Below are 224704 nucleotides of genomic sequence, written 5' to 3' on the forward strand. Positions count from 1 at the left end.
GCGTAGACCTCGCGGCGGCGGGCGTCGGTGACGGCGAGGACCGTGCGGTCGTCGGCGTCATCGGCGGCGGCATCGGCGGGCGCCCCCGGTACCAGCCCGTCGAGCGAGCAGACGCCGTGGACGGGCGCGCCGAGGGCGTCGCCGAACGCCGCGGCCGTCGCCATGCCGACGCGCAGGCCGGTGAACGGGCCGGGCCCGTCGCCGACGACGACGGCGCCCAGGTCGGCGCGCTCCACGCCCGCGTCGGCGAGGCACTCGAGGATGAGGGGCACGAGCACCTCGTTGTGGGCCCGCGCGTCGACGTGGCCGCGGAAGGCCAGCGTCCGGGGCGCGCCCCCGTCGGGCACGTCCACGATTCCGGCGGTGACCTGCGGTGTCGAGGTGTCGACGGCGAGAACCAGCATGGCCGCCATCCTACGCGGCGGGCCCCGGCGCACCCGCGGCCGGGCCCGGCGCGGGGCCGCGCCGCGGACGCGCACGGCGGACCGGCGCCGCGTCACCGCCGCCGCGTCACGGCCCCGTCACTCGTCCGACCACCGCCACGTCACGGTGCGCGACTCGTCGTCGGCCGTCCGGTCGATGGACACCAGCAGGTGCCGGTCGGCGAGCTGCTCGGCGACGCCGCCGCCCCACTCCGCCACGACGACGCAGTCGCCGAGGTCCGTGTCCAGGTCCAGGGAGTCGAGGTTGGCCAGCAGGTCGCCGCCCATGTCCAGCAGCCGGTACAGGTCCGCGTGAACCAGGCGGGCGCCGCCGGCGGCCAGCGGCCGGTGCTCGCGGGCGATCGTGAACGTCGGCGACGTCACCCGGCCGCGGACGCCGAGGCCGCGGGCGATGCCCTGCGTCAGCGTCGTCTTCCCCGCCCCCAGCGGGCCGTCGAGGATGACCAGGTCGCCGGCGCGCAGCGAGGCGCCGAGCTCCTCGCCGAAGTCCCGCATGTCGTCGGCGTCGGGCAGGACCCGGGTTCCGGAGGTGGGGAAGGAGGCGTTCACGCCGCAGATCCTAGCGGCCGGCCGCCGGATGCGTCGGCCGGATCGCCCGCGGGAAAAGGCCGTTCACCGGCGGCGGAGCGCCCCGAACCCCACCCCCGCGATACCGACCCCCCCGTAACCCGGGCACCGCACATCAATGACTCGTCACGCATGTATGGGAACTGGCCTTTCACACGTTCGAAAAACTGCGCACGTTCCCACTCGTGCAGATACGCCATGTCGGCCATTTACATAAGCCTTGCCTAACCATAGATTTCGACGGCACTCGGCCCCGTCCCCGCACGGGGCCACCCCCTCCCCGACGGTCCCGTCCGCCCGCGTCCGCCGCGGCGGACGACGTAACGCCGGCGGGGTCTCCGACATCGACGGCCAACCCCGCGCCCGCCCCCGGCGGACGCCGTGCAGAAAGGAACTCCCGGCATGACGGATCCCACGGGTCCGGCGATCGGGGAACCCAAGCGATTCCCGCAGATCGCGGTACTCAAACTCGCGGGCATCGGCCCCGCCCGGTTCACCGGCACGATCGCGATCGGCCTGCTGCTGTCCGCGAACTACATCGCGACGGCGATGATCAACTCGACGATCTTCTCCGAGCTCCTCGGCGAACGCGATCGCGAAACGCTCACCACGCTCATCGTCGTCCTGGCGATCGTCCTCTTCGTGCGTCCCCTGCTGATGATGCTGAAGGAATGGGCGGTTTCGCAGCTCGGCGAGCGGATGAAGCTGACCCTCCGCGACAGGATCGTGACCGCGATCGCCCGCCGCGGCCCGATGCGCGTCTCCCGCCGCAACTCCGGCAGCACCCAGACGCTGATGACGGACGGGGTCGAGCAGACCCAGACCTACTACGGCGCCTACATCCCGCAGATCACGATCACCGTGTTCACGGGCCTCTTCGTGGCGATCTGGCTCGCCCAGTACTCGGTGGCCATCGCCGTCGTGCAGTTCATCGCGGCGATCATCGTCTTCGCGGTGCCCCGCGTCTGGGACAAGGCGTTGGCGGAGAAGGGTCAGACGCACTGGATCGCGTACGCGGATCTCAACTCCGAGTTCGTCGACTCGATGATGGGCATGACGACGCTGAAGGCGTTCAACGCCGCGGAGAGCCGCGGCCGGACCCTGGCCCGGCGGTCGACCCATCTCCTCGAATCGACGCTGAACCAGCTGCGCCTCTCCCTCGGCGAAACCGGCGTGTCCGCGGCGATCATGGTCCTCGGGCCGGCCATCGGCCTGTCGCTCGGCATCTGGGAGGTCTCGCGGGGGAACCTGGCCGCCCACGACCTGTTCATGATCACGCTCCTGTCCGCCGAGGTGTTCCGCCCCCTGCGGGACCTGGCGAACCTGTGGCACTCCGGGTTCATGGGGCTGTCGGCCTCGCGCGAGATCGAGGCGTTCCTCAACGGACCCGACGACGTCCGCCCCGGCGACGCCGACGGCCGGCCGGCCACCGGCGTCCAGGCGGATCCCGGCTCCGCGGTGAGCTTCCGCGGCCTCGGCTACCGCTACCTGGGAGCCGACGCCCCGTCGCTCGACGCCGCGGACGGCGACGTCCCCGCCGGCATGAGCACCGCCATCGTGGGCGGCTCGGGCTCCGGCAAGTCCACGCTCCTGGGTCTCATGCTCGGCATGGACCGGCCGACGGAGGGCACGATTTCGTTCCTCGGCCGGGATCCCGCTGCTCCCGGTTCCATCGACGATGTCGCGATGGTCCCGCAGGACCCGATGATCTTCGCCGGCACCATCGCGTCGAACCTCCGCGACGGGCGAGCCGACGCCGGCGAGGAGGACATGCTCCACGCCCTGAAGCTCGCGCATCTCGACGACATCGGGGGCCTGCGCGGGCGCGACCTCCTCGCCATGCCCGTCAGCGAACGCGGCGGAAACCTGTCGGGCGGGCAGCGCCAGCGCCTCGCCATCGCCCGCGCGCTGGTGTCCGCGCCGTCCATCCTCATCCTCGACGAATCGACCTCCGCCCTGGACTCCTCGACGGAGCGGGCGACCCTGAACGCGATTCGCGAGGAGGCGCCCGGCATCACGCTCATCCTCGTCACCCACCGCATGGACACCGCCTCGATGTGCGGGCACGTGCTCGTCCTCGAGAGGGGGACCGTCACCGAATCCGGCTCCCCCGAGGCGCTCCTGGCACGGGGCGGGGCGTTCTCCCGGCTCATCGACGAGTCGAACGAATCCATCCTCCCGGTCCCCGCCCCGGGGCCCGGCGACGACGAAGGAGGCGAGATCCGATGAGCGATTCCACCGTCGACGGGCGCCCGGACTCCCCCGCTCCCGCGGACGCGCCCCGGCGCGTGCCGATGCGCACGGCCATCGCAGACGTGCTGGGCCTCATGTCGGGGCTCCGCGGCTTCCGGAAGCTGTTCACCTACTCGCTGTTCGCGATGCTCGGCGCCCAGATCCTCCTGGTCCTGCTGACCGCGGTCAGCGTCCACGTCTCGTCCCTCATCATCTCCGGGCGCGCCGCGCCCGCGGACACCACCTGGTTCCTGGCGATCATCATCGGCATGGCCTGCATGCAGGGCTTCATGTTCCTGCTCGAATGCTGGTGGTCCCATGAGCTCGCCTACCGCGTCCTCGCCTCGCTGCGCGTCGACATCTTCAACGCCCTGCGGCGGATCGCGCCCCGCGGGCTCCAGTCCCGGCGCACCGCCGACGTCGCCTCCCGGTCCATGAGCGACGTCGAGCAGCTCGAGTGGTTCTACGCGCACACGGCGGCCACCGCCGTCAACGCGCTGATCTGCTCGATCGTGCTCATCGCCGCCAACTGGTGGTTCATCGGGCCGCTGGCGCTGATCCTCGTCCCCGGCCTCATCCTCATGGTCCTCTTCCCGATTTCGCTCGTCTCGTGGCAGCGCCGGCAGGGCGACCAGATGCGGCGGACCCTGTCGGATCTCAAGATCCTCTCCCTCGACGGCCTCCACGGCCTCCGGGAGCTGCACGTCATGGGACTGCACGAGCGCCATCGCGCGGACATCCGCGCCGGCGGCAAGGCCGTCCAGGACGCGCTGCGGAACTCGAATCTGCGGAAGACCCTCGAGGTCGGCTTCGCGGACTGGATCATGGCGGCCGTCCACATCATCGTCCTGGTCGTCCTCACGGCCCAGGTCCGCTCCGGGACGTTCGACGTGTCCGACCTCCCCGTCTCCGTGGTCCTCGCGGCGACGTCGGCGATTCCGGTCGTCGGACTCGTGAAGATGCTGAGCCGGGCCGGAGAAATCGGCTCCTGCGCCTCCCGCGTCCAGGAGCTGCTCAACGCCCCGGAGACGGTCCCGTCGGAGCCCCTCCCCGGCGCGCCCGACGAGGAGCGCGACGGATCGCTGCGCGCGGAGAAGGTCTCGTTCGCCTACGAACCGGACCACCCCGACGTGCTCACGGACGTCGACGTCACGGTGCCCGCCGGCAGGACCGTCGCCATCTTCGGGCCGTCGGGGGTCGGGAAGTCCACGTTCGCCTTCCTCGCCCTCCGCTTCCTCGACCCGACGTCGGGCATCATGCGCTTCGACGGGCGGGACATGCGAACGGTCGCCCCCGACGCCCACCGCGAGCACGTCACGCTGCTCCCCCAGTCCTCGTACATCTTCTCCGGCACCATCCGCGGCAACCTCACCGTCGCCGCGGAGGAGGCCACGGACGACGAGCCGTGGCACGCGCTGCGGCTCTCCGGGCTGGAGAAGCTCGTGCAGGACCTCGGCGGCCTCGACGCGGTCGTCGGCGACCGCGGCACGACGCTGTCCGGCGGGGAGCGGCAGCGGCTCGGCCTCGCCCGGGTCTTCCTCCGCGACTACGAGACGCTCATCCTGGACGAGCCGCTCGCCAACGTCGACCCGAAGCTCGAGCACGCGATCATCTCCGCGCTGCACGAGCACCGGGAGGGGAAGTCGACCGTCATCATCGCCCACCGGCTGGCCTCCATCTCCGACGCGGATCTCATCTGCGTGCTGGAGGAGGGCCGGGTCGCCGACGTCGGCACCCACGCCGAGCTCGCCGGCCGCTGCCCGCAGTACCGGACCGCGCTGGCCACCCAGAGGGGCGGGGCATGACACCGACTCCCTCCGCAGTGATCCGGGGCACCGCCCGGTGGACGGTCCTCCTCGCGCTGGTCGTGATCGTCGGCGTGGCCGGGATCGGGTTCGGGGCCGTCCCCATCGCCCCGGGCGAGACCTTCGCCTCGGTCATGAGCCAGCTGGGCTTCTCCGGATTCCAGCCGGACCCGAAGACGATGCAGATCGTCATGGAGCTCCGGCTTCCGCGGGTCGTCCTGGCGCTGGCCGCGGGCGCGGGTCTCGCGGTGTGCGGCCTCGCCACGCAGGCGATCCTGCGCAACCCCCTCGGCGACCCGTACCTGCTCGGCCTGTCCTCGGGCGCATCGGCCGGCGCGGCCGCGGTGCTCGTGAGCGGCGTCGGCGCGGGGCTCCTGGGTTCGCTGGGCGTCACGGGCGGCGCCTTCGTCGGCGCGGTGGCCTCGATGGTCGTGGTCGTCGCGCTGGCGGGCACCAAGGGCGGCGTCGACCCGGCGAGGATCATCTTCGCCGGCATGGCGGCGAACTACTTCTTCTCCGCCATCACCAGCATCGGCATCCTCACGGCCCAGAACATGGCCGCGACGAAGTCCGTCACGTTCTGGATGCTGGGCAGCCTCAACGAGACGTCGTGGCAGTCGATCTTCACGGTCGTCGTGACGGTCGTGCTCGGCACCGTCCTCCTGTGGTCCCTCGGCCGCCACATCGACGCGCTCCAGCTGGGCGACGACCCCGCACGCTCGCTGGGCACCGATCCGATGCGGTACCGCGTCATCGTCCTCGGGGTCGTCGCCCTGCAGGTCGCCGTCATCGTGTCCTTCACCGGCGCGATCGGATTCCTCGGCCTGGTCGTGCCCCATCTGGCGAAGAAGCTGACCGGCGGAATCTTCCGCGCGGCGCTGCCGACGACGGCGCTGACCGGCGGCATCACCCTGATGGCCGCGGACCTCCTGGCCCGCGTCATCATCGCCCCCCTCCGAAATCGCCGTCGGCGTGGTCACCGCGCTGCTCGGCACCCCCATCCTCATGTTCATCCTCAAGCGCCAGAATTCGGCGGAAAGGCAGCCACGTCATGTCCATCGCCAACCGCACCCGCACCCGCGTCATCGCGGCGTGCGCGCTCATCGGCCTCGCCGCGCCCGTCCTCGTCTCCTGCTCCGACGATTCGTCCAACTCCGGCGCCGACACCTCGGGGCTCGGGGTCACCGTCAACGACGACGGCTCGATCACGTACCAGAACTGCGGCAGCGAATACACGATCGACAAGCACCCCGAGAAGGTGATGTCGCTCGGCATCGGCGCCATCAACACGCTCGTCACCGCCGGCGCGAAGGACAAGGTGATCAACCGCTCCTACGAGTACGGCGAGCCGCCGAGCGATCTCATCAAGGGCCAGGTCGAGGACATCCCGATCCTCACGGAGGGCGCCCCGTCGATGGAGCAGATCGTCGCCGACAGCCCCGACCTCGTCTACGGCGGCTCGTTCGCCTCCGGCGTCCTCCCCCCGCAGGACGTCATCGCGCAGGGCTTCAACATCATGATCCCGGACTACGAGTGCTTCAACTGGTACCCGGACGCGCCCGCCTCGGATCCGACGATGGACAACATCATCCGGGAGATCCGCAGGGTCGGCGCCCTCCTCGGCACCGAGGAGGCGGCGGAGAAGCAGGCGGTCGAGCTCGAGAAGATCGTGCAGGAGTCGAAGGACCTCACCAAGGACGTGCCGAAGCAGCGCGTGGCCGTCGTGTACTTCTTCGACGAGTCGAACGACTTCTACAGCTACGGCAAGACCGGCGTCGTCCAGCAGATGCTCAACGAGCTGGGTCACGAGAACGCCACGGATCCGAACTACTTCTACCACGACGGCCCCTCTCGCCGGAGTCCTTCCTGCAGTCGGATCCGGACATCGTCGTCATCGCGACCGGCTCCGGCGGAACGACGATGGAGAACTCGCTCGAGCGGCTCAAGAAGATCCCGGGCGTCTCCGACATGCGGGCCTTCAAGGACGGGCACATCGTCGAGGCGCGCAACGCCGGCTTCTACCCCTCCTCCGAGTCGATCCCGACCCTCAAGGTCATCGCGGAGGCGATCAACGAGTACGGCGGTAAGTAGGCGATGGCGGTTCGTTCCCCCTTCAGGCACCGGGTCTCCCGCCTCCTGTCCCGTGATGCCGGGCATGCCGACGACGATGCGGCGGAGTTCAACGCGGTCGAGGATCTCACCCTGCGCTTCGGGGAGCGGACCATCCTCGACGGCATCTCCTTCACCGCTCCCCACGGCAAGCGCATCGTGCTGACCGGCCCGGACGGGTGCGGGAAGACGTCGCTGCTGCGCTGCAACAGCGGGGCGCTCACCCCGGACACCGGGCGCATCAGGGTCAACGGCCGGCCCCTCGCCGACTACAGCGTCCCGCAGCTGTCGCGGGAGCTGGCGGTGGTCTCGCAGTTCGAGAACACCATCGACCAGGTGAAGGTCATCGATCAGGTCCTCCTCGGCTGCGGCGTGCGTCGCTCCCACTTCTCGCCGTTCAGCGCCGAGGACCACCGGTTCGCGGAGGAGTGCCTCGCGCTGGTCGGCATGGCGGAGTCGAAGGACCGCATGGCGAGCACCCTGTCCGGCGGCGAGCGCCAGCGGGTCCTCATCGCCCGGGCGCTCGCCCAGAAGGCCCGGGGGATGCTGCTCGACGAGCCCACGAACCACCTGGACATGCGGTACCAGCACGGCGTCCTCGGGCGGGTCACGAAGACGGTCAGCTCCCAGCTGATCGTGCTCCACGACCTGAACATGGTCGCGCGCTACAGCGCCCTGGTCATCGTCCTGGACGGGGGCAGGATGGTCGCGTTCGGGCACCCCGACGACGTGCTCACCCCGGAGCTGATCTTCGAGGTCTACGGGATGGACGCCATCCCCGTGACGGTCAACGGCATCCGGCAGTTCGTGTTCGACACGAAGGACGGGGCCAAGCCCCACGACATCGCGGTCGACATCGAGTGCGACGGCGGGTGCGAGGAGGAGTGCACGACCACGGTCACCAAGGAGGGGTGACGGCGGGACCGCCCCCGCCTCCCCTCCCGGAGGCCGCCGGCGCCCCGGGCCGCGGAACCGCCGCGGCCCGGGGCGTCGTCACGCGAACCCCGCGGAACCCCGCGCGGAGCCGCACCCGCCCTCGCGACCGCTACGCGGCGTGCCACGCCTCGCGCACGAGCGTCTCGAGGGCGTCGCCGACGACCTCCGGCTGCTCCAGCTGCACCATGTGGCCGGCGCCGCGGGCGCGGACGAGGCGGGCGCCGGGCCAGTGCTCGATGATGTCGACGGCCCGCTCGAACGGGATCATCAGGTCCCTGTCGCCGGCAACGACGACGCCGGGGATGCCGGCGAGCTTCTCCAGGCCCGCGGTCTCGTCGTGGATCTGGAGGGTGCCGAAGAAGTTGAGGATGGTCGTCGAGTCGGTGTCGTCGATCATCCGCTCGTTGAGCAGGACCAGTTGGCGGGCGACCTTCTGGTCGCCGAAGGAGCCGCCGCGGACGACGGGCAGCGCCCACCGGCCGGTGATGACGCGGACCTGGTTGACCAGCTGCGGCAGCATCGCCGCGCCGCGTACGACGGTGCTGCCGACGGGGTTGAGGACCATCTGCGGGATGCCGCCCTTCTCCAGGCCGGAGGCGGCGGTCGCGACCAGCGCGACGGCGCGGACGCGCTCCATGAGCTCCGGCGCCACGCGGGCGAGCGCCATGGTGGTCATGCCGCCCATCGAATGCCCGACGAGCACGACGTCGCCGTACGGCACCCGCTCCCGCAGCACCGCGGCGAGGTCGCGGGCGGTCCACTCGATGGTGCAGTGCTCCCGCTCCGGCTCCTCGGAGGAGCCGTGGCCGCGCTGGTCCCAGAACAGCAGGCGGACGTCGTCGCCGAACGCCTCCCGCAGCCGCCGGGCCTGGAGGCACCAGCCGTCCATGCGCTGGCAGTAGCCGTGGGTGAACACGACGGTCAGCGGGGCGGTGGAGAAGCCGGTCTCGCGGACGTGGAGCCCGACGCCGTCGTCGGCGCGGACGGTGCCGGTGAAGTTCGGGGGCGGCAGCTCGAGCCACTCCTCCGGGATCGACTCGGCGTGGCGTGCGATGAACGCCTCCCGCAGGCCCAGCGCCCCGGCGCCCGCGGCGGTCGCGAGTGCCCCGGCGCCGGCGACGAGCCCCCACCCGGGGATGCGCGTGGCCATGGCCGCTCCTTCCCGTCCCGCGCCGGTGCCGCGGGACCCGTTCCCGCCAGCGTAACGGGTGCGCGGCGGCCGCGGGAGGGGGTTGCGCGCCGCGTCCGCCGCCCGGCCGCGCGTGGTCCGGGCGGTGCTTTGCGACGTGCCCCGCTACGCCTCCGCCCGCAGCGTGCGGCCCCGGACGCCGGTGACGATCTCGTAGGAGATGGTGCCCATCGCCTCTGCGAGGTCGGTGGCGGTGGATTCGCCGCCCGAGCCGTCGCCGAAGACGCGGACCTCGTCGCCCGGGCGGACGGCGTCGTCGACCTCGATGACGAACTGGTCCATGCACACGCGGCCGACCTGCGGGTAGCGGCGGCCGTTGACGGCGACGGAGAAGCGGCCCGACAGGGCGCGGGGCAGGCCGTCGGCGTAGCCCCACGGCACCACGGCGACGCGGGTGTCGCGCTCGGCGGTCCAGGTGCGGCCGTAGCTGACGGCCTCGCCGGCGGGCACGTCCTTCACCAGCTGGACGCGGGAGACCAGCGTCATCGCCGGGCGCAGGCCGTCGACGGCCCCGGGGAACGGCTCCAGGCCGTAGATGGCGATGCCGGGGCGGACCATGTCGAACGCCAGGTCCGGGCGGGAGACGGCCGCGGCGGAGTTGGCGAGGTGGTTGACCGGCAGCTCCAGGCCCCGGCCGCGCAGCAGGTCGATGGCGGCGCGGAAGCGGTCCGCCTGCATGTCGATGCTGGGGTCCCCCGGCTCGTCGGCGCAGGCGAGGTGGCTCATCGCGCCCGTGATCTCGACGGCGCCGGAGCGGTGCGCCTCCGCCAGCGCGTCCGCCGCCGCCTCCAGGTCGCCGTTGGCGACGGAGAAGCCGCCGCGGTTCATGCCCGTGTCCACCTTGACGGTCACGCGGGGCCGGCGGCCGACGCGGCGGCCGGCGGCGGCGATGGCCTCCAGGTGGGCCGCCGACTGCACGGCGAGGTCGATGTCGCGGCCGACGGCGCGCTCCACCACCGCCGCCTGGTGCCCGGGCTCCCAGATCCAGGCGAGGATCGGCGCGTCGACGCCGGCGTCGCGCAGCTCCAGCGCCTCGGCGGGCGTGACGACGCCGAGCTGGTCCGCCCCGCCCGCCAGCGCCGCCTTCGCGGCGGTGACGCCGCCGTGGCCGTAGCCGTCGGCCTTCACCACGGCCATGACGCGCGGGGCGCCGGAGACCTCCCGGACGCGGGCGGCGTTGGCGGCGATGGCGGAGGCGTCGATGCGGGCGACGCTCAGCCGGGTCGTCGGGTCGGTGCTGCGGCGGGAGCTGTGGGCGAATCGCATGCCGTCATTGTGCCACCGGGGCCGAGGCGCCCAGCCCCGGCCCGACGACCAGGTCGTACCGCTCCCCGCCCGGCCCGTCGACGATCCGGCCGCAGCACCGCAGCACCTCCCCCAGGGCGTCGGCGTCCGGCTCCCCCAGCGGCAGGACGTCGACGTGCGCGCCGAGGGAGGCGAGGTAGCTCGCCGCCCACAGCACCGCCGCGCCGTCGTCGCCGTGGCCGGCGCGCACCAGGACGCGGCGGGCGTAGGAGACGCCGAGGCGGTGCTGGGCGGCGCGGAAGACGACGTGGGCGCGCCGCAGAGTCGCCTTGTCCGGCTGCGGCCGGCGTCTGCGGGCGGGGGCAGGCACGGCGGCGGCCCGCTACGCCCCGGCGGGCAGGGCGGCGCCGCCGTTCGCGCCGCCCGCCTGCCCGGCCTGCCCCGCCTCGCCCGCGCGCAGGCCGCCGGCGGCCGCGGCCGTCGCCTCCCGCACCGCGTCGGCGATGAGGGACGCCGACGCCGGGGCGTGGCCGGCCGGGGTGCGGGCGGCGATCTCCGCGGCGCGGGCGTGGATGACGGCGGCGACGACGACCGGGTCCGTGCCGCGCGGCGTCACCGAGGAGGCGTCGCCGGCGGCCTCCGCCCGCGCCAGCCACGCGGCGATGACGCCGGTGAGCACGTCGCCGGATCCCGGCGTCGCCGCCCAGGAGGTCTCCGCGTCGACGGCGGTGACGGTCACCGGGGCGTCGGCGGCGATGCCCGCGCCCCCGGAACCGTCGCCCGCGCCGTCCCCGGTGCCCGCCGCCGGCGCCGCCACCAGCGTCACCCGGCCCTTGAGCAGCACGGTCGCGCGCAGCGTCCGGGCCATCGCGACGACCGCCGCGACCGGGTCCCCCGCCGCGTCCGGCACCGCCCCGCCGAGGGAGCCCGCCAGGCGCGCGAACTCCCCGCGGTGCGGCGTGAGCACCGTGCGGGCGCCGCGGGCCCCGCGGGCGGCGACGGCGTCGCGCAGGTCCTCGCGCTCCGACAGCAGGGTCAGGGCGTCGGCGTCGAGCACCAGCGGCTCCGCCCGCCCGGCGAGCTCCGCGACCTCCGCGGCCTCCGCGTCGCCGGTGCCGCGGCCGGGGCCGCACGCCCACGCCTGGACGCGGCCGGCGGAGGCGGCGTCGTCATGCGCGACGACCTCCGGCAGCGCCCGCACCACCTCCGCGCGGCACGACCCGGCGTAGCGCACCATCGCGGACGTCGCGCGGACCGCGCCCGTCGCCGCGAGCACCGCCGCGCCCGGGTAGTCCGCCCCGCCGGCGCAGATGCCGGCGACGCCGCCGGTGTACTTGTCGTCCCGGGCGCCCGGCTCCAGCGACGGCAGGTCGATGACGGAGTGCAGCGCGCGGACGTAGCCGACGCGCACGTCCCGGTCGAGGCGGCGCAGCTGCTCCGACAGCGGCGCCGGGCCGTGGCCGGGCAGCCCGATGTCCACCAGCGTCACCCGCCCGCACTCCGGGGCGAGGACGTGGGCGCGCCGCAGGCCGCCGAAGGTGACGGTCCGGTCGGCCTCCACGTGCGGCCCGTCCGCGGCACCCGAGTCGGCGGCGACGCCCGACGGCACGTCGACCGCCAGCACTGGAACACCCGCCGCCGCCAGCTGGGCGACCAGCCCCGCGGCCTCCGGGCGCAGCCCGCCGGCGCCGCCGATGCCGGTGATGCCGTCGATGGCCAGGTCGTGGACGTCGCCGCCCAGCCCCCGCGCCGCGTCGACGACCACGCCGCCGGCGTCCTCGAACGACGCCAGCGCCGCCGCGTGCGCCGTGGAGCCGAGCAGCACCGCCTCGGCCCGGTGGCCGTCGGCCAGCAGCGACGCCGCCGCGTACAGCGCGTCGCCGCCGTTGCCGCCGGAGCCCGCGAGGACGAGCACGCGCCCGGCGCGCCCCTCCCCCGGCCGGTCGGCCAGCATCTCGCGGGCGACGCCGGCGACCGCGGCGGCGGCCTGCAGCATCAGCTCGTCGTCGTGCGTCTGGGCCTCGAGCAGCGGGCGCTCGCCCGCGCGGATCTCCTCTGCGGCGTACACGGGGTGCATGGCCCCAGGCTACGTACCGCGGCCACCGCGTGCGCCGGGGTCACCCGCGCGGTGCTTTGCGACGTTCCCCGCCGCGGCTCAGCGCCGCCGAGCCGCGGCCGCGCCCCAGGCGGCCAGCGCCAGGGCGCAGGCGACGCCCGCGGCGCCGGCGGCGAGCACCGCCGCCGAGCCGTCGCCCAGCCAGGACGTCCCCGGCAGCGCGCCCTGGGCGACCTGGCCGCCCAGCGCGGCGCCGGCGGCGATGCCGAAGTTGAACGCCCCCGAGTTCAGGCCCGACGCCGGCTCCGACAGGTCCCCCGCCGAACCCAGCACCCACGCCTGCGACACCACGGAGATGGCGCCCGCGAACAGGCCCCACGCCACCATCGCGGCCACCGCCGACCCCGGCGAGTCCACCAGCAGGCGGAACGCCAGCAGCGCCGCCAGGATGCCCGCAGGCAGCACGACCACCGCCGCGGCGACGCTGCGCCGCAGCAGCGGCCCCGCCAGGAAATTGCCGACCAGGCCCGCGACGCCGAACGCCAGCAGCACCCCGGCGATGCCGGACTCCGCCACCCCGCCCCGGTCCTGCAGCAGCGGCGACGCGTACGTGTACGCCACGAAGTGCGCCGTCACCAGCAGGAACGTGAACACCACGCCGAAGCGCACCCCGCGGATCGACCACGCCCGGCCGATGTCCGCGAACGACACCGCCCGCGCCACCGGCGTCCGCGGCAGGAGCAGCAGCACCGCCAGGCCGATGAAGCCGGAGGCGACGCCGACGCCGGAGAACGCCTGCCGCCAGCCGAACGACTCGCCCAGCCACGTCGCCAGCGGCACGCCCAGCACCACCGCCGCCGCCGACCCCGAGAACGCCACCGTCAGCGCCCGCGGCCGCTCACCCGGCGCCGCCAACCGCGTCACCGTCGCCCCCAGCAGCGACCAGAACACGCCCAGCGCCAGGCCCACCAGGATGCGGGAGGCCAGGTAGAACCACGGCGTCGCCGCCGCCGACGTCATCACGCCGGACGCCAGGACCGCCAGCAGCGCCCCCGCCAGCACGATGCGCCTGTCGACGCGCCCCACCAGCTTCGGCGCCACCACCGCCGTGCACGCCGCCAGCACGCCCGGCACCGACACGCCCAGGCCCACCAGGGCATGCGACGCACCCAGATCGCGGGCCACCAGCGTCAGCACGCCGATCGGCAGCTGCTCCATCGTCGTCATGATGAAGATGCCCAGCCCCAGCGCCACGACCGCCGCCCACGGCGTCCGCGCCGGCGCGCCGCCGCGGGTCCCGTCGTCACGCACCGTCTCCGCCTCCGTCACCTCGGCTCCCTTCCGTCACCACGCGCGCACCGGCGCATCATCCCCCGCGCGCCACGCGCGCGCATCTCCCCCGGACGCGCCGCGGCCACCGCCGCCCCGGGAGGGCTGCGGTGGCCGCGGCGGCCGCCGGTCCTACTCGACCGTCACGGACTTCGCCAGGTTGCGCGGCTTGTCGATGTCCTCGTTGCCGCACTGGCGGGCGATCTCCGCCGACAGGAACTGCATCGGGATGGTCGACAGCAGCGGCTGCAGCAGCGTCGACGTGCCCGGCAGCTCGATGAGGTAGTTCGCGTACGGCTTGACCGCCTCGTCGCCCTCCTCCGCGATGACGATGGTCTTCGCGCCGCGGGCCCGGATCTCCTGGATGTTGGAGACGATCTTCGAGTGCAGCACCGCACGGCCCTTCGGCGACGGCACCACCACGACCACCGGCAGATCATCCTCGATGAGCGCGATCGGGCCGTGCTTCAGCTCGCCGGCCGGGAAGCCCTCCGCGTGGATGTACGCCAGCTCCTTCAGCTTCAGCGCGCCCTCCAGCGCCACCGGGTAGCCCACGTGGCGGCCGAGGAACAGCATCGTCGGGATCGCGCCCAGCTCGCGGGCGATGTCCAGGAACTCGTCGCCCTTGGCCAGCACCTCCTCGATCTTGGCGGGGATGGCCTCCAGCTCCTCGTACTCGCGGGTCACCTCGTCCGGGTACTTCGTGCCGCGCGCCTGCGCCAGCGCCAGGCCGACGATGTAGTTCGCCGCGATCTGCGCCAGGAACGACTTCGTCGCCGCCACGCCGATCTCCGGGCCGGCGTGCGTGTACAGCACCGCGTCCGACTCGCGCGGGATCTGCGCGCCGTTGGTGTTGCACACCGCCAGCACGCGGGCGCCCTGCGACTTCGCGTGGCGCACGGCCTCCAGCGTGTCCGCCGTCTCGCCGGACTGCGAGATCGCCACGACGAGGGTCTGGCGGTCCAGCACCGGGTCGCGGTAGCGGAACTCCGACGCCACCTCGATCTCCACCGGGATGCGCACCCAGTGCTCGATGGCGTACTTCGCCAGCAGGCCCGAGTGGTACGCCGTGCCGCAGGCGACGACGAACACCTTCTCGATGTCCCGCAGGTCCTGATCCGTCATCCGCTGCTCGTCCAGCACGATGCGGCCGTCCACCAGGTGGCCGGCCAGGGTGTCGCGCACCGCGGCGGGCTGCTCGTGGATCTCCTTCACCATGAAGGAGTCGTAGCCGCCCTTCTCCGCCGCCTCGAGGTCCCAGTCGATGGTGAACGGGCGGCCGTCCTGCTCCGCGCCGTCGAAGCCCATGATCGTATACGAGTCCGCCGTGATCTCCACCGCGGTGTCCGGGCCGAGCTCCACGGCCTCCTTCGTGTGCGCGATGAACGCCGCCACGTCGGAGCCCAGGTACATGCCCTCCTCGCCGACGCCGACGATGAGCGGCGTCGAGCGGCGCGCCGCGATGATGCGGTCCGCGTGATCCGCGTGCGTGAACAGCACGGTGAACGCGCCCTCCAGGCGGTTCAGCACGTGCAGCGCGGCGGCGCGGAAGTCGCCCTCCACGCCCGCGCCGTCCTCGCCGGCGTAGGCGCGGGCGAACAGGTGGGCGGCGACCTCGGAGTCCGTCTCCGACTTCAGCTCGACGCCCGCGTCCTCGAGCTCCGCGCGCAGCGGCGCGAAGTTCTCGATGATGCCGTTGTGCACGATCGCGACCTTGCCGTCGTAGGAGACGTGCGGGTGCGCGTTCGCGTCGTTCGGGCGGCCGTGCGTCGCCCAGCGGGTGTGGCCGATGGCCGTGGTGCCGGTGAACGAGTCGCGGCCGACCGCGTCGAGCTCCGCCTCCAGGTTGGCGAGCTTGCCCTCCTTCTTGGAGACGTGCACGCCGCCCTCGCCGTCGAGGACGGCGACGCCCGCCGAGTCATAGCCGCGGTACTCCATGCGTCGCAGCGCCTCGACCGCCACGTCGAGGCCGGGCTGGGTTCCCACGTATCCAACGATTCCGCACATGCCCGCCAGAATAGCGTCCGGGGCACGCGACCGGTAACGGCGCCCGTTCCCCGCGCGCGCCCGTTATGCTGGGCCCGTGGCGAATCTGAACAAGCTCGTGTCCAACCTGTCCAAGCGCGGCCCCCACCGCGTCCTCGTCGGCGATTTGTCCTTCGCCGGCCTGCCCGGCAAGGTCTACGTGCCGGCGGAGGGCAAGAAGCTCCCCGCCGTCGCGTTCGGCCACGACTGGCGCGAGCCGATCGAGAACTACCACCACACGCTGCGCCACCTGGCGTCGTGGGGCATCGCCGTCGCCGCCCCGGACACGGAGAACGGCTTCGTCGCCGACCACCGCGGCCTCGCCGCCGACCTGGAGTCCTGCCTGCAGATCCTCGCCGGCGTCCGCCTCGGCTCCGGCGAGATCACCGTCCTGCCGTCCCGCATGGGCCTCGTCGGCCACGGCATGGGCGCCGGCGCCGCCGTCCTGGCCGCCGCCGACCGCGAGCCGCTGAAGGGCGTCGCCGCCATCTACCCGGCCGAGGTCGCCCCGCCGGCCGCCGCCGCGGCCACCAACGTCGAGGCCCCGGGCCTCATCCTCGCCCCCGGCGAGAACCAGTGGCTCGACCGCGGCAACCCGAAGCGCCTCACCGTCAACTGGAAGGGCGACGTGATGTACCGCGAGGTGCAGAAGGCGGAGCAGGGCGGCTTCTCCGAGTCCCCGATGTGGCGCCGCCTCCTCGGCTCCGGCAAGAACCAGCGCAAGGAGCGCGAGACCGCCCTCGCCTACGTCACCGGTTTCCTCCTCGCCACCGTCGGCGAGGACAAGGACTACGCCGCGTTCGCCGACCCGAACAGCGCCATCAAGGGCACCAAGGCCTTCGGCCTGCAGCGCCTGCGCGACGAGCTGCCCGAGACCGAGTACGTCATCGTCAAGGGCCACCAGCGCCGCGAGGGCGACGAGGGCAAGGAGGAGTAGCCGCACGGCCGCACCGGGCTCCGGCCCGATGGCGGAGGGCCCGCCGGACGAGATGCATCGTCCGGCGGGCCCTCCGCCGTGTCGGGGTGAAATGCAGGCCGCTGACCGGCTCACCGCGACAGGATTCCCGCGACCGCCGCGTCCCCTCCCCTCGACGGCGGGACCGCGGCGGCGCCATCCCGATGTCCCGGATCCGGGCTCCGCTCGCCGGGCTTCCCCGCCGCGGATGCCGTGCGCGCCGCGTCGCGGAGCGTGCGCTGGACGCGCCGCAGGTCGGCATCCCACCGGTCGCGGCAGCGGTTCACGGCGTCGTGGTACTCCTGCAGGATCGCGGCGCGCCGCGCGGCCGGATCCGGACCGCTCATGCCGCTCACGTCCAGTCACCGGCCCTCGGCACCGTGACGGCGGGTTCTGGCTCCGGGGCAGGCTCAGGCGCTGGATCGGACTCGGAAGCCGGCGCCGGAGCCTGACCCTGCACAGGCTCCTGCGTGGGCGCCGACGCGGACTCATCGGCCGGGGCGGGTGCGGGCTCCCCGACCGGGGAGCCATCGCCCTTGCCCTCCGGCATCGGGAGCTCGGCGGGCGTCTCATCCGCGACCTGCTCGCGCAGCTCCGGCATGTGCTCCAGCTTTCCGGCCGGCACCGGCGGCTCCTCGGGCACCGGCTCGGGCTCGGGCTCAGGTTCCGGAGCGGGTTCGGGCGCCGGTTCGGGCTCGGGTTCCGGCGCAGGCTCGGGGCACGGCTCGGGCTCCGGGCAGGGAGCCGGCTCCGGGCACGGCTCCGGCTCGGGCTCCGGGCAGGGAGCCGGCGGGCATTCCGCCGCGACCGGTGTCGCTGGCGCCGGACAGTCCACGACGGGCGGCGGGCACGGCATCGACATGTCCAGCAGACCGCCGGCCCCCACCGAGCCCGCCACCTCCGCGGAAGCCTGGACGGCCGCGGCCGCGCCGGCGACGGCCCCCGCGCCGACCGCGATCCCCGCGTCGATCCATCCCCCGACCGCTGCGCCGATAGATGCCCCGGAGCCGGATCCCGTTCCGGTCGGGCACGCCGCCGGGGCCACCGTGCCCGGCGCGGCGGGCGGAGCTGCCGGCGGAGTGGCGGGCGGACAGTCCGGAGCAGGAGCCGACGGCATCTCTGGAGCCTGCTTCCCCGCAGGTGGCGCGGGCTCCGGCGCCGCCATCACGGGAGGCTCCGACGGCAGCCCGGCGGGTACAAGCGGCAAGGCAGGCACGGTCTCCGGAGGGCACTCGGCGACGGCCGGGCAGTCCTCCACCTCGCCCACCGCGGCGGCGGCCTCCAGCTCCGCGACGGAGCACTCCAGCAGCGCGCCGATGCACTCGTCGCGCGCCGCCAGCACGCCCTCGATGCACGCGACCAGCGAGGCGGTCACCGTGCACGCCGCCGACGCCGCCACCTGGCCCAGCACCGGCAGCTGCGACGCCGGCAGGCACGCCTCGACGACCCCGCCGGCGGCGCCGACCATCGACCCCACCAGCGCATCGGCGTGCTCCGCCACCCCGCAGGCGGCGCGTCCCCCGGCCCGCAGGCCCGCCCCCGCGGCCGCGGCGGCGTCCCAGTGCGCGCCGACGCCGCCCACCGCGCGGCCCACCGCCGCGCCGACCGCGTCGGCGGCCTCCCCGTCCAGCCCGGGCATGCGCACGACCCGGTCCGCGGACTCCGCGCACCCGCAGTCCAGGCCCGCGGCCACCGCGTCGAACGCCGCGGCGTCCAGCCCGTCGGCGCAGGCAGCGTGCGCCCCGAGGCGCGCCGCCTCCGACGCCGGCGGCGCGGCCATCCCGTGCGGCGCCGCGACGGCCGCCGCACCCGACAGCACGCCCGCCAGCCCGGCGGTCCCCGTCCCCGCGAAGGCCGTCACCGGTCCACCTCCCCCGGCCGCGGTACGGCGGTGAGACGCGTCCCCGTGACGTCGTCACGCTCCCCGAACTCCGCGAACTGGGCCGCCACCCCCGGCGCGTAGCCCGCGAGCCGCCCGGCGAGCAGCACGCCCCGCGCGCGCATCGCCTCCACCGCCGCGGCCAGGCGCGCCCCGTGGCCGGCGAACCCCGCTCCCGCCGCCGTCGCCGCGAACGGCGGCACCGCCGTCCACGACGCCCCCGCGCGCTCCGCGCGGCCCGCGACGTCGGCGGCGGCGCGGGCGACGGCCCCCGCCGTCATCCCCAGCCGCCCCGGCATGGTCTCCCCCTGCATGTCCTCGGTCCCCTCCCCGGCCGGCACGGAGCCGGCCCTCGTCGACGTGGTCTCGCATCAATAGACGCACGCGACGCCGATCCGGTTCCATCACCCCCGCCGGCGGCCCCCGCACCCCGCCGCGGCCGCCACCACCGGCCGCGCCCGCAGGCGCGGAAAACCGACGCGAAAAAAGGGGCACGGCCCGCGCGCCCATCGCGCACGAACCATGCCCCTTCCGCACCCCGCGGCTCCCCGCGGCTCCCCGCGGTTCCTCCGCGGGGACGGCCCGGCCCCTCCGGCCGGACGACGCCGCGCTACCGCGCCGCGTAGATGCGCTTGCAGCCCTCGACGCCGGTCCAGCGGAACGGGCCGGTGCCGGCGGCCAGGCCCTCGCCGACGTTGGAGAACTCGCCCGGGTCGGCGATCTCGCGCTTCTGCATCGCGTAGTACGCCTCGTCGTCCAGCTTCACGCGGTCGGCGAGGATGCGCTCGTCCTCCTCCGCGCGCAGCTGGTCGCGGTAGCCCTCGACCACGGTGCCGGAGAGGAACTCCGCGACGCAGCCGGAGCCGTAGCTGATGACGGCGACCTTCTTGCCGGCCAGGTCGTCCTCGTTGTCCAGCAGGCCCAGCAGGCCGAAGTACGCGGAGGCGGTGTAGCTGTTGCCCAGGCGGCGGTTGAAGGTGAGGGTGCTGCCCAGGTCCTCCTGCAGCTCCTCCTCGGACATGTCCACGCCGAGGGCCTCCGCCATGTGGCGGTGCGCCTTGACGGCCATGCGGGTGAACGGCTGGTGGTAGCAGAACCGGTCGATCTCCTCGAACGGCGCGCCGCCGCGGGAGAGGTAGTCGCGGTAGGCGCCCTCGACGGCGTCGTAGTAGGCGGTGATGGACAGCTTGCCCTCGACCAGCGCCTGGGAGCGGTGGTTGGGGCGCCAGAAGTCCATGACGTCGCGGGTGAAGACACCGGAGGCCGCGTCGAGCGCCAGGATGGACGGGTTCGCCGTGACGAGCATGGCGACGGCGCCGGCGCCCTGCGTCGGCTCCGCCGCGGAGTCCAGGTCGTACCGCGCGATGTCGGAGGCGATGACCAGCACCTTCTCCTCCGGGTTGCGGGCGACGAGCGCGGCGGCGAACTGCAGGCCGGCGGTCGCGGAGTAGCAGGCCTGCTTGAGCTCGACGGTGCGGACGTTCTCCGGCAGGCCCAGCAGCTCGTGGACGTAGACGCCGGCGGCCTTGGACTGGTCGATGGACGTCTCCGTCGCGAACATCAGGGTGCGGATGCCGTCGGCGCCGTGGCGGTCGATGATGCGCTTCGCCGCGGCGGCGGCCATGGTCACCGGGTCCTCGTCGGCGGCGACGACGCTCATCTGCTCCTGGCCCAGGCCCTTGTGGTACTTCGCGGGCTCGGCGCCCAGGCGCGGGGCGATGTCGGCCAGGTCGATGCGGTAGGACGCCGTCGCGAAGGCGATGTCGTCGATGCCGACGGTGGTTCCGGTGGTGGTGGTCATCTGCTCAGCTACATCCATTCCGTCTGTCAACGCTTCCGGGGCCGGCCCCGCGGCGCGCCCATGCCGGGCGCGGGCGGCGCGGGATCGCCGGCCCGTGCTCCACGGGGATTTTACGCCCGCCGGGCGCGTTCCGGGGCGGAGGGCCGGGATCCGCGCGCGGATGCGTTCCATGATAAACGCTTTGCGACGGCCGCCGCCGCGGCTCCCCGGGCTCCCCGCGCCGCGGCACGGGCCCGCGGGGCCCGGCCGGGCCCGGCCGGCGCCTCCTACTTCCCGGCGCGCTCGATGGAGACGTGCGTCGCCATCAGCTCGCCCGGGTTGGTCTGGGCGGCCATGAGGGACAGCTCGCCGCACCACACGATGGCGGCGCAGCAGGCGGCGAGGCGGCGGGCGTTGTCGCCGGGCTCGCGGTCCTCCTTGCAGCCGATGCGGCGCAGGTTCTCCTCGACGAAGTCCAGGCCCTTGCCGTTGCCGACGGAGCCGACGATGAGGTTCGGCAGCGTCGTGGAGAAGCGCGCGGAGCCATCCTCCAGCGCCTCGATCTGGGTGACGCCCTGGGAGCCCTCGACGATGTTGGCGGCGTCCTGGCCGGTGGCGAGGTAGAAGCCCAGCAGCATGTTGGCGTAGTGGGCGTTGGCGGAGCGCAGGGAGCCGGCGGCGATGGAGCCGATGAGGTTCTTCCGCTCGTTGAGCGTCGCCATGCGCTGGGCGGTGGTGCGCAGGCGCTCGCGGACGATCGGCTCCGGGATGACGGCCTCGGCGATGATGTTCTTGCCGCGGCCCAGCAGGCCGTTGACCGCCGAGGTCTTCTTGTCGGTGCACAGGTTGCCGGAGATGGAGCCGTAGCCCAGGTCGTCGATCTCGTTCATGAGGTGCGACATGAGGTTCTCGGCGGCCAGCGTCGCCATGTTGTGGCCGGACGCGTCGCCGGAGAGGAACTCGAAGCGGACGAACAGCAGGCGGCCGTAGACCTGGTAGTGGACGTCGATGAGCTTGGCGAAGCGGCTGGAGCGGGCGACGACGTCCTGCAGGCCGCCGCGCAGCTCCTCGATGCGGTCGCGGCAGACGACGGCGGCCGCCGCCGACGGGGTCTCGAAGACGACGGAGCGGGTCATCCGCTCGTCGACGAGGGTGCAGGTGATGCCGCCCTCGATCATCCGGGAGATCTTGGCGCCGCGGCCGCACGACGGCCACAGCGGCGTCTCGTAGGTGGCCAGCGGCAGCTCCAGCTCGTCCTCCATGACGTTGCCGGAGATGCGGACCGGGCCGATCCAGCTCAGCGGGATGGAGGCGAAGGACTGTTCGTGGCTCATGGCGGGGCGCTCCTGCGTCGTCGTGGGGCGCGGCCGCGGGGTGCTGCGGCGCGCGGGGTCATCACCCCGGATTCTAGGCGCGGCGCCGGCGCCTCAGTCGCCGCGGGCCGCGATGCGCGCGTCGAACGCCAGGTCCAGCGGCACGATGCCCGACTCCCGCCAGGCCTCCCGCAGGCCGTCGGCGTCGGCGTCGCCGCAGTCCAGGGCGATGCCGCAGTCGCCGCCGCCGGCTCCGGAGGACTTCCCCGGGGCGCCGTGCGCCCACGCCGCGTCGGCCAGCGCCGCCAGCAGCGGCGTCTCGATGACGGTTCCGCGGTCCGCGGCGTGGTCCGCGAGCGCAGCGCGGGCGCGCAGCACGGCGTCGGCCACGCCCGCGGCGTCGCCGGCCCCCAGCGCCTCCCCCAGGTCCGCGGCCGCGCCGGAGGCGGCGGCGACGAACGCCGCCAGCGCCGCCGGGTCGGGGGTGCGGCGGTTCGCGCGGGCCAGCTGGTCGCCGGTGTCGGCGGGGCGGCCGGTCCAGCCGACGAGCAGCCGCACCGCCGGGTCGACGGCGACGCGGTGCACCTCCCCGTCCGGCCACGGCTCCAGGACAGCGGCGACGGGGTCGGCGAGCACCCGCTCCCGCAGGGCGTCCGGGTCGGGGCGGCGGTAGGCGACGACGCCGCCGTGGGCCGCGCACGCGATGTCGCCGCCGGAGCCCGCGGCGCCGGCGAGGACGGTGGCGGCCATCGCCGCCCGGTAGCGGCCCATCGCGTCGAGCGGCACGCCGAGGGCGCGGCTCACCGCGTCGACGACCGCGACGACGACGGCGCCGGAGGAGCCCAGCCCGTACTTCCGGCCCGTCTCCGCGTCGTCCAGGTCCGAGGTGATCGCGATGTCGAGCGCCCGCGGCTCCGCGCCCCGGGCGGCGGCGACGCGGTGGGCGGCGTCGAGGGCGCGCAGCACCAGGTCCGGCTCGCCCCACTCCGCGGCGTCGACGGCGCCGCCCGGCCCCACGCGGTAGGCCCGCGGGGAGTCCCAGTGAGAGGAGGTCACCAGGCCGGGGCGGGGGCCGTCGTCACGCGAACCCCCGCGATCCGCGACCCCGGTCGCGGCCGCCTCCACGTACCGGTCGACGCCGGCGACGACCGCCAGCCCGCCCGGGTGCATGACGGCGTACTCCCCCGCCAGGTACAGCTTCCCGCAGCCCAGCCCGACCGCGGACATCAGGCCGTCCGCCGCGCGCCCGGCCCGTGGCCCGAGACCAGCACGTCGATGCCGGGGAACGCGGCGCGGAACGCCGCCTCCACCGCGGGCGCGTCCGCCGGGCGGCACAGCACCTTCACGTTCGGGCCGGCGTCCATGGTGGCGTAGCACTCCACGCCGTCCTCCTCGCGGAGCTTCACGACGAGGTCGAGGGCCGCCACCGAGTCCGGCGTCCAGTAGCGCACCGGCGGGAAGGCGCCGAGCATGCTCGCGTGCATGCGCATCGCGTTGGCCTCGGCCAGCGCGCCGACGGCGGTGAAGTCCGCGGCCGCGATGGCCTCCTTCATCGCCGCGATGTCGCCCGGCACCAGCTCCTTCCACGCCGGGAAGTACGGGGAGGTCTCCACCGTGCGGGCCATCGCCGCGCGCGAGTCGATCTTCTTGCGCCCCGGCGACAGCACCGCCACCACCAGCGCCAGCTCCAGTCCGGAGTCCGGCAGGGCGACGGCGTGGCTCGACGCGTCGTCCTCGCCCGGCAGCCACTCCACGAGGCCGCCGAAGATGGACCGGCACGCCGACCCCGAGCCCCGGCGGGCCAGGGCGGACGCCTGCGCGTCGGTGAGCTCCAGGCCGTAGGCGCCGGCCGCCGCGAGCGTCAGCGCCGCGAAGCCGGACGCCGACGACGCCAGGCCGGCACCCGTCGGGATCTCGTTGACGCTCGTGACGCGGGCCTTCGGCAGGTCGGCGGCATCGAGGCCGCGGGCCTGCGCCGCGCGCCCGCGCACCAGGTCCAGGAAGCGGCGGACCCGGTCGAGGTCCTTTCCGGTCATCTCCGCGCCGTTGAGGGTGCCGTGGTCGGCGGCCGCGGCGCCCAGCTCCACCGTCGTGGTCGTCGGGGCGATGCCCAGCGTCAGCGACAGGCTGCCGGTGGCCGGCAGCTGCTGCGCCGCGTCGCGCTTGCCCCAGTACTTCACCAGCGCGATGTTGGGGTGCGCCACCGCGGTGGCGGCGCCCTCCGCGGCGCCGGCGGCGCCGTTCACGTCGGTCCCGTTCGTCCCGGTCACGCCGGATCCACCTCCATCGTCCACGTCGCCACGGCGTTCGCGGCGGTCATCGCGTGCGCGACGCGCTCGGCGGCCTCCGCGGAGTCCGCCAGCGCCAGCACGCAGCCGCCGCAGCCGGAGCCGGTGAGCTTCGCGCCCGCCGCCCCCGCGCCGCGCGCGGCCTCCACCAGGTCCGTCAGCGCCGGATGCCCGACGCCCAGCTCGTCCAGCGCCACCTGCGCGCCGTCCATCCGCCGGCCCAGCGCCGCGACGTCGCCGCGCGCCAGGTCCCCGGCCGCCGCCTCCGTCAGGTCGCCGAGGCGGTCGAGCAGCTCGCCGCCGCGCTCCGGGCGGGACTCGACGTAGCCGCGGACCTTCGCCACGGCCAGCGACGTCGAGCCGCGCACCCCGGTGTCGCCCAGCACGATCCACATGCGGGCGCCGACCGGCAGCGGCGTCGTCTCCCCGTCCCGGAAGTGCACCGGGAGGTCGGCGCGCGTCGCCGTCGCGTCCAGCCCGGACGGGCTGCCGTGGGCGATGCGCTCGGCGGCCTGCACCAGGTCGAAGCGCTCCTTCTCCGTCAGCTCCCCGCCGGCGTAGTCGCGGATGGCCTCCACCACGGCGTGCGCCACGGCGGCGGATCCGCCCAGGCCGGCCGAGGCGGGGATGCCGCTGCGCAGGCGGATGAGCACGCCGGACTCCGGCAGCCCGAAGCGGCGCAGGGTGATGCGCACGGCCTCGCCGATGGACGCCAGCCGCTCCGGCAGCTCGCCGATCTCGATGACGTCGCCGTCGAGGCCCAGCAGGATCGGGCCGTCGGGCTCCGCGTCGACGCGGGCGACGGTGCGCAGCGTCGGCACCGGCACCGCGATGGCGGGCCGGCCGTAGACCACGGAGTGCTCGCCCAGCAGGATCGCCTTGGCGTGCGCCTCGCCCCAGGCGGAGCGGCGGGCGCCGCCCTCCGCGGGCTCCGCGGCGGGGGCGGCGAGCTCCGCGTCCGGATCCCCCAGGTCGCCCGGCAGGTCGGGCACGCCGATGAGGCTCTCGTCGTCGGCCTTCGTCATCGCGCGTCCACAGCCCCGCCGGCGTGGCGGACCTCGACGCCGCGGACGTCCGCGTCCCCGTCGACGCCCTCGACGCCCTCGACGTCGAAGCCCCACTTCGCGAACTTCTCCGCGCCGATGGCCCACACGTGGTTGAACCACTGCGTGAACGGCTCGTCGGCGCGCCGCCGCGCCAGCTCCTCCGGGGTCACCAGCACGACCTCGTCGACCTCCTCCGGGTCCGGGTCGAGGGTGTCCAGGTCGACGCGGCCGGCGTAGACGTGGTTGTACTCGTGCTCCGACAGGCCGGTGCGGTCGTCGTCGACGCGGTAGATGACCAGGCCGAGCTCCTCCAGCTCGGAGACCTCAGCGCCCAGCTCCTCCTTCGCGCGGCGGCGCACAGCGTCGGCGACGGGCTCGCCGGGCCGCGGGTGCGAGCACGTGGAGTTCGTGAGCAGCATCGGCGAGTGGTACTTCGCGGCGGCGCGGCGCTGCAGCAGCATCCGGCCGTCGCCGTCGAAGAGGAACAGGGAGAACGCGCGGTGCAGGATGCCCGGCGGCATGTGCGCCTCCATCTTCCCGACGGTGCCGAGCACGCGGCCGTCGTCGTCGACGACCTCCACCTGGATGTCGGCTTCGCCGGGGGCGAAGCGGTCGCGGATCCGATCCGGGTCCACGGTGTCGTCCGTCATCGGGGCGTCCTTCCTGCTCTGGGGAGGCTCATGGGTCACCCCTCCACTGTACGGTGCGCGACCGGCCCGGACGCGGCGAGGCCCCGCGCGCCGGGTCGCGGCGCGCGGGGCCGGGTGCGGGCCCCCGCCGGGGTCCGCGTGACGACGGCGCCCGCCCGCGGCCATGGCGCCGCGGGCGGGCGGGGTCGGGGCCGGGCGGGACTAGCCGCCGGTCTGGGTCTGGCCCTCGAAGTACCAGGAGCCGCCGCTCTGGTAGCAGGCGCGGCTGGCGACGGGCCACTGGCCGCGCGTCGCCTCGCACGACTCGTAGCTGCCGAACGGCCCCTGGTTGCGCCAGGCGAGCTGCGGGTCGGAGCCGCCCTGCGCGGGGGCGGGCGCCTGCTGCGTCCGGGTCGTCTGCGGGGCCTGCTGCTGCGTCGTGCGCTCGCGGGTGGTGCGCTCGGTCGTCGTCGCCGCACGCGGCGAGGGCGAGGACGGCGGACAGGGCGGCGCCGGCCGCGAGGGCGCGGCCGGCGGTGCGGCGGATGGTCATGCTCCGGGGGTTCCTCTCGTGGGCGCCCGCGGCGTGCGCGGCGGGCCGTGGCCGGCGGACCGGTTCCGCCGGATTCTCCACGCCACCAGCGTAGACGCGGCGCGTCACGGACTCCGCGGCGGCCGTGCGCCGCCCGCCCCATCCGGGGGTCGCCGGGGATGCGGCGGCGCCCCGCGCCGTCGTCACGCGGATCCGCGGAAGCCGGTGTCCCCCACCGGTTCCCCCCCTAGACCGCGGCGACCACCGCGGCGAGCCGCCCGGCGATGCGGCGCGCCGACTCGGCGTCGGCGGCCTCCGCCATCACGCGGAACAGCTCCTCGGTGCCCGAGGGGCGCAGCAGCACGCGGCCGGAGTCCCCGAGCTCCGCCTCCGCCTCGGCGATCGCGTCCTTCACGGAGGGCGCGTCGGCGATGGCGGACTTGTCGGCGACCGGCACGTTGATGAGCGTCTGCGGCAGCACGGTCATCACCGAGGCCAGCTCCTTCAGCGACTTGCCGGTGTCCGCCATCCGCGCCATGAGGCTCAGGCCCGTCAGCGTGCCGTCGCCGGTGGTGGCGTGCGAGGGGATGACGACGTGGCCGGACTGCTCGCCGCCCAGCGAGTAGCCGCCCGCGGCGAGGTCCGCCAGCACGTAGCGGTCGCCGACCTTCGTGGTGCGCACGTCGATGCCCTGCTCGCGCATCGCCAGCTTCAGGCCCAGGTTCGACATCACCGTCGCGACGAGGGTGGACTTGCGCAGGTCGCCGTTCTCCTTCATCGCCACCGCCAGGATGGCCAGGATCTGGTCGCCGTCGACGACGTTGCCCTCGCTGTCGACCGCCAGGCAGCGGTCCGCGTCGCCGTCGTGGGCCAGGCCCAGGTCGGCGCCGTGCTCCAGCACCGCGCGGCGGACGACCTCGATGTGGGTCGAGCCGCAGTTGTCGTTGATGTTGTACGCGTTCGGCTTGTCGTGGATGGCGACGACGTCGGCGCCGGCCGCCGCGTAGGCCATCGGCGCGGCCTTCGACGCGGCGCCGTTGGCGGCGTCGACGACGACGCGGATGCCGTCGAACTTCTGCGGCACCGCGCGCGACAGGTGCATGAGGTAACGCTCCAGGCCGTCCGGCGCCTCCTCCAGCACGCGGCCGACGCCGGTGCCGGTCGGGCCGCCCGGCTCCAGCATGTCGAGCTCCCGCTCGATGGCCTTCTCCACCGCGTCGTCCAGCTTGGTGCCGCCGGCGGAGAAGAACTTGATGCCGTTGTCCGGCATCGGGTTGTGGGAGGCGGAGATCATGACGCCCAGCTCCGCGCCGTAGTCGTCCGTCAGGTACGCCACGGCCGGGGTCGGCAGCACGCCGACGCGGATGACGTCGACGCCCTTCGACGCCAGGCCCGCGCACAGCGCGGCGGCGAGCATCTCGCCGGAGACGCGCGGGTCGCGGCCGACGACGGCGCGCGGGCGGCGCTTCGACGGGTCGGTGCCGCGGGTCAGCACGGTCGCGGCGGCCGCGCCGAGGCGCAGGGCCAGCGGCGCGGTGAGCGTCCTGTTGGCGAGTCCTCGCACGCCATCGGTTCCGAACAGGCGGGCCATGTTCCCGGTTCCTCCTGGGGTCGGTTTCCCTGTCAGCGGACCATTGTGCCACCGGGGCGGCGCCGCCCGGGGCGGCGGGTGGCCCGGGTGCGTCGCGCGGCCGGCGCGCCGCACGTGCGGCGCCCTCCGCGTGACGACGGCACCCGCCCGGCGCGGCGGGCGCAGCCACGCGGCCGGCCTGTGGGGCACCGCCTGGCGCGACCTGCGCCGCCGCCCCCTGTTCTGGGCGTCGGCCGCCATCATCCTGCTGGTGCTGCTCGTCGCGGCGTTCCCCCAGCTGTTCACCTCCCTCGACCCGCGCGACGGCAACCTCGTCGACTCGCTGGGCCCGGCCCGCGACGGCCATCCGATGGGCTTCACCCAGCAGGGCTACGACGTGTACTCGCGCGTCATCTACGGCGCCCGCGCCTCGGTCATCACCGGCATCGGCGTCACCGCCCTGGTGACGGCCATCGGCGTCGTCGTCGGCTCCGTCGCCGGCTTCCTCGGCGGCTGGGTCGACGCGATCCTGTCGCGCATCACCGACGTGTTCTTCGCCATCCCGCTCATCCTGGCCGGCATCGTGCTGATGCAGCTGTTCACCGACCGCACCATCTGGTCGGTCGTGCTGGTGCTCTCCGCGTTCGGCTGGCCGCAGATGGCCCGCGTCGTCCGCGGATCCGTGATGAGCGTGAAGCAGGAGGAGTACGTCACCGCCGCCCGGGCGCTGGGCCTGTCCCGCGCCGGGACGCTGGTGCGCCACGTGCTGCCGAACTGCCTGGCGCCCGTCATCGTCATGGCGACGACGTCGCTGGGCATCTACATCGTCGCCGAGGCGACCCTGTCGTACCTGGGCATCGGCCTGCCGACGACGACCGTCAGCTGGGGCAACGACATCTCCACGGCGCAGCAGGTGCTGCGCCAGGCCCCGTCCAACCTGTTCTGGCCGGCCGCCGCGCGGAGGTGCGCGACGTCGTGCACTCCGCCGACATCCGCGTCCACGAGGGCGAGACCGTCGCCATCGTCGGCGAGTCCGGCTCCGGCAAGTCCACCGCCGTCCACGCCGCCCTCGGCCTGCTGCCGCCCGGCGGCCGCGTCACCGGCGGCGAGAGCCTCTTCGACGGCCGCGACGTCACCGGGCTGACGGAGAAGCAGTGGGAGGAGATCCGCGGCAGCGGCATCGGCCTGGTCCCCCAGGACCCGATGACCAACCTCAACCCCGTCTGGACCGTCGGCCGGCAGGTCGAGGAGGCGCTGCACGCCAACAACGTCGCCCGCGGCTCCGACGCGCACAGGAAGGCGGTGGAGCTGCTGGAGCAGGCGGGCCTCGACGACGCCGCCGATCGCGTCGGCCAGTACCCGCACCAGTTCTCCGGCGGCATGCGCCAGCGCGCGCTCATCGCCATCGGCCTCGCCGCCCGCCCGAAGCTCCTCATCGCCGACGAGCCGACCTCCGCGCTGGACGTCACCGTCGCCAAGCGCATCCTGGACCACCTGGGCACCCTGACCCGAGAGCCGGGGACGTCGGTGCTGCTCATCACCCACGACCTGGGCCTGGCGGCGGAGCGCGCCGACCGCATCGTCGTCATGGAGCGCGGCCGCGTCGTCGAGTCCGGCCCCGCCGCCGAGGTGCTGCGCGATCCCCGCCACCCGTACACGCGCCGGCTCATCGCGGCGGCGCCGTCGCTGGCGGCCCGCCGCGGCGACCGCGTCGCCACCGTGCCGACGCGCCCCGACGAGGAGTGCCGCGAGATGCTCGTCGTCCGCGGGCTGCGCCGCGAGTTCGAGGTGCCCGGCGACAGGCCGTGGCGCAAGGAGACGTTCACCGCCGTCGACGGCGTGGACTTCACGCTGCGGCAGGGCCGCACCATCGGCATCGTCGGCGAGTCCGGCTCCGGCAAGTCGACCGTGGCGAACATGGCGCTGGGCCTGCTGGAGCCCACCGACGGCGAGGTGCTGTTCGACGGCGAGCCCGTCCACGGCCGCGGCCGCCGCGCCGAGCTGGAGCTGCGCCGCCGCATCCAGCCGATCTTCCAGAACCCCTACGCGACGCTCGACCCCATGCGGTCGGTCCACGCCGCCATCGAGGAGCCGCTGCGCATCCACCGCATCGGCGACCGGAGGGAGAGGGACGCGCGCGTCCGCGAGCTGCTCGACCGCGTCGCGCTGCCCGCGTCGATGGCCCGCCGCTTCCCCGGCGAGCTGTCCGGCGGCCAGCGCCAGCGCGTCGCCATCGCCCGCGCCCTCGCGCTGAACCCGGAGGTCGTGGTGTGCGACGAGGCGGTCTCCGCCCTGGACGTCATCGTGCAGGCGCAGGTGCTGGAGCTCCTCGCGGAGCTGCAGGAGGAGCTCGACCTCGCCTACCTGTTCATCACCCACGACCTGGCGGTCGTCCGCCAGGTCGCCGACGAGGTGGTGGTGATGGAGCGCGGCCGCGTCGTCGAGCACCGCCCGACCGACGAGCTGTTCGAGGACCCGCGCGAGGAGTACACGCGCCGGCTCCTCGACGCGATCCCGGGAGCCAACCCGGAGCTGTGACCGCTCCCCCGGTTCCCCGGGTTCCCGCGGCTCCCTTCGCGTGACGACGGGGCCCGCCCGCGGTCCCCGCCGCGGCTGCGGCGGCCGGCGGCTACACGCCGCAGACCCCGGGCACCGTCTCCTCGTGGTCGACCCACGACTGCAGCGCGTCGCGCAGGGCGCCGGAGTAGGCCAGGGCGCCGGGCGGGGTCGGGTGGATGAGGTCGTCGCGCAGCAGCGACAGGTCGTCGCGGGCGGCGTGGCACCAGTCGGCGACGATGACGTTGTCGTGGCGCTCCGCGGCGGCGAGGGTCTCGGCCTCCGCCTCCGGCATGTACCAGCGGTCGCCGTAGGGCAGGACGAGGACGATGACGTGGTCCTCCCCGATCTGTTCGATGAGCGCGTCGAGCTCCTCCTGCCCCGCCGGGCCGTTGGTGCCGAGGCCCAGGACGACGAACGGGTCGAGCGTGCCCTCCGCCTTCATCTGGTCGATGATCGGCGGGATCATGTTCCAGTGGCGGGAGACGCCGCCGTCGACGTGGATGCCGGGGAACTCCTCCTGCAGCGCCTGCTGGGAGGCGAGCATCACGGAGTCGCCGATGGCGGTGATCTGGTCGCCGGTGGGCATCTCCCGCTTCTCCAGGTCGGCCTCCTCCGCCTGCTCCGCCTCCGTCTGCTGCGCCTTCGCCGCCTCGAGGTCCGCCTCCAGGCGGGTCTGGTCCGGGGAGGTGACGATGCCGGAGATGGCCAGCGCCGCGACCGCGCCGGCGGCGGCCGGGGCGATGATGCGGCGGGCGGCCGGGGCGCCGGCGCCGACGAGGTCGGCGGCCACCGCCCTGTAGCCGCGGCGGCGCACCGGGGTCTCCACCCAGCGGTACGACCACGCCGACAGCGGCAGGGACACCGCCAGGGCGATGAGCCCCGGGATCCAGGCGCTGCGGCCGACGGCGGTGTCGCGCAGCAGCTCCGTCGTCAGGATCATGACCGGCCAGTGCCACAGGTAGAGGCTGAACGACCGCTCGCCGAGCCAGCGCATGGGCGGGCTGCGGAACAGCGCCGAGACCGGCCCCGCCTCGCGGACGACGGCGAGCAGCAGCACGGCGGTCAGCAGGGAGGCGGCGAAGAGGCCGCCGCGGTACGTGACCGCCAGCTGGTCGCCGAGGAAGAGGAACAGCAGCACGAGGCCGACCAGGGCGGCGACGCCGGCGATGGCCGCCGTCCTCTTCTCCCGCAGCGGCCCGCGCTCGGCGGGCCAGGAGTCGGCGTCGGGCACCGCGAACGTCGTCGTCGCCAGCACCGCCAGCAGGGCGCCGATGAGCAGGCCGAAGGCGTGGGTGTCGGTGCCGTAGTAGACGCGCGTCGGGTCGGCCTCCGGGTCGTACAGCGCGACCATGAGCACCAGCGACGCCAGCGCCAGGCCCGCGAAGGCGAAGGCCACGGGCCTGCTGCCGCGGCGCAGGGCGTAGAGCCCGACGACGGCCAGCGGCCACAGGACGTAGAACTGCTCCTCCACCGCCAGCGACCAGTAGTGGGCCGTGATCTGCACGCCGGAGTCCGCGAAGTACGACTGCGACCCGGCGATCTGCACCCAGTTGTTGGCGAAGAAGAGGGTGCCGAGGAACTGCGACCCCAGCCCCACCGACGGGTCTCCGCCGACGATGCCGGCCGCCGCGATGGTGATGACCAGGACGAACATCGCCGCCGGCAGGATGCGCCGGACGCGGCGGAGCCAGAAGTCCTTCAGATCGATGCGCCCCGTCACCGCCCGCTCGCGCACGAGCAGCGAGGTGATGAGGAAGCCGGACAGGACGAAGAACACGTCGACGCCGAGGTAGCCGCCCGGCAGCACGTCGCCGAAGAAGTGGTAGACGACGACGGCGGCGACGGCGAGGCCGCGGAGCCCGTCGATGCCGGGCACGCGGCGGATGCGGCCGCGGGGACGCTTGCGCGGGGCCTCCGCGGCGGGCCTCCGGGCGTCGTCCGGGCGGGTCCCCTTCGGCTCGCGCCCGGGCGCGGCGGTCGCGGTCGCGGTGGTGCCGGCGGCGGCTGCGGCTGCGGCGGTCGCGGCGGCGGGCACCCGGGCGGTGTCCGCGTCGTCGGCGCCGTCGGCGCCGTCGGCGGAGCCGGCGGAATCGGCGGCGGCCCCGTCGTCGGGCGCCTCCGTGCGCGACGGGCCCGCGGGCGCGGGGCCGCCGTCCGGGAGCGGCGCGGCCGCCGGGGCGACGGGGATGGCCGTCGTCTCCGCGTCGGCCGGCACCTCGTCGCCGCGCTCCCCCGCGTCCGCGGCCTCCGCGTCGTCTCCGTCGCCGCCGGCTTCGTCGCCGGCGCCGGTCGGCGCGTCGTCGTCACGCTCCCGCGCGTCGAGCTCCGCGAGCCGATCCTCGATCTCCCCGAGCCGCGCGTCCTCCAGCGTCCGCCGGTCCTCCAGCTCCGAGATCCGCGCGTCCAGCTCCGGCCGGGCCGCGAGGATGGCGTCGCGCTCCTCCTCGAGCGCCGCCCGCTCCGCACCCGGATCGGCGCCGGAGGAGGGCCCGCCGGGGCCGTGGACCTCCGCGTCGTCGGGCCGGGCGCCTGCGTCGTCGGCTGGGGTCATCGCGTACCTTCCGGATGGACTGGCCGAGGGCCCGCCGAAGGGGCCGCGGGGCGCGTACGGGCCACGAATGTAGCACCGGGGCCGGCACCCGCCGGGGCACCGCGCGCGGCGATTCCGGACCCGCCCGCAGAACCGCCCCGCGGCCCGCGCCACCATGCGGAAAGCCCCCGGACACGGCGACGCCCCGCACCACGGGAACGTGATGCGGGGCGTGCGGTGCGCGTGTCGCGCGAGCGGCCCGGGGCCGCGCGGGATCAGCGCTTGGAGTACTGCGGCGCGCGGCGGGCCTTGTGCAGGCCAGCCTTCTTGCGCTCGACGGCGCGGGCGTCGCGGGTGAGGAAGCCGGCCTTCTTCAGCTGGCCGCGCTCCTCCGGGTTGTACAGGTTCAGCGCGCGGGCGATGGCCAGGCGCAGGGCGCCAGCCTGGCCGGACGGGCCGCCGCCGTTGATGTTGGCGCGGATGTCGAACTGGTTCTCGCGCTCCAGCAGGACCAGCGGATCCTTGATCTCCTGCTGGTGCAGCTTGTTCGGGAAGTAGTCGTCCAGCTCGCGGCCGTTGCAGGTGATGGTGCCGGTGCCCGGGGTCAGGATGACGCGGGCGATGGCGCGCTTGCGGCGGCCGACGGTCTGGATCGGGCCCTCGAGGGTCTGCGGGGCGGCCGGGGCCTCGACCTCGGTCTCCGCGGACTCGTCGACGACGGCGTCGCCGATGGTGGAGGTGAACTCCTCCGTGGCGGCCGACGCGGCGGCCTGGACGTCCTCGTAGGTCGCCTCGGTGTTCTCGTTCTGCTCGGTCACTGGGACACCGCCTTGATCTCGTAGTTCTCCGGCTTGGAGCCCGCGTGCGGGTGCTCGGAGCCGGCGTAGACGTGGAGCTTCTTGATGGACTGACGCGACAGCTTGTTGTGCGGCATCATGCCCTTGATCGACTCCTCGATGACCCGCTCCGGGTGCACCTCGAGGGAACGGCCCAGGGTCATGGACTTCAGGCCACCCGGGAAGCCGGAGTGGCGGTAGCGCATCTCGCGCTCGCGCTTGTTGGAGGAGACGTGCACCTTGTCGGCGTTGATCACGATGACGTGATCGCCGCAGTCGACGTTCGGCGCGAAGTACGGCTTGTTCTTGCCGCGGAGGAGATCGGCGGCGTGGGTGGCCAGACGGCCGAGCACGACGTCGGTGGCGTCGATGACCCACCACTTGCGCTCGATGTCACCGTCCTTCGGGTGGAAAGTGGACAACATGACTCCTAACAGGGTCTGTTCAACTACTGCCGGCCGGTGGGCGCGTCGTACCGTCCCCGGCGGCCGGTGGAGACCCGGGGAGGCGTGCTGGCTTCCGCGCGCACAGGCTGACCACCCTACCCGCCGCACGTCACGGGACCAAAACGCGTGCCGCGCCCCGGCCCCGGGAACGTCCGGGGGCGGGGCGCGGCGGTGGCGGCGCGTCCGCGCTGCGGCCGGGTCAGGCCCAGCTGGCGGCGGCCTGGCGGTTGATGTCCGCCATGCGGTCGTTGCCCTCGCCGACGGTGCGGGCGATGGCCTCCAGGATGGCGTTGAGCTCCGCGGCGGCGGAGTCCCAGCGGCCCTGGGCCTCCTGGTAGGCGGTCGACGACTCGCCCTCCCACGTCGCGATCATCGGCTGCAGCCGCGCCTTCAGGTCCTCCAGCTGGCCCTGGATGCGGGCGGAGGTGCCGCGGATGTCGTCGACGCCGGCGGCGATGCCGGCGAACTGGTAGCGGATGGTGTCCATTGTCGTCCCCCTCGGTGCTGCGGCCCCTCCCCCGGGGCCGCGGATGATGATGTCGGTGTCGTGCGGTGCCGCGCCCGGCGGCTACAGGTTAAGCAGGCCGGCGCCGGCGGCGCCCACCCGGTTGATGTCGGCCGCCCCGGCCTCCTCGCCGGAGTCGAACGACCGCGAGTTCGCGCGGATCGTCTCCGCGATGTCGGTCAGCGCCTGCGACAGCTTGTGGGCCGCGCCGTCCCAGCGCACCATCAGCTCGTCGAACGCCGTCTTGGCCTGGCCGCGCCACTGGCCGGCGAGCCCGTCGACGGTGCCGCGCAGGCGGGCGAGCTCGCCCTGCACCTCCGCATTGACGCCGTCGACCTGCCCGGCGGTCGTGGTCATGGTCGAAGTTTCGGTGGTGAAGAGCGCGTCGCTCACGTGTCCCCCTCTGTGTTCCCGTCCCCGTCGCCGGGGCCCGGTGCCCTGTCCGCGGCGCCGGCCGTTCCGGCGCCGCGCGTCGTGGTCGTGCCCGCCCGCGTGCGGGGCGGTTCCCCCGCCGGCCCCGTCTGCGGCGGCCGGCACGGCGCGGGCGCGGCCCCTCCCGGCGGGAGGGCCCCGGCGCTGCGCCGTCGCCCGTAATAGACGCGCCCGGCGCCGATCCGGTTCCATCTCGCCGGCGACGGGGGCACCCGCCGGGTCAGGCGGGCCGCGCCGAGGCAACCGCCGCGTCGCACGTCGGCCGGACGTGCGGGATGGCGGGGCCGCGGAACTGGCAGCCGACGCTGACCTGCCGCCCGCCGACGACGCGGTGGTGCCACAGCACGACGGTGCCGTCGCCGGGGCGCTCCTCGTGCGTGACGACGTCCACCCCGCCCACGGCCGCCCGCCCCACCGGGCCGAGCGCCGGGTCGCCCGCGACGCCCTCGGCCAGACCGGCGGCGAGGCGGGCCGGCGTGAGCCCCGGGGCGGCCGGCGGGGCCGCCGCGAGGACGCGCATCGGCCCGCCGTCGACGGCGGCGAGCGTGCCGGGCGGGGCGCCGTCGTCCAGCCGCCACGTGGCGGGCAGCTCCACCGACGCGCCGGCGGCCTCCAGGCGGTGGACCGGCGGCGGGGCGTCCGGGTCGGGCAGGTCCCAGGGCTCCGCCGCCTCCGTCGGGGGCGGCGCTCCCGTGGACGGCCCCGCGGGCGGGGCCTCCCCCGCCACGGCGACGGAAGCGGGCGGCGCGTCCGGCGGGCCCGGGAAGATGACGACGATCGCGGCGGCGACGGCCACCGCCGCCGTCGCCAGCGCGCCCAGCGGCAGCCACGGCGACACGCGCGGCAGCCGCCGCGCCGGCGCCTCCCGCGCCCGCCGGCGCAGCTCCCCGATGTCGAGGACCCCGGTCTCCGGCTCGTCCGCGCCGTCGTACGCCGGCTCCGCCCCCTCCCCCTCCGGCGGGGGCGCGGGGGCCGGGAGGGGCACGTCGTCACGCGGCTGCGGCGAGGGGGCGCGGACCTCGCTGGTGCCCAGCAGATCCGCGGGCACCGGATACGCCAGGTGCCCGCGCCGGCGCAGATCCCCGACCAGGGGATGGCCGGGCGCGGCGGCGACGAGGAACTCCGCCTCCGGCGGCGCCGTCCGCGCAGCCGGCGGCACCCCGGCCGGGTCGAAGCCCGCGGCGGCCAGCACGATGTCGATCGGCGGGCCCTCCGCGTGCGTCAGCCGCGTGCGCGACGGCCCCGCCGGGAAGGCCAGGTCCGTGACGGCGAGGCGGCCGTCCTCGACCTCCACCAGCACCGACCGCGGCGCCAGCGGCGGCTCCAGGCCCCGCAGCTCGTCGTCGATGCCCGTCACCAGCGCATCCGGGGCGCCCGCGGCGGCGAGCCCCCGCTCCAGCAGCCCGCGGCGCACCGCTCCCCAGTAGGACGGGGCGACGACGACCACCGGCGGCCCGCCGGCGTCGCGGACGTGGGCGGCGATCGCGGCGGCGTCGGACTCCGGGCCCGCGGCGGCGGGGCCCCACAGGTGCAGCACCCCGGGCATCAGCCGACGCCTCCCGTCGCAGGGGCGTCCGCGGTCTCCGCGGCGACCTGCACCAGCCGCGCCGGCCGGCCGTGCTCCGCCCAGTGCCCGCGCCCCGGCGGCCGCGCGTCCGGCAGCACTCCGAAGACGGGGCCGTCCTCCCGCGCGCCGTCGAGCACCAGCGCCGCCGCGCCCTGGTCCCGGATGCCGCCGAAGACCGGGTCGTGCAGCGCCCGCAGCGCCCCGCCGATGCGCCGGGCCAGCACGAGGTGCAGGCCGATGTCGGCGGCGTGCGGGATGAACTCCGCCAGCGGGGCCAGCGGGTTGCCGCGGGCACCGGCGACCAGGTCGTAGTCGTCGACGACGACGGCGAGCTCCGGGCCCTCCCACCAGTCGCGGGCCGCCAGGCGCTCCGGGGTGATGTCGGCGGCCGGGAGCCTGCCGCGCAGGACCCCGGCGAGCTCGGCGATCATCGGCTCCGCCACCGCCGACGACCCGGCGTAGCCCGCCAGCCGGTCCGCCGGCACGTGGCCGAGCAGCCCGCGGCGATAGTCGACGACGACGAACTTCATCGACGACCGCGCCGCCCGCAGCCCGTCGGCGGCGGTCCGCAGCGCCGTCGTCCGCCCCGACCCGGCGGACCCGAGGACCGCGAGGTGGCGGTGCCGGGCGGGGTCGAAGGAGACGGCGGCCAGCCCGTCCTCGTCCAGCCCCAGCGGCACCCGGCCCGCGGCGACGGCGGCGTCGCCGCCCGGCGCGGCGAGCACCTCGCCCGGGGTGACCCGCTCCGGCAGCAGCCGCAGCGGATCGGCGTCCCGGTCGCCGCGGGCCCGGGCGGCCGCCGCGGCCTCCCGGGTGTCGGCGGGGCCGGTGCGGGCGACGAGCAGGGCGAGCCCGCCGGCGGCCAGGCCCCGGCCCGGGGACTTCGGCACCCGCGCCGCGGCCTTCCGGTCGTGGACGGAGTCGATGGCCTCCGCCTGCCGCAGCTCCACCCGCGTGCCCAGCAGGTCGCGGACGGCGGGGCGCAGCTCCGTCCACCGGTGGGCGGACAGGGCGACGTGGACCCCGACGGCCAGGCCGTCGGCGACGATCGCCTGGATGCGGTCGGCCAGATCCTGGGATTCGGCGCGCAGGGCGGGGAAGCCGTCGACGACGAGCAGCAGGTCCGGCACGCCCGCCGCCCGCGCGGCCTCCGCGGAATGCCAGCCGCGGGCCCGGCAGCGGGCCTCGCGGGCGGCGATCTCCGCGGCGGCGTCGGCGATGGTGCGGCGCAGCCGGTCGGCGTCGCCGCGGTGGGCGACGGAGCGCACGTGCGGCAGCGCCGCCAGATCGGCCAGCCCGCCGGCGCCGTAGTCGATGACGGAGACCTCCAGCTGCGCCGACGTCGTCGTCCGCGCCAGCGCCAGCACCAGCGTGCGCAGCGCGGTGGTCTTGCCGGACCGGGGCGCGCCGACGACGGCGACGTGGCCGCCGGCGCCGGTCAGGTCGACGACCTCCGGGTCCTGCCGCTGCTGCAGCGGGTTGTCGACGAGCCCGATGGCGCCGGTCAGCGGCCGCGGCCCCGCCGGGTCGGCGGGCAGCTCCGCGGGCGCGGCGGCCGGCGGCAGGGGCGGCAGCCACACGCGGTGGGCGCGGCCGGGCAGGTGGCGCAGCGCCGCGACGGCGGCGTCGAGGGTGGTCGGGGCGCCGGGCGCGGCATCCCCGGCGGCGGGCGCGGCCGGGCCCTCCGGCTCGTCCGGCTCCGCCGTGAACGGCCGCACCCGCGGCACCGCGCCCGCGCCGCCCGCGGCCGCCGCCCCGCCGCGCACCGGACCCGAGACGTAGGCGGCGCGGAAGCGGCGCGGCGGGCCGGCGTCGGTCTTCAGGTACCCGGTGCCCGGCTCCGGCGGCAGCAGGTGCGCGTCGGGGACGCCGAGGACGGTGCGGGACTCCGCGGCGGAGAACGTCTTCAGGCCGATGCGGTACGACAGGTGGCTGTCCAGGCCGCGCAGCCGCCCCTCCTCCAGCCGCTGGGAGGCCAGCAGCAGGTGCATGTGCAGGCTGCGGCCCAGCCTGCCGACGGCGACGAACAGGTCCGCGAACTCCGGCCGGTGGCCGAGCAGCTCGCTGAACTCGTCGACGACGATGAGCAGCGCCGGCAGCGGCGCCAGGTCGCCGCGCCCGGCGCGGCGGGCGGCCTCGTAGGCGGAGACGCCCTGGAAGTTGCCGGCGGCGCGCAGCAGCTCCTGACGGCGCGTCATCTCGCCGGCGATGGCGTCCTGCATGCGGTCCACCAGCACCAGCTCGTCGGCCAGGTTCGTGATGACCGCCGAGACGTGCGGCAGCTCCTCCAGCCCCAGGAAGGTGGCGCCGCCCTTGAAGTCGACGAGCACGAGGTTCAGCTGCTCCGGCGGGTGCGTCGCCGCCATCGCCAGGACGATGGTGCGCAGCGCCTCCGACTTGCCGGAGCCGGTGGCGCCGATGCACAGGCCGTGCGGGCCGACGCCGCCCTCGGCGGCCTCCTTGACGTCCAGGTGCACCACGGCCCCGGACGGGTCGACGCCGACGGGCACCCGCAGCCGCGCCGCCCCGAGCCGCGGCGCCGGGTCGAGGCGCTCCGGCGGCGGGTCCGCCCCGAGGGCTGCGAGCACCGGGTCGCGGCCGTCGCCGCCGGCGCGGGCCGCGCGCCCCGGGGCGTCCGGCAGGCGGCGGAACAGGGCGTCGGCCGACCGGGGGCCGAGGGCGTCGGCCTCGGCGAAGTCCTCCTCCCCCGCCGCCGTCGCCGCGACGAGCCGGCCGTCGCGGACGGTCAGCGCCAGGCCCCGCTCCCGGGCGGCGTCGCGCAGCGGGCCGGGTGCGGCGGCGGACTGCAGGAGGGTCACGTCGTCACGCACCGGCAGATCCACCGCATCCGCGGGACCCGCCCCGTCGACCAGCACCACCACGTGCGCCGCGTCCTCCGGCACCCGATCGAGCACCGCCGCCGCGGGCTCGCCCGGGCGCGGGCGCAGCACCCCGCCGGCGCCGCGGTGGTGCGGCAGCCACTTCAGCGCGTCCCACTCCGGGCCCGGCGCGACGGCCGCGACGGCGACGTCCGCCGGGTGATGGAACGTCGCCAGCTGCGCCAGCCACGCGCGCACCGCGGCCCGCGATGCCGCCGCGTCCCCCGCCACCGACACCACCGGAAACGCCGTGAGCTGCAGCGACACCGGCAGGTCCGGCACCGCGCGGGCCGGGCGCAGCACCGCCCGCAGCGCGGTGGCGCCGACCGGGTCGAGGGTCTCCGGGGCGCCGACGTCCGGCGGCACCACCGGCGTCGCCGGCTCCTGCGTGCCGCGGCCGATGCGCACCAGCCCGAAGTCCCCGTCCCCCGCCCGGCGCGTCCACAGCCGCGGGCCGCACGCCACCGACCACAGGTCGCCCGGGTCCGGGTGGTCGTGGCGGGCGCGGGCCCGCTGCGCCGCCGTCGCCTCCCCGATCGCGCGGCGCACGCCCGCGAGGTGGCGCTGGTAGCCGCGGCGCACCGCCCCCAGGTCCGTGCCGCCGGAGGCGCCGCCGGCGAGCATCCCCAGCGTCGACACCACCATGATGACCGGGAACAGGAAGGTCATCGGGTTGCGCGCCGCCCCGGAGGCGACCATCACCGCGACCATGCCGACCACCGCGACGAGCATCACCACCGGCAGCAGCGCCCGCAGCAGCGGCGTGCGCCGCGGCTCCGGCGCCTCCGGCGGCGGGTCGGGCCGGATCTCGCCCGGCACCAGCGGCGGCGGCGCGGGCACCGGCAGCGGGCCGGTCGTGTGGCCCGGCGCGTGCGCATGCCCGCCGCGATCGTCGTGTTGCGTTGCGACGGCCCCCGCGCCCCCGTCGGGCGCGATCGGCCGCCGATGGTCGTCCCCCATGACCGTCTATCCCCCTCGTGCACGGCCACCGGTCCCCGTCCGGTGGCGGTCGCCGACAGCATAGGCCAGCATGACGGGGGTCGCCCGCCGGGAGCACCCGCGGGCGCGGGGGACGAACCGGAGGGGGAACCGGACATGGACCGACTGGACCGATCCGTGCGCATCCGCGTCGACGTCGCCGCCGGCGGCGCGACGCGGCGCGCCGACCTGGTGGCGCCGCTGGACGTCGCCGTCGCCGATCTGCTGCCCGAGCTGCTGGACTGCGCCGGGCCGCCGGGCGGGGCGGCCGCCGCGGCGCCGGCGGGGGCGGCGTGGCGGCTGCGGCGCGCCGACGGCACGGTCGCCGACCCGGAGCGGACGCTGGCGGAGACCGGCGTCGCCGACGGCGACCGGCTGACCATCGCCGACGACCCGGGGCCGGCGCCGCCGCCGCTGGTCGCCGACGTCACCGACGTGCTGGCGGAGGCCTCCGGGCGGACCGGGGCGGCCGACGGCCCGGTGGCCCGGGCGGTCGCGCTGCTGGCGGTGCCGCCGGTCGCGGCGGCCTGCCTGCACGCCTCGCTGCTGCGGCCGTGGGAGGCGGCGGCCGTCGCCGGGGCGCTGTTCCTCGCCGCCGCGGTCGCCGCCGCGGTGGCCCGGCGGCGTGGGGCGGCGGAGGCGACGGTGGAGGTGCTCGCCGTGCAGGCGTGCTGTCTCGCCGCGACGGCGGGTGCGGCCACGGCCGGGTCGACGGCGTGGTCGGCGGCGCAGCTGGCGGGACTCGCCCTGGGTGCGGCGGCCGGCGCCGGGGCCGTGGCGGCGGCCGGAGGGCCCCGCTGCCCCGCGGCGCTGGCCCCGGCGGCCGCCTCCGGAGCGGTGGCGGCGTGCGCGGCCGCGGCGGCGGGTCTGCTGTGGTCCGGGGCCGGGCCGCGGGCGGCGTGGGCAGGGGTGCTGGCCCTCGGCGTCGTGGCGCTCACCGCCGCCCCCGCCGCGGCGACGGCACTGGCCCGGGTGCGGGTGCCCGCGGTCCCGGCGGCCGGGCAGCCCTACCCGGACGACGACGCCCCGGGCGACCCGCGCCCGGCCGCCGTGCGCGCCGGCGCCCTGCTGGACGGGCTGGTCGCCGGGCTCGCGCCCGTGCTCGCGGCGTCGCTGGCCCTGCTCGCGGCGACCGGGGAGGACGCGACGGTGCTGGCGGTGGCGGCGGCGCTCGCCGCGCTGGCGGCCATCCAGTCCCGCGGCCACGCCCGCCCCGTCCCCGCCGCGGCCCTCGCGCTGCTGGCGGCGTGGGTGCCGGCGCTGCTGGCGCACCGCGCGTGGGACGGCGGCGACGGCGTCTGGTGGGCGGCCCTGGCGCTCGCGCTGCCCCTGCTGGCGGCGGCGGCCGTGCCCGCGCCACCGCCGGATGCGGTGACGCCGACGGCCCGGCGCGCCCTGGAGCTCGCCGAGGCCCTGGCCATCGCCGTCATCCCGCCGCTGGCCGCCGCGGCCGCCGGGCTGCCCGGCCTGGTCCGGGAGCTGGTGGCGCGGTGAGGGCGCGCGGGAGGGGCGCGGGCCGCGGGGCGGCGGTCGCCGTCGCGGCGGTCCTGGCGACGGCCGTCCCGGGGGCGTTCCCGCCGCAGGCCCACGCGCAGGTCCGCTGCACGGGCACCGCGCCCGCCGACGCCGCCGCGCTGCGCCGCCCCACCCCGGCGGACGAGCGGCTGCGGCTGCGGGAGGCCCGGGAGCTCGCCGACGGCTCCGGGGTCGTCGTCGCCGTCGTCGACACCGGCGTCGCCGACCACCCGCGCCTGGGCGGCGTCGCCGACGCCGGGGACCACCACGGCGGCGGGGCCCTGCACGACTGCGACGCCCACGGCACCTTCGTCGCCGGCGTCATCGCGACCCGCCCCGGCCCCGACGCCGTCGTCGGCGTCGCACCCGGCGCGCAGATGGCGTCGGTGCGCCAGCCCGTCGGCGACGACCACGACCTGGCGACGCTCGCCGCCGCCGTCGACTCCGCACTGGCGGCCGGCGCCCGGGTCATCAACGTTTCCCTGGCCTCCTGCGCCCCGGCGGGCGCGGAGCCGCCCGGCGCCGCGGAGGTGCGCGATGCCGTCGCCCGGGCGGAGGCCGCCGGCGCGGTCGTCGTCGCCGCCTCCGGCAACCGCGGCGCCGACTGCCGCGACGGCGCCGTGGCGTGGCCGGCGGTGCTCGACGAGGTCGTGGCGGTCACCGCCGTCGCCCACCCCCGCCCGGCCGGAGCCGCGGCGGCGCCCGCGGAGTGGGCGCTGACCGGCCCGTGGGTCGACGTCGCAGCGCCCGGCGGGCCGGTCACGGGCCCGGATCCGCGTGGCGACGGCCTGGCCGGCGCCCTCGTCTCCGCCGGCGGGGAGACGCCGGTGGCGGGCACGTCCTTCGCCGCCCCGGTCGTCGCGGGCGTCGCGGCGCTGGTGCTGTCGCGGGCACCGCACCTGTCACCGGCGCAGGTGCGGGAGGCCCTCGTCGCCACCGCGACGCCGGCGGGGCCGGGCCTCGGCGCCGGCGTCGTCGATCCGGCCGCGGCGGTGTCCTGGCCGGATGCGGCGGCCGCCCCGCCCCCGGCGCCCGCGGATCCGCCGCCCGCGCCCACACCCGCCGACGACGGCCCGGCGCGCCGCCTCGGCCTCGTCGCCGCGGTGCTCGCCGCCGCCGGTGCGGCGGCCCTGGCGTGGCGCGGCCTCAGCGCGCCCGCAGCGCGGCGGCCCGGCTGAGCGCCGGGCCCTCCGGCAGGGCGGCGAGCACCCGCCACGGCAGCCGGCCCGGCGCGGGGTGGCCGAGCACCGCCGGGTCGCCGTGGACGCGGTGGCGCAGCCCCGCCCCGGAGACCAGCAGCGCCCCCTCCCCTGCGTCGGCGGCGACGGTGGCGGCGGGGCCCGCGTAAGCGTCGACGGCCGGACCCGCCCCGTCGGCGGCGGCGTACGGCACGTGCGGCCCGGCGGGCTCGCCGGCGACCACCGCCGCGGGACCGTCGGCGTCGGAGTCCGCGCACAGCCACCCCTCCGCCGGGGCCCACCGGGGCGGCGCCTCCGGCAGGGAGCCCGGGTCGACGGGCGGGGCGACGGGCACGGCCGCCAGCTGCGGCTCCCCCGCCGCCGCCCTCCCGCCGAGCGCGGCGAGCACGTCGGCGACGACCGGCCCGACGTCGACGGCGCCGGCCGGGGTGACGGCCACCGACCGCGTGCCGACGTCCACCACCCGCCCGACCACGTCGAACGGCGCCGGGAACGGCGCGGGCTGCCCGACGGGCCCGACGTCCGGGGCGGCCACGGGCGGGGCCTCCGGCAGGGCGCGCAGCCAGTCCGGCCCCGCCGGGCGCACCTGCGCCGACCCCAGGCCCAGCGCCCGGGCGAGCACCGGGTCCGCGGGGTCGACGCGGGCGCGCCGTCCGCCGAGCACGAGCCAGTGGGCGCCGTCCCCGGCGGCGAGCGTCGCGGTGCCGTCGTCGGGCCTCCCCCCTCCCCCGAGCCTGACGACGGTCCGCGCCACCGCCGGCCCTCCCGCCGGGTCCGCGGGGTCCGCGGCGACGAGCTCGCACACCCCGGCGGTGGCGGGCGCGGCCGCCGGCTCCTCCGGGGCGACCGCCGGGGCGCCCGGCACCCCGAGCGGCGGCCCGGCGGGCACGCCCTCCAGCGCCCCGGCGCCGACGCGGCGCGGCTGCTCCGGCCGGCCCAGCACCAGCCGCGCCGAGGCGAGGTTGTCCACCGGGTGCAGCCGGTCGCCGATGCGCACGTGCAGGGCGCCGGTGCCGCGCACCATGAGCAGGTCCGCGTCGTCGGCCGACCCGGCGCCGGGGCGCACGAGCCCCAGCACGGCGGCGCCGGCGACTGCCAGGACGGCCAGGGCCGCGCCGGCGGCCAGGGCCCGGCCGCGGGTGCGCTGCGGGTCGTGGAGCATCGCCGCGTCCGCGCGGACCAGGGCGTGCTCGACGCGCCGCACCAGGAACCGGTGGCCGGAGACCTGCGCGGGCGTGGTGGGCGTTCTGGGCATGGCGGTTCCTCCCCCGTCGTCGCCGATGCGTCCGGCGCCCGCGTCCCCCGACGGCGGGCGCCCCGCCGGGCACGCTACCGGCTGCGGCCCGCCCGCGCCCGGCGCCCGTGCCCGCCGTCCCCACCTCCCCCGCGCACCGGGCGCGCACCGGGCGCGCCCGCCGCCGCGCTGCTACGGTCCCGGACGACGGCGGCGGGTGCCGCCCGATTCCGGGGGACGGGGCGACGAGGGGGATCCCATGGACGTGATGGACGCCGACGCGGCGCTGACGGCGGGGCTGGCCGCGGCGGCCGCGGGGCTGGCGCTGGCGGCGCACGTGCCGGTGCGGGGCCGGAGCCTGCGGGACCGGCTGCGGGGCACGCCGCCGACGCCGGCGGCGGGGCTGCGGGTGAGCGCCGCGGCCTCCGCCGTGCTTCCGGCGGACGAGCTGCTGGCGCTGGTGCGCGACGCGCCGGTGCCGGTCGACGCGGCGTCGCTGCACGTCACGGGCGCGGGCCCGCATGCGGCGGGCGGGGAGTTCGCGCACGGCTACCGCGCCGCGGCGGCCTCGCTCGGCGTACGGTCGGGTGGCTGGGGCGCGCTGCTGGCGACGGCGGGCGACGATCCGTCGCCGGAGGAGCGCGCCGCGCTGGCCGCGCATCTGGCCCACCGGGTGCGGTGCCTGGGCCTGCGGGCGCGGCCGCTGGACGACGCGGAGGTGGCCGACGCGCTGCGGTTCCCGCCGGGGGCCGCGGTGGCGCGGGCGACGCGGATGCGGCACCTGCGGCGGCCGCACGTGTGGCTGCGGGGCCCGGCGGCCTGGCGGGTCCCTCCGGCCCCGGAGCACGTCCTCGGCGCCGGGGATCGGGGTGCGCCGGTGACGCTGCGGGCGGCGGAGGTGGAGCGGTTCACCGTGGTCGCGGAGCCGGAGCGGCTCGACGCGGTGCTCGGCCCGGCGCTGGTGCTGGGCGCGCGGGTGGGCGTGGCGACGGCGCGGCCGCGCCGCTTCCGCGCCCTGCTCGACCGGGGCGCGGTCGTGCTGGGCCCGGGCGGGGAGGACCGCGTCGACGTCGTCGTGCGCGACGGCGATCACCCCGCGACGGGGCCCGCGGGCGGTCGCGGCGTGACGGTGCGGTCGGCGGCGCCGCGGCCGTGCCCGGCGCGGACGGGGCCGGTGCTGGCGGTCGGGGCGCACACGTGGGAGCTTGACGACGCGCGGGGCGCGCGCACCGTCATCCGCCCGCTGCCCCTGCCGCCCGACTGAGGGCCGCCGGGGCGCGGGCGGTCGGCTACTGGCCGGGCGCCGGGGGCAGGATGTCCTCGACGACGTCCGGCAGGCCCGGGGCCGCCGGGGCGCCCGGCGCGGCGGGCGCGCCCGGGGCCGGCTCGGGGGCCGGGGCGGGCTCCGGCGCGGGGGCGGGGCCCTGCGGGACGGTGGCGCCCTCGGCGACGCCGTCGCCGATGGTGGCGGTGCCCTGCGGGCCGGTGCACTCGACCTTGGAGTCGCTGAGCGCGGTGCACGTGTATCCGAAGTCGGACAGCTGCTCGCCGGGGGCGAGGGTCCGCGGCTGGTAGCCGGTGTCGGGGTACATCAGCGTCTCGTAGGTGATGCCCGACGGGTTGAAGGACACGGAGTTGGCGGTCGACTGGTTGCCGTTGATGTCGGTGACCGTCGGGGGCTCCGCGAAGTTGGTGGTGCAGTTGAGGAAGGCGTCGCCGATGTCGGTCATCCAGCACTCGGTCACGCCGTCGGCGAGGACGAAGAGCCGCGCGTTGGAGCCGTCCGGCGGGGTGAACTCCGCGGGGTCGACGACGCGGGGGCCGGTGGCGGTCTGCTCGGTCGACGTCGTCTCCGTCGTGGAGGAGCTCGACGGGGCCGAGCTGGACGTCGACGGCGGCGCCGGCGGGGCCGGCGGGGCGGACTCGTCGTCGCCGGAGCAGCCGGCGAGGGCCAGGCCGCCGATCATCAGGGTCGCCGCGAGGGCCTTGGGGAAGCGCATGGGTCACGACCATAGTCCCCCGGGCCGCCCGCGCGCCCCGTTCCGGGGGCGCCGGACCGCGGAACCCGGGCCGCGGGCCCCTAGAAGAACAGCACCTCGTCCAGGCGGGGGTCGCCGATCTGCAGCGGCGGCGTCGGGGTCGGCGGCGGGCCGGGCTCGCCGGGCGGCGGGGCGACCAGCGGGTTGCCCTCCCTGGGCTCGCCGGGCATGAAGACGTAGGGCGCGTCGCCGCCGGGGACGCCCATCACCTCGTGGGTGGGCAGCGGCGGCAGCGGCTCCGGGGACTCGGCGCGCATGCGGGCGATGGCGTCGGCGCCGATGGCGCGGTTGACGGCGAGGATGCCGACGGGGCCGTCCTTGTACACCAGCGTGGTGCCGGGGGCCCACCAGGCGCCGACGGTCCACGGCCAGGTGTAGGGCTCCTGCGGCCACAGGTTTGGCGGCGAGACGTAGAGGAAGCCGACGTTCAGCTTCTCCACGGCCCGGTCGATGTCGTTGAGCGCCCAGGGGTCGCCCTCGACGCCGGCGCCGATCTTGTCGGCGTGCCAGTAGATCATGTCGGTGGCGGAGAACCCGTCCTCCGGCACGGACGGCCAGAGGTTGTGGCGGAACAGCGACGGCAGGCCGTTGCGGGCGTACATCCAGCCGGACGACTCGTTGGGGTTGAGGTAGATGGTGTGCTCGCGGGTCTCGGGCTGGCGGGCGAGCCAGTCGAAGGCGCGGAGGTCCTCGGGGCCGACGGCTCGGCCGTCGCGGTTCTCGACGCCGTAGTCCATGGCCTCCGCGTTGCGCTGCACGGCCCAGGGGGCCATGACGCCGGCGACGGCCACCGCGGCGACGACGGCGGCGACGCCGTTCCACGGCGCCAGGCGGCGCACGGTGCCGCCGGTGACCAGCCGCAGCACGGCGGCGAGGAGCACGCCGGCGCCGGCGCAGTAGAGGTACGCCACCGGCATGATGAGCCGGTGCGGCGTGGAGTAGTGCATGGTCGCGTAGGCGTCGAGCACCCCGGCGAAGGCCCCGCCGATGGGGTGCAGGCCGTGGACGACGGTGACCAGGAAGAAGCCGAAGGCGGCCGCCGCCCAGACGGCGCGGCGCCAGACCAGCGCCACCAGCAGGCCGGCCGCGCCCGCGATGATGACGGGCCACACCGGGTGCAGCGGCTCCGCGTGCCGGGTGAGCATGCGGGTGGCCAGGATCCAGGAGCCGACGCGGTCGGTGTCGACGGTCGCGCTGAACGTCCCGATCTCCTCGTCCTGCCCCGTGCCGGACATGAGCAGCACCTGCGGGGCGAACACCAGGAGGCCGACGCCGCCGGAGGCGGCGAGCATGCCGAGGTCCCGCAGCCGGGAGCGGACGGCGCCGAGCTCCGGGCGCACCGGGGCCCACAGGCGCAGCAGCAGCCACCACAGCACGCCGAGCACCGCGGCGACCGCCAGGGCCGACGGGTGAGTCAGTCCGGCGCCGCCGAGGGCGAGGCCGGCGGGCAGGATGCGCTCCGGCCGGTGCGGCGTCGAGGAGACGAGGACGAAGCAGACGACGCCGAGGCCGATGGCCACCAGGTACGGCCAGGCGCCGACGGCGATGCCGATGGGGTACAGCACCGGCAGCGACGCCGAGGCGACGGCGGCCAGTCCCGCGGCGATGCCGGCGGAGAGCCCCGGCCGGTCGACGAGCCGCCACGCCAGGGCGGCGGCGGCCAGCGGCACGGTGACGGCGGGCACGGCGATGCCCATGAGGTTCGTGACGGCGATGGTGCTGATGCCGGAGGCCTCCCCCACCGTCGCGCCGAGCGCGTGCCACGCCGCCGGATAGAACATCGGGTCCTTCGTCTCGATGTTCTGGATCTCGCCCATCCGGGTCGCCGACGCCATGCCGAAGTCGCGGATGTAGCGGATGACGGAGGCGTGCCAGTGCACGTCCCACGCCTGCGGGATGGACTCCAGCGCGCCGGGGACGCGCTGCAGGCGGTTCCACAGCGGCGTCCACAGCAGGAAGAAGCCGGTGACGACGCCGGCCAGGCCCAGCAGCTGCGGCACGGCGGCCGCCAGGCGCCCGCCGCCGGCGCCGTCCCCGGCGTCCGCCGGCACCGCGCGGTGGCGTCCGGTGGTTCGCGTGACGACGGCCGCCTCCCCGGCCGCCTCGTCATCGCCCGCGGCCTCCGGATCCCCGCCGGCGCGGTCCCCGTCGTCACGCGACGCGCGCCTGCGGCGACCCGCCGCGAACGCCGCGCGCCACGCGGCGGCCACGGCGACGAAGCCGAGCCACACGGCGCCCAGGCTCGCGAAGCCGTAGGGGACGTCGACCAGGCCCAGCAGGAAGCCGGCGACGCCCGTGACGCACAGCGTCACGGCGGGGCCGGCCGCCAGCGCCCACGCGGGGCGCAGGCCGGCGACCGCCGACACGATCGCGCCGGGGGCGATGAGCAGCAGGAGCAGCACCAGGAGGGATGCGGGCATCGGGGAGGGGTCTCCTCACGGTCCGGGGGCGGTGCGGCGGGGTCGCCGCGGGGTCAGGGCAGCTCGCGCAGCCCGCGGGTGGCCTCCGCGCGGGAGGCCAGGTCCTCCGCCGCAGGATAGTCGATTCCGGTGAGGCACAGCCCCTTCGCCGGGGCGACCGGCACCATCGGGGACCGCTCCGTCTCCCCCAGCATCCGGGACGTGAAGTCGCGGGGCCGGCGCCCCTCGGCGACGGCGAGGCAGGAGCCGACCAGCGAGCGCACCATCGACCAGCAGAACGCGTCGGCGACGACGTCGGCCTCGTACGTCTCGGGCTCCTGCTCCGTCGAGACGTCCCGCCACGTGAACGCCTGCAGGTCGCGGATGGTCGTCGAATGCGGCCGGGCGCGGCAGAACGCCGCGAAGTCGTGCAGGCCCAGCAGCATGTCGGCCGCCTCCTGCAGCAGCGCCGGGTCGACGGACCGCGGGTGGTGGGCCGTGTCGAGGCGGCGGGTGGGCAGCGCACCGCGGTCGGCCGTCGTCACGCGGTAGACGTAGCGCCGCCGCAGCGCGGAGAACCGGGCGTCGAAGCCCTCCGGGGCGAAGGAGCAGCCGTGGACGCGGACGTCCTCCGGCAGCAGCCGCGACAGGCGCCGCACCAGGCGCGCCGGGTCGCCGCCGATGGAGCGGGCGTCGAGGGACGACCGGGGCACATCGAGGTGCGCGACCTGCCCGGAGGCGTGAACGCCGGCGTCGGTGCGGCCCGCGACCGTCAGGCGCGCGTCGGTGCGCAGCACCATCGACAGGTTCTCCTCCAGCGTCGCCTGCACCGTGCGCAGGTTCTGCCGGGGCTGGGCGGCCCAGCCGTGGAAGTCCGTGCCGTCGTAGGCGAGGTCCAGGCGGAGACGGACGACCCCGCCGCCCGCACCTTCGTCGGTGCGGTCGGCGGGGTCGTCTGCGAGGTTCGGGTTCACCGGGGTGACCCTACTACTTGTCGTCGCCCTTCTCGGCGTCGGCGGCCTCGGCCTCGGCCTCGGCGTCGGTGGCCTCGTCGGCCTCGACCTCGGGGGCCTCCTCGGCCTTCTCCTCGGCGGCCGGGGCGGCGGCCTCGGTCACGCGGGTGGCCTCGGCGGTCGCGGTCTCCTCGTCGACCAGCGCGATGAGGGAGATCGGGGCGTTGTCGCCCTTGCGGTTACCCAGCTTGATGATGCGGGTGTAGCCGCCGTCGCGGTTCTCGAACTTCGGGCCGATCTCGTCGACCAGGAGCTGGACGATGTAGTTGTCGTTCAGCTGCTTGGCGATGTTGCGGCGGTCCGCCAGGGTGCCGCGCTTCGCCTTGGTAATGAGCTTCTCCGCGTACGGGCGGAGCAGCTTGGCCTTCGTGTCGGTGGTCTTGATCTGGCCGTGCTCGAACAGCTGCTTGGCCAGGTTGGCCAGGATCTTCCGCTGGTGGGAAGGCGAACCGCCGAGACGGGCGCCCTTCTTGGGCTTGGGCATGGTTTCTCCTCGTTGGTGTGGTAGTCGCGGTGGTTGCTACTCGAAGTGGCCCTCGTCGTTCCCGTCCGACCACTCGACGCCGCCGGCGAAGCCGTCGCCGGCGCCCGGGTCAAAGCTGTCCGGCGAATCCTTCAGCGACAGGCCGAGCTCCGCCAGCTTCTCCTTGACCTCGGTGATCGACTTGTCGCCGAAGTTGCGGATGTCCAGCAGGTCGGACTCGGTGCGGTTCGCCAGCTCGCCGACCGTGTGGATCTCCTCGCGCTTCAGGCAGTTGTAGGAGCGCATGGAGAACTCCAGGTCCTCGATCGGGGTGGACAGCGCGGCGTCGTCCTCCGCCTCGCGCGGGGACGGGCCGATCTCGATGCCCTCCGCGGCCTCGTTGAGCTCGCGGCCCAGGCCGAAGAGCTCCACCAGGGTCTTGCCGGCGGACGCCATGGCGTCGCGGGCGGTGATGGAGTTCTTGGTCTCCACGTCGATGATCAGCTTGTCGAAGTCGGTGCGCTGCTCGACGCGGGTCGCCTCGACCTTGTAGCTGACCTTCAGGACCGGGGAGTAGATCTGGTCCACCGGGATGCGGCCGATCTCGCCGCCGGAGTTCGGCATGGCGGGAACGTAGCCGCGGCCCCGCTCGACGACCATCTCGATCTCGAGGCGGCCGTCCTCGTTGAGGGACGCGATGTGGTGATCCGGGTTGTGGATCTCCACGCCGGCCGGGCACTCGATGTCGCCGGCCGTCACGGCGCCCACGCCCTCGCGGCGCAGGTAGACCGTGGCGGGCTCATCGAACTCGGAGCTCAGCACCAGGCCCTTGACGTTCAGGATGATGTCGGAGACGTCCTCCTTGACGCCCGGGATGGTGGTGAACTCGTGGAGCACGCCCTCGATGCGGATGCTGGTCACGGCCGCGCCCGGGATGGACGACAGCAGCGTGCGGCGCAGCGAGTTGCCGAGGGTGTAGCCGAAGCCCGGCTCCAGCGGCTCGATGACGAACCGGGAGCGGGAGGAGTCGACGTAGTCCTCGGTGAGCGTGGGGCGCTGGGAAATGAGCATGGTGGGGATCCTCCTGGTTGGCGACCGCTATATGACGCCAGTGGGAACGGGATGCGAGGGGGTGTCGGTTCCTACTTCGAGTAGAACTCGACGATGAGCTGCTCCTGCAGCGGGGTGTCGATCTGCGCGCGCTCGGGCAGCTGGTGCACGAGGATGCGCAGGGACTCGGGGACGACCTGCAGCCAGGCCGGGACGACGGCGTCGACCAGGTTCTCCTGGGCGTCCTCGAACCACACCATCTTCTGGGACTTCTCCCGCACGTCGATGATGTCGTACTGCGACACCTGGAACGAGGGGACGTTGATCTTCTTGCCGTTCACGGTGAAGTGGCCGTGGGAGACCAGCTGGCGGGCCTGGCGGCGGGTGCGGGCCAGGCCGGCGCGGTACACGACGTTGTCGAGGCGGGACTCCAGCAGGATCACGAGGTTGTCGCCGGTCTTGCCGGGGCGGCGGTTGGCCTCGGCGTAGTAGCGGCGGAACTGCTTCTCCATGACGCCGTAGGTGAAGCGGGCCTTCTGCTTCTCCTGCAGCTGGATCAGGTACTCGGACTCCTTGATGCGGGCGCGGCCGGCCTGCCCGGGCGGGTAGGGGCGGCGCTCGAAGTTCATGTCGCCGCCGACGAGATCGACGCGGAGACGACGGGACTTGCGGGTTGCGGGACCGGTGTAACGGGCCATTTTCTCTTCCTCCTGGCTTCCTTAGACGCGGCGACGCTTCGGCGGACGGCAGCCGTTGTGCGGCAGCGGCGTCACGTCGGAGATCGAGCCGACCTCGAGGCCGGCGGCCTGGAGGGAGCGGATGGCGGTCTCGCGGCCCGAACCCGGGCCCTTCACGAACACGTCGACCTTCTTCATGCCGTGCTCCTGCGCCTTGCGCGCGGCGTTCTCGGCGGCCATCTGCGCGGCGAACGGGGTGGACTTGCGGGAGCCCTTGAACCCGACGTGGCCCGAGGAGGCCCACGAGATGACGGCACCCTTCGGGTCCGTGATGGACACGATGGTGTTGTTGAAGGTGGACTTGATGTAGGCGTGGCCCTGGGCCACGTTCTTCTTGACGACGCGGCGGCCGGTGCGGCGGCCGCGGGAGGTCTTCTGAGCAGCCATGTCTTACTTCTTCTTTCCGGCGATCGTCTTCTTCGGGCCCTTGCGGGTGCGAGCGTTGGTCTTCGTGCGCTGGCCGCGGACGGGCAGGCCACGGCGGTGGCGCAGGCCCTGGTAGCAGCCGATGTCGATCTTTCGGCGGATGTCCGCCTGGACCTGGCGGCGGAGGTCGCCCTCGACCTTCCACTGGTCCTCGATGGCGTTGCGCAGCGCGGTGACCTGATCGTCGGTCAGGTTGTCGGTGCGGAGGTCCGGCGAGATGCCGGTCTGCTCCAGCAGCTGCTGGGATCGGGCGGGCCCGATGCCGTAGATGTAGGTGAGAGCGACCACCATGCGCTTGTTGCGCGGCAGGTCGACTCCAGCAAGGCGAGCCATGTGGCTGTGTCCTTCCGGTTGGTGCGGTGGTTTGCTCCACTGCCGTCCCCGCCGGGCCGCCGCGCCCGGTCGGGTGCCGGGTGCGGTGCGGTCTGAAGTGGCGGGGCTCCGGCCACCGTGGCCGGAGGTGACGTCACGCGGACGCGCCGTGGGCGGCGTCCGCGTCAGGACGGTGGAGGCGGAATTTCCTACTTGTAGCGGTAGACGATGCGACCGCGCTCCAGGTCGTACGGGGAGAGCTCCACGACGACCCGGTCCTCGGGGAGGATGCGGATGTAGTGCTGGCGCATCTTGCCGGAGATGTGGGCGAGAACCTTGTGCCCGTTGTCCAGCTCGACGCGGAACATCGCGTTGGGCAGGGGCTCGATGACGCGGCCCTCGACCTCGATGGCGCCTTCCTTCTTGGCCATGTCCTCCACGTTTCCCCGGCCGTATCCGGCCGGAATCGGGTGCTGTCTTCGCTACTGCGGTGCGGCGTGCCGGCCGTCTCCCCCGCCTGCGACTCCCCGTCGTCGGGGCGCGTTGGGCCGGGGTCCGGACCCGGTGGTGCCGTACCGTCGTTCCACCTTACACCCGACCTGCGGTTTCCCCAAAACGCGCGGAACCGCGCCGCCGCGGTCGCGCGGGTGCGCGTCGCGGTGGCGCGGCGGGTGCGCGCGGGGTGCGCGCCGTCGCGTGACGACGTGCCCCGCGGGCGGCGCCGTCAGGCGCCGGCGGCGGCCTCCTCGCCCTCCCTGCGGGCGGCCTCGCGGACGAGGTCGCCGCGGGCCATGCGGTTGACGGCCAGGGCGATGGCGCCGTCGCCGGTGACGTTGCAGGCGGTGCCGAAGGAGTCGATGGCGATGTAGGCGGCGATCATGAGGGCGACCTGGCCCTCGTCGAAGCCGAGCTGGGCCTGGAGCAGGCCGACGGCGGCCATGATGGCGCCGCCGGGGACGCCGGGGGCGGCGACCATCATGATGCCGAGCAGCAGGATGAAGCCGAGGGCGGCGCCGGCGGTGAGCTCGCCGCCGGTCATGAAGACGATGGCGAAGGCGAACAGTCCGATCTTCATCATGGAGCCGGACAGGTGCACGGTGGCGCACAGGGGGATGACGAAGCCGCCGACGGACTCGGAGACGCCGTTGTTCCGGGCGCAGCGCAGGGTGACCGGGATGGTCGCGGCGGAGGACGACGTGCCGAGCGCGGTGAAGTACGCGGGCAGCATGTTCTTCAGCGCGCGGAGGGGGTTCACGCGGGCGTAGGCGCCGGCGAGGACGTACTGCAGCAGCAGGACGACCCACGTCATGATGGTCGCCAGGATGAGGACCTTCGCGAAGGCGGTGAGCGTCAGCGTGAGGTTGCCGTTCATGCCCATCGCCAGGAACATGCCGAAGATGTACGGCGGCAGCAGCGGGATGATGAACTTCACGATGACGGCCATGATGGCGTCGCGCAGCTCCTCCGCCGCGGTGGTGAGCACCTGCGCGCGGATGGCGGCCATGGAGATGCCGACGGTGAAGGCGAGCAGCAGCGCCGCCATGACCTCCATCGGGGCGGGCATCTCGACCTCGAAGTAGGGCGCCAGCGCCCCGGCGTCGATGTCGACGGCCTCGACCATGCGCTGGTTCTCCAGCAGCGCCGGGTAGAGCGCCACGGCGACGCCCCAGGCCATGAGGCCGGAGATGATCGTCGACACGTAGGCGATGCCGGCGGTGGCCCCCAGCCAGCGACCCGCGCCCGCGCCGAGGCCCGCGATGGCCGGCGTGATGAGCGAGAAGATCAGGATCGGCACGAAGAAGCCGAGGAAATTGCCGAACAGCCCGTTGAAGGTGACGAACACCCTCGCCAGCCACTCGGGGAAGAAGAGGCTGCACACGATGCCGAGGACGATGGCCACGACGATCTTGAACAGCAGGGACGACGTGATGGCGGATGCTTTCACGGGGGTCTCCGCTCTGGCGCGGCGGCCGCCGGGCCCGGGGCGTCCCCGGGCGGCGCGGGCGGCCGCGTGGTGGATCTGACGCGGATGATTCTAGAACGCCCGCCCCGGCGCCCCTCCCCCCGGACCCCGCCCCTGGGGCGGGCGCCCTCTGCCGTGCCGCGTGCACCCCGGGCCCGCGGCCCCTAGTGCACCGACGGGCGGCCGGTGAGGATGCGCGGGCCCGCGGCGGTCGCCGCGACGGTGTGCTCCCAGTGCGACGCCGGGCGGCGGTTGGCGCTGACGACGGTCCAGCCGTCGTCCAGCTCCTCGGAGTCGATTTCGCCGTCGAGGATGAGCATCGGCTCGATGGCCAGCACGGATCCCTCGACGATGCGCGGGCCCTTGCCCGGGGCGCCCTCGTTGGGCAGGAACGGGTCCATGTGCATCTCGCGGCCGATGCCGTGGCCGCCGTATCCGTCGATGATGCCGAGGCCCACGCCGAACTCCGCCTCCGCCGCGCGGGTGGCGGTCTCGATGGCGTGGCTGATGTCCGTCAGGCGCGCGCCCGGGACCATCGCCGCGATGCCGGCGTCGAGCACCCTGCGGGTCGCGCGGTTGAGCTTGTCGACGTCGTCCGCGAGCTCGCCCACCCCGAAGCTCCAGGCGGAGTCGCCGTGCCAGCCGTCGAGGATGGCGCCGCAGTCGACGGAGACCAGGTCCCCCTCCTTCAGCACCACGTCCGCCGACGGGATGCCGTGGACGACGACCTCGTTGACGGAGGCGCAGATGGAACCCGGGAAGCCCTCGTAGCCCAGGAAGGAGGGCACGGCGCCGGAGGAGACGATGACGTCGTGGGCGACGGCGTCGAGGTCCTTCGTCGTCACGCCGGGCGCCGCGGCCTCGCGCACGGCGACGAGCGCCTCGCCGACGATGGCGCCGGCGGCGGCCATGGCGTCGAGCTCCCCCGGGGTGCGCGCCGGCACCGTCCTCTTCTTCCGTCCGATCGTGAACATGGCGGACACGCTACCCCCTCCCCCGCCGGGGACGGCGAAGGGCCCCGCGCGCCGTCTCCGGCGTGCGGGGCCCCGTCGTCACGCTCACGCGTGCGGAAGGCGGACTACTTCAGCTTGTCCAGCTCCTCCATGGTGCGGGCGTTGATGTCCTCGACCGTGCCCTCCGCCTTCACGACGATGAGCTGGTCGGCGTAGTGGTCCAGCAGCGGCGCCGTCTCGTCGCGGTAGACGCCGAGGCGGGTGCGGATGGTCTCCTCGTTGTCGTCGGCGCGGCCGCGGGCGAGCATGCGCTCCACCACCACGTCCTCGGAGACGTCGAACTGCACGACCGCGTCGAGCTTCTCGCCCAGGCCGTCGAGGATCGTCGTCAGCTCGTCGGCCTGCGGGACGGTGCGCGGGAAGCCGTCGAGGAGGAAGCCGTCCTTCGCGTCGTCCTCCGACAGGCGCGAGGCGACCATGCGGACGGTGACGTCGTCCGGCACGAGCTTGCCCGCGTCGATGTACTGCTTGGCCTCCACGCCGAGCGGGGTGCCCTCGCCGATGTTGGCGCGGAACAGGTCGCCGGTGGAGATGTGGGGCACGCCCAGCTTCTCGGTGAGGATGGCGGCCTGGGTGCCCTTGCCGGCACCGGGGGGACCGAGGAGAACGAGTCGCATTACTTCAGGAACCCTTCGTAGTTGCGTTGCATCATCTGGCTTTCAATCTGCTTGACCGTCGTCAGTGCAACGGAGACGAGGATCAGCAGGGCCGTACCTCCGAACATACCGCCGGCGGTCTGGCCGGCACCCCCGCCGATGCCCAGATCGAGCATGAGGTTCGGCAGGACGGCGATGAGGCCCAGGTAGAGCGAGCCCACCGTCAACAGGCGGGTGATGACGTACCCCAGGTACTCGGCGGTCGGGCGGCCCGGGCGGAAGCCCGGGATGAACCCGCCGTACTTCTTCATGTTCTCCGCCTGATCGTTCGGGTCGTACTGGACCGAGACGTAGAAGAAGGAGAAGAACACGATGAGGACGAAGAACACCAGGATGTACTGCCACGACGACGGCGACGTCAGGTACTGGATGACGTTCTGCTGCCACCAGTTGTCCGGGTTCGGGTTCGTCTGGCCGGACTGGATGATCTGGGTGATCAGGACCGGCACGTAGATGAGGGACGACGCGAAGATGACCGGGATGACGCCGGCCTGGTTGACCTTCAGCGGCAGGTAGGTGGAGGTGCCGCCGTACTGGCGGCGGCCCACCATGCGCTTGGCGTACTGCACCGGGATGCGGCGCTGGCCCTGCTCGATGAAGATGACGCCGATGATGAGGACCAGCACGGCCGCCATCACGAGGGAGAACACCAGGCCGCCCGAGGACTGCAGGATGTTCAGCGCGGACGCCGGCATCTGCGCGGCGATGCCCGCGAAGATGAGCAGCGACATGCCGTTGCCGACGCCGCGGTCGGTGATGAGCTCGCCGAACCACATGACCAGGATCGCGCCCGAGGTCAGGACCAGGACCATGACGATCATGGTCCAGATGCCCGCGCCCTCGACCAGGAGCGACTGGCCGCCGCCGAGCAGCGCGCCGCGGTCCGCCATGGCGACGATGCCGGCGGACTGCAGCAGGGCGAGGCCGACCGTGATGTAGCGCGTGATCTGCGTCATCTTCGCCTGGCCGGTCTGCCCCTCCTTCTTCAGCTGCTCGAAGTAGGGGATGACGACGGTCAGCAGCTGCACGATGATCGACGCGGTGATGTACGGCATGATGCCGATGCCGAAGATCGCGATCTGGAGCAGCGCGCCGCCCGAGAACAGGTTGATGAGGTTGTAGACGCTGGACTGATCCTGCGTCACCGCCTCGAGTCGGGCGTTGACCAGCTGGTAGTCGACGCCCGGCGTCGGGATCTGCGCGCCGATGCGGTACAGGATGATCATGCCCAGGGTGAACAGGATCTTCCGCCGCAGGTCGGGGTCGCGCAGCGCCGCCAGGAAACCGGTTGGCACGTGCATCCTCCTGTGGTCGCCGGGCCCTCCCCGGTGCGCGGTCGGCGCGTCGCGGGTCGGCTCCCCGGCGGGGAAGTCGTCGATGGTCGGAAGTGGACGCCGGTAGTCTACCAGCGCCCCCGGCCGCGCCCGCATCGGCGGGCCGGAAAAGCGACGGGGCCCCGCCGTCACGCTGTTCGCGCGTGACGGCGGGGCCCTCGCGGCCTCCCGGGCGCGCGGCGCCCGGGGTCGGCGGCTACGCCTCGGTGACGGAGCCGCCGGCGTTCTCGATCTTCTCCTTGGCGGAGCGGGAGAACTTGTCGGCGGTGACGTTGACCTTGACGTCGATCTCGCCGTCGCCCAGCACCTTGACGGGCTGCTTGGCGCGCACGGCGCCCTTGGCGACGAGGTCGGCGACGGTGACGTCGCCGCCCTGCGGGAACAGACGGGCCAGGTCGGCGACGTTGACCACCTGGAAGGTGACCTTCGCCGGGTTCTTGAAGCCCTTCAGCTTCGGCAGGCGCATGTGCAGCGGCATCTGGCCGCCCTCGAAGGCGGCGGAAACCTGCTTGCGGGCGCCGGTGCCCTTGGTGCCGCGGCCGGCGGTCTTGCCCTTGGAGGCCTCACCGCGGCCGACGCGCGTCTTGCTCTTGCGGGACCCCGGAGCCGGGGCCAGGTCGTGGAGCTTGATGGGATCGCTCATGTTTACCTACTCCCCCGCCACTTCTTCGACCTCGACCATGTGACGGACGACGTTCACCAGGCCGCGGACCTCCGGGGTGTCCGGGCGGACGACGGAATGGTGACGGCGCTTCAGGCCGAGGGTGCGCAGCGAGTCCTTCTGCTTCTGCTTGGTGCCCGCGGTACCGCGGACCTGGGTGATCTTCAGAGCCATTGCTGCTTACGCCCCCTGTCCTGCACGGGCCCGCAGCATGCCGGCCGGGGCCACCTCCTCGACGGTCTTGCCGCGGCGGGCGGCGACCTCCTCCGGACGCACCAGCTGCTTGAGCGCGTCGACGGTGGCGTGGGTCACGTTGATGGAGTTGTCGGAGCCCAGGGACTTCGACAGCACGTCCTGGACGCCGGCGCACTCCAGCACCGGGCGGACCGCGCCGCCGGCGATGACGCCGGTACCCGGGGCAGCCGGGCGCAGGAGGACGACGCCGGCGGCGGTCTCGCCCTGCACCGGGTGCGGGATGGTGCCGCCGATCATCGGGACGCGGAAGAAGTTCTTGCGAGCCTCCTCGGCGCCCTTCTGGATCGCCGCGGGAACTTCCTTGGCCTTGCCGTAGCCGACGCCGACCATGCCCTCGCCGTCGCCGACGATGACGAGCGCGGTGAAGCTGAAGCGGCGACCGCCCTTCACGACCTTCGACACGCGGTTGATGGTGACGACGCGCTCGACGTACTGCGAGCGCTCGTCCTGCTGGCGACGGTTGTCGCGGCCGCCGCGGCCACCGCGGCGGTCGTTGTTGTTGTTGGCGGAGCCACGTCCGCCGTCACGCTTCTGCGTTTCAGACATCACGCGTTCCTTCCGTTCGAGATCTCGTTTCGCGTCGTCATTAGAACTTCAGACCACCTTCGCGGGCGGCGTCGGCCAGGGCCGCGACGCGGCCGTGGTACTGGTAGCCGCCGCGGTCGAAGACGACCTGCTCGATGCCGGCCTCCTTGGCGCGGGCGGCGATGGTCTCGCCGACCTTGGCGCCCTTGGCCTTCTTGTCGCCCTCGACGTCGCGCAGCGCGGCCTCGACGGTGGACGCGGCGGCCAGGGTGCGGCCGGTCGTGTCGTCGATGATCTGGGCGCTGATGTGGCGCGAGGAGCGGTGGACGACGAGACGCGGGGTCTCCGCCGTGCCGCGGACCGTCTTGCGCAGGCGCGCGTGGCGGCGGGCGCGGGCGATGCGGCGGCGGGTGGAGATGTCCCGGCCGACCGGAAGTCGCTTGTCGTTGGTGTTGCTCATTACTTACCCGTCTTTCCGACCTTGCGGCGGATCTGCTCGCCCTCGTAGCGGATGCCCTTGCCCTTGTAGGGGTCGTCCTTGCGGAGACGGCGGATGTTCGCGGCGAGCTGACCGACCTTCTGCTTGTCGATGCCAGAGATGGAGAACTTCGTGGTGCCGTCGACGTCGAAGGTGACGCCCTCCGGCGCCTCGATGAGCACCGGGTGCGAGTAACCCAGGGAGAACTCGAGGTCCTTGCCCTTCTTCTGCACGCGGTAGCCGACGCCGAAGATCTCCATCTTGATGACGTAGCCCTCGGTCACGCCCACGACCATGTTGTTGATCAGGGAGCGGGACAGGCCGTGCAGGGAGCGGCTCTTGCGGTGGTCGTCGGGGCGGGAGACGACGATCTCGTTGCCCTCCTGGGCGACGGTGATCGGAGCCGGAACGGTGAGCGCGAGCTCGCCCTTCGGGCCCTTGACGGTGACGTCCTGGCCGTCGACCGTCGCGGTGACGGAGGACGGGATGACGACGGGGTTCTTGCCGATACGCGACATTGCTTCGTTTCCCCCTTACCAGACGTAGGCGAGGACTTCCCCGCCCACCTTCTTCTCGGCGGCCTGACGGTCGGTCAGGAGGCCCTGGGACGTGGAGATGATGGCCACGCCCAGGCCACCCAGGACCTTCGGCAGGTTGGTGGACTTGGCGTAGACGCGCAGACCCGGCTTGGAGACGCGGCGCAGCCCGGCGATCGAACGCTCGCGGGACGGGCCGTACTTCAGGGTCATGGTCAGGGTCTTGCCGACCTTGGCGTCCTCGACGGTGAAGTCCTCGATGTAGCCCTCCTGCTTGAGGATCTCGGCGATGTGCGCCTTGAGCTTCGAGGACGGCATCGTGACGGAGTCGTGGTACGCGTTGTTGGCGTTGCGCACGCGCGACAGCATGTCGGCGATGGGATCAGTCATGGTCATGTCAGGTGACCGTGTCCTTTCTCGCTGCGGTTCCTACCACCCCGTACGGCGTGATCCGTCCGATTTGCGGGCTGCTTCGCGCCGTCGCGGTTCAGTAGCCGCGGCGGCTCGCCACCCTCGACGGCCGGGACGCCCTGTGGGCGGTGGGCCTTCAGCAAAGTAGTGCGGTTCTCTGCCCGCGCCAGCGGCCGGGCCGCATGCGGGCATGCGGGGATGGCCGCGCCGCGGCGCGAGGCCAACGTTAGCAAACGCCCCGCGACCGGGCAAAATCGCGTGACGACGGCACCCGCCCCCGGAAACGGCGGAACCCGCCCCGTCGCGCGGTGCGCGAGGGGGCGGGCGAGTCTCCGGTGCGGATGCCGCCGTGCGGCGGGGCGGGGGCTAGATGCCCAGGCCGCCCTTGATGATGCCGGCGAGGCCGTACTGGCCCTGGATGGTCGGGTGGTTGGTCATCGGGCCCATCTTCGGGTCCATGAAGCCGGCGACCCAGCGCTGATCCTCGGGGGCGCAGGAGGAGTGGGACTTCGTCGGCTCGTAGACGTCGATGAAGTTCGCGCCGGCGGCGTGGGCGGCGTTGCGCAGGTTGTCGCGGAACGCCTCCTGGACCTTGTCGGAGCCCGGGGTCGGGATGCGGACGATGCCGTTGTTCGGCATGTTCACCAGGCACAGGTTCTCGCCGTTGCCCTCGGAGGACGGCTCGGCGTAGGCCTGGTAGGAGGTGAAGGTCACGCGGGCGCCCGGGGCGACCTCGTTGACGCGGTTCTTGACGTGGCGGATGAGCTGGCGGTAGACGGACTCGTCCGGAACCGGGATGTTCGCGAACTGGCTCGCCATGTCGACCCACTGCACGGTGTCCATGCCGCCGTACATGAGGACGACCTCCTCGGTGCCCGGGCCCAGGTCGCCGTACATGATGGCGGCCTCGAGGTAGCCGAGCATCTGGACGATCGGGGCGCCGCCCATGCCGTTGCAGGACCAGTCGCCGACGGACTTGCCGGAGTCGCGGCCGACGATCTTCGGCCAGTTCTCCATGTCGGTGGCGCAGTTGGCGACGAGCGGGGTCTGGCCCGGCTCGAGGCCGCGCGGGCCGGACTTGCCCGCGTTGGCGGTGAAGGAGTCGCCGAACGCGACGATCTGCTTCGGGGTGGAGACGCCCTGGCCGAAGCCCTCCGGGAGGTTCAGCATCGGGGCCTGCACCGCGACGCCCTGGGCGTCGAGGTTCTGCTGCAGCTGGCCGATGGCGGCCGGGTCGTGCGGGGTCGCGGCCGGGGCGACGGCGGGGGCGGGAGCCGGCGCGGGGGCCGGGTCGGCGGTGGCCATCGGGACGAGGACGCCAGCGCCCAGGGCGGCGACGCCCGCGACCGCGGCGGCCCGGACGGCGGTACCGAAAGACTTCTTCATGCGTGTAAACAAACCCGACGGCCCGACCTTTGTCAAATCGTGACCTTAGGGATTCTCAGGGGAAATCCCCCGGCTGCGCTGGAGCGATGCGCCCGCCCGCGGCCATCCCGCAGGTCATGCACGGGTTTTCCCCTCCGCGCGCCTCAGGCGAATCTTCCGCCACATGCGCCACCCTGGATCGTTCAGGGGCGCCCGCGCGCCGGCGCCGGCGTCGCGGAGGGCCCCGTCGCAACGCGAAGAACCCGGGCCCCGCGCCATCCGGTGGATGACGCGGGGCCCGGGCTCATGCGGGGCCTGCGGCCGCGATTAACGGACTAGTCGCGGTGGTGGGCCTGCTTGAACGGGAAGCCCAGCTCGCGCAGGAGCGCGCGGCCCTCCTCGTTGTTGGTCGCGGTGGTGACGACCGTGATGTCCATGCCGCGCGGCTTGTCCATCTTGTCGATGTCGATCTCGTAGAACATCGACTGCTCGGACAGGCCGAACGTGTAGTTGCCGTGGCCGTCGAACTGCTTGTCGGACAGGCCGCGGAAGTCGCGGATTCGCGGGAGGGCGACCGTCAGCAGACGGTCCAGGAACTCCCACATGCGGTCGCCGCGCAGCGTGACGCGGGCGCCGATCGGCATGCCCTCGCGCAGCTTGAAGTTGGCGATGGACTTGCGGGCGCGGCGCAGCTGCGGCTTCTGGCCCGTGATGAGGGTCAGGTCGTTCAGCGCGCCGTTGATCTGCTTGGAGTCGCGCGCGGCCTCGCCGACGCCCATGTTGACGACGACCTTGGTGACGCCCGGAATCTGCATGACGTTGTCGAAGGAGAACTCCTTCTGCAGGTTCTCGCGGATCTCCGAGCGGTAGCGCGCCTTCAGGCGGGGGGTGTAGTTCTCGCTCATGATCAGATGTCCTTCCCGGTGCGGCGGGAGATGCGAACCTTCTTGCCGTCCTCGTCGACGCGGTAGCCGACGCGGGTCGGCGTGCCGTCCTCGTCGAGCAGCATGACGTTCGACACGTGGATCGGGGCCTCCTGCGTGACGATGCCGCCGGAGGAGGCGCCGCGCTCGGCCGCCGAGTCGGCGACGTGCTTCTTGATGCGGTTCACGCCCTCGACCAGGACCTTGTCGCGGGTCGGGTAGGCCTCGATGACGGTGCCCTTCGCGCCCTCGTCGGGGCCCGAGATGACGAGCACGGAGTCGCCCTTGCGGATCTTCACTTAAATCACCTCCGGGGCGAGGGACACGATCTTCATGAACTTCTTCTCGCGCAGCTCACGGGCGACGGGCCCGAAGATGCGGGTGCCGCGCGGCTCGCCGTCCGGCTTGATGATGACGGCGGCGTTCTCGTCGAACGAGATGTAGGAGCCGTCCGGGCGACGGGTCTCCTTCTTCGCGCGGACGATGACGGCCTTGACGATCTCGCCGGACTTGATGTTGCCGCCCGGGGTCGCCTCCTTGACGGTGGCGACGATCACGTCGCCGATGCCGGCGAAGCGTCGGGTGGAGCCGCCGAGCACGCGGATGCACAGGATCTCCCTGGCACCGGTGTTGTCGGCGACCCGCAGACGCGATTCCTGCTGAATCACTGCGATTCTCCTCGACCTGGATTGCTGTGTGCGCCGGATTTCCGTCCCGGACGCACGCGGTCATTGACTTGCGCCGCGGATGTGGTTGGCGGGGGTCTCGGAGCCGGGCGCCGCATGCGGAAATTCACGCGGCCCCGAACCGACGCGCACCGCCGATCCGCAACCCGGGAATTATCGCACGTCACCCGGCCGGGGGCCAAATCCCCCCGCCCGGGGCCGTGCCGGCCCGCGCGCGCCGCTCCTTATAAGATCACCGGAATGCCGAATCCCTCTCCCGCGCCGTCGCGGCCCGCCCCCGGCGGCCTCGGCCCCGCGCTGCTCGCCGCCCTGTCCCTGCTGTCCGCCGCCGCGCCGCTCGGCACGGACATGTATCTGCCGGCACTCGTCGCCATGGCGGGCGACCTGGGCACGACCGCCAGCGCGGTGCAGCTGACGCTGACGACGTTCATGGCGGGCATGGCTGTCGGCCAGCTCCTCGCGGGCCCGGTCTCCGACGCGGTGGGCCGCCGCGGGATGCTCGTCGGCTCCTCCGTCGCGTTCCTGGCGACGTCCGTCGCCTGCGCGCTCGCGCCGTCGGTCGGCGTGCTCGTCGCGATGCGGCTGCTGCAGGGACTCGCCGGCGGCGCGGGCACCGTCGTGGCGCGCGCCGTCATCCCCGACGTCGTGCACGGCCGCGCGGCGGCGAAGGCGTACTCGCTGATGATGGCCATCAACGGCATCGCGCCCATCGTCGGGCCGGTCATCGGCGGCCTCATCATCCCGGTCGCCGGATGGCGGGGCATCTTCTGGACGCTCGCGCTGGTCAACGTCGCCATGATCCTGGTGTCGCTGTTCGTCGTCCCCGAGACGCTGCCCGCCGACCGCCGCTCGCCCGGCGCGGTCCGCGGCCTGCTGCCCGGCATCGCCGGGGCCCTGCGGGTTCCGCGCTTCGTGCCGCTCATGCTGGCCTTCGCCGTCGGCTTCGCCGTGATGTTCGCCTACATCTCCGGCTCGCCGTTCGTGCTGCAGGACCAGCTGGGGCTGTCGCCGCAGGCGTACTCGCTGGCGTTCGGCTTCAACGGCGTCCTGGTCGTCGCGCTGTCGGCGGTCAACGCGAAGCTCGTCGACCGCATCCCGGCGGGCCGGCTGCTGGTCGCGGGCCTGGCGACGGCGCTCGCAGCCTCCGTCGGCCTGCTGGTGAACGGCCTCGCGGGACCGACGCTCGCGGCGACGCTGCCGCTGATGGCCGTGGCCGTCGCGTCGATGGGCCTGGTGATGGGCAACGCGACGTCCCTGGCGCTGGAGCAGGTCGGCGCCCGGGGCGCCGGCGTCGGCGCCGCGTCCGGCCTGCTGGGCTTCCTGCAGTTCACGTGCGCCGCCGCGGTGTCGCCGCTGGTGGGCCTGGGCTCCAACGCGGCGCTGTCGATGGGCGTGACCATGACCGTCGCCGGCGTCTTCGCCGTCGCCTGCGCGCTCGCCGGCGTCCGCGGCGGCGGGGCCCCGTCCCGGCGCCGGGTGACGCTGGACTAGCGGCTCAGCCCCGCTCCAGCACCGCGACGAGGAAACCGCCGGCCGGGTCGAACGGCCGCAGGCCCCACGTCGCGAAGCGCTGCGAGACCCGCAGCCCGGCGGACCCCGCGTCGGCGGCGAACTCGTCGAAGCCCCAGCCGCGCCCGGCGCCGAAGCCGGCGACGAGGCGCCCGTCGTCCGCCAGGGCGTCGCGCAGCCCCCGCAGCACGGCGCCCCGGTCGGCGGGGTCGACGAAGCCGAGGACGTTGCCGGCGCAGACCTGCAGATCGAACGGCCCGGCCTCCCCCGCGGCGGCGAGCACCGCGCCGAGGTCGGCGAGGTCGCCCTCCAGCCACGTGGCGCCCGGGTGGTGGGCGGCGGCGACGCGGATGAGGTGGGCGTCGACGTCGACGCCGACGACATGGTGGCCGCGGTCGGCGAGGTAGCCGCCGACGCGTCCCTGGCCGCAGCCGGCGTCGAGGATGCGGGCGCCGCGCGGCGCCATCGCGTCGATGAGACGGGCCTCGCCGTCGATGTCGCGGCCCTCCCGGCGGAATGCCTCCCAGCGCTGCGCGTAGCGGCGCGAGTGCCCCGGGTCGGCTGCGGTGATCTGCGTCCAGGTGCGGAAGTCGGCCATGTCCCCCATCATGCCGGAGCGCTGGCGGCCCGTCAGCGCCGCCGGCCCTCCACGCCGTGCAGGACGGGGGCCGTCGCGATGGCGTCCTCCCCTCCCGCGACGACCTCCGCGGCATGCGCCAGCAGCTCCGCGAAACGCTCCTTCATCGGCGGCAGCTCCCCGGCCGCGAACCACCCGATGTCCGTGTTCTCCCCGTCGGCGCACCGCGGCTCGCGCCCCTCGCCCGGCGCGAGCCGCGCGAGGTACGCGTTGTCGAGGTAGCGCGCCCGGTCGCCGTTGGCGTACTCCACCAGGCCGTGGTGGCGCACCCACAGGAGCTTGACGACGTCGACCGCGACGCCCGCCTCCTCCGCGCACTCGCGCGCGGCGGTGACGTCCGGCTCCTCCCCCGGTTCGACGATGCCGCAGACGGGCGCCCACGTGCCGTTGTCTGCGCGGCGGGCGAGCAGCCACTCGGAGCCGCCGGGGGCGTCCGGGGCGTCGCGCCACACGGCGCAGGTGACGCCCTGGAGCCACAGCTCGGCGTGGCCGATGCGCTCGCGGAGGGCCAGGATGAACTCGGGGGTCGCCATGGCCCCGACGCTACGCGCCGCCGGCGATGCCGCGGGGGACGATGACGGGCATGCGCCCGGCGGGGTCGTCCCACACCTCGGCGCGCAGGCCGTAGACGTCGGCGAGCGTGCCCGGGGTGAGCGCCTCGGCCGGGGTGCCCTCGACGACGACCTCGCCGTCGCGCAGCACCAGCACGCGGTCGCTGAACATGCCCGCCATCATGAGGTCGTGGAGGACCATGACGACGGCGCGGCCGCGGCGGGCGAGCCCGCGGGCGAGCTCGAGGACGGCGATGGCGTGGGCCGGGTCGAGGAAGGTGGTGGGCTCGTCGAGCAGGACGACGGGGGTGTCCTGGGCCAGGACCATCGCCATCCACACGCGCTGGCGCTGGCCGCCGGACAGCTGGGCGACGTCGTGGCCGGCCAGCGCGGCGACGCCGCAGTCCTCCAGGGCGCGGGCGATGGCCTCGCGGTCGGCGTCGGATTCCCCGCCCCACCGGGCGCGATGCGGGTGCCGGCCGCGGGAGACCAGCTCCCCCACCGTCAGCCCCGGCGGGCAGCTCGGGTGCTGCGGCAGCAGGCTGATACGCTGCGCCGCCTCCTTCGGGCTCAGCGCGTGCACCTCGTCGTCGCCGACCCGGACGGTGCCGGAGGTCGGCTCCAGCAGCCGGGAGGCGGTCTTCAGCAGCGTCGACTTTCCGCAGCCGTTCGGCCCCAGCAGCGTCGTCACCGTCCCGGCGCGCGCCGTGAAGGACGCGCCGTGGAGGATCTCGGGGCCGTCGCCGTAGGCGGCGGCGACGCCGTCGACGACGAGGTCGGGGCCCGCCGCGCGATCGTCGGTGGTCTCCATGGTCAGTTCCTTCCGTTCGCGATGTCGGTGCGCCACACCAGCCAGATGAGGACCGGGCCGCCGAGCATGGCGGTCACCAGCCCGACCGGGGCGCTGAAGGGCACGGCCGCGGCGAGGGCGCCGCACCCGGCCAGCAGGGCCGCGCCCGCCGCCGCCGAGGCGCCCGGCGTCGGCGTCGGGGACCCCGTCGTCAGGCGCGCGACCTGCGGGGCGAGGAGCGCGACGAACCCGATAGGCCCCACCACCGCGACGACGACGGCGACGACGCCGGTCGCCGCGACGAGCAGCAGGGTGCGGGTGCCGCGGACGCGGACGCCGAGGGCGGACGCGGAGTCGTCGTCGTGCGCCAGCAGCGGCAGGTGCCGGCCGGCGACGAGGCCGAGCAGCGCGAAGGGCACGAGGCCGAGGATCATCGGCAGCAGCGCCTCCGTGCGCACGAAGCCCGTGGAGCCGGCCAGCCACGTCATCGCCTCCGCCGCGCGCGTGATCTTCGCGCGCACGAGCAGGAAGCCGACGAGCGCCTGGCACATCATCGACAGCGCGATGCCGACGAGGATGACCCGCCGCGAGCTGCCGAACCCGCCGAGCAGGAGCAGCAGCACCACGATGAGCGCCGCGCCCGCGACGGCGAGCCCCGCCCGCCACCAGTAGCCCGGGATGTCCGCGGCGAACGCGGGCGTGGCGACGACGGTGCCCGCCACGACGAGCACCGACGCGCCGCCCGTGACGCCCAGGACGTCCGGCGAGGCCAGGGGGTTGCGGGACATCGTCTGCGTCCACGACCCGGCCAGGCCGAGCGCGGCGCCGACGACGACGGTCGCCACCGCCGCCGGCAGGCGCAGATCCCACACGACGGTGATCGCGCGGCGATCGCCGCCGCCGGTGAGGACGTCGACGACCTCCCCCGGCGACAGCATGAGCGGGCCGAGCGCCAGCAGCGCGATGTAGCCCGCCGCGGCGATGGCCGCGAGGACCGCCACGGCGATCGCCGTGCGGCGGCGGGCGGCGCGGCGGAGTCGGTCGCGGACGGCGAGGCCGTCGGCGCCGGTGGCCGGGGCCGCCCCGGTTGCGTGGTTCACGGCCGTCACGCCGTCCTCCTTCCCCTGCGGACCGCCCAGATCATCACCGGCGCGCCGGCGATGGCCAGGACGATGGACATCTCCACCTCGCCCGGGCGCGCGACGAACCGGCCGACGATGTCGGCCGCGACGCACGCCGCCGCGCCGGCGCAGGCGGCCGCGGGCAGCAGCCGGGTCAGCGCCGGGCCGGTGAACGGCCGGACGATGTGCGGGGCGGCGAGGCCGACGAACGCGACGAGGCCGGCCGCCGCGGTGGCGGTGCCGGCGAGCGCGACGACGACGGCCGCCGCCAGGGCGCGCGCCGACCGGGGCGAGACGCCGAGGGAGCGGGCGGAGTCCTCGCCCATCTCCAGCAGGTCCAGCGGCCGCGCCGCGGCGGCGGCCAGCGCGAGCCCGACGAGCAGGCCGATGCCGGCGAGCGCCGCCTCCGGCATGTCGCGGCCGATGGTCGAGCCGACGGTCCACATGCGCATGCCCTGCAGCGCGGAGCTCGTGTGCAGCGACATCATGTTCGTCGCCGCCTGCAGCGCGAACGTCAGGCCGACGCCGACGAGGATGAAGGTCAGCGGGTCCCGGGTGCGCCGGGAGATGAGCACGACGACGGCGGCCGCGGCCGCGGCGCCCACGAGGCCGAGCATGGCGCGGGAGGTCTGCGTCGCGCCGACGCCGGCGACGAGGCCGACGGCGACGGCGAAGGCCGCGCCGGCGTTGACGCCGATGATGCCGGGGTCGGCGAGGCGGTTGCCCGTCCACGACTGCGCCACGGCGCCGGCGACGGCCAGCGACGCGCCGACCGCGGCGGCCAGCAGCGTCCGCGGGACGCGCAGATCCCAGACGATGTGGTGCGTCGGGATGCCCCCGGTGGCGGGCGCGGCCGCGCCGCCGTCGCCCCCGGGGCCGGCGAGCAGCGCGGAGACGACGTCGCCCGGCGGCGTCGGCTTCGCGCCGAGCAGCACGGAGGCGGCCAGCAGCGCGGCCAGGACGAGGGCCGCCGCCGCGTACGTCGCCGCGCGGCGGCCCCGGGTCACAGCTCCTGCTTGATCTGGTCGATGACCCACGGGATGGTGACCGGGTTCGGCATGCTCATGGCGTTGCCGACGTCCTCGGACAGGAACTTCACGCGGCCGTCCTTGACCACGTCGAGGTTCATGAAGGTGTCGTCCTGCTTCAGCGCGTCGACGGCGCCCTTGTAGTCGAGGACGAAGAGGTGCTCGACGTCGTTGAGGACGTCGTACTCCTCCAGCGCGATGTCGCGGTAGAAGGTCTCCGGGTCCGGGCCCTCGATGGACTCGGGGATGGTGAAGCCGAGGCTCTCGATGAACTGGCCGCGGCCGTCGCCGGAGGTGTAGATGCCGATCTTGCCCTCGTAGGGCATGACGATGGCGGCGGTGTCGCCCTGCAGGTCCCCGTGCTCCTTGCGGAAGTTCTCGAAGTCGGCCTCGGTCTCCGTGATGAGCTCCTCGCCCTTCTCCTCCTCGCCGACGGCGGCGGCGATGGCGCGGACCTGGTCCGGCCACGGGATCTGCCAGTCGACGGTGCCCTCGGGCTTCACGGTGGTCGGCGCGATGTCGTTGAGGGCCTTCTCGGCCTGCTCGTCGACGGCGTTGTTGACCGCGATGATCTGGGTCGGGTCGGCGGCGGCGATGGTCTCCAGCACCTCGGCGGAGAAGCCGCGGCCCGCGTTGTCGACGCCCTCCGGCGGGTTGTCGCCGAGCAGCGGCTCGGCCCACGGGCCGACGTGGGACGGGCCGACGTCGCCCGGGGAGCCCCAGGTGGCGACGAGGACGGGCTCCTTGCCCAGGGCGAGCAGCGTGTCGCCGTCGCCGAGGCCGACGGCGGCGATGCGCTCGTCCGCCGCGCCGCCGGCGGTCTCCCCGCCGCCGGCCTCGCCGCCCTCGCCGCGGCTGCAGCCGGTGAGCGCCAGCGCGCCCGCGAGCAGCACGGCCGCGACCTTCCTTCCGGAGCCTCCGAGCCTCATCCGTTTTCCTTTCCGCACGATTGGCTGGTGACATCGATTCGTGCTTACCTTAGGCTTGCCTTGTTCGCACTATCCGTATCGCCGTCGGGGTGAACGCCGCAAACGGGGCCGGTCGCCGGGCCGGGCCCCGCGCCGCCGCACCCCGGCCCCGACGCTGTTCCCGAGACGACCCCGAGGAGAGGCCAGATGACGACGACCCGCCGCCGCGGAGACCGCACGCCCGCACTCGACGAGCGCCGCATCGCCACCGAATGGGCGGGCGCCTCCGAGGGCGCGGTGGAGTCCCTCCTGGCGTCGGCCCGCGAGGCCGGCGGCCCGGTGTGGGGCCCCGACGGCGACCGGGCGACGTTCCTGTGGCGGGTGCCGGCGGGCGAGGACCCGGACGCGCCGGTGCACCTGTTCGTCAACCGCGTCACCGACAAGGACCGCCACGAGCTGGGCATGATGCGCCGCGTTCCGGGCACCCGCCTGCTGGTGCGGACGCTGGAGCTGTCGCCGACCCTGCGCGCCTCCTACGGCTTCGCCGCGGGCCGCGACGCCAGGCGCCGCGGCGGCCCGCGCACGGGCCCCGCCCCGACGCGGCTGGATCCGCTGAACCCGCTGCCGCCGGTGGCGCGTGACGACGGGGGCCAGGGGCTCTCGGTCCTCCGCGGGCCCCTGTCCCCGCCGCAGGAGGAGTGGGAGCAGCGCGACGCGCGGCCGGTGCTGCGCGGCATGGTGCTCGACGAGCGGCTGCCGCTCGACGCGGGCCCGGCGGGCCGCCCGCTGCGCGATTGCGTCCTCTACCTGCCGTCGCCGGACGACGCGGCGGGGCCGGTGCCGCTGCTGGTGCTGTTCGACGCGGAGGACTGGTTCGGCCGCATGAGCCTGCCGCGTGCCCTGGAGCACGCCGTGTCCGCGGGGCGCATCCCGCCGGTGGCGGTCCTCGGCGTCGCCAACCCGGGCCGCGGCACCCGCGTCGCCTCCCTCGGCGCCAATGACGCGTTCCTCGCCTCCGTGGCGGGGAGGGCGACGTCGTGGGCGGAGACGGTCGCCGCCTCCCGCGGGGTGCTGCTCGCCGGCCGGGGCGGGCGATTCCTGGCCGGCCAGAGCCTCGGCGGCCTGTCCGCCCTGCGCGCGGCGATCACCGGCGAGGGCGGCTACGGCGGCGTCATCGCCCAGTCCCCCTCGGTGTGGTGGACGCCGGACGGCCGGTCGACGCCTGCGGACCTCGGCTCCCGGGAGGTCGACTGGATCACGGCGGAGGCGGCGCGCCGCGCGCTGCCGGATCGCCCGGCGAAGGTGCGCATCCAGGTCGGCTGCCGCGAGGGGCTCATGCTGCCGCGGGCGCACGCCGCCGACCAGACGCTGCGCGGCCGGGGCGTCGACAGCACCGTCTCCGTCTACGACGGAGGCCACGATCTGGCCTGGTGGCGCGGCGGGCTCATCGACGCGCTGGCGGAGCTGGTCTAGTGCCGGCCGCCGCACGGCGCCGCGTCCCCCTCCCGGCCCTCGCCCTCCTCGTCGCCGCCTTCCTCGCCCTGTCCCTGTTCGCGGGGGCGATGCTCGGCGTGCGCGAAGCGGGCTTCGCCGAGACGCTGCGCGCGATTCCCGACGGGATCCGCTGGGCCGCCTCCCCGGAGTTCGCCGAGCACGGCGGCGCCGGGGAGCTGTCCATCCTCATCGGCCACGGCCGCATCCCGCGGACCGTCCTCGCGGCGCTGGCCGGGGCGTGCCTCGGCGCGGCGGGCGCCCTCATCCAGGGCCACACCCGCAATCCGCTGGCGGACCCCGGCCTGCTGGGCGTCAACGCCGGGGCGGCGGCCGCCGTCGCCGCGGCGGTGTTCCTGGGGTGGGCGTCCGACCCGGCGTCGTTCGTCGTCCCGGCGTTCGCCGGGGCGCTGGCGGCGACGGCGCTCATCCTCGCGCTGTCGTCGTCCGGCCCGCTGGCCGACGGGCCCGTCGCGCTCGTCCTCGCCGGCATGGCGGTCGGCGCGGCGCTCATGGCCGTCGTCAACATCCTGGTGCTGCACAGCTCGACGGCGCTGGACGCGATGCGCGACTGGGCCACCGGCTCCGTCGCCGGCCGCGACCTGTCCGTCGCCGCCGCGTGCGCCGTCCCCGGCGCCGCCGCCCTCCTGCTGGCGCTGGCGCTCGGCCGGCCCCTGAACCTGCTGGGCCTCGGCGAGGACGTCGCCCGCTCCCTCGGCGCCCCCGTGCGCCTGTACCGGGCGGGCGTCCTCCTCGCCGTCTCGCTGCTCGGCGCCGTCGCCGTCGCCTGCGCCGGCCCCGTGTCCTTCATCGGGCTCGCGGCGCCCCACATGACGCGGGCGCTCGCCGGCGCCGACTACCGGGCCGTCATCCCCGCCGCGATGGTCGTCGGGGCGGGGCTCGCGGTGTGGGCCGACGTCCTCGGCCGCGTCATCGCCCGGCCCGGGGAGCTGGCCATGGGCGTCGTCCTCGCCATCGTCGGCGTCCCGTTCTTCGTGTGGCTCGTGCGGTCGGGCCGGGTCCGGGGCGCGCTGTGAGCGCCGGGACGCGCGCCGTCCGCGCCGGCGGCCTGAGCCTGCGGCTGAGCCCCCGGCCGCTGGCGTGCGGCGTCGCGGGGCTGGGGCTGCTGGTGCTCGTCGCCGCGGCGTCGATGACGCTCGGCGACTATCCCCTCCCCCTTCCCCGGGTGCTCGCCGTCCTCGCCGGCGGCGGCGACGAGATCGACCGGACCGTCGTCACGCGGATCCGCGCGGGCCGGGCGGTGGTCGCGGCGGCGGTCGGCGCGGCGCTGGGGCTCGCGGGCGCGCTGACACAATCCGTGGCCCGCAATCCGCTGGCCAGCCCCGATATCCTCGGCGTGCCGCAGGGCGCCGCGCTCGCCGCCGTCGCCGCGATCGTGCTCGGCGGCCCGGGCATCGCCGCGGCGTTCGGCGGACTCGGCCTCGTCGGGGCGGCGCTGGCCGGCGCGATCGCCTCCGGCGCCGCCGTGTGGCTCCTCGCCGGCGTCGGCCGCTCCGGCATGACGCAGGTGGTGCTCATCGGCGTCGGCGCGTCGGTGTTCCTGTCGGGCCTGACGACGTGGCTGCTCGCCATCGCGTCCCTCGACCAGGCGGCGGAGGCGCGGCTCTGGCTCACCGGCTCCCTGGCCGGGCGGGACTGGGACCAGGCGTGGCCGCCGCTGGCCGCGCTGGCCGCCGTCGTCGCCTGCGCCGGCTGGCTCGCCCGGCAGCTGGAGGGACTGGCGCTCGGCGAGGACGTCGCTCACTCCCTCGGCGTCCCCGTCCGCGTCGCGCAGGCCGCGCAGCTGCTCGCCGCCGTCGCCCTGACGGCGCTGGCGGTGTCGGCGGCGGGCCCCATCGGCTTCATCGCCTTCGTCGTCCCGCAGCTCGCCCGGCTCGCCGCGGGCCTGCCGGCGCCGCCGCTGCTGCTGTCGGCGATCCTCGGGGCGCTGCTGCTGTCCGCCGCCGACCTCGCCGCCCGCGCGCTGCTGCCGTGGGAGCTGCCCGTCGGCGTCGTCACCGTCCTCGCCGGCGCGCCCGCCCTGCTCGCCGTCGTCGTCCACGTCCACCGGAAGGCCACCCGATGACCGACACGCCCCGCCTCCGCCTCCGCGGCGTCTCCGCCGGCTACGGCGGCGACCCCGTCGTCGACGGCGTCGACCTCGACGTCCCCGTCGGGGCGGTGACGACGCTCATCGGCCCCAACGGCTGCGGCAAGTCCACCCTCCTGAAGGCCGTCGCCGGGCTGCTGCCCCACGGCGGCGAGGTGCTGCTGGACGACGAGCCGGTCCGCGATCTGCCCCGCCGCGACCGCGCCCGCCGCCTGTCCATGCTCCCCCAGGCGCCCGTCGCCCCCGAGGGACTCACCGTCCGGCAGCTCGTCGGCCGCGGCCGGCACCCGCACCAGTCGTGGCTGCGGCAGTGGTCGGAGGCCGACGAGGAGGCGGTCGCGGAGGCGCTGGCCCGCACCGGGGCGGAGGCCATCGCCGACCGGCCCGTGCGTGCCCTGTCCGGCGGCCAGCGCCAGCGCGCCTGGATCGCTATGTCCCTGGCGCAGGGGGCGCCGACGATGCTCCTCGACGAGCCGACGACCTACCTCGATCTCGCCCACGCCGTCGAGGTGCTGCGGCTCGTGCGGGGGCTGCGCGACGACCGCGGCGACACCATCGTCATGGTGCTCCACGACCTCAACCTCGCCGCCCGCTACTCCGACGCACTCGTCGCGCTGGACCGCACCGGCCGCGTGGCGGCGGCCGGGGCGCCGGGCGAGGTGCTGACGGAGCGGACGCTGCTGGACGTGTTCGGGCTGGAGGCCGCGGTCCTCGAGGACCCGCATGACGGGGGCCCGCTGGTCGTCCCGCACCGGTGACGAATCCACATGCCACCTTCGCGGATAGGGTTGCCTTGCCTGCATGCGCAATGCCAGAATCTCCCGGTGACCATCCGCCCGGGCGCCGCCCGGGCCCGTCGGGAAGGAGCCCCGTGACCACCCTCAACCGCCATCGCATGCGCGCCATCCTCGCCGCGGCGGGCGTCGCCGCCCTCGCCGGCGGCGGCCTCGCCGCCTGCTCGGACGACACCGCCGGCGACGCCGCCGCGACCGCCGCCTCCGCCACCGAGGCGGCGAAGGACGCGGCCGACGGCTCCGGCGAGTCCGCGGAGTCCGGCTCCGAGGAGCAGTCCTTCCCCCGCACCGTCGAGACCCTCGACGGCAAGGGCGAGCCGACCGAGGTGACCATCGAGGCCAAGCCGGAGCGCGTCGTCAGCGCCTCCGTCTCCCTCACCGGTGCGTTGCTCGCGGTCGACGCCCCCGTCGTCGCCACGGGCGGCGGCGGCAAGGGCCCGATCTTCACGAAGGAGGAGGGCTTCGGCACCTCCTGGGCCGACGAGGCCCGCGAGGAGGGCGTCGAGTCGCTCTACCGCCTGGAGCCGAGCGCCGAGGCGATCCTCGCGCAGAAGCCCGACCTCGTCGTCATGTCCAACGTCGGCCAGGACAAGGCCACGGACATCTACGACCAGCTCGCCGGCGTCGTCCCCGTCGTCGTCATCGACTACTCCGACAAGTCCTGGCTGGACGTCACCAAGGCGGTCGGCGAGGCCACGGGCCACGCGAAGGAGGCCGAGAAGGCCATCGCCGACTACGAGGCCGCCGTCAAGGAGGCGAAGGACTCCATCACGGCCCCGGAGCAGCCGGTCAACCTCGTGTCCCTGCCGAAGGAGGGCGTGAACTTCTTCACCGCCGACTCCGCCCAGGGCCGCGTCCTCACCGACCTCGGCATCGAGGTCGCCCAGCCGTCCAAGGACCTCGCCGGCGGCACCGCCCAGGGCAAGGACCGCGGCGACGTCGTCGGCGTCGCGCCGGAGAACGTCGGCGTCGCCTTCGACGGCAAGTCCGCCTTCCTGCTGAACCTCAACGGCAAGACCACGCCGGAGACCCTGGTGAAGAAGTTCCCGGAGCTCGCCGACGCCGAGGCCGTGAAGAACGACCGCGTCTACGAGCTCCCGGGTTCCCTGTTCCGCATCGATTACTTCTCCGCCATGGAGATGGTGGAGACCCTGAAGGGGATGATGAAGTAGTCGTGGGCCGCGGAATCTCCGGCGCCGTCCTGCGCGGCCTGGGGGCGGAGGAGCGGGAGCTCCGCGTCCTCGGCCGGCGGGACATCGCGCCGCACATGGTGCGCGTCGACGTCGAGTCGGAGGGCCTCCTCCACCCGGGCGGGGAGCACCCGGGGAGCTGGATCCGGATCTGGTTCCCCGACCCCCGCGGCGGGTCCCGCGAGCATCAGCGGGGCTACACCATCGTCGACGCCGACCCGGCGACGGGGCGGTTCTCCATCGACTTCGTCGTCCACGAGCCCGCCGGGCCCGCCGCCATCTGGGCCCGCACCTGCGAGCCGGGCGACGTCGTCGTCGCCCAGCGCTACGGCGACCGGCCGATCGACCTGGGGGCCCCGGCGGCCGGCTGGCTGCTGGTCGGCGATCTCGCCGGCCTGCCCGCCATCCGCGCCGTCGCGGAGGCGATCCCCGCCGGCACCCCGGTGCGCGTGCTGCTGGAGTCCCGCGACGAGCGGGACGCCCTCGTCCCGCTGCCGGAGGGCCCGGACATCGACGTCGAGTGGATCCCGGCCTCCCCGAAGGGACGCGACATCGGCGCCGTCGTCGACGCCGGCGACTGGGACGGCTGGAGGGTCTGGGTGACCGCGGAGACCGCGACCACCCGCGCGGTCCGCCAGGCGCTGCGGAAGCGCCACGGCCTGGATCGCGACCACGTGCATTCCCAGGCCTACTGGGTCCGCGGCCGCGGCATGGGCGTCGACCGGGGCTGAGGCCGGGCCGCCCCCCGGACATGGGAAAGGCCCCCGGTCCCCGCGTGATGCGGGGCCGGGGGCCTTCGCCGTGGCCGCGCCCGGGGGCGCGGCGCCGGAGGCGAGGGGCCCTTAACGGGCCTTCTCGACGATCTCCAGCAGGCGGAAGTGCTTGTCCTTGGAGAGCGGACGGCACTCCTCGATGCGGACGCGGTCGCCGACGCCGGCGATCTCGTCCTCGTCATGCGCCTTCACCTTGGAGTTGGTGCGCATGATCTTGCCGTAGAGGGCGTGCTGCTTGCGGTCCTCGAGCTCGACGACGATGGTCTTCTGCATCTTGTCGGACACGACGTAACCGGTGCGCACCTTGCGGGCGCCGGCCTCGGTGTTGTTCATGTTCTCCTCGCTCATGCGGCATCACCGCCGGTGGGGGCGGCGGACAGGCCGAGCTCGCGCTCGCGCAGCACCGTGTAGATGCGGGCGATGTCCTTGCGGACGACGCGGAGACGGCGGTTGTTGGTCAGCTGGCCGGTGGCCATCTGGAAGCGGAGGTTGAACAGCTCCTCCTTGGACTCCTTGAGCTTGGCGACGAGCTCCTCGTCGGCCAGCGAGCGGAGCTCGTGCGCGGGAATGCCGTTCGACATCAGTACTGATCCTCCTTCCGCACGACGCGGGTCTTGCAGGGCAGCTTGGCGCCGGCGAGCTGGAGCGCCTCGAACGCCGTCTTCTCGTCCGGGTAGGACATCTCGAAGAGGATGCGGCCCGGCTTGACGTTGGCGACCCACTTCTCGACCGGGCCCTTGCCGGAGCCCATTCGCACGCCGAGCGGCTTCTGGGTCAGCGGACGGTCCGGGAAGACCTGGATCCACACCTTGCCGCCGCGCTTGACGTGGCGGTTGATGGCGATACGACCGGCCTCGATCTGGCGGTTGGTGATGTACGCCGGCTCCAGGGCCTGCAAGCCGTAGTCGCCGAACGTCACGCGGTTGCCGCCCTTGGACATGCCGGTGCGCTTCGGGCGGTGCTGGCGCCGGTACTTGACGCGCTTCGGGATGAGCATGTGACTAGCCCTCCTTCTTCTCGGACGCCCGCTGGCGGCGGTTGCCGCCGCGACGCGGACGCTCGCGGCGGCCACCGCGGTTGCGGTCGCGGCCGGCGTTCATCTCGGACTCGCGGCGCCCGCCGATGACGTCGCCCTTGTAGATCCACACCTTGACGCCGATGCGGCCGAAGGTGGTGTGGGCCTCGTGGGTGCCGTAATCGATCTCGGCGCGCAGGGTGTGCAGCGGCACGCGACCCTCGTGGTAGCGCTCGGTGCGGCCCATCTCGGCGCCGCCGAGGCGACCGGAGCACACGACCTTGATGCCCTTGACCTGCGGCTGGCGCATCGCGGACTGGATGGCCTTGCGCATCGCGCGGCGGAAGGCCACGCGGTTGGTCAGCTGCTCGGCGATCGACTGCGCGACGAGCTTGGCGTCGGCGTCGATGTTCTTGACCTCGAGGATGTTCAGCTGGACCTGCTTGCCGGTCAGCTTCTCCAGCTTGCCGCGGATGCGGTCGGCCTCGCTGCCGCGCTTGCCGATCACGATGCCGGGGCGGGCGGTGTGGATGTCGACGCGGACCCGGTCGCGGGTGCGCTCGATGACCACGTTGGAGATGCCGGCGCGCTCCAGGCCGGTGGACAGCAGATCGCGGATCTTGATGTCCTCGGCGAGGTAGTCGGCGTACTGCTTGTCGGCGTACCAGCGGGAGCGCCAGTCAGACGAGATTCCCAGCCGGAGGCCGTGGGGGTGGATTTTCTGGCCCACTACTGAGCACTTCCCTTCTGGCTCTCGACGACCACGGTGATGTGGCTCGTGCGCTTGCGGACATGGAAGGCACGGCCCTGCGCACGGGGGCGGAACCGCTTCATGGTCGGGCCCTCGTCGGCCCAGCACTCGCTCACGACGAGGCTGCGGCGATCGAGGCCGAAGTTGTTCTCGGCGTTGGCCGCGGCGGAGGCGACGACCTTGGCGATCGGCTCGGAGGCGCCCTGCGGGGCGTACTCCAGCTCGGCCAGGGCGCGGTCCACCGGGAGGCCGCGGACGGTGTCGAGCACGCGGCGGGCCTTCATCGGGGTGACCCGGACGAAGCGCGCGGTCGCGCGGGCGGAGGTGACGTTCTCGCTCATGGCTTATCGACGTCCCTTCTTGTCATCCTTGACGTGACCCTTGAAGGTCTTCGTCGGGGCGAACTCGCCCAGCTTGTGGCCGACCATCGAATCGTCGACGAACACCGGCACGTGCTTGCGGCCGTCGTGGACGGCGAAGGTGTGGCCGATGAAGTCGGGGAGAATCGTGGAGCGGCGGGACCAGGTCTTGATGACCTGCTTGGTGCCCTTCTCGTTCTGAGCATCCACCTTCGCAAGGAGGTGCTCATCGACGAACGGGCCCTTCTTCAGGCTGCGTGGCATTCTCTGTTACCTCCTTAGCGCTTCTTGGACTTGTTGGTGCGGCGGCGGCGGACGATCAGGCGGTCCGACGGGCGGTTGGGCTTGCGGGTGCGGCCCTCGGGGGTGCCCCACGGGGAGACCGGGTGGCGGCCACCCGAGGTCTTGCCCTCGCCACCGCCGTGCGGGTGGTCGACCGGGTTCATGACGACACCGCGCACGGTCGGGCGCCAGCCCTTCCAGCGCATGCGGCCGGCCTTGCCCCAGCGGACGTTGATCTGGTCCTGGTTGCCGACCTCGCCGACGGTCGCGCGGCAGCGCTGGTCGACGCGGCGGATCTCCGAGGAGGGCATGCGCAGGATGGCGTATTTGCCCTCCTTGCCCAGGAGCTGGATGGACGCGCCGGCGGAACGGGCCAGCTGCGCGCCCTTGCCCGGCTTGAGCTCGACCGCGTGGATGGTCGTACCGGTCGGGATGTTGCGCAGCGGCAGGTTGTTGCCGACCTTGATGTCCGCGTTCGGGCCCGCCTCGACGATGGTGCCCTGCTTCAGGTTCTTCGGCGCGATGATGTAGCGCTTCTCGCCGTCGGCGTAGTGCAGCAGCGCGATGTTGGCGGTGCGGTTGGGGTCGTACTCGATGTGCGCGACCTTGGCCGGCACGCCGTCCTTGTCATTGCGACGGAAGTCGATGACGCGGTACTGGCGCTTGTGGCCGCCGCCCTTGTGGCGGGTGGTGATGTGGCCGTGGACGTTGCGGCCACCGGTCTTCGACAGCGGGCGCAGCAGAGACTTCTCCGGGGTGGAGCGAGTGATCTCGCTGAACTCGGAGACGGAGCTCTGGCGGCGGCCCGGCGTAGTCGGCTTGTACTTGCGAATAGCCATACTTGTGCTTCCTTAACTTCCTCGTCGGCTCGCCCTTAGGCGGCCGAACCGCCGAAGATGTCGATGGGATCGCTGCCGGCCGCGAGAGTCACGTAGGCGCGCTTGGTGGCCTTGCGCTGACCGTAACCGGTGCGGGTGCGCTTGCGCTTGCCCTGCCGGTTGGCGGTGTTCACGCCGGCGACCTTCACGCCGAAGATCTCCTGGACCGCGATCTTGATCTGGGTCTTGTTCGCGTCGGGGCGGACCAGGAACGTGTAGACGTTCTGCTCCATCTGCCCGTAGGACTTCTCCGACACGACCGGGGCGAGGATGATGTCCCGGGGATCGGCGATGGTGGCCATTACTTCTCCTCCTCGGCGGCGCCGGCGGCCCGCTGGACGAACGCGTTGAGCGCCTGGACGGCGAACACGACGTCGTCGGACTTCAGCACGTCGTAGGTGTTGAGCTGGTCCTCGGCCAGGGCCTGGACGTTCGGCAGGTTGTTGACCGACTTCCAGGCGGCGACGTCCTCGCGCGGGAGGACGACCAGCACGTTGCGGCGGGTGGTCAGGCGCTCGATGAAGGCGCGCGCCGACTTCGTCGACGGGGTCTGGCCGGCCACGAGCTCCTCGACCACGTGGATGCGGTCGTGGCGGGCGCGGTCGGACAGGGCGCCGCGGAGGGCGGCGGCCTTCATCTTCTTCGGGGTGCGCTGCGAGTAGTCGCGCGGGACGCGGCCGTGGACGATGCCGCCGCCGGTCCAGTGCGGGGCGCGGGTCGAGCCCTGGCGGGCGCGGCCGGTGCCCTTCTGGCGCCACGGCTTGCGGCCGCCGCCGGAGACCTCGCCGCGGGTCTTCGTCTTGTGCGTGCCCTGGCGGGCCGCGGCCAGCTGGGCCACGACGACCTGGTGCATGAGGGCCTTCGACACCTCGGCGTCGAACACCTCGGCGGGCAGGTCCACCGTGCCGTTCACGCCGCCGTCGGCGACGTGGACGTCGAGCTTGAGGTTCGTCATGCGTGAGCACCACCCTTCACAGCGGTCTTGACGACCAGGAGGCCGCCGCGGACGCCCGGAACCGCGCCCTTGATGAGCAGCAGGTTGGAGTCGGCGTCGATCTTCTGGATCTTCAGGTTCTGGGTCGTGACCCGGTCATTGCCCATGCGGCCGGCCATGCGCTTGCCGCGGAACACGCGTCCCGGGGTGGCGCAGCCGCCGATGCCGCCGACGCGGCGGTGGGCGGCCTGGTTGCCGTGGGCGGCGCCCTGGCCGGCGAAGCCGTGGCGCTTCATGGCGCCGGCGAAGCCCTTGCCCTTGGTGGTGCCGGTGACGTCGACGAACTCGATGTCGCCGAAGACGTCCACGCCCACCGTCTGGCCGACCTCGTAGGAGGAGGCGTCCGGGGTCCGGATCTCCGCCACGTGGCGGAGCGGGGTCACGCCGGCCTTCTGGAAGTGGCCGGTCTGGGGCTTGTTGACCTTGCGCGGGTCGATCTCGCCGTAGGCGATCTGGACGGCGTCGTAGCCGTCCTTCTCCTTCGTGCGCACCTGGGTCACGACGCAGGGCCCGGCCTCGACGACGGTCACCGGGACGACCCGGTTCTCCTCGTCGAAGACCTGGGTCATGCCGAGCTTCGTGCCCAGGATGCCCTTGATCTCGTTTTCACTCATTTATCTAGTCTCCGCTGCCGTATCCGGGCTCACTGAATGTTGACGTCGACGCTGGCCGGGAGGTCGATGCGCATGAGGGCATCGACCGTCTTCGGCGTCGGGTCGAGAATGTCGATCAGGCGCTTGTGGGTGCGCATCTCGAAGTGCTCGCGCGAGTCCTTGTACTTGTGCGGCGAGCGGATGACGCAGTACACGTTCTTTTCGGTGGGCAACGGCACCGGGCCCACGATGCGGGCACCCGTGCGGGTGACCGTCTCGACGATCTTGCGCGCAGACGCGTCGATCGCCTCGTGGTCGTAGGCCTTCAGCCTGATGCGGATCTTCTGTCCCGCCACGCTTGTCCTCTCCTCGGTCGCGCCCCGCGGGGCGTTTCCTCTTCCCTATTCGACTGTGGCGCCGCAGTTGCCGGTCATGGCTCCCAGCGCCAACGTCGAGGGGCTAGTCGTTCGCTTGGTGTCGTGCGGTACGTCGTCACGTGCCACGGCGCGTGAACAGCCGTGACATCGAGAGTGGACGCGCCGTCGCGGCCCCGCGGGGCCGGACTCCGGCGTCGACTCGCCCGGGCGAAGAGGCCCTCCCCTGATGGGTGGCGGGCTCATCGTCCTGCTGCCGCTGTTCATTTGCCATGACCCGCGACTCCGGTACCCGCACCCGGGCGTGTCGTACGCACCGGACGCGTGAAAACCGTGCCGAATCCCCCTTCCCGGTGCTCCGGGCGGGTTCGTCGACGTCGGGTTCATGCTCGCCTTGCCAGCGGCGCATCCCCCGCCCCCGTCGGTTCCCATCGGGCCTGTCCGGGCGTGCGGCGATGTCGCCGTGTCAAAGCAACCTCCGTATTTAAACACGGGGCCGCCGCCAGGGCAAATCCCGCCCGGGGCGACCTCCGTCATGTTTCCGCCGCGCCCGGGGTGCGCGTCCCCTCCCAGCCGGCGCCGCCCCCGCATGCGCGTGACGACGGCACCCGCGCCAACCGGGAACCGTCGCAACGCAATCGACGGACGACCGGCCGCAGGCGCGGCCATGCGATAGGCGCGAACGAAGAATGAAACCTTCAGGCGATAGGGTCACATGATGGTAAAGAAACCTCCCCCGCACTGGAAATGCCGTTAACCGCGGCGGATGATGGACGGTGGGCCACCCGCCGGGCGGCCCCGACGAACCGAATCCCGTTTCCAGTGAGGAGCAGCCAGATGGCCGAGAACAAGAAGAACACCGCGACCGCCGTCGACAAGGTCGAGGACAAGGCCCCCGTGAAGTCGGACCTCATCACCGATCAGGGCCGCACCGTCATCGAGGACGTCGTCGTCACCAAGATCGCCGGCATCGCGACCCGCGAGGTCACCGGCGTCCACGACCTGGGCGGCGGCGCGGCCCGCTTCGTCGGCGCCATGCGCGAGCGCATCCCGGGCGGCTCCGTCAACGTCCAGCAGGGCATCTCCGTCGAGGTCGGCGAGTACGAGGCCGCCGTCGACGTCGCCGTCGTCGCCGAGTACGGCGTCGCCATCCACGAGCTGGCCGAGGCCATCCGCCGCAACATCATCCAGTCCGTCGAGCGCATGACCGGCCTGTCCGTCACCGAGGTCAACGTCACCGTCCACGACGTCCACCTCGAGGGCGACGACAACGAGGACGAGGACGACGAGGCCGAGGCCCCGGCCCCGCGCGTCCAGTAGCCATGCCCGACCGGCTCGAAGCCGACCGGGCCCAGGCCGTCGCCGCCGCCGTCGGGGAGCTGCCGCAGGTCGCGGAACTCTCCGGCGGCCGCTTCGGCGAGGTCGGCCTGCTGTACCCCCGCCGCCGCGTCACCGGCCTCCGCGAGGTCGACCGGGGCGCCCGGCTGGAGGTGCACGTCGTCCTCCGCGTCGACGTCGGGGCCCCGCGCCCCCTGCAGGAGGATCTCGACGCCGTCCGCGCCGCCGCCGTCCGCGCCCTCGGGCCGGACGCCGCCGGCCGGGCCGTCGACGTGATCCTCGCCGACGTCGTCGCCGCCTGACCCCGGTCCCGACAAGGAGAAGACAATGGAATTCCTCAAATTCGGCGTCCTGGCCGGGCTGCTGCTCGCCATCGCCTCCGTGATCGGGGGCATCGGCGGGTTCCTGCTCGCGCTCGTGTTCGCCGCCGTCGGCGGCGCCCTCGGCGCCCACAAGGACGGCCTCATCGATCTCGGCGCCCTGTTCAGCTCGTCGAGCCGCGGGAGGGGCTGACCGTGGCCGCCGTCACCGTGACCGGCGACGGGCGGGGCGAGACCGTCATCGACGAGAAGGTGGTGTCGCGCATCGTCGTCGCCGCCCTCGAGTCCGTCCCGGGCTCCGCCGGCCGGCGCTCCGGCCTCGGGGCCCTGACCGGGCGCAACTACCCGCGCGTCGACCTGTCGTTCGACACCCTCGGCGACGGCGTCGCCGTGAACGCGGAGATCGCCGTGCAGTGGCCGGCGCCCGTCCGCGCCGTGGCCGCCACGTCCCGCGACACCGTCGCCACGTGGCTGCGCCGCGCGCTCGGCGCCCGTCCCGTCCACGTCAACGTCCGCGTCGCCCGCGTCGTGACGCCGGAGGAGGGCGAGCCCTCCGTCCGCGTCACCCGCGGCGACCTGCTGGCGTTCGACCCCAACCCCGGCTGCCGGGAGATCGTCCGCGTCGAGCGCGTGCCCGTCCCGGTGCGCGTCGAGCGGGCGACGGAGCTCGTCCACCCGGAGACCCCGGCCCCGGCGGACCTCGTCCACCCGGAGCCCTCCGGGGCCCCCGACGTGCTGCACCCGCAGGCCTCCCCCGCCCCGGAGCCCGCGCCCGTGCGCGTCGTCGCCTCGCCGCTGGCGCCCGCCGGCGGCGTCGTCCACGTCGACGCCCCCGCGCCGCGGGACCCCGTCCCCGTGGAGGTCCGCCCCGCGAGCTGGGCCGGCGAAGGCGACGTCGTCCACGTCGCGGCGCCGGAGCCGCGCGAGCCCGTCGAGGTCCGCGTCGTCTCCCGCGCCCGCGACATCGCCGTCGAGGCGCCGGAGCCCCGCCCGACGACGCTCATCCCGACCCCGCGGGGTCCCCGGATGCGCGACGTCCTCACCCCGCGCGGCATCTCCCCGACCATCCGCCCGACCGCGCCCGCCCCGCGCCCGTCCACCCCGGTGGTCCGGCCGAAGGCGGCCCCGGTCGTGCCGGAGGTCCCGGAGCCGCGCGTCATCACCCCGCGGGCCCGGCCCCTGCAGGTCGTCCACCCGACGGTCGTGCCGGGATCCGGCCTGCCCGCGGCCCGCCGACGGAAGGAGGCCACCCGATGACCGACGCGTCCCATGCCGTGGCGGTCGACGAGACTCCGGCGGCGTCCGGCGCCGTGACCACCGGCAACCTCGACGTCGCCCGGGAGCGCGCCATCACCGCCACCGCGGAGCACGCGCGCCGGCCGCAGGCCGCGCCGGCCGCCCGCGGCGTCGTCTACCTCGTGTCCCTGCTGCTCCTCGCCCTCGCGGGCGTGGCCATCTGGGACATCCTCGTCCGCACGGACCTGGTGCAGGGCCCGGAGCTCATCGCCTCGGCGCTCGACTGGGCGACGGCGACGGACTGGAACCCGTGGCTCATCGCCGTCGGCGCCGCCGCCGTCATGCTGGGCCTGCTGCTCCTCGTCGCCGCGCTGAAGCCCCGCCGCACGACGCACCTGCGGGCCAACGCGGAGGCGTCGGCGTGGCTGCGGCCCGTCGACGTCGCCCGGCTGGTCTCCCGCGCCGCGCGGAAGGTCCCGGGCGTCATCTCCGTGGGCACCTCCGCCACCCGGAAGCGCATCACGCTGACGGTCCACGGCGGCGGCGCCACCGCGGAGGAGCTGCGCGACCGCATCGCCCGCGCCGTCGAGCCCGTCGTCGCCGACGCGCTCGCCGAGCCGCCGGCGGTCGTGGTCCGCGTGACCGCCAACCGCGAGACCGGCTCCCCGGCCGAGAAGGAGGTGGAGGCCCGATGAGCACCGCCACCGCGGCACTCGACCGCATCATCGTCCTGCTGCTGGCGCTGGTCCTGCTGGCCGGCGGAGTCGCCGCCATCCTGGGCGCGGCCGGGGTCGACCCGGTCCGCTCCTGGGCGGAGGGCGTCGATTTCACCGTCGCCGGCCGCTGGGCGCCGAACGACTGGTTCACCTGGGTCCTCGCCGGCATCGCCGTCGCCGGGATCCTCCTGGCCATCTGGTTCATCGCCGCCAACGCGCGGCTGCGCCGGCCGGAGCCCGTCGTCGACGCCGAGTCGGACGAGACCGGCGAGCTCCGCTACACCCTCGGCACCGTCGCCTCCGGCGCGGCGGAGCACCTGCAGCGCCTCGACGGCGTCCGCAAGGTGAACTCCCGCGCCGAGGTCGACCGGGGCCGCGACACCCTGACGTTCACCCTGAACGTCGCGAACGACGCGCACCTGCCGCCCATCCTGGCGGAGTGCTCGGAGACCGCGGCGGACCTCGCCGACGCCGTCGACCACGGCCACGACACGGGCGTCCGCTTCCTGCTCCACGTCGACGCGCAGTCCTGACCCGCACGGGTCCGCGACCGCGCGAGGGCCCCGCACCACCCACGGTGGTGCGGGGCCCTTCGTCATGCGCGTGACGACGGCACCCTCCCCGGCGGGCGCACCGCCGGGGCGCGGCGCCCGTCGTCAGGCTGAAGCGGCGCCCCCGGGCCCGTACGCGCACGGAAAACCGCCCCGGACCCGAGGCGGGTCCGGGGCGGTTCGCGTCCCTCAGGCTCGTGGAGCCGGGGTCAAGACCTTACTTGTTGATCTTGGTGACGCGGCCGGCGCCGACGGTGCGGCCACCCTCGCGGATGGCGAAGCGCAGGCCCTCGTCCATCGCGACCGGCTGAATCAGGGTGACGGCCATGTCGACGTTGTCGCCCGGCATGACCATCTCGACGCCCTCCGGCAGCTTCACGACGCCGGTGACGTCGGTGGTGCGGAAGTAGAACTGCGGGCGGTAGTTGTCGAAGAACGGGGTGTGGCGGCCACCCTCGTCCTTGGACAGGATGTAGACGGAGCCCTCGAACTCGGTGTGCGGGGTGTAGGCGCCCGGCTTCGCGATGATCTGGCCGCGCTCGATGTCCTCGCGCTTGATGCCGCGGAGCAGCAGACCGCAGTTGTCGCCGGCCTCGGCGGAGTCCAGCAGCTTGCGGAACATCTCGATGCCCGTGACGGTGGTCTTCTGGGACTTCTCCTTGATGCCCAGGATCTCGACCTCGTCGTTGACGTTCAGGGTGCCGCGCTCCACGCGACCGGTGGCGACGGTGCCGCGGCCGGTGATGGTGAAGATGTCCTCGATCGGCATCAGGAACGGCTTGTCGGTCTCGCGGACCGGATCCGGGATGTTGTCGTCGCAGGCCTGCATGAGCTCGACGATGGACTTGGTCCACTCCGGGTCGCCCTCCAGCGCCTTCAGCGCGGAGATGTGGACGATCGGGGCCTCCTCGTCGTAGTCCTGCTCGGCGAGGAGCTCGCGGACCTCCATCTCGACGAGCTCGATGATCTCCTCGTCGTCGACCATGTCGCACTTGTTCAGGGCGACCAGGATGTAGGGGACGCCGACCTGGCGGGCCAGGAGGACGTGCTCGCGGGTCTGCGGCATCGGGCCGTCGGTGGCGGCCACGACCAGGATCGCGCCGTCCATCTGGGCGGCGCCGGTGATCATGTTCTTGATGTAGTCCGCGTGGCCCGGGGCATCGACGTGAGCGTAGTGGCGCTTCTCCGTCTGGTACTCAACGTGGGAGACGTTGATGGTGATGCCGCGCTCCTTCTCCTCCGGCGCCTTGTCGATGGCGTCGAAGGCGAAGGCCTCGTTCAGCTCCGGGTACTCATCGGCGAGCACCTTGGTGATGGCGGCGGTGGTGGTGGTCTTGCCGTGGTCGACGTGACCGATCGTGCCGATGTTGACGTGCGGCTTCGTACGCTCGAACTTCGCCTTCGCCACTGTTAGTCCTCCTGGAGGTCTAGGTGGCCACGACTTTCGCAGCCACAGATTCGTGGTCGCCCATCTGCCGTGGCCCGACCGCATGGTGGCGCGGTCTGGCGCGGTGGATGGACAGTGTTCTTTCACTGTGCCAGTTACAACATACTAGGGGCGGCGGGGCTCGATTGACAAACCGATCCCGCAGCGGATCCCGGTACCGGACGCCCCTCTCTCGGGAGGGTCCGTCCCGTGCAACGGCCGGCCTGCGGGCCGCGGCGGCGGCCCCGGTTCACGGGGCCGTCCGCGGGCCACAGCCGGCCGCCCCGGCCGGTGCGCCGGCGCCCCTCGGCGGGGCGTCCGGCGGGGCCGGGACGACGGGGAGCGCGGCCTAGTTGCCGGTGCGCTCGGCGATGATCTCCTGCGCCACGTTGGTCGGGACCTCGGCGTACTTCTCGAAGAACATCGAGTAGTTCGCGCGGCCCTGCGTCTTGGACCGCAGGTCGCCGACGTAGCCGAACATCTCGGACAGCGGCACGGAGGCCTTGACGGCCTTCACGCCGGCGCGGTCCTCCATGGAGTTGACCTGGCCGCGGCGGGCGTTGATGTCGCCGATGACCTCGCCCATGTACTCCTCGGGCGTGATGACCTCGACGGCCATCATCGGCTCGAGCAGGACCGGCTTCGCCTTCTGCACGGCCTCCTTGAGGGCCATGGAGCCGGCGACCTTGAAGGCCATCTCGGAGGAGTCGACCTCGTGGTACTGGCCGTCCAGCAGGGTGGCCTTGATGTTGACCAGCGGGAAGCCGGCCAGCGCGCCGTACTGCATGGCGTCCTGGATGCCGGCGTCGACGGAGGGGATGTACTCCTTCGGGACGCGGCCGCCGGTGACCTCGTTGGCGAACAGGTAGGTGGCGGACTCGCCCTCCTCCAGCTCCTCCGGGTCCGGGGTGTACGGCTCGAGGGCGATGATGACCTTCGCGAACTGGCCGGAGCCACCCGTCTGCTTCTTGTGGGTGTACTCGAACTTCTCGACCGGCTTGCGGATGGTCTCGCGGTAGGCGACCTGCGGGGCGCCGACGTTGGCCTCGACCTTGAACTCGCGCTTCATGCGGTCGACCAGGACGTCGAGGTGGAGCTCGCCCATGCCGCCGATGACGGTCTGGCCGGTCTCCTCGTCCAGGCGGACGGTGAAGGTCGGGTCCTCGGCGGCCAGGCGCTGGATGGCGGTGCCCAGCTTCTCCTGGTCGGCCTTGGACTTCGGCTCGATGGCGACGGAGATGACCGGGTCCGGGAAGGACATGGACTCCAGCACGATCGGGTTGGCCTGGTCGCACAGGGTGTCGCCCGTGGTGGTGTTCTTCAGGCCGATGAACGCGTAGATGTTGCCGGCGACGGCCTCGTCGACCGGGTTCTCCTTGTTCGCGTGCATCTGGAACAGCTTGCCGACTCGCTCCTTGTGGTCCTTCGTGGAGTTGAGGACCTGGGCGCCCGGCTCGACGCAGCCGGAGTACACGCGGACGAAGGTCAGCGTGCCGAAGAACGGGTGCGCGGCGATCTTGAACGCCAGGGCGGAGAACGGCTCGTCCTTGGACGGCTTGCGGGTCATGTCGACCTCTTCGTCGCCCATCTTGTGGCCGTGGACCTCGCCGATGTCGAGCGGGGTCGGCAGGTAGTCGACGACCGCGTCGAGCAGCGGCTGGACGCCCTTGTTCTTGTAGGCGGAGCCGCAGTAGACCGGGTAGACCTCGGAGTTGATGACCATCTTGCGGATGGCGCCCTTGATCTCGTCCATGGTGAGCTCTTCGCCGCCGAAGTACTTCTCCATGAGCTCCTCGTCGGACTCCGCGACGGTCTCGATGAGCTTCTCGCGGTACTCGTCCGCCTTGTCCTGGAGCTCGGCCGGGATCTCCTCGACGGTGGCCTCGGTGCCGATCTCGGTGACGCCGCGCCAGGTGAGGGCCTTCATCTCCAGCAGGTCGATGACGCCGTCGAAGTTGTCCTCCGCGCCGATCGGGTACTGCATGACCAGCGGCTTGGCGCCGAGGCGGTCGATGATGGTGCCGACGGTGTACTCGAAGTCCGCGCCCAGCTTGTCCATCTTGTTGACGAAGCAGATGCGCGGGACGTCGTACTTGGCGGCCTGGCGCCAGACCTGCTCGGACTGGGGCTCGACGCCCTCCTTGCCGTCGAAGACCGCGACGGCGCCGTCGAGCACGCGCAGGGAGCGTTCGACCTCGACGGTGAAGTCGACGTGGCCCGGGGTGTCGATGATGTTGATCTGGTTGTCGTTCCAGAAGCAGGTGACCGCGGCGGAGGTGATGGTGATGCCGCGCTCCTTCTCCTGCTCCATCCAGTCGGTGGTCGAGGCGCCGTCGTGCGTCTCGCCGACCTTGCGGTTGATGCCCGTGTAGAACAGGATGCGCTCGGTCGTGGTCGTCTTGCCGGCGTCGATGTGCGCCATGATGCCGATGTTGCGGACCTTCTTCAGGTCCTTCTTGACGGGAAGTGCACCTTCAGCCACTTAGTTCCCTCAATCCTTCGGGTCGTCGGATGGCGTATGGGCCGCGGCGACGGCCGTCAACCACCTCTGGTTGCGTTGCTTGGTCTATTTTGCCACCGATCGGGCGCGGCGGCTCGCCGGGGGCGCGGCGGGCCGCCATGCGGGGCCCGCCGCGCCGGGGGACTACCAGCGGTAGTGGGCGAAGGCGCGGTTGGCCTCGGCCATCTTGTGGGTGTCCTCGCGGCGCTTGACGGAGGCGCCCAGGCCGTTGGAGGCGTCGAGGATCTCGTTGGCGAGGCGCTCGATCATGGTGTTCTCGCGACGCTGGCGGGAGAACATGAGCAGCCAGCGCAGGGCCAGGGTGACGGAGCGGCCCGGGCGGACCTCGACCGGCACCTGGTAGGTGGCGCCGCCGACGCGGCGGGAGCGGACCTCGAGGGCCGGCTTGACGTTCTCGATGGCGCGCTTGAGGGTCAGCACCGGGTCGGTGCCGGTCTTCTCGCGGGTCATCTCGAGGGCGCCGTACACGATGCGCTCGGCGGTGGACTTCTTGCCGTCCTGCAGCACCTTGTTGATCAGCTGGGTGACCAGCGCGGAGCCGTAGACGGGATCGTTGACGACGGGACGCTTGGGGGCGGGACCCTTACGAGGCATGTCTTACTTCTCCTTCTTCGCGCCGTAGCGGGAACGGGCCTGCTTGCGGTCCTTGACGCCCTGGGTGTCCAGGGAGCCGCGGACGATCTTGTAGCGGACGCCCGGGAGGTCCTTCACTCGACCGCCGCGGACGAGCACCATGGAGTGCTCCTGCAGGTTGTGGCCCTCGCCCGGGATGTAGGCCGAGACCTCGATGCCGGAGGTCAGGCGGACGCGCGCGACCTTGCGCAGCGCCGAGTTCGGCTTCTTCGGGGTGGTGGTGTACACGCGGGTGCAGACGCCGCGGCGCTGGGGCGAACCCTTCAGCGCGGCGGTCGACGTCGCCGTCTTCTTGTCGTGGCGGCCCTTGCGGACCAGCTGCTGGATAGTGGGCATGAACCGTCCTTCGGTTTCTTCCGGCCCACGGCGGCGTCTGGTGTCGATGCCTTCGTGCCCGCGGGCGCGTCTGGTTCTCGTTTGCTTGTTCTCCCGTGCGCCGCGCGTCCGGGCCCGTTTCCGGACCTCTTTTGAACGCGCGAAACCCAGTCAGCCGCTCTCGCTGGCCTACCGGGTGATGTCGCAAGGTTCCCAACTCGATTGGGACTAATTCGACAGGGTATCCCACGGCGGCCGGATCAACCAAAAGCCGCCCGCCGCAACCCCCGGCGTACGCCGTTCACCTGGAAGTTCACCTGACGTTCATCTCCCGTACGGATTCCCGCCCACTTCTTCGTCCATGTTTGACGCGGTTCGCGCACGCGGGCCGCTCCCATCGTCCGCGAACAAGGAAAGGGGTCCCCGTGACCGACGCCTCCCCCGTCGCCGACCACGAGGTGCATGACGACGTCCACGTCGAAGCCTCCAACCCGGGCTTCCTGCGCCGGCTTCCGACCTGGCTGCTCTGGCTCCTGGCCATCGCCACCCTGTACATGCTCATCGTCGCCATCGGCGTGATCGGCGACGGCTTCAAGGGCCTGGGCAAGGAGAGCGCGCAGCAGCTCTTCGACTTCGCGACGAACCCGTTCATCGGCCTTTTCGTCGGCATCCTCGCCACCGCCATCATCCAGTCGTCCTCCACGACGACGACGCTGGTGGTCACCGCGGTCGGCGCCGGCGCGCTGCCCATCGAGGTTGCCGTGCCGATGATCATGGGCGCCAACGTCGGCACCTCGGTCACGAACACGCTGGCCTCCTTCGGCCACGCGGGCAACAAGGGCGAGTTCCGCCGCGCCTTCGCGGCGTCCACGGTCCACGACTTCTTCAACCTCCTCGCGGTCTGCATCCTGCTGCCGCTGGAGCTGCTGTTCCACCCGATCCAGACCTGCGCGGAGTGGCTCGCGAACCGCATCTACGGCACGGTGCTGCCGGACCCGGGCGAGGCCGACGTCATCGGCAAGCTCACCGACCCCGTGGTCGACCGCATCGGCATGGACGGCCTGCTGGGCACGCTGCCGGGCGGCGAGGCCGTCGCCGGCACCGTCACCATCCTCGTCGGCGTGGCGATGATCTTCCTGGCCGTCGCGTGGCTGGGCAAGATCCTGCAGGTCATCATGGTCGGCAAGGCGAAGGTTATGCTGGAGAAGTCCGTCGGCGGCCACCCGGCCACCGCGATGGGCGCCGGCCTCCTGGTCACCATGCTGGTCCAGTCCTCCTCCGTCACCACCTCCGTGATGGTGCCGTTCGCCGGCTCCGGCGCGCTGACGACGAAGCAGATCTACCCGCTGACCCTCGGCGCCAACGTCGGCACCACCATCACCGCGCTCATCGCGGCGCTGGCCGTCACGGGCGACGGCGCGAAGCTGGCCCTGTCCATCGCGCTGGTCCACACCCTGTTCAACGTCTTCGGCATCGTCATCATCTACGTCATCCCGATCCTGCGGAACGTCCCGGTCATCTGCGCCGAGTTCCTGGCGAAGGTCGCCACGGAGAAGAAGATCCTGGCCATCGCCTGGGTCGTCACCGTCTTCGTCGCCATCCCGGCCCTGGCCATCCTGATCAAGGTCCTGTTCGGCTAACCCACCCCGCGAGCACGAGGAGCGCACCATGTCCGAGAATCCCGCCACCGCCGAGAACCCCGGCATCCACGACGCCACCATCGAGCAGCTCGAGCAGATGCTCGCCGACGCCGAGCGCCAGATCGGCGAGCTCCGCGCCGAGCTCCGGGAGCGCCGCTCCACCCAGCGGCACATCCAGATGGCCGCGCTGCCCGACGATCTGAGCCGTTTCGAGGGACACTGGCGCGACCTCATCGGCTACCTGCGGACCATCCTCCGCAGCGACTAGGGGCCCTCTCCCCCGCCCTCCCGGACGCCCGCGACCGCAACGGTCGCGGGCGTTCACCTTGCGTTCACCTTCGATTCACCCTAAGGTACGCTTCAACACATCGAAACATGGGTCGCGCCCAACGACACGACCGCAACCGGAAGGAGGCAGGGGACGATGATCTTCCGCAACCACGACAACAACCGACGGGACCGCACCCCGGCCCCGGCCGACGTGCAGGCGACCGAGGCCCGCCTGACCGACGACCAGCGCCACGCGCTGGCAATGGCCCAGTGCCAGGTCCTGCCCGACGACCTCCACCGCGCCCGCGTGCACTGGTGGGAGCTCGGCGGGCTGCTGCACCGCGCCGCCGCCTAGGCCGCTAGCGCCGCCGCACCGGCACCCGGTGCACGTCGACGCCCCCGAGGACAGCGAGCGCCCGGATGCGCAGGACCGGGGCGTCGTCCGGCACCTCCGACCCCGCCAGCGTCACCCCCGGCTCGTCGACGACGTCCACGCCGCCCAGCAGCGCCAGATCGTCGACGACGATCCGCCAGTCCTCCGGCACGTGCACGTCCACGCCGCCGAGGACCCCCACGGCCGTCACGGCCGTCTCCCGCGCCGCCATCCGCGCGCGCGTGAAATCCAGCTCCGCCCCGCCCAGCACGCCCACGGCGCGCATGGACGGGGCGCACAGCCATGCGCCCGTCCGCGACGAGCCCCCGAGGACGCCCACGGCCCACGCGGAGCCGCCCCGCTCCCCCGTCACGGGGTCGACGGCCCCGCGCCCCCGCACGGCGACCTCCCCGCCGGCGACGGCGGCCGCCGGGTCCGGCGTCAGGTCCCCCAGCAGGCCGCGCAGCTCTTCCACCGTCACGGCGCCCCACGCGGCCGAGGACCGCTCCTCGAACTCCGCCATCGTCAGCCGGCCCGCGGCCAGCTCGTCCGACAGGGCGTCCGCCGTCCGGCGCCGCTCCGCGTCGCCCGCTCGCATCCGGGAATCGTCGTTCATGCGCCCAGCCTAGACCGGCGGGCGCCGGGCCGCGGCGGGAACCGTCGCAAAGCGAAGGCCCCCGGATCCGCGCGCGATGCGCGGGACCCGGGGGCCTCCCCTCGAGCGGGGTGCGGGCCTAGTGCTGCTCGAACGACGCGATGTCGTCCAGCGGCACGGCGGCGCCGGTCGGCTCGATGTAGGCGTCCTCGTCGGCGTAGAAGCCCTCGCCGTACGTCGTGAACGGCGCGGACGCCTGGCGCGCGGCCTCCTCCGTCGGCTCCACCGCGATGTTGCGGTAGCGGGAGATGCCCGTGCCGGCCGGGATCAGCTTGCCGATGATCACGTTCTCCTTCAGGCCGATGAGCTGATCGGAGCGCTTGTTGATCGCGGCGTCGGTGAGCACGCGGGTCGTCTCCTGGAAGGACGCGGCGGACAGCCACGACTCCGTCGCCAGGGACGCCTTCGTGATGCCCATGAGCTCCAGGCGGGACTGCGCGGGGCGGCCGCCCTCGGCGATCGCCTTCCTGGACGCGGCGCGCACCTCGTTGTCGTCGTACAGGACGCCCGGCAGGAACTCCGTGTCGCCCGCGTCGATGACGGTGGCGCGGCGCAGCATCTGGCGCACGATGATCTCGATGTGCTTGTCGTGGATCGCGACGCCCTGGTCGCGGTACACCGACTGCACCTCCTCGATCAGGTGGCGCTCGACGCCGCGGCGGCCGCGGACGGTGAGAACCTCGTGCGGATCGGCCGCGCCCTTGGTGAGCTGCTGGCCCTTCTCGACGTGGTCGCCGTCGCGGATGGTGCGCTCGATGCCGTCGACCATGATGGACGCCAGGCCCTGGCGCTTGGACAGGCCCTCGTAGACGTCCTCGTCCGCGCCGTCATCCGGCACGATCGTGAGCGTCCAGAAGTGGTCGTCCTCCTCCAGGCGCACCCGGCCGGCCGCCTTGGCCAGCGGGGCGACGTTCTTCGGCACGCGGGCCTCGAACAGCTCCTGGACTCGCGGCAGACCGCCGGTGATGTCGCCGCCGACGCCGCCGGAGTGGAACGTGCGCATGGTCAGCTGCGTGCCCGGCTCGCCGATGGACTGGGCGGCGACGATGCCGACGGCCTCGCCGATGTCCACCATCTTGCCGGTCGCCATGGAGCGGCCGTAGCAGGTCGCGCAGACGCCCGTGCGGGTCTCGCAGGTCATGACGGAGCGGACCTTGACGGAGCGGACGCCCGCGGCGATGAGCTGCGTGATGTGCTCGTCGTGCAGGTCGGTGCCCGCCGGGACGACGACGTTGCCGTCGGCGTCCGCCGCGTCGGCCGCCAGGTAGCGGGCGATCGCGGAGGTCTCCACGTGCTTGGCGCGGCGCAGGTCGCCGGTCGGCTGGCCCGAGGCGTCCAGGACCTCCTCGGCGATGTCGACCGTGACGCCCTTCGTCGTGCCGCAGTCCTCCTCGCGGACGATGACGTCCTGCGCCACGTCCACCAGGCGTCGGGTCAGGTAGCCCGAGTCGGCGGTGCGGAGCGCGGTGTCGGCGAGGCCCTTGCGGGAGCCGTGGGAGTTGTTGAAGTACTCCAGGACCGACAGGCCCTCGCGGAAGGAGGTTTTGATCGGGCGGGTGATGTACTCGCCGCGCGGGTTCGTGACCATGCCCTTCATGCCGGCCAGCGAGTGGATCTGGCCCATGTTGCCGGCCGCGCCGGACTTCACGATCATCGGGATCGGATTGTCGTCCGGGTACAGGCCCTCGACCATGGAGCCGACCTTCGAGGTGGCGTCCTTCCACAGCGTGACCAGGGCGTCGTGGCGCTCCTGCTTGGCCAGCTTGCCGCGGCGGAACTTCTTCTCGATCGCGTTGGCCTTCTGCTCGTACTCGTCGAGGATCTCCCGCTTGTTCGGGAGGACGAGCACGTCGGACATGGCGATGGTGACGCCCGAGCGGGTCGCCCAGTAGAAGCCCGCGTCCTTCAGCTTGTCGACGGTCTGCGCGACCGTGATCATCGGGTACTTCGCGGCGAGGTCGTTGATGATGGCGGCCTGCGGCTTCTTCGCCATGACGCCCTCGACGTACGGGTAGTTCCACGGCAGCAGGTCGTTGAACATCACGCGGCCCAGCGTCGTGGAGGCGAGCCACGTCTGGCCCTTCTCCCAGCCGTCCGGGAACTGCTCCGCCTCGACGTCGGCCGGCGGGCGCAGGTGCGAGATGCGGACCTTGATCGGGGTCTGCAGGCCGATCGCGCCGCGGTCCATGGCCATGATGGCCTCGGCCGGGGACGAGTAGATGCCCTGCTCCGGCTGATCCTCCGCGGCGTCCTTGTGGGCGCCCGGCAGCTCCGGCTTCTCCAGGGTCAGGAAGTACAGGCCCGTGACCATGTCCAGTCGCGGCATGGCCAGCGGCTTGCCGGACGCCGGCGACAGGATGTTGTTGGAGGACAGCATGAGGATGCGGGCCTCCGCCTGCGCCTCCGCGGACAGCGGGAGGTGCACGGCCATCTGGTCGCCGTCGAAGTCGGCGTTGAACGCCTCGCACGCCAGCGGGTGCAGCTGGATGGCCTTGCCCTCGACGAGCACCGGCTCGAAGGCCTGGATGCCCAGGCGGTGCAGGGTGGGCGCACGGTTGAGCAGCACCGGGTGGCCGGTGATGACGTCCTCGAGGACGTCCCAGACCTCCGGGCGCTGGCGCTCGACGGCGCGCTTCGCGGACTTGATGTTCTGCGCGTAGTTCTTGGCGACGAGCTCCTTCATGACGAAGGGCTTGAACAGCTCGAGGGCCATCAGCTTCGGCAGGCCGCACTGGTGCAGCTTCAGCTGCGGGCCGACGATGATGACGGAGCGGCCCGAGTAGTCGACGCGCTTGCCCAGCAGGTTCTGGCGGAAGCGGCCCTGCTTGCCCTTCAGCAGGTCGGAGAGGGACTTCAGCGGGCGGTTGCCCGGGCCCGTGACGGGGCGGCCGCGGCGGCCGTTGTCGAACAGCGCGTCGACGGACTCCTGCAGCATGCGCTTCTCGTTGTTCACGATGATCTCGGGCGCGCCGAGGTCGATCATGCGCTTGAGGCGGTTGTTGCGGTTGATGACGCGGCGGTACAGGTCGTTGAGGTCGGAGGTCGCGAAGCGGCCGCCGTCCAGCTGGACCATCGGGCGCAGCTCCGGCGGGATCACCGGGATGCAGTCGAGGACCATCGCGGCCGGGTCGTTGCCCGACTGCAGGAACGCGGCGACGACCTTCAGGCGCTTCAGCGCGCGGACGCGCTTCTGGCCCTTGCCGTCGCGGATGATCTCGTTGAGCAGCTCCGCCTCGGCCTCGAGGTCGAAGCTGCGGATGAGGGTCTGGATGGCCTCCGCGCCCATGCCGCCGGTGAAGTAGTCCTCGTAGCGGTCGACGAGCTCGGTGTAGATGCCCTCGTCGATGATCATCTGCTTCGGCTCGAGCTTGACGAAGGTGTTCCAGATCTCGTCGAGGCGGTCCAGCTCGCGCTGGGCGCGCTCGCGGATGTGGCGCATCTCGCGGTCGGCCGCGTTCTGCACCTTCTTGCGGGCGTCGGCCTTCGCGCCGGCGGCCTCGAGCTCCGCGAGATCCTCCTCGAGCATCTGCGCGCGCTCGGCGATCTCCTCGTCGCGGTCGTTCTCGACCTCCTTCTTGTCGACGAGCATGTCGGCCTCGAGGGTCGTCAGGTCCGCGTGGCGGGCCTCCTCGTCGACGGAGGTGATGATGTTCGCGGCGAAGTAGATGATCTTCTCGAGATCCTTCGGCGCGAGGTCCAGCAGGTAGCCGAGGCGCGACGGGACGCCCTTGAAGTACCAGATGTGCGTGACCGGGGCGGCCAGCTCGATGTGGCCCATGCGCTCGCGGCGGACCTTGGACTTCGTCACCTCGACGCCGCAGCGCTCGCAGATGATGCCCTTGAAGCGGACGCGCTTGTACTTGCCGCAGGCGCACTCCCAGTCGCGCGTCGGGCCGAAGATGCGCTCGCAGAAGAGGCCGTCCTTCTCCGGCTTGAGGGTGCGGTAGTTGATGGTCTCCGGCTTCTTCACCTCGCCGTGCGACCAGTTGCGGATGTCGTCCGCGGTGGCGAGCCCGATGCGGAGCTCATCGAAGTTGTTGACGTCGAGCACCTGTCATTCCCTTTCCCCCCGGGGCGGGCCGTCGCCGGCTCCGGGGGTCTTCCGTGCTTGTTCGCGTGTTCTCTGTGTTGCGTGTGGCGTGGTCGCCGCGGTGGGCGCGCTAGGCCGAATCGGCGTCGGCGCGCTCGTCGCGGGACAGGTTGATGCCCAGGGAGGCCGTGGCGTGATCCAGCTCGTCGTCGTCCGAGGACCCGAGGTCCACGGGGACGCCGTCGGCGGAGAGCACCTCGACGTTCAGGCACAGCGACTGGAGCTCCTTGAGGAGCACCTTGAACGACTCCGGGATGCCCGGGTCCGGGATGTTGTCGCCCTTGACGATCGCCTCGTAGACCTTCACGCGGCCGACGACGTCGTCGGACTTGATGGTCAGCAGCTCCTGCAGGGTGTAGGCCGCGCCGTACGCCTGCATGGCCCACACCTCCATCTCGCCGAAGCGCTGGCCGCCGAACTGGGCCTTGCCGCCCAGCGGCTGCTGCGTGATCATCGAGTACGGGCCGGTGGAGCGGGCGTGGATCTTCTCGTCCACCAGGTGGTGGAGCTTGAGCATGTACATGTAGCCCACGGACACCGGGAACGGGAACTTCTCGCCTGAACGGCCGTCGAACAGCGTGGCCTTGCCGTCGGCGTTGACCAGCACCTCGCCGTCGCGGTTCGGGCGGGCCGAGGCCAGCAGGCCGGCGAGCTCGTCGTTCTCCGCGCCGTCGAACACCGGGGTGGCGACGAGGGAGTCGGACGGCACGTCGCGGAGCTCCTCCGGCAGGCGGGACGCCCACTCCGGGTCGCCCTCGACGGCCCAGCCGGCCTTCGCCAGCCAGCCGAGGTGCACCTCGAGGACCTGGCCGATGTTCATTCGGCGGGGCACGCCGTGCGTGTTCAGGATGATGTCGACCGGGGTGCCGTCCGGCAGGAACGGCATGTCCTCCTGCGGGAGGATCTTGCCGATGACGCCCTTGTTGCCGTGGCGGCCGGCCATCTTGTCGCCGTCCTGGATCTTGCGCTTCTGGGCGACGTAGACGCGGATCATCTCGTTGACGCCCGGCGCCAGATCGTCCTCGTCGTCGCGCGAGAACACGCGGACGCCGATGACCTTGCCGGACTCGCCGTGCGGGACGCGCATGGAGGTGTCGCGCACCTCGCGGGCCTTCTCGCCGAAGATGGCGCGCAGCAGGCGCTCCTCCGGGGTCAGCTCCGTCTCGCCCTTCGGCGTGACCTTGCCGACGAGGATGTCGCCGTCGCGGACGTCGGCGCCGATGCGGACGATGCCGCGCTCGTCGAGGTCCTTCTTAATGTCGTCGCCCACGTTCGGGATGTCCCGGGTGATCTCCTCCGGGCCCAGCTTCGTGTCGCGGGCGTCGATCTCGTGCTCCTCGATGTGGATCGAGGTGAGGATGTCCTCCTCCACCATCCGCTGGTTGAGGATGATGGCGTCCTCGTAGTTGTGGCCCTCCCACGGCATGAAGGCGACCAGCAGGTTGCGGCCGAGCGCCATCTCGCCGTTGTCGGTGCCCGGGCCGTCGGCCAGGACCTGGCCCTCGGAGACGCGATCGCCGACGTTGACCAGCGGCTTCTGGTTGTAGCAGGTGCCGTGGTTGGTGCGCTCGAACTTGCGCAGCAGGAAGGTGTGGCGCTGCCCGTCGTCGTCCATCAGGGTGATGAAGTCGGCGGACACGGACTCCACCGCCGCGTCGCACGGCGCGATGATGAGGTCGCCGGCGTCGTAGGCGGCGCGCTGCTCCATGCCGGTGCCCACGAACGGGGCCTCGGAGCGCAGCAGCGGCACGGCCTGGCGCTGCATGTTCGCGCCCATCAGGGCGCGGTTGGCGTCGTCGTGCTCGAGGAACGGGATCATGGCCGTCGCCACCGACACCATCTGGCGCGGGGAGACGTCCATGTAGTCGACCTCGGAGGCGTTGACGACCTCGACGTCGCCGCCCTTGATGCGCACGGACATGGTGTCGTGGACGAAGCGGCCGTCGGCGTCGACCGGCGAGTTCGCCTGCGCGACGACGTAGCGGTCCTCCTCGTCCGCGGTGAGGTAGTCGACCTCGTCGGTGACCTGGCCGTCGACGACGCGGCGGTACGGGGTCTCGATGAAGCCGAACGGGTTCACGCGGGCGTAGACCGACAGGGAGCCGATCAGGCCGATGTTCGGGCCCTCCGGCGTCTCGATCGGGCACATGCGGCCGTAGTGCGACGGATGGACGTCGCGGACCTCAAGGCCGGCGCGCTCGCGCGACAGGCCGCCCGGGCCAAGCGCGGACAGGCGGCGCTTGTGGGTCAGGCCCGACAGGGAGTTGTTCTGGTCCATGAACTGGGACAGCTGCGAGGTGCCGAAGAACTCGCGGATCGCCGCGGAGACCGGGCGGACGTTGATCAGCGTGGTCGGCTGGATCGACTCGACGTCCTGGGTGGTCATGCGCTCGCGGACGACGCGCTCCATGCGGGACAGGCCGACGCGGACCTGGTTCTGGATGAGCTCGCCGACGGTGCGGAGGCGGCGGTTGCCGAAGTGGTCGATGTCGTCGATCTCGACCGGGACCTCGCGGCCGTCCGGCGACGTCATCGTCTTGTCGCCGGCGTGGAGGCGCACCAGGTACTCGATCGTGGTGGCGATGTCCTCCTCGGTCAGCGTCATCTCGCCGACGCCCGCGAGGGAGGAGCCGAGGCCCAGCTTGCGGTTGACCTTGTAGCGGCCGACCTTCGCCAGGTCGTAGCGCTTCGGCTTGAAGAAGTTGTTCTCCAGGAGGGCCTGCGCGGACTCGCGCGTCGGCGGCTCGCCCGGGCGCTGCTTGCGGTAGATCTCCAGCAGCGCCTCGTCGGTGTTGGCGATGCCGTCGTTCTCCAGCGTCGACATCATGATCTCGGAGAAGCCGAAGCGCTCCTTGATCTCCTCGGTGGTCCAGCCGAGCGCCTTCAGCAGCACGGTGACCGGCTGGCGGCGCTTGCGGTCGATGCGGACGCCGACGGTGTCCCGCTTGTCGACGTCGAACTCGAGCCAGGCGCCGCGCGACGGGATGATCTTCACCGAGTGCAGGGGGCGCTCGGTGGACTTGTCGATCGTCTCGTCGAAGTAGACGCCCGGGGAGCGGACGAGCTGGGAGACGACGACGCGCTCGGTGCCGTTGACGATGAACGTGCCCTTGTCCGTCATCATCGGGAAATCGCCGATGAAGACGGTCTGGGACTTGATCTCGCCGGTCTCCCGGTTGACGAACTCGGCGGTGACGTACAGCGGCGCCGAGTAGTTGATGTCCTTGTCCTTGCACTCGTCGACCGAGTTCTTCACGGAGTCGAACCACGGGTCGGACAGCGTCAGGGACATCTTCTGGGAGTAGTCCTCGATGGGGGACAGCTCCTCGAGGATGTCCTCGAGGCCGCTGGTCACCACCGCGTCGTCGCCGAGCTCCTCGGCGCGGCGGGCGCGCCACTCGGGCGTGCCGACGAGCCACGCGAAGGACTCGCGCTGCAGGTCGAGGAGTCCGGGGACCGCGATGGGCTCGCCGATCTTCGCGAACGAGTACCTCTTCGAAGCTCCGGGGATGTCGGCCACGGCCTTGGTCTGGCGGGAGACTGCCAAGATGCGTCCTTCCAGGCACCTCACGCGGCGGGGCGGCCCGTCGGGCGGGTGGGCCTCCCCTCCGCTTGGTTTAAGCGTTGGGTCTGCCGGAACATGCGCATGATCGCAGGTCAACCGGGATCGACGGTCCGCGGGGCGTCCCCCCGTGGCGCGAATCCGGATACACTACGGCATGATTAATTCCAGCGCAACAGCTCATGATATAGCAGTTGCGCCGTGGTGTCCACCCGCGGGATCGCGTGGAAGGGCCGGTCAGCCCTCGTCGCCGTCCCCCCGGCGACCGGGCCGCAGCGCCCCCGCCGCGCCGGCCACGGCCACGATAGCACCGATGACCGCCAGGGCGATGCCCCAGGGCCGCGTGGCGGGCGTGTCGGCGACGTCGGCCGCCTGGGCCATCTGCGCCTCGGTCGCCTCGCGGGGCATTTCGCCGGAGAACGACTCCTGGACGGCCAGCCGCTCCCCCTCGTTCGTCTGCCACCACGTCTCGGTGTCCTCGGCCAGGTCGACGACGAGGCCGGAGCCCGGCTCCACCCACCAGTCGCGCGTGCCCGCGTAGTGCAGGTAGCCGCGCCTGCCGTCGACGTCGTAGGTCGAGTCGAGGGCGCGGTAGCGCTCCGCGAGGTTCGTTTCCGGGATCTCCTGGCGGTAGTGCAGGACCCGCAGGCCGTCGCGATCCTCCTCGCCGACGAAGGCGGCGTCGACGGTGCCGCGCATGCGCTCGTCGAAGACGGGGTAGGTCCGCTCCTCCGCGCCGGCGGGGAACTTCACCCAGCTGCCGCCCATCTCGACCTCCCGGTCGACGTCCATCGGCTGGGTCGACAGCTTCGCGGGCCCCGTCGGCAGGCCGGTCACGCGGTCGATCGTGAACGTCCACACCAGCGCGGACACGAGCTCGCGGTCCTCGCCGCGGGTGAGGGAGGAGCCGACGCGCATCGACTGGATCTCGTCGTCGGCCGGCGGGATGAACTCCGCGTGGAACTGGCGGCGCAGCGGCGCCCGCACCTCCTCGCGCGTGCCGTCGGGCAGGATGCGCGACGAGACGCCGTCGTCGTCGACCATCGCCAGCGTGGTGTCCGGTAGATCGGACGGCACGGCCGGCTGCGACGGGATCCACCGGGGCAGCAGGAGGCCGGCGGCCAGCAGCATGGTGCCGAGGCCGGTGAGCAGGATCGCGGCGACGCGGGAACGGGGCAGCATGATCCCAGGCTACCCCCGCCGGGATCGACGGCGCCCCGCCGGGCATGCGGTGCATGCCGGGCGGGGCGTCGCTGAAGCGCTGGTGTCCCTTACTTGAGGGAGACGGAGGCGCCGGCCTCCTCCAGCTTGGTCTTGGCGGCCTCGGCGTCGTCCTTGGACGCGCCCTCGAGGATGGCCTTCGGAGCGGACTCGACGAGCTCCTTGGCCTCCTTCAGGCCCAGGCCGGAGACGATCTCGCGGACGGCCTTGATGACGCCGATCTTCTTGGCGCCGGCGTCCTCGAGCACGACGTCGAACTCGTCCTTCTCCTCGGCGGCGGCGGCCTCGCCGCCGGCGGCGCCGGCCGCGGCGACCGCGACCGGGGCGGCGGCGGTGACGTCGAACTCGTCCTCGAAGGCCTTCTTGAACTCGGTGAGCTCGACCAGCGTCATCTCCTTGAACGCCTCGAGCAGCTCCTCGGTGGTGTACTTCGCCATTGTTCTCTCCTGTGGGTCATGGTCCCGCGACGACTGCCGCCGCGGGGAAAAGATGTGTGCGGGGTGCGGGTCCCGGTCCTGCTACTGCTTCTTCTCCTCGAGCGCCGCCGCGAGGCGGGCGACCGAGGAGGTCGGAGCGTCGAGCAGGCCGGCGACGTTCGCCAGAACGCCATTGAAGGCACCGGCCAGCTTCGCCAGCGTGGTCTCGCGGTTGTCCATGTCCGCGAGGGCCTCGAACTGCGCGGCGTCGATCGCCGCACCGTCCACGTGGCCGCCCTTGATCACGAGCTTCTTGTTGTCACCGGCGAACTTCTTGATCGCCTTGGCGGCGTCCACGGCCTCGCCCTTGATGAAGGCGATGGCGGTGGGGCCCTCCAGGTGAGCATCCAGACCCTCGACGCCCGCCTCGGCAGCGGCGAGCTTGATCATGGTGTTCTTGGCGACGGAGTACTTGACGTCGGCGCCCAGCGCCCGTCGGAGCTCGGTGATCTCCGCGACGGACATGCCGCGGTACTCGGTGAGCACGGTGGCGTTGGACTCGTCGAATTCCTTCTTCAGGGCCGCGACGGCGGCCTGCTTCTCGGCGTTGACTGCCATGGCTGTACTCTCGCCTCCTTCCTGATGCTTCTCTTGCCTTGTCCGCCCGGGGACCCTTCGCCGAAACGAAAAGGACCCCGTGCAGGGAGCACGGGGCAACCACCTCACGGAGAGTGAGGTCGTGGCGTCGGTGTCTCCTGCGTGGGCCGTCCCGGCGGCGGCCGGGAACCTTCGATCCCCGCGCTGGGGGATGACCGACGGTCTTCGGTGAAACCTGACTCCGGCCGCGCGCGGCGGCCGGTCAAACTTCGCGGGATACGTTAGCCCATCGGAGTGCGCGGGCCAAATCGCGTTTCCCGCCCGCGTCCCGGCCGGCGCCTCAGCCGCCGTCAGCCGTCGTCCTCGTCCTCGCCGGCGGCGTCGTCCGCACCCTCCCGGCGTTCGCCCGGGTCGGCGACGAGCGGCCCGTCGAGGTCCCAGTCGCGGGCGCCGGGCACGTCGTCCGCGCCCGCGCCGTGGAGCAGGACGACGCCGGGGTAGTCGGCGACGAGCTCCGCGAGCATGGCGCGGCCGTCGTCGTCGAGGGAGGCGGCGACGTCCTCGAGGACGAGCAGCGGCGGGTCGTAGAAGGCGGCGCGGGCGATTTTCAGCCGGGTGACGTCGGAGACGGACCACGGGCGGCCGCCGTTCTTCAGGCGGCGGCGGTCGCCCTTCGGATCGGCGTCGACGACGGGGCCGAGGCCGACGCGCTCCAGCTCCCCGCGGATGCGCTCCTCCCCCGCCCCGGGCACGCGGTAGGAGGCGAGGCGGGAGACGGAGCCGCGTTCGATCGGCAGCCGGCCGGAGGCGAGCCCCACGAGCTCGCGGCGCCGGCGGCCCGGGGCGCGCAGCAGGTCGACGCCGTCGACGAGGACGTAGGGGTCGTGGCCGGCGCCGTCGACGCCGGCCGGGATGAGGCCGCCGAGCAGCTGGCGCAGGACCTCCCGGACGCGCCCGGGGTCGGCGGTGCGCAGGACGACGCGCTCGCCGGGCGAGGCCCACAGCGGGGGCACGAGGCGGCCGGCGACGACGAGGCCCTCGACGCGGACCTCCCCGCCGCCGTCGCGGCCGCCGTCCTCCCCCGCCTCGCGGTACCAGCGCTCGCGGAGGTCCTCGAGGTCGCGGAAGCCGTCGGCCTCGGCGAGCATGGGCGCGAGGATGCGGGAGGCGGCGCGGAAGTTCTGCCGGTACTCGACGACGCGGCCGAGGTCGGCCATCGGGGTGGCCATGACGCCGAGCAGGGTCATGGTGGAGGCGACGCCGGCGGGGTCGACGCGGCCGGCGACGGCGAGGAGCACGACGGCGACCGTCGCCAGGGACGCGGCGGTGGTCGTGGAGGCGCGGATGAGGCCGGTGACGCGGGCGCGGCCGACGGCGGCGGCGACGACGCGGCCGGAGTCGCGGTCGACGGCCTTCAGCTCGCGGCGGACGGCGCCGGCGGCGCGGACGGACTCCTCCGCGCGGACGGTGTCGGCGATGCGGGCGGACATGCGGCCGCGGCGGCGGCGCAGGCGGCGGGCGCGGTCGTGGGCCATGCCGGCGAGGAAGGGCATGGCGGCGGCGCACAGGGCCAGCGGCGCGGCGACGCCGAAGCCGACGTCGGGGTCGACGGCGCCGAGGACGACGAGGACGACGCCGATGAGCGGCAGGGCGGTGAGCAGCGGGACGATGCCGTTGGCGATCCAGTTGCGGACCGCGGACATGTCGTTGGACGCGCGGGTGAGGATGGTGCCGAGCGACGATCGGGCGGCGCGCCCGCCGACGGCGGAGGCGACGAGGCGCCGGCGCTGCTCGCGGACGTAGTCCTGGCCGAGGTCCTCGGCGACGACGCGCTCGGCCCAGCGGGCCAGGCCGATGACGACCGCGGAGGCCGCGAGCGCCGCGGTCCAGGCGCCGCGGCGGGCCCCGGCGTCGTCCAGCAGCACGTCGACGGCGAAGGCCATGAGCAGGCCGAGGGCGGCCTGGGCGACGCCGAGGCCGACGAGCGCGGCCATGAGGCCCCGGCGGCGGCCGCGCCACACCGGGGGCATGCGCTCCCCGGCCGCGCTCATCGGCGCAGCAGGGCGGTCGCCGCGGCGGGGTCGGAGAGGTCGTGCGTGCCGACGACGGGGACGCCGTAGCCGGACAGCACGGCGCCGGCCTCCGCGGTCGCGAGCGGGGAGGAGGTGAGGACGCCGGTGACGGCGGAGACGGGGACGCCCGCCTCCTCCAGGGCGGCGACGCCGGCGCGGGCGCCGAGGGCGTCGACGGCGGCGAAGACGACGTGGTCGACGGCGCCGTGGAAGGCGTCGTCGCGGAGCAGCTGCGACGTCTCGTCCTGGTACACGCCGTCGGCGATCTCGACGACGATGACGTCGGCGCCGCCGTCGGCGAGCTCGTCGACCATGGCGACGGTGAGGGCCCGGACGCCGGACATCGGCATGCGGAAGGTGGTGCCGTGGCCGAAGTCGGTGAAGTCGATGACGCGGGCGGCGCCGGCGTCGTTGTAGATCATCGGGTCGTTGCCGGCGCCGGTGCCGGTGATCTTGCCGGCGGCGACGCGGCGGCCGGAGCGGGTGAGCCCGTGGATGAGGTGCGCCATGGCGGTGGACTTGCCGGAGTTCATGGAGGTGCCGAGCACGCCGATGACCTCGGGGCGCGCGGTGCGCGCGGGTCCGCGGTCGACGGACAGGGGCGCGAAGCGGTCGAGCGTGACGACGCCGGCCTCGTCGGCGAGCAGGCCCAGCGGCTCGATCGCGGTCGGCGTGGACGTGCGGGAGTGGGACTCGGTGACGACGCCGGCGATGCCGCCGGCGGCGACGAGGTGGCAGGGCGACAGGTCGGCCGGGACGTGGGCGAGGAACTGGTCGGCGGCGTAGCGGTTGCCGTAGGCCAGCATGACGACGGCGTCCTGGAAGAGGATGGCCTTGCGGGAGACGGGCGTCTCGATGCGGCGGTGGTTGCCGATGCGGGTGACGCGGGCGACGACGACGTCGCCGGCCTTCGGCTCGACGCCCGCGCCGGAGACGAGGCGGAACCGGTCGCGGTCGGCCTCGACGGCGGCGTGGACGAAGCGGGTGGTGTAGGAGCCCTCGATGCGCTCGGGGAGGAGGGTGCGGGTCACGGCGGGGGCGTCGGCGGTGGTGGTCGGTGCGCTCATGTCGTCTGCGCCTTTCTCGTCTGCGGGCGCGGGCCTCGCGGGTCCGCGGTGCGGGATCCCGGTGGGGATCCCCGTCTGCGTTTCATGGAACCCGGCGACCGTGAAGGGGCCGTGAAACGTCCGTGAGGAATCCTTCATCCTGCATTTATGCTGTTCACCGGCGGAGAATCCTGCGGAGATGGGCGTTCCCTCGCGGAAAACGCGCGGGGATGACCGCAGGATCGCCGCGGGATCACCGCAGGATCATCGGCAGGTACGGGATGCCGGAGAGGTTGTACGGGAAGCGGATGCCCATGATCCGGCGGATGCCGTGGTGCATCGCCCACGCCGCCGCGGCCACGGCGATGCCGGGGCGCCGCCCCAGCAGGGCGATCGGCGCACCGAGCTCGATGGCCAGGACGCCGGCGGACAGGACGCCGAAGGGCGCGGAGGCGCGGCACAGGCGGCCGGCGGCCTCCGGGGCGCGGGACCCGAAGACCTCCTTGCGCACGGCGTCGGCCGCGATCTGCTCCCGCAGGACGCGGCCGCCGGCCCAGCGCCAGCCCAGGGGGCTGCGGACCTTCGCGACGCCGGATATGAGGTAGACCGCGGCGGTGCCGATGGTCATGAGCGTCGCGGCGCCGCCGTAGGCGCGGCCCGCCCGGTCCGGCAGCAGGGTGCGGTCGCGCAGCCACGCGTCGACGGACAGGGCGTCGGCCGATGGCGCGATCCCCAGCGCCACCTGGTGCATCAGGGCCATGTTGTCGTTGTGGGGGATCATCGACCACGAATTGCGGTACGCGAGCGTCCACGTCTGCAGCGCGGCGTTGGCGGGCCCGGTGACGCGGTGGACGACCCCGGCGAGGTGGAGGGCGTTGGCGACCTGCGCGGCCTCGAAGATGGCGTCCGCGACGGCCGGCGGCAGCGGCTTCCGCAGGACCCGCACCGAAGAGGGACGGGGCCTGGGCGTGGATGCGGCGGAACATGCCGCGGCGGCGGTGCTGGTTCCAGGCGGACCAGCCGGCCGTCGCGAGGCGGTAGATGGCGGGATTGGCCGCCGGCGCGACGGGGCGCAGGACGTCGACGGCGCGGTGCAGCAGGCCGGTCATCGCGTCTCTCCCCCCCCCCCGCTCGACCTTGGCCCGCGCCAGCACCTTCTCGCGCTTCGGCCGCCGGTCGCCGCGGAACCACCGGTCGAAGGGGTGGCGGGCGCGGACGACGAGGATCTCGGCGATGCCCTCCTCCCCCGGCCGCGGGTCGCGGTCGACGGCGTCGGCGTAGATGCGGGCGACGTCGCCGGCGCGGCCCTCGCGGCACAGGCGGGGACGTGGGCGTAGGTCCACAGCACGCGGCGTCCCTCCGGGGTGCGCGACGGGTCGGCGGCGTCCTGCTGGCACACCATGACGAAGGGCCGGTCCGGCATGCGGCCGGCGGCGACGGCGTCCTCCGCCGCCGCCATCTCGGCCGCGGTGCCGCCGACGTGCATGGTCGTGGCGTCCGCGGTGGCGGGGTCGGACCAGGGCACGGGGCCGTCGAGGAAGTAGTCGACCTTGTGGACGCCGGGGCCGTGGCGCCACCGCCGCAGCCCGCGGGCCAGCCGCTCCGGCAGGTCCGCGCCGCCGATGCGCGCCGCGGCGCCCGGGGCGAGGTTCAACACGACGGCGTCGGCGCGCAGGTCGCGGATGTCGCGGATCTCGGAGTTCAGGTGGATGCGGCCGCCGTTTCGCGTGACGACGGAGGCCAGCGCGGCGGTGATCGCCCCCGATCCGCCCTGCGCGACGGGCCAGCCGCGCGTCATGCCGAGGGCGCCGAAGAGGAGGCCGAAGGCGGCCGTGGCGGGGCGCCGCGGAGGGACTATGGCGTGCAGCGCGGAGCCGGTGACCAGGGCCCGCGCCGCCTCGCCCCGGAACGCGGCGCGGGTGAGCGCCGCGGCGCGCCAGGCCGCGAGCGCCCCGAAGGACGCCAGGCGCAGCGGGCCGAGGACGTTCGCCAGATGCTCGTCGACGTGGGCGACCGCGTCGCGGTGCAGCAGGCGCCAGGCCCGGGCGTCGGCGCCGAGGCGCTCCGCCGTCTCGTCGAGGTCCCGCGACAGCAGGCCGACGGCCGGCCCGGCAGCGGGTGCGCCATCGCGTGGGCGGAATGGCGCCAGCGGAGCCCGTGGTCCTCCAGGCCGAGCTCCCGGAAGACGGGGCTCGCGGCGCCGAAGGGATGCCCGGCGGCGCCCAGATCGACGAGGGCCCCGTCGTCAAGCACATCGGAGGCGGTGGCGCACGCCCCGCCGATGCCCCCGAGCCGCTCGTGGACGTCGACGTCCCAGCCGGCGCGCGCGAGGACCGCCGCGGCCGTCAGTCCGTTGGGGCCGGAGCCGACGACGGCGGCCCGGCGGTGCGAGGTGGTCATGACCCCATCCTCGGCCGCCCCGATGAAGGGGCCGTGACGCCCGCATGAGAAAACCCTCATCCCCCGGGATCGGCGACGGCCCCGCACCCGGTGGGGTGCGGGGCCGCGCGTGCGGGGAGGGAGGTTCTTAGGCCTCGGCCTCGCCGGCAAAGTCCTTCACGACGGTGGTGTCGACCGGGATGCCCGGGCCGTTCGTCGCGGAGACGGTGATCTTCTTCAGGTACTTGCCCTTGGCCGCCGACGGCTTGATGCGCAGCAGCTCGTCGATCAGCGCGCCGTAGTTCTCGGCCAGCGCCTTCTCGGAGAAGGACGCCTTGCCGATGAGGGCGTGCAGGTTGGAGGCCTTGTCGACGCGGAAGGAGATCTTGCCGCCCTTGATGTCCTGGACGGCCTTCGCGACGTCGGTGGTGACGGTGCCGGACTTCGGGTTCGGCATCAGGCCGCGCGGGCCGAGGACGCGGGCGACGCGGCCGACCTTGGCCATCTGGTCCGGGGTCGCGATCGCGGCGTCGAAGTCGGTCCACCCGCCGGTGATCTTCTCGATCAGCTCGTCGGTGCCGACCATGTCGGCGCCGGCCTCCTCGGCCTTCGTCGCGTTCTCGCCGGCGGCGAAGACGACGACGCGGACGGACTTGCCCGTGCCGTTCGGCAGGGAGACGGTGCCGCGGACCAGCTGATCGGCCTTGCGCGGGTCGACGCCCAGGCGGATCGCCACGTCGATGGAGGAATCCGTGTTCTTGGAGGAGGTCTCCTTCGCCAGGGCGACGGCCTCCAGCGGGGAGTAGATGCGGCCGGCGTCGATCTTCTCGGCGGCGGCGCGGTAGGCCTTGGACTTCTTGCTCATGTCAGTCTTCCAATCCGTGTCGGTGGAGGTGTGGTGGTGCGGGCCAGAGCGGGCCCTGCCACGGGGAAAGGGGGGTGAAGCGCGGGGCCTACTGGCCCTCGACGACGATGCCCATGGAGCGGGCGGTGCCGGCGATGATGCGCGCGCCGGCCTCGATGTCGTTGGCGTTGAGGTCCGGCTTCTTCTGCTCGGCGATCTCGCGGCACTGGTCCATCGTGACGGTGCCGACCTTGTCGGTGTGCGGCACGCCGGAGCCCTTCTGCAGGCCGGCGGCCTTCAGCAGCAGCTTCGCGGCCGGCGGGGTCTTCAGCTTGAAGGTGAAGGAGCGGTCCTCGTAGACGCTGATCTCCACCGGGATGACGTTGCCGCGCTGGTTCTCGGTGGCCGCGTTGTAGGCCTTGCAGAACTCCATGATGTTGACGCCGTGGGCGCCGAGGGCCGGGCCGACCGGCGGGGCGGGGTTGGCCTGGCCGGCCTGGATCTGCAGCTTGATGATGGCCGAGAGCTTCTTCTTGGGGGCCATGTTCTTCCTCCTTGGTACCGGGACGGGGCCGGTGGCGCCGGTCCCCCGCCCGTGCCGGATGCCCCGTGAGCCCGCCTCGCGGGTTCGTGGGGCCACCGGGGATGGTGGGTCTTCTCGCGCGCGGAACACGCGCGATGGGCCAGTATACGGGCCCCGCGGCGGCGCTCCAAAACGCCGCCGCGGGGGAATCGGGGGCTAGACCAGCTTCTCGATCTCGTCGGCGCCCAGCTCGACCGGGGTCTCGCGGCCGAAGATGGACACGAGCGCCTTGATGCGGCCGGTGGCGTGGTCGATCTCGGAGATCGTCGCCGCGACCGAGGCGAACGGGCCGGACAGGATGGTGACGGACTCGCCGACCTCGTAGTCGATGGCGGTGCGCTCCTCCTCGGCCTTCGGCGGCTGCGCCACGCCGACCTCGGAGACGTCGGCGCCGGCGGCGTCGCCCTCGGCGGTCTTCGGGGACTCCTTCGGCATGAGGAACTTCGCGACCTCGCGGATCTTCACCTGGGTCGGGTGGCCCTCGGAGCCGACGAAGGAGGTGACGCCCGGGGTGTCGCGGACGACGGACCACGACGGGTCGTCGAGGCTCATGCGGACGAGCACGTAGCCCGGCAGCAGCTTGCGCTTGACGATCTTCTTCTTGCCGTCCTTGCGCTCGAGGACCTCCTCGATCGGGACGACGACCTCGTGGATCTGCTCCTCGACGCCCAGGGTCTGGGCGCGCATCTCGAGGTTGGTCTTCACCTTGTTCTCGTAGCCCGAGTAGCACTGGATGATGTACCAGTCGCCCGGGCGCTTCTTCAGTTCGCGCTGGAACTCGCGGAGGCGGCGGCGGTACTCCTTCTCCGCGTCGGCCTCGGCGTCCGCGTCGGCGGGGGCCTCGGGCTGCTCGGCGGCCTCCGGGGCCTGCGCCTCCTGCGGCTGCTCCTCCGGGGCGTCCTGCGCGCCCTCGCCGGCGGCGGCCTCGATGAGGGCCTCGCCGAGGGAGCCGCGGTCCTCGTCGGCCGCGTCGGAGAACATGGGGTTGCCGTCGCTCATGGCTGGTTCCTTCCTGCAAGAAGAATCCCGCCTTCCGTGCGTCGGAGGCGGGATGGTTTTCGCTGCGGCCGAGTATAGCCGATCGGCCGGGCTAGTCGTAGATGGCGGACACGCCGGCGCCGGCGAGCCAGTCCACGCCCCACACGAGGGCGACCGTGAAGATGAGGAACAGCAGCACGACGATGGTGTAGACGACCATCTGCTTGCCCGTCGGCCAGATGACCTTGCGCAGCTCGGCGATGACCTGCTTGATGAAGGTCAGCGGGTTGCGGGTGCCGCGGCCCTCGACGTCGTCGTTGCGGCGGGCGGGGCGGCTGTCGCGGGGGGCGGAGACTCCCTGCGCCTGGCGCTTGCCGGTGGGGCGCGCGACGTCGGCGGTGCGGGTGGTGTCGTGCTCTGCCACTTCTCTCCTCGCGGGCTCTGCTTCGTGGGGATGGTGCAGGGGCGACAGGACTTGAACCTGCAACCTGCGGTTTTGGAGACCGCTGCTCTGCCAATTGAGCTACGCCCCTTCGTCCGCCGCTCTCGTGGGGCGGACGATCCCCGACCCTAGCATGCGAGCCGGGCAGGCGGTGGCGGGGCCACCGGTAGCGATGGGGGGGATCGAACCCCCGACCTCACGATTATGAGTCGTGCGCTCTCACCATCTGAGCTACATCGCCATGTCGCGTGCCGCGCCGGGGCGCGACAGCAACAGAGCCCCCTGACAGAATCGAACTGTCGACCTTTTCCTTACCATGGAAACGCTCTGCCGACTGAGCTAAGGGGGCACGGCCTCTTCCGTCGTCCCGGCCCGTGTGGACCGGTCCTCCGTGCGAAGCCTCCAGAAGGTTAACCCGCATGTGCCGCACTACACAAATCCCCAGGTGAAGAGTGCTTTTCGACGGTTTCCGCCGCGGCGCGGGAGCCGTCGTCACGCACTGCCCCGCACAACCCGGCGCACACGCGAAACGCGCCCCGGAACATCTCGTTCCGGGGCGCGTCTCCCGTTGTGCCAGATGATGGATTCGAACCAACGTAGGCAATGCCGACGGATTTACAATCCGCTCCCTTTGGCCGCTCGGGCAATCTGGCGTGCACCCTGCGGTGCGCCGCTCATGCTACACCAGGCGATGGCGCGGAAGGCAAATCGCCAGGTCAGCCCACGCGGCGGACGGTGTACTCCGCCAGCTGCGCCAGGGCGGCGCGGGCCGGGATGTCCGGCAGATCCGCGATCGCCTCGTCGGCCTCCGCGACCAGCCGGCGCACGTCCTCCAGCGCGCGGGCCGCGCCGCCGGAGCGGCCGAGCAGCTCGAGGGCCTCCTCCACCAGCGCGTCGTCCGTGACGGGGCCGACGAGGATCTCGCGCAGGCGGTCGCCCACCGGGCCCTCCTCGCGCAGCGCGTAGAGCACCGGCAGCGTGAAGACGCCCTCGCGCAGATCCGTGCCCGGCGTCTTGCCCGACTCCGCGGACTCCGAGCGGATGTCGATGATGTCGTCGACGATCTGGAACACCAGGCCCACGCGGTCGCCGTAGCGCTCCAGCGCCCGGATGGTCTTCTCGTCCGCGCCAGCGTGCAGCGCGCCCAGGCGGCCGGCCGCGGCGATGAGCACGCCCGTCTTCTCGCGGATGACGTTCATGTAGTGCTCGACCTCGTCGCAGCCGGGCGGGCAGCCCAGCGACTCGCGCAGCTGGCCCGTCACCAGGCCCTGGAACGTCCGCGCGAAATGCGCCACCGTCTCCGAGCCCAGGTCCGCCAGCAGGCGCGACGCGACGGCGAAGAGGAAGTCGCCCGACAGGATCGCCACCGAGTTGTCCCACCGCGCGTTCGCCGACGGGGCGCCGCGGCGCAGCTCCGCCTCGTCCATCACGTCGTCGTGGTACAGCGTCGCCAGGTGCACCAGCTCCAGCACCGTCGCCGTGACGGTGACGTTGCGGGCGCCCGGGTCCTCGCCGAACTCGGAGGCGAGGAACGTGAACATCGGGCGGAAGCGCTTCCCGCCGGCGAGCTTCAGGTGGTTGATCTGCTCGATGAGGAAGTCCTCCCCCACCGACAGCTCCGCCGTCAGCAGGTCCTCGCACTCGCGCATGCGCTCCGTGACGCGGGCCTCCAGCTCCGGATCCCCCAGCCCGACGCTGGTGATGCCGCGCCCGCCGGTGCGCTGCGCGTCCGGTGCGGTGGTTCCGCTGGTTCGCATGTGGGGTCCTGCCTCGTGGTCGGGGAACGCTCGATCGTGCCGAACATACCGCATCCCGCCCCGCGGCCCGGCGCCGGGCGTCCGATAGCCTGGGGCAATGTTCGCCGACTCCCCCGCCGCCGTCCCCCCGTCCGTCGACGTCCTCGTCGCCGGCGGCGGGCCCGCCGGCGCCGCGGCCGCCGCCCACGCCGCCGCGGCCGGATACTCGGTCGCCGTCGCCGACGCGAAGGCCTTCCCGAGGGACAAGACCTGCGGAGACGGCCTCACCCCGCGCGCCATCGCGGAGCTGCGCCGCCTCGGCCTCGACGACGCCGTCCTCGCCCGCGTCCGCAACCGCGGCCTGCGCCTCCACGGCTTCGGCGGCTCCGTCGAGGCGCCCTGGCCCGGCGGCGCGTTCCCCTCCACCGGCGCCGCCGTCGCGCGCGAGGAGTTCGACGCCATGGTCCTGCGCCGGGCCGCCGACGCCGGCGCGACCGTCCTCGACGGCCACGCCGTCGCCTCCGTCGAGCGCGGCTCCCTCAACCGCGTCGACGCCGTCGTGCTGCGCGGCCCCGACCGCGCCGAATACCGCGTCCGCGTCCGCTGGCTGCTGGTCGCCGACGGGGTGCGGTCCCCCGTCGGCAAGCAGCTCGGCCGCTGGTGGCACCGCGACCAGGTCTTCGGCGTCGCCGCCCGCTCGTACTGCACCGCCGGCCGCGCCGAGGAGTGGATCCACTCCCACCTCGAGCTCCGCGACGACTCCGGCGAGGCCCACCCCGGGTACGGCTGGATCTTCCCGCTCGGCGCCGGCGACGACGGCGTCCAGCGCGTCAACCTCGGCTGCGGCGCCCTGGCGACCGACTCCCGCCCGACGCGGGCGAACGTCAAGAAGCTCCTGGCGACGTACCACGCGCAGGTCGGGGCCGAATGGGGCCTCGGCGAGCCGGAGCGCGTCACCTCCGCCCTCCTGCCCATGGGCGGCGCCGTCTCCGGCGTCGCCGGCGCCAACTGGGCGCTCATCGGCGACGCCGCCGCGCTGGTCAACCCCCTCAACGGCGAGGGCATCGACTACGGCATGGAGTCCGCCCGCCTCGCCGTCGGCCTGCTGGACGTCGCGGGGACCACCCCCGACGGGCTGGCGCGCGCGTGGCCCGCGCTGCTGCGGGCGGAGTTCGGCGAGGGCTTCTCCCTGGCCCGCCGCCTCGCCCGGCTGCTCACGCTGCCCGGGTTCCTGCCCGCCGTCGGGCCGCTGACGCTCGGCGCCCCGTGGGGCCGGCCCGTGATGGGCATGGCCGCGCGGCTGATGGGCAACCTCGTCGTCGACGCCGACCGCGACGCCGTCGCCCGCCTGTGGCGCGCCGCCGGCCGCGTCTCCGCCCTCGCCGACGCGCGGGGACCGTGGGAGTAGGGCGGCGCCCCTAAAGCCAGCCCAGCTCCACGGCCTTCCGGTGCGCCTCGTGCCGGTTGCGGGCGCCGACCTTGCCTATCGCCGACGACAGGTAGTTGCGCGTCGTGCCCTCCGCCAGGTGCACCGCCGCCGCGATGTCGGCCACCGACCCGCCGGCGCCCGCGGTCTCCAGCGCCTCCGCCTCGCGCTCCGTCAGCGGCGACTCCCCCGCCGAAATCGCCGCCGCCGCCAGATCCGGGTCCAGGTGCCGGCGCCCGGCGCGCACCGCGCGGACCGCGGCGGCGAACTCCTCCGCCGTCGCCGTCTTCGGCAGGAAGCCCCCGACGCCCGCCGCCAGCGCCCGCTTCAGCTGCGCCGGCCGCGCGTGGCTGGTCACCACCAACACCCCCGTGCCCGGGTGCGCGCGGCGGATGCGGCGGGCCGTCTCGACGCCGTCGATGCCGCCCATCTGCAGGTCCACGACGCACACGTCGGCGCCGCCGCGGTCCAGCCACTCCAGCAGCTCCTCCCCGGAGCCGCACGTCGCGACTACCTCCACGTCGTCCTCCAGGCCCAGCAGCGTCGCCAGCGACGCGGCGATGAGCGATTCGTCGTCGGCGACCGCCACGCGGGTCACGTCGTCACGCATCTCCTGCACTTCCCTCCTGCTCATCCCGCGGCAGCCGCAACTCCGCGGTGAACGTCCCGCCGCGCGCCTCCGCGCGCAGCTCCGCCCCGGCCGCCGCCGCGCGGGTGCGCAGCGCCCCGAGGCCGCCCTCCGGGCCCGGCGCGTCCGGCGCTCCGTCGTTGACGACGGCCACCCGGTCCGGCGCCGCCGTGATCCGCACCGTCGTCGCGGAGGAGTGGCGCAGCACGTTCGTCGCGGCCTCGCGGACGAACCACGCCGCCAGCTCCCGGTGCCGCGGCGGCACGTCGAGGGATCCGCCGTCGACGCGCGCATCCACCCCGGCGGAGCGCAGGAGCGACCGGGCGCCCTCGAGCTCCGTCGCGAGGTTCGCGCTGCGGTAGCCCGCCACGACCTCCCGCATGTCGGACGCCGACGTGCGGGTGAGCTCCTGCAAGGCGCGGAGCTCGTCCATCAGCCGGTCGTCGCCGCGCTGGGCGAGGGCGATGGCCAGCTGCGTCTTCAGCGACATCGCCGCCAGGTGCCGGCCCATCGTGTCGTGCAGCTCCTGCGCGAAGCGGAGCCGCTCCTCGTTCACCCGCATCGCCGCCTCCGTCCGCCGCGCCGCGTCGAGCTGCCGGACGACGTCCGCGTACCACGCCGCCGTCAGCACCGACGCGGCCACGATGAACGGCAGCAGGCCGCCGCCGAACCCCGCGACGCCGACCGTCAGCGCGAGCGTCGCCGCCGACAGCGCCGCCGTCGTCAGCCACGGCCGGGGCCGCCACGGCAGCGCGCCGGCGCACGCCGCGATCGCCCCGCCCAGCAGCAGGACCTGGCCGGCCCAGGACACCACGACGGCCGGGTCGGGGCCGCCGGCCAGGCGGAGTGCCAGCCCCGCCGCCCACGTCACGGCCGGCAGGACCTCCGCGAGGAGGCGCGCCCGGCCGACGGGCCGTCGCGGGCGGACGTTGAGCGACGGGTGCAGCTCCGCCACCGCCAGCGCCGGGACGTGCACCGCGATGACGACGGCGGCGACCGCGGCCGCCAGCGGAGGGGTCACGCCCGGCGGCACCGTCCCCACGGCGAACACCAGCGCCATCACCGGGCAGGCGAGGACGAGGAGGAGCGTCGACGCGCGCATGTACAGCGCGACCTTCCCCGGATCCCCCAGACGCGCCCACGCCGCCCGCGGGCGCGCGAGGGCGCCGGCGGGGGCGGGGGCGTCCGCGGGGGCGTGCTCGGTCATCGCCCCCATCGTGCCATCGTCCGGGGTCACCGGCGGTCCCACTTCACGTTGCGGACGCCGTACCAGCCGCACACCGCGGCCCACACGGCGGCCAGGCCCAGCAGCCGGAGGGCGTCGCCCCCACCCGTCCAGCCGGCGTGGCCGAGGTCGTAGACGACCGCGAACGGGTTGGCGTCGAGGACGCGGACGACGACGTCCGGCGCCACCTGCCGCAGCGCGTCGCGGACGGCCGTCATCGACGCCGACGCCAGCACCAGGACGGGCAGGGCGGTCAGCTGGGCGGACTCGGCGTTGCGCGTCACGGCGCCCGTCGCGAAGCCCAGCCCCGCGGCGACGACGACCCCGGCGACGAGCGCGGCCGCGAGGAGCGCGGGGTTCGCCGGCGCGGCGCCCGCGATGATCCCGCCGGCGACGCAGATGAGGACGCCGAAGACGAGCGTCGCGGCGGCGCCCGGCGCGGCGATGGCCGCCAGGATCTCCGCGTCGCGGGACTCGCCGGTGCGCAGGCGGCGCAGGACGCCCTCGCAGCGGCGGGTCACCGACATCGACAGCACGGTGTAGAACTGCACGAAGCACAGCGACAGGAGCAGCAGGAACTCGAAGGCCTGGCCGACGAGCGCGGCGCCGCCGCCGGGCAGGTCGCGGCCGAGGACGACGACGAGCATCGGCAGCAGAATCGGCACCGTCGCGTTGAACAGCAGAGTGCGGTTGCGCAGCAGCTGGCGGAACTCGGCGGTCGCCAGCGCGCGGGTGCGGGACAGGGGCGTGGAGTTGCGGGTGGTCGTGGCGTTTGTCGTGGTCGCGGTCATCGGGGGCTCCTCGGGTCGTCGGGGCGTGTCGTGCGGGGCGGGGTGCGGGGTCAGGCGTCGGGTGTGTGGCCGGCGATGGCCAGGAAGACGGTCTCGAGCGACGCGGCGCGGGCCTCGAAGCGCTCCAGGCGCAGGCCCTCCGCCTCCGCCCAGCGCAGGACGCGCAGCGCGTCGCCCTGCAGGTCGCGCGTTGCGACGGACACCCCGCCCGCTCCCCTCGTCACCGACGCGCCGGGGAGGGCGGGCGGCTCCGCGGCGGCGCCGGGGTCGGCGAAGCCGATGTGGGCGGGCGCGGCGGAGGTGAGCTCCGCGACGGTGCCCTCCGCCCGGATGCGGCCGCGGTGCATGATGCCGATCCGGTCGGCGAGGCGCTCGGCCTCCTCCAGGTAGTGCGTCGTGAGGACCATCGACGTGCCGCGGTCCTTCAGGTCCCCGAGCAGCCGCCAGGTGTTGGCGCGGGACTCCGGGTCGAGGCCGGTGGTCGGCTCGTCGAGGAACAGGACGTCCGGGTCGCCCATCAGCGCGCAGGCGAGGTCGAGACGCCGCTGCTCGCCGCCGGACAGGGCGCCGACGCGGACGTCGAGGCGGTGCTGCAGCTCGACGGACTCGAGGACCTCGCCGAGGTCGCGGGGCGCCGAGCAGGTGCCGCGCCACATCGCCGCGGTCTCCCGGACGGTGAGGTCCTGCGGCAGCCCGCCGGACTGCAGCATCGTGCCGGTGCGGCGGCGGACGGCCGCGCGGTCCTTCACCGGGTCCATGCCGAGGACGCGCACGCTGCCGCGGTCCGGCGTCGCGAGGCCCTCGATGAGGTCCATCGTCGACGTCTTGCCGGCGCCGTTCGTGCCGAGCAGGCCGTAGACCTCGCCCGGGCGGACGTGGAACGCGACGCCGTCGACCGCCGTGAAGCGGTCCCGACCGGTGCCGTAGGTCCGGGTGACGTTCCGGACCTCGATGATGGGGGTGTCGGTTTCTCCGTGTGCTCCGTTCATGGCCCCCATGCTCGCCGGGCGGCGTTTGCGCCGGTAGAGCGCTTTGTCACCTCCTCATCCGCATCCGTCACGTCTCCGGGATGACATCCGTCATGCCGGGCGCGGGCTGCGCGGCTCCTTCGGCGGACTCCTTCTGCTCCGCCTGCTCCTGCTGTTCCGCCAGCCGGCGGGCGAGCTCGTCCTCGTCGGCGACGCCGAGGCGGCGGAGGTTGCGCAGCCGCACGGTGGCGGCGCGGCGGACGAGGTGGTCGGCGAACGTCTCCCGGCCGTGCCCGGCGAGCGCGCCCGAGGGGAACGTCGTCAGGCTCTCCCCGTCGACGCTCGTCCACGTCTCCTCCCCGCCCGGGTGCCGGGTGACGTCCCACAGCCGGGCGGTCTTGAGGTTGTGGTGGCGCCGGCACAGCAGGTGCAGGTTCCCGGTGTCGGTCGGGCCGCCCGCCGCGGGGTCGTCGTGGTCGTAGGGCTTCACGTGGTCGACGTCGCACCGGTGCGCCGGGGCGTCGCAGCCCGGGAAGCGGCACGTACCGTCGACGCCCTCCACGCGGGCTCGCTGGGAGTCGGTGGGGCGGTACCCGTCGGCACGCGAATCCGCGGAGAACCGCAGGTGCGTCGCCCGCGCCAGCCACTCCTCCGTCGCCGTCCGCCCCAGCCAGCCGACGCCCGGCAGCCACGCGCGGGCGTCCGGGTCGTCGGCGGCGAGGTGGAGGTTCAGGGTGACGTCGACGCGGGCGACGCGGTGCGCCATCGCCATCAGCCCCTCCGCGCGGGAACAACCGAGCTCCGCGCAGAGGGCGTCGAGGATCATCCGGAACTCCAGCATCCGGTCGGGGCGCAGGCCGGCGGCGACGGTGTGGACGTCGTCGGCGCGCTCGTCGAAGTCGACCGACTCCTGCCGCGGCTCCTCGCGCGGCGGCATGTCCTCGTCGTCCGCCGGCGCGGCGAGCGGGTCGAGGGCGTCGATGACGTCCATCAGGTGCCGCCGCAGCGTCCGCGGCCCCGGCAGCGGCTGCCCCTCCCGCACGGGGCGGAGGAACTCGAGGAGCGCCTCCTCCACCAGCGGCATGTGCTCGTCGGCCACCGCCGCGACGCACTCCCCCACGACGCGCAGGTGCCACTGCGGGACGTGGCCACGCTCAGCACACGATGTCGCGAACGCGGGCATCCGCCCGAGCGCCTCCCCGGCGAGGACGTAGCCCATCGCCGCGCCCCGCGGCACGCCCAGGCGCACCGACAGGCGCGCCAGATGATGCTCGACGTCAGCGTCCGGGTCGGGCCGCGCCAGCCGCGCGAGCTCCGCCTCCGCCCGGTTGCGCGCCATCGCGACGGCGCAGTGCGGATCCTCCGCCCGCTCGTTGCGGAAGCGCGGCAGCCGGTCCTCCGCGGATTGCGCTTTCCGACGGTCCCCGCCCGGCGGTGCGCCGCCATCCCCGCGGCCGCCACCGTCGTCCGCGCCGTTGCCGTCCCCGCCGAATTCCCCGCTCATGGCCTCATCCCCCGATGTCGATTGCCATTGCCCTCATCGTACACGTGTTCGAACAGGCGGCGCAAGGGGCAACCCGGGGCAATCCGGAGCAATCCGCGAAAGGCCCCGAAAACCGCGGAAGCGCCGCACCCCGGGCGGGGCGCGGCGCGGACGACGCGGGCGACGGCGGGGCTAGCCCGGCTTCACCGCCGAGTGCATCGCGGCGATGCCGAAGGTGAGGTTCTGCCAGCCGCAGTCCTCCCAGCCGGAGCGGTTGATCATCCGCGCCAGCTCCTCCTGGTCCGGCCACGCGCGGATGGATTCGGCCAGGTAGACGTAGGCGTCCGGGTTGGACGACACGGCGCGGGCGATGGCCGGCAGCGCGGCCATGATGTACTCCTTGTAGACCGTCGCCGCGACCGGCACGACGGGGGTGGAGAACTCGGCGACGGTGAGGCGGCCGCCCGGCTTGGTCACGCGCGCCATCTCCCGCAGGCCCTGCTCCGGATCGTGGATGTTGCGCAGGCCCCACGTGATGGTGACCGCGTCGAACACCCCGTCGGCGAACGGCAGGTTCATGCCGTCGCCGCAGACCTTCGGCACGTCGCGGTGCGCGCCCGCCTTCAGCATGCCGCGGGAGAAGTCGCAGGCCACGCACCAGGCTCCGTCGGCGGCGAGCGCCTCCGTGGAAATCGCGGTGCCGGCGGCGAGATCGAGGACCAGCTCCCCCGGCCACGGGTCGAGCCGGCGGGTGATGCGGCGGCGCCAGTAGGCGTCCAGGCCGCCCGTCATCACGGTGTTGGTGATGTCGTACCGCTTGCCGACCGCGTCGAACATCGACGCGACCTCGAACGGCTTCTTCTCAAGATCTGCCTTCGCCACACCGGGAAGGCTACCGGAGCATCAGGCGGCGAGGTTCGCGCGGGCCGCCCCGAGCCCGGCGACGGCGGCGTAGTGGCCCAGCAGGTCGTCGCACAGCGACGCCCACGTGCGGCCCTCGACGGACGCGCGGCACGCGTCGCGCAGCTCCGGGCCGGCGACGTTGCCGGTCCAGCGGGCGACGGCGGCGGGCAGGGCGGCCGCGAAGCCGTCGACCGGCAGCAGCTCCCCGTCGACGCCGGCGTGGATGAGGTCGCGCGGGCCGCCCGCGTCGGGGGCGATGGCGGGGACGCCGGAGGCGTGGGCCTCCTGCACCGCCTGGCAGAACGTCTCGTACTCGCCGGTGTGGACGAACAGGTCGAGGGAGGCGTAGGCGCGCGCCAGCTCGTCGCCGCCGAGCTGCCCGGTGAACACCGCCGACGGCATCGCCGCGGCGAGGTCCTTCCGCTCCGGGCCGTCGCCCACGACGACGACCTGCCAGCGGCCGTCCTCCGCGACCTCCGCCAGCCGCTGCACCGACTTCTCCGCGGCGAGGCGGCCGACGTAGCCGACGATGGGCCGGCCGTCGGGGTTCCACATGCGGCGCAGCGCCTCGGACCGCTTGGACGGGTGGAAGCGGACGCCGTCGACGCCGCGGCCCCAGCGGTGGATGTCCCGGATGCCGTGGGCCATCAGGTCGCGGATGGTCGACGTCGACGGGGCGAGGGTGCGGGCGCAGGAGTTGTGGATGACGCGGGTCCAGCCCCACGCCGCGGAGCCGAGGCCCTTCAGCCGGTAGTTGTTCGCGAAGCCCGCGACGTCCGTCTGGTACACCGCCACCGCCGGGATGCCGAGCGCGCGGGCGGTGAACGCCCCGGCGGCGCCGAGCACGAACGGGGAGGCGAGGTGGACGACGTCGGGGCCGAAGCGGCGCAGCTCCACCGCCAGCGTCGAGTTGGGGACGCCGATGGGCAGGGAGTCGATGAACGGGACCATCACGGTGGGGACGCGGGCGATGCGGAAGCCGCGGTACGACTCCACCTCGTCCTGGTGCGTCCGCGCGCCGGGGGCGATGACCAGCGCGTCGTGGCCGTGATCCGCCAGGTGGTCGAGCACCCGGAGGATCGAGTTCGTGACACCGTTCATGTTCGGGAGGAACGACTCCGCGACGATTGCGACTCGCATGGGGCCCACCGTGCCACTCCCTTCCTGCATCGGCGTTATCGTGCGGTTTACTTTGCCTTATCGCCGGGTGAACCGGGGGTTTCGCGCCTGGTGGCGCGGACCGTGAGCCACCACGGCGACGCGGCGACGACCAGCCCCGCGGCGAAGATCGACGCCGCCGGCACGATCGCCAGCGTCCACCGCCGGCCCTCGACCCGGACGAGATCCGGATCCCCCCTATCGTATTCCACGCGGACGCGGTCGCCCTCCTCCAGGCCGACCGGGTAGCGCACGCCGCGCGGGGGCGAGCGGTACTCGCCCTCCTCGTCGACGAAGTCCACCGACGTGCGCGTCCGCTCCACCGCCCGCACCTCCGCGACGGCGCGGCCGGTGTCGGACTCGATGCCCCGATCGCCCCACCAGGCGCCGAACACCATGCCGAGGCAGGAGACGAGCAGCGCCGCCAGCAGCACGAGGATGACCTGGCGGAACCGGCGCGGCCAGTCGACGGCGCCGGGGCGCGCGCTCATCGCCCGCCCGCCGTCGTCCGCCGCGCCAGCTCCGCATGCAGGCCGCGGCGCACGGAGCGGTCGGTGCGGGCCTCGACGACGCGGATGCCGTCGACGTCGGTGTCGGGGTGCAGCTCCGCCAGCAGCGACGGCAGGTCGTCCGCGCGGCGGTGGTCGGCGCCGTAGGCGTCGCACAGCGCGGCAAGGTCGACGTCGTGCGGGGTGCCGAAGACCCGCTCGAAGCCGGCGCGCAGCGGCTCGCGGCCGGGCTCGAGGGTCTCGAAGATGCCGCCGCCGGCGTCGTTCGCGACGACGACGAGCAGATTGCCCGGCCGCGGCTCCCCCGGCCCGATCTGCAGCGAGCCCGCGTCGTGGAGGAACGTCAGGTCGCCCATGAACGCCAGCGTGCGCGGCGGGCGGACGAGGTCGGGCTCCGCGCGGTCGCGGACCAGCGCCCGGCCGATCGCCGCGGCGAGCGTGCCGTCGATGCCGGCCGCCCCGCGGAACGCCGCGACGTCGACGCCCGGGAACGGCAGCCCCGCCAGCGACGCGTCGCGCACCGGATTCGACGACCCGAGCACGAGCAGGTCGCCGGTGCGCAGCGAATCCGCGACCGCCGCCGCGACGTGCAGCCCCGACATCGGGCCGTCGCCGGCGAGCACGTCGCGCACCGCGTCCGCCGCCAGCTGCGACGCCGCCTCGGCGACGCGCAGCCACGTCTCCGGCTGCTCGCCGACGACGGTCACCGCGGCGCAGGTGCGCGCCGCGTTCGCGGTGACGTCCGGGTAGTCCTCGGCGCGGGGTCGCCCGCCGCGCGTGACGACGACGACCTCCACCTCCGGATCCGCCAGCAGCCGGGCCACGGGGCGGTGCAGCGTGGGGCGGCCCAGGACGATGACCCGGCGGGGGCGCACGTCGACGACGCCCTCCTCCCCCACCAGCGGATCCCCGCACAGGAGGTTCAGCGCCAGCGGGTGCACGGGCGTCGCCGGCGCGGGGGCGGTGGGCTCGGCGACGGTCGGCACGTCGTCAAGCTCCGGGACGGACGGGGCGCCGTCGCCGGCGATGACCAGCGTGGGCGCGGAGACGTCGACGACCTCCGGCCGCGGCCGCGCCTGCGCGAGGTGCCCGACCGCCGTCCACGGCCGGCCCCCGCCGCGGCCCGGGCCGATGGCCGGGGGCTCGTCGGCCTCCGGCACCAGCGGCTCCACCAGGCGGACGTTGAGGTGGCCCGCCCCGCCCGACGCCCCCGTCATCGCGGCGTGCATGCGGTCGACGCGGGCGCGCAGCACCGCCTCGTCGACCGAGGCGGTCGCGTCGACGTCGTCAGCGCGCACGCAGCACTCCGCGAACAGCCGCGCCTGCTCGATGGTCTGGTTCGCCCCCGTGCCCCGGTACGACGCCGGCCGATCCGCGGTCAGCGCCAGCAGCGGCACGCCCGAGTACGTCGCCTCCACCATCGCCGGGGCGAGGTTCGCCACCGCCGTGCCCGACGTGACGACGACGGGCACCGGCGCCCCCGACCCCGACGCCAGGCCGAGGGCGAGGAACGCCGCGCCGCGCTCGTCCATCCGCACGTGCAGCCGGATGCGCCCCTCCGCGTCCGCCGCCGCCAGCGCGCGGGCCAGCGGGGCGGAGCGGGAGCCGGGGCACACCACCGCCTCGCGCACGCCCAGGCGGGCGAGCTCGTCGACGATGACGGCGGCGGCGACGGCGGCGGGGGCGGTGTCCATGGGGATCTAGAGTAGCCGCAGGCAGCGCCGCGCCCGGTCCAGCCACCAGTCCCGCCGATCGCCCGGCGCGGCCAGCGCCTCCAGCCGATCCGGATCGGGCACCGCGGGCACCGCGGCGAGGCGGCCGCCGCGGAGCTCGCGCGGGGCGCACACGTCCTCCGCGAAGAGCGACCCCGTCGCCAGGCCGCACGGCTGCGGATCCGGCAGCGCCGCCGCGGCCGACAGCCCCGCGTACATGCCGACGGCCGTCTCCAGCGCCGACGACACCGTCAGCGCCACCCCGTGATCCGCCAGCCGCCGGCCGAGCTCCACCACCGCCCGCGGCCCGCCCAGCGGCGCGGCCTTGACGACGGCGACGTCCGCGGCGTCCATCCGCACCACCTCCCACGGATCCTCCGCCTTCCGGATCGACTCGTCGGCGGCGACGCGCACCGGCAGGCCCTCCGCCCGCACCCGCGCCCGGACCTCCGCCAGCTCCGCGACCGTCCGGCACGGCTGCTCCAGGTAGTCCAGCTCGCCGAGCGCCCGGGCCGCCGCGACCGCCTCGTCCGGCGTCCACCCCATGTTCGCGTCGCACCGCACCCGCGCCCCCGGCAGCGCCTCCCGCACCGCCGCGACGCGGGCCACGTCGTCCGCGAGCCGCTGGCCGGGCTCCGCGACCTTCACCTTCACCGTCGCGCACCCCGGATACCGCCCCAGCAGCTCCGGCACGCGCGCCGCGTCGACGGCGGGCACCGTCGCGTTGACCTCGACGTCGTCACGCAGCGGCTCCGGGGGACCCGACCACCCGAGCTCCACGCACGACCGCAGCCACCGCGCAGCCTCCGCGTCCCCGTACTCCGGGAACGGCGAGAACTCCGCCCACCCCGCCGGCCCCTCCACCAGCATCGCCTCCCGCACCTGAACGCCGCGGAACCGCACCCGCATCGGCAGGGCGACGACGCGGGCGCGCTCCAGCAGCTCCTCGGCGGACGGGACGGGGGCGTTCACGGGGCTCATGGCCCCATCGTGCCACCGCTACCCTGGGGCCATGACCGACAACCCCTTCCGCCCCGACCAGTGGCGCGAGGTCCCCGGATTCGAGGACCTCACCGACGTCACCTACCACCGGCACGCCGGCGAGGGCCGCGCCAACGGCATCGTCCGCATCGCGTTCGACCGCCCCGAGGTCCGCAACGCCTTCCGCCCCCACACCGTCGACGAGCTCCACCGCGTCCTCGACCACGCCCGCCGCACCCCCGACGTCGGCGTCGTCCTGCTCACCGGCAACGGCCCCTCCCCCAAGGACGGCGGCTGGGCGTTCTGCTCCGGCGGCGACCAGCGCATCCGCGGCCGCTCCGGCTACCAGTACGCCGTGACCCACGACTCCGACGTCGCCGCCGCCGGCGCCGACGGCGTCGACGAGGCCCGCGCCAAGGTCGAGGGCGGCCGGCTGCACATCCTCGAGGTCCAGCGCCTCATCCGCACCATGCCGAAGGTCGTCATCGCCCTCGTCAACGGCTGGGCCGCCGGCGGCGGGCACTCCCTCCACGTCGTCTGCGACCTCACCCTCGCCTCCCGCGAGCACGCCCGCTTCAAGCAGACCGACGCCGACGTCGGCAGCTTCGACGGCGGCTACGGCTCCGCCTACCTGGCCAAGCAGGTCGGCCAGAAGTTCGCCCGCGAGATCTTCTTCCTCGGCCGCCCCTACGACGCCGAGACGATGCACCGCATGGGCGCCGTCAACGAGGTCGTCGACCACGCCGACCTCGAGGACGTCGCCGTCGAGTGGGCCCGCGCCATCAACGGCAAGTCCCCCACCGCCCAGCGCATGCTGAAGTTCGCGTTCAACCTGCTGGACGACGGCCTGGTCGGCCAGCAGGTCTTCGCCGGCGAGGCCACCCGCCTGGCCTACATGACCGACGAGGCCGTCGAGGGCAAGAACGCCTTCCTGGAGAAGCGCGACCCCGACTGGGACGACTTCCCCTTCTACTACTGACGCCCGCGACGGCGGCCCCTCGGCCGCCGGGGAAAAAGGGGGACGGGCCCCGCGCACCACGTGGTGCGCGGGGCCCGTCGCCGTGCGGGGCCGCGGGGCCGCGGGGCCGTCCTAGCCGAGGGAGCTGGACGACGGCAGCTGCACGCCCTCCGGCAGCAGCTCGTCGATGTCGACGGAGCCGAAGATGCCCTCGATGTCCGAGCTGCTCGGCAGCGGCAGCGGGAACTCCGGGACCTCCGGGGCCGCCGGGGCCTCCGGGGCCGGGGCCGTCGGGTTGGTCGCCAGCACGCCCTGCATCCAGCCGTGCAGCGGCGCGGTCTGGACGTGGATGTACAGGCCGGTCACGGTCGGCGGGACGACCGGGACGTAGGAGATGCCCATGGACAGGACGCCGACGACGCGGCCGTCCTGGAAGATCGGCGAGCCGGAGTCGCCCTGCTGCAGGACGGTCGGCAGCTGGGTGCGCGTCATGTAGACGTCCTGCGCGCCGTAGGAGTCCTCGGAGCCGTACTCCATGATGTCGACCGGGGCGGTCGGCAGCTTGCCGGTGACGCCCTGGCCGAGGGAGGACCAGCCGTAGGCCTGGGCCTGCGAGCCGGCCGGCGCGACGTTCGCGGCAATCTCCGGGTAGTGGGACAGGCCCATGTCCTCGGTGACGTGGATGAGGGCGATGTCGCCCGCCGGGGCGGTCTCCCACGCGTTGATCTGGAACTGGCGCGTGTCGGCGCCCTGGCCGGTGGTGACGGTGCCGCCGAGGGTGGCGCCGTCGACGCAGTGCTGCGCGGTGAGGACCCACTGCGGCGCGACCGCGGTGCCCGTGCACTCCGCCATGCCGTTGTCGTACGGCGTGAGGATGCGGACGACGGACTGGGCCTCCGCCGAGGCGGGGTCGGAGAACGGGGCGAACGCGAGGGCGCCGGCGGTGCCGGCGCCGAGGCCCACGGCGCCGAGCGCGGCGGCCGTGGTCGCGAGGAGCTTGCGCAGCATGTGCGATCCTTTCAGTGGCTGAACGATGCCGGGTGTCCGGGACATCCTACCCCGGGCATCGTCGGCGGACGCCATCCGCGTTACGGTTCCCCGCATGACCGACGCCGAGATCCTGCGCACGCTGCCCGTCCCCCGCGGACGGAGGGCCCTCGGCGTCCTGCCCGACCTCGCCGCCGCGCTGGAGGGCGGCCGGCCGCTGCTGCCGGTGCCGGAGGCCGACGCGGAGCGGGCCGCGCAGCTGGCGCGGACGCAGCGGGCGGGCGAGCCGGTGGACGCCGGCGTCGCCGTCGTCATGTGCACCTCCGGCTCCACCGGAGACCCGAAGGGGGCGCTGCTCACCGGGGCGAACCTCGCCTCCTCCGCCGACGCCACGCACGCCCGCCTCGGCGGGCCGGGCCGGTGGCTGCTGGCGACGCCGGCCGACCACGTCGCCGGGCTGCAGGTGCTGCTGCGCAGCGTCCGCGCCGGATTCGAGCCCGCCGCGATGGAGCTGGACGGCGGGTTCGACCCCGCGGAGCTCGCCCGCGCCGTCGACGCCATGGACGGCCCGCGCCGCTACCTCTCGCTCGTCCCGCTCCAGCTAGCGAAGGCGCTGGACCATCCGGCGGGCGCGGCGGCGCTGGCGGAGCTCGACGCCGTGCTCGTCGGCGGGCAGGCCGCCGACCCCGCGCTGCTCGCCCGCGCGCGGGCCGCCGGGGTGCGGTGCGTGACGACGTACGGCTCCTCCGAGACCTGCGGCGGCTGCGTCTACGACGGCGTCCCCCTCGACGGGGCCCGCGCGGAGCTCGACGACGGCCGCATCGTCCTGTCCGGTCCGATGGTCGCGCGCGGCTACCGGAACCCGCGTCCGGAGCTCGCCGACGGGGTCTTCCGCACCTCCGACGCCGGCGCCTTCGACGACGCGGGCCGGCTGCGGGTGCTGGGCCGGCTCGACGACGTCATCGTCTCCGGCGGGCTCAAGCACCACCCGGGCCCCATCGAGGAGGCGCTCGCCCGCATCGACGGCGTCGACGCCGCCTGCGTCGCCGGGGTCCCCGACGACCGGCTCGGCCAGGCGATCGCCGCGCTCTACGCCGGATCCGCGGAGCCGGAGGCCGTGCGCGCCGCCGCGCGGGAGGCGCTCGGCGCCCACCGCGCCCCGCGCCGCGTCGTCCGGGCGGACGCCCTGCCGCTGCTGCCGTCGGGCAAGATCGACCGCCGCCGGGCCGCCGATATGCTGGACCGGTGACCGACACCCGCCGCACCGCAACCGCCTCCGACTGGCTCGAGGGGGCCCGCCCCCACACCTGGGCCAACGCCGTCGCCCCCGTCGTCGCCGGCGTCGGCGCCGCCGCCCACGCCGGGGAGGTGTCCTGGGGCCGCGCCGCGCTCGCCCTCGTCGTCGCGTGGGCCCTCATCGTCGGCGTGAACTTCGCCAACGACTACTCCGACGGCATCCGCGGCACCGACGACGACCGCTCCGGGCCGCAGCGCCTGACGGGCTCCGGGCTCGTCGCCCCCGGCGTCGTCAAGCGCGCGGCGTTCGCCTGCTTCGGCGTCGCCGGCGTCGCGGGCGTCGCCCTGTCCCTGCTGTCGGCGTGGTGGCTCGTGCTCGTCGGCGCGTTCTGCATCCTCGGCGCCTGGTTCTACACGGGCGGGAGGAACCCGTACGGCTACCGCGGGCTCGGCGAGGCGGCGGTGTTCGTGTTCTTCGGCCTCGTCGCCGTGCTGGGCACCCAGTTCACGCAGAGCGGGCGCGTCACCTGGACCGGCCTGGTCATGGCCGTCGCGATCGGCGCCATCTCCGCCTCCGTGAACCTCGCCAACAACATCCGCGACATCCCCTCCGACGCCGAATCCGGCAAGATCACCCTTGCCGTCCGCCTCGGCGACCGCGGCGCCCGCCGCCTCTGGGTCGCGCTGGCCTGCGCGCCGCTCGCCGCCTCCGTCGTCCTCGCGGTCCTGGCGACGCCCTGGGCCCTCGCCGGGCTCGTCGCCGCGCCGCTGGTGGCGCTCGCCGCGCCGCCCGTCGTCAGGGGCCTCGGCGGCCCCGCGCTCATCCCGGTGCTCGGGCTGACGGGCCGCGCGATGCTCGCATGGGCCGTCGTCACGGCGCTGGCCGTGGCGCTCGGCTGACCCCCGCGCGCTACGCGCCGCGCTCCGCGAGCTCCCGGCGCACGTAGTCGCGGTGGGCGCGGCGGTTCGCGTCCCACGCCGCGACGCCCTCGTTCGCCCGCACGCGCAGCGTCGTGAACAGCAGCATCGACGCCGGCAGGGCGATGATGAGCGCCAGCACCGCCAGCACCGCCATCGGCACCCGCACGTGCAGCAGCACCACGACGCCGACGAGCACCAGCAGGATGACGGCGAACAGCGCCAGGCGCGCCAGCCCGTACAGGGCCACGTCCTTCACCGCCCGGCCGCGCGACGCCGACACGGCGTCCTTGCCGGGGCGATCGGCGGGGCGGGCTGCGGCTTCCTGCTTCTCCTCGTTCACGGCCCCGAGTCTAGTTATCCTGGTGCGGACGAGGAGGTGCCAGGTGGGTCGAGTGCTGCTGATCGTGCTCGTGATCGTCGCGATCGTGCTGCTGTGGAAGGCGTTCGGGCCGGGGTCCCGGAGGCGGGCGCAGCCGCCGCGCGGCCCCGTCGGGCCGGACGACGACCCCGACTTCCTGTGGACGCTGGACAAGCGCCGCTACGACGAGGAGCGGGAGCGGCGCCGCCGCGAGGAGGAGGGCGGCGGACCCGAGGGGGACGGCTAGGCGTCCTTGCCCCGGGCCAGCAGCTCCAGCAGGTAGGCGCCGTAGCCGGACGTCAGCTGGGGCTCCGCGACGCGGCGCAGATCGTCGTCGTCCAGGTAGCCCATGCGCCAGGCGACCTCCTCCGGGCACCCGATCTTCAGGCCCTGGCGCTTCTCGATGGTCCGCACGAAGTCGCAGGCGGCCATGAGGTTGTCGACGGTGCCCGTGTCCAGCCACGCCGTCCCCCGCGGCAGGACCTCCACCGCCAGCCGGCCCTCGCGCAGGTAGGCGAGGTTGACGTCGGTGATCTCCAGCTCCCCGCGCGCCGACGGCTCGAGCCCCCGGGCGATTTCCACGACGTCGGAGTCGTAGAAGTACAGGCCCGGCACCGCGTAGTTCGACGTCGGCTCCCGCGGCTTCTCCTCGATGCCGGTGGCCACGCCGCCGGCGAACTCCACCACGCCGTAGGCCTGCGGGTCGGCGACCCAGTGCGCGAAGATCGCCCCGCCGTCCAGATCGCGGAACCGGCGCAGCCGCGTGCCCAGGCCCGCGCCGTAGAAGATGTTGTCGCCGAGCACCAGCGCCACCGACTCGTCGCCGATGTGGTCCGCGCCGAGGATGAACGCCTCCGCCAGGCCGTTCGGCGCGTCCTGCACGGCGTAGGACAGGTCGATGCCGAACCGGGAGCCGTCGCCCAGCAGGCGGCGGAACTGCGGGGCGTCCTCCGCCGTCGTGATGACGAGGATGTCCCGGATGCCCGCCAGGATGAGCGTCGACAGCGGGTAGTAGATCATCGGCTTGTCGTACACCGGCACCAGCTGCTTGCTCACCCCGATGGTGATGGGCCGCAGCCGCGAGCCGGAGCCGCCGGCGAGGATGATGCCGCGCATCACTCGCCGCCCATCGCCGTCTCCCAGCCGTCGCGCAGCTGGGCCTCGAACTCCCGGCAGTCGTCCCACGACGGCAGCAGCCCGGACTCCCGGGCCTCCGCCAGCGACGGCGCCGCGAGGTCGCGCTCCGACATCACCGGCTCCAGGCCCCCGAGCAGTCCCGGCAGATCCAGGCCCAGCTCCGGGTCCCGCGGGTCGACGGCGTGCTCCCGCTCCGGCGCGTACGCGTCGGACAGCAGGTACGCGACGACGCTGCCCTCCTCCAGGGAGACGAACGCGTGGCCGACGCCGATGGGCAGGTAGACGACGCGCTTCGCGTCGCCGCCGAGCTCCACGACGTGGTGCTCCCCGAACGACGGGGATCCGACGCGCAGGTCGACGAGGACGTCGAGCACCCGGCCGTGCGGGCACGTGACCATCTTCGCCTGGCCCGGCGGCACGTCGGCGAAGTGGACGCCGCGGACGACGCCGGCCGCCGAGGCGCTCATGTTGCCCTGGGCGGGCAGGAACGGGTGGCCGGCGGCCTCCGTGAACTCGTCGGCCTTGTACCACTCGTGCAGGCCGCCGCGGGCGTCGCCGTGGACGACCGGCTCGAGGACGAACGCTCCGGGGATGGGCAGGGGCTGGTACGGGTTCATGCCGCCAGCCTAGCGGCGGTCAGGCGCCGCGACCGGCCGCCGCGTAACGCGCCTCCGCCGCCGCCGACGCCTCCCGCCACCACGCCTCGTTCGCGCGGTACCAGGCGACGGTCGCCTCCAGGCCCTCCCGGAACGACGCGTGCCGCGGCTCCCAGCCCAGCGCCCGCGTCGACGCCGGGTCGATGGCGTAGCGGCGGTCGTGGCCCGGGCGGTCCGGCACGCGGACGACGTCGCCGCGGTCCCGGCCGAAGATCTCCAGCAGATCGCCGGCGACGTCGATGTTCGACCGCTCCCCGTCGGCGCCGATGAGGTACGTCTCCCCCGCCGCGCCCCGGTCGAGGATCGCGTGCACCGCGTCGTTGTGGTCGTCGACGTGGATCCAGTCCCGGACGTTGCGGCCGTCGCCGTAGATGCGCGGCGGGCGGCCGTCGACGAGGCCGCAGATTTGGCGCGGGATGAACTTCTCCGGGTGCTGCCGCGGCCCGTAGTTGTTCGAGCAGTTCGAGATCGTCGCCGCCGTGCCGTGCGAGCGGACCCACGCGCGGACGAAGTGGTCCGCGGCCGCCTTCGACGCCGAGTACGGGCTCGACGGGCGGTACGGCGACTCCGGGGTGAACCGCGCCGGATCGTCCAGCGCCAGGTCCCCGTACACCTCGTCGGTGGAGACGTGGTGCAGCCGCACGTCGTGGCGGGTGCACGCCTGGAGGAGGGTGACGGTGCCGCCGACGTTCGTCGTCACGAACGGCCCCGCGTCGTCCAGCGAATTGTCGTTGTGGCTCTCCGCGGCGAAGTGCACCACCGCATCGTGGCGGGCGACGAGCCGGTCGACCAGATCCGCGTCGCGGACGTCGCCGCGGATCACCTCGCACACGTCGCGGGAGGCGTCGTCACGCAACGACGCGGGATTCGCGGCGTACGTGAACGCGTCGAGCACGGTGACGTCGTGCTCCGGGCGCGTGGCCAGGGTGCGCAGCACGAAGTTCGCGCCGATGAACCCGGCGCCGCCCGTCACCAGCAGGCGCACGTCAGGCTTCCCGCCCCGCCCGCCGGCGCATGACGACGTGGAGCGTCAGCAGGAACAGCCCGCCGAGGAACCCGAACGCCGCGACGACGTCCCAGAACCGGCCGAGCTCCAGGCCCCAGTCGAGGATGGTCGCGATGCCGCCGAGCACCAGCAGCACCGCCGCGAGCACGCCCACCTTCGGGGCGCCCAGCGGCGCCAGCTTCTCCGCCGGCATCGCCGCGGCGATGCCGAAGAGGATGCCGAGCGCCAGCGTCGGCTCGCCCAGCCCGCCGGGGGCCATCACCGTGAACAGCCCGCCGACGACGACGAAGAAGGCCGCCAGGGGCCACGCCTCCCGCCCCATCAGTTGAGCCCCGCGTAGGAGTGCAGGCCGGAGACGACCATGTTGATGAAGAACAGGTTGAACACCATCGTCGCGAAGCCCACGATGTTGATCCACGCCGCGCCGCGGGAGCGCCAGCCGGACGTCGCGCGGGCGTGCAGGTACGCCCCGTACACCAGCCACGTCACGAACGACACCGTCTCCTTCGGGTCCCAGCCCCAGAAGCGGCCCCACGCCGACTCCGCCCAGATGGCGCCGAACACGACGCCGAGGGAGAACAGCGGGAACGCCCAGATGGCCGTGCGGTACGCCATCTGATCCAGCGCCTTCGCCGACGGCAGCGGGCGCACCAGCGCGCCGGCGACGCCGGACTCCGAGCCCTGCGGCCGCCACATGCGCAGCAGGTACAGCAGCGACGCGACGCCGGAGAGCAGGAAGATGGAGGCGCCGACGATGACCGTCGACACGTGGATCGGGAACCAGATGGACTGCAGCGCCGGGACGACCGGCGCGGACTCCGCGTACAGCTCCGTGCCGCCGTAGAACATCAGCGCCATGACCGGGACCAGCAGCCACGGCCAGAACACGCGCATCTCCTCGCGGCGCAGCGCCACCGCCGCGACCGCCATGGCGACGAGCGTGAACATCGCGATGTACTCGTACAGGTTGCCCCACGGGAAGCGCATGGCGGACAGGCCGCGCAGCACCATCGCCGCCAGGTGCACCGCGACGCCGACGTATACCAGGATCTCGCCGACGCCGCCGAGCTTCGCCGCCGCGGCCTCGCGCTTGCCCACCTTCGCCTCGTCGGGCAGGTGCGGCGCGCGGCCGTCCGCGTCGTCCACGGCGCCGGGGCCGCCGGCCCCGACGGACACCAGCTCGCGCTCGTGCGCGGCGAGCTCGGCGCGATCCTCCATCGCGGACTTGGTCCGCACGTAGAAGGCGATGAACACCAGCAGCGCGACGGCGTACAGGCCGAAGGTGGTGGCGAAGGCGACGTCGGAATACGACGCCAACGTGTTGTTGACCGGCATGATCCACTCCGATTCTGGGCGCCGACGGGCGGCGGGGGTTCCGGGGGTTCCCCTCCAGGGTAGTCATGCCCCCTTCGGTAACCCAACGGGCCGCCGGGGCGCGGGGGCGGCGGCGGGTCAGTCCTCCGGGTCGGGCCGGCCGAGGACGCCGCGGACGAAGTCGTCGAACTCCGCTCCCCACCCGGCGCGATCCGTGCGGGCCAGGCCGCCGAACTCCACGCGGGTGGCGCCGCCGGCCACGGGGGTCAGGCGCACCCACAGGCGGCGGCGCTTGACCGCCAGCGACACCGCGAGCCCGGCGAGCATGACGACGGCGGAGCCGAGCACCCACGGCTGCGTCGGGTCGTGGGAGACCTGGAGGTTGACGAACTCCTTGGCGCCGAGGAACTCCACGACGGTGCCGTCGTCCAGCTCCGTCGTCTCGCCCGGGGCGAGGTTGACGCGGGCGACCTTCTCCAGCTGGCCGGAGTGCATGAGGCCGCGGTCGAGGGAGAACAGGGACTGGGACATGCCGGAGTCCAGGCCGGCGTCGCCGCGGTAGACGTCGATGGCCACCGCCGGGTCGCGCATCTCCGGGTAGGAGGAGCTGAGCAGCTGGTTGTTCTCGCCGCTCCACGCCGCGGTCGGGGCGAAGAGGCCCTCGATGGCGATCTGGTTCTGGCGCCGCTCGTAGAGGTCCGGGTACATACCGGCGGGCGGGTCGAAGCGCAGGGCGCCGGAGGAGAGGAAGAACGTCGGGTCGTCGGGGCGGAACTGGACGATGGACGTGCGGGACTCGCCGTTGGGCCACGTCACGCGGAAGGCCGGGGCGAAGCCGTGGCCCTGCAGGTAGACGCGGTCGCCCTGGATGCGCAGCGGGTGGTTGACGCGCAGCTCGCCGTCCTCCCACTGGTCCACGGGCTTCCGCATGTCCTCCGGCTCCGCGTAGCGGATGTCGGAGCGGAACATCTCGGCCTGGCCGTTGGGCAGGTAGTCGGCGTGGAAGTTCTCGACCTGGACGCAGAAGGGGTTGAGGTCGGTGCCGTCGAAGAGGTTGCCGGAGCGCAGGGAGTCGTAGTTGGCGCCGGCGGTGTTGCAGAACGGGGTCCGCGTCGCGCCCTCCACCGCCGGGTCCTGGATCTCCGTCCCGGTGCCGGTGATGACGATGACCTGGCCCTCGTAGTAGACGAGCCGGCCCATCGCGACGCTGACCAGCAGGGCGACGAGGCCCATGTGGAACAGCAGGTTGCCGAGCTCGCGGAGGTAGCCGCGCTCGGCGGAGAAGGACAGGGCCCCGGCGCGGTCCTCCTCCGCCGGCGTCTCGGTGCGGTGCCAGCGGCGCAGGCGCGAGGCGACGTCGCCGCGCACCTCGTCGAGGGGCTTGTCGACGGTGCCCTCGTCGTGCATGGGCAGGCGCCCGAGGTTGCGGGGCGCCTTGGCCGGGGGCGTGCGCAGGGCCTTCCAGTGGTCCCAGGACCGCGGGATGATGCAGCCGATGAGGGAGGCGAACAGCAGCACGTAGACGGCGGTGAACCAGTACGACGAGAAGACGTCGAACATCTGCAGCTTGTCGAAGATCTCCGCCATCGTGCCGTTGGCGGCGATGTACTCGTTGACCTTCGACTCGTTGAGCGACCGCTGCGGCAGCAGGGCGCCGGGCACGGCCGCGAACGCGAGGAGGAACAGCAGGATGAGCGCGGTGCGCATGCTGGTGAGCCAGCGCCACGCGGAGCGCACGGGGCGCATGAGCCGTGCTCGGCCGTGTCCGGACATCGTCGCGGTGCCTCCTCGGGTATCGGGGAATCCGGATCCACCGTACCCGGGAGGGCTCAGATGACCGTCACCGCATCGGTGATGAACGCCGACGTCACCCAGGAGACGAACAGGTCCCACAGGCCGGTGACCAGCGCGATGCCGACGAGGACGAGGGCGGCGCCGCCGATGACCTGGATCGTCCTCGAATGCCTGCGCAGCCAGTCGACCCCGCGGATGGCGGAGGCGGAGCCGAGGGCGACGAGCACGAAGGGCACGCCGAGGCCGAGGCAGTAGGCGACGATGAGGGCGACGCCGCGGGCGGCGGTCCACCCCTCGGTGCCGGCGGAGACGGAGATGATGGCGGCGAGCGTCGGCCCGAGGCATGGCGTCCAGCCGAGCGCGAAGACGGCGCCGAGGGCGGGAGCGCCGAGCCACGTCGCCAGCTTCCGCGGCGCCATGCGGGTGTCGCGCTGCAGCGGCGAGAACAGCCCCATGAACACCAGGCCCATGAGGATGGTGACGGCGCCGCCGGCGATGGTGAGCGCCCGCTGGTTGAGGCGCAGCGCGGAGACCAGGCCGAAGACGGTGGCGGAGCCGAGGACGAAGACGACGGTGAAGCCGGCGACGAACAGCAGTGCGGCGCCGGCGGCGCGCCAGCGGGCGGAGCGGGCGGCGGACTCCCCCGCGGCGCCGGAGACGCCGGTGAGGTAGGAGACGTAGCCCGGCACCAGGGGGATGACGCAGGGGCTGGCGAAGCTGACCAGGCCGGCCGCGGCGGCGGCGAGCAGGGCCAGCAGGAGGGGGCCGGAGGCGGCGGCCTCCGCGAACGCGGCGCCCACGGGTCAGGCGCCCTCGGCGGCGACGGCCTCGACGTGGCCCCACAGCTCCGACTGGTCGGTCTCCTTGAGCAGGACGACGGCGGGGCGGTGCTCCCGGTCGAGGATGATCGTCGTCGGGATGACGGTGGCGGGGATGCCGCCGAGCGCGACGGCGTTGACGAACGGCGGGTCGTAGATCGACGGGTAGGTCAGGCCGTTGTCCCGCATGAAGTCGGCGGGGGCGCTGCGGACGTGGTCGCGCACGTTGACGCCCAGCACGGTGCCGATGCCGTCGGCCTGCATCCGCTCATGGACGGCCTGCAGGTCGTCGGACTCGGAGCGGCAGGGGGCGCACCACTGGCCCCAGGCGTTGAGGACGACGATCTGGCCGGCGAAGTCGGACAGGTGGATCTCCCTGCCGGGGTCGACGACGGGCTCGCCGAAGACGTCGCCGACGGGGCGGCGGTCGGCCGGCGGGTAGGTGATGACGGTCTCGCCGCCGGGCGAGACGAACTCGAAGGTGCCGCCGATGGCGACGGCGTCGTGGCCGGCGGTGTCGTCGGAGGAGCAGGCGGCGAGCCCGGCGGGGACGGCCGCCGCGGCGCCGGCGGCGGCGAGGCCCCGCAGGAACGCGCGGCGGGACGGGGTCGGGGTCATCGGATTCCTCGGGCGGGCTCGGAGTAGCGGACGTCGACGATCTGATCGCCGAGGTAGACCAGGGAGGTCACGGAGGCGAGGTCGCACTGCCGGTCCGCGGGGTTGTGCGCCAGGGGCAGGCCGCGGGCGCGGCGCGACGCGGCGACCACGCACAGCTGGTGCGTGACGACGATCGCCTCCCGGCCCTCCGCCTCCCGCCGGGCGCGGTCGATGACGCCGTGGAGCCGGTCGGCGATCTCGTCGTAGGGCTCGCCCCAGGACGGCTCCCACGGGCGGCGCAGGCGCCACCAGTACCGCGGGTTCCACAGCGCGGAGCGGACGCCCTTGACGTGCAGGCCCTCGAAGGAGTTGCCGGCCTCGATGACGTCGTCGGCGATCTCCGGCTCCAGGCCGGTGACGCGGGCGACGGGTTCGGCGGTCTGGCGGGTGCGCAGCAGCGGCGAGACGTAGAGCCTCGCCACGTCGTGGCCGGCGAAGCTCGCGGCCGTCGCCTCCGCCTGGGCGACGCCCCGGTCGGAGAGGCGGTAGCCGGGCAGGCGGCCGTAGAGGATGCGGGCCGGGTTGTGCACCTCGCCGTGGCGCATGAGGTGCACGACGGTGCGCGGCGAGTGGACGGTCATCTACGCGTCCCCCGGCTGCGCCGCGGCGGCGGCCTCGGCGGCCGGGCCGGCGGCGGCCTCGATGCGCTCGAAGTCCTCGTCGGTGAGGGCGGAGGAGACGAACCAGGTCTCGAAGGCGCTCGGCGGGGCGAAGACGCCGCGCTCCAGCAGGCCGTGGAAGAACGCCGGGAAGCGGAACGTGTCGGCCGCGCTCATCTCGTCGAAGTTGCGGCCCTCGCCCTCGGCGAAGCGCGGGGACAGCATCGTCGCGGCGCGCTGGATGTGGTGGGCGACGCCGGCGGACTCCAGGGCGGAGTGGAGGATGAGCTCGAGGCGGTCGGCGTTGGCGCGCACCGCGTCGTAGACGGCCTCGTCGGCGGCGCGGAGGCTCGCGAGGCCCGCGGCGACGGCGACCGGGTTACCGGACAGGGTGCCCGCCTGGTAGACGGGGCCCTCCGGGGCGAGGTGCGCCATGACGTCGGCGCGGCCGCCGAACGCGGCCGCCGGCAGGCCGCCGGAGACGACCTTGCCGAAGGTGGTGAGGTCGCCGGCGACGCCGTCGACGCCGTACCAGCCGGAGAAGCTCGTGCGGAAGCCGGTCATCACCTCGTCGAGGATGAGCAGCGCGCCGTGCTCGTGCGCCAGGTCCTTCAGGCCCTGGTTGAAGCCCTCGGCGGGGGCGACGGTGCCCATGTTGCCCGCGGCCGCCTCGGCGATGACGCAGGCGACCTCGCCCTTATTCGCCTCGAAGGCGGCGCGGACGGCGTCCAGGTCGTTGTACGGCACGACGATGGTGTCGGCGGCGGAGGCGCCGGTGACGCCCGGGGAGTCCGGCAGGCCGAACGTCGCGACGCCCGAGCCCGCGGAGGCGAGCAGCGCGTCGACGTGGCCGTGGTAGCAGCCGGCGAACTTGATGACCTTGCCGCGGCCGGTGAAGCCGCGCGCCAGGCGCACCGCGGACATGGTGGCCTCCGTGCCGGAGTTCACCAGGCGGACGCTGTCGACGGACGTGCGGGAGACGATCTCCTCCGCCAGCTCCACCTCGCCCGGCGCGGGGGCGCCGAAGGACAGGCCCTTCGCCGCGGTCTCGCGCACCGCCTCGACGACGGCCGGGTGGGCGTGGCCCATGAGCATCGGGCCCCAGGAGCCGACGAGGTCGACGTACTCGTTGCCGTCGGCGTCGGTGACGCGGGAGCCGCTGCCCGACACGATGAAGCGGGGCGTGCCGCCGACCGAGCCGAAGGCGCGGACCGGGGAGTTCACGCCGCCGGGGGTCACCCGGCGGGCGCGGTCGAACCACTGCTGGGACTGGGGGAATGTCGCGTTCACGCACCCCATCGTAGGGAACGGCCCCGATCGCGGGCCACTCCCCTCCGGGGCATCGCCCGGGAGCGCCACTCGACGACGAGGCCGGAGGCGACCATGAAGATCGCCGCGAACGACGGGTGCAGGATGCCCGCCGCGGCCGCCGCGAGGGCGACGATGTTGTAGCCCCACGCGAACGCGAGGTTGGACGACATGGTGCGGCGCATGCGGCGCGCCAGGCGGATGGTCTGCGGCACGGCGGAGACGTCGGTGCGCAGGACGACGACGTCGGCGGCGGCGAGCGCCCGGTCGTCGTCGAGCATCTCCAGGCGGTCGTCGGCGAGCAGCAGGCCGACGTCGGCGGCGTCGAGGCTGGGGGCGACGTCGGCGCCGCCGACCATGACGACGTCCTCGCCGCCGGCGCGGACCTCGCGCACCGTCGCGGACTTCCGGCCCGGCACGATGCCGGCGTAGACGCGGGAGATGCCCAGGCGGTCGGCGAAGCGGCGGGCGACGCGGTAGGTGTCGCGGGTCAGCATGACCGTCTCGACGCCCATGTCCTCCAGCTCGTCGACGGCGTCGACGGCGTCGGCCTTGATGTCCTCGGAGACGGTGATGACGCCGCGGACGCGGCCGCGCCAGCTGACGACCAGCGGGGTGCCGCCGGACAAGGCGGCGCGGGAGGTGCGCTCGTCGAGGCCGGTGAGGTCGCGGGGGCGCCACAGGCTCGCCTCGACCTGCCGCATGCGGGCCTCGCCGTCGTCGTCGCGCACCGGGATCTCGATCTGGCCGGTGAACGTGCCGTCCTCGTCGACGTCGGGGTGGTTGACGTCGATCCAGTGCGGGATGTCGCCGCCGCTGCCCGCGTCGCGGGACTTGCGGCAGGCGCGGACGATGGCCAGGGAGACGGGGTGGTCGCTGTCCATCACCAGGGCGCCGGCGACGCGGAGCACCAGGTCGGGGTTCTCGCCGCGGGCGGCGACGACGTCGACGACGTGCATGTCGCCCTCCGTCAGCGTGCCGACGCGGTTGAACATCGCCGCGTCGACGCCGGCCAGGGCGCGGACGGTGCGGGCGTCGCGCAGCAGGATGCCCTGCTCCGCGCCGGCGAGGATGCCGAGGCGCTGCACGGTCGACGTCGTCATGGCCAGCGCCACCGGGGCGACGGAGACCAGCATCGCCAGCATCACCGCGAAGGCGGCGGGCGCGGTGCCGGTGACCAGCCACCACACGCCGAAGGCGGCGACGGCGAGGCCGAACGTCGTCGGCACGAGCGTGGAGGCGGAGCGCACCGAGATCTGGTGCTCCACGTCCTCCTTGCGGATGGCGTGGCGCAGCCAGCGCAGCATGAGCGCCGCGCGGGTCTTCGAGCCGGTGCGGGCGACGCGGGCCTTCAGCGGCGCGCCGATGTTGACCGCGCCGGCGAGGACGGTGTCGCCGACCTTCGCGTCGACCGGCTCGGCGGGGCCGCCGAGGGTGGAGACGTCGATGCGGGAGGCGCCGCCGACGACGGTGCCGTCGACCGGCACGACCTGCCCGGCGGGGACCATGAGGTCCTCGCCGATGTGCAGCTCCGCGACGGGGACGCGGCGCCGCTCCGGCTCCGGGGAGCCCGGCACCTTCTTCAGCACCGTCACCATCCGCTCCGGCGGGATGCGCAGGGAGCGGATGATCTGGCCCGACCGGATGCGGTTGTAGCGGGTCATGAGGCGGCCGCCGAGCATCAGCGTCGTCACGCCGCACGCCACGTCGAAGAACAGCTCCGCCGGGGTGCTGCGCGCGTACTCGAAGGCGAACAGCGTCGGCGCCGTCGTGTAGCCGATGACGCCGGCCTCGCCGATGGTGAGCTCGCCGACCGACCACGCCCACGCCAGCAGGATCGCCGCCGACGTCGCGCCGTCCAGGGCCGACAGGCCGCGGCGCAGCGCGCCGACCATCGCCCGGTGGAAGGGGTAGCCGCCCCACGCCACGACGATGGTCGACAGCGCGGCCGAGACCCACTGCCACCACGGGAACTGCCAGCCGACGTTGAGGGACATCGCCAGCACCGGGATGGTCAGCAGCAGGCTGCCGACGAACCGGGTGCGGGTGACCAGGGAGCGGGCGGTGAACAGCACCTCGCTGGACACCGACGCGTTGCGCTGCATCTCCTCGCGCCGCCGCATGCGGGCCTCGTCGAGGCGGCGGACGGCCGCGGGGATGGCGGGGCGGCGCCGCGGGACCTCGCCGAGGCGGATGGCGCGGCGGCGCAGCGAGCTGCGCGTCAGCCGGGCCCGCAGGCCGATGTCCTCCAGCGCCTCGACGAGCAGGTCGGGGTTCAGGTGGTCCGGGGCGGTGATCCAGGCGCGGGAGGTCTGGAAGACGACCGTCGCGACGACGTCGTCGAACTCCTCCAGCACCTCCTCCGCCTCCATCGCGTCGACGCCGGACTCCATGCCCTCCAGCACGAGCGCGAAGGAGGTGCGGCCGAAGCCGGTGCGCTCCGCCAGGCGGCGGGCCATGTCGCCCTCGTCGCGGCCGGACGGCCGGCGCGGGCCGTCGAGCCGGCCGGCGGCGGCCCGGGCCTCCGCGATGGCGCGGGTCACCCGTTCGTCGAGCTCCGCGAGATCCTTCTCCGACGCGGGCACGTCACTCCCCCTCCATCGCGTCCGCCGCGGCGGCGCGGAACATCAGCAGCATGCCGACGGCGAGGATCGCCGGCGGCAGCACGGTCAGCGGCGTCGTCGCCCCGGCGAGCGCGCCGAGCAGCGGCATCGCCGCGGCGAACGCCACGATGACCGTGAGGATCCAGCGCAGGCGGCGGCTCCGCCGCGCCGCGTCCATGAGCACGGCGGCCAGGAGGCCCGCGACGACGGACGTCCAGCCGACGATGCGGATGTCGCGGGCCACCGGCCCCGGGGCGCCGTCGACGTCGAGGAGGATGAGCTCCGCGCCCGAGACGAGCGAGAGCACCGCCCCGCACGCGAGGACCCACCACCAGGCGCCGCGCCCGCTCACCGGGGGCCGCCCTTCGGATCGGGGCCGCCGCCGGGGCGGTCCCCGTCGTCACGCGGACCCGCGAACCACTCGCGCGCCCGCGCACCGGAGGCCAGCACCACGCCCGCGACGCCCGCGACGCCGGAGAGGATCGACGCGGCCCCCGCGCCGAAGTGCAGCAGCGGCGCCGCGGCCTCCGGCACCGGCGCCGACGGCTGCCCGAACACGGTGAACGCCGCGCCGACCGCGAGGTACACGGAGCCGGCGACGAGCACCAGGCGCGCGCCCGCCGACCCGTCGCGCATCCGGCGCGTCAGCCACGCGAACAGGCCCGCCAGCGCGGCCATGAAGACGAACATCATGACGGCCGCCATGCGCACCGCCCACGTCCGCTGCTCCGGCGGCAGGTCGTTCACGTCGCCCGCGACCGCGCCGGCGGACATCTGCGCCAGCAGCTCCCCGGGCTCCGACCAGATGCCGGCGGCAACGACGGCGGCGTAGACGACCTGGAGGACGCACACCGCGAGCCACGCCTGGCGGGCGCCCTCGATCTGATCCGGGACGTCCGCGCGGCTCCTCCGCCGCGACGGGCCCGGCATCGGGGGAAGCTGCGTCATCGGCCCTCCCGCAGGATGCGCGCGGCCTCCACCGCGAAGTACGTGAGCACCTGGTCGGCGCCGGCGCGGCGGATGGACAGCAGCGACTCCATGAACGCCGCCTCCCGGTCGATCCAGCCGCGCTCCGCGGCCGCGGAGATCATCGCGTACTCGCCGGAGACCTGGTACGCCGCCACCGGCACCGGGGACGCGTCGGCGACCTCGCGCAGGATGTCCAGGTAGGACATCGCGGGCTTCACCATGACGAAGTCCGCGCCCTCGGCGACGTCGAGCTCCACCTCCAGCAGCGACTCGCGGCGGTTCGCCGGATCCTGCTGGTAGGTGCGGCGGTCGCCCTGGAGCGACGAGCCGACGGCCTCGCGGAACGGGCCGTAGAAGGCGCTGGCGTACTTCGCGGAGTACGCCATGATCGCCGTCTCCTCCAGCCCCGCCTGGTCCAGCGCCGCGCGGATCGCCTCGATCTGGCCGTCCATCATCCCGGAGGGGCTGACGACGTGGGCGCCGGCCTCCGCCTGCGCCACCGCCATGCGCTGGTAGTTCACCAGCGTCTCGTCGTTGTCGACGACGACGCGGCCCCGCGCGTCGGTGCGCAGCACGCCGCAGTGGCCGTGATCGGTGAACTCGTCGAGGCAGGTGTCCGCCATGATGATGACGTCGTCTCCGAACTCCCGGCGCAGCCGCGCCAGCGCCCGGTTCAGCACCCCGTCCTCCTGCCACGACGCGGAGCCCTCCCCGTCCTTGTCGGAGTCGAGCGGCACGCCGAACAGGTCGACGCACGGCACGCCCGCCTCCGCGGCCTCCTCCACCGCCCTGACCAGGGAGTCCTCCGTGTGCTGGACGACGCCCGGCAGCGAGGAGATGGGCTTCGGCTCCGCGATGCCGTCGGCGACGAACATCGGGAGGATGAGGTTCCGCGCCTCCAGCGACGTCTCCGCCGCCATCCGGCGCATCACGGGGGTGGTGCGCAGCCGGCGGGGGCGGCGGACGGGGGCGGGCGTGCTGGCGGGGGCGAACGGGGCGTCGGTCATGCCCCCAACCCTACGTCGCGGTCCCGCGCCTGTTCCACGCGTCCCACAGGGCCCGGTAGCGGCCGCCCGCGGCGAGCAGATCGGCGTGCGCCCCGTCCTCCGCGATGCGCCCGCCGTCCATGACCAGCACCCGGTCGGCCGCCTCCGCCTGATCCAGGCGGTGGGCGACGACGAGGGAGGTGCGGCCGCGGGCGATGCGGGTCGCGGCGGCGGTGAGCTCGTCGGCGTCCTCCGAGCCGGCCTCCGCCGTGGCCTCGTCCATGATGAGCACCGGCGGGTCCCGCAGCACGATGCGGGCCAGCGCGATCTGCTGGGCGACGGCCGGGCCGACGTCGGCGGCGCCGGCGCCGATGCGGGTGTCCAGGCCGTCCGGCAGGTGCCGCTGGCGGCCGGCGGAGCCCGGCGCGAGGCCCACGACGGCCAGCGCCGCCTCCAGCTCCGCGTCGCCGGCGCCGTCGCCCGCGGCGAGCAGCAGGTCCTCGCGCAGCGTGCCGGAGAACAGGTGCGTCTCCTGCCCCAGCAGCGTCACCTGGCGGGCGGTCCAGGAGTCCGGGACCCCCGCGACGTCGCGGCCGCCGACGAGGATGCGGCCGCCGTCGGGGACGTAGAGCCCGGCGACGAGGCCCGCGAGCGTCGACTTGCCCGCGCCGGAGGTGCCCACCAGCGCCGTGACCTCGCCGGCGGCCAGTCGCAGGTCGAGGCCGTCGAAGATGCGGCCCGCGGTGCCGGGGTAGGAGAACCGCAGGCCCTCGACGCGCACCTCCGCCGGGCCGCCGAGGTCCTCCGGCTCCGGCAGGTCGCGCGCGCCGCCGCCGTCCAGGCGGGCCAGGGCGCAGGCGCGGCCGAGGCACGTCATCGCCTTCTGGACCTCGGAGGCGAACTCCATGACGTCGAACACCGCCATCTCCAGGCGGGAGACGTAGACGACCGCGGAGACGGCGACGCCGAGGGTGACCGCGCCGCGGGCGGACAGGACGGTGCCCAGCACGACGATGGCGCACAGCAGCGCCGTGTAGAAGACGTAGATGTAGGCGATGGAGCGGTCGATGACCGGCTGCACCCCCGCGTTGGCGCGCACCGCCCGCCACGACGCCGCCCGTGCCCGGGCCCGGCCCCAGCCGCCGAGGCCGAACGCCCGCAGCGTCGGCAGGCCGCGCAGCACGTCGAGCAGCACGTTGTTGCGGTGCGCCGACGCGGACGACAGCCGGTCGACCGCCGGGGGCATCGCCCGGGCGACGGCGCGGGCGAGCACCGCCAGCACCGGCACCGCCACCGCGATGGCCAGCGCGTACCACCAGCCCAGCAGCGCCAGCGCCACCAGCGTGAACGGCAGCAGCAGGATCGCGGAGACCAGCCGCACCAGGATCATGGAGATGACGTTGACGGCGTGGTCGATGTCCGTCGTCAGGCGCGTGACGACGTTGCCCGTGCCCAGCTCCTGCACCCGCGGCACCGGCGCGCGCAGCACCGCCTCCGCGCCGCGGCGCCGCAGCTCCACCGCCAGGCGGCGGATGCGCTGTCCGGCGATCCAGCTGACGCCGGCGCCCGCCGCCTGCTGCAGCACCAGGCACGCGGCGACGAGGCCGGCGAGCCACGCCACCCGCGCCCCGTCGCCCAGCGCGTCGACGATCGCGCCCGAGGCGCGCGTGGCGACGATGCCCGAGCCCGCCATCGCCGCCGACACGAGCCCGAACGCCGCCCACCAGCCCCGCGACGGGGCCGACGGCAGCGAGCCGAGCACGCGGGCGACGCCGCGGGGCGGCTCCGGCCGCAGGGCGTCCAGCTCCGGGGCGGCCGCGGCGGTCACGACGCCGCCCCCGCCAGCCGGGCCAGCTCCGCGTCGCCGACGACCGCGTCCGCCGCGGCCGCCCACGCCCGGTTGCCGGAGACGACGACGGTGCCGCGGCCGCGCCGCAGCGCCGCCACGCCGGCGGCGACGTCGGCGAGGGTGACGGCGTCGAGGCCCGTCGTCGGGTTGTCCAGCAGGAGCAGCTCCGGGTCCCGGGCCAGCGCCCGGGCGAGGTGCACGCGCTGGCGCTGCCCGCCGGACAGCGTCAGCCCCGCCTCCCCGATGAGCCCGCCGTCGCCGAGGCGCCGGACGACGTCGCCGCACGACGCCGCGACCAGCGCCGCGTCGACGGCGCCGGGATCGAGGTCGCCCCGCGGGTCGACGTTGTCGGCCAGCATGCCCTCGAAGATCGCGGGCTCGTGCGGCACCGCCAGCGCCCCCGGCCGGGCGGCCAGCGCCGCCAGCGCCAGCCGCGCCCCGTCGCGGGCCTCCGGCGACTCCGGGGCGAGCACCGTCAGGCCCCGCTCCGCGACGCCGGGGACGGACGGGAGGTCGCGGGTCCCGTCGTCACGCTCCCCCGTCAGCCGCGCCTCCAGCTCCACCAGGCGATCGCCGGAGGCCGACGCCCGCGCCAGCGTCTCCAGCGCGTAGCCGAAGGAGAACGCGGAGCCGTTGAGGAAGCCCGGCAGCATGAGCACCACCGTCAGCAGCTGGCCCGGGGTGACGTCCCCGCGGTGCGCCTGCCACGCCGCCAGCGCGATGCCCGCCGCGGCGAACGCAGCCGGGATGGTCTGCCGGATGAGCCGGGCCAGCGACGACACCCGCACGTCGCGGAGCATCAGCTCCAGCGACGCCGAGAGGTCCCGGTCCAGCCGGCCGAGCGACCGGCCGACCGCGCCGAGGCCCTTCACCGTGCGGGAGCCCTGCGCCAGATCCGTCGCCGTCGCGCCGGCCGCGGCCTCCGCCGCGCGGCGCCTGCCCGACACCCTCCCGATGGGCCGGGCGACGACCTGCGACACCCACGCCGCCACGACGGCGCCGGCGACGCACAGCGCCGCCACCGGCGGGCTGATGGACAGCACCACCAGCGTCATCGACGTCAGCGACGCGATCATGATGACCGGGAACGCCAGCACCAGGCGGGCCTGCGCGAACGTCTCCGAGTCCCCGTCGACGACGGACATCAGCCGCCCCGGCGGCACGCCCCGGCCGCCGCGCGACACCGCGAGCGACGTCATGCGGGTGCGCGCCGCGTGCGTCAGCCGCGCGATGCCCAGCGACGTCCACGCGGCGATGAGGATCTCCGTCGCCCAGCCCAGCAGGCCGAGCGCGACGATGCCCGCCAGCGGGGCCAGCAGCGCGGACACCTCGCCCGTAGCCATCACCCGGTCGGTGATGACGCCCACGAGCAGCGGGATCCCCGCCGTGACGACGGCGTTGGCCGCCGCCGCGGCGAGGATGAGCGCCGTCGCCCCCGGATGCCACCGCAGCGCCGTCCACGCGGCGCGCCGCCCCGAGGACCAGTCGATGAGGGAGGCCCCGTCGTCGCCCTCCGGGGGCTCGTCCGGGAGGTACCGGGACCACAGGACGCTGCGGCGCAGGGGGATGAGCATGCGCCCATGGTAGGCGCTACGACGAGCGGCGGCGCCGCTTCTTCCGCGGCGGCGGCAGCTGCCCGGCGGCGCGCAGGTGCGCGACGTGATCCGCCAGCGCGTCGACCAGATCGGCGACGCCGGCGCGCTCCGGCTGCACGTCCACGCGCAGGCCGTACTCCTTCGCCGTCGCCGCGGCCATCGGGCCGATGCACGCGATGATCGTGCGCGAGTGCGGCTTGCCGGCGATGCCGACGAGGTTCTTCACCGTCGACGACGACGTGAAGCACACGGCGTCGAAGCCGCCGGTCTTGATCATGTCGCGGATGTCGGCGCTCGGCGGGGCCGCCCGGACGGTGCGGTAGGCGGTGACGTCGTCGACCTCCCAGCCCAGGTCCTGCAGGCCCTCCACCAGCACGTCGGTGCCGATGTCGGCGCGCGGCAGCAGCACCCGGTTGACCGGGTCCATGCCCTCGATGAACTCGGGGAACACGTCGACGATGCCCGCGGCGTTCTGGCGGTCGCCCGCCGGCAGCAGCTCCGGCACGATGCCGTGCTCCCGGATGGCGGCGGCGGTCTTGTGGCCGACCGCGGCGATGCGGATGCCGGCGAAGCTGCGGGCGTCCAGGCCGAACTCCGTGAACTTCTCCCACACCGCGTGCACGGCGTTGACGGAGGTGAACACGACCCACTGGTAGTCGCCGTCGACGAGGCCCTTGACCGCCCGCTCCATCTGGGCGGGCGAGCGCGGCGGCTCGATGGAGATGGTCGGCACCTCCACCGGGATGGCGCCGTGGGCCGCCAGGCGCGCGCTCATCGGGCCGGCCTGGCCCTTCGCGCGCGGCACCAGCACGTTCCAGCCGTACAGGGCGCGGTTCTCCCACCACGAGTACTTCGAGCGCTTGTCGACGCCCTTGCCCAGCGTCACCACCAGCGGACCCGACAGGTCGCCGGCCAGCTGGGACAGGGTGCCGAGCGTGACGTCGTAGGTGCGCTGCAGGCGCGTGGTGCCGTTGACAGTCACCGACGCCGGCAGGGAGGCGGGCAGGCCGCGGGACGACAGCTCCTCGACGATGGCGTCGAGGTCGTCCTCCACCGCCTGCAGCACCAGCGGCTGCGGGGCCGAGGCCAGCTCGTCCCAGTCAACGTCGGCGCGGCCGAGGTCGGTCTCCGTGTACGTGGAGCCCAGCGCGATGCCCGCGAACGCCGGCACCGTCGACGGCACGGACATGCCGGGCACGATCTGGAACTCGACGCTGGTGCGGGCGACGGCGTTGATCTCCGCCAGCACCCGGTCGTCGGTGAGCGGGTTGCCGGCGACGAGGCGGACGACGTCGTGGCCGCGGCGGGCCTCCGCGGCGAGCTCCCGGCTCATCTCCGTCGGGTCGTCCAGCGGCTCGCGCAGCTCGGCGGCCGTCGGCGGCTCCGGGCGCGGCGGGCGGCGGCGGGCGCCGGAGGCCTTCGCCTCCGCGCACGCCCGCTCGTAGGCCTCCTCGGCCGCCCGGATCTTCTCCTCCGGCACCGGCAGGTCCGCGGCGACGAGCTCGCGTACGCCCTCCATGACCCCCGGGTCGATGTAGGCGACGGAGGTCGTGGCCAGGACCTCGCGGGCGCGCAGCGTCAGCAGGTCCGGGTTTCCGGGACCGGCGCCGACGAACAGGATGCGCCCCGCGGGCGTGGTTCGGGCGGTGCTCATGGATCGGGGGTTTCTACTTTCGACGGTCGGGCACGACGACGGCGGCGCGGCCGGGCATCGCGTGGCGATGCCGCGGCCGCGCCCGCCATATCACACGTGCGCAACCGTATCGTTGACGACCCCCCGACAACAAATCACGGCAGCTGGCGGACGGTGTCGCCCATGATCCGGTGGGCCCCGTCGTCGAGCAGCCGGCGGGCGACGAGGCGCCCCAGCTCCTCCGCCTCCGCCAGAGGTGCGGCGGCCGATCGGACCAGCCGCTCGGAGCCGTCGAGGGCGTAGACGCCGGCGGTCAGCTCCAGCTCCCCCTCCTCCGTGACGACGGCGTGCGCGCCGACCGGCGCGGTGCAGCCGGCCTGCAGCTCGGCGAGGATCATGCGCTCCGCGACGGCGCGGGCGCGGGTCTCCGCGTGGTCGAGGCGGCGCAGCGCCAGGACGACGTCGGAGTCGTCGGCGCGGCACTCCACGGCCAGGGCGCCCTGGGCGGGCGCGGGCATGAGGACGTCGGCGCCGAGCGACTCGGTGGCGCGGTCGAGGCGGCCGGTGCGCTCCAGGCCGGCGCGGGCGAGGATGACCGCGTCGAGGTCCTCCTCCACGCGGCCCATGCGGGTCTCGATGTTGCCGCGCAGCGGGCGGATGTCCAGGTCCGGGCGCAGGGCGCGGAGCTGGGAGACGCGGCGCGGGGCGGAGGTGCCGACGGCGGCGCCCTCCGGCAGGTCCGCCAGGGCGACGCGGCCGCGGGAGACGAGCACCTCGCGGGCGTCGGCGCGCGACGGCACGGCGGCGACGGTCAGCCGCGGGTCCTCGGCGGTGGGCAGGTCCTTGAAGGAGTGCACGGCGATGTCGATGACGCCCTCGTACAGGGCCTCGCGCAGGGCGTTGGTGAACACGCCGACGCCGATCTTCTCGACCGGGTCGTGGCGGTTGACGTCGCCCTCCGTGCGGATGACGACGAGTTCGGCGGGGCGGCCGTTGCGGATGAGCGCGTCCCGCACGGTCCCCGACTGGGTCATGGCCAGCTCGGAGCCGCGCGTGCCGATGCGCAGCGTCCTCTCGTCGTCGTGCTCCGTCATGGCAGCGCGCCTCCCTCGTTCCGGATCAGCATGTGCCCGGCCTGGCCGAGCATCTGCCCCATCCTATCGCCGACCATGAGGTCGGTGGGGATGTCCGTGTCCGAGTACAGGCCCTCCGCCGCGTCGAGCGGCAGGTCGAACAGGCGCTGCAGGGCGACGGCGTAGGAGGTGCCGCCGGCCTCGCCGGAGAGCTTCTTCACCTGGACGGTCGGCTCGTGCAGGAGCTTGTCGACGACGCGCTGCACGGTGCGGCCGACCTCGCGGCGCTCCCGCTCGCTCAGGCCGGGGGTCTTCGCCTCCAGGCGCAGCAGCTCGGCGGCGACGACCTCCCCGGCGCGCTCGCGCAGCGCCTTGACCGTCGGCGCGACCTCGAGGGCGCGCTGGGCGGCGAGGTAGGCCCCGAGCTCCTCCCGGACGATGACGGCCGCGCGGGCGCGGTCGGCCTCCGCGAGCTCGTTGGCGCCGGACATCTGCAGGTGCTCGATGTCGAAGAGGGAGACGCCGTCGATGTCGCCGACGCCATCCTCGACGTCGCGCGGCATGGACAGGTCGACGACGGCCAGGGGGCGGCCGCCGCGCAGCGCCATCGCCGCGTCGACGTCGGCGGAGGAGACGACGGGCGAGACGGAGCCGGTGGCGGTGACCAGCAGGTCCGCGTGCTCCAGCGCCGCCGCGTAGTCCTCCAGGGCGATCGCGTCGGCGGGCACTCCGGCCTCCACGGAGTGGGAGGCCAGGTTCTCCGCGCGGTCGACGCTGCGGTTGGCGACGGTGATGCGGTCGACGCCCATGCGGCCCAGGTGGGTGGCCGCCAGGGAGCTCATCGCGCCGGCGCCGAGCACGACGGCGGACAGGCCGGACAGGCCCGCGGCGCCGTCGGCGTCGTAGGTCGGGTTGAGGAAGCGGCCGGCCTCGTCGACGGCGACGGAGACCATCGACGCCCCCGCCTCGTCGATGCCGGTCTCGGCGTGCACCCGCTTGCCGGCGTGCAGCGCCTTCTGCGCCAGCTCGTGGATGGTGCGGCCGGCGAAGCCCAGGTCGGCGGCCTCCTGGTAGGAGGACCGGATCTGGCCGAGGATCTGCTGCTCGCCGACGACCATGGAGTCCAGGCCCGCGGCGACCTGGAGCATGTGCTCCGCGGCGCCCTCGGCGTAGCGGACGTACAGGTGCGGGGTGAGATCGTCGAGGTCGAGGCCCGTGCGGTCCGTCATCTCGCGCAGCACGGCGCCGAGGCCGGCGTGGAAGCCGCGCACGGAGGCGTAGTACTCGACGCGGTTGCACGTCGACACGAGCATCGCCTCGGTCACCGCGTCATCCGCCGTCAGGCACGCCAGCGCCTTCGGGCGGTCGACCTCCGCGACCGTCACCCGCTCCAGCACCGGCACCGGCGCGGACCGGTGCGACATGCCCACCAACAACACGCTCACGGATTCACCACCGCCGACCGAACCTCCTCCACGTGGCGCACGGGGGTCGCCCGCGGCCCGCCACTCGTCTTCGATACCCCACGGTAGTTCCGACGGGAGTTGACGTTCAAACACGCCCTGCCAGGGCCTTTCCGGTAAGCCTATCCTAATCCGCGATGCCCTGGAGGGCATCCTCCAGTTCGTCGTCGTCGATCTCCCAGCACGCGATCTCCTCGCCGTCGACGAGGACGACCGGCACCCGGTCGCCGAACTCCACCGCGTCCGCGCCGTCGCCGGCGTCGACGTCGACCACCTCCAGCGCCGCGCCGTGCCGGGCGACGATCGGGCGGATCTGCCCCTCCACCCGCGCGCAGGACCCGCAGCCCTCGCGCACCATCAGCGTCACCGTCGCCATCCGGGCCTCCCTCGTTCTCCGTCGTGCCCCGCCGCGGCCGCCGCGCGGCCCCGTCGCCGCGCGCCTACGATTGCACGGCGCCTACGATTGTCGACAGTAGGCCCCGCCCGCCCGAAAGGAGCGCCGTGCCCCTCCCCGATCACGGACGCGACATGCACATGCCCAGCGACGTCCTCGGCGATCTGCTGCCGTCGCACGGCGCCGTGCGCAACTTCCTGGAGAACGTCGCGCTGCGCCCCGTCGACGACGCCAGCCAGCGCGCCGCCGGCGACGCCGCGGCGCTCGCGGCCCTGGGGCAGCTCTACGACGTCGAGGCGGAGGAGCTGGCCTCCGGCTTCCGCTCCGTCCGCGGCGCCTCCGACGCGGCCGGCCCGGACTTCGGCGCCGCCCCGGGGGACGACGGCGTCCCCTCCGACGCCGGCGCGGCGGCGTTCTTCGACGTCGACAACACGCTCATCCAGGGCGCGTCCATCGTCCTGTTCGGCGTCGGCCTGGCCAAGCGCGGCTTCTTCAACCGCGGGGACCTCGCCTCCATGGCGTGGAAGCAGCTGAAGTTCCGTGTCTCCGGCTCCGAGAACCTCAACGACGTCGCCTCCGGCCGCGAGCAGGCCCTCGAGCTCGTCCGCGGCCAGCGGGTCGACGACATCGTGGCGCTGGCGGAGGACATCTTCGACGACTCCATCGGCGACCGCATCTACTCCGAGACGCGCGAGCTCGCCGACCTGCACCTCCAGGCCGGCCAGGAGGTGTGGCTCGTCACCGCCACCCCCGTGCAGCTGGCCCAGGTCATCGCCCGGCGCCTCGGCTTCACCGGCGCGCTCGGCACCGTCGCCGAGGTCGAGGACGGCGTGTTCACCGGCCGCCTCGTCGGCGACATCCTCCACGGCCCCGGCAAGAAGCACGCCGTCGCCGCCCTCGCCGCCTCCCGCGGCCTGGAGCTCGCCCGCTGCACCGCCTACTCCGACTCCTCCAACGACGTGCCGATGCTGTCCATGGTCGGCTCCGCCGTCGCCATCAACCCCGACCGGCGCCTGCGCCGCGAGGCCCTCGAGCGCGGCTGGCCCGTCCGCGACTACCGCCCCCTGCGCCAGGCCACCCTCCGCGCCATCCGCTGGGGCGTCCGGGGAGCCGGCGTCGCGGGCGCCGGCGCCGCCGGCTGGGCCGGCGTCCACGCCGTGCGGCGGCGGCGCGCCCGCCGCACGGGTCCCGTCGTCACGCGTCAGTAGAACGCGCTGCGCCGCGTGCGCAGCCGCCCCAGCAGCCGCTCCTGGATGCGGCCCCGCACCTCCTCGGCCAGGCCGAGCACCGTCACCGCGTCGGCGTGGGCCTCCGGCTCCGGCGACCCCGGCTCCATGACCTCCGCGCGGTAGCGCTCCGCCCACTCCCCCGGATCGACGGGCGGCAGGAAGTCGATGGTCCACTTGCTCGGCAGCGGGATCGCGCCGAACGGGCCCAGCCACGGGAAGAACGGCGTCACCGGCACGTACGGCACGCCCATGCCCTTCGCCGCCGCGAGCCCGAGGTCCCGCAGCATCGCCGCGACCGCCGCGCGCCGCTTCGCGCCCCGCTCCCCCAGGAAGAACGCGGGCAGCTGCGCCGGGGGCGTCCCCAGCCCGTCGGCCAGCAGATCCGCCAGGCCGATGACCAGCTCCTCCACCGCCTCGTCCAGCGGCGCCGCCCCCTCCGCGCGGCCGATGCCCGCGGCGACGCCCTCGCCGCCCAGCAGGCTCGCCCCGCGGAACGCCGAACCCAGCTGCGGGTAGATCTCCTCCGCCCCGACGACCGCCACCGGGATGATGGGCGCGCCGTGGCGCAGCGCCAGCGCCGCGAACCCGCCGCGGCCGAAGCGCTGCAGCCGGTACCGCGCCGTGTACGGCTTGCCCAGGCCCCGGTAGCCCTCCGGGTAGTCCGCCAGCAGCTCCCCCGCCGCCAGCAGCGCATGCGCGTTCGCCCGGTCCGCGCGCACCGCGCCCAGCCGGTCCGCCAGCGCGCCCACCCCGGGCACCGCGTAGGCGACGTCGCCCGCCAGCAGCCGCGACCAGCGGCCCGTGCCCCGGTGCACCGCGACCTGCGTCATCAGCGCGTCGACCGGGATGTTGCCCGAGTGGTTGGAGACCAGGATCGCCGCCCCGTCGGCCGGGATGTTCTCCAGCCCCGTGGCCTCCGTCCGGAACCAGGTGTCGTAGAGCGGCGCGAGGGCCGGCAGCCACACGCGCTCCACGAACTCCAGATCCGGCCCGTCGATCATGCCCATGACCCTACAGAAGCGACGGCGCCCGCCGCCCCGGTATCGCGGGGAGGCGGGCGCCGTCGGGCCCGGGCCTACTTGCCGAGCTTGCGACGCTGGACGCGGGTGCGGCGCAGCATCTTGCGGTGCTTCTTCTTGGACATGCGCTTGCGGCGCTTCTTGATCACGGAACCCATGGTCTGGACCTCGTTTCCTCGGGGATGGTCTGTACGGCTGCCGCGTCCGGGCGGGACTCGCCGGATGCGCCGGGACACGGGCAATGCGCCCATGATAGCGGGGCGCCGTGCCGCCGGGTCAAACGGCCCCGGCTCAGCCCGCGCGGTAGGAGGAGGACTCCAGGTACTCCGACACCGCGGTCTCGTGGACGCGGAAGGAGCGGCCCACGCGCACCGCGGGCAGCTCGCCGGAGTGCACCAGGCGGTACACCGTCATCTTCGAGACGCGCATGATGTCCGCGACCTCGGCCACGGTCAGGAACGTTCCGTTATCGCTCTTCGCCATGTGAGTAGTTTTCCCTTCACCGCGCGTCTCGCGCTGCAGGCTTCCCCTCCTGCAGACTTCAGGGCACGAACGCGCTCCCCACACTTTAGCGTTAACGGTGGGACAATTGCGATACAACGATGAACAACGGTTCCCCCGTGACTGATGGGGATTGCGGCGACCTGCGGGGACGCCGCCGCGGCCCCTCCCGGGACCGCGCGGGCGCACCCGCCGTCAGCGGCGCCCGAGCTCCACGGAACGGTCGCGGGCGGCGCGCATCGCCTTCGACACCGCGCCCCGCAGCCCCTCCTCGTCCAGCGTCCGCGTCGCCGCGACCGTCGTGCCGGCCGGCGAGGACACGTCCGCGCGCAGCCGCACCGGATCCGCACCCTCGGCCAGCAGCATCTCCGCCGCGCCCGCCATCGTCTCCGACGCCAGGCGCAGCGTCTGCTCCCGCGTCAGGCCCAGGTCGACGCCTGCGTCGCACATCGCCTCGATGAACTGGAAGAAATACGCCGGGCCGGAGCCCGACACCGCCGTCACCGCGTCCATCTGCGACTCGGCGACGACCTCGACGGCGCCGACCTTGCCCAGCAGCGACGCCACCGTCTCCAGCTGGCCGTCGCCGCAGAAGCGGCCGCGGGCGACGGCGCACATGCCGCGGCGCACCAGCATCGGGGTGTTCGGCATGACCCGCACCACCGGCGTGCCGACGGGGAACACGCCCTCCACGGCCTCCAGCGTCAGGCCCGCGGCCATGGACACGACGACCATGTCCCCGTCGTCCTCGTCGACGACGCCGGCGATGGACTCCAGCACCCCCATGACGTCATGCGGCTTCACGCACACGAACGCGACGTCCGCGCCGTCCGCCGCCGACGCCGCGTCCTCCGCCGCGACGACGCCGAACTCCGCGGCGACCTCCGCGCGGCGCTCCGCCGACGTCTCGGCGACGCGGATGCACCCCGGCTCCACGCCGCCGTCGACCAGTCCCCCGATGAGGGCGGAGCCGATCCTGCCTCCGCCGATGATCGCGATCTTCATGCCGGGCATCGTGCCAGAGAAGGCCCCCGTCCGCGTAAACGGACGGGGGCCTCCCGGGGGCGGGCCGGGCCGGTCAGAACAGCGACATCAGCCAGGGCCCGAACGTCAGCAGCAGGCCGACGACGCCGGCGAGGATCGGCGTCAGCGTGTCCCGGCGGCGGCGCAGGCCGTTGGCCGCGGCGACCAGCAGGCCGGTGACCGCCAGCGCGATGAGGGCCGTGACGACGGCCGGCAGCGCGCTGTGCCACAGCACCATGAACACGAGGAACAGGGCCGCGCCGGCCAGGAGGCCGACGAGGACCTGCACGACCAGCAGGCCGTAGGACAGGGAGTCGTCCTCGCTCTGCGCGGGACGGGACTGGCGGCGCTTCTCCGGGGCGGCGGCCGGCTCGGCGGCGTCGTCGGCGTCGTCGGCGTCGGCCTCGTCGGCCTCCGGCTCGTCGTCCGCGACCACAGGCAGGACGCCGGTGCGGGCGGAGGGATCGACGTCGTCGAACTCCCCGGCGCGGCCGGCCTCCTCCCGATCCTCCAGGTCCTCGTCGCGGATGGCGCCCTGGACGTCGGTGCGGGCCTCGCCCGGCGCCGGCTCGTCCGGCCGCGCGAAGGACGCGACGGCGGGGGCGCCGGCGGCCGCGGCGGCGGCACCGGCGGCCGGGGCCGCCGCGGACGCGCGGGGCTCCTCCGGCTCGGGCTGCGGCTCCGGCTCGGGCTCGGGCTCGGGCTGCGGCTCCGCGAAGACGCCGAGCGCCTCGAGGGCCATCGGGCCCTGCTCCGCCACCGGCTGCGACGCGGTCTCCGCGTCGTGCAGCGCCGTGAAGGTGAAGGTGATCTCGCCGGCCTCCGGGACCTCCATGACGGGGGCCGGGGACACCGGCGTCGCCAGCGGCACGCCGGCGCGCATCGACCGATCGGCGACGGTCACCGGGGTGCGGCGGGCGCGCTCCGGGGCGGGCGCGGGGGCCGGCTCGGGCTCGGGCTCCGGCTGCAGCGGCGTTGCCGCGGCGCGCTCCGGCTCCGGGGCGGCGGCGGGCGCGTCGTCACGCGCATCGGCGGCGTCGGCCGCCGGGGCCTGCGGCTCCGGGGCCGCGGCCGGCTCGTCGTCACGCGCCTCCGGCTCCGCGGGCGCCGCGACCTGCGGCTCCTCCGCGGCATCGTCCGCGTCGGCGGCGGCGTGGGCGCCGCGGCGCGGGCCCTCGGCCTGGACGCGCGGCTGCCCGCCCGTGAGATCGGCGACGGAGATGCCGCCCTCCTCCAGGCTGCGGCGGCGCCGCCGGCGGCCGCCGTCGGAGGGGGCCGCCTCCTTGCCCGCGCGCGCGAGCAGTTCGGCGACGGTGAGCTTTTCCTCGCTCATCTCATCCCTTCCCGTAGAGGTCACTGTCCAGGCGGCGGAGGATCACGCCCTCCCGGAGGGCCCAGGGGCAGATCTCCAGCTGCTCCAGCCCCAATGCTCGCATACTAGCCTCCGCCACGAGGGCGCCCGCGACGATCTGGTGCGAGCGGTTCGAGCTCACTCCCTCCAGCTCCGCGCGGTCCGCGGCCGTCATGCGGGAGATGAACGCGATCAGCTGCCGCAGGCCCGGGGCCGTCAACGTGCGCTTCACGCGCGGGCCGGCGGAGCTCGGGGCCGCGCCCGTCAGGCGGGCCAGGGTGCGGAACGTCTTCGACGTGGCGACGGCGCGGTCCGCGACGCCGAGGGCCCGCAGGTGCTTCGCCGGCTCCACCAGCTCCGCGTCGATGTAGTCGCGCAGCAGATCGATGCGCTTGCGCTCCGGCGGGTCGGTGTCGAACCACTCGTGGGTCAGGCGGCCGGCGCCCAGCAGCAGCGAGTACGCCGCCTCCGGGTCCTCGTCGGTGCCGGAGGTCAGCTCCAGGGAGCCGCCGCCGATGTCGAGGTTGATGATGCGGCCGGCGGACCAGCCGTACCAGCGGCGCGCCGCCAGGAACGTCAGGCGGGCCTCGTCGACGCCGGAGAGGATCTCCAGCCGCACGCCCGTCTCCCTCTCCACGTGGTCGAGCACGTAGTCGGAGTTGCGGGCGTCGCGGACGGCGGACGTCGCGAAGGAGATCATCTCCTCGCACTTCATCTGCTCGGACAGCTCCTTCGCTTCGCCCACGTAGGAGGTGAGCTTCCGGATGCCCTTGTCCGAGAGGTTGTCGTCCGCGTCGAGGTACTCGACGAGCTTCATCGTCGACTTCGAGTCGCTCATCGGCGTCGGGTGGCCGCCCCTGCGGGCGTCCACCATCACGAGATGAACGGTATTGCTGCCGACGTCCAGTACACCTAATCGCACGCCCGTCAGGGTAGACGGTCTACCGTGGTCCGGTGTGAATCACCGCCACCCCCGCCCGGGCCGCACGGACCAGCCCTCCGCGGCCGAGGTGCGGGAGGACTTCCCCCGCGAATGGTTCGAGTTCACGGACCCCGGGGATCCCCTGCACCTCATCACCGTCGACGTGACGTGGCTCCTGTCCCGCTACTCCTGCGCGTTCGGCACCGACGCGTGCCCCGGCATCCAGGCCGCGAACGCGGACGCCGGCTGCTGCATCCACGGCGCCTTCCTCACCGACGAGGACGACCGCGACCGCGTGATCGAGACGGTGCGCCGCATGGAGGCCGACCCGCGCGAGCCGGAGGGACCCGGCGATCCCGGCGGCTGGTGGCAGAACCGGCCCGACGGCGTCGCGGACTTCTACCGCGCCATCGACGGCGACGCGGCGGACGAGCCGCTGGAGCCGTGGCTGGAGTGGGACGAGCTGGAGGACGACGACGGCGAGATGGAGCCGGCGCTGCGCACCGCCGTCGTCGGCGGCGCCTGCGTCTTCGCCAACCGGGAGGGCTGGCCCGGCGGGCACGGCTGCGCCATCCACCAGTGGGCGGTGGCCCGCGGCATCGACCACGTCGACGTCAAGCCCGACGTGTGCTGGCAGGTGCCGCTGCGCCGGCTGGAGGACTGGGAGGAGCGGCCCGACGGGCAGGAGATCCTCCACACCGTCATCACGGAGTACGACCGCCGCGCGTGGGGCGGCGGCGCGGAGTTCGAGTGGTGGTGCACCGGCGCGCCGGCGACGCACGGGTCGGCGCGGGCGCTGTACCGCAGCTCCGAGAGCGAGCTGCGGGCGCTCGTCGGCGACGACTGCTACGAGATCATCGCGGAGCACTGCGCCGGCCGGGAGCGCGCGGGCCTGGCCGGCGCGTTCGGCCCGTCGGGGTACCCGCTGCTGGCGGTGCATCCGGCGACGTGCGCGGCCGCGGAGGGGTTGCCGCCGCAGGATGCGTGATTGCGTGACGACGCCCCTCGTCTGTGCAGCCCCGCCCCGGCCATGAATGCGGCGACAGCCGGCCGACGGGGTGGTCGGCCGGCCGTCGTTCGCGGGGGTTCTAGAAGACCCCGGCGATGCCGTTGCTCTTTGCACCGGGGCGGGATTCCACGATGGCGTCGGCCGCCGAGATGGCCAGGCGGAGGGCCTGCATCGCGTCGACGCCGCCGACCTTGAGGGTGCCACCGTCGATGTCCTCGGAGAACACCTCGCAGTACCAGTCGTCGCCCTCGGCGTACGGCTGGCGCAGGCCGACGGTGAATTCACCGGCGTCGTCGGCGCAGGTTCGCTGGGCGAGAATTTCGGGCATGATTACCTCCTGCAGTTAGCGTAACGAACTGCAGCAGCAGCCCAGCACGCAGCGCGAGCATGCGGGATCGGAATAGCCCTACACCTGGCGGAATCCCTGGCGTACTGCCGGTCGCGGTTTTTATTCTCCAGACCCCAACATTGGCAAGCCTTGCCTTATCGCGTTTTTCGTGTCAGACCCGCCAGTCCATAGCCACTGGCTACACACCCCGTTTTCGGGATGCCCCGACGCCGCCGATGCGCCCAAGGGCGGAGCAGCCTGGGAGCGCCTTCCCCAGCGATCGAGCCGGCCCCGCGGATGATCTGAACCGCGGAGGGCGCCACCGCCCGGCGCTACTCCTCGAACTTGTAGCCGAGGCCGCGGACGGTGACGAGGTGGCGCGGCGACGACGGGTTGGCCTCGATCTTGGAGCGCAGGCGCTTGACGTGGACGTCGAGGGTCTTCGTGTCGCCGACGTAGTCGGCGCCCCACACCCGGTCGATGAGCTGGCCGCGGGTGAGCACGCGGCCGGAGTTGCGCAGCAGGTACTCGAGGAGGTCGAACTCCTTGAGCGGCATCTGCACCTCCTCGCCGTCGACGGTGACGACGTGGCGCTCCACGTCCATGACGACGCGGCCGGCGTCCAGCACGTCGTCCGACTCGAACTCGTCCACCGCCTCGGCCTCGCTGCCGCGGCGCAGGACCGCGCGGATGCGGGCGATGAGCTCGCGGGAGCTGTACGGCTTGGTCACGTAGTCGTCGGCGCCGATCTCCAGGCCGACGACCTTGTCGATCTCGCTGTCGCGGGCGGTGACCATGATGACCGGCACCGAGGAGCGCTGCCGCAGGGTCTTGCACACCTCCGTGCCGCCCATGCCGGGCAGCATGAGGTCCAGCAGGACGATGTCGGGCGCCGACTCGTCGAACTGCGCCAGCGCCGAGGGGCCGTCGCCGGCGATGCGGACCGTGAACCCCTCCTTCTCCAGGAGGAACGCGAGGGGTTCGGCGAGGGCGGCCTCGTCCTCGACGATGAGCACGTCGGTCACGTCTGGGTCCTTCCGGTGGCTGCTAGTCGGCGTCGGCGGCGGGGAGCTCGAGGGTGAACGTGGAGCCGGTCCCCGGCCTGCTCCACAGCTTAATGGCCCCGCCGTGATTCGCCACGACATGCTTGACGATGGCCAGGCCCAGGCCCGTGCCGCCGGTGGCGCGGGAGCGGGCCTTGTCGACGCGGAAGAACCGCTCGAAGATCCGCTCCTGGTCGGCCAGGGAGATGCCGATGCCGCGGTCGGTGACGCGGATGACGATCGCCTCGTCGTCCTGCCGGGCGCAGCTGATGGACACCGTCGTCTGATCCGGCGAGTAGTTCACCGCGTTGTTGATGAGGTTCGCGACCGCGGTGACCAGCAGGGTGCGGTCGCCGCGGACGACGAGGCCCTCCGGGCAGTTCGCCGTCACCTCGATGCCCGCGTCGGCGGCGAGCTGCCGGGTGCGGCTGACGGCGCCGTCGATGACGTCGCGGACGTCGACGTCCTCCATGTCGGGCAGCGCCTCCGCGCCCTGCAGCTTCGACAGGGAGATGAGCTCCGTGATGAGCGTCGACATGCGCTTGGCCTCCCGCATGAGGGAGGCGCCGAAGTGGTCGACCGCGTCCGGGTCGTCCTTCGCCTGCATGAGCGCCTCCACCAGCAGGCTCAGCGCGCCGACGGGCGTCTTCAGCTCGTGGGAGACGTTGGCGACGAAGTCGCGGCGGGCGGACTCCATGCGCACCAGATCCGAGTCGTCGACGCCGTAGAGCACCGCGAAGCGGTCGTCGGCCAGCGTCAGCGGCGTCGCCACGCACCGCACGTACGTCGACGGGCCGCCGGGGCGCCGCGACGGGATGGTCAGCGGCACCTCCTGCGTCTCCTGCGAGTCGAACACCCGCAGCGCCGCGTCCCAGCACCGCTCGTTGAGGGTGCGCTCGTGGACCATGTCCAGCACGTGGGAGCGCGGGTTGGACAGGATGACGTCCTTCGACACGTCCACCACCACGACGCCGGTCGGCGAGTTCTGGATGGCCAGGTGCATCACCTGCGCGACGGTCGACACCCGCTGGTCCGCGGCCCCGTCGGCGGAGCGCCGGCGGGCGGGGCGGCGCAGCGCGCCGGCCAGCGCCAGGGCGGCGAGGAGGACGGCGGCGCCGGCGAGGGCGCCCAGGAGATACGGCAGCACGGGCCCCACGATAGCGCCGCGGCCCCGCGCGCACCGGACGGGCCGGGTGCGCGCGGGGCCGCAACGGGGGTGGCGTGCGGGGCTACTTGCTGCCCTGGGCGGCGACGGCGGCCGCGCCCGCGGCGGCGGCCTCCGGGTCCAGGTAGGTGCCGCCCTGGTTCCGCACGGCGCCCTCGGCGTCGAACTCGTAGACCAGCGGGATGCCGGTCGGGATGTTCAGCGCCGCGATGTCCTCGTCGGAGATGCCGTCGAGGTGCTTGACCAGCGCGCGCAGGGAGTTGCCGTGCGCGGCGACCATGACGGTCTCGCCGGCCTTCAGGCGCGGCAGGATCTCCGCCTCGAAGTACGGCACGAGGCGCTTGACGACGTCGAGGAGGCACTCGGTGCGCGGCACCGCGTCCAGGTCGGCGTAGCGCGGGTCCGCGGCCTGCGAGTACTCGGAGTCGTCGGCCAGCTCCGGCGGCGGGGTGTCGTAGGAGCGGCGCCAGCTCATGAACTGGTCCTCGCCGTACTTCTCCTTCGTCTCCGCCTTGTTCAGGCCCTGCAGGGCGCCGTAGTGGCGCTCGTTGAGGCGCCAGTCGCGGATGACCGGGATCCACAGGCGGTCGGCGACGTCGAGCGCCAGGTGCGCGGTGTTGATCGCGCGGCGCAGCAGGGAGGTGTACAGGACGGTGGGCTCGAGGCCGGCGTCGACCAGCATTTCGCCGGCGCGGACGGCCTCCGCGCGGCCCTTGTCGGTGAGGGCGACGTCCACCCAGCCGGTGAACTGGTTGGAGGCGTTCCACTCGGACTGCCCATGACGGACGAGAATCAGCTTTCCGGTGCTCATGTCCCCAATGATGCACGAAAAGGGGGTGGCGCGCCGCCCCCGGGGCAACCCCGGCTCAGCCCTCCCCGGGGGCCGGGGCGTCGTCCGGCGCGAGGTGGCGGAACTGCTCGAGGTTGCGGGTGGACTCGCCGTGGTCGATGCGCCAGCGCCACTCCTTGCGGATGGACTCGGCGAAGCCGCGCTCGAGGATGGGGTTGAAGTCGCCGTCGGCGGCCTCGAGGACCTGGCCGAGCAGCCGGTCGAGGTCCGCGTCGCCCAGCCGGGCGGGCAGCTGGCCGACGAGGTAGACGTCGCCGTCGTGATCGAGCGCGTACCCGACGCCGAACATGCGGCGGTTGCGCTGCAGCAGCCACTCGTGGACGGCGGCGGGGTCGTCCTCCGGGGCGCGGCACACGAACGCCTCGACCCGCAGGGAGTCGGGCGCGGGGCGCAGCACGCAGGTGGTCTTCAGCTTGCGGGTGCCCGGCAGCGTGACGACGCACGCGTCCGGCGCCGTCGCATGCTCCACGCCGAGCCCATCCAGCTGCGCGGAGAGGCCCTTCAGCGCTTCGTTCCTGTCCCAGCTCATGCTTCCTTCGTACCGTCCCCGGCGGCCGCGCGGGGGCAGCCGGCCGAATCGCGCTCCCGGGCGGAGGCCGCGGCGGCCCGGTAGACGCCCAGCAGCGTCTCGACGCCGGCCTCCCACGAGAAGTCGCGGGCGCGCTCCGGCGCGGCGGCGGCCATGGCGAGGCGGCGGTCGTCGTCGTCCAGCAGATCCGCGAGCGCCCGGGCCCAGTCGGCGGCGCCGTGGCCGTCGACGAGCACGCCGGTCTCCCCGTCGGCGACGGCGACGGGCAGGCCGCCGACGCGGGCGGCGACGACGGGGGTGCCGCAGGCCTGGGCCTCCATGGCGACCATGCCGAAGGACTCGTTGTAGCTGGGCACGGCGACGACGTCGGCGGCCTGGTACAGCGGCACGAGGTCCTCCGGCGGGCGGGGCCGCAGGAAGCGGACGTGGCCGCCGAGGCCGAGGTCGCGGGCGAGGTCGAGGAACTCGTCGGGGCGTTCGAGGCCGCTGCCGGAGGGGCCGCCGCAGACGAGGACGCGGAGGTCGCGCTCGGGGTCGCGGGCGAGGATCTCGGCGGCGGCGCGGAGCAGCACCTGCGGGCCCTTGAAGCGCTGGAGGCGGCCGACGAAGGCGACGACCTGGGCCTTCAGGGGGATGCCGAGGTCGCGGCGGGCGCGTTCGGTGGCGCGGTCGGAGCCGGGCTGGAACAGGTCGACGTCGACGCCGGGCGGGATGACGTCGATGCGGGAGCGGTCGGCGTCGTAGAAGGCGACGAGGTTGTCGGCCTCCTCCTCGGTGTTGACGACCATGCGGTCGGCGTTGTCGGCGATCTGCTGCTCGCAGATGCGGCGCGACTCCGGCTCGGGCGAGTCGCCGTCGGCGAGGTGGAGGTTCTTCACCGCTGCCAGCGTGTGGGCGGTGTGGACGAGCGGGACGCGCCACAGGTCGCGCAGCAGCCAGCCGACCTGGCCGGAGAGCCAGTAGTGGGAGTGGACGACGTCGTAGCGCAGGCCGTGCTCGCGGACGACGGCGAGGACGCCGCCGGCGAACGCGGCGAGCTGCGTCGGCAGCTCCTCCTTCGACAGCCCCTCGTAGGGCCCCGCGACGACGGTGATGACGCGGAGGTTCGGCTCGACCTCCGTGATGCGGCGGCGGCAGGGCCGGGTGGCGCGGGTGTAGACGTCGACGGCGACGCCGGCGCGGGCGAGGCGCTGGCAGCTGCGCAGCACGTAGACGTTCATCCCGCCGGCGTCGCCGGTGCCCGGCTGCTCGAGGGGGCTGGTGTGCATGGACAGCACGGCGACGGAGCGGATGGGGGCGTCGGTCATGCCCCCAGCATGCCCACGCGCAGCTCAGGCGCGCAATCGCATGCGGCGCCTGACGACGGTCCCCGCCGCGGCCCGCCGCCCGGCGCGGGAACCTACGGTCGGGTAGGCTTCGGGCATCGCCGACGCGAAGGGACGAGCATGACCACGACCAACGGACACGACGGCGCCGGGGATCCCCGCCCCTGGCTGGCCCACTACCCGGAGTGGACCCCGGCGCACCTCGACTACGGCGACGACACCCTGCTGGACGTCTACCGGCGCGCCGTCGCGGAGTGGCCGGACCGCCCGGCCGTGACGTTCTTCAACCGCACCCGCACCTACGCGGAGCTGGACCTGCTGGTCCGCCGGGCCGCGGCCCGGCTGCGGGACATGGGCGTCGCCCAGGGCGACCGCGTCGCCATCCTGCTGCCGAACTGCCCGCAGCACCTCGTCGCCTACTGGGCGCTGCTGCACCTCGGCGCCACCGTCATCGAGCACAACCCGCTCTACACCGCCCACGAGCTCCGGGGCCCGTTCGCCGACCACGGCGCGAAGCTCGCCATCGTCTGGGACAACAGCGCGGAGGTCGTGGAGACGCTGGTCGCGGACACGCCGCTGGAGACCGTCGTGCCGGTGGACATCACGAAGGACATGCCGCTGCACCTGCAGCTGGCGATGCGCCTGCCCGTGCCGAAGGTCCGCGAGATGCGCTCCCGGCTCACCGCCGGCGACGGCCGGGCCGACGGGTCGCTGTTCGGCGGGCGCGTCGACAGGCACGCTCCGCCGCTGCCGACGACCGCGGCCCCGGTGACCCGCGACGACGTCGCGGTCATCATGTACACCTCCGGCACCACCGGCTCGCCGAAGGGCGCGCAGCTGACCCACGGCAACCTCGTCGCCAACATCCTGCAGGGCCGCTCCTGGGTGCCGGGCCTCGGCGACGAGCGCGAGGTGTCCCTCGGCGTGCTGCCGATGTTCCACGCCTACGGCCTCACGATCGTCACCAACGTCTCCATGCTCATCGGCGCCGAGCTCGTCCAGCTGCCCGCCGCGGAGATGCCGCTCATCATGAAGGTGCTCAAGCGCAAGCGCCCGACGTGGGTGCCGGGCGTGCCGACGCTGTACGAGAAGATCATGGAGACCGCCGAGAAGGAGGGCGCCTCCATCGAGGGCATCCGCTTCAGCTTCTGCGGCGCCTCCACCCTGCCGGTCTCCGTCGTCCGGCGCTGGGAGGAGATGACCGGCGGCAAGCTCGTCGAGGGCTACGGCCTCACCGAGACGTCGCCGATCATCGTGGGCAACCCCATGGACGGCAACCGCCGCCCCGGCTACGTCGGCATCCCCTTCCCCGACACCGAGGTCCGCGTCGTCGACCCGGAGGAGCCGACCCGCGAGCTGCCCTACGGCGAGGAGGGCGAGGTCGTCGTCCGCGGCCCCCAGGTCTTCGCCGGCTACCTCAACATGCCGGAGGCGACGGAGAAGTCCTTCGCCGACGGGTGGTACCGCACCGGCGACGTCGGCGTCATGGAGCCCGACGGCTTCCTGCGGCTCGTCGCCCGCATCAAGGAGGTCATCATCACCGGCGGCTTCAACGTCTACCCCGCCGAGGTGGAGGAGGTGCTGCTGGAGCACCCGCACATCGCCGACGCCACCGTCGTCGGCCTGCCGAAGTCCGACGGCTCCGAGCTCGTCGTCGCCGCCGTCGCGCTCGACGACTACGCCCAGCTGGACACCGGCGCCTACCGCGACCACTGCCGCGACAACCTCACCCGCTACAAGGTCCCGCGGGCGTTCTTCCACCTCGACGAGATGCCCCGCGACATGATGGGCAAGGTCCGCCGCCGCGACGTCCGCGACGTGCTGCTCGAGCGGCTCGCCGAGGACGGCCGCACCGTCGACGACCTCACCCGCCGGTAGCGGCGGGGCGTCAGTCCAGGCCGACGCCCACCCACACCGGCTCCGGCACCAGCTCCACGCCGAAGGCGGCGCGGACGCCGTCGCGGACCTCGCGCGCCAGCGCCACCAGGTCCGCCGTCGACGCGCCGCCGCGGTTCGTCAGCGCCAGCGTGTGCTTCGTCGACAGCCGCACCGGCGCCCCCTCGCCCGGGTGGCCCTTCGGGAACCCGGCGCGCTCGATGAGCCACGCCGCCGACAGCTTCACCCGGCCCTCCCCGCCCGGGTAGCGCGGCATCGACTCCGCCGCGTCCGCCCCGGCGCGCTCCGCGACGCGCTCCAGCACGCCGGGCAGATCCGCCTCCGGGATGACCGGGTTGGTGAAGAACGATCCGGCCGACCACGTGTCGCGGTCGGCGTCGTCAAGCACCATCCCCTTGCCCCGGCGCAGGGCCAGCACCTCGCGGCGCACGTCGGCGACCGGGCGCCGCGCCTCGCCCGCGCGGCCCTCCTCCTCCGTCACGCCCAGTCGCCGCGCCAGCTCGCCGTAGCGCAGCGGCGCGCTCAGCCCGTCGACGGTGAGGCGGAAGCGCACCGCCAGCACCACCGCGCGGCCCGTGAACTTCAGGTTCGACCAGCGGTACGACAGCTCCAGCGACTCCGGCGGCACCCACTCGATCTCCCCGGTGGCGCGGTGGTACAGGCGCACCGCGTCCAGGACCCGATCGACCTCCTGGCCGTACGCGCCGACGTTCTGCACCGGCGTCGCGCCGACGGACCCCGGGATGCCCGACAGGCACTCCAGGCCGCCGAAGCCCGCGTCCACCGACATCGCGACGACGTCGTCCCACACGGCGCCGGCGTCCGCCTCGACGATGGCGGCGGTCTGCTCCAGCCCGTGGCCCTCCGTGGAGATGCGGACGTCGTCGGCGTCGATCACCACCGCCACCAGATCGCCCGGATCGTCGGCGACGACGAGGTTCGACCCGCCGCCCACGACGAGCAGCGGGACCCCCTCGCGGTCGAGGATCCCGGTCACCTCCGCGACCGCCTCCGGCGTCGCGCAGCGCACCACTGCGGAGGGCGCGCCGCCCAGCCGCAGCGTCGTCAGCTGCGAAAACGGGACGTCGCGGAAAGTTTCGGCTCCGGAAACGCCGGAGATTGCCTGCATCGCGGAATCGTGCACGCCTCCACGTTAGTATCGGCGCCATGGCTACCCGAACCGACGTCACCGCGACCGTCCCCCACGCCCCCGAGAAGGTCCACGCGGCCCTCACGTCCAACGAGTACTGGACGTGGCTCGCCGAGAACATGTCCGAGCCCGCCGGCGAGGTCAAGTCCTTCTCCGCCGGAGAGCACGCCGAGGTCGAGATCGACCAGCAGATGGCCACCGACAAGCTCCCCGACGCCGTCAAGAGCTTCGTGCAGAACGGCCTCACCGTCACCCGCAAGGTCTCCTGGGGCCCGCTCGACGGCGACGGCGCCACCGCCACCATCTCCTCCGAGGTCAACGGCTTCCCTGTCTCCTTCACCGGCTCCCAGAAGCTGTCCCCGGAGGGCGACGGCTCCGCCATCGCCGCCTCCGTCGACGTCACCGTCTCCATCCCCATGATGGGCGCCATGCTCGAGCCGAAGGTCGCCGAGGCCGTCAAGGGCATCTACGAGCGCGAGGCCCAGATGCTGGCCCAGTACATCTCCGAGCGCGGCTAGCCCCTCCCCGGGAACCCCGCTCCCCCCGGGGCGCGGCGCCCGCCCTATCCTGGCGCCATGCCCCACCACCACAACCTCCGCGCGGACTGGTCGACGACCGGTCCGCGCGGCGTCGTCACCAGGGGCACCACCAACGCCAACCGGCTGCGCCGCGCCGACCGGTGGCTGGCGCACCACCCGGACGCGGCCGCCGTGCTGCGCCGGGCCGAGGCGCCGCTCGCCGTCGACCTCGGCTACGGCGCCAGCCACGTGACGACGTGCGAGTGGGCCCGCCACCTCCGCCGCGTCGACCCCCGCGTCCGCGTCGTCGGCCTGGAGATCGAGCCCTCCCGCGTCCTGCCGCCCCGCGACGGCGTCGAATTCGCCCTCGGCGGCTTCGAGCTCGCCGGGCTGCGCCCCCACCTCGTCCGCGCCTTCAACGTCCTGCGGCAGTACGACGCCGGCGACGTCGACGACGCCTGGCGCGAGGTCTGCGGCCGCCTCGCCCCCGGCGGCCTGTTCCTCGAGGGCACCTGCGACGAAATCGGCCGCCGCGCCACCTGGATCCTCCTCGGCGCCGAGGGGCCGCGCACCCTCACCCTCGCCTGGGATCCGAATGACGTGGAGCGCCCCTCCGACCTCGCGGAGCGGCTGCCGAAGGTCCTCATCCACCGCAACGCCCCCGGCGAGCCCGTCCACGACCTCCTCGCCGCCGCCGACCGCGCCTGGGACATGGCCGCCGGCTGGGCGCCCCACGGCCCCCGCCAGCGCTGGCGCGTCGCCCTGGAGTCCCTCGCCGCCGCCGGCGAGCCCGTCGCCGTGCCGCGCCGCGCCGGCCGCGACAACGTCCTCACCGTCCCCGTCGCCCGCGTCGCCCCGGAGTACGCGGACGGGTTCGGCTGAGGGCGGGGCACGGGGGCGCGGCCGCGCGGGGCGGCTGGCACACTGGGACCCATGGCTTCATCGACCGGCGGGCGCGTCGCCCGCACCGTGATCCTCGTCCTCGTCATCCTGGCCCTCGTCGCCGCCGCGGCGGAGATCGGCGCCCGCATGTACGCGGGCAAGGTCGTCGCCGACGAGTTCCGGGCCATGCACGCCGAGCAGGGCGTGGAGGTGCAGGAGACCCCCGACGTCTCCTTCGGCTCCTCCTCCGTCGTCCTCGGCTACCTCACCGGCGGCATCGGGCGGGTCGACATCGACTCCCCGTCGACGCTGCAGGTGGAGAACCCCGCGGCCGAGGGCGGCGCCCCCGTCGTCCGCGGCACCCCCGCGGCGGACGTCCGCATCACCGGCCTCGACCTCTCCGACCAGTCGAACCCGACGGCCGCGGCCGCGGGCGTCCGCGTCATGCTGCCCGACGAGCTGCTGCAGGCCTCCGCCAACCAGGAGATCCTCGCCCGCCCGGCCGAGGGCCCGCTCGCCCAGGCGCTCGTCGGCGCCGCCCGCGTCACCGGGCTGCACGCCGACCCCGGCCGCGACGTCCTCGTCGCCGAATTCGCCGGCGGCCTGGTCACCGTCGACTTCCGCCCCCGCGCCCAGGCCGGCGACGCCGTCGTCGACGTCCAGGGCGGCTCCATCGCCGGCATCGCCGTCGACGGCTTCATCCAGCGCGTCGCCGACCAGGCCATCCGCGGGCCCATCGCCGACCTCGGCGAGACGATGTCCATCGACTCCTTCGAGGTCGTCGACGGCGGCGTCGTCGTGAACCTCAGCGGGGAGAACGTCACCGCCGCCGACCTGGAGCGGCTCTCCCAGGACGCGGCCTAGTCCCCCGCACCCGGCCCCGCCCACGGGGCCGCCGCGGCCGGCGCCTGCACCACGTGCGCGCCGGCCGCGAGCAGATCGGGGACCAGGCCGCCGAGGGGGACGTCGTCACGCTCCGGCAGCGCGACGACGCCGACCCGGTCCGCGCCCGCCGACCGCAGGCGCGCGGCGAGCTCCGCGACCGACGCGGGCGACGCCCCGCGCAGCGCCACCGCGTCCGCCCCGGCGCGCGCCGCCAGCGCCGGCGCCCCCGCGTCGTGGCCGGGGCCGAGGACGACGGTGAGCTGCACCGGCGGGGCGACCGCCTCCCGCAGCGCGGCCAGCTCCCCCAGCAGCCGCGCCCCGCCGGGCTCCGCCGCCGCGGCCGGGTCCACGACGACGGCGACGTCCACGGCGCCGTGGGCGACCGCCAGCCGCGCCTCCGCCGCCTTCACCAGCACGTGGTTCTTCCCCTCCGGCCAGCCCGCGACCGAGCCGAGGCGCGTGCGCCCCCGGTCCACGTGCGCCAGCGCCTCCAGCGCCCCGCCGTGGACCCGCACCCCCGCCGCGCCCGCGGCGACGGCGGCCTCCACCTCCGCGCGCACGCGGTCCGGCGGGGCCATGGGGTCGAAGACGGCGGCGTCGATGCGGTCGGGGCTGGGCGTGACGGGGGCCATGCCGACCCAGCGTAGCGGCGGGCTATCATCCCTGGAATGACCGTCTCGCCGTTGGCCGAACCCGCCCGCACGCCGCAGGAGCGGCAGTACATCCTGACCCTGGGCTGCCCCGACACCACGGGCATCGTCGCCCACCTGTCCGGCTTCCTGTCCGACATCGGGGCGTGGATCACCGAGGCGCACTTCTTCTCCGACCCGGAGTCCGGCTGGTTCTTCACCCGCCAGGCCGTCCGCGCCGATGCCCTCGAGATGACGCTGGAGGAGCTGGAGGAGGCGTTCGCCGGCGTCGTCGGCGAGCTCGGCGAGCAGGCCACGTGGCGCGTCACCGACACCGCCCGGCCGAAGAAGGCCGTCATCCTCGTGTCGAAGGAGGGCCACTGCCTCCAGGACCTGCTGGGCCGCGTCGCGCAGAACGACTACCCCATGGAGGTCGCCTGCGTCGTCGGCAACCACCGCGACCTGGAGCCGCTGGCCCGCGCCCACGGCGTGCCGTTCCACCACGTGCCGTTCCCGAAGGACGCCGTCGGCAAGCGCCGCGCGTTCGACGAGGTCGCGGACATCGTCAACGAGCACGACCCGGACGCCGTGGTCCTCGCCCGCTTCATGCAGATCCTCCCGCCGGACCTGTGCGAGACGTGGGCGGGCCGCGCCATCAACATCCACCACAGCTTCCTGCCGTCGTTCATGGGCGCCCGCCCGTACCACCAGGCGCACCGCCGCGGCGTGAAGCTCATCGGCGCGACGTGCCACTACGCCACGCAGGACCTCGACGACGGGCCGATCATCGAGCAGGACGTCATCCGCGTCTCCCACAAGGACACCCCGCGCGACATGCAGCGCGAGGGCCGCGACGCGGAGAAGCAGGTGCTGGCCCGCGGCCTGCGCTGGCACCTCGAGGACCGCGTGCAGGTCTACGGCAACCGCACCGTCGTCTTCGACTGACGCGCCGCGCCGCCGCATGCGCGACGCGGCCCCGGTCACCGTCTCCGGTGGCCGGGGCCGCGTCGTTTCGCGCTTTGCGACGGGACCCGCGCGGGGTCCGTCCCTCCGGCGCGCTACCAGCCGCCCTGCGCGTTGCCGAGGATGTCGCGGATCTGGGGCCGCACGTCCATCCAGTAGACGCCGGTGATGACCAGGCCGGCGATGACGGGGATGCCGAGCATCAACCAGCCCAGCGGCGGCAGCAGCAGGAACACCGCGGAGGCGCCGAGCAGGCCGGCCCACGTGCCGCGGGACTTGCGGTCCGCTGCGTCGAACGCGTCGGGGCGGGTGGTCAGCACCATGACGACGCCGGCGAGGGCGAGCAGGCCGACCACCATGGGCAGGCCCCACTGGAAGAACAGGTCGATGCCCGTCACGGTGTCGCGCCACACGTTGCCGGTGAACACCCTCGTCGGGAACATGGTCGCCCCTCTCCGCCGCCCCGCGGGGCGGCCGTCGCGCTAGCGCGCGCCGCCGTCGGCGGGGCGCTCGTCCTCGTCGGACTCTACGGCATCGTCCGGCGCGCCCGCCGGGCGGGCCACGGACGGGCCGCCGTCGGCGGCGTCGTCGCCGGACTCCGCGGCGCGCTCCGCGTCCTGCGCCGCGCCGTCGGCGGCCTCCGCGGACAGGTCGTCGGCCGCCGGGGCCGGGCGCTCGCCGCGCAGCGCGCCGAGCAGCGACTCGGTCACGTCGGCGGCCTGGCGCAGCAGGGCCTGGACGTTGCCCTGGACGGCGGCGCGGCCGGCCTCCGCGTCCTCGTTGGCGCGGCGGCGCAGATCCTCGCCCGCCTCGCGCAGCCGGTCGGCGACCTCGCCGACGCGGTCCGCGCCCGGGATGCGGTCGGCGCCCGGGATGCGCAGCGACGGGCCGCGGTCGCCGTCGACGACCTCGCCGTCCACGACCTCGCCGTCGCCGGCGGTGCGGCCGGTGCGGACGTCGCCCACGACCTTCTCGCCGCGGGCGGCCAGCTCCGAGTACAGCTGCGAGGCCGCCTCCAGGTAGCCGTCGGCGAGCGCGCGCAGCTGGTCCGGCTGCAGCTGGCCGAGGCCCTTTTCCACGCCGTCCGGCAGGCCGCGGGACGCGCCGAACGCGCGGTCGCCGCCGGCCTGGGCCTTCTGCAGCGCGGCGTTGAACGCCTCCTGCGCCGCGTCGACGGCGCGGAGGAACACGTCGCGGGATTGGTCGCCGACCTGCCCGCCGATCTCCTTCGCCTTCTCGCGGGTCCGCTCGTTGCGGGCCCGCTCCTCCTCGCGCACCCGGCCGCCGATCTCGCCGAGCATCTCGACGGTCTTCGCGCCGGCGCCGATCCACGCGTAGAAGGGCGTGGAGACGAGGTCCATGAGGGAGCGGTCGCGGCGGGCGTCGCCCGCGTCGTCCGCGCTGTTCTGGTCGTTCCGCTGATCGTCGGTCATGGCGGCTCCGTGCCTCCTCGTGCTGCTGGGTGGTCGTCGCCAACAACCTACCCCGGCGGGGGATTTCCCGTCAGCCCCTCGTCCGTTCCCCCCGCCCTGCGGCGGGATCAGTGGCCGAACAGCAGCGTCGACAGGGTGTAGATGGCCAGGCCGGCGAGGGCGCCGACGACGGTGCCGTTGACGCGGATGAACTGCAGATCGCGGCCGACCATCAGCTCGATCTTGCGGGAGGCCTCGTCGGCGTCCCACCGCTCCACCGTCTCCGAGATGATGGAGGTGATCTCGCCGGCGTAGTTCTCCGCCAGGAAGCGCACCGCCCCCTCGATGCGGTGGTCGATGCGGGCCCGCAGCTCCGCGTCGCCGGACAGCCGCTCGCCGTAGTCGCGGGCGGTCTCCGCGAGCTTCCGGCGCAGCAGCGACTCCGGGTCGCGCGCGGCCTCGACGAGCGTCTCCGACGTCGCGGCCCAGATGCGCGCCGAGGCGTCGACGACGGGCCCGGAGCCCATGACGTCCTGCTTCAGCTCCTCGACCTTCGCGACGGTCGCCGGCTCGTTCTGCAGGTCGTGCGCGAGCTTCGCCATGCCGCGGCGGATGGCCTCCCGCGCCTCGTGGTTGGGGTCGGCCTGGACGTGCCACGTCCAGTCGACGAGCTCCCGGTGGACGCGCTCGCCGACGATGTCGCGGACGAACGTCGGCGCCCACGTCGGGCTGCGGTCGCCGACGAGGCGGTCGATGAAGTCCTGCGAGTGCAGGGACTTGCGGTGGGCCCACTCCGCCAGCTGCTGGACGACGGGCTCCGTCCGCCCCTCCTCGATGAGCTGCTCCAGCACGCGGCCGGCGGGCGGGCCCCACTCCGGCTCCGCGAGCCTGTCGACGACGGCCGCGCGGATGACCGCCTCCGCGTCGCGCGGGTCGACGGCCTCCAGCGCGTTGGCGGTGAAGCGGCCGACCTCCGCGGAGACGCGCTCCGGCCCCTCCGGGCGCAGCAGCCACTCGCCGGCGCGCTCGGGGATGCGGGCGTCGCGCACCTTCTCGACGATGAGCGCCGGGTTGAGGAAGTTCTCGCCGACGAAGTCCGCCAGCGCCCCGCCGACCTGGTCCTTCTTCCGCCGCACGATGGCCGTGTGCGGGATGGGGATACCGAGGGGGTGGCGGAACAGCGCGGTGACGGCGAACCAGTCGGCCAGGGCGCCGACCATGCCGGCCTCGCTGGCGGCGCGGACGTAGCCGACCCACGCGGCCGGGGTCTCGCCCGCATCCGCGGCGGCCGCCTCGGTCCACCGGCAGAACAGGTAGATGGCGGCGGCGATGACGAGCAGCGCCGTCGCGAAGGCCTTCGCGCGAAACAGCTCGGAGCGCTTCCGGGCCTCGGTCTCCGGGGACGGGCCGGGCACTGGCAGCGGGCGGCGGTCGGTGTCGGGCTGGGCGTGGTCGGGCATGCCCCCCATTAAACCCCCGCGGGCGGCGGGGCCCGGGATCGGGACGGCGCCCCCGCCCGGGAGGACCCGGGCGGGGGCGCCGCGTGGAGGTGCCGGCGTTCGCCGGACGCGCGTGTCCCCTAGTGGTGGCCGCCGTACTTGCGCACGTAGGCGCGGTACTCGGAGCGGCCCTTGCGGATCATCAGCCAGCCGCCGATGTCCAGCACGAGGGCGGCGATGAGGCCGCCCCAGAGGAAGAGCTGGGCGTTGAAGTCGCCGCCGGCCTGGATGATCTCGCCGGAGCGGCCGATGACGCCCTGGGTGTGGGAATCGTGGGTGCCCCAGACGGTCACGCCCAGGCCGAAGATGAACGTTCCCCAGCCCGCGAGGGACGCGAGGATCATGCCCATGCCGATCCAGGTGGAGCTCCGGTGCAGGGACGAATACTCGGCGTTGAGGCTCTGCGGAACATAGCCCTCGACGAAGTGCTCCTCGCCCGGGTACCGCTCGACCTTGTTGGCAGTGGCCATGGTTGCTGTGTCCTTCCTTAGAACCCGCTCAATGGTTACTCAGCTTAGCCGATGTCAGTCGTCCTTGGAACGGAAGGCCGCGCGGGCCCGCTCCTTGGTGATGGCGGCGACGGCGGTCAGCGGGATGCCGGCCGGGCAGACCTCGGCGCACTCGCCGTACAGCGAGCAGGGGCCGAAGGTCGTCTCGACCTGATCCACCATCTTGCGGGCGCGCTTGCCGCGCTCCTGCTTGCCCATGGGCAGCAGCGACAGGTGCACCAGCTTGGCGCCGGTGAACAGGTGCGCAGCACCGTTCGGGCAGGCCGCGACGCAGGCGCCGCAGCCGATGCAGGCGGCGTGGTCGAGCGCGCGCTCGGCGGTCTCGTGGTTGACGTGCAGCGTGTCGGCGTCGGGGGCGGTGCCGGCCATGACCGACACGAAGCCGCCCTTCTCCATCACGCGGTCCAGCGCGGAGCGGTCCACGACCATGTCCTTGATGACCGGGTACGCCGCGGAGCGGAACGGCTCGATCTTCAGGGTTTCGCCGTCGCTGAACTGGTGGAGGCGCTGCTGGCACGCCGGGGTGTTGCGCCCCGGGCCGTGCGGCCGGCCGTTGACGTTCAGGCCGCAGGTGCCGCAGATGCCCTCGCGGCAGTCGGACGCGAACGCGAAGGGCTCGCGGCCGGACTCGACGTACTTGGTGTTCACGTGGTCGAGCAGCTCGAGGATGGACATCTCGGGGACGGCGTCGTCGACGTCCACCGACTCGTAGTGCCCCTCCGACTGCGGCCCGGCCTGCTTCCAGATTTCAAGATGCAGCTTCATTACTTGTAATTCCTCGTCATCAGGGGGACCTCGTCGAACACCAGCGGCTCCGCGTGGCGGATGAACTCGCAGTTGTCCTTCAGCTCCCAGGGGTGGCCGTTGTCGCCGCGCTCCCACGCGGAGACGAAGCACCAGTTGGCGTCGTCGCGCTCGGCCTCGCCCTCGTCGTCGATGTGATCCTCGCGGTAGTGCGCGCCGCAGGACTCGTCGCGGTCCAGGGCGTCGATGCACATGAGCTCGCCCAGGTCCAGGTAGTCGGCCACGCGGGCCGCGTACTCGAGCTGCTGGTTCATCTCGTGCTGCTCGCCCGGGATGAACAGGTCGCTCCAGAAGTCCGCGCGGATGCGGCGGATGTTCTCCAGGCCCTCCGCGAGGTCCTTGGTGTTGCGGGCCACGCCGCAGACGCGGTACAGCTCCTCGCCCAGCTGGCGGTGGAAGTACTCGGCGCCGTGGGAGCCGCCGATGGACATCAGCTTGTCCAGGCGGGCCTGCGCGCGGTCCTTCGCGGCCTGGGCCTCCGGGGCCTCCTCCGGCAGGCGCTCGGAGCCGAGCAGCGGGCCGAGGTAGTTCGGGACGGAGAACGGCAGGGTGAACCAGCCGTCGACCGACGCCGACAGGAGGGAGTTGGCGCCCAGGCGGTTGGCGCCGTGGTAGGTCCAGGAGCACTCGCCGCCGGTGAACAAGCCCGGGATGGAGGTCATCTGGTTGAAGTCGCTCCACAGGCCGCCCATGGTGAAGTGGCAGGTCGGCGCGATGCGCATCGGGACCTCGTACGGGTCCTCGCCGATGGCCTCCTCGTACATCTGGATCAGGTTGGAGTAGCGCTCGCGGATGGTGTCCTTGCCCAGGCGGGCGATGGCGTCGCCGAGATCCATGTACACGGAGTTGTGCAGCGGGCCGACGCCGTAGCCGGCGTTGATCTGCTGCGCGTTGGCGCGGGACGCGACGTCGCGCGGGACCAGGTTGCCGAAGGCCGGGTAGCGGCGCTCCAGGAAGTAGTCGCGCTCGTCCTCCGGGATGTCCTTCGCGGCGCGGTCGTCGCCCTTCTCCTTCGGGGTCCAGATGCGCGCGTCGTTGCGCAGGGACTCCGACATCAGGATGGTCTTGGACTGCCAGTGGGCGTTGACCGGGAGGCCGGTCGGGTGGAACTGGATGAACGACGGGGACGCGAAGTACGCGCCCTGGTCGTACGCGCGCATGATGGCGGACGCGTTCGAGTTCTTGGCCAGCGTGGACATGTGGTACACGTTGCCGTACCCGCCGGTGCCCAGGATGACCGCGTGCGCGGTGTGGACCGTGAGCTCGCCGGTGATGAGGTTGCGGAACACCGCGCCCTGGCAGCGGCCGTCGGCGACGATGAGGTCCACCATGTCGTGGTGGGTGAACATCTCGACGTTGCCCAGGCCGACCTGGCGCTGGAGCGCGGAGGCCGTCGACAGCTGCAGCTGCTGGCCCGTCTGGCCGCGGGTGTAGTAGGTGCGGGACACCTGGACGCCGCCGAAGGAGCGGGTGGCCAGGGTGCCGCCGTACTCGCGGGCGAACGGCGCGCCGATGGCGTTCATGTGGTCGATGACGCGCACCGACTCCTCGGCCAGGCGCCAGCAGTCGTTCTCGCGGCAGCGGAAGTCGCCGCCCTTGACCGCGTCCTTGACCAGGCGGTACGTGCCGTCGTTGTCGACCTTCTTGCCGCGGGCGGAGTTGACGCCGCCCTGCGCGGCGATGGAGTGCGCGCGACGCGGGGCGTCGTGGTACGTGAAGGCCTTCACGTCGTAGCCGAGCTCGCCGAGGGCGGCGGCGGCCGCGCCGGCGGCGAGGCCGGTGCCGACGACGAGGATGCGGAACTTCGCGCGGTTCAGCGGCGAGACCAGGTTGTAGTGGTCCTTCTGGTAGGTCCAGTGGTCGCGCATGCGGACCTTGCCGCCGGGGCTGTTGTCAGACAGGACCTTGCCCGGCTTGACGCCGGCGACGCAGCTCTCCGGATGCGTGAAGTCCTCGTCCCGGGTGATGGCAGTGGCTTCAGACATTTCCTCTACTCCTTACGCCTTAGCCGACCCAGCCGGCCAGGACGGCGACGGGGATGGAGATGTTGCCGACGACCACGATCAGCGGGATCGCGCCGGACAGGAACAGGAGCACCTTGCGCCAGCGGTGGCCGGTGATGCCGAGGTCGCTGGTCGCGGTCCACAGGCCGTGGGACAGGTGCAGCAGCAGCGCCAGCTGGGCGATGATGTACCAGATGGCGACGATCGGGCGGCTGAACGAGGCGACGACGTTGGCGTAGGCCTCGCCGTGCTCGAACACGTCCGCGGCCGCCGGGGCGACGCCCAGGGTCAGGTCCAGGATGTGGAAGACGATGAACGCCAGCAGCACGACGCCGGTGATGATCATCGAGCGCGCGGTGAAGGTGTTCCAGCTGGACACCATGCCCTTGCGGCGGAACTTGCCGCGGGACTTGCGGCCGCGGCCGTGCAGCGCGAACGCGCCGTAGACGTGCAGCAGCAGGGAGACCAGCAGAACGATGCGGAAGATCCACAGCACGCCCTCGTTCGGGACGGCCGGGTAGCCGACCGAGCGCAGGAACTCGGCGTAGGCGTTGAAATGCTCCGCGCCGGTGAAGATCTTCAGGTTGCCCACCATGTGGACGATGACGAAGAGCCCGAAGATGACGCCCGTGACGGCCATCGTCAGCTTCAGGGCCCAGGACGGGAACTTCGGCCGCTCGCGGAGCGGATCCGTCGTGATTTTGCCGTGCGCGATCGCGTCACGGTTGGAACTAGTAACAGTCATGGCACCTCCAGTGTCACGTTCACTTTAAATTCCCTGAGGGCCACGGCACCATTCCACCCCCATATAGGTGGGGAATCTCACGTTCACCCCCCATTTCGCCTCATTTTTTCTCAGGTTAGGCGATCCTGGGTTGGAAATCGGGGGCGGAAGGGGGCCGAAATACCCGTTTTCAGCACCATTTCACCCCCGCCATCCCCCGCCCCGCGGTCCGCAAGCCCCCGACGTGCGCGTATGCGCCGGTGACCCCTCCCCCGCGGGAACGCGGAAACGCCGCGGACGGTGCACTCCGTCCGCGGCGTTCCGCGTCGTCTCCCCCGTCCGGGTCCGGCGGCGGCGTTTGCGGGGGCCGTTTCGGGCCCGAATCGTCCCGATCCGGCGCCTCCGCGGCCCGTCCGCGCGCCTCCCCCGGCTACCCGGCGGCGCCCTCCGGATCGGCGCCGCCGTCGCCCGGATCGTCGTCACGCGACGGACCGCGGGAGTCGCCGACGACGACCGTGAGCGGCTCCCGGTCCACGACGACGTCGTGGCCGCCGACGCGGATCGGGCCGACCGCGTGCTCGCCCTCCTCCAGCACGACCTCCACCGTGCGGGCGCGGACGGTGACGCGGACGCGGCAGCCGTGGACGGTGACGCGGTAGGTCAGGCCGTCCCAGCCCTCCGGCAGGCGCGGGTCGATGGAGAAGTGCCCGCCGTGGTCGCGGAAGCCGCCGAAGCCGCACACGACGGACTGCCACACGCCGCCGGCGGAGGCGACGTGCACTCCGTCGGCGGTGTTGCCGTGCATGTCGGCGAGGTCGACGTAGAGGCCGCGGAGGAAGAAGTCCATCGCCTTGTCGCCGTAGCCGAGCTCGGCGGCGACGATCGACTGGACGACCGCCGACAGCGACGAGTCGCCCGTCGTCAGCGGGTCGTAGTAGTCGTAGTCCGCCCGCTTCTGCTCCATCGTGAACAGGTCGCCGCGCAGGTAGAGCGCCAGCACGACGTCGGCCTGCTTGATCACCTGGTGCCGGTAGATGGTCAGCGGGTGGTAGTAGAGCAGCAGCGGCCGCTTCGGCCCCTCCTCCGGGTCGTCGAGGTTCCACCGCTTGCGCAGCAGGAACTGGTCGTCCTGCGGGTGGATGCCCAGCTCCTCGTTGAAGTTGACGTACATGGCGGAGGCGGCCTCCTCCCACTCGAGGACCTCCGCCTCCTCCAGGTCGTGGCGGTGGACGACCGCGCGGAACTCCTCGGGCCGCTCGCGGCGCATCTGCCTGACGACGTCCGCCGCGGCGTCGAGGTTGAACTGCGCCATGACGTTCGTATACAGGTTGTTGTTCACGACGGTGTTGTACTCGTCGGGGCCGGTCACGGAGTGGATGTGGAACTCCGACCGGTCGGGGCTGAAGAAGCCCAGCGACATCCAGAACCGCGCGGTGTTGACCAGCAGGTCGATGCCCTCGCGCAGCAGGAAGTCCACGTCGCCGGTGGCGTAGACGTACTTCATCAGCGCGTACACGATGTCCGCGTCGATGTGGTACTGCGCCGTACCGGCCGCGTAGTACGCCGACGACTCCATGCCGTTGATGGTGCGCCACGGGAACAGGGCGCCGTCGTGGGCCAGCTCGTCCGCGCGATCGCGGGCCGCGTCCAGCATGTTGTAGCGGAACCGCAGCGCCGACCGGGCCAGCGCCGGCGACGTGTAGGTGAGGAACGGCAGGACGTAGATCTCCGTGTCCCAGAAGTAGTGGCCGCCGTAGCCCGTGCCGGTCATGCCCTTGGCGGGCACGCCCTGCACCTCCGCCCGGGCGGAGGCCTGGATGAGCTGGAAGATGTTCCAGCGCACGGCCTGCTGCAGCTCGGGGCGGTTGTGGATGACGACGTCGGAGCGCTCCCAGAACCGCTCGAGCCACTCCTGCTGGTTCTCCTGCAGCGTGCGCAGGCCGACGCGGCGGGCGCGGTTCAGCGTGCGGGCGCAGCGGAACGCCAGCTCCTCGCCGTGGACGTGGCGGGAGGAGTGGTAGGCGACGAACTTCTCCAGTCGGATGACCGTGCCCTTGACGGCGTTGACGTGGTGCATCACCGACGCGGCGTCCTCGCCGACGGAGACGTCGATCTCCGTGTACGGCTCCTCCCCGTCCGGGGAGGTCACCGTCACCTCGTGGTCGGCGCCGCAGGCGACGGTCATGCCGGAGCGCGCGCAGCGGTAGGCCAGCGTCACGCGGCCGGTCTCGTCGGTGGTCTGCAGCGTCGGGATGAGGACGCGCTCCTCCAGCGCCTCGCCGCGGCGCGGGTCCATCTCCTGGCCCTGCGCGTTGGCGGCGTCGTGGTACTCGTCTTCGCCGTCCTGGCGGTTGAGGATCTGGGAGTTGATGACGATCGCGGCGTCGGAGTCGAGCAGCTCGACCTCGAGGCTCATCACCGCCAGGTGCTTCTCCTGGAACGACACCATCCGGTCCGCGGTGACGCGGACCTTCTTGCCGCCCGGGGTGCGCCACACGAAGGAGCGGCGCAGGACGCCCTCGCGGAAGTCGAGGGAGCGCTCGTAGTCGAAGGTCTCCGCGTTGGCCAGGCGCAGCGGCTCGTCGTCGACGTAGAGGCGCATCGCCTTCGCGTCGGGGGCGTTGATGATGGTCTGGCCCTCGCGCGCCAGGCCGTAGGCGTCCTCCGCGTGGCGGATGGACCACGTCTCGTGCAGGCCGTTGATGTAGGTGCCGTGCTCGGCGGAGTCGCGGCCCTCCGGCGGGTTGGCGCGCATGCCGATGTAGCCGTTGGACAGGGCGAACAGCGTCTCGGCGAGGCCGAGCGGCAGGCCCTGCGGCACCGCCTCCGTCAGGCGCCACTCGTCGGCCGGGGTGACGTCGCGGTTCATCAGGCCCTCGGCGTCGACGAGGTGATGGTGGCTGTCGGCGCGGCCGGCCGGGAAGTCGCGGCGGGCGCGGCGGCGGCGCTCGGAGGTGTTGGACGACGCGGCCGCGGCGGCCGAGGCCATGCCGTCGACGTACGGCGCGGCCTGCGCGGCGGCCATCTCGGCGGCCTCGTCCTGCTCCTCGTCGTTGGCGCGGGCGCCGGCCTCGGGGTCCACGTGGGTCTCGTCGGCGCTCATCGGACCAGCTCCCCCAGGTCGGCGACGACGACGTCGGCGCCGGCGGCCAGCAGCTCGTCGCGGCCGGCGCCGCGGTCGACGCCGACGACGAGGCCGAAGTCCCCGGCCGCGCCGGAGCGGACGCCGGACAGCGCGTCCTCCACGACGACGGCGCGGGAGGCCGGCACGCCGAGCTTCCCCGCCGCCGCGAGGTAGGTGTCGGGGGCGGGCTTGCCGGGCAGGCCCTCGGCGTGCGCGACCTCCCCGTCGACGATGACGGGGAAGCGGTCGAGCAGGCCGGCGGCGCGCAGCACGGGCACCGCGTTGCGGGAGGAGCTGACGACGGCGACCGCCGGGCCGTCCTCGGCCGCGGCCAGCCGGTCCAGCAGCGCGACGGAGCCCGGGTAGGGCTCGACGCCGGCGGCGACGCGGGCCAGGAAGTCGCGGTTCTTGCGCTTGCCCAGGCCGACGACCGTGTCGTCCTCCGGGGAGTCGTCCTCCGACCCGTCGGGCAGCTCGATGCCGCGGGAGGCGAGCAGCGCCCGGATGCCCTCGTCGCGGCGGCGGCCGTCGAGGTGCTCGAAGTAGTCGGCGCCCGTGTAGGGCTCCGCCCCGCGGGCCTCGAGGAACGCGGAGAACATGTCCCCCCACGCGGCCTCGTGGATGTCGGCGGTCGGCGTGAGCACGCCGTCGAGGTCGAACAGGACCGCGCCGTATTCGGCGAGGTCCGCTGCGGCGTCCGTCGTCATGGGCGAAATGTCCTTCACTGCGTCGGGGACGTGGGGCGCGTCCCAGCCTAGCGGGACGGGGGTATCCTCCGCCCCATGAGCACTGACGCGCCCCGGTCCCGCAGGCCCTCCGGAACCTCCCGCGCCGGCGGCCACGACCCGGCCGCGGACGGGGACGACGAGGAGCGGTCGCGCCGCTTCGGTGACCTGCTGGTCCTCCTCGCCGTCACCGCCCCCGCGCTGCAGCTGCTGATGCGCTACGTCCTCGTCCCCGAGGGGCAGCGTACGCTGCTCGCGCTGTTCTGCGGCATGGTCGTGCTCGAGGCCGCCGCCATCCTCGGCGCCGGCCTGTGGACCGGCCTGGGCACCCGCGCCCAGCGCGTCGTCATCCCCGCCGCCGCGCTCGGCGTGACGGTGCTGTTCTTCGTCGCGTTCGCGGTCGTCGGAGTCTGACGCCGCCGGGGATCGCGCCCGGGGAGCCGGCGCGGGTGCCGTCGCACAGCAACGACGTAAGCCGCGCACCGCACGCACCCGCGCACCCGCGCACCCGCGCACCCGCGCACCCGCGCACCCGCGCACGGAAAAGGCCGCCGCGGCCCCGCCCCCGAGGGGGAGGGACCGCGGCGGCCCGCGCCCGTCAGGGACGGGCGGCGCGGAGCGCGTCAGATGCGGCCGGGACTAGTCCTGGTCGATGCCCTCGCGCTCCTTGAACGCCAGGCGGGAGCGGTGGAGGATCGGCTCGGTGTAGCCGGACGGCTGCTTCGTGCCCTCCAGGATGAGCTCCTTCGCGGCCTGCCAGCCGATGGACTTGTCGAAGTCCGCGGCCATCGGCAGGTACGCCTCGTCGCCCTCGTTCTGGCGGTCGACGACCTCGGCCATGCGCTTGAGGGAGTCGATGATCTGCTCCTCGGACACGACGCCGTGGGTCAGCCAGTTCGCCAGGGTCTGGGAGGAGATGCGCAGCGTGGCGCGGTCCTCCATCAGGTCGACGTCGTTGATGTCCGGCACCTTGGAGCAGCCGACGCCCTGCTCGACCCAGCGGATGACGTAGCCGAGGATCGACTGGCAGTTGTTGTCCAGCTCGTTCTGCTTCTCGTCGTCCGACCAGTCGGCGCCCGGCTCGCCGGCCTTCGCGGCGTCGACCGGGATGGTCAGCAGGTCGGCCTTGGTGTCGCGGCGGCCCTCGGTCATGAGCTTGTCCTGGACGCCGAAGACGTCGACCTCGTGGTAGTGGGTCGCGTGCAGCACGGCGCCGGTCGGGGACGGCACCCACGCGGTGGAGGCGCCCTGCTTCGGCTGGCCGATCTTCTGCTCCAGCAGCTCGGCCATCTGCTCGGTCATGGCCCACATGCCCTTGCCGATCTGCGCCTTGCCCTGCAGGCCGTGCGCCAGGCCGGCGTCGACGTTGTTGTCCTCGTAGGCCAGCATCCACGGGGCGGTCTTCTGGACGGCCTTGCGGTAGACCGGGCCCGCCTGCATGGAGGTGTGGATCTCGTCGCCGGTGCGGTCCATGAAGCCGGTGTTGATGAACACCACGCGCTCCGAGACCTCCTTGATGCAGGCGTCGAGGTTGACGGAGGTGCGGCGCTCCTCGTCCATGAGGCCGACCTTCATGGTGTTGCGCTCGAGGCCCAGCAGGTCCTCGACGTCCGCGAAGAGGGCGTTGGTGAACGCGACCTCGTCGGGGCCGTGCTGCTTCGGCTTCACGATGTAGATGGAGCCGGTGCGGGAGTTCTTGCGCTTGTTGTCCTGGTCGAGGCCCGGGATGGCGCAGATCGGGGTGATGACCGCGTCCATGATGCCCTCGAAGATCTCGTTGCCGTCGCGGTCGAGGATCGCGGGGTTGCGCATCAGGTGGCCGACGTTGCGGACCAGGTTGAGGGAGCGGCCGTGCAGGACCTGCGTGTTGCCCTCGAGGTCGGTGTACTCACGGTCGTCGTTGATGGCGCGCTTGGCGGGCTTGCCGCCCTTCATGATGTCGAGCTCGAGGTCGCCGACGTTCAGGCCCAGCCAGTTGGTGTAGCCGAGGGTCTTGTCCGCGGCGTCGACCGCGGCGACGGAGTCCTCGAGGTCCATGATGTTGGTGACCGCGGCCTCCAGGAAGATGTCCTTGACGCCGGCCTTGTCGGTCTTGCCGACCGGGGACTCGGCGTCGATGAGGATCTGGATGTGCAGGCCGTTGTGCTTGAGGTAGATGGAGGACGGGTTCTCCAGCTCGCCGGTGTAGCCGGCGAGGACCTCCGGCTCGCGCAGGCCGACCTGCTCGCCGTTCACGGTGGCGACGAAGCGGCCGTCGGCGATGGCGTAGCCCTCGGCGTCGGCGTGGGAGCCGTCGACCAGCGGGACGGCCTTGTCCAGGAAGTCGCGGCCCCAGGCGATGACGCGGTCGCCGCGGACCTTGTTGTAGCCCGGGGTGTCCTTCTCGGCGCCGCCCTCCTCGGAGATGGCGTTGGTGCCGTACAGGGCGTCGTAGAGGGAGCCCCAGCGCGCGTTGGCGGCGTTGATGGCGAAGCGGGCGTTGAGGACCGGGACGACCAGCTGCGGGCCGGCGGTGACGGTGATCTCGTCGTCGACGTTGGCGGTGGTGACCTGGTAGTCGCCCGGCTCGTCGACGAGGTAGCCGATCTCCTTGAGGAACGCGACGTAGGCGTCGTGGTCCTGCTTGCCCGGGTTCTCGCGGTACCAGTCGTCGAGCTTGGCCTGCAGCTCGTCGCGGACGGCGAGGAGCTCGGCGTTGCGCGGGGTGTGCTTGGCGACGATGTCGCCGAAGCCCTGCCAGAACGCCTCCTTGTCCTCGATGCCGGCGGCCGGCAGCGCAGTGTCGTTGACGAAGTCGTACAGGACCTTGGCGACCTGGAGGCCGCCGGCGGTGATGCGCTCGGTCATTTCTCTCCTCTGTGAAGACGGGTGTCTTGCGGTTCTGGGGCCACACCCTATGTGATCCCGGTTACGCGCGGCGGCGGAAGTGACGGGGATTCCCCCTCGCCCGGGGCCGCGGGGGCCGGATCGCGGCGGGTGGCGCGGGGTGCGCGGCGGGGGTGCGGGGTTGCGGCGCGCGGGGCGCGGCGCCGTGGCCGACCGGGTGCGGGGGTTGCTTTGCGACGGCTGCCGCGCCCGGTGCGGCGCCCGCCGCGACGTGCGGTTTCGAGGTCCGCCGCGGCGGCCGCCGGGGCGCGGGCGGGTCGGCGGCGGCGCGCCGGGGGCGGGCGCGGGCGGCGGGCCCGGAGGCGGCGCGGGGCGGCCGGCGACCGGGGCCGCCGGGGACCGCGGAGGATATGCTCCGATAAACACCCCCGGCACCCCCACCCGGCCCCGGTCCAAAAGCGACGGCTGCGAAGTTCGTGGCCCGGTCCCGCGTTGCGGGGGTGAGGGGAAATGTGTTCCACACCACGGAAAAATCGCAGGTCTCACGCGGTGAACGCCCTCAACTGCGGTTTTGGCCGGAGGTACTGGATCGGGACCGTTCGCAATCTTCGCAACCGTGCGGGCGGCGCCCGCGGAAATTAACAAGCCCGTTACGCTTGACGCTCCCCCGGGCCGTCACCATGATGTGAATCAGAGCACCCGACGGCTCCGCGTTTGACGCGGTGCACGCCGTCGGGTGATCACGGCCACTCACCTGGCAGCCCGGGCGATGAACGCCAGGGCACCGCTCCCCTGCATCCCGCATGAAAAGGAAGTGACACCGGATATGTCGAACGTCGGCAAGGCCCGCACCGTCGAGGAAATCCAGAAGGACTGGGACGAGAACCCGCGCTGGAAGGGCATCGAGCGCAACTACACCGCCGAGCAGGTGGCCGAGCTCCAGGGCTCCGTCGTCGAGGAGAACACCCTCGCCCGCCGCGGCGCCGAGATCCTGTTCGACGCCATCACCGCCGAGGGCGACGGCTACATCAACGCCCTGGGCGCCCTGACCGGCAACCAGGCCGTCCAGCAGGTCCGCGCCGGCCTGAAGGCCGTCTACCTCTCCGGCTGGCAGGTCGCCGGCGACGCCAACCTGGCCGCCCAGACCTACCCGGACCAGTCCCTGTACCCGGCCAACTCCGTGCCGCAGGTCGTCCGCCGCATCAACAACGCCCTGCTGCGCGCCGACGAGATCGCCCGCGTCGAGGGCGACGACTCCGTCGACAACTGGCTCGTCCCGATCGTCGCGGACGGCGAGGCCGGCTTCGGCGGCGCCCTGAACGTCTACGAGCTGCAGAAGGCCATGATCGCCGCCGGCGCCGCCGGCACCCACTGGGAGGACCAGCTGGCCTCCGAGAAGAAGTGCGGCCACCTGGGCGGCAAGGTCCTCATCCCGACCCAGCAGCACATCCGCACCCTGAACTCGGCCCGCCTGGCCGCCGACGTCGCGAACACCCCGACCGTCGTCGTCGCCCGCACCGACGCCGAGGCCGCCACCCTGATCACCTCCGACGTCGATGACCGCGACAAGCCGTTCATCACCGGCGAGCGCACCGCCGAGGGCTACTACCACGTGCAGAACGGCCTCGAGCCCTGCATCGCCCGCGCGAAGTCCTACGCCCCGTACGCGGACATGATCTGGATGGAGACCGGCACCCCGGACCTCGAGCTCGCCAAGAAGTTCGCCGAGGGCGTCCGCGAGGAGTTCCCGGACCAGCTGCTGGCCTACAACTGCTCCCCGTCCTTCAACTGGTCCGCTCACCTGGAGAAGGACGAGATCGCCAAGTTCCAGAACGAGCTGGGCGCCATGGGCTTCAAGTTCCAGTTCATCACCCTGGCCGGCTTCCACGCCCTGAACTACTCCATGTTCGACCTGGCCTACGGCTACGCCCGCGAGCAGATGACCGCCTTCGTCGACCTGCAGAACCGCGAGTTCGAGGCGGCCAAGGAGCGCGGCTTCACCGCCGTCAAGCACCAGCGCGAGGTCGGCGCCGGCTACTTCGACAAGATCGCCACCACGGTCGACCCGAACTCCTCCACCACCGCCCTGAAGGGCTCCACCGAGGAGGGCCAGTTCCACTAAGCCGCCTCCCGGCTCGTCCGGCCCCGTCCGCGTGACGGGCGCCCGACGCGGAACGACCCGAACGGGCCCCCGCCCGGCACTGCGCCGGACGGGGGCCCGTCCGCGTGTTCCCGCCCCTTCCCGGGGATCCCGGCGCGGGGTGCGCGGGGCCCCGGGTAGCCTCGGGGCCATGTCCAAGACGTACGTGGGGTCCCGCCTGCGCCAACTGCGGCGCGAGCGGGACATGAGCCAGGCGGCGCTCGCGCAGGCGCTCGGCCTGTCCGCGAGCTACGTCAACCAGATCGAGCACGACGTGCGCCCGCTGACGGTGCCGGTGCTGCTGCGGATCACGGAGACGTTCGGCGTCGACGCCACGTTCTTCTCCCGCGACGACGACTCCCGCCTGCTGGCGGAGGTGCAGGACGTCATCCTGGACAAGGAGATCTCCCGGTCGCCGGTGGATCTGCGGGAGATCTCGGATCTGGTGCGCAACCACCCGGAGATCGCCCGGACGATGGTGGACGTGCACCGCCGGTACCGCAACGTGACGGACAAGCTGTCGCTGGCGACGGAGGGGCGCTTCGACGGCACGGCCGCCGACGGCTCCGGCGAGGGCGGGGTGCGGCCGGGCGCGCAGGCGCTGACGATGCCGCACGAGGAGGTCCGGGACTACTTCTACGAGCGGCAGAACTACCTGGCGGACGTCGACGCGGGGGCGGAGGCGCTGGCCCGGGAGCTGGGCGTCGCCGACGTCGACGCGGACGTGGAGGCCCTGCTGGCGGACCGGCTGCGGGAGCGGCACGGGGTGCGCATCTCCTACGACGCGGACTTCGGGGACGTGCAGCACAGCTTCGACCCGCGCACGGGGGAGCTGACGCTGGCGCGGCACCTGTCGCCGGGGCAGAAGGCGTTTCGCATGGCGACGGAGCTGGGCTACTTCGAGTACGGCGACGTCATCCGCGGCTCGGTGGCCGACGGGCACTTCACGTCGGAGGAGTCGCGGAAGCTGGCGATCCGGGGCGTCGCGACGTACTTCGGGGCGGCGCTGATGCTGCCATACGAGGACTTCCACGCCGCCGCGGAGCGCAACCGGTACGACATCGAGCAGCTGTCGCGGCATTACGGGGTGGGCTACGAGACGATCTGCCACCGCCTGTCGACGATGCAGCGGCCGGGCCTGCGCGGCATCCCGTTCACGTTCGTGCGCGTCGACCGCGCGGGCAACATGTCGAAGCGCCAGTCGGCGACGGGCTTCCACTTCACGCATTCGGGCGGCACGTGCCCGCTGTGGAACGTGTACGAGACGTTCAGCTACCCCGGCAAGGTGATGCGCCAGGTGGCGCTCATGCCGGACGGGCGGACCTACCTGTGGATCAGCCGCACGGTGGAGCACCACGCGGCGCGGTTCAACCGGCCGGGGAAGATGTTCGCGATCGGCCTGGGCTGCGAGGCCCGCCACGCGGAGCGGACGGTCTACGCCGACGGCCTGGATCTGTCGGACGAGGACGCGGCGACGCCCATCGGCGCCGGCTGCCGCGTGTGCTCGCGCGACGACTGCCCGCAGCGGGCGTTCCCGCCGATCCACCGGGCCATCGACGTCAACATGCACCGCTCCTCGGTCGCGCCGTACTGACGCCGCCGGCGCGCGCCGGGTCGCGCGGGGTTGCGCAGCGCGTGCGTGACGACGGGACCCGCCCGCGGCCGCGCCCTAGCCGCGCGCGGTGCCCGCGGTGCGGGCCTCCCGGCGGGCCTTCCGGTGCGCGGCGTTCATCTCGCGCATCATCTCGGCGAGCTCCGGGTCCTCCCGGACCATGAGCACCAGCTGGCAGTCCTCGGGGCCGGAGGTGCCGGGCTGGCAGGCGGTGCAGTACTCGCCGGCGCGGACGGGGCACTTCGCCTGCGGGACGCGGCGGCGCCGCCCGCCGGGCCGGGCGCCGGCGGCGCCGCTCCCCCTCGGTCCCGCGTGCTCCGCCATGCGCTCCTCCTCCCTGCGGGGCGCGGCCGTGCGCCGCGCCCGTCCTCGTCCACGGTACGCCCCGCCCCGGCCGCCGCGCCCGCCGAGGGCCGCGCACGCGCACCGCGCGTCCATCGCCCCGGCCCTCCCCCGGGGGGGGGCATAAACGTTCCGCAAGGATCCGCCGCCGCCCCTGGTCGCGGCCGGTCCGGGGCCGTAGCGTGGTCCGGACACGACGACGGGGCGGACGCTGCCGCCCCACGGGAAGGCGGTGGACGCGTCATGTCCCCGGAGACGACGGACCAGGCACTGTTCCTCACCTCCGCCGTGGCCTCGGCGCTCACGGTCATCGGCACGATCGCCGCGGTCATCGCGGGCGGGCCGCCGCTGGGCGAGCTCCTCGTCCCCGGCGCCCTGCTGGGCCTGCTGGCCGTGACGCTCGGTTTCCTCGCCGGCAGGCGGCCCCTCATCGTCGCGGGCGCGGCGGCCACCCTCGTGGCGCCGGCGGCGTGGCTCCTCGTGGAGCAGGCCGGCGTCCTCGGCTGAGCCGCGGGCGGGGAGCCGGGGCGGCGGGCGTCGTCACGCAATACCCGAAACACCCGCGGACGCGCGCGGGCCCCGCGGACCGCGTGACGCGATCGGCGGGGCCCGGTGGCGCGGGGGCGAACTACAGGTTGATCATGTGGCCCTCGATGCCCTCGGCCGCCTCCTTCATCGCCTCCGACATCGTCGGGTGGATGTGGACGGTGCGGCCGATCTCCGCGGAGGTCAGCTCGTACTTGTGCGCGAGCACCAGCTGCGGCATCAGCTCGGAGACGTTGGCGCCGACCATGTGGCCGCCCAGCAGCTCGCCGTACTCGGCGTCCGCGACGAGCTTCACGAAGCCGGCGGGCTCGCCGAGGCCCTGCGCCTTGCCGTTGGCGGAGAACGGGAAGGTCGCGACCTTCACCTCGCGGCCCTCCTCCTCCGCCTGCTTGCGGGCCTGCGCCTCGGTGAGGCCGAAGGACGCGACCTGCGGGTTGCAGAACGTCGCGCGCGGCATGTCCAGGTAGTCGCGGTCGGCGATCGGCTCGGTCTCGTGGCCGGCCATGTGCTCCGCCGCGACGACGCCCTGGTGCTCCGCGACGTGCGCGAGCTGCAGCTTCATGGTGACGTCGCCGATGGCGTAGATGTTGTCGGCCGAGGTGCGCATGTACTCGTCGATGACGATCTCGCCGCGCTCGCCGAGGTCGACGCCCGCCTTGTCCAGGCCGATGCCCTCCGTGCGCGGGGCGAAGCCGATGGAGACCATGACGCGGTCGACGGTCAGGGTCTGCTCGTCGCCGCCGCCCTTCTTCTCCACCTTCACCTCGACGGAGTCGCCGTTGTCGGTGATGCCGGTGGTGGCGTGGCCGGTCATGAGCTTCACGCCGAGCTTCTTGTACTCCTTGGCGATGGCCTTCGACACGTCCTCGTCCTCGTTCGGCAGGACGCGGTCCATGTACTCGACGATGGTGACGTCCACGCCGTAGTTCGCCAGGACGTAGGCGAACTCCATGCCGATGGCGCCGGCGCCGACGATGGCCATGGAGTCCGGCAGCTCGTCGTCGAGGATCTGCTCCTCGTAGGAGACGATGTTGCCGCCGACCTCGACGCCCGGCAGGGACTTCACGACGGAGCCGGTGGCGATGATGCACTTGTCGAACGTGAGCTCCTTGCCCTCGTCCTTCCCGTCCGTCACCACGATGGTGGAGCCGTCCTTGAACTCGCCCCAGCCGTCGACCTCGTCGATCTTGTTCTTCTTCATGAGGTAGTGGACGCCCTTGACGATCTGCGCCGACACCTTGCGGGAACGCGAGTGCGCGACGCCGAAGTCGAGGGACACGTCGCCGGAGATGCCGAAGGTCTTCGCCTCGTGGGTGACGGTGTGCGCCACCTCGGCGTTCTTCAGCAGCGACTTCGAGGGGATGCAGCCCACGTTGAGGCAGACGCCTCCCCAGTACTTCTTCTCCACCACGGCCGTCTTCAGGCCGAGCTGGGAGGCGCGGATGGCGGCGACGTAGCCGCCGGGGCCCGCGCCGAGGACAACGAGATCATAATGTTCAGCCACGGAATACAGGGTACGCGGCGGCGCCGCCCCCGTCACCGGTCGGTTCCGGGGCGGGGGCGGCGGGGAGCGGGTCGCGCGGGGCCGCGCGGGGTCGCGGCCGGCGGGCGCCGCCGGGTCGCTGCCGGGTCGCGGGTCCGCGCGTGACGACGCCCCGGGCCGGCGGTGCGCCGGGCGCCGGGGCGTCGCGTGCCGTGCGGGCGGCCGCTAGATGATGCCGATGAGCACCTTGATCTGCGACAGCACGGACAGGCCGGAGTTGTAGATGAAGCCGATGGCCTCGCCGAGGGTCACCATGATCTGCTCGTGGGGCTGCATGCGGGGGCGTCTCCCTTCGTCGATCCGACCGGCCTCGCCGGGTCGGGGCGCCGGTCGCGACCCCCGGCGCGGGGGCGGCCGCGGACGCGACCAGTTTCACTCCAGTAACATTAGCAACACGCGCCGCAGCAGGCCAGGGGCGGCGCCGGCCGGGGCCCCGGCGGGCGAATCCCCGCTCACCTGCGCCGACATGAAGCTGAACGGCTTTCGCGGGAGCGTTTCACAGGGTAACCTGTCCGACGTTCCACCACGAGCACAGGAGGACCCCACATGCGCATCCGACGCCCCCGCCTGACCGCGGGCGCCGCCGCGGCCGCCGCCGTCGCGCTCATGCTGCCCGCCGCGGGCGTCGCCGCGGCCGATCCGGCCAACCCGGCCCCGGCCCCGGCCCCGCAGTTCCCGGCGATCCCGGGCCTGCCGCAGCTGCCGGACGTCGCCGGCTCCCTGTTCTCCCCCGGCCCGCAGCCGGGCGGCGTCGAGACCGCCCCGGACGGCGACTACGCCGCCCCGCAGCCGGCCGACATCCCGGAGACCCTGCGCCAGACCCCGCCGGTGGCGGCCACGCCGTTCACCGTCGCGACGCACGAGGCGACCGTCGGCACGCTGACGGACGAGGCGCGCGAGCGCATCGGCGACGCCGCCCCGGGCTGGCTGGAGCTCATCCGCGATCGGCCGAACGCCCACGACCTGTGGGCGGTCTCCCCCTCCATGGGCCGCACGATCCCGATGGTGTGGCTGCACCCGGAGGGCGCCGACCCGAAGGCCCCGCGTCCGACGATGTACGTGCTCAACGGCGCCGACGGCGGCGAGGGCCGCGCCTCCTGGCTGTACCAGACCGACATCCTGGACTACTTCAACGACAAGAACGTCAACGTCGTCATCGTCCAGGCCGGCAAGTTCTCCTACTACACCGACTGGGAGAACCAGGGCCACAAGCTGGGCCGCCAGTACTGGGAGACCTTCCTGACGCAGGAGCTGCCCCGCCCGCTCGAGGCGGCCATCGGCTCCGCCGGCCAGCCGCGCGGCATCGTCGGCATGTCCATGTCCGCGACGTCGACGCTGCTGTACGCCCAGCACCACCGGGGCCTGTACGACGCGGTCGCGTCGTTCTCCGGCTGCGCCGCCACCTCCGACCCGCTGTCGTCGCAGTTCGTCGAGCTGGTCGTCAACCGCGCCGACGCCACCGGCTCCGACCTGTGGGGCCAGCGCCCGGGCCCGCGCTGGACCGCCAACGACGCGCTGGTGAACTCCGACAAGCTGCGCGACACCCCGCTGTTCATCTCGAACGGCTCCGGCATGTGGGGCGAGTGGGACACCACCGCCAACCCGCGCGTGCAGGACGAGTCGCAGCTGACCGCCCAGCGCACCACCGGCGTCGCCATCGAGGCCGCCGCCAACGCGTGCACCCACGACCTGAAGGCCAAGCTGGACCACGCCGGCATCAAGGACACCGTGATCTGGGACCTCGCCAACACCGGCACCCACTCGTGGGGCTACTGGCAGGACGACCTGCACCAGTCCTGGGAGCAGCTGTTCGCCCCGGTGTTCTCCGGCTCCGCGCCGGCCGCCGCCCCGGCGGAGCCCGCCGAGCCCGCCGAGCAGCAGGCCGCCCCGGCCGAGGAGCAGCCGGCGGAGTAGCGCCCGCCTCCCGCCCGGCGCGGCGCTCCGCCCGCGGGCGCACCGCCCGCGCGGCACCCGACGACGAGGGGACCCGGTTCACGCCGGGTCCCCTCTTCGCGTCCCGCCCCGCCCGCGCCGCCGCTGCCCTACCGTGGGGACATGACGTCTTTCCTCCCCTCCGACCTGGCCCCCGACTGGCTCGACGACATCGAGGGCGACCGCGCCCTGGAGTGGGCGCGGGAGCGCTCCGCCGAGACGACGGGATCCGTGCCCGCGGACCTGCGCGGCGAGCTGGAGGGGAGCATCCTCGCGGCCCTCGACTCGGACACGCGGATCCCGCTGCCGGTGCGCCGCGGCGAGCACCTCTACAACTTCTGGCGCGACGGCGCGCACCCGCGCGGCCTGTGGCGGCGCACGTCGCTGGAGTCGTTCGTGGCCGGGGGCGACGGCGAGGCCGGCGCCGCCGACGGCTCCGCCACCGACTGGGAGGTCGTCCTGGACCTCGACGCCCTGGCGGAGGCCGAGGGCGAGAACTGGGTGTGGAAGGGCGCCGCCGTGCGCCGCCCGGACTACCGGCGGGCGCTGGTGCACCTGTCGCGGGGCGGGGCGGACGCGACCGTCATCCGCGAGTTCGACCTGGAGGCCCTCGCGTTCGTCGACGAGGACCCGTTCACGCTGCCGGAGGCGAAGTCCGACGCGTGCTGGCTGAACGCCGACGAGATCCTGGTGGGCACGGACATGGGCCCGGGGTCGCTGACGGATTCGGGCTACCCGCGGCAGGTCCGGCGGTGGCGGCGGGGGACGCCGCTGGCGGAGTCGGAGGTGCTGTTCTCCGGCCACGCGTCGGATGTGGCGGTGGGCGCCTGGTACGACGCGACGGAGGGCTTCGAGCGGCTGTTCGTCGACCGCGCGCTGGACTTCTACGACACCCGGCATTTCGTGGGGTCGCCGGAGGCGGACGGCCTGCAGATCATCGAGGTGCCGGAGGACTGCCGCCTGTCGGTGCACCGGGAGTGGCTCCTGCTGCTGCCGCGGTCGCCGTTCCTGGGCATCGCGGCGGGCGGCGCGGGCGTCATCCGGCTGGACGACTGGCTGGCGGGGTCGCGGGACGTGGAGGTCCTGGTGGATCCGGCGGGCCGGAGCCTGGAGGACGTGTCGTGGACGCGGGATCACCTGGTGCTGACGCTGCTGGAGGACGTCGCGACGGTCATCGAGGTGCGCCGCTGCGGCGACTGGACGCGGGTGTCGCTGGAGGGCCTGCCGGACCAGGCGACGGTGGGGGTGCTGGGCACGTCGCCGTCGCGCGACGGGGAGGTGTGGTTCACGGCGTCGAGCGCGCTGCAGCCGACGACGCTGCTGCGCGCCGACCTGGGCGAGGCCTCCGGCGGCGCCCCGGCGGTCGCCCGTGTGGTGCGCCGCGCGCCGGCGTTCTTCGACGCCTCCGGCATGGAGACGCGCCAGCACTGGGCGGTCTCCGACGACGGCACCCGCATCCCCTACCGCGTCACGGGCGTGCTTGACGACGGCCCCCGCCCCACGCTGGTCACCGCGTACGGCGGGTTCGAGGTGTCGCTGGTTCCGGGGTACTCGGCGGTCGCCGGCCTGGCGTGGCTGTCGCGGGGCGGCATCTCGGTGCAGGCGAACATCCGCGGCGGCGGGGAGTTCGGGCCGGAGTGGCACTCGTCCGTCGTCAAGCGGGAGCGGCCGCGGGTCTACGAGGATCACCGGGCGGTGCTGCGCGACATCGTGGAGCGCGGCTACGCGACGGTGGAGCAGCTGGCGGTGCGCGGCGGCTCGAACGGCGGGCTGCTGGCGGCGGTGTGCCTGACGTCGTACCCGGAGCTGGTCGGCGCGGTGGTGTCGCAGGTGCCGCTGGCGGACATGCTGCGCTACCACCGGCTGTCGGCGGGCGCGTCGTGGATGGCGGAGTACGGCGACCCGGACGAGCCGGGCGACCGGGAGGTCATCGCGTCGTACTCGCCGGTGCAGCGCGTCGCCCGGCGCGCGGACCGGGAGTACCCGCCGGCGCTGGTGACGACGTCGACGCGCGACGACCGCGTCCATCCCGCGCACGCCCGCACCCTGGCGTGGCTGCTGCGGGAGGCGGGCCAGCCCGTGGACTACCACGAGAACACGGAGGGCGGGCACGCCGGCGCGGCGGACAACGCGCAGGTGGCGCACATGGAGTCGCTCATCCACGCGTGGCTGTGGGACCACGTCGGCGGGGAGCCGGGCGCCGGGGCCGGCGGCGCGGCCCCGGCGGACGCCGGCTAGGCCGGCCAGGCCGGCGGGGCGACCGCCCCCGCCCGCCGCCGAATCGCCCGTCCTGCCTGGCGCCGCGGACCGCGGCGATAGGGTGGACGGGTGCGAACCGCCGAACCCCCCGCCAACGACTACACCGGGATCCCCTTCAACCTGGGGTTCCGGGTGGACCACTACGCCCTGGACCTCGACTACCGCGTCGGGCCGAACCGCCTGACGGCGACGGCGACGCTGGCGATCGAGGTCAACGCCCGCATCGACGCGCTGACGCTCGACTTCGCGGACGTGCTGGGCGTCGACGACGTGTCGGCGGAGACGGACGCGCACGGCACGACGGTCGACGTCGTGAAGTGGCGCCAGTCCGGGCGGAAGCTCCGCGTCCGGTTCGACCGGGTGCTGGAGCCGGAGGAGACGCTGTCGCTGCGGGTGCGCTACTCGGGCACCCCGGGGCCGGTGGACTCCCGGTGGGGCGAGCTGGGCTGGGAGGAGCTGACCAACGGCTCCCTGGTCGCGTCGCAGCCGGTGGGCGCGGCGAGCTGGTTCCCGTGCGACGACGACCCGGAGACGAAGGCCCGCTACGACATCACGGTGACGTGCGACGCGCCGTACACGGTGGTGGCGACGGGCCGGCCGTCGCCGCCGGAGCGCGCGGGCGGGTCGCGGCGCCGGTGGCGGTTCCGGTCGGAGGAGCCGATGGCGACGTACCTGGTCACCATCCAGATCGGCGAGTACCGGGAGATCAGCCTGCCGGGCGCCCCGGTGCCGGTGACGGCGTACGTGCCGTCGGAGCCGCGCGGCCTGCCGGAGCGGGTCCGACACGACTTCCGCGACCAGGGCCGCATGCTGGCGGTGTACCAGGAGCTGTTCGGCGAGTACCCGTTCCCGGACTACCGCGTCGTCATCGTGGAGGATGACCTGGAGATCCCGCTGGAGGCCCAGGGCCTGTCCATCTTCGGCGCGAACCACGCCGACGGCCGGGACACGTGGAACCGGCTCATCGCCCATGAGCTGTCGCACCAGTGGTTCGGCAATTCGGTGGGCCTGTCGCAGTGGCGGGACATCTGGCTGAACGAGGGCTTCGCCTGCTACTCGGAGTGGCTGTGGTCGGAGCGCTCGGGCGGCCCGTCGGCCGACGAGCACGCCCGCCGCCACTACGCCGATCTGGCGGCGAAGCCGCAGGATCTGGTCATCGCGGACCCGGGGCCGGGCGACATGTTCGACGACCGGCTGTACAAGCGCGGCGCCATCACGGTGCACGCGCTGCGGCTGCTGCTGGGCGACGGGCTGTTCTTCGGCATGCTGCACGCGTGGACGGGCCTGAACCGGCACAGCGTGGTCGACGCGGTGGATTTCCGGGCGCTGGCGAACCGGACGTGCCGGGAGCACGGCATCACGACGTCGCACCTGGATCTGCTGTTCGACGCGTGGGTGCGCCGGGCGCCGCTGCCGCCGTTCCCGGAGGATCCGCGCGGCGGCTCGCCGGATGACGCCGCCGGGCCGGGTGCCGCCGAGGGGGCGCGTCGGCGATGAAGTGGCTGACCCTGGCGACGATCGTCGCGGCGATCGGCACCTTCGGCATCCTCTTCCTGTCGGCGTGGACGCTGCCGACGGACGTGAACCTGGAGTTCACCGCCTACTGGGGCCTGTACTTCGCGCTGACCGGCGTGCTGGGCGGCCTGATGCAGGAGACGACGCGTGCGGTGGGCACCGCCCGCGCGCATGCGCGGCGCCGCGCGGAGCGGGGTCTCCCGCGTGACGACGCCCCGATCGGCGCCGGCGCGGACGCCTCCGGCGCGGGCGGCGGGGCCGGCCGCGTCGTCAACGCCCGCCCGCTCGTCGTCGCCGCCGGGGTCGCCCTGGTCACCTTCCTGATCTTCGCGGCGACGGGCCCGCTGTGGATGGGCTGGATCGTCCACGGCGACACCACCCTGGCGGTGGCGCTGCTGGCCGTCGGCCTCGCGTCGTTCACGATGCAGGCGGCGGTGTCCGGCCTGCTGTCGGGCGCGGGGCTGTGGACGGAGTACGCGTGGCTCATCATCCTCGACATCGTCACGCGCATGGCGCTCGCCGTCGTGGCGTGGCTGGCGGGCTGGGGGCTGTGGTCCTTCCTGCTCATCACGGTGCTCGGCGCCGTGAGCTGGGTGATCATGATCGCGGTGAGCCCGCGGACCCGCGAGGTGCTCACCGAGCGCGCCGACGTCCCGGTGCGCCGCTTCATCCCGCTGATGCTGACCGCCATGGGCGCCTCGGGCGCGTCGGCGGTGCTCATCACGGGCTTCCCCACCGTCGTGAAGCTGGCGGACGACTTCGACGCCGGCCCCTCCCCCGTCCCCACCGGCGGGCGCAGCGTCGCCGACGCCATCGCGGCGGAGCCGAGCATGGCGGCGGCGTTCATCACCGCCACCGCCATCGCGTACTCCGTGAACCTCACGCGGGCGCCGCTGCTGATGCCGCTGGAGAAGTTCCAGAACGCCATCATCGTCGGCTTCGTCCACGCGGAGGGCAACCCGCTGGCGCGGCTGGCGAGGCCGCTGGGCGCGCTCGTCGCCTTCGGCCTGTTCGGCGCGGCGCTGGCGTGGCTCATCGGCCCCTGGATCCTGGAGATGGTCTTCCCCGGCGACTACATGGTCACCGGCATGGGCCTGGCCGCCCTGACGGTCGGCGCGACGGCGACGGCGGTGCTCATGGTCACCGGCTCCGTCATGCTGGCGACGAACCGGCACCGCGCCTACCTGTGGGGCTGGCTGCTGGCGACCGTCGTCACCTGCGCCATCCTGTTCGGCCCGGGCGTGCTGCTGTGGCGCACGGCGCTCGGCCTCATCATCGGCCCGTCGCTGGGCGTGGCCCTGCACCTGTGGGCGGCCCGCACCCCGGCCCCCGGCGGCTCGCCGACGTTCACGGCGCCGCAGGGCCCGGCCCACGGGCCCGCCGCGCCGGAGCCCGGCCCCGCCGCCTGAGCGGCCGTCCGGGGACCTGGGCGCCCGCCGGCCCGCGCCGCCCCCACGGCGGGGCGGGCGCCGGAGGGGCGGCCGTCGCAACGCATCCCACCCGCGGCGACGCGCGCGGCGGCCCGGCCTGGGCGCGCAACCCGGGCGGGGCTTATAGGATCGCCCTCACCATGACCGAGAACCCCAGCACCAGCGGCCCCGCGGCGGGCGAGGCGCCGGGCGGCCCCGGGGACGGGGACCGCTCCGACGTCTGGCTCATCGTGCCCTGCTTCAACGAGGGGCAGGTCATCGGCGACGTCCTCGCCGACGCCCTGCGCACGTTCCCCAACATCGTCGCCGTCGACGACGGCTCCGCCGACGACTCCGCCGAGCGCATCCACGCCGCCGGCGCCCACCTGGTGCGCCACCCCGTGAACCTCGGGCAGGGCGCGGCGCTGCAGACCGGCGTCGAGTACGCCCGCGCCCAGCCGGGGGCGGAGTACTTCGTCACCTTCGACGCCGACGGCCAGCACCAGGTCAAGGACGTCCTCGCGATGGTCGCGCGCCTGCGGGAGGAGCCGATCGACATCGTCGTCGGCACCCGCTTCGGCCGGCCCCGGTCGGAGGACGATCAGGTGCCACTCATCAAGCGCATCGTGCTGCGCACCGTCGTCGCCCTGTCGCCGAAGACCCGCCGGCTGGGGCTGACCGACGCGCACAACGGGCTCCGCGCCTTCAACCGCACCGTCGCCGACCAGCTGCAGCTGCGGATGAACGGCATGAGCCACGCCAGCGAGTTCGTCGACCTCATGGCCTCGCGCGGCTGGCGCGTCGCGGAGCAGCCGGTCGACATCCTGTACACCGAATACTCCATGTCCAAGGGCCAGTCGCTCATCAACGGCGTCAACATCCTGGCCGACGGATTCGTCGCGAGGAGGCTGCCGTGACCGCCACCGTCATCCAGATCCTGCTGCTGCTCGCCGTCGCCGGGCTGGTCTGGTACTTCGTCGCCAACCGTCGCAAGGCGCGCACGAAGGCGGGCGTGAAGCTCGGCTTCCTCGTCTTCGTCCTCGCGTGCGTGTGGGCGGTGCTGCGGCCGGACGACCTGACCGCCATCGCCAACGCCGTCGGCGTCGACCGCGGCACCGACCTGCTGCTCTACGGCCTGGTCGTGGCGTTCCTGTTCGTCACCGTCAGCTCCTACATCCGCTTCCGCGAGCAGGAGCTGCGCTACGCCCGCCTGGCCCGCGCCGTCGCGCTGTCCAACGCCGTGCGGCCGGAGGACGAGCTGCACCGCTGACGCCGCTGACCCGCCGCAGTCCGCCGCGCCCCGGTTTCCGCCGGGGCGCGGCTCGCGTTCCGGGGCGGCTCGTGCACAATGGCCCGCATGACCGAACCCCGCGACCCCAGCGACATCACCGATCCCCGCGACGTCCCGCACGAGGGTGCGCGTGACGACGTCCACCGCCCCGGCGCGGACGCCACCGGCCCGGCGACCGGCCCGGCCGGCGGTGCCGCGCCCGCGGCGGGCGGCGGCGCGACCGCGATCGCGCCGGAGGACGCCGCGGCGGGGGACGCCCCCGCCGCCGCGGAGGGCGAGGCCGGCGAGGGTGCCGGGGGCGCCGAGGGCGGGGAGCGCCGCGAGGGCCTCCTGTCGCGCCTCGAGGCCGCCCACTGGCTGTGGTTCGCCGCCGCCGTCGTCCTCGTCGCCGCGCTCGGGTTCCTGGCCGGCTCCCAGTGGGGCTCCCCGCTGTTCGGCTCCCGCGGCGGCGAGGGCGTCAACGTCGCCGGCGCCGAGCCGGGCGACGGCCCCGCCGCGGCCGTGCCGGTGGAGGGCGAGGGCCCCGGCGCCCGCTACGACGCCGCCATCCACGGCCCCCGCGAGGGCGTCGACCTGGCCGCCGACCGCAGCGCCGGCCTGACGGCCCTGCACCGCCGCGACGAGCACGACCCGTTCGCCCTCGGCGCCGTCGACGCGCCCGTCGTAATCTCCGTCTTCTCCGACTTCGAGTGCCCGTTCTGCGCCAAGCACGCCCTGGAGACCGAGCCCCGCATCATCTCCGACTACGTCGAGGCCGGCCTGGTGCGCCTGGAGTGGAACGACGCCCCCGTCGGCGGCGAGCGCGCCGTCCGCGCCGCGGAGGCCGGCCGCGCCGCCGCCGCGCAGGGCATGTTCTGGGAGTACCAGCACGCCGCGTTCGAGAAGGCACGGGAGAAGGGCCAGGGCCACCCGGAGTTCACCGACGAGGAGCTCGTCGCCATCGCCGAGGCCGCCGGCGTGCCCGACATGGGGCGCTTCCGCTCCGACCTCGACGGCCGCGTCTGGGCCGGCGCCGTGGAGGACGCCCTGCGCCACGCGCAGACCGTCGGCGTCAACGGCACCCCGACCTTCGTCGTCGGCGACGAGGCCGTCGTCGGCGCCCAGCCCTACGACGTCTTCCGCGGGAAGATCGAGGTGCAGCTCTTCACCGCCGCCAACGGCATCTGACCGGCGCCGCCCGGGCGCCCCGGCGCGGCCCCGCGCCGCGCATGAACGACGACACGGCCCCCGTCCCGCGACAACGCGGGGCGGGGGCCGTCGTCAAGCGAACTACCTGCCGCGGAAGTACTCGACCGTGCGGCGCACGCCCTCCGCGATGTCGACCTGCGGCTCCCAGCCCAGCACCTCGCGGGCGCGGGAGGCGTCCAGCGCCGACCGCGGGACGTCGCCCAGGCGCGCCGGGGCGTACTCCGGGTCGTCCTCCGCGCCGGCGGCCTCCGCGACGAGGGTGTGCAGGCCGCGGTCGGAGGTCTCCACGCCCGTGCCGACGTTGAAGCGCATGCCCCCGCCCACGTCGCCCGAGGCGCGGACGAACGCGTCGACGACGTCGCCGACGTACACGTAGTCGCGAGTGTTGCCGCCGTCGCCGAACACGCGCGTCGGCTCGCCGGCCAGCAGGCGCTGCGAGAAGATCGCGACGACGCCCGCCTCGCCGTGCGGATCCTGGCGCGGGCCGTACACGTTCGCCGGGGCGATGTGGCTGCACTCCAGGCCGTACAGGTGGCGGAAGGTGTTGAGGTACACCTCGCCGGCGTACTTCGACGCCGCGTACGGGCTCATCGGATCCGGCACGATCGCCTCCGACACCGGCAGCTCCTCCGGCGTGCCGTAGATGGCGCCGCCCGAGGAGGTGTGGACGATCTTCCGCACGCCCGCCCGGCGCGCCGCCTCCGCCAGGCGGATGGTGGCGATGATGTTCACCGACGCGTCGTGCAGCGGATCCTCCACGGAGTTGCGGACGTCGATCTGCGCCGCCAGGTTGAACACGACCTCCGGGGCGTCGTCGCCGAACACGCGCGCCCAGTCGACCTCGCGGATGTCGGCCTCGACGAAGCGGACATCGCCGTTGGCGCGGGCGTCCGCGATGTTGTCGAGCGAGCCGCGCGACAGGTCGTCGACCACCGTCACCCGGTGGCCCTCCCCGACCAGCCTGTCGACGAGATGGGATCCGATGAAGCCGGCGCCGCCGGTGACCAGTGCATGCATGCCCCGGACCCTACCGCAGGGACGGGGCCGGGGCCGGGGAACGGGGACGGCCCGTCGGCGACGGGCGGGTGCGGGGGCACGGGCGGGTGACGGCGGGCGCGGGCGGGCGTCGGCGCGGCGGCGTCAGTCCAGCTCGACGCGCTGCGGCAGCCAGCGGCGGGAGTTCACGGCGATGACCGCCGTCATCAGCACCGCGATGACCATGCCGCCGCCGAGCATCACCGGGTACGTCATCCACGTCCACGTCTCCGACAGCTTCGTCAGGATGGCCGGGAACGCGAAGCCGATGTACGTCAGCACGTAGAAGATGCCCGTCAGGCCGGCCAGGTCGGACGGGCCGGCGATGCGCTGCACCTCGTTGAGGCCGGTGAACATGCCCAGGCCGTAGCCCATGCCCAGCACCAGCGCCGCGATGACGGCCGACGGGATGGACGGCTCCGCCGACATCCACGCCGCCAGGCCCATGCCGACGATGACGATGGCCATGGCCGCGATGGAGCCGCGGGCGCTGCGGTTCGACGCGATGCGCGGGCCGATCTGCTGGATGCCGAAGCCGCACAGCAGCGCCGCGAACGTCACGATGGCGCTGAAGAACACCGGCTGGCCGACGTGGTCCTGCATGAGGCTCGGGATGATGGCGTAGGAGACGCCCGCGGCGCCGAACACCCACGGCGCGGCGACCGCGGCGACCAGCAGGAAGCGCGGGTTCTTCACCGACGGGGTGCGCAGGGACTCGAGGATCGGCTCGTGCTCGTGGTGCTCCGGCACGACGCGGGTCTCCGGCACCTTCGCCAGCGTGACGATGAGCGGGATGGTCAGCAGGATGTGCACGATGTACGGCAGCTGGCCGGGCAGCGGCGCGAACTGCGCCAGCGAACCGGCGACGCCGGCGCCGATGCCGAAGCCGAGCGTCAGGCCCATCGACTGGCGCTTGGCGCCGGAGGTGGACTTGGCGGTCGGGTCGAAGCGGCGCGTCGACAGCTCCTTCACCCACGAGCCGCCGACGGCCATGGCGATGCCGACGGCGACGCCCGACAGGAAGCGGCCGACGAGCAGCAGCGGGCCCGTCGACTCGCCGAGGGCGATGAGGACGGAGCCGGCGATGGACACGAACGGCGCCACCATCATGACGGGCTTGCGGCCGCGCCGGTCGGAGATGGGGCCGGACAGCAGCAGCGCGGGGGCGATGCCGAGCGCGTAGATGAACAGCAGCAGGTCGACGAAGACGAGGTCGAGCTCGCCCTCGAGGCGGTACATGACCATCAGGGGCGTGAACTGGTTGCCGCCCCAGGCGATGGCGAACACGGCGAGGACCGCGAGGAACCACGCCTTCGCGGAGGTCCCCTTCTGCTGCTGGCTGCTTCCGGACATGCGCGTCACCTTAGACCCGTCTGTGACCTGCGACACCACTATCCCCCGAATTGCGGGGCCGCGGGTGGTGCGTGACGACGGGGCGATGCGCGGCGATGCGGCCCCGCGGGCGCGGCGGGCGCCGTACCCTGGACTGGTCCGATCCCCGACCGCGAAACGAGGCACCGCCGTGACCCGCCGGCTCCGCACCGCCGCCCTGCTCCTGTCCGCCGCCCTGGGCCTAGTCGCCTGCTCCGCCGACGATGCGGGACCCGCCGCCGGGGAGGGCGCGGCGGGCGAGCCGGGGTCCATCGTCTCCCTGTCCCCCACCGCGACGGAGATGCTCTACGCCATCGGCGCCGGCGACCGCGTCACGGCGGTCGACGAGAACTCCGACTACCCCGCCGAGGCGCCGGTGACGGAGGGGCTGTCCGGCTTCGAACTGGACAACGCGGAGTCGGTGCTGGCGTTCGACCCCGACCTCGTCGTCGTGCAGGTCGCCCCGCCCGGCCTGGGCGAGCAGCTGGACTCCGCCGGCGTCGAGCTGCTGGAGCTGCCGGCCGCGACGACGCTGGACGAGGCGTACGCGCAGGTCGAGACCCTCGGCGAGGCCACCGGCGAGGTCGAGGGCGCCGAGCGGGTCGCCGACGGGATGCGCGCGGGCGTCGAGCAGGCCGTCGCCTCCGTGCCCGCCGAGGTGCGCGAGTCCGGCCTGACCTACTTCCACGAGGTCTCGCCGGAACTGTACTCCGTCACCGACGCGACCTTCCTCGGCGAGGTCTACGGCCTGTTCGGGCTGTCCTCCGTCGCCGGCGGCGCGCCCGACGGCTCCGACGGCGGCTACCCGCAGCTGAACCCCGAGGCCGTCATCGACGCCGACCCGGACCTGGTGTTCCTCGCCGACGCCGGGAGCGCCGGCGTGACCCCGCAGGACGTGGCCGCCCGCCCCGGCTGGGACACCGTCGCCGCCGTGCGCGCGGGCAACATCTTCGAGCTGGACGAGGACCTGGCGTCGCGCTGGGGCCCGCGCCTGCCGGAGCTGGTCCGCCACATCGCCGCGGCGCTGAGCGCGGCGGAGCTCCCCGCCGGGGTCCCGGCCTAGGCCGGGCCGGGCACCGCCCCCGCATGTCCGCGACCTCCCCTACGCGCACCGGGTCCCGCAGGTCCGGTGCGGCCGGCGCGCGCCGGCCCGCGGCCCGCCCCGCCGCGGCGCTGGCCCTCGGCGCCGCCGCCCTGGCGGCCGCGGCGGCGATCGCCGTGTTCACGGGACCGGTGTCGGTGGGCCTCGGCGACGTCGTCCGCGCGATCTCCGGCGCGGAGCCGCTGAGCCGCCGCGACGCCGCCGTGCTGCTGGACATCCGGCTGCCGCGCGTGGCGCTCGCCGCGCTGGCGGGGGCCGCGCTGGCGACGGCGGGCGCCGCCTACCAGGCGGTGTTCCGCAATCCGCTGGCGGACCCGTACCTGCTGGGCGTCAGCTCCGGCGCGGGCCTGGCGGTCACCGTCGCCGTCGCGGCGGGCGTGACCTTCGGCGCCGCCGGGGGCGCCGGGATCATCGGCGCGGCGTTCGCCGGCGGCGTCCTGGCGGTCGCGACGACGTGGTGCGTCGGCGCGGGCGCCGGGCGGGGGTCGTCGGCGACGGCGATCGTACTGGCCGGCGTGGCGGTGGCGGCGTTCGCCAACGCCGCGCAGACGTGGGTGCAGCAGCGCAACATCGACACGCTGCAGTCGGTGTACTCGTGGATGCTCGGCAGCCTGTCGGGCGCCCGGTGGTCGACGGTCGCGGCCGCGGCGATCCCCGCCGTGGCCTGCGCGGCGGCGCTCGTCGCCGCGGCGCGGGTGCTCGACGTCATGACGGTCGGCGACCTGGAGGCCCGCTCCCTCGGCGTCGATCCGGCCCTCGCCCGCGCCGCGATCGTGGCTCTGGCGACGCTGGCGACCGCGTCGGTCGTCGCGGTGTCCGGCCTCATCGGCTTCATCGGCATCATCGTCCCGCACGCCGTGCGGCTGGCCGCGGGGCCGGGGCACCGGCTGCTGCTGCCGCTGACGGCGCTGTGGGGCGCGGCGTTCCTCATCGCCGCCGACGCGGTGGCCCGGATGGTCGTCTCCCCCGGCGAGCTGCCGGTCGGCGTCGTCACCGCGTTCTGCGGCGCCCCGTTCTTCCTGTGGCTGCTGCGCCGCGGCCGGAGGGCCGCCGCATGAGCGGGTCGCGGATCGGGACGCGGGCCGGGGCGCCCGCCGTCGAGTGCCGGGGCCTGCGCGTGCGCCACGACGGCGCGGACCGCGACGCCGTCGCCGGCGCGGATCTGACGGTCCCCGCCGGCGGGTGGCTGACGCTCGCCGGCCCGAACGGCTGCGGCAAGACGACGCTACTCCACGCCATCGCCGGGCTCGTCCCGGCCCGGGCCGGCTCGGTCCGGGCGTGCGGCCTCGCCCCCGCCCCGGCCGGCGTGCGCGGGCTGTCGCCGGCGGCCGCGCGGCGGCGCCGGGAGCTCGCCCGGACCGTCGCGCTCATGCCGCAGGATCCGGTCGTGCCTCCGGGGATGACGGTCCACGAGTACGTCGCGCTGGGCAGGCACCCCCGGACGGGATCGTTCGAGCGTGACGACGGTTCCGTCGTCACGCGCATCCTCCGGGAGCTCGGGATGGCCGGCTGGGCCGGGCGCGTCGTCGCGGAGCTGTCCGGCGGCGAGCGGCAGCGCGTGGCGCTCGCGCGGGCGCTGGCGCAGGAGCCGGAGGTGCTGCTGCTGGACGAGCCGACGTCGGCGCTCGACGTCGGGCACGCGCAGGAGGTCCTCGAGCTGGTCGACGGGCTGCGGGGCGGCGGCGGACCCGCCGTCGTCGCGGCGATGCACGACCTGACGCTCGCCGGCCGCTACGGCGATCGGATGGCGCTGATGCGCGCCGGGGGCATCGTCGCGGAGGGCACCGCGGCGGAGGTCCTCACCGTGGAGCGGGTCACGGAGGTTTACGCGGCCGACGTGTCCGTGCTGGACCACGGCGGCGGCCCGGTCATCGTGCCGATGCGGCCGCGCGGGCGGGGGCCCGCCGGCGTCACCAGCTGAGGAACGACCCCGTCAAGACGGCGAAGCCGCGGTTGCCGAGGTCGCACACCATCGTCGACGCGTCCGTCGCGCCGCACATGAGCTTCGGCGCGTCCTGCTCGAAGGACACCGCGAGGCTCAGGCGGGTGCCGGCCTCCAGCGGCACCGCGCGGCCGGTCGCCGGGGAGGAGGTCGCCGACGACCAGGTGCGCACCGGGACGTCGAAGGCGCCGCCGTCCCAGCCGACGACGTCGGCGGGCTGCGGGGAGCCCGCGTCGGCGCGCAGGTCCTCCGGCCACGTCACGGTCGAGCCCGCGACGATGCAGGAGGCGGCGGCGCCGGTGACCTCGCACGTGACGGAGCCGTCCGGAGTGGAGAACCACGCGCCCGACGCACCCATGTACATGGTGGAGTCGGCTTCCGGCAGGCTGACGAGGTCGAGGCGGATCTGCGTCGGCGTCATCGTGGTGCCGACGCTGCCGGTGGCGGAGGACGCGTCGGCGTGGCCGCCGGCGGGAGCCTCCGGGCCGCGGAGTCCGCGGGGGCGTCGCCCGCGGGCTCGGCGGCGTCGGTGCCGCAGGCGGCGAGGACGGAGACGGCGATGCGGCGGATGGTCACGGATCTCCGGGGTTTCGGTGGAACGACTGCGATGGGGTCCCATTGATCCGGAAAACACGCGCTTCCGGGAGGGGGCCCTGGCACGCACGGACAAGGCCCTGGCCTCCCCGTCGAACGGGTGTGGCCAGGGCCTTCCTCCTGAGCCGCCTGCGAGAATCGAACTCGCGACCTTTTCATTACGAGTGAAGCGCTCTACCGACTGAGCTAAGGCGGCGGACCCGCGGAACTCCGCGGATACCCCGGACATGCTACCCCACGCGCGCCGCAGTCCAAAAACGCGCCGCTGCCAGCGCCGATGCGGGAGGACGGTGCGACAGTCGGCGCCGGGGGCGGTGCGGCAGCCGGAGCAGCGGTCAGCGCCTGCCGACGCCGCAGGCGATCTGCAGCCTGCCGACGAGCCCGTCGATGAGCGGGCCCAGCGCCAGCTCCGTGTCCAGGCGACCGCGGGTCTCGCCGACGGCGTCGAAGCACTCGACGAGCCGCTCCGGAGGGACGCGGCGCACCAGCTCCGTGATGGTGCGGCCCCGATCGACGGTGATGGGCTCGCCGCCGGCGCCGAGGGACTCCCGGATGGCGTCGCGGTAGAGGCCCTGGACGTCCATGAGCGCCAGGTCGACGAGATTGCGCTCGTGGCGCTTGCGGCGGCGGTTCTGGTCCTTCTCCAGGGACGTCACCTGCCCCTTCGCGCCGCGGGTGGCGGAGGCGGCGCCGCGGCCCTTCGCGCCGACGCCGAGCGAGGCCTCCAGCTTCTCCAGCTCCTCCGCCTCCCGCGCCTCCAGCTCGTGGGCGGCCTGGCCGGTGGCGGACGACACGATGTCGGCGCCGCGCTGGTACGACACCGCCGGGTCGAAGACGCCCTCCGCGAAGCGCAGCGCCTTCTCCCGCCAGTCCCGCACCGACGCGTCGTGCGCGAGCTTCCGGGCCCGGCCGATGTGGCAGTTGGCGACGGCCGCCGACCACCGCGCCTGCTCCTCGGTCAGCGAGGGGTCGTCGGCGCGCAGCGTCGCCGCGACGTGGTCGACCGACGGCACCGGCACGTGGACGTGGCGGCAGCGGGACCGCAGGGTGACCGAGAAGTCGCGCGGGTTCGTCGACGGCGCGCACATGAGGAACACGGTGCGGGCCGGCGGCTCCTCGACGACCTTCAGCAGCGCGTTGGCCGTCTCGTCCCTCAGCCGGTCCGCCTCCTCCACGATGACGACGCGCCACGGCGAGCCGGTCGGCCGCCGGTAGGCGAAGGGCATGACGACGTCGCGGGCGGCGCCGACGAGGATCTCGCGGCCCTCCGCCCGCACCCGCAGAATGTCCGGGTGCGCGGCGACGTGCTCCTTCCAGCGGGCGGGCTGCTCCCCCTCGACCTCACCGCGGTCGAGGCCGGCGAGCGCCGCGGCGAACGCGAACGCCGCCTCCGACCGCCCGGATCCGGGCGCGCCGGTGAACAGCCAGGAGTGCGTCATGCCGGCCGACGCCGGGTCCGGGGCGCGCGACGCCTCCGCCGCGCGGGCGAGCAGATCGCGGACGCCGCCGGCCTCGGGGACGCGGTCCAGGACGCTCCACTGGTTCATGCGCCCCAGACTAGCGGCCGCCCCGACGCGACGGACCCCGCGCATCCGCCCCGCCCCGGCCCCGCGTCCGCCTCCGCGCATCCGCCCGGGCTCCGCCGCCTCCCCGGCCGCTCCCCGCGGCCGCGGCACCGCCGCACCCGGCCGGGACGGGTCGCGGCGCACCCCCGAATCCGCGCCGCCCCACCGGGTCCCCGCGCATGAGGTCAACCGGGGATCGCGGTGTCGGGCGGGCGGCTAGAGTTGACCGCATGCAACGGTTGTGGAGGTACCTCCGGTGGCTCGCGCGGACGCCCTGGCCCGCGTACGCCGCCGCGGTGTTCCTGTGCAACCTCATCGGCGCCCTCGGCGTCGCCGTGTTCCTGCGGCTGCTGCCGCTGCGCCGGCTGACGGGCTTCTCGGAGCTGCCGCAGCCGGTGTACTGGATCCTGCTGGGCTACATGGGCCTGGCCGTCGTCTGCGGCATCACCACCACGTACCTGCTGTTCAAGCCGGTGCTGGTGTGGCAGCGGCACAAGGACCGGGTCGACGCGTCCAGGGTGCGCGAGCTGGTGCTGAAGATCCCGGGCCTGCAGGCCATCGTCGGCGCGGTCATCTGGGGCCTCGGCGTGGCGCTGTTCGGCGTCATCGCGGTGTCGTACCGGCCGCGGCTGGGGCTCGTCGTCACGCTGGCGGCGCTGTTCGGCGGGCTGATGGTGGCGCTGCTGACGTACTTCATCGCGGAGCGCATCGTGCGGCCCATCGCGACGGAGGCGCTGTCGCGGCGCCTGCCGGACTCGGCGCTGGAGCCTCCGGTCGGGCAGCGGCTGCTGCTGGCGTGGCTGATGACGTCGGGCCTGCCGGCCATCGCCGTCGTGCTCATCGTCATCGCGCAGGGGGCGGGCTACTTCACCGACGACGCGACGGCGATCATCCCGGCGCTCGTGGCGCTGGCGCTGCTGGCGCTGTTCGCCGGCGCGGGCGCGACGATGCTGGTGGCGATGTCGATCGCCGACCCGCTGCGCGAAATCGGCGCGGCGGTCGACCGGGTGCGCCGCGGCGACACGAAGGCGACGGTGCCCATCTACGACGCGTCCGAGATCGGCGTGCTGCAGGCCGGCTTCAACGAGATGATCCGCGGCCTCAACGAGCGCCAGCGGGTCCGCGATCTGTTCGGCCGCTACGTCGGCACGGAGGTCGCGCGGAAGGCGCTGGAGGAGAAGCCGGAGCTGGGCGGCGAGGACCGGCTGGTGTCGGTGCTGTTCGTCGACGTCATCGGCTCGACGCGCTTCGCCGTCGACAACCCGCCGGAGACCGTCGTCCGCGAGCTCAACGCCTTCTTCGAGATCGTCGTCGACTGCGTGCACCGCAACCAGGGCATCATCAACAAGTTCCAGGGCGACGCCGCGCTGGCGGTGTTCGGCGCCCCGCTGCCCCTCGACGACACCGCGGGCCACGCCCTTGCCGCCGCCCGCGAGCTGCGCCTGGAGCTGCGCAACCTGAAGCTGAAGGCCGGCATCGGCGTCGCCGCCGGCCGCGTCGTCGCCGGCCACATCGGCGCCCACGACCGCTTCGAGTACACCGTCATCGGCGACGCCGTGAACCAGGCCGCCCGCCTCACCGAGCTGGCGAAGGACACCCCGGGCCGCGTGCTCGCCTCCGCCCAGACCGTGCGGCTGGCCAACGAGCCGGAGCAGCGCCACTGGACGTCCCTGAAGTCCGTGGAGCTCCGCGGCCGCACGCACATGACGCAGCTGGCGCGCCCCATCCGCCCGACGCTCGCCGACCGCTCCTAGACGCCCCGCGGCCGCCGCGGACGCACCCCGCCGCCGCATCCGGGGAACGGCATGCGCCGTCCCCCTCCCCCATGCGCGACGACGCCCCGGGCGCGCGCGGATGCCCTCCACGCGCGCCCGGGGCGTCGTCACGCGAACGCCGCACCACGTGCGGCGCCGCCGGCCGGACGGCGCGCGGGACCACCCGCGCGCCCCGGCCGCCCGATCAGCGCTTCTTCGCCGCCTTCTTGGCGGACTTCTTCGCCGTCTTCCGGGACCGCTTCGCCGCCTTCTTCGCGGACTTCTTCGCGGTCTTGCGGGACTTCTTCACCGTCCGCTTCGTCATCGGCGACGGCGGCTGCGACGCCTCCTTCGCGCGGCGCTCCGACAGCAGCTCGCAGGCGCGGGCGTCGGTCATCGTCTCCGGGGTGTCGCCCTTGCGCAGCGACGCGTTCGTCTGGCCGTCGGTGACGTACGGGCCGAAGCGGCCGTCCTTCACCGACATCGGGCGGCCGGAGACGTCGTTGTCGCCCAGCTGCTTCAGCGGCGGCTTCGCCGCGGCGCGGCCCCGGCGCTTCGGCTCCGCGTAGATGCGGCGCGCCTCGTCCAGGGTGATGTCGAACAGCTGCTGCTCCGACTGCAGGGACCGGGAGTCCGAGCCCTTCTTCAGGTACGGGCCGTAGCGGCCGTTCTGCGCCGTGATGAGCTCCCCGTCCACCGGGTCGACGCCGACCTCGCGCGGCAGGGACAGCAGCTTCAGCGCCTCCTCCAGCGTCACCGTCGACGGCTCCATGTCCTGGAACAGCGACGCCGTCTTCGGCTTCAGCGTCTCGTCGATGATCTCCTGGGTGCGCTTCTCCTTCTGCTTCGCGGCGGTCTTGGTCTCCCAGTTCTTCTTCCGCTTGCCCTCCGCGGCGCGCTGGGCGTCCTCGGCGGCGCGCTCCTCCGCGATGATGCGCTCGGCCTTCTCCTGCACCCCCTCGCGCTCCGCGTCGGTGATGACCTCCGTGACGTACGGGCCGTAGCGGCCGTCGCGGGCGACGATCATGCGGCCGTTGTCCGGGTTCTCGCCCAGCTCGCGGCCGCCCTGCGGCATCGCCAGCAGCTTCTCGGCGGTCTCCAGGTCCAGCTCGTCCGGGGTCATCGACTCCGGCACGTTCGCGCGCTGCACCAGGTCCGCGCCGTTCTCGCCGCCGCCCGGGCGGACGCGCTCCAGGTACGGGCCGTAGCGGCCGACGCGCACGACGACGGGGTTGCCGTCGGCGTCGTCGAAGACGTGGAGGGAGTTGACGCGGCGGGCGTCGATGGCCTCCAGGTTGCCGTCGATGATGGCCTTCAGGCCGCCGTGCAGGGCGACGGCGTTGGCGCCGTCGTCGTCGGAATCGGCGTTGGCGCCGCCGGCGGAGCCCGCGCGGTCGGCGCCGAAGTAGAAGCCCGTCAGCCAGCGGGTGCGGTCCTCCTGGCCGGCGGCGATGCGGTCCAGCTCGTCCTCCATCGCGGAGGTGAAGTCGTAATCCACCAGGTCGCCGAAGTTCTGCTCCAGCAGGCCGACGACGGCGAACGCGACCCACGACGGGACCAGCGCGTTGCCGCGCGGGTAGACGTAGCCGCGGTCCTGGATGGTCTTGATGATGGACGCGTACGTCGACGGGCGGCCGATGCCCAGCTCCTCCATCCGCTTGACCAGCGACGCCTCGGTGTAGCGGGCCGGCGGGTTGGTGGAGTGGCCCTCGGCGGCGATGTCGCCGGCGGTGAGCCCCTGGCCCTCGGCGAGGCGCGGCAGGCGGCGCTCGGCGTTGTCGGCGACGTCGCGGCCGTCCTTCAGGCGGCTGACCTCGACGTAGGCCTTGAGGAAGCCGGGGAACACGATGGTGCGGCCGGTCGCCGTGAACTCGACGTCGTGGCCGCCGCCGGAGCCGGCGACGGTGACCTTCATGGAGGTGCCGCGGGCGTCGGCCATCTGGGAGGCGACGGTGCGCTGCCAGATGAGCTCGTAGAGCTTGAACTCCTCCGGGTCGAGGGAGCCGGCGAGTTCGCCGGGGGTGGCGAAGCGCTCGCCGGCGGGGCGGATCGCCTCGTGCGCCTCCTGCGAGTTCTTCACCTTGCGCTGGTACTGGCGGGGGCCGTCGGCGACGTACTCGCGGCCGTACAGCTCGGTGGCCTGGGCGCGGGCGGCGGCGATGCCGGACTTCGACAGGGTCGTCGAATCCGTTCGCATGTAGGTGATGTGGCCGTTCTCGTACAGGCGCTGCGCGATGCGCATGGTGCGCTCGGAGGTGAAGTGCAGCTTGCGGCCGGCCTCCTGCTGCAGCGTCGACGTCATGAACGGCGGGTAGGGGCGGCGGGTGTACGGCTTCTCCTCGACGGAGGCGACGGACATCGCGGCGCCGTCGATCGCCTCGGCGAGGGCGCGGGCGGCGCCCTCCTCCAGCACGACGACGCCCTCCGGCTTCTTCACCCGGCCGCGGTCGTCGAAGTCGCGGCCCTGGGCGACGCGGTCGCCGTTGACGGTGGCCAGGCGGGCCTCGAAGGTGCGGGGGTTCGTCGGGTCGGACGACTCCTCGCCGGTGTCGAACACGGCGGTGAGGTCCCAGTAGCCGGCGGAGACGAACGCCATGCGCTCGCGCTCCCGCTCGACGATGACGCGGGTGGCGACGGACTGGACGCGGCCGGCGGACAGCCGCGGCATGACCTTCTTCCACAGCACCGGGGAGACCTCGTAGCCGTAGAGGCGGTCGAGGATGCGGCGGGCCTCCTGCGCGTCGACGAGGTCGTCGTCGAGCTCGCGGGTGTTGGCGGCGGCCTCGAGGATGGCGGGCTTGGTGATCTCGTGGAACACCATGCGGCGCACCGGCACGGTGGGCTTGAGCACCTCGAGGAGGTGCCAGGCGATGGCCTCGCCCTCGCGGTCGGGGTCGGTGGCGAGGTAGAGCTCGTCGACCTCCTTGAGCAGGCGCTTGAGCTCCGCGACCTTCTTCTTCTTGTCGGGGCTGACGACGTAGAGCGGCTCGAAGCCGTCGTCGACGTTGACGCCGAGGCGCGCCCACGGCTCCTTCTTGTGCTTCGCGGGCACGTCGGCGGCTCCGCGGGGCAGGTCGCGGATGTGGCCCACGGACGCCTCGACGATGTAGTCGTCGCCGAGGTACGGGGCGATCTTGCGGGCCTTCGTCGCCGACTCGACGATGACGAGGCGCTTCGTTCCGTTGCTGTCTGCCACCTGGGTGCTCCGCCTGGAATCTCTCGGGGTCACGTGTCCCGGCGTCGGGATTCGCGCGTCCGCGCAATCCGTTCTGCCGGGGATCTAAAGGAACACCGTACACATCAACCATTTCCCGCAACCACATCGCGGCGGGCGGCCGCCGGGCGGGGGTGGCCGAGGGGGCGGGTGCGGGACGCGGGTGCGGGGTACGGGTGCGCGCCCGCGGGGGACGTCGTCACGCAACCACGTGCGATGCGTGACGACGCCCGCCGCGCGCGTGGTGCGCTCGGCGGGCGTCGTCCGGGTCGCGGTCCGGTCAGAGGGCGCGGACGTCCATCGCCTGCAGGCCCTTCTGGCCCTCGCCGATGGCGAACTCGACGCGCTGGTTCTCCTCGAGCGTCTTGAAGCCGGTGCCCTGGATCTCGCTGTAGTGGACGAAGACGTCCTGGCCGCCCTCGTCCGGCGCGATGAAACCGAAGCCCTTCTCCGAGTTGAACCACTTGACGGTGCCCTGTGCCATGTCTGCTCCTAAAAGTCGGGCCTGGGGCCCGGCCGGCTGCGGCCGGGCTCTCGGCGACAGTGTGCCACGGATCACGGCGGGTCCGCGCGCCGGGCGGCGGCCGGGCGGTGTCGGGCGGGGGTGCACAATTGGGTTCGTGCGCGGGTTCGGACGGGAGCTTCTGGAGCCGATCGCGGCGTCGATGCCGCGGTCGGCGGTGACGCACGTCCGCGACCTGCCCGCCCGGGAGGCCGTCCACGCCGACTGGCCGGACTGGGTCTCGGAACCGCTGCGGGCGGCGTTCGCGGCGCGCGCGGTGGAGCGGCCGTGGTCGCACCAGGTGGCGACGGCGGAGCACGCCCGCGCCGGCCGGCACGTCGTCGTCGCCACGGGCACCGCGTCCGGCAAGTCGCTCGGCTACCTCCTCCCGGTGCTGCAGGCGCTGGCCGACGACGACCTGGCGTGCGCCCTGTACCTGTCGCCGACGAAGGCGCTGGGCGCCGACCAGCTGGCCGCAGCCCGGGAGCTCGCGGCGACGGCGGCGCCCGGCGCGCAGGTCGCCTCCTACGACGGCGACACCCCGACGGAGGTCCGCCGCGCGGTGCGGGAGGGGGCACGCTGGGCGTTCACGAACCCGGACATGCTGCACATCGGCATCCTGCCGGCGCACGCCCGGTGGGCGCGGCTGCTGCGCAACCTGCGCTACGTCGTCGTCGACGAGTGCCACGCCTACCGCGGCGTCTTCGGGGCGAACGTGTCGCTGGTGCTGCGGCGGCTGCTGCGGCTGGCCCGGCGCTACGGGGCGGAGCCGACCGTGGTGCTGGCGTCGGCGACGGCGCAGGACCCGGCGCGGCACGCGGCGATGCTTGTCGGCGAGCCGGTGGCGGCGGTGACGGAGGACGGCGCCCCCGTCGGCGAGCGCACCATCGCCCTGTGGGAGCCGGGCCTGCTGCCCGACCGGGTCGGGGAGAACGGCGCGCCGGTGCGCCGCCCCGCCCCCGTGGAGGCCGCCGACATCACCGCCCGGCTGCTGGCCGACGGCGCCCGCACCCTGACGTTCACCCGCTCCCGCCGCTCCGCGGAGACGGTGGCGATGGGCGTGCGCGAGCGGCTGGTCAACGCCGGGCGGGCGGACATCGCCGCCCGGGTGGAGAGCTACCGCGCCGGCTACCTGGCGGAGGAGCGGCGCGACATCGAGCGGCGCCTCGACGACGGCTCCCTGCTGGGCGTCGCGGCGACGAACGCCCTGGAGCTGGGCATCGACGTCGGCGGCCTCGACGCCGTGGTGGAGGCGGGCTTCCCCGGCACCGTCGCGTCGTTCTGGCAGCAGGCCGGGCGCGCGGGGCGGCGCGGCCAGGGCTCGCTGGTGGTGCTCATCGCCCGCGACGACCCGATGGACACCTACCTGGTCCACCACCCGGACGCCCTGCTGGGCCGGCCGGTGGAGGCCTCCGTGTTCGACCCTCTCAACCCGTACGTGCTGCGCGGCCACCTGTACTGCGCGGCGGTGGAGCGGCCGCTGACCGCGGCGGAGGTCCGCGCGTGGGGCGCCGGCGACGTCGCCCGCGCCATGCTGGACGACGGGTGGCTGCGGCTGCGCGGCGACCGCCTCTACCCCGCCGACCGGCGCGACCGGCCCGAGGGGCCGGTGCCGGAGGAGGCGCACGGGATGGTGCGGCTGCGCGGCGGCTCCGGCGGCGACGTCGCCATCGTCAACGGCACCGACGGCCGCCTGCTGGGCACCGTCGACGTCGGCCGGGCGATGCAGCAGGTCCACGACGGCGCCGTCTACCTGCACCGGCAGGAGAGCTTCGTCGTCGACCACCTGGACCTGGAGTCCGCGGTGGCGCTGGTGCACCCGGAGGAGCCGGAGTGGACCACCCACGCCCGCGCCGACACCGACATCCGCGTGCTGGGCACCGTCGCGTCGCGCCGGGTCGCCCGCGGCGTGCACCTGGCGCTGGTCGACGTGGAGGTGGAGACCTCGGTGACGTCGTACCTGCGCCGCCTGCCGTCGGGCGAGGTGCTGGACACCGTGCCGCTGGACTACCCGCCGCAGCGCCTGGTCACCCGGGCGGTGGCGTACACCCTGACGGACGCGTGGCTGCGCCGCCGCGGGGTCGAGGCCGCCGACGTGCCGGGGTCGCTGCACGCCGCGGAGCACGCCGCGATCGGCATGCTGCCGCTGGTGGCGACGTGCGACCGATGGGACATCGGCGGCGTGTCGACGGCCCTGCACCTGGACACCGGCCTGCCGACGGTGTTCGTCTACGACGGCCACGCCGGCGGGGCGGGCTTCGCCGACCGGGGCCACGCCCGCTTCGCGGAGTGGATCCGGGCGACCCGCGACGCGGTGGCGGCGTGCGGCTGCGAGTCCGGCTGCCCGTCGTGCATCCAGTCCCCCAAGTGCGGCAACGGCAACGAGCCGCTGGACAAGGCGGGTGCGCTGAAGATCCTCGGGGGCCTGGTGGAGGACCTTTCGGCGGGCTAACGTCCGGGGCATGACGACGAACGACGCGGCCGGCGCCGCCACCGGTTCGACCGGCACCGCCGCAGGCTCCCCGGCGCTCCCCCTGCCCGACGCCCTCGACGGCATCCGCGTGGTGTGCGCGGCCATCAACGTCCCCGGGCCGCGGGCGGCGGCGCGCCTGCGGGACATGGGGGCGACGCTGACGAAGGTGGAGCCGCCGTCGGGCGACCCCCTCGCCTTCGCCGCGCCGGGCTGGTATCGGGAGATGGCCGCCGGCGCCGACATCGTCTCCGCGGACCTGAAGTCCGCCGAGGGCCGCGCCCGCGTCGACGCGCTGCTGGCGGAGGCCGACGTCCTGGTGACCTCCCACCGCCCCTCCGCCCTGCGGCGCATGGGCCTGGCGGACGCGGCGGTGCGGCACCCGCGGCTGTGCCACGTCGAGATCGTCGGCGATGCCGGCGACCCGGAGCGGCCGGGCCACGACCTGACGTTCCAGGCCGACGAGGGCCTCGTCGCCGCCCCCGGCCTGCCCCGCACCCTGGTCGCCGACCTGGCGGGCGCGGAGGCGGCGGCCTCGGCGGCGCTGGGCATGCTGCTGCGCCGCGGCCGCACCGGCGAGGGCGGGCAGGTGCTCGTCGGGCTGCGGCAGGCCGCCGACTCGGTCGCCGACCCGCTGCGGCACGGGCTGACCGCGCCGGGCGGGGTGCTCGGCGGCGGCCTGCCGGTCTACGGCGTCTACGAGGTCGCCGACGGCCACGTCGCCGTCGCCGCCCTGGAGCCGCACTTCATCCGCCGGCTGGCGGAGGCCATCGGCTCCCCCGTCGACGCCGGCGCGGGCCCGGCGGCGGCGCTCGCCGCGATCGACGCGGGATTCGGCGAGCGCCTGGCGGCGTTCCTGCGCGGCCGGTCGACGGAGTCGGTGCTGCGCTGGGCCGACGACCACGACCTGCCGTTCGCCGCGGTGCGGTGACGGGGGCCGGGCCGGCGCGGGCGACGGCCTCCCGCCCGTCGACGGCGACCGAGACCTGCACGTCCTCCGACTCCCGCACGCACGACAGCAGCGACGCCCCGTTGGCGGCGGCGACGCGGCGGGCGACGGCGCAGCCGGAGGCCTCGTCGCCCGTGTCGAGTGCCGTGACGGCCCCGGCGACGGCCGCGAGGTCGGCCGCCCCGCGGGCGCGGGCCTGATCCGCCAGCACCCCCGCGGCGAGCGCCACCGCCGCCGCCAGGGCCACGACGGCGGCGAGCAGGAGGGCGGCGGCCGGGGTGACGGCTCCGCCGTCGTCACGCAGAACCCGCGCCACCTGCGACGTTGTTCGCGGACCCCGCCGCGTGCGCGCCAGCGTCACGGCTCCTCCGCGAGGGCCGCGGCCTCGGCGCGGACGTCGAGCAGCGCGAGGTCCTTCTCCACGACGGCGACGACGAGGTCGCCGTCGCGCCGCGTCGACGTCGACCACCCGTCGCCGAGTCGGTCGGCGATGACGGCGGCGGCCGCCCGGTCGCCGCGGCCTTCCGCGCGGGCGAGCTGCGCGGCGGCGTCGACCGCGGCGAGGTGCGCGGCGACGGCCGCCAGCGCGGAGACCGCCGTCAGCAGCACGGCGGCGAGCGACGCGATGCCGAAGGCGGTCTCGACGGTGGCCTGGCCCCGCTCGTCGCGGAGCACCCGGGCGGCGCGGCCGGCGGCGCGCCCCGGCGAGGAAGCGGGACCGCGGCTCACTGGGTGTTCAGCGCCCGGTCGATGATGTCGGTCAGGGCGTCGGTGATCTCCCCGCCGGTGACGACGGTGTAGAGCAGCGCGCCGAACGCCGCCGCGGCGACGGTGCCGATGGCGTATTCGACGGTGCTCATGCCGGAGTCGTCGGCGAGGACGCGGCGGGCCCGGCGGGCCAGTCGCGCGCGGAGGCGGCCGGCGGCGACGGGCAGGTCGTCGTCTCCGCCGGACAGCACCCGGCCGGTCGGCGGGATGGCGGTGGTGCGGACGTCGTGGTCGGTGCGGTTCATGAGGGTCCCCCTTCTGGTCGGCGGCCGGCGGTTCCGGGCGCCGTGGTCTGCGTGGTTGGTGTGGTTGGTGTGGTCGTGTGGTCGTTCGGCTCGCGCGAGCGGCCGTCGGCGGGGCGCGGCGGACCCCTCGCGCATCGCGCCACCAGCATGTTCAGCGCAGCGCGACGGCCGCCCATGTGCGTGACGACGATCCCCTCCCGCGTCATGGCGCGCCTCCGGCGAGCATGGGTCCGGCGAGGCCGGCGATGACCGGCACGAGCCCGAGGGCGACGAACGCCGGGAGGAAGCAGAGGGCCAGCGGCGCGGAGATGAGCACGCCCGCGCGTTCGGCGGCGGCCTCCGCGGCGTCGCCGGCACGGCGCCGGTGGGCGTCGGCAAGTCCCGCGAGTCCGCCGGCCAGCGAGGTGCCGGATTCGGCGGAGCGGCGGGCCAGCCGGGCGGCGTCGGCGAACTCGGCCCGGGCGGCCAGCGGCGCCCACGGGTCGGGTGCGCCGAGGGCCAGCCGGGCGGCGGTGCCGCGCAGCGCCCCGGCGAGGTCCCCGTCGGCCGCGGCGGCGACCGCGCCGAGGGCGTCCGAGGGCGGCAGCCCGGCGCGCAGGCACGCGGCGACGAGATCGAGGGCCGAGGCCGCCGCGAGCACCCGCATCGGCGGCGGGCCGCCGAACCGGCGGCGCAGGCGCGCGAACGCGGAGGCTCGGGACGGTGTGTCCCCGGGGCCGACGTCCGCGCCGTCGGCGCCGGCGATGCTCGCCGCCCTTTCCGCCCCGTCTCCCGGCTCCGTGCGGCCACCCTTGCCCGGCAGCAGGCCGGGCAGGCGCAGCCGCGGCGGGGCGTGGACCGGGACGAGCAGCGCGGCGGCGAGCAGCAGCAGGGCGGCGGTCACGGCGCGACCTCCGCGGACTCGAGGATGCGCAGGGACCACGCCACCCCGGCGCCGGTGAAGGCGACGCCGGCGACGAGCACGATGCCGCCCAGCCCGCCGCCGCCGAGGAACGCCAGCGGCGCGGCGCCCAGCGCCTGGCCCATGGCGACGCCGGCCAGGGGCAGGGCGGCGAGGATCATCATCGTCGTGCGCGGCCCGGCCAGGGACGCCGCGGCGCGGGAGCGGTGGGCGCGGCGGCCGGCGGCGTCGTCGCGGACGCCGTCGGCGATGTCCGCAAGCGGGATGCCGCGGGACTCGGCGACGCGCCAGGCGGCAACCAGCCCCGACAGCGCGGGGTGGCCGGCGGCGGCGAGGGCGTCGGCCGCGGAGCCGCCGAGCCGGGCGCGGGCGGCCGCGGCGCGGACGGCGTCGCCGATCTCCCCGCCGGCGTCGGCGCCGGCCTGCTCCAGGGCCGCGGGGGCGGGGCTGCCGGCGCGGAGCTGGGCGGCCAGCGTGCCGGCCGCGCGGCCGACGGCGGCCTGCTCCCGGTCGGCGGCGGCGCGGGCGCGGACGTGGCGGACGACGGCGAGGACCGTGCGCGCGAGGATCGCCGCGGCCAGCGCCCCGTGCGCGCCGATGAGCGGCAGTGCGGGCAGGGCCAGCGCCGGCCACCACCGCGCGTCGATGGCGGCGCGCCCTCGCCCGGCGCGCCCGAGGCGGCGCACCGGGTCCGGCGGCCATGCCAGCACGGCGAGCGCGGCGAGGGCCGCGGCCGCCGCGGCGGCGGTCACGGCCCCTCCCCCGGCGCCGCCGCCTCCGCCGCCGATGCCCCTTCCGCACCCGGCGCCGCACCCAGCAGCCCCTCCAGCGCCGCCCGCGCGGGAGCCGGCCCGCCGTCGGCGCTCCACGCCGCCTCCACCCGCGCGGGCGGCCCGGCAAGCACTCCGACCGACTCCAGGCGGCGGCGCCCTCCCCGGCGGGAGACCGCCAGGACGACGCGGATGGCGGGCAGGAGCTGGGCGTGCAGCGCCTCGCGCCCCAACCCGCCGAGCGCCCCGAGGGCCTCCAGGCGGGCGGGCACGTCGGCGGCGGAGTTGGCGTGGACGGTGCCGGCGCCGCCGTCGTGGCCGGTGTTGAGCGCGGCGAGCAGGTCGACGACCTCGGCTCCGCGGATCTCGCCGACGACGACGCGGTCCGGCCGCATCCGCAGCGACTGGCGGACGAGGTCCCGCTGGGTGATCTCGCCGGCGCCCTCGATGTTCGCGGGGCGCGTCGTCAGCGACACGACGTGCGGGTGGGCGGGCGCGAGCTCCGGGGTGTCCTCGATGCACAGGATGCGCTCGGTCGGGGCGGCCTCCGCCAGCAGGGCCGCCAGCAACGTGGTCTTGCCGGTGCCGGTGCCGCCGGCGACGAGGAACGACAGCCGGGCGGCGACGATGCGCCGCAGCAGGTCCACGGCCTCCGGGGGCGCGAAGCCGCCGGCGGCGAGGTCCGCCAGGCCGCGGCGGGCGGGGTGCAGGACGCGCAGGCTCAGCTGCGTCGCCCCGCGCGCCGGCGGGGCCAGGACGGCGTGGACGCGGACCCCGGCGCCCGCGCCCGGGACGCCGCCGGGCAGGTGGGCGTCGGCCCAGGGCCGGGCGTCGTCGAGCCGACGTCCGCACGCTCCGGCCAGCCGGACGGCCAGGCGGCGGACGTCGGCGTCGCCGTCGAAGACCACGCCGGTGCGCTCCAGCCCGCGGCCGCGGTCCACCCACACCGCGCCCGGGGCGGTGACCAGGACGTCGGTGACGCCGGGCAGGCGCAGCAGCGGGTCGAGCGGCCCGCAGCCGGAGAGCTCCCCGCGCAGCCGCCGCACCAGGTCCAGCAGCTCGGCGTCGCCGACGACGCCGCCGGTCTCCGCCCGCACCGCGGCGATGAGGTCGGCGGTCGACGCCGCCCCGCCGCCGTCGGCCAGCCGGGAGCGGACGCGGGCCAGCAGGTCCGGGGCGGTCACCGGCCGCGCCCCTCCGCCAGGTCGAGCAGCGGCTCGACGGCCCGGGCCAGCCGGGGCAGGGAGCGGTGCAGCCCGGTGGACTCGATCTCCCGGTCCAGGCCGCGGACGTGGGGCAGCTCGGCGGCGACGGCGAGGCCGGTGGCGTATTCGACGTCGCCGGCGGTGACGCCGCCCGGGGCGGGCCACGCCACCACGGCGACGGGGTCGGCGCCCGCCCGGCGCAGGCGGGCGACGCGGCGCGACGCCGCCGCCAGGGCCCGCACGGCCGCCGGGACGACGAGGGCGACGACGTCGGCACGGCCGGCGACCCCGGCGTCCATCTCCGCGTCGCGCGGCAGGTCCACGACGGCGACGCCGCCGTGGCGCACCATCGCGTCGGCCACGGCGGCCACCGCGGCGGGCGCGACCGTCCAGTCCCCGCCGTCGCGCATCCGCGGCCCCGTCAGCACGGCCGGTCCCCCGTCGAGGCCCGGCGCGGCGTCGAGGATCGCCGCCGCGTCGACGCGCCCCGCCTCCGCGCGGACGTCGGGCCACCGCACGCCGGGGACGTGCTCCGCGCCGAGCAGCAGGTCCGCGCCGCCGGAGCCGCCGTCGGCGTCGACCAGCAGCGCCGGGGTCCCGTCGCCCGCCGCCGCGACCGCCAGGGCGGCCGCCGCCGTCGACGTGCCGCAGCCGCCGACCGCCCCGGCCACGGCGACGACCAGGCCTCCCCCGCCGTCCGCGTCCCCCGGCCTGCCCAGCAGCCCGACCAGCTCCGCCCCGCACGCCGGCAGCGCCTGGACGGTCTCCGCGCCGACGGCCATCGCCAGCCGCCAGTCCGGGTCCGCCGCGTCGGCGTGGACCAGGTGGACGCCCGCCCGGCGCGGCGCCGGCGCCGCCATGTCGGCCACCAGCGCCGCCGTCGCCGCATCGACCAGCACCGCCGCCGCCCGGCGCCACCGCGCCCCGTGCGGGTCCGGCTCCGTCACCGGCACCGGCACGTGGCCCGTGGCGGCGACGACCGCGACGGCCTCCTGCGCCAGCTCCGGGTCGGCCACGGCGACGATGACCTCGGGTCCCCCTCGTTCCTCCATGGCCGCAGCATGCGCGGCCGCACGGTGCGGCGGCTCCCCGCGACGCCGGATCCGGCGCCGTCCGTGGATGCCGCGCGGGCGGTGGACAACTTCGGCGGACACGGGCCGGTGAGGCGATCGTCGTCACGCGAGAAAACACCCCGGACATGGTGACGCCCCGCGCCGGGGGGGGGTGGCGCGGGGCGTCTGTAACCCGGCATCGGGGGGGGTGTTGCCGGGGGCGGCCACGCGCAAATGGGGGCCTGCCACGGCCAGTATGACACACCCCGGCCGCTTGTCAAAAGGGAGGAACGCGAGATCCCCGCCACGTCAAGCCCGGCCCCCGCGTCGGCCCCGCGGCTATGCTGATCGGCGATGACTCCGGCAGACCCCCGCACCCCGCACGCGACCGCCCCGACGGCCGCCTCCGCGGGCGCGCGCCGCCGCCGCTCCGCCGCGTTCTTCGACCTCGACAAGACCATCGTGGCGAAGAGCTCCGCCTACGCCTTCGGCCGCCAGTTCATGGAATCGGGGCTGCTCAGCACCTCCGGCGTCGTGCAGATGGCCGTCGCGCAGGCCATGTACATCTCCGGCGGCCACGACCGCGACCAGATGGAGGCCGCGAAGGAGCAGCTCGCCGCCATGGTCACCGGCTGGCGCGCCGCCGACGTCCGCCGCATCGCGGAGGAGTCGCTGCACGAGGTCATCTCGCCGTACGTCTACTCCGAAGCCGTCGAGCTGGTGCGCCACCACCGCCAGGCCGGCCACGACGTCGTCGTCGTGTCCGCGTCGGCGCGGGAGATCGTGGAGCCCATCGCCGCGGAGCTCGGCATCGTCGACGTCGTCGCCACGGAGCTCGAGGTCGTCGACGGCGTCTACAGCGGCGCCGTGCCGTTCTTCTGCCGCGGCGGCAACAAGGCCCGCGCGCTGGCGCGGCTCGCCGAGGAGCGCGGCTACGACCTGTCGCGCTGCTGGGCGTACTCCGACTCCGCGACCGACGAGCCGATGCTCGCCGCCGTCGGCCACCCCGTCGCCGTCAACCCGGACAAGCCGCTGCGGCGCATCGCGGAGGAGCGCAACTGGCCCATCCGCGTCTTCCGCGACCCCGTGCCGCTGTTCCGCCCGCCGTCGCGCCGCACGATGGGCGCGTTCGGCGCCGCCGCGGGTGCGGCCGCGCTGATCGCGGGGGTCGCCGTGGCGCTGCGGGGTCGCCGCCGCTAGGGGTTTTGCGTGACGACGGGTGCCGCGCCGGCCCGTCGCCGGCGGCGGGGCTTCGTCGCCGGGGCGGCCCGCCCCTGGACCGCCCGGGCCGAGTGGTCCGGCTGGACCGGCTGGACCGCCTAGACCGCCTCGGCGATGCCGCGGGCCTCGACCGCGCCGGCCTCCAGGCCGCCGAGGTGCAGCAGCAGCCACTCGCGCAGGCCGTCGCGGCTGCCGGAGCGGAAGCCCTCCGCCGCGTCCGCGTACGCCTTGCGGTGGCGGGTCCAGTGGACCTCCGGGACGGCGAGGCCGCGGGGGTCGGCGCCGCCGGTGACGCACACCAGGCGGGAGGCGGCGCGGGCGACGATGCCGTTGCCGGCGGCGAACGGCGCCAGCGTCTGCAGCTCGCCGTGGACGACGCCCGACAGGATCGCCGCGGGCACGGAGGTGCCGCCCGCGATGAGGCCGCCGAGGCCGTGCAGGCGGCGCTCCTTCTGCTCGGCGGTCAGCCGGTCGTCGCCGACGGGGCGGCCGAGCGCGTCGGGGTGCTCGGCGGAGCCGGCGGGGTCGGCGAGCACCGCCCAGCGGGCCAGCACCTGCAGCGGCGCGCGGCGGAACGTGCGCGACGTCTCGCCGATGGCCTCCGGGGCGATGCGGTCGGCGACGCGCAGCGCCGCGGCGAGGACGGGGTCGGAGACGACGCCGTCGTCCGGCAGCGCGGGGTCGGCGCCCTCCAGCCAGGCGGAGGAGCGGGCGCCACGCAGCACCGACTCCGCACCCGTGAGGTTCCATTTCCGCAGGTTGACGCGGTGGCGGTGGACGGCGGCGATGGCGTCGGTCGCGCGCGCGGCGGCCTCGGCGACGCCGTCGAGCTCCAGGAGGGGGGCCAGCGGATCGCGGCCCTGGGCGGGGGCGGGGGTGCTCATGGGGCTCCACGATAGGGCACCGGGTGCGCCGCCCGGTCGCCGATCCCGGCGGAAACCCGCGGTTATCGGGGCCTTCCGCATGGCGCCGGGGTCTCCGGCGGGTAGTATCCTTAACCGACCCACGGCAACGACCCGATGAACCCCGCAGGAGGACGACACGTGAGCAGCGACAACAAGGGCCTGTACACCGACGGAACCGAGAAGCTGGCGCCGCGCGTCGACGCGATCCCGCTGAGCGACGTCGATTCCCCGGAGCGCGGCACCGCCTCCATCGGCACCCTGGTGTCCTCGGCGTCCTCCCAGGTCTCCGAGCTGGTCCGCTACGAGGTCGAGCTGGCGAAGGCCGAGCTGGCCGAGTCCGCCAAGAACGGCGCGATCGGCGGCGGCCTCTTCGGCGCCGCGGGCGTCGTCGCCCTCTACTCGACCTTCTTCTTTTTCTTCTTCATCGCCGCGCTGATCGCCGTGTGGCTGCCCTGGTGGG

The 224704-nt window shown here is 74.1% G+C and carries 213 protein-coding genes, 5 tRNA genes and 3 pseudogenes (2 of these 221 running past the window's edge); 59 read left to right on the plus strand and 162 right to left on the minus strand.

Features of this window, described 5'->3' with window-relative positions:
* Both tsaB and tsaE read right to left on the minus strand, forming a co-directional pair.
* Nucleotides 1–404: the 5' portion of a tRNA (adenosine(37)-N6)-threonylcarbamoyltransferase complex dimerization subunit type 1 TsaB gene (gene tsaB / locus QQS41_RS04855; RefSeq protein WP_448851529.1), read on the minus strand. The gene continues 334 nt to the left of window position 1, outside the view; 404 of the gene's 738 nt are visible here — the first part of the coding sequence; it begins with the start codon at nt 402–404; its stop codon lies off the left edge, out of view.
* A gap of 117 nt (nt 405–521) precedes the next feature.
* On the minus strand, nt 522–992 hold the full coding sequence (gene tsaE / locus QQS41_RS04860) for a tRNA (adenosine(37)-N6)-threonylcarbamoyltransferase complex ATPase subunit type 1 TsaE (protein ID WP_448851530.1): 471 nt from the start codon (nt 990–992) through the stop codon (nt 522–524).
* Nucleotides 993–1412: 420 nt separating this feature from the next.
* Here tsaE and QQS41_RS04865 point away from each other — a divergent pair, with 420 nt between their 5' ends.
* The 6 genes and pseudogenes from QQS41_RS04865 to QQS41_RS04890 all read left to right on the plus strand — a co-directional run bounded on the left by QQS41_RS04865 (nt 1413) and on the right by QQS41_RS04890 (nt 8071).
* Nucleotides 1413–3239, plus strand: a complete 1827-nt coding sequence (locus QQS41_RS04865) for an ABC transporter ATP-binding protein/permease (RefSeq protein ID WP_448851531.1) — start codon at nt 1413–1415, stop codon at nt 3237–3239.
* Complete coding sequence (locus QQS41_RS04870; RefSeq protein WP_448851532.1) at nt 3236–5047, plus strand: ABC transporter ATP-binding protein; 1812 nt, start codon at nt 3236–3238, stop codon at nt 5045–5047. The genes QQS41_RS04865 and QQS41_RS04870 overlap by 4 nt, the downstream gene beginning before the upstream one ends.
* Nucleotides 5044–6309 carry a FecCD family ABC transporter permease gene (locus QQS41_RS04875; RefSeq protein ID WP_448851533.1) on the plus strand — a complete coding sequence of 422 codons (1266 nt, stop codon included), beginning with the start codon at nt 5044–5046 and terminating at the stop codon, nt 6307–6309. The genes QQS41_RS04870 and QQS41_RS04875 overlap by 4 nt, the downstream gene beginning before the upstream one ends.
* Nucleotides 6309–6809, plus strand: a pseudogene (locus QQS41_RS04880) (ABC transporter substrate-binding protein); the annotation flags it as partial. The gene QQS41_RS04875 and the pseudogene QQS41_RS04880, both read left to right, overlap by 1 nt.
* 158 nt (nt 6810–6967) lie before the next feature.
* Complete coding sequence (locus tag QQS41_RS04885) at nt 6968–7138, plus strand: hypothetical protein (protein WP_448852008.1); 171 nt, start codon at nt 6968–6970, stop codon at nt 7136–7138.
* Nucleotides 7139–7141: 3 nt separating this feature from the next.
* Nucleotides 7142–8071: an ABC transporter ATP-binding protein gene (locus QQS41_RS04890; protein ID WP_448851534.1), complete on the plus strand. Its 930-nt coding sequence runs from the start codon at nt 7142–7144 to the stop codon at nt 8069–8071.
* A gap of 130 nt (nt 8072–8201) precedes the next feature.
* On the opposite strand, the gene QQS41_RS04895 is transcribed toward QQS41_RS04890, so the two are convergent.
* The 6 genes from QQS41_RS04895 to glmS form a co-directional block, all read right to left on the minus strand.
* Nucleotides 8202–9242: an alpha/beta fold hydrolase gene (locus QQS41_RS04895; RefSeq protein WP_448851535.1), complete on the minus strand. Its 1041-nt coding sequence runs from the start codon at nt 9240–9242 to the stop codon at nt 8202–8204.
* A 144-nt stretch (nt 9243–9386) separates the two neighbouring features.
* Nucleotides 9387–10547, minus strand: coding sequence for an alanine racemase (gene alr, locus QQS41_RS04900; protein ID WP_448851536.1), 1161 nt, complete (start codon nt 10545–10547; stop codon nt 9387–9389).
* A gap of 4 nt (nt 10548–10551) precedes the next feature.
* Nucleotides 10552–10896 carry an NAD(P)H-hydrate epimerase gene (locus QQS41_RS04905; RefSeq protein WP_448851537.1) on the minus strand — a complete coding sequence of 115 codons (345 nt, stop codon included), beginning with the start codon at nt 10894–10896 and terminating at the stop codon, nt 10552–10554.
* 12 nt (nt 10897–10908) lie between these two features.
* Nucleotides 10909–12603, minus strand: a complete 1695-nt coding sequence (locus QQS41_RS04910; RefSeq protein ID WP_448851538.1) for a bifunctional ADP-dependent NAD(P)H-hydrate dehydratase/NAD(P)H-hydrate epimerase — start codon at nt 12601–12603, stop codon at nt 10909–10911.
* A 78-nt stretch (nt 12604–12681) separates the two neighbouring features.
* Nucleotides 12682–13911, minus strand: coding sequence for an MFS transporter (locus QQS41_RS04915; protein WP_448851539.1), 1230 nt, complete (start codon nt 13909–13911; stop codon nt 12682–12684).
* 132 nt (nt 13912–14043) lie between these two features.
* Nucleotides 14044–15918, minus strand: coding sequence for a glutamine--fructose-6-phosphate transaminase (isomerizing) (gene glmS, locus QQS41_RS04920; protein WP_448851540.1), 1875 nt, complete (start codon nt 15916–15918; stop codon nt 14044–14046).
* A gap of 76 nt (nt 15919–15994) precedes the next feature.
* On the opposite strand from glmS, the gene QQS41_RS04925 reads away from it, so the two are divergent.
* On the plus strand, nt 15995–16873 hold the full coding sequence (locus QQS41_RS04925) for a dienelactone hydrolase family protein (protein ID WP_448851541.1): 879 nt from the start codon (nt 15995–15997) through the stop codon (nt 16871–16873).
* 370 nt (nt 16874–17243) lie between these two features.
* Here the strand turns inward: QQS41_RS04925 and QQS41_RS04930 are convergent, their stop codons facing one another.
* The 9 genes from QQS41_RS04930 to glmM all read right to left on the minus strand — a co-directional run bounded on the left by QQS41_RS04930 (nt 17244) and on the right by glmM (nt 27949).
* On the minus strand, nt 17244–18752 hold the full coding sequence (locus QQS41_RS04930) for a hypothetical protein (RefSeq protein WP_448851542.1): 1509 nt from the start codon (nt 18750–18752) through the stop codon (nt 17244–17246).
* Entirely contained in the window at nt 18749–19084 is a 336-nt protein-coding gene (locus QQS41_RS04935) for a hypothetical protein (RefSeq protein WP_448851543.1), read from the minus strand. The genes QQS41_RS04930 and QQS41_RS04935 overlap by 4 nt, the downstream gene beginning before the upstream one ends.
* Before the next feature lie 296 nt (nt 19085–19380).
* Nucleotides 19381–20571 (minus strand): hydroxymethylglutaryl-CoA synthase, encoded by a 1191-nt coding sequence (locus QQS41_RS04940; RefSeq protein WP_448851544.1) that lies wholly within the window; start codon nt 20569–20571, stop codon nt 19381–19383.
* A gap of 266 nt (nt 20572–20837) precedes the next feature.
* Nucleotides 20838–21884, minus strand: coding sequence for a hydroxymethylglutaryl-CoA reductase (locus QQS41_RS04945; RefSeq protein ID WP_448851545.1), 1047 nt, complete (start codon nt 21882–21884; stop codon nt 20838–20840).
* 93 nt (nt 21885–21977) lie between these two features.
* Nucleotides 21978–23090: a phosphomevalonate kinase gene (locus QQS41_RS04950; RefSeq protein ID WP_448851546.1), complete on the minus strand. Its 1113-nt coding sequence runs from the start codon at nt 23088–23090 to the stop codon at nt 21978–21980.
* Entirely contained in the window at nt 23090–24133 is a 1044-nt protein-coding gene (gene mvaD / locus QQS41_RS04955) for a diphosphomevalonate decarboxylase (protein WP_448851547.1), read from the minus strand. Before mvaD ends, QQS41_RS04950 begins: the two co-directional genes overlap by 1 nt.
* Entirely contained in the window at nt 24130–25176 is a 1047-nt protein-coding gene (gene mvk / locus QQS41_RS04960) for a mevalonate kinase (protein WP_448851548.1), read from the minus strand. The genes mvaD and mvk overlap by 4 nt, the downstream gene beginning before the upstream one ends.
* Nucleotides 25173–25847, minus strand: a complete 675-nt coding sequence (gene idi, locus QQS41_RS04965) for an isopentenyl-diphosphate Delta-isomerase (RefSeq protein WP_448851549.1) — start codon at nt 25845–25847, stop codon at nt 25173–25175. Before idi ends, mvk begins: the two co-directional genes overlap by 4 nt.
* A gap of 758 nt (nt 25848–26605) precedes the next feature.
* Nucleotides 26606–27949, minus strand: a complete 1344-nt coding sequence (gene glmM, locus QQS41_RS04970; RefSeq protein WP_448851550.1) for a phosphoglucosamine mutase — start codon at nt 27947–27949, stop codon at nt 26606–26608.
* A 130-nt stretch (nt 27950–28079) separates the two neighbouring features.
* On the opposite strand from glmM, the pseudogene QQS41_RS04975 reads away from it, so the two are divergent.
* Nucleotides 28080–28886 (plus strand): annotated as a pseudogene (locus QQS41_RS04975) (ABC transporter permease); the annotation flags it as partial.
* Nucleotides 28871–30466 carry a dipeptide ABC transporter ATP-binding protein gene (locus QQS41_RS04980; protein ID WP_448851985.1) on the plus strand — a complete coding sequence of 532 codons (1596 nt, stop codon included), beginning with the start codon at nt 28871–28873 and terminating at the stop codon, nt 30464–30466. The pseudogene QQS41_RS04975 and the gene QQS41_RS04980, both read left to right, overlap by 16 nt.
* 91 nt (nt 30467–30557) lie before the next feature.
* Here the strand turns inward: QQS41_RS04980 and QQS41_RS04985 are convergent, their stop codons facing one another.
* The 7 genes from QQS41_RS04985 to eccCa all read right to left on the minus strand — a co-directional run bounded on the left by QQS41_RS04985 (nt 30558) and on the right by eccCa (nt 40642).
* Nucleotides 30558–33038 (minus strand): acyltransferase family protein, encoded by a 2481-nt coding sequence (locus tag QQS41_RS04985; protein ID WP_448851551.1) that lies wholly within the window; start codon nt 33036–33038, stop codon nt 30558–30560.
* Between the two features lie 254 nt (nt 33039–33292).
* The gene (gene rpsI, locus QQS41_RS04990) at nt 33293–33835 is read right to left on the minus strand and encodes a 30S ribosomal protein S9 (protein ID WP_448851552.1); all 543 of its coding nucleotides are present in this window, start codon (nt 33833–33835) and stop codon (nt 33293–33295) included.
* Nucleotides 33832–34275 carry a 50S ribosomal protein L13 gene (gene rplM / locus QQS41_RS04995; RefSeq protein WP_448851986.1) on the minus strand — a complete coding sequence of 148 codons (444 nt, stop codon included), beginning with the start codon at nt 34273–34275 and terminating at the stop codon, nt 33832–33834. The genes rpsI and rplM overlap by 4 nt, the downstream gene beginning before the upstream one ends.
* 223 nt (nt 34276–34498) lie before the next feature.
* The gene (locus tag QQS41_RS05000; RefSeq protein WP_448851553.1) at nt 34499–34786 is read right to left on the minus strand and encodes a WXG100 family type VII secretion target; all 288 of its coding nucleotides are present in this window, start codon (nt 34784–34786) and stop codon (nt 34499–34501) included.
* Between the two features lie 81 nt (nt 34787–34867).
* Complete coding sequence (locus QQS41_RS05005; protein WP_448851554.1) at nt 34868–35197, minus strand: WXG100 family type VII secretion target; 330 nt, start codon at nt 35195–35197, stop codon at nt 34868–34870.
* Nucleotides 35198–35456: 259 nt separating this feature from the next.
* Nucleotides 35457–36782, minus strand: coding sequence for a type VII secretion-associated protein (locus tag QQS41_RS05010; protein WP_448851555.1), 1326 nt, complete (start codon nt 36780–36782; stop codon nt 35457–35459).
* Nucleotides 36782–40642: a type VII secretion protein EccCa gene (gene eccCa / locus QQS41_RS05015; RefSeq protein WP_448851556.1), complete on the minus strand. Its 3861-nt coding sequence runs from the start codon at nt 40640–40642 to the stop codon at nt 36782–36784. The genes QQS41_RS05010 and eccCa overlap by 1 nt, the downstream gene beginning before the upstream one ends.
* Nucleotides 40643–40777: 135 nt before the next feature.
* Here eccCa and eccD point away from each other — a divergent pair, with 135 nt between their 5' ends.
* Both eccD and QQS41_RS05025 read left to right on the plus strand, forming a co-directional pair.
* Nucleotides 40778–42154 carry a type VII secretion integral membrane protein EccD gene (gene eccD / locus QQS41_RS05020; protein WP_448851557.1) on the plus strand — a complete coding sequence of 459 codons (1377 nt, stop codon included), beginning with the start codon at nt 40778–40780 and terminating at the stop codon, nt 42152–42154.
* Nucleotides 42151–43353 carry a S8 family serine peptidase gene (locus tag QQS41_RS05025; protein ID WP_448851558.1) on the plus strand — a complete coding sequence of 401 codons (1203 nt, stop codon included), beginning with the start codon at nt 42151–42153 and terminating at the stop codon, nt 43351–43353. The genes eccD and QQS41_RS05025 overlap by 4 nt, the downstream gene beginning before the upstream one ends.
* Here QQS41_RS05025 and eccB read toward each other — a convergent pair.
* Nucleotides 43322–44629 (minus strand): type VII secretion protein EccB, encoded by a 1308-nt coding sequence (eccB, locus tag QQS41_RS05030; protein WP_448851559.1) that lies wholly within the window; start codon nt 44627–44629, stop codon nt 43322–43324. The genes QQS41_RS05025 and eccB overlap by 32 nt on opposite strands.
* 238 nt (nt 44630–44867) lie before the next feature.
* On the opposite strand from eccB, the gene QQS41_RS05035 reads away from it, so the two are divergent.
* Nucleotides 44868–45872, plus strand: a complete 1005-nt coding sequence (locus tag QQS41_RS05035; RefSeq protein WP_448851560.1) for a hypothetical protein — start codon at nt 44868–44870, stop codon at nt 45870–45872.
* Nucleotides 45873–45897: 25 nt separating this feature from the next.
* Here the strand turns inward: QQS41_RS05035 and QQS41_RS05040 are convergent, their stop codons facing one another.
* The 23 genes from QQS41_RS05040 to rplN all read right to left on the minus strand — a co-directional run bounded on the left by QQS41_RS05040 (nt 45898) and on the right by rplN (nt 63835).
* A complete protein-coding gene (locus QQS41_RS05040) occupies nt 45898–46608 on the minus strand; it encodes a hypothetical protein (protein WP_448851561.1) in 711 nt (236 codons plus the stop codon).
* An 80-nt stretch (nt 46609–46688) separates the two neighbouring features.
* On the minus strand, nt 46689–49067 hold the full coding sequence (locus QQS41_RS05045) for a DUF6541 family protein (protein WP_448851562.1): 2379 nt from the start codon (nt 49065–49067) through the stop codon (nt 46689–46691).
* A 53-nt stretch (nt 49068–49120) separates the two neighbouring features.
* Entirely contained in the window at nt 49121–49945 is an 825-nt protein-coding gene (gene truA / locus QQS41_RS05050) for a tRNA pseudouridine(38-40) synthase TruA (protein WP_448851987.1), read from the minus strand.
* Nucleotides 49946–50033: 88 nt separating this feature from the next.
* Complete coding sequence (gene rplQ / locus QQS41_RS05055; protein WP_448851563.1) at nt 50034–50543, minus strand: 50S ribosomal protein L17; 510 nt, start codon at nt 50541–50543, stop codon at nt 50034–50036.
* A 36-nt stretch (nt 50544–50579) separates the two neighbouring features.
* Nucleotides 50580–51593 (minus strand): DNA-directed RNA polymerase subunit alpha, encoded by a 1014-nt coding sequence (locus QQS41_RS05060; RefSeq protein WP_448851564.1) that lies wholly within the window; start codon nt 51591–51593, stop codon nt 50580–50582.
* 71 nt (nt 51594–51664) lie between these two features.
* Nucleotides 51665–52270: a 30S ribosomal protein S4 gene (gene rpsD / locus QQS41_RS05065; RefSeq protein ID WP_448851565.1), complete on the minus strand. Its 606-nt coding sequence runs from the start codon at nt 52268–52270 to the stop codon at nt 51665–51667.
* Nucleotides 52271–52291: 21 nt separating this feature from the next.
* Nucleotides 52292–52696 carry a 30S ribosomal protein S11 gene (rpsK, locus tag QQS41_RS05070; RefSeq protein ID WP_448851566.1) on the minus strand — a complete coding sequence of 135 codons (405 nt, stop codon included), beginning with the start codon at nt 52694–52696 and terminating at the stop codon, nt 52292–52294.
* Between the two features lie 3 nt (nt 52697–52699).
* Complete coding sequence (rpsM, locus tag QQS41_RS05075) at nt 52700–53068, minus strand: 30S ribosomal protein S13 (protein WP_303144059.1); 369 nt, start codon at nt 53066–53068, stop codon at nt 52700–52702.
* A gap of 188 nt (nt 53069–53256) precedes the next feature.
* A complete protein-coding gene (gene infA / locus QQS41_RS05080; protein ID WP_303144057.1) occupies nt 53257–53478 on the minus strand; it encodes a translation initiation factor IF-1 in 222 nt (73 codons plus the stop codon).
* 293 nt (nt 53479–53771) lie between these two features.
* The gene (locus QQS41_RS05085) at nt 53772–54992 is read right to left on the minus strand and encodes a dicarboxylate/amino acid:cation symporter (RefSeq protein ID WP_448851568.1); all 1221 of its coding nucleotides are present in this window, start codon (nt 54990–54992) and stop codon (nt 53772–53774) included.
* A gap of 182 nt (nt 54993–55174) precedes the next feature.
* A complete protein-coding gene (gene map / locus QQS41_RS05090) occupies nt 55175–55984 on the minus strand; it encodes a type I methionyl aminopeptidase (protein WP_448851569.1) in 810 nt (269 codons plus the stop codon).
* A gap of 104 nt (nt 55985–56088) precedes the next feature.
* Nucleotides 56089–56640: an adenylate kinase gene (locus QQS41_RS05095; protein ID WP_448851570.1), complete on the minus strand. Its 552-nt coding sequence runs from the start codon at nt 56638–56640 to the stop codon at nt 56089–56091.
* Nucleotides 56640–57974 carry a preprotein translocase subunit SecY gene (gene secY, locus QQS41_RS05100; protein WP_448851571.1) on the minus strand — a complete coding sequence of 445 codons (1335 nt, stop codon included), beginning with the start codon at nt 57972–57974 and terminating at the stop codon, nt 56640–56642. The genes QQS41_RS05095 and secY overlap by 1 nt, the downstream gene beginning before the upstream one ends.
* 235 nt (nt 57975–58209) lie before the next feature.
* Nucleotides 58210–58656 (minus strand): 50S ribosomal protein L15, encoded by a 447-nt coding sequence (rplO, locus tag QQS41_RS05105; RefSeq protein ID WP_448851572.1) that lies wholly within the window; start codon nt 58654–58656, stop codon nt 58210–58212.
* Nucleotides 58657–58662: 6 nt separating this feature from the next.
* Complete coding sequence (rpmD, locus tag QQS41_RS05110) at nt 58663–58848, minus strand: 50S ribosomal protein L30 (protein WP_448851573.1); 186 nt, start codon at nt 58846–58848, stop codon at nt 58663–58665.
* Between the two features lie 6 nt (nt 58849–58854).
* Nucleotides 58855–59475 carry a 30S ribosomal protein S5 gene (gene rpsE, locus QQS41_RS05115; RefSeq protein WP_448851574.1) on the minus strand — a complete coding sequence of 207 codons (621 nt, stop codon included), beginning with the start codon at nt 59473–59475 and terminating at the stop codon, nt 58855–58857.
* Nucleotides 59476–59515: 40 nt separating this feature from the next.
* A complete protein-coding gene (gene rplR / locus QQS41_RS05120) occupies nt 59516–59914 on the minus strand; it encodes a 50S ribosomal protein L18 (protein ID WP_448851575.1) in 399 nt (132 codons plus the stop codon).
* Complete coding sequence (rplF, locus tag QQS41_RS05125) at nt 59914–60450, minus strand: 50S ribosomal protein L6 (protein ID WP_448851576.1); 537 nt, start codon at nt 60448–60450, stop codon at nt 59914–59916. Before rplF ends, rplR begins: the two co-directional genes overlap by 1 nt.
* A gap of 15 nt (nt 60451–60465) precedes the next feature.
* On the minus strand, nt 60466–60864 hold the full coding sequence (gene rpsH, locus QQS41_RS05130; protein ID WP_448851577.1) for a 30S ribosomal protein S8: 399 nt from the start codon (nt 60862–60864) through the stop codon (nt 60466–60468).
* Nucleotides 60865–61245: 381 nt separating this feature from the next.
* The gene (locus tag QQS41_RS05135) at nt 61246–62265 is read right to left on the minus strand and encodes a GDSL-type esterase/lipase family protein (RefSeq protein WP_448851578.1); all 1020 of its coding nucleotides are present in this window, start codon (nt 62263–62265) and stop codon (nt 61246–61248) included.
* Nucleotides 62266–62579: 314 nt separating this feature from the next.
* On the minus strand, nt 62580–63149 hold the full coding sequence (gene rplE / locus QQS41_RS05140; RefSeq protein WP_448851579.1) for a 50S ribosomal protein L5: 570 nt from the start codon (nt 63147–63149) through the stop codon (nt 62580–62582).
* Between the two features lie 2 nt (nt 63150–63151).
* On the minus strand, nt 63152–63466 hold the full coding sequence (gene rplX / locus QQS41_RS05145; RefSeq protein WP_448851580.1) for a 50S ribosomal protein L24: 315 nt from the start codon (nt 63464–63466) through the stop codon (nt 63152–63154).
* Complete coding sequence (rplN, locus tag QQS41_RS05150) at nt 63467–63835, minus strand: 50S ribosomal protein L14 (RefSeq protein ID WP_448851581.1); 369 nt, start codon at nt 63833–63835, stop codon at nt 63467–63469.
* 258 nt (nt 63836–64093) lie between these two features.
* On the opposite strand from rplN, the gene QQS41_RS05155 reads away from it, so the two are divergent.
* On the plus strand, nt 64094–65344 hold the full coding sequence (locus tag QQS41_RS05155) for a multidrug effflux MFS transporter (RefSeq protein ID WP_448851582.1): 1251 nt from the start codon (nt 64094–64096) through the stop codon (nt 65342–65344).
* A gap of 4 nt (nt 65345–65348) precedes the next feature.
* Here QQS41_RS05155 and QQS41_RS05160 read toward each other — a convergent pair whose 3' ends face one another.
* From QQS41_RS05160 to QQS41_RS05185, 6 genes are read right to left on the minus strand one after another with little or no spacing between them, the layout of a single operon-like run.
* Nucleotides 65349–65960, minus strand: a complete 612-nt coding sequence (locus QQS41_RS05160) for a class I SAM-dependent methyltransferase (protein WP_448851583.1) — start codon at nt 65958–65960, stop codon at nt 65349–65351.
* A gap of 32 nt (nt 65961–65992) precedes the next feature.
* Nucleotides 65993–66532 (minus strand): NUDIX hydrolase, encoded by a 540-nt coding sequence (locus QQS41_RS05165; RefSeq protein ID WP_448851584.1) that lies wholly within the window; start codon nt 66530–66532, stop codon nt 65993–65995.
* 10 nt (nt 66533–66542) lie between these two features.
* On the minus strand, nt 66543–67361 hold the full coding sequence (locus QQS41_RS05170) for an ABC transporter ATP-binding protein (protein WP_448851585.1): 819 nt from the start codon (nt 67359–67361) through the stop codon (nt 66543–66545).
* Between the two features lie 2 nt (nt 67362–67363).
* Nucleotides 67364–68449 (minus strand): FecCD family ABC transporter permease, encoded by a 1086-nt coding sequence (locus tag QQS41_RS05175; RefSeq protein ID WP_448851586.1) that lies wholly within the window; start codon nt 68447–68449, stop codon nt 67364–67366.
* Complete coding sequence (locus QQS41_RS05180) at nt 68446–69468, minus strand: FecCD family ABC transporter permease (protein WP_448851587.1); 1023 nt, start codon at nt 69466–69468, stop codon at nt 68446–68448. Before QQS41_RS05180 ends, QQS41_RS05175 begins: the two co-directional genes overlap by 4 nt.
* Nucleotides 69465–70418, minus strand: coding sequence for an ABC transporter substrate-binding protein (locus QQS41_RS05185; RefSeq protein WP_448851588.1), 954 nt, complete (start codon nt 70416–70418; stop codon nt 69465–69467). Before QQS41_RS05185 ends, QQS41_RS05180 begins: the two co-directional genes overlap by 4 nt.
* 186 nt (nt 70419–70604) lie before the next feature.
* Between QQS41_RS05185 and QQS41_RS05190 the strand changes: the two genes are divergently transcribed.
* From QQS41_RS05190 to QQS41_RS05215, 6 genes are all read left to right on the plus strand, one after another.
* The gene (locus QQS41_RS05190) at nt 70605–71870 is read left to right on the plus strand and encodes an alpha/beta hydrolase-fold protein (protein WP_448851589.1); all 1266 of its coding nucleotides are present in this window, start codon (nt 70605–70607) and stop codon (nt 71868–71870) included.
* On the plus strand, nt 71870–72925 hold the full coding sequence (locus tag QQS41_RS05195; protein ID WP_448851590.1) for a FecCD family ABC transporter permease: 1056 nt from the start codon (nt 71870–71872) through the stop codon (nt 72923–72925). The genes QQS41_RS05190 and QQS41_RS05195 overlap by 1 nt, the downstream gene beginning before the upstream one ends.
* Nucleotides 72922–73974, plus strand: a complete 1053-nt coding sequence (locus QQS41_RS05200) for a FecCD family ABC transporter permease (protein ID WP_448851591.1) — start codon at nt 72922–72924, stop codon at nt 73972–73974. Before QQS41_RS05195 ends, QQS41_RS05200 begins: the two co-directional genes overlap by 4 nt.
* Nucleotides 73971–74756 (plus strand): ABC transporter ATP-binding protein, encoded by a 786-nt coding sequence (locus QQS41_RS05205; protein ID WP_448851592.1) that lies wholly within the window; start codon nt 73971–73973, stop codon nt 74754–74756. Before QQS41_RS05200 ends, QQS41_RS05205 begins: the two co-directional genes overlap by 4 nt.
* Before the next feature lie 113 nt (nt 74757–74869).
* Nucleotides 74870–75964, plus strand: coding sequence for a Fe2+-enterobactin ABC transporter substrate-binding protein (gene fepB / locus QQS41_RS05210; protein ID WP_448851593.1), 1095 nt, complete (start codon nt 74870–74872; stop codon nt 75962–75964).
* 2 nt (nt 75965–75966) lie between these two features.
* Nucleotides 75967–76713 (plus strand): siderophore-interacting protein, encoded by a 747-nt coding sequence (locus QQS41_RS05215; RefSeq protein ID WP_448851594.1) that lies wholly within the window; start codon nt 75967–75969, stop codon nt 76711–76713.
* 111 nt (nt 76714–76824) lie between these two features.
* Here QQS41_RS05215 and rpsQ read toward each other — a convergent pair whose 3' ends face one another.
* From rpsQ to rpsJ, 11 genes are read right to left on the minus strand one after another with little or no spacing between them, the layout of a single operon-like run.
* Nucleotides 76825–77103, minus strand: a complete 279-nt coding sequence (gene rpsQ, locus QQS41_RS05220; protein ID WP_448851595.1) for a 30S ribosomal protein S17 — start codon at nt 77101–77103, stop codon at nt 76825–76827.
* Complete coding sequence (gene rpmC, locus QQS41_RS05225) at nt 77100–77336, minus strand: 50S ribosomal protein L29 (protein WP_448851596.1); 237 nt, start codon at nt 77334–77336, stop codon at nt 77100–77102. Before rpmC ends, rpsQ begins: the two co-directional genes overlap by 4 nt.
* Nucleotides 77336–77752: a 50S ribosomal protein L16 gene (gene rplP / locus QQS41_RS05230; protein WP_448851597.1), complete on the minus strand. Its 417-nt coding sequence runs from the start codon at nt 77750–77752 to the stop codon at nt 77336–77338. Before rplP ends, rpmC begins: the two co-directional genes overlap by 1 nt.
* Nucleotides 77753–77756: 4 nt before the next feature.
* A complete protein-coding gene (gene rpsC / locus QQS41_RS05235; RefSeq protein WP_448851598.1) occupies nt 77757–78500 on the minus strand; it encodes a 30S ribosomal protein S3 in 744 nt (247 codons plus the stop codon).
* Entirely contained in the window at nt 78500–78862 is a 363-nt protein-coding gene (gene rplV / locus QQS41_RS05240; RefSeq protein WP_448851599.1) for a 50S ribosomal protein L22, read from the minus strand. The genes rpsC and rplV overlap by 1 nt, the downstream gene beginning before the upstream one ends.
* Nucleotides 78863–78865: 3 nt before the next feature.
* Nucleotides 78866–79144 carry a 30S ribosomal protein S19 gene (gene rpsS / locus QQS41_RS05245; RefSeq protein ID WP_005509882.1) on the minus strand — a complete coding sequence of 93 codons (279 nt, stop codon included), beginning with the start codon at nt 79142–79144 and terminating at the stop codon, nt 78866–78868.
* A 14-nt stretch (nt 79145–79158) separates the two neighbouring features.
* Entirely contained in the window at nt 79159–80001 is an 843-nt protein-coding gene (rplB, locus tag QQS41_RS05250) for a 50S ribosomal protein L2 (RefSeq protein ID WP_448851600.1), read from the minus strand.
* A 35-nt stretch (nt 80002–80036) separates the two neighbouring features.
* Nucleotides 80037–80342, minus strand: a complete 306-nt coding sequence (gene rplW, locus QQS41_RS05255; RefSeq protein ID WP_448851601.1) for a 50S ribosomal protein L23 — start codon at nt 80340–80342, stop codon at nt 80037–80039.
* Nucleotides 80342–80995 (minus strand): 50S ribosomal protein L4, encoded by a 654-nt coding sequence (gene rplD, locus QQS41_RS05260; RefSeq protein ID WP_448851602.1) that lies wholly within the window; start codon nt 80993–80995, stop codon nt 80342–80344. The genes rplW and rplD overlap by 1 nt, the downstream gene beginning before the upstream one ends.
* Nucleotides 80992–81648, minus strand: a complete 657-nt coding sequence (rplC, locus tag QQS41_RS05265; protein ID WP_448851603.1) for a 50S ribosomal protein L3 — start codon at nt 81646–81648, stop codon at nt 80992–80994. The genes rplD and rplC overlap by 4 nt, the downstream gene beginning before the upstream one ends.
* A gap of 29 nt (nt 81649–81677) precedes the next feature.
* Entirely contained in the window at nt 81678–81983 is a 306-nt protein-coding gene (gene rpsJ, locus QQS41_RS05270) for a 30S ribosomal protein S10 (RefSeq protein ID WP_007318892.1), read from the minus strand.
* A gap of 855 nt (nt 81984–82838) precedes the next feature.
* Between rpsJ and QQS41_RS05275 the strand changes: the two genes are divergently transcribed.
* The 6 genes from QQS41_RS05275 to QQS41_RS05300 are packed head-to-tail and all read left to right on the plus strand — an operon-like array spanning nt 82839 to nt 86144.
* On the plus strand, nt 82839–83321 hold the full coding sequence (locus tag QQS41_RS05275) for an Asp23/Gls24 family envelope stress response protein (protein WP_448851604.1): 483 nt from the start codon (nt 82839–82841) through the stop codon (nt 83319–83321).
* A 2-nt stretch (nt 83322–83323) separates the two neighbouring features.
* The gene (locus tag QQS41_RS05280; RefSeq protein WP_448851605.1) at nt 83324–83641 is read left to right on the plus strand and encodes a hypothetical protein; all 318 of its coding nucleotides are present in this window, start codon (nt 83324–83326) and stop codon (nt 83639–83641) included.
* A gap of 25 nt (nt 83642–83666) precedes the next feature.
* Entirely contained in the window at nt 83667–83852 is a 186-nt protein-coding gene (locus tag QQS41_RS05285; RefSeq protein WP_448851606.1) for a DUF2273 domain-containing protein, read from the plus strand.
* A gap of 2 nt (nt 83853–83854) precedes the next feature.
* Complete coding sequence (locus QQS41_RS05290; RefSeq protein WP_448851607.1) at nt 83855–84916, plus strand: Asp23/Gls24 family envelope stress response protein; 1062 nt, start codon at nt 83855–83857, stop codon at nt 84914–84916.
* Nucleotides 84913–85590 carry a DUF6286 domain-containing protein gene (locus tag QQS41_RS05295; protein ID WP_448851608.1) on the plus strand — a complete coding sequence of 226 codons (678 nt, stop codon included), beginning with the start codon at nt 84913–84915 and terminating at the stop codon, nt 85588–85590. Before QQS41_RS05290 ends, QQS41_RS05295 begins: the two co-directional genes overlap by 4 nt.
* Nucleotides 85587–86144 (plus strand): hypothetical protein, encoded by a 558-nt coding sequence (locus tag QQS41_RS05300; RefSeq protein ID WP_448851609.1) that lies wholly within the window; start codon nt 85587–85589, stop codon nt 86142–86144. The genes QQS41_RS05295 and QQS41_RS05300 overlap by 4 nt, the downstream gene beginning before the upstream one ends.
* Before the next feature lie 235 nt (nt 86145–86379).
* On the opposite strand, the gene tuf is transcribed toward QQS41_RS05300, so the two are convergent.
* From tuf to rpsL, 4 genes are all read right to left on the minus strand, one after another.
* Nucleotides 86380–87570: an elongation factor Tu gene (gene tuf / locus QQS41_RS05305; protein ID WP_448851610.1), complete on the minus strand. Its 1191-nt coding sequence runs from the start codon at nt 87568–87570 to the stop codon at nt 86380–86382.
* Nucleotides 87571–87937: 367 nt separating this feature from the next.
* Entirely contained in the window at nt 87938–90070 is a 2133-nt protein-coding gene (gene fusA / locus QQS41_RS05310) for an elongation factor G (protein WP_448851611.1), read from the minus strand.
* A gap of 162 nt (nt 90071–90232) precedes the next feature.
* On the minus strand, nt 90233–90703 hold the full coding sequence (rpsG, locus tag QQS41_RS05315; RefSeq protein ID WP_448851612.1) for a 30S ribosomal protein S7: 471 nt from the start codon (nt 90701–90703) through the stop codon (nt 90233–90235).
* Nucleotides 90704–90706: 3 nt separating this feature from the next.
* Nucleotides 90707–91078 (minus strand): 30S ribosomal protein S12, encoded by a 372-nt coding sequence (rpsL, locus tag QQS41_RS05320; protein WP_448851613.1) that lies wholly within the window; start codon nt 91076–91078, stop codon nt 90707–90709.
* Nucleotides 91079–91482: 404 nt separating this feature from the next.
* Between rpsL and QQS41_RS05325 the strand changes: the two genes are divergently transcribed.
* The 3 genes from QQS41_RS05325 (at nt 91483) to QQS41_RS05335 (ending at nt 93322) form a co-directional block, all read left to right on the plus strand.
* Entirely contained in the window at nt 91483–92697 is a 1215-nt protein-coding gene (locus QQS41_RS05325) for a Na/Pi symporter (protein WP_448851614.1), read from the plus strand.
* Between the two features lie 28 nt (nt 92698–92725).
* Nucleotides 92726–92965, plus strand: a complete 240-nt coding sequence (locus QQS41_RS05330; protein ID WP_448851615.1) for a hypothetical protein — start codon at nt 92726–92728, stop codon at nt 92963–92965.
* A 156-nt stretch (nt 92966–93121) separates the two neighbouring features.
* Nucleotides 93122–93322, plus strand: a complete 201-nt coding sequence (locus QQS41_RS05335) for a hypothetical protein (RefSeq protein ID WP_448851616.1) — start codon at nt 93122–93124, stop codon at nt 93320–93322.
* A 4-nt stretch (nt 93323–93326) separates the two neighbouring features.
* Here QQS41_RS05335 and QQS41_RS05340 read toward each other — a convergent pair whose 3' ends face one another.
* The 20 genes from QQS41_RS05340 to QQS41_RS05435 form a co-directional block, all read right to left on the minus strand.
* Nucleotides 93327–93956, minus strand: coding sequence for a DUF1707 SHOCT-like domain-containing protein (locus QQS41_RS05340; RefSeq protein WP_448851617.1), 630 nt, complete (start codon nt 93954–93956; stop codon nt 93327–93329).
* Nucleotides 93957–94074: 118 nt separating this feature from the next.
* On the minus strand, nt 94075–98046 hold the full coding sequence (locus QQS41_RS05345; protein ID WP_448851618.1) for a DNA-directed RNA polymerase subunit beta': 3972 nt from the start codon (nt 98044–98046) through the stop codon (nt 94075–94077).
* Nucleotides 98047–98155: 109 nt separating this feature from the next.
* Nucleotides 98156–101632 carry a DNA-directed RNA polymerase subunit beta gene (rpoB, locus tag QQS41_RS05350; protein WP_448851619.1) on the minus strand — a complete coding sequence of 1159 codons (3477 nt, stop codon included), beginning with the start codon at nt 101630–101632 and terminating at the stop codon, nt 98156–98158.
* A 252-nt stretch (nt 101633–101884) separates the two neighbouring features.
* Nucleotides 101885–102829, minus strand: coding sequence for a DUF3068 domain-containing protein (locus QQS41_RS05355; RefSeq protein WP_448851620.1), 945 nt, complete (start codon nt 102827–102829; stop codon nt 101885–101887).
* Between the two features lie 89 nt (nt 102830–102918).
* On the minus strand, nt 102919–103305 hold the full coding sequence (gene rplL, locus QQS41_RS05360) for a 50S ribosomal protein L7/L12 (protein WP_303143963.1): 387 nt from the start codon (nt 103303–103305) through the stop codon (nt 102919–102921).
* A gap of 81 nt (nt 103306–103386) precedes the next feature.
* The gene (gene rplJ, locus QQS41_RS05365; RefSeq protein ID WP_448851621.1) at nt 103387–103902 is read right to left on the minus strand and encodes a 50S ribosomal protein L10; all 516 of its coding nucleotides are present in this window, start codon (nt 103900–103902) and stop codon (nt 103387–103389) included.
* A 329-nt stretch (nt 103903–104231) separates the two neighbouring features.
* A complete protein-coding gene (locus QQS41_RS05370; protein ID WP_448851622.1) occupies nt 104232–105932 on the minus strand; it encodes an ABC transporter transmembrane domain-containing protein in 1701 nt (566 codons plus the stop codon).
* Entirely contained in the window at nt 105929–107020 is a 1092-nt protein-coding gene (locus tag QQS41_RS05375) for a DUF1611 domain-containing protein (protein WP_448851623.1), read from the minus strand. The genes QQS41_RS05370 and QQS41_RS05375 overlap by 4 nt, the downstream gene beginning before the upstream one ends.
* A 232-nt stretch (nt 107021–107252) precedes the next feature.
* A complete protein-coding gene (locus tag QQS41_RS05380; RefSeq protein WP_448851624.1) occupies nt 107253–107945 on the minus strand; it encodes a hypothetical protein in 693 nt (230 codons plus the stop codon).
* A gap of 159 nt (nt 107946–108104) precedes the next feature.
* Nucleotides 108105–108797, minus strand: a complete 693-nt coding sequence (locus QQS41_RS05385) for a phytoene desaturase family protein (protein ID WP_448851625.1) — start codon at nt 108795–108797, stop codon at nt 108105–108107.
* Nucleotides 108798–108853: 56 nt separating this feature from the next.
* The gene (locus tag QQS41_RS05390; protein ID WP_448851626.1) at nt 108854–109459 is read right to left on the minus strand and encodes an NAD(P)-binding protein; all 606 of its coding nucleotides are present in this window, start codon (nt 109457–109459) and stop codon (nt 108854–108856) included.
* A gap of 67 nt (nt 109460–109526) precedes the next feature.
* Entirely contained in the window at nt 109527–110243 is a 717-nt protein-coding gene (gene rplA / locus QQS41_RS05395; protein ID WP_448851627.1) for a 50S ribosomal protein L1, read from the minus strand.
* A gap of 88 nt (nt 110244–110331) precedes the next feature.
* Nucleotides 110332–110766, minus strand: a complete 435-nt coding sequence (gene rplK / locus QQS41_RS05400; protein ID WP_448851628.1) for a 50S ribosomal protein L11 — start codon at nt 110764–110766, stop codon at nt 110332–110334.
* A gap of 195 nt (nt 110767–110961) precedes the next feature.
* Entirely contained in the window at nt 110962–111804 is an 843-nt protein-coding gene (nusG, locus tag QQS41_RS05405; protein ID WP_448851629.1) for a transcription termination/antitermination protein NusG, read from the minus strand.
* Between the two features lie 91 nt (nt 111805–111895).
* Complete coding sequence (gene secE, locus QQS41_RS05410) at nt 111896–112207, minus strand: preprotein translocase subunit SecE (protein ID WP_448851630.1); 312 nt, start codon at nt 112205–112207, stop codon at nt 111896–111898.
* A 36-nt stretch (nt 112208–112243) separates the two neighbouring features.
* Nucleotides 112244–112316 (minus strand) — tRNA-Trp (locus tag QQS41_RS05415).
* A gap of 76 nt (nt 112317–112392) precedes the next feature.
* Nucleotides 112393–112466: transfer RNA gene (locus QQS41_RS05420), tRNA-Met, on the minus strand.
* Nucleotides 112467–112501: 35 nt separating this feature from the next.
* Nucleotides 112502–112574: transfer RNA gene (locus QQS41_RS05425), tRNA-Thr, on the minus strand.
* Between the two features lie 222 nt (nt 112575–112796).
* Nucleotides 112797–112878 (minus strand) — tRNA-Tyr (locus QQS41_RS05430).
* 63 nt (nt 112879–112941) lie between these two features.
* Nucleotides 112942–113982 carry a polyprenyl synthetase family protein gene (locus QQS41_RS05435; RefSeq protein WP_448851631.1) on the minus strand — a complete coding sequence of 347 codons (1041 nt, stop codon included), beginning with the start codon at nt 113980–113982 and terminating at the stop codon, nt 112942–112944.
* Nucleotides 113983–114079: 97 nt separating this feature from the next.
* Here QQS41_RS05435 and QQS41_RS05440 point away from each other — a divergent pair, with 97 nt between their 5' ends.
* Nucleotides 114080–115369 (plus strand): geranylgeranyl reductase family protein, encoded by a 1290-nt coding sequence (locus QQS41_RS05440; protein WP_448851632.1) that lies wholly within the window; start codon nt 114080–114082, stop codon nt 115367–115369.
* A 10-nt stretch (nt 115370–115379) separates the two neighbouring features.
* Here QQS41_RS05440 and QQS41_RS05445 read toward each other — a convergent pair whose 3' ends face one another.
* From QQS41_RS05445 to QQS41_RS05490, 10 genes are all read right to left on the minus strand, one after another.
* Nucleotides 115380–116021 carry a response regulator gene (locus QQS41_RS05445; RefSeq protein WP_448851633.1) on the minus strand — a complete coding sequence of 214 codons (642 nt, stop codon included), beginning with the start codon at nt 116019–116021 and terminating at the stop codon, nt 115380–115382.
* Nucleotides 115990–117222, minus strand: coding sequence for a sensor histidine kinase (locus tag QQS41_RS05450; protein ID WP_448851634.1), 1233 nt, complete (start codon nt 117220–117222; stop codon nt 115990–115992). The genes QQS41_RS05445 and QQS41_RS05450 overlap by 32 nt, the downstream gene beginning before the upstream one ends.
* 26 nt (nt 117223–117248) lie before the next feature.
* Entirely contained in the window at nt 117249–118031 is a 783-nt protein-coding gene (locus tag QQS41_RS05455; protein WP_448851635.1) for an ABC transporter permease, read from the minus strand.
* A gap of 50 nt (nt 118032–118081) precedes the next feature.
* Complete coding sequence (locus tag QQS41_RS05460) at nt 118082–119020, minus strand: ABC transporter ATP-binding protein (protein WP_448851636.1); 939 nt, start codon at nt 119018–119020, stop codon at nt 118082–118084.
* 67 nt (nt 119021–119087) lie between these two features.
* Nucleotides 119088–120503 carry an HNH endonuclease signature motif containing protein gene (locus QQS41_RS05465; protein ID WP_448851637.1) on the minus strand — a complete coding sequence of 472 codons (1416 nt, stop codon included), beginning with the start codon at nt 120501–120503 and terminating at the stop codon, nt 119088–119090.
* Between the two features lie 171 nt (nt 120504–120674).
* Nucleotides 120675–121364, minus strand: a complete 690-nt coding sequence (locus tag QQS41_RS05470; RefSeq protein ID WP_448851638.1) for a demethylmenaquinone methyltransferase — start codon at nt 121362–121364, stop codon at nt 120675–120677.
* 21 nt (nt 121365–121385) lie between these two features.
* Nucleotides 121386–122525 (minus strand): glycosyltransferase family 4 protein, encoded by a 1140-nt coding sequence (locus QQS41_RS05475; RefSeq protein WP_448851639.1) that lies wholly within the window; start codon nt 122523–122525, stop codon nt 121386–121388.
* Between the two features lie 47 nt (nt 122526–122572).
* Nucleotides 122573–123034 (minus strand): DUF3592 domain-containing protein, encoded by a 462-nt coding sequence (locus tag QQS41_RS05480; protein WP_448851640.1) that lies wholly within the window; start codon nt 123032–123034, stop codon nt 122573–122575.
* Nucleotides 123031–124746, minus strand: coding sequence for a 2-succinyl-5-enolpyruvyl-6-hydroxy-3-cyclohexene-1-carboxylic-acid synthase (gene menD / locus QQS41_RS05485; RefSeq protein WP_448851641.1), 1716 nt, complete (start codon nt 124744–124746; stop codon nt 123031–123033). The genes QQS41_RS05480 and menD overlap by 4 nt, the downstream gene beginning before the upstream one ends.
* A gap of 6 nt (nt 124747–124752) precedes the next feature.
* Complete coding sequence (locus QQS41_RS05490; RefSeq protein ID WP_448851642.1) at nt 124753–125745, minus strand: o-succinylbenzoate synthase; 993 nt, start codon at nt 125743–125745, stop codon at nt 124753–124755.
* Between the two features lie 31 nt (nt 125746–125776).
* Here QQS41_RS05490 and QQS41_RS05495 point away from each other — a divergent pair, with 31 nt between their 5' ends.
* The gene (locus QQS41_RS05495; protein ID WP_448851643.1) at nt 125777–126724 is read left to right on the plus strand and encodes a 1,4-dihydroxy-2-naphthoyl-CoA synthase; all 948 of its coding nucleotides are present in this window, start codon (nt 125777–125779) and stop codon (nt 126722–126724) included.
* Between the two features lie 111 nt (nt 126725–126835).
* Here QQS41_RS05495 and QQS41_RS05500 read toward each other — a convergent pair whose 3' ends face one another.
* Entirely contained in the window at nt 126836–127711 is an 876-nt protein-coding gene (locus QQS41_RS05500; protein ID WP_448851644.1) for a trypsin-like serine protease, read from the minus strand.
* A gap of 94 nt (nt 127712–127805) precedes the next feature.
* Between QQS41_RS05500 and menE the strand changes: the two genes are divergently transcribed.
* Both menE and QQS41_RS05510 read left to right on the plus strand, forming a co-directional pair.
* Nucleotides 127806–128939, plus strand: coding sequence for an o-succinylbenzoate--CoA ligase (gene menE, locus QQS41_RS05505; RefSeq protein WP_448851645.1), 1134 nt, complete (start codon nt 127806–127808; stop codon nt 128937–128939).
* Nucleotides 128936–129826 (plus strand): 1,4-dihydroxy-2-naphthoate polyprenyltransferase, encoded by an 891-nt coding sequence (locus QQS41_RS05510; RefSeq protein WP_448851646.1) that lies wholly within the window; start codon nt 128936–128938, stop codon nt 129824–129826. The genes menE and QQS41_RS05510 overlap by 4 nt, the downstream gene beginning before the upstream one ends.
* Before the next feature lie 10 nt (nt 129827–129836).
* Here QQS41_RS05510 and QQS41_RS05515 read toward each other — a convergent pair whose 3' ends face one another.
* The gene (locus tag QQS41_RS05515) at nt 129837–130187 is read right to left on the minus strand and encodes a DUF4229 domain-containing protein (protein ID WP_448851647.1); all 351 of its coding nucleotides are present in this window, start codon (nt 130185–130187) and stop codon (nt 129837–129839) included.
* Between the two features lie 43 nt (nt 130188–130230).
* On the opposite strand from QQS41_RS05515, the gene QQS41_RS05520 reads away from it, so the two are divergent.
* The gene (locus tag QQS41_RS05520) at nt 130231–130452 is read left to right on the plus strand and encodes a hypothetical protein (RefSeq protein WP_448851648.1); all 222 of its coding nucleotides are present in this window, start codon (nt 130231–130233) and stop codon (nt 130450–130452) included.
* On the opposite strand, the gene rfbA is transcribed toward QQS41_RS05520, so the two are convergent.
* The 20 genes from rfbA to QQS41_RS05620 form a co-directional block, all read right to left on the minus strand.
* The gene (gene rfbA / locus QQS41_RS05525; protein WP_448851649.1) at nt 130449–131321 is read right to left on the minus strand and encodes a glucose-1-phosphate thymidylyltransferase RfbA; all 873 of its coding nucleotides are present in this window, start codon (nt 131319–131321) and stop codon (nt 130449–130451) included. The two genes, QQS41_RS05520 and rfbA, sit on opposite strands and share 4 nt — an antisense overlap.
* On the minus strand, nt 131321–131959 hold the full coding sequence (locus QQS41_RS05530) for a dTDP-4-dehydrorhamnose 3,5-epimerase family protein (RefSeq protein WP_448851650.1): 639 nt from the start codon (nt 131957–131959) through the stop codon (nt 131321–131323). Before QQS41_RS05530 ends, rfbA begins: the two co-directional genes overlap by 1 nt.
* A 19-nt stretch (nt 131960–131978) precedes the next feature.
* The gene (rfbB, locus tag QQS41_RS05535; RefSeq protein WP_448851651.1) at nt 131979–132983 is read right to left on the minus strand and encodes a dTDP-glucose 4,6-dehydratase; all 1005 of its coding nucleotides are present in this window, start codon (nt 132981–132983) and stop codon (nt 131979–131981) included.
* Nucleotide 132984: 1 nt separating this feature from the next.
* A complete protein-coding gene (locus tag QQS41_RS05540; RefSeq protein ID WP_448851652.1) occupies nt 132985–133326 on the minus strand; it encodes a hypothetical protein in 342 nt (113 codons plus the stop codon).
* Nucleotides 133326–134339, minus strand: a complete 1014-nt coding sequence (gene ccsB, locus QQS41_RS05545; RefSeq protein WP_448851653.1) for a c-type cytochrome biogenesis protein CcsB — start codon at nt 134337–134339, stop codon at nt 133326–133328. The genes QQS41_RS05540 and ccsB overlap by 1 nt, the downstream gene beginning before the upstream one ends.
* A 117-nt stretch (nt 134340–134456) precedes the next feature.
* A complete protein-coding gene (resB, locus tag QQS41_RS05550) occupies nt 134457–136091 on the minus strand; it encodes a cytochrome c biogenesis protein ResB (RefSeq protein ID WP_448851654.1) in 1635 nt (544 codons plus the stop codon).
* A 56-nt stretch (nt 136092–136147) separates the two neighbouring features.
* Nucleotides 136148–136912 carry a cytochrome c biogenesis CcdA family protein gene (locus tag QQS41_RS05555; protein ID WP_448851655.1) on the minus strand — a complete coding sequence of 255 codons (765 nt, stop codon included), beginning with the start codon at nt 136910–136912 and terminating at the stop codon, nt 136148–136150.
* Nucleotides 136913–136915: 3 nt separating this feature from the next.
* Entirely contained in the window at nt 136916–137548 is a 633-nt protein-coding gene (locus QQS41_RS05560) for a TlpA disulfide reductase family protein (RefSeq protein ID WP_448851656.1), read from the minus strand.
* On the minus strand, nt 137545–138168 hold the full coding sequence (locus QQS41_RS05565) for a histidine phosphatase family protein (RefSeq protein WP_448851657.1): 624 nt from the start codon (nt 138166–138168) through the stop codon (nt 137545–137547). Before QQS41_RS05565 ends, QQS41_RS05560 begins: the two co-directional genes overlap by 4 nt.
* Nucleotides 138169–139485 (minus strand): glutamate-1-semialdehyde 2,1-aminomutase, encoded by a 1317-nt coding sequence (hemL, locus tag QQS41_RS05570; protein WP_448851658.1) that lies wholly within the window; start codon nt 139483–139485, stop codon nt 138169–138171.
* The gene (locus tag QQS41_RS05575; protein WP_448851659.1) at nt 139473–142079 is read right to left on the minus strand and encodes a heavy metal translocating P-type ATPase; all 2607 of its coding nucleotides are present in this window, start codon (nt 142077–142079) and stop codon (nt 139473–139475) included. The genes hemL and QQS41_RS05575 overlap by 13 nt, the downstream gene beginning before the upstream one ends.
* A gap of 1 nt (nt 142080) precedes the next feature.
* A complete protein-coding gene (locus QQS41_RS05580; RefSeq protein ID WP_448851660.1) occupies nt 142081–142449 on the minus strand; it encodes a hypothetical protein in 369 nt (122 codons plus the stop codon).
* The gene (locus QQS41_RS05585) at nt 142446–143045 is read right to left on the minus strand and encodes a hypothetical protein (protein ID WP_448851661.1); all 600 of its coding nucleotides are present in this window, start codon (nt 143043–143045) and stop codon (nt 142446–142448) included. Before QQS41_RS05585 ends, QQS41_RS05580 begins: the two co-directional genes overlap by 4 nt.
* Nucleotides 143042–144073: a porphobilinogen synthase gene (hemB, locus tag QQS41_RS05590; RefSeq protein ID WP_448851662.1), complete on the minus strand. Its 1032-nt coding sequence runs from the start codon at nt 144071–144073 to the stop codon at nt 143042–143044. Before hemB ends, QQS41_RS05585 begins: the two co-directional genes overlap by 4 nt.
* 10 nt (nt 144074–144083) lie before the next feature.
* Nucleotides 144084–145880 carry an ABC transporter ATP-binding protein gene (locus tag QQS41_RS05595; RefSeq protein ID WP_448851663.1) on the minus strand — a complete coding sequence of 599 codons (1797 nt, stop codon included), beginning with the start codon at nt 145878–145880 and terminating at the stop codon, nt 144084–144086.
* Entirely contained in the window at nt 145877–147475 is a 1599-nt protein-coding gene (locus QQS41_RS05600) for an ABC transporter transmembrane domain-containing protein (protein WP_448851664.1), read from the minus strand. Before QQS41_RS05600 ends, QQS41_RS05595 begins: the two co-directional genes overlap by 4 nt.
* A gap of 16 nt (nt 147476–147491) precedes the next feature.
* On the minus strand, nt 147492–149150 hold the full coding sequence (locus QQS41_RS05605) for a uroporphyrinogen-III synthase (protein ID WP_448851665.1): 1659 nt from the start codon (nt 149148–149150) through the stop codon (nt 147492–147494).
* 134 nt (nt 149151–149284) lie between these two features.
* Nucleotides 149285–150223 carry a hydroxymethylbilane synthase gene (gene hemC, locus QQS41_RS05610; protein WP_448851666.1) on the minus strand — a complete coding sequence of 313 codons (939 nt, stop codon included), beginning with the start codon at nt 150221–150223 and terminating at the stop codon, nt 149285–149287.
* The gene (locus QQS41_RS05615) at nt 150220–151647 is read right to left on the minus strand and encodes a glutamyl-tRNA reductase (protein ID WP_448851667.1); all 1428 of its coding nucleotides are present in this window, start codon (nt 151645–151647) and stop codon (nt 150220–150222) included. The genes hemC and QQS41_RS05615 overlap by 4 nt, the downstream gene beginning before the upstream one ends.
* A gap of 145 nt (nt 151648–151792) precedes the next feature.
* Nucleotides 151793–152041, minus strand: coding sequence for a glutaredoxin family protein (locus QQS41_RS05620; RefSeq protein ID WP_448851668.1), 249 nt, complete (start codon nt 152039–152041; stop codon nt 151793–151795).
* A gap of 152 nt (nt 152042–152193) precedes the next feature.
* Here QQS41_RS05620 and QQS41_RS05625 point away from each other — a divergent pair, with 152 nt between their 5' ends.
* Complete coding sequence (locus tag QQS41_RS05625) at nt 152194–153267, plus strand: HAD-IB family hydrolase (RefSeq protein ID WP_448851988.1); 1074 nt, start codon at nt 152194–152196, stop codon at nt 153265–153267.
* Here the strand turns inward: QQS41_RS05625 and QQS41_RS05630 are convergent.
* The 6 genes from QQS41_RS05630 to QQS41_RS05655 form a co-directional block, all read right to left on the minus strand.
* Nucleotides 153261–154289: a 1-acyl-sn-glycerol-3-phosphate acyltransferase gene (locus QQS41_RS05630; RefSeq protein ID WP_448851669.1), complete on the minus strand. Its 1029-nt coding sequence runs from the start codon at nt 154287–154289 to the stop codon at nt 153261–153263. The genes QQS41_RS05625 and QQS41_RS05630 overlap by 7 nt on opposite strands.
* Nucleotides 154290–154363: 74 nt before the next feature.
* Nucleotides 154364–154465 carry a 30S ribosomal protein bS22 gene (locus QQS41_RS05635; RefSeq protein ID WP_003855542.1) on the minus strand — a complete coding sequence of 34 codons (102 nt, stop codon included), beginning with the start codon at nt 154463–154465 and terminating at the stop codon, nt 154364–154366.
* Between the two features lie 133 nt (nt 154466–154598).
* On the minus strand, nt 154599–154790 hold the full coding sequence (locus QQS41_RS05640; protein WP_303143896.1) for a helix-turn-helix domain-containing protein: 192 nt from the start codon (nt 154788–154790) through the stop codon (nt 154599–154601).
* A 213-nt stretch (nt 154791–155003) separates the two neighbouring features.
* Nucleotides 155004–155813 carry a pyrroline-5-carboxylate reductase gene (gene proC / locus QQS41_RS05645; protein ID WP_448851670.1) on the minus strand — a complete coding sequence of 270 codons (810 nt, stop codon included), beginning with the start codon at nt 155811–155813 and terminating at the stop codon, nt 155004–155006.
* A 73-nt stretch (nt 155814–155886) separates the two neighbouring features.
* The gene (locus QQS41_RS05650) at nt 155887–157164 is read right to left on the minus strand and encodes a hypothetical protein (protein ID WP_448851671.1); all 1278 of its coding nucleotides are present in this window, start codon (nt 157162–157164) and stop codon (nt 155887–155889) included.
* A gap of 1 nt (nt 157165) precedes the next feature.
* Nucleotides 157166–158104, minus strand: a complete 939-nt coding sequence (locus QQS41_RS05655) for a Ppx/GppA phosphatase family protein (protein ID WP_448851672.1) — start codon at nt 158102–158104, stop codon at nt 157166–157168.
* 34 nt (nt 158105–158138) lie between these two features.
* Between QQS41_RS05655 and QQS41_RS05660 the strand changes: the two genes are divergently transcribed.
* Entirely contained in the window at nt 158139–159092 is a 954-nt protein-coding gene (locus tag QQS41_RS05660) for a hypothetical protein (protein WP_448851673.1), read from the plus strand.
* Between the two features lie 100 nt (nt 159093–159192).
* On the opposite strand, the gene QQS41_RS05665 is transcribed toward QQS41_RS05660, so the two are convergent.
* The 6 genes from QQS41_RS05665 to mshA form a co-directional block, all read right to left on the minus strand.
* Nucleotides 159193–159441 carry a DUF6968 family protein gene (locus QQS41_RS05665; RefSeq protein WP_448851674.1) on the minus strand — a complete coding sequence of 83 codons (249 nt, stop codon included), beginning with the start codon at nt 159439–159441 and terminating at the stop codon, nt 159193–159195.
* 332 nt (nt 159442–159773) lie between these two features.
* Nucleotides 159774–160466 (minus strand): response regulator, encoded by a 693-nt coding sequence (locus QQS41_RS05670; RefSeq protein WP_448851675.1) that lies wholly within the window; start codon nt 160464–160466, stop codon nt 159774–159776.
* 22 nt (nt 160467–160488) lie between these two features.
* Nucleotides 160489–161631, minus strand: coding sequence for a sensor histidine kinase (locus QQS41_RS05675; protein ID WP_448851676.1), 1143 nt, complete (start codon nt 161629–161631; stop codon nt 160489–160491).
* Between the two features lie 82 nt (nt 161632–161713).
* Nucleotides 161714–162460, minus strand: coding sequence for a phosphoglyceromutase (locus tag QQS41_RS05680; RefSeq protein WP_448851677.1), 747 nt, complete (start codon nt 162458–162460; stop codon nt 161714–161716).
* A 55-nt stretch (nt 162461–162515) separates the two neighbouring features.
* Nucleotides 162516–163028 carry a YbjN domain-containing protein gene (locus QQS41_RS05685; protein ID WP_448851678.1) on the minus strand — a complete coding sequence of 171 codons (513 nt, stop codon included), beginning with the start codon at nt 163026–163028 and terminating at the stop codon, nt 162516–162518.
* Nucleotides 163025–164335: a D-inositol-3-phosphate glycosyltransferase gene (gene mshA / locus QQS41_RS05690; RefSeq protein ID WP_448851679.1), complete on the minus strand. Its 1311-nt coding sequence runs from the start codon at nt 164333–164335 to the stop codon at nt 163025–163027. Before mshA ends, QQS41_RS05685 begins: the two co-directional genes overlap by 4 nt.
* Before the next feature lie 138 nt (nt 164336–164473).
* On the opposite strand from mshA, the gene QQS41_RS05695 reads away from it, so the two are divergent.
* Nucleotides 164474–166231, plus strand: coding sequence for a long-chain-fatty-acid--CoA ligase (locus QQS41_RS05695; protein WP_448851680.1), 1758 nt, complete (start codon nt 164474–164476; stop codon nt 166229–166231).
* A 10-nt stretch (nt 166232–166241) separates the two neighbouring features.
* Here the strand turns inward: QQS41_RS05695 and QQS41_RS05700 are convergent, their stop codons facing one another.
* A complete protein-coding gene (locus QQS41_RS05700; protein ID WP_448851681.1) occupies nt 166242–167393 on the minus strand; it encodes a UDP-N-acetylmuramate dehydrogenase in 1152 nt (383 codons plus the stop codon).
* 23 nt (nt 167394–167416) lie between these two features.
* Here QQS41_RS05700 and QQS41_RS05705 point away from each other — a divergent pair, with 23 nt between their 5' ends.
* From QQS41_RS05705 to QQS41_RS05715, 3 genes are read left to right on the plus strand one after another with little or no spacing between them, the layout of a single operon-like run.
* The gene (locus QQS41_RS05705; RefSeq protein WP_448851682.1) at nt 167417–167917 is read left to right on the plus strand and encodes a DUF2505 domain-containing protein; all 501 of its coding nucleotides are present in this window, start codon (nt 167417–167419) and stop codon (nt 167915–167917) included.
* Between the two features lie 57 nt (nt 167918–167974).
* Complete coding sequence (locus QQS41_RS05710) at nt 167975–168799, plus strand: class I SAM-dependent methyltransferase (RefSeq protein WP_448851683.1); 825 nt, start codon at nt 167975–167977, stop codon at nt 168797–168799.
* A 51-nt stretch (nt 168800–168850) separates the two neighbouring features.
* Nucleotides 168851–169663, plus strand: a complete 813-nt coding sequence (locus QQS41_RS05715) for an LmeA family phospholipid-binding protein (protein WP_448851684.1) — start codon at nt 168851–168853, stop codon at nt 169661–169663.
* Here the strand turns inward: QQS41_RS05715 and QQS41_RS05720 are convergent.
* A complete protein-coding gene (locus QQS41_RS05720) occupies nt 169660–170316 on the minus strand; it encodes a hypothetical protein (RefSeq protein WP_448851685.1) in 657 nt (218 codons plus the stop codon). The genes QQS41_RS05715 and QQS41_RS05720 overlap by 4 nt on opposite strands.
* Nucleotides 170317–170352: 36 nt before the next feature.
* On the opposite strand from QQS41_RS05720, the gene purU reads away from it, so the two are divergent.
* The gene (purU, locus tag QQS41_RS05725; RefSeq protein ID WP_448851686.1) at nt 170353–171258 is read left to right on the plus strand and encodes a formyltetrahydrofolate deformylase; all 906 of its coding nucleotides are present in this window, start codon (nt 170353–170355) and stop codon (nt 171256–171258) included.
* Between the two features lie 113 nt (nt 171259–171371).
* On the opposite strand, the gene QQS41_RS05730 is transcribed toward purU, so the two are convergent.
* The 9 genes from QQS41_RS05730 to QQS41_RS05770 form a co-directional block, all read right to left on the minus strand.
* Entirely contained in the window at nt 171372–171719 is a 348-nt protein-coding gene (locus tag QQS41_RS05730) for a DUF2516 family protein (protein WP_448851687.1), read from the minus strand.
* A 39-nt stretch (nt 171720–171758) separates the two neighbouring features.
* Nucleotides 171759–172709 (minus strand): hypothetical protein, encoded by a 951-nt coding sequence (locus tag QQS41_RS05735; protein ID WP_448851688.1) that lies wholly within the window; start codon nt 172707–172709, stop codon nt 171759–171761.
* Nucleotides 172710–172816: 107 nt separating this feature from the next.
* Nucleotides 172817–174157, minus strand: a complete 1341-nt coding sequence (locus tag QQS41_RS05740) for a DUF445 domain-containing protein (RefSeq protein WP_448851689.1) — start codon at nt 174155–174157, stop codon at nt 172817–172819.
* A 110-nt stretch (nt 174158–174267) separates the two neighbouring features.
* A complete protein-coding gene (locus QQS41_RS05745) occupies nt 174268–174657 on the minus strand; it encodes a hypothetical protein (RefSeq protein ID WP_448851690.1) in 390 nt (129 codons plus the stop codon).
* A 54-nt stretch (nt 174658–174711) separates the two neighbouring features.
* Nucleotides 174712–175461, minus strand: coding sequence for a succinate dehydrogenase/fumarate reductase iron-sulfur subunit (locus QQS41_RS05750; protein ID WP_448851691.1), 750 nt, complete (start codon nt 175459–175461; stop codon nt 174712–174714).
* Nucleotides 175461–177485 (minus strand): fumarate reductase/succinate dehydrogenase flavoprotein subunit, encoded by a 2025-nt coding sequence (locus tag QQS41_RS05755; RefSeq protein ID WP_448851692.1) that lies wholly within the window; start codon nt 177483–177485, stop codon nt 175461–175463. Before QQS41_RS05755 ends, QQS41_RS05750 begins: the two co-directional genes overlap by 1 nt.
* 19 nt (nt 177486–177504) lie before the next feature.
* The gene (locus tag QQS41_RS05760) at nt 177505–178248 is read right to left on the minus strand and encodes a succinate dehydrogenase cytochrome b subunit (RefSeq protein WP_448851693.1); all 744 of its coding nucleotides are present in this window, start codon (nt 178246–178248) and stop codon (nt 177505–177507) included.
* A gap of 409 nt (nt 178249–178657) precedes the next feature.
* A complete protein-coding gene (locus QQS41_RS05765) occupies nt 178658–181216 on the minus strand; it encodes a glycoside hydrolase family 65 protein (protein WP_448851989.1) in 2559 nt (852 codons plus the stop codon).
* A 110-nt stretch (nt 181217–181326) separates the two neighbouring features.
* Nucleotides 181327–182058 carry an HAD family hydrolase gene (locus tag QQS41_RS05770; RefSeq protein WP_448851694.1) on the minus strand — a complete coding sequence of 244 codons (732 nt, stop codon included), beginning with the start codon at nt 182056–182058 and terminating at the stop codon, nt 181327–181329.
* A gap of 75 nt (nt 182059–182133) precedes the next feature.
* Here QQS41_RS05770 and QQS41_RS05775 point away from each other — a divergent pair, with 75 nt between their 5' ends.
* Nucleotides 182134–182490 (plus strand): hypothetical protein, encoded by a 357-nt coding sequence (locus tag QQS41_RS05775; protein ID WP_448851695.1) that lies wholly within the window; start codon nt 182134–182136, stop codon nt 182488–182490.
* A 225-nt stretch (nt 182491–182715) separates the two neighbouring features.
* Here the strand turns inward: QQS41_RS05775 and QQS41_RS05780 are convergent, their stop codons facing one another.
* A complete protein-coding gene (locus tag QQS41_RS05780; RefSeq protein WP_448851696.1) occupies nt 182716–184923 on the minus strand; it encodes a malate synthase G in 2208 nt (735 codons plus the stop codon).
* Nucleotides 184924–185728: 805 nt separating this feature from the next.
* Here QQS41_RS05780 and aceA point away from each other — a divergent pair.
* The gene (gene aceA, locus QQS41_RS05785) at nt 185729–187024 is read left to right on the plus strand and encodes an isocitrate lyase (protein WP_448851697.1); all 1296 of its coding nucleotides are present in this window, start codon (nt 185729–185731) and stop codon (nt 187022–187024) included.
* Nucleotides 187025–187193: 169 nt separating this feature from the next.
* Entirely contained in the window at nt 187194–188636 is a 1443-nt protein-coding gene (gene ramB, locus QQS41_RS05790; protein ID WP_448851698.1) for an acetate metabolism transcriptional regulator RamB, read from the plus strand.
* A 75-nt stretch (nt 188637–188711) separates the two neighbouring features.
* Here the strand turns inward: ramB and QQS41_RS05795 are convergent, their stop codons facing one another.
* The gene (locus tag QQS41_RS05795) at nt 188712–188978 is read right to left on the minus strand and encodes a DUF6767 domain-containing protein (RefSeq protein WP_448851699.1); all 267 of its coding nucleotides are present in this window, start codon (nt 188976–188978) and stop codon (nt 188712–188714) included.
* 261 nt (nt 188979–189239) lie between these two features.
* Here QQS41_RS05795 and QQS41_RS05800 point away from each other — a divergent pair, with 261 nt between their 5' ends.
* The gene (locus QQS41_RS05800) at nt 189240–189503 is read left to right on the plus strand and encodes a hypothetical protein (RefSeq protein WP_448851700.1); all 264 of its coding nucleotides are present in this window, start codon (nt 189240–189242) and stop codon (nt 189501–189503) included.
* Between the two features lie 121 nt (nt 189504–189624).
* On the opposite strand, the gene lpdA is transcribed toward QQS41_RS05800, so the two are convergent.
* Nucleotides 189625–191046: a dihydrolipoyl dehydrogenase gene (lpdA, locus tag QQS41_RS05805; protein ID WP_448851701.1), complete on the minus strand. Its 1422-nt coding sequence runs from the start codon at nt 191044–191046 to the stop codon at nt 189625–189627.
* 585 nt (nt 191047–191631) lie between these two features.
* Between lpdA and QQS41_RS05810 the strand changes: the two genes are divergently transcribed.
* The 7 genes from QQS41_RS05810 (at nt 191632) to QQS41_RS05840 (ending at nt 200658) form a co-directional block, all read left to right on the plus strand.
* Nucleotides 191632–192999: an alpha/beta hydrolase gene (locus QQS41_RS05810; RefSeq protein WP_448851702.1), complete on the plus strand. Its 1368-nt coding sequence runs from the start codon at nt 191632–191634 to the stop codon at nt 192997–192999.
* A 141-nt stretch (nt 193000–193140) separates the two neighbouring features.
* The gene (locus QQS41_RS05815) at nt 193141–195255 is read left to right on the plus strand and encodes a prolyl oligopeptidase family serine peptidase (RefSeq protein WP_448851703.1); all 2115 of its coding nucleotides are present in this window, start codon (nt 193141–193143) and stop codon (nt 195253–195255) included.
* A gap of 90 nt (nt 195256–195345) precedes the next feature.
* Entirely contained in the window at nt 195346–196773 is a 1428-nt protein-coding gene (locus QQS41_RS05820) for a M1 family metallopeptidase (protein ID WP_448851704.1), read from the plus strand.
* On the plus strand, nt 196770–198200 hold the full coding sequence (locus tag QQS41_RS05825) for a hypothetical protein (protein ID WP_448851705.1): 1431 nt from the start codon (nt 196770–196772) through the stop codon (nt 198198–198200). Before QQS41_RS05820 ends, QQS41_RS05825 begins: the two co-directional genes overlap by 4 nt.
* A 161-nt stretch (nt 198201–198361) precedes the next feature.
* Nucleotides 198362–199117, plus strand: coding sequence for a glycosyltransferase family 2 protein (locus QQS41_RS05830; protein WP_448851706.1), 756 nt, complete (start codon nt 198362–198364; stop codon nt 199115–199117).
* A complete protein-coding gene (locus QQS41_RS05835; RefSeq protein WP_448851707.1) occupies nt 199114–199470 on the plus strand; it encodes a DUF2304 domain-containing protein in 357 nt (118 codons plus the stop codon). Before QQS41_RS05830 ends, QQS41_RS05835 begins: the two co-directional genes overlap by 4 nt.
* Before the next feature lie 87 nt (nt 199471–199557).
* Nucleotides 199558–200658: a DsbA family protein gene (locus tag QQS41_RS05840; protein WP_448851708.1), complete on the plus strand. Its 1101-nt coding sequence runs from the start codon at nt 199558–199560 to the stop codon at nt 200656–200658.
* 102 nt (nt 200659–200760) lie between these two features.
* Here QQS41_RS05840 and QQS41_RS05845 read toward each other — a convergent pair whose 3' ends face one another.
* A complete protein-coding gene (locus QQS41_RS05845; RefSeq protein ID WP_448851709.1) occupies nt 200761–201696 on the minus strand; it encodes an NAD-dependent epimerase/dehydratase family protein in 936 nt (311 codons plus the stop codon).
* Nucleotides 201697–201819: 123 nt separating this feature from the next.
* Complete coding sequence (locus tag QQS41_RS05850) at nt 201820–203067, minus strand: MFS transporter (protein ID WP_448851710.1); 1248 nt, start codon at nt 203065–203067, stop codon at nt 201820–201822.
* 169 nt (nt 203068–203236) lie between these two features.
* On the opposite strand from QQS41_RS05850, the gene QQS41_RS05855 reads away from it, so the two are divergent.
* From QQS41_RS05855 to QQS41_RS05865, 3 genes are read left to right on the plus strand one after another with little or no spacing between them, the layout of a single operon-like run.
* Nucleotides 203237–204148: an ABC transporter substrate-binding protein gene (locus tag QQS41_RS05855; protein WP_448851711.1), complete on the plus strand. Its 912-nt coding sequence runs from the start codon at nt 203237–203239 to the stop codon at nt 204146–204148.
* 23 nt (nt 204149–204171) lie between these two features.
* A complete protein-coding gene (locus tag QQS41_RS05860; protein WP_448851712.1) occupies nt 204172–205245 on the plus strand; it encodes a FecCD family ABC transporter permease in 1074 nt (357 codons plus the stop codon).
* A complete protein-coding gene (locus QQS41_RS05865; protein WP_448851713.1) occupies nt 205242–206108 on the plus strand; it encodes an ABC transporter ATP-binding protein in 867 nt (288 codons plus the stop codon). Before QQS41_RS05860 ends, QQS41_RS05865 begins: the two co-directional genes overlap by 4 nt.
* Here QQS41_RS05865 and QQS41_RS05870 read toward each other — a convergent pair.
* From QQS41_RS05870 to QQS41_RS05880, 3 genes are all read right to left on the minus strand, one after another.
* On the minus strand, nt 206098–206550 hold the full coding sequence (locus tag QQS41_RS05870) for a hypothetical protein (RefSeq protein ID WP_448851714.1): 453 nt from the start codon (nt 206548–206550) through the stop codon (nt 206098–206100). The two genes, QQS41_RS05865 and QQS41_RS05870, sit on opposite strands and share 11 nt — an antisense overlap.
* 296 nt (nt 206551–206846) lie before the next feature.
* Nucleotides 206847–206919: transfer RNA gene (locus QQS41_RS05875), tRNA-Thr, on the minus strand.
* A 139-nt stretch (nt 206920–207058) separates the two neighbouring features.
* Nucleotides 207059–208270, minus strand: a complete 1212-nt coding sequence (locus QQS41_RS05880; RefSeq protein ID WP_448851715.1) for a DNA polymerase III subunit delta' — start codon at nt 208268–208270, stop codon at nt 207059–207061.
* A 248-nt stretch (nt 208271–208518) separates the two neighbouring features.
* On the opposite strand from QQS41_RS05880, the gene QQS41_RS05885 reads away from it, so the two are divergent.
* A complete protein-coding gene (locus tag QQS41_RS05885; protein WP_448851716.1) occupies nt 208519–210042 on the plus strand; it encodes an adenylate/guanylate cyclase domain-containing protein in 1524 nt (507 codons plus the stop codon).
* A gap of 205 nt (nt 210043–210247) precedes the next feature.
* Here the strand turns inward: QQS41_RS05885 and topA are convergent, their stop codons facing one another.
* Entirely contained in the window at nt 210248–213238 is a 2991-nt protein-coding gene (topA, locus tag QQS41_RS05890) for a type I DNA topoisomerase (RefSeq protein ID WP_448851717.1), read from the minus strand.
* Nucleotides 213239–213536: 298 nt separating this feature from the next.
* Nucleotides 213537–213740 (minus strand): cold-shock protein, encoded by a 204-nt coding sequence (locus tag QQS41_RS05895; protein WP_448851718.1) that lies wholly within the window; start codon nt 213738–213740, stop codon nt 213537–213539.
* 181 nt (nt 213741–213921) lie between these two features.
* Here QQS41_RS05895 and QQS41_RS05900 point away from each other — a divergent pair, with 181 nt between their 5' ends.
* Both QQS41_RS05900 and QQS41_RS05905 read left to right on the plus strand, forming a co-directional pair.
* The gene (locus QQS41_RS05900) at nt 213922–216210 is read left to right on the plus strand and encodes a DEAD/DEAH box helicase (protein WP_448851990.1); all 2289 of its coding nucleotides are present in this window, start codon (nt 213922–213924) and stop codon (nt 216208–216210) included.
* Between the two features lie 10 nt (nt 216211–216220).
* Nucleotides 216221–217159 carry a CoA transferase gene (locus tag QQS41_RS05905; RefSeq protein ID WP_448851719.1) on the plus strand — a complete coding sequence of 313 codons (939 nt, stop codon included), beginning with the start codon at nt 216221–216223 and terminating at the stop codon, nt 217157–217159.
* Nucleotides 217160–217214: 55 nt separating this feature from the next.
* Here QQS41_RS05905 and QQS41_RS05910 read toward each other — a convergent pair.
* The 7 genes and pseudogenes from QQS41_RS05910 to ssd all read right to left on the minus strand — a co-directional run.
* Nucleotides 217215–217646: pseudogene (locus QQS41_RS05910) on the minus strand (hypothetical protein); the annotation flags it as partial.
* A complete protein-coding gene (locus QQS41_RS05915; RefSeq protein ID WP_448851720.1) occupies nt 217535–217906 on the minus strand; it encodes a TadE family type IV pilus minor pilin in 372 nt (123 codons plus the stop codon). The pseudogene QQS41_RS05910 and the gene QQS41_RS05915, both read right to left, overlap by 112 nt.
* Nucleotides 217903–218190, minus strand: a complete 288-nt coding sequence (locus QQS41_RS05920; RefSeq protein ID WP_448851721.1) for a DUF4244 domain-containing protein — start codon at nt 218188–218190, stop codon at nt 217903–217905. Before QQS41_RS05920 ends, QQS41_RS05915 begins: the two co-directional genes overlap by 4 nt.
* A gap of 202 nt (nt 218191–218392) precedes the next feature.
* Nucleotides 218393–219073 carry a type II secretion system F family protein gene (locus QQS41_RS05925; RefSeq protein ID WP_448851722.1) on the minus strand — a complete coding sequence of 227 codons (681 nt, stop codon included), beginning with the start codon at nt 219071–219073 and terminating at the stop codon, nt 218393–218395.
* Nucleotides 219070–219843 (minus strand): type II secretion system F family protein, encoded by a 774-nt coding sequence (locus QQS41_RS05930; protein WP_448851723.1) that lies wholly within the window; start codon nt 219841–219843, stop codon nt 219070–219072. The genes QQS41_RS05925 and QQS41_RS05930 overlap by 4 nt, the downstream gene beginning before the upstream one ends.
* The gene (locus QQS41_RS05935; protein ID WP_448851724.1) at nt 219840–221045 is read right to left on the minus strand and encodes a TadA family conjugal transfer-associated ATPase; all 1206 of its coding nucleotides are present in this window, start codon (nt 221043–221045) and stop codon (nt 219840–219842) included. Before QQS41_RS05935 ends, QQS41_RS05930 begins: the two co-directional genes overlap by 4 nt.
* A complete protein-coding gene (gene ssd / locus QQS41_RS05940) occupies nt 221042–222118 on the minus strand; it encodes a septum site-determining protein Ssd (RefSeq protein ID WP_448851725.1) in 1077 nt (358 codons plus the stop codon). Before ssd ends, QQS41_RS05935 begins: the two co-directional genes overlap by 4 nt.
* 354 nt (nt 222119–222472) lie before the next feature.
* Here ssd and QQS41_RS05945 point away from each other — a divergent pair, with 354 nt between their 5' ends.
* On the plus strand, nt 222473–223318 hold the full coding sequence (locus QQS41_RS05945; RefSeq protein WP_448851726.1) for an HAD family hydrolase: 846 nt from the start codon (nt 222473–222475) through the stop codon (nt 223316–223318).
* A gap of 119 nt (nt 223319–223437) precedes the next feature.
* Here QQS41_RS05945 and QQS41_RS05950 read toward each other — a convergent pair whose 3' ends face one another.
* Nucleotides 223438–224223, minus strand: a complete 786-nt coding sequence (locus tag QQS41_RS05950; protein WP_448851727.1) for a hypothetical protein — start codon at nt 224221–224223, stop codon at nt 223438–223440.
* A 135-nt stretch (nt 224224–224358) separates the two neighbouring features.
* Between QQS41_RS05950 and QQS41_RS05955 the strand changes: the two genes are divergently transcribed.
* Nucleotides 224359–224704, plus strand: the 5' portion of a protein-coding gene (locus tag QQS41_RS05955) for a phage holin family protein (protein ID WP_448851728.1). The gene runs 200 nt beyond the window's last position; the window shows 346 of its 546 coding nt (coding positions 1–346); its start codon is at nt 224359–224361; the stop codon falls past the right edge of the window.

Source organism: Corynebacterium sp. 335C (genome assembly GCF_053525695.1).

Coding starts and splice junctions, on each gene's coding strand:
- QQS41_RS04865 (WP_448851531.1), top strand. CDS start 1,413: ATGACGGATCCCACGGGTCCGGCGATCGGGGAACCCAAGCGATTCCCG.
- QQS41_RS04870 (WP_448851532.1), top strand. CDS start 3,236: ATGAGCGATTCCACCGTCGACGGGCGCCCGGACTCCCCCGCTCCCGCG.
- QQS41_RS04875 (WP_448851533.1), top strand. CDS start 5,044: ATGACACCGACTCCCTCCGCAGTGATCCGGGGCACCGCCCGGTGGACG.
- QQS41_RS04885 (WP_448852008.1), top strand. CDS start 6,968: ATGGAGAACTCGCTCGAGCGGCTCAAGAAGATCCCGGGCGTCTCCGAC.
- QQS41_RS04890 (WP_448851534.1), top strand. CDS start 7,142: ATGGCGGTTCGTTCCCCCTTCAGGCACCGGGTCTCCCGCCTCCTGTCC.
- QQS41_RS04895 (WP_448851535.1), bottom strand. CDS start 9,242: ATGGCCACGCGCATCCCCGGGTGGGGGCTCGTCGCCGGCGCCGGGGCA.
- alr (WP_448851536.1), bottom strand. CDS start 10,547: ATGCGATTCGCCCACAGCTCCCGCCGCAGCACCGACCCGACGACCCGG.
- QQS41_RS04910 (WP_448851538.1), bottom strand. CDS start 12,603: ATGCACCCCGTGTACGCCGCAGAGGAGATCCGCGCGGGCGAGCGCCCG.
- glmS (WP_448851540.1), bottom strand. CDS start 15,918: ATGTGCGGAATCGTTGGATACGTGGGAACCCAGCCCGGCCTCGACGTG.
- QQS41_RS04935 (WP_448851543.1), bottom strand. CDS start 19,084: ATGCAGGGGGAGACCATGCCGGGGCGGCTGGGGATGACGGCGGGGGCC.
- QQS41_RS04940 (WP_448851544.1), bottom strand. CDS start 20,571: ATGACCACCACCACCGGAACCACCGTCGGCATCGACGACATCGCCTTC.
- QQS41_RS04945 (WP_448851545.1), bottom strand. CDS start 21,884: ATGAGCCACGAACAGTCCTTCGCCTCCATCCCGCTGAGCTGGATCGGC.
- QQS41_RS04950 (WP_448851546.1), bottom strand. CDS start 23,090: ATGTCCGCGGTCGGGCTGGGCTGCGGGAAGCTGTACCTGGCGGGGGAG.
- mvk (WP_448851548.1), bottom strand. CDS start 25,176: ATGACGAAGGCCGACGACGAGAGCCTCATCGGCGTGCCCGACCTGCCG.
- idi (WP_448851549.1), bottom strand. CDS start 25,847: ATGACGGACGACACCGTGGACCCGGATCGGATCCGCGACCGCTTCGCC.
- glmM (WP_448851550.1), bottom strand. CDS start 27,949: ATGGCCCGCCTGTTCGGAACCGATGGCGTGCGAGGACTCGCCAACAGG.
- QQS41_RS04985 (WP_448851551.1), bottom strand. CDS start 33,038: ATGACCCCAGCCGACGACGCAGGCGCCCGGCCCGACGACGCGGAGGTC.
- QQS41_RS05000 (WP_448851553.1), bottom strand. CDS start 34,786: ATGGACACCATCCGCTACCAGTTCGCCGGCATCGCCGCCGGCGTCGAC.
- QQS41_RS05010 (WP_448851555.1), bottom strand. CDS start 36,782: ATGCCCGGGGTGCTGCACCTGTGGGGCCCCGCCGCCGCGGGCCCGGAG.
- eccCa (WP_448851556.1), bottom strand. CDS start 40,642: ATGGGGGACGACCATCGGCGGCCGATCGCGCCCGACGGGGGCGCGGGG.
- eccD (WP_448851557.1), top strand. CDS start 40,778: ATGGACCGACTGGACCGATCCGTGCGCATCCGCGTCGACGTCGCCGCC.
- eccB (WP_448851559.1), bottom strand. CDS start 44,629: ATGCCCAGAACGCCCACCACGCCCGCGCAGGTCTCCGGCCACCGGTTC.
- QQS41_RS05035 (WP_448851560.1), top strand. CDS start 44,868: ATGGACGTGATGGACGCCGACGCGGCGCTGACGGCGGGGCTGGCCGCG.
- QQS41_RS05040 (WP_448851561.1), bottom strand. CDS start 46,608: ATGCGCTTCCCCAAGGCCCTCGCGGCGACCCTGATGATCGGCGGCCTG.
- QQS41_RS05045 (WP_448851562.1), bottom strand. CDS start 49,067: ATGCCCGCATCCCTCCTGGTGCTGCTCCTGCTGCTCATCGCCCCCGGC.
- rplQ (WP_448851563.1), bottom strand. CDS start 50,543: ATGCCCAAGCCCAAGAAGGGCGCCCGTCTCGGCGGTTCGCCTTCCCAC.
- QQS41_RS05060 (WP_448851564.1), bottom strand. CDS start 51,593: ATGCTCATTTCCCAGCGCCCCACGCTCACCGAGGACTACGTCGACTCC.
- rpsD (WP_448851565.1), bottom strand. CDS start 52,270: ATGGCCCGTTACACCGGTCCCGCAACCCGCAAGTCCCGTCGTCTCCGC.
- rpsK (WP_448851566.1), bottom strand. CDS start 52,696: ATGGCTGCTCAGAAGACCTCCCGCGGCCGCCGCACCGGCCGCCGCGTC.
- rpsM (WP_303144059.1), bottom strand. CDS start 53,068: ATGGCTCGCCTTGCTGGAGTCGACCTGCCGCGCAACAAGCGCATGGTG.
- infA (WP_303144057.1), bottom strand. CDS start 53,478: ATGGCCAAGAAGGAAGGCGCCATCGAGGTCGAGGGCCGCGTCATCGAG.
- map (WP_448851569.1), bottom strand. CDS start 55,984: ATGTTCACGATCGGACGGAAGAAGAGGACGGTGCCGGCGCGCACCCCG.
- QQS41_RS05095 (WP_448851570.1), bottom strand. CDS start 56,640: ATGCGACTCGTTCTCCTCGGTCCCCCCGGTGCCGGCAAGGGCACCCAG.
- rplO (WP_448851572.1), bottom strand. CDS start 58,656: ATGAGCGATCCCATCAAGCTCCACGACCTGGCCCCGGCTCCGGGGTCC.
- rpmD (WP_448851573.1), bottom strand. CDS start 58,848: ATGGCTCTGAAGATCACCCAGGTCCGCGGTACCGCGGGCACCAAGCAG.
- rpsE (WP_448851574.1), bottom strand. CDS start 59,475: ATGTCTGAAACGCAGAAGCGTGACGGCGGACGTGGCTCCGCCAACAAC.
- rplR (WP_448851575.1), bottom strand. CDS start 59,914: ATGAGCAACACCAACGACAAGCGACTTCCGGTCGGCCGGGACATCTCC.
- rplF (WP_448851576.1), bottom strand. CDS start 60,450: ATGTCGCGTATCGGCAAGAACCCCGTCGTCATCCCGTCCTCCGTCACC.
- rpsH (WP_448851577.1), bottom strand. CDS start 60,864: ATGACCATGACTGATCCCATCGCCGACATGCTGTCGCGCGTGCGCAAC.
- QQS41_RS05135 (WP_448851578.1), bottom strand. CDS start 62,265: ATGAAGAAGTCTTTCGGTACCGCCGTCCGGGCCGCCGCGGTCGCGGGC.
- rplE (WP_448851579.1), bottom strand. CDS start 63,149: ATGAGCGAGAACTACACCCCCCGCCTGAAGGCGCGCTACCGCTCGGAG.
- QQS41_RS05155 (WP_448851582.1), top strand. CDS start 64,094: ATGCCGAATCCCTCTCCCGCGCCGTCGCGGCCCGCCCCCGGCGGCCTC.
- QQS41_RS05160 (WP_448851583.1), bottom strand. CDS start 65,960: ATGGCCGACTTCCGCACCTGGACGCAGATCACCGCAGCCGACCCGGGG.
- QQS41_RS05165 (WP_448851584.1), bottom strand. CDS start 66,532: ATGGCGACCCCCGAGTTCATCCTGGCCCTCCGCGAGCGCATCGGCCAC.
- QQS41_RS05170 (WP_448851585.1), bottom strand. CDS start 67,361: ATGGAGACCACCGACGATCGCGCGGCGGGCCCCGACCTCGTCGTCGAC.
- QQS41_RS05185 (WP_448851588.1), bottom strand. CDS start 70,418: ATGAGGCTCGGAGGCTCCGGAAGGAAGGTCGCGGCCGTGCTGCTCGCG.
- QQS41_RS05190 (WP_448851589.1), top strand. CDS start 70,605: ATGACGACGACCCGCCGCCGCGGAGACCGCACGCCCGCACTCGACGAG.
- QQS41_RS05205 (WP_448851592.1), top strand. CDS start 73,971: ATGACCGACACGCCCCGCCTCCGCCTCCGCGGCGTCTCCGCCGGCTAC.
- rpsQ (WP_448851595.1), bottom strand. CDS start 77,103: ATGAGCGAGGAGAACATGAACAACACCGAGGCCGGCGCCCGCAAGGTG.
- rpmC (WP_448851596.1), bottom strand. CDS start 77,336: ATGTCGAACGGCATTCCCGCGCACGAGCTCCGCTCGCTGGCCGACGAG.
- rplP (WP_448851597.1), bottom strand. CDS start 77,752: ATGCTCATCCCGAAGCGCGTCAAGTACCGGCGCCAGCACCGCCCGAAG.
- rplV (WP_448851599.1), bottom strand. CDS start 78,862: ATGAGCGAGAACGTCACCTCCGCCCGCGCGACCGCGCGCTTCGTCCGG.
- rpsS (WP_005509882.1), bottom strand. CDS start 79,144: ATGCCACGCAGCCTGAAGAAGGGCCCGTTCGTCGATGAGCACCTCCTT.
- rplB (WP_448851600.1), bottom strand. CDS start 80,001: ATGGCTATTCGCAAGTACAAGCCGACTACGCCGGGCCGCCGCCAGAGC.
- rplW (WP_448851601.1), bottom strand. CDS start 80,342: ATGGCCACCATCGCCGATCCCCGGGACATCATCCTCGCCCCGGTCGTG.
- rplD (WP_448851602.1), bottom strand. CDS start 80,995: ATGACGAACCTCAAGCTCGACGTCCACGTCGCCGACGGCGGCGTGAAC.
- rplC (WP_448851603.1), bottom strand. CDS start 81,648: ATGAGTGAAAACGAGATCAAGGGCATCCTGGGCACGAAGCTCGGCATG.
- QQS41_RS05275 (WP_448851604.1), top strand. CDS start 82,839: ATGGCCGAGAACAAGAAGAACACCGCGACCGCCGTCGACAAGGTCGAG.
- QQS41_RS05280 (WP_448851605.1), top strand. CDS start 83,324: ATGCCCGACCGGCTCGAAGCCGACCGGGCCCAGGCCGTCGCCGCCGCC.
- QQS41_RS05285 (WP_448851606.1), top strand. CDS start 83,667: ATGGAATTCCTCAAATTCGGCGTCCTGGCCGGGCTGCTGCTCGCCATC.
- QQS41_RS05295 (WP_448851608.1), top strand. CDS start 84,913: ATGACCGACGCGTCCCATGCCGTGGCGGTCGACGAGACTCCGGCGGCG.
- QQS41_RS05300 (WP_448851609.1), top strand. CDS start 85,587: ATGAGCACCGCCACCGCGGCACTCGACCGCATCATCGTCCTGCTGCTG.
- rpsG (WP_448851612.1), bottom strand. CDS start 90,703: ATGCCTCGTAAGGGTCCCGCCCCCAAGCGTCCCGTCGTCAACGATCCC.
- rpsL (WP_448851613.1), bottom strand. CDS start 91,078: ATGCCCACTATCCAGCAGCTGGTCCGCAAGGGCCGCCACGACAAGAAG.
- QQS41_RS05330 (WP_448851615.1), top strand. CDS start 92,726: ATGTCCGAGAATCCCGCCACCGCCGAGAACCCCGGCATCCACGACGCC.
- QQS41_RS05335 (WP_448851616.1), top strand. CDS start 93,122: ATGATCTTCCGCAACCACGACAACAACCGACGGGACCGCACCCCGGCC.
- QQS41_RS05340 (WP_448851617.1), bottom strand. CDS start 93,956: ATGAACGACGATTCCCGGATGCGAGCGGGCGACGCGGAGCGGCGCCGG.
- QQS41_RS05355 (WP_448851620.1), bottom strand. CDS start 102,829: ATGCTGCCCCGTTCCCGCGTCGCCGCGATCCTGCTCACCGGCCTCGGC.
- rplL (WP_303143963.1), bottom strand. CDS start 103,305: ATGGCGAAGTACACCACCGAGGAGCTGCTCGAGGCGTTCAAGGAGATG.
- rplJ (WP_448851621.1), bottom strand. CDS start 103,902: ATGGCAGTCAACGCCGAGAAGCAGGCCGCCGTCGCGGCCCTGAAGAAG.
- QQS41_RS05370 (WP_448851622.1), bottom strand. CDS start 105,932: ATGAGCGCGGCCGGGGAGCGCATGCCCCCGGTGTGGCGCGGCCGCCGC.
- QQS41_RS05375 (WP_448851623.1), bottom strand. CDS start 107,020: ATGAGCGCACCGACCACCACCGCCGACGCCCCCGCCGTGACCCGCACC.
- QQS41_RS05385 (WP_448851625.1), bottom strand. CDS start 108,797: ATGACGCGCGGCTGGCCCGTCGCGCAGGGCGGATCGGGGGCGATCACC.
- QQS41_RS05390 (WP_448851626.1), bottom strand. CDS start 109,459: ATGAGGGTTTTCTCATGCGGGCGTCACGGCCCCTTCATCGGGGCGGCC.
- rplA (WP_448851627.1), bottom strand. CDS start 110,243: ATGAGCAAGAAGTCCAAGGCCTACCGCGCCGCCGCCGAGAAGATCGAC.
- rplK (WP_448851628.1), bottom strand. CDS start 110,766: ATGGCCCCCAAGAAGAAGCTCTCGGCCATCATCAAGCTGCAGATCCAG.
- nusG (WP_448851629.1), bottom strand. CDS start 111,804: ATGAGCGACGGCAACCCCATGTTCTCCGACGCGGCCGACGAGGACCGC.
- QQS41_RS05435 (WP_448851631.1), bottom strand. CDS start 113,982: ATGCGAACCAGCGGAACCACCGCACCGGACGCGCAGCGCACCGGCGGG.
- QQS41_RS05440 (WP_448851632.1), top strand. CDS start 114,080: ATGTTCGCCGACTCCCCCGCCGCCGTCCCCCCGTCCGTCGACGTCCTC.
- QQS41_RS05445 (WP_448851633.1), bottom strand. CDS start 116,021: ATGAGCAGGAGGGAAGTGCAGGAGATGCGTGACGACGTGACCCGCGTG.
- QQS41_RS05450 (WP_448851634.1), bottom strand. CDS start 117,222: ATGACCGAGCACGCCCCCGCGGACGCCCCCGCCCCCGCCGGCGCCCTC.
- QQS41_RS05455 (WP_448851635.1), bottom strand. CDS start 118,031: ATGACCGCGACCACGACAAACGCCACGACCACCCGCAACTCCACGCCC.
- QQS41_RS05460 (WP_448851636.1), bottom strand. CDS start 119,020: ATGAACGGAGCACACGGAGAAACCGACACCCCCATCATCGAGGTCCGG.
- QQS41_RS05465 (WP_448851637.1), bottom strand. CDS start 120,503: ATGAGCGGGGAATTCGGCGGGGACGGCAACGGCGCGGACGACGGTGGC.
- QQS41_RS05475 (WP_448851639.1), bottom strand. CDS start 122,525: ATGCGAGTCGCAATCGTCGCGGAGTCGTTCCTCCCGAACATGAACGGT.
- QQS41_RS05480 (WP_448851640.1), bottom strand. CDS start 123,034: ATGAGCGCGCGCCCCGGCGCCGTCGACTGGCCGCGCCGGTTCCGCCAG.
- menD (WP_448851641.1), bottom strand. CDS start 124,746: ATGGACACCGCCCCCGCCGCCGTCGCCGCCGCCGTCATCGTCGACGAG.
- QQS41_RS05490 (WP_448851642.1), bottom strand. CDS start 125,745: ATGAGCCCCGTGAACGCCCCCGTCCCGTCCGCCGAGGAGCTGCTGGAG.
- QQS41_RS05495 (WP_448851643.1), top strand. CDS start 125,777: ATGACCGACAACCCCTTCCGCCCCGACCAGTGGCGCGAGGTCCCCGGA.
- QQS41_RS05500 (WP_448851644.1), bottom strand. CDS start 127,711: ATGCTGCGCAAGCTCCTCGCGACCACGGCCGCCGCGCTCGGCGCCGTG.
- menE (WP_448851645.1), top strand. CDS start 127,806: ATGACCGACGCCGAGATCCTGCGCACGCTGCCCGTCCCCCGCGGACGG.
- rfbA (WP_448851649.1), bottom strand. CDS start 131,321: ATGCGCGGCATCATCCTCGCCGGCGGCTCCGGCTCGCGGCTGCGGCCC.
- QQS41_RS05530 (WP_448851650.1), bottom strand. CDS start 131,959: ATGAACCCGTACCAGCCCCTGCCCATCCCCGGAGCGTTCGTCCTCGAG.
- QQS41_RS05540 (WP_448851652.1), bottom strand. CDS start 133,326: ATGGGGCGGGAGGCGTGGCCCCTGGCGGCCTTCTTCGTCGTCGTCGGC.
- ccsB (WP_448851653.1), bottom strand. CDS start 134,339: ATGCCGGTCAACAACACGTTGGCGTCGTATTCCGACGTCGCCTTCGCC.
- resB (WP_448851654.1), bottom strand. CDS start 136,091: ATGTCCGGACACGGCCGAGCACGGCTCATGCGCCCCGTGCGCTCCGCG.
- QQS41_RS05560 (WP_448851656.1), bottom strand. CDS start 137,548: ATGACCCCGACCCCGTCCCGCCGCGCGTTCCTGCGGGGCCTCGCCGCC.
- QQS41_RS05565 (WP_448851657.1), bottom strand. CDS start 138,168: ATGACCGTCCACTCGCCGCGCACCGTCGTGCACCTCATGCGCCACGGC.
- hemL (WP_448851658.1), bottom strand. CDS start 139,485: ATGGGGTGCGTGAACGCGACATTCCCCCAGTCCCAGCAGTGGTTCGAC.
- QQS41_RS05585 (WP_448851661.1), bottom strand. CDS start 143,045: ATGACGCAGCTTCCCCCGATGCCGGGCCCGTCGCGGCGGAGGAGCCGC.
- hemB (WP_448851662.1), bottom strand. CDS start 144,073: ATGACCGACGCCCCGTTCGCCCCCGCCAGCACGCCCGCCCCCGTCCGC.
- QQS41_RS05600 (WP_448851664.1), bottom strand. CDS start 147,475: ATGCTCATCCCCCTGCGCCGCAGCGTCCTGTGGTCCCGGTACCTCCCG.
- QQS41_RS05605 (WP_448851665.1), bottom strand. CDS start 149,150: ATGAGCACCGCCCGAACCACGCCCGCGGGGCGCATCCTGTTCGTCGGC.
- hemC (WP_448851666.1), bottom strand. CDS start 150,223: ATGACGGAGCACGACGACGAGAGGACGCTGCGCATCGGCACGCGCGGC.
- QQS41_RS05620 (WP_448851668.1), bottom strand. CDS start 152,041: ATGGCGACGGTGACGCTGATGGTGCGCGAGGGCTGCGGGTCCTGCGCG.
- QQS41_RS05625 (WP_448851988.1), top strand. CDS start 152,194: ATGCACATGCCCAGCGACGTCCTCGGCGATCTGCTGCCGTCGCACGGC.
- QQS41_RS05630 (WP_448851669.1), bottom strand. CDS start 154,289: ATGATCGACGGGCCGGATCTGGAGTTCGTGGAGCGCGTGTGGCTGCCG.
- QQS41_RS05635 (WP_003855542.1), bottom strand. CDS start 154,465: ATGGGTTCCGTGATCAAGAAGCGCCGCAAGCGCATGTCCAAGAAGAAG.
- QQS41_RS05640 (WP_303143896.1), bottom strand. CDS start 154,790: ATGGCGAAGAGCGATAACGGAACGTTCCTGACCGTGGCCGAGGTCGCG.
- proC (WP_448851670.1), bottom strand. CDS start 155,813: ATGAAGATCGCGATCATCGGCGGAGGCAGGATCGGCTCCGCCCTCATC.
- QQS41_RS05650 (WP_448851671.1), bottom strand. CDS start 157,164: ATGAGCGAGGAAAAGCTCACCGTCGCCGAACTGCTCGCGCGCGCGGGC.
- QQS41_RS05665 (WP_448851674.1), bottom strand. CDS start 159,441: ATGCCCGAAATTCTCGCCCAGCGAACCTGCGCCGACGACGCCGGTGAA.
- QQS41_RS05680 (WP_448851677.1), bottom strand. CDS start 162,460: ATGAGCACCGGAAAGCTGATTCTCGTCCGTCATGGGCAGTCCGAGTGG.
- QQS41_RS05685 (WP_448851678.1), bottom strand. CDS start 163,028: ATGAGCTGGGACAGGAACGAAGCGCTGAAGGGCCTCTCCGCGCAGCTG.
- mshA (WP_448851679.1), bottom strand. CDS start 164,335: ATGACCGACGCCCCCATCCGCTCCGTCGCCGTGCTGTCCATGCACACC.
- QQS41_RS05695 (WP_448851680.1), top strand. CDS start 164,474: ATGACCACGACCAACGGACACGACGGCGCCGGGGATCCCCGCCCCTGG.
- QQS41_RS05705 (WP_448851682.1), top strand. CDS start 167,417: ATGGCTACCCGAACCGACGTCACCGCGACCGTCCCCCACGCCCCCGAG.
- QQS41_RS05710 (WP_448851683.1), top strand. CDS start 167,975: ATGCCCCACCACCACAACCTCCGCGCGGACTGGTCGACGACCGGTCCG.
- QQS41_RS05715 (WP_448851684.1), top strand. CDS start 168,851: ATGGCTTCATCGACCGGCGGGCGCGTCGCCCGCACCGTGATCCTCGTC.
- QQS41_RS05720 (WP_448851685.1), bottom strand. CDS start 170,316: ATGGCCCCCGTCACGCCCAGCCCCGACCGCATCGACGCCGCCGTCTTC.
- purU (WP_448851686.1), top strand. CDS start 170,353: ATGACCGTCTCGCCGTTGGCCGAACCCGCCCGCACGCCGCAGGAGCGG.
- QQS41_RS05730 (WP_448851687.1), bottom strand. CDS start 171,719: ATGTTCCCGACGAGGGTGTTCACCGGCAACGTGTGGCGCGACACCGTG.
- QQS41_RS05735 (WP_448851688.1), bottom strand. CDS start 172,709: ATGACCGACGATCAGCGGAACGACCAGAACAGCGCGGACGACGCGGGC.
- QQS41_RS05740 (WP_448851689.1), bottom strand. CDS start 174,157: ATGGGGGGCATGCCCGACCACGCCCAGCCCGACACCGACCGCCGCCCG.
- QQS41_RS05745 (WP_448851690.1), bottom strand. CDS start 174,657: ATGGCCACTGCCAACAAGGTCGAGCGGTACCCGGGCGAGGAGCACTTC.
- QQS41_RS05750 (WP_448851691.1), bottom strand. CDS start 175,461: ATGAAGCTGCATCTTGAAATCTGGAAGCAGGCCGGGCCGCAGTCGGAG.
- QQS41_RS05755 (WP_448851692.1), bottom strand. CDS start 177,485: ATGTCTGAAGCCACTGCCATCACCCGGGACGAGGACTTCACGCATCCG.
- QQS41_RS05760 (WP_448851693.1), bottom strand. CDS start 178,248: ATGACTGTTACTAGTTCCAACCGTGACGCGATCGCGCACGGCAAAATC.
- QQS41_RS05765 (WP_448851989.1), bottom strand. CDS start 181,216: ATGGCCTCGGCCGCCGCGGCCGCGTCGTCCAACACCTCCGAGCGCCGC.
- QQS41_RS05770 (WP_448851694.1), bottom strand. CDS start 182,058: ATGACGACGGACGCCGCAGCGGACCTCGCCGAATACGGCGCGGTCCTG.
- QQS41_RS05775 (WP_448851695.1), top strand. CDS start 182,134: ATGAGCACTGACGCGCCCCGGTCCCGCAGGCCCTCCGGAACCTCCCGC.
- QQS41_RS05780 (WP_448851696.1), bottom strand. CDS start 184,923: ATGACCGAGCGCATCACCGCCGGCGGCCTCCAGGTCGCCAAGGTCCTG.
- aceA (WP_448851697.1), top strand. CDS start 185,729: ATGTCGAACGTCGGCAAGGCCCGCACCGTCGAGGAAATCCAGAAGGAC.
- ramB (WP_448851698.1), top strand. CDS start 187,194: ATGTCCAAGACGTACGTGGGGTCCCGCCTGCGCCAACTGCGGCGCGAG.
- QQS41_RS05795 (WP_448851699.1), bottom strand. CDS start 188,978: ATGGCGGAGCACGCGGGACCGAGGGGGAGCGGCGCCGCCGGCGCCCGG.
- QQS41_RS05800 (WP_448851700.1), top strand. CDS start 189,240: ATGTCCCCGGAGACGACGGACCAGGCACTGTTCCTCACCTCCGCCGTG.
- QQS41_RS05810 (WP_448851702.1), top strand. CDS start 191,632: ATGCGCATCCGACGCCCCCGCCTGACCGCGGGCGCCGCCGCGGCCGCC.
- QQS41_RS05815 (WP_448851703.1), top strand. CDS start 193,141: ATGACGTCTTTCCTCCCCTCCGACCTGGCCCCCGACTGGCTCGACGAC.
- QQS41_RS05825 (WP_448851705.1), top strand. CDS start 196,770: ATGAAGTGGCTGACCCTGGCGACGATCGTCGCGGCGATCGGCACCTTC.
- QQS41_RS05830 (WP_448851706.1), top strand. CDS start 198,362: ATGACCGAGAACCCCAGCACCAGCGGCCCCGCGGCGGGCGAGGCGCCG.
- QQS41_RS05840 (WP_448851708.1), top strand. CDS start 199,558: ATGACCGAACCCCGCGACCCCAGCGACATCACCGATCCCCGCGACGTC.
- QQS41_RS05845 (WP_448851709.1), bottom strand. CDS start 201,696: ATGCATGCACTGGTCACCGGCGGCGCCGGCTTCATCGGATCCCATCTC.
- QQS41_RS05850 (WP_448851710.1), bottom strand. CDS start 203,067: ATGTCCGGAAGCAGCCAGCAGCAGAAGGGGACCTCCGCGAAGGCGTGG.
- QQS41_RS05860 (WP_448851712.1), top strand. CDS start 204,172: ATGTCCGCGACCTCCCCTACGCGCACCGGGTCCCGCAGGTCCGGTGCG.
- QQS41_RS05865 (WP_448851713.1), top strand. CDS start 205,242: ATGAGCGGGTCGCGGATCGGGACGCGGGCCGGGGCGCCCGCCGTCGAG.
- QQS41_RS05870 (WP_448851714.1), bottom strand. CDS start 206,550: ATGACGCCGACGCAGATCCGCCTCGACCTCGTCAGCCTGCCGGAAGCC.
- QQS41_RS05880 (WP_448851715.1), bottom strand. CDS start 208,270: ATGAACCAGTGGAGCGTCCTGGACCGCGTCCCCGAGGCCGGCGGCGTC.
- QQS41_RS05885 (WP_448851716.1), top strand. CDS start 208,519: ATGCAACGGTTGTGGAGGTACCTCCGGTGGCTCGCGCGGACGCCCTGG.
- QQS41_RS05895 (WP_448851718.1), bottom strand. CDS start 213,740: ATGGCACAGGGCACCGTCAAGTGGTTCAACTCGGAGAAGGGCTTCGGT.
- QQS41_RS05900 (WP_448851990.1), top strand. CDS start 213,922: ATGCCGCGGTCGGCGGTGACGCACGTCCGCGACCTGCCCGCCCGGGAG.
- QQS41_RS05905 (WP_448851719.1), top strand. CDS start 216,221: ATGACGACGAACGACGCGGCCGGCGCCGCCACCGGTTCGACCGGCACC.
- QQS41_RS05920 (WP_448851721.1), bottom strand. CDS start 218,190: ATGAACCGCACCGACCACGACGTCCGCACCACCGCCATCCCGCCGACC.
- ssd (WP_448851725.1), bottom strand. CDS start 222,118: ATGGAGGAACGAGGGGGACCCGAGGTCATCGTCGCCGTGGCCGACCCG.
- QQS41_RS05945 (WP_448851726.1), top strand. CDS start 222,473: ATGACTCCGGCAGACCCCCGCACCCCGCACGCGACCGCCCCGACGGCC.
- QQS41_RS05950 (WP_448851727.1), bottom strand. CDS start 224,223: ATGAGCACCCCCGCCCCCGCCCAGGGCCGCGATCCGCTGGCCCCCCTC.